Here is a 222150-nt window from a genome sequence, read left to right on the forward strand (position 1 = left end):
CCCGGGTGTTCTCCGACGACCAGGTCTTCCCCGGCATCATCCGCGGCGCGGCCCAGGAGCTGGAGGCGGCGGACAAGCAGCTCGTGCTCATGCTGGCCGGCTCGCCGGCCGGCCACGAGCGGGTCGAGCGCTACACGACCGGGCGGCACGTCGACGGCGTGCTGTTCGCCTCCCTGCACGGCGAGGACCCCCTTCCCGGGCGGCTGGCCGAGCTCGGCATCCCGGTGGTGTGCAGCGGGCGCCCGCTGGACGGCGCCCAGGTGCCGTACGTGGACGTCGACCACGTCGGCGGGGTGGCCGAGGCGGTCCGCCACCTGATCGCGAACGGTCGGCGGCGGATCGCCACCATCGCCGGGCCGCAGGACATGGTCGCCGGCATCGAGCGGCTGATCGGCTACCGGGAGACGGTCGCCGCGGCCGGCCTGCCGGAGCTGATCGCGTACGGCGACTTCACCCGGGAGTCGGGCACGGCGGCCATGCGGCAACTGCTCGCCGCCGACCCGGAGCTGGACGCGGTGTTCGCGGCGTCCGACCTGATGGCGCACGCCGCGCTGCGCACCCTGCGGGAGGCCGGCAGGCGGGTGCCGGACGACGTGGCGATGATCGGGTTCGACGATATCGAGACGGCGGCGTACACCGAGCCGCCGCTGACGACCGTGAAGCAGCCGATAGTGGAGCTGGGGCGGGCGATGACCCGGCAGCTGCTCCGGATCGCCGCGGGCGAGCAGGTCGAGCAGGCCCTGCTGCTCCCCACCGAACTGGTCGTCCGCGACTCCGCCTGAGCCGTAAACCCGTCGCCGGGGACGGTCGGCGGCTCTAGGGTCGGCCGGATGACCGAGGACCCGATCAGACCTGCCCGCCCCGACGACGCACCCGGTGTGGTGGCGCTGCGCACCGTCGTCCACCCGTACCTGGTGCGCGGCGTCGAGTCGACCCGCCGCATGATCGCCCAGCCGCCACCCGGCGAGGACTGGGCGGCCTGGGTGGCGGAGGCGGACGGGCAGGTGGTCGGCTGGGTGTCGGCGTACCGGAACAGCGCCACCTCGACGGCGAACGTCGGGGAGGTGTCGACCCTGCACGTCCACCCGGCGCACCGGCTCCGGGGGCTCGGCACCGCCCTCCTGGAGGCCGCGCTCGACCACCTGCGCCTGCTCGGCGCGAAGCGGGTGCTCACCTGGGCCCAGCCCGACTCCCTGCCGTTCGCCCGGCGGCACGGCTTCACGTCCAGTCGAGAGCTGCGCTATTCGGCGCTGGACCTCCGGCCCGCCCCGCCGATGCCCGAGCCGCCGCCCGGCGTGCGGCTGCTGTCGGCCGCCGAGGTGGACCCCCGCCGGATCCACCAGGTGGACGCCGAGGCATCGCGGGACGAGCCGGGCGACGTCCCGACCGACGCGCTCGGCTACGACACCTGGCACCACGAGGTCTGGGAGAACGTGGGCCTGGACAAGGGTGCCAGCACGCTGGTCGAGGTGGACGGCACGCTGGCCGCCGTCAGCCTGGTCAAGCGGGACGGCGACCGGATGTGGTCGGACTTCACCGGCACCGTCCCGGAGCACCGTGGCCGGGGGCTGGCCCGGCTGGCGAAGCAGGCGGCGCTGCACCGGGCCGCCACCTCCGGGGTACGCACCGCGTACACCTCCAACGACGAGGCGAACGGGCCGATGCTGGCGATCAACGCCCGGCTCGGCTACCGGCCGGTCGGCAGCCAGTGGTCCTGCGTGCGCGACCTCACCTGAGCCCGGCGAACAGGTCGTCCTCCGGGGTTCAGCCCGCGGCGACCCGGACGGCGGTCGCGTAGGTGTCGGCGCCGAAGAGCACCAGCCGGGCCTCGGTCACGAACCTCGGGGTGGCCGCGTGCAGCGCGGCCAGCGCCTGCGCCACCGCGTCCTCGACCGGCCAGCCGTAGATGCCCGCGGAGATCAGCGGGAAGGCGACGCGCGCCGCGCCCAGGCCGTCGGCGATCCGGAGGCTGTTGGCATAGCAGTCGCGCAGCAGCACCGACCGGTCCTCGCGCGGGGAGAAGACCGGCCCCACGGTGTGCACCACCCAGCGGGCCGGCAGGTGTCCGCCCGTGGTGGCGACCGCCTGGCCGGTGGGCAGCCCGTCCGGGTAGCGGGAGGCACGCAGCGCCCGGCACTCCTCCAGGATGGCCGGCCCGCCCGCGCGGTGGATCGCGCCGTCCACGCCCCCGCCGCCGAGCAGCGAGGAGTTCGCCGCGTTGACGATCGCGTCGACCTGCTGCGCGGTGATGTCCCCCTCGATCAGGACCGTCTCCATGTCACCCCTCCTCGACGACGGACTGCCCGAGCGCCCGGCGGGCCAGCAGGGTGGCCCCGGCCACGGCGGCCGGCATGACCAGCACCGCGCCGAGCGGGATCAGGAAGCAGAGGAACACCGCCACCCCGAAGCCCAGGGTGGCCGGCCGGTCCGCCCTGAGCAACGACCGCCGCTCCGGCAGTCGCATGCCGCGCCGGTAGAACGGCGCGCCCACCAGCTCCAGGGCGAGGAACCAGCCGCCCACCAGGGCGCCGACCACCGGGACCACCGTCTGCCCGACCACCGGGATGAAACCGGCCACGAAGAGGGGTACGCCGACCAGCGCGGAGATGGCCACCAGGCGCACCGAGTCGAGGATGCTGCGCCGCAGCGAGGCCCAGAAGGGCACCTCGACCGCACCGGGCGTACCGCCGAGGCGGTCCTCCACCCGCTCGGAGATCTTCTCGTAGAACGGGTCGCCCACGGCCAGCGTGACCGCCGTGAAGGTGAGGACCCCGAGCAGGCCGGCCAGCCCGACGACGGCCAGCCCGGCCGCCACCCGGACCAGGCTTCGCCAGGTCTCCGACCAGTCGTCCGCGAACGGGGTGACCAGCGCGGCCAGGTCGTCCACGAAGTAGAGCAGGGTGGCGAACAGGGCCACGAAGAGCACGCCGGAGATCAGCGCCGGCACGATACCGAGCAGCATGAGGCCGGGGCTGCGGACGTAGAGGCCGAGACCACGCAGCAGCAGGCCGGCGCCGGCGAGGAAACGGGTGACGGCGCCGGTCACGGGCGCGGCGAGGCGGGGTGCGTCCACGACCGCAGAGCCTAGTCCGGTGGATCACCCGTTGAGGTACGCGAGCACGGCCCGGACCCGACGGTGCGCGTCGTCGGCCGGCGGCAGGTCGAGCTTGGCGAAGATGTTGGTGATGTGCTTCTCGACGCTCACCGGGGCGAGCACCAGGGCGGCGCAGATCGCCGAGTTCGACATCCCCTGCGCCATCAGCCCCAGCACCTCGCGTTCCCGCGGGGTCAGCGCATCGACGCCGGACCGCCGGCTGTTGCGGGTGAAGAGCTGGCGCACCACCTCCGGGTCCATCACCGTCCCGCCGGCCGCCACGCGGTCCACCGCGTCCAGGAAGTCGTCCAGCGCGGTCACCCGGTCCTTGAGCAGGTAGCCCACCCCGCCCCGACCGTCGGCCAGCAGTTCGGCGGCGTACGCCCGCTCGACGTACTGCGACAGGATCAGCACCCGGGTGTCCCGCCCGCCGGCCCGCAGCCGGAGCGCTGCCCGCAACCCCTCGTCCCGGAAGCCGGGCGGCAGCCGGACGTCCACCAGGGACAGGTCGGGCCGGTGCCGCTCGACGGCGCCGAGCAGTTCGTCGGCGTTGTCGACCGCGGCCACCACCTCGTGCCCGGTGTCGGTGAGCAGTCGCACGAGCCCGTCCCGGAGGAGCAGCAGGTCTTCGGCGATCACGATGCGCATGGCAGCTCCGCGTGCAGGACGGTGGGACCGCCCGGTGGACTGGTGAGGGTCAACGTGCCGTCCAGCGCCTCGACCCGGCGGCGCAGCCCGTCCAACCCGCTGCCCGCGAGGTCGGCGCCGCCCTTCCCGTCGTCGGTCAGGCGCACCGTCAGCGTGCCCGTGCCCGGGGCCAGGACGATGGTGCAGCGGGACGCCTCGGCGTGCTTGGCGGCGTTCGCCAGCCCTTCCGCGACCACGAAGTAGGCCGCCGACTCCACCGCGGCCGGATGGCGCGCGTCCGGATCGCCGGACAGGCTGACGTCGAGCGGGCTGTCGGCGGCGAGGGCGGCGAGGGCGGCGTGCAGGCCCCGGTCGGTGAGGATCGGCGGGTGGATCCCCCGGACCAGCCGGCGGAGTTCCGCCAGTGCCTCGTCGAGCTGGGACCGGGCCAGGTCCACGTCGGACACGGCGGGGCCGCCGGCCCGCAGTTTCCGGGCCGCCAGGGCCAGCGTCATGCCGGCCGCCACGATCCGGGCCTGCGCGCCGTCGTGCAGGTCGCGCTCGATCCGCCGCAGCTCGGCGGCCTGCGCGTCGACGACCCGCGCGCGGGTCTCGGCGAGCCGGGCCGCCTCGTTGACGAGGCGCAGGTGCGCGCCGGGCGCCAGCAGGGCCCGCGAGCCGGACGCCACGCCCCGCGCGAGCGTGCGGACCAGCCAGGCCGCCACCGGAAGGACCAGGAGTCCGATCGCGGCGAGCGCGAACCGGCCCGGCGTGGTGGTGAGCAGGGGTCGCAGCGGCCACGGCGCGTTCCCGTTCGGCACCGCCCACAGCCAGGCGGGCGCGAGGGCGGTAGCCACCGGCACGACGGTCAGCACCGTCCCCACCACCCCGGTGACCAGCCCGACGGGGAAGCACAGCACCAGCCAGGCCAGGTCCCGCCAGGTGGCCGGCTGGCGGGCCACGGCGGCGACCCGCTCGCGCACCGTGCCCGGCGCCGCCGGCTCGTACGGCTCGTCCACCGGCCGGCCGAGCACCCAGCCGGCCCGGTGCCGCTCGGCGGTGGCGAGCCGGCGGGTCAACCAGGCTGCGCCGAGGAACACCGGGCCGCCGAGCTGGGTCACCGCGAGCAGGGCGACGGTGACCAGCGCGGCCACCGTCCAGGCGAATCCGGCGGCACCGGCCAGGATCCCGGCCGCCAGGTACGCCACACTCCGGGCGGTCGCCGTCGTCACCCGGCGGATCGTAGCGGCCCGGGCCGCCGCCGACGTGCCGGCGACGGCCCGGGAGCGTACGGTCACCGGTCCCCGAGGGCCGGCAGGTCACGGCGCCGGAGCACGAACCGGACCGGGAGGGCGCCCGCGGCCAGCCCCAGACCGGCGACCCCGGCGAGCAGGACCAGGTACGTCGCGGGCGCCACCACGAGCCGGAACACCCCGTCCTGAGCGACGCTGAACGGGACGACCACCGCGCTGGTGACCGCGATGCCGAGGGCCAGCCCGGCCGTCACCGTTATCAGCGCCTCCCGGTCCACCAGGCGGTGCACCTGCCGGGCGGTCGCACCCGCCAGCCGCAGGTCCGTGAACTCCCGCCGGCGGGCGGCCGCCGAGATGGCGAACGTGTTCACCACGGCGATCGCGACGAAACCTAGCGAGACCGCCACGAGCAGTTCCCACGCGCCCTGCTGGTTGCCGTCGTCGGTACGGGTCGCCGCCGCGGACGGCACCACCCGCAGGTCGGGCCAGCTCTGCCGGACCCGTTCGGCCACCGCGCCGTCGGGGTGCCGCAGGGCGACCATGGTCACCAGGCCGCGTGGATCGTGGGCGGCGACCAGGCCGGCCGGCAGGGTCAGCTCGCCGAATCCGCGATGCCGGGTGTAGCGGGCCGAGAGCCGCAGGACGACCCGCTCCCCGTCGGCGAGCCAGAGCGGCACCTCGTCGCCGAGCCGCCAGCCGTACGCGTCGGCCAGGTCGGTGCTGGCCGCGAACGTGCCGTCCCCGGCCAGCGCGCCGGACTCGACCGCCAGGTCGAGAGCGCCGTCCGCGCCGGTGCGCAGCAGACCCTGCGCGGCGTAGTCCTGAGGCTTGCCGCCCTGGGCGAGCACCACGCGGGTGGGCACGGTCGCCACCGCCCCGGTGACGCCGGGCAGTGCGGCCACCCGCGCCGCGGTGTCCAGCGGCAGGCCGGTCGCGCCGGTCACCAGGGTGGTGGCCCCGGCGAGCCGCGCCGCCTGCTGGTCGCCCGCCAGCCGGGTGAGCAACTCGCCGTTGAGCAGCAGCGGCGCGTTGATCGCGAACATCAGCACCAGCGGCACGGCCACGGCGGCGGTACGGCGGACCTCCGCGCGGGTGGTGGCGGCGGCCAGCCAGCCGGCCGCCCCGGTGCCGGCGCTGAGCCGCCGGGGCACCGCGGCGACCAGGCGGACCAGCAGCGGGCCGAGCGCGGCGACCGCGCAGAGCAGCAGCGCCGACGAGATGAAGGTCATGCCCATGCCGAACGGACCACCGAGCGGCACGAAGGTCAGCACGGCGACCGCGCCGGCCGCGGCGACCAGGGCGACGACGCCCCGGGCCAGCATCCCGCCGCGCGGCGCGACGGCGGTCTCGGTGAGCGCCTGCGCCGGCGCGATCCGGACCGCCCGGCGGCCGGCGAACCGCGCGGCGACCAGGGTGACAAGCGCCCCGGCGAACCCGGCGAGCAACAGCACCACCGGGTTCACCCGCACGGTGAACTGAGCCGGCACCACCCCGAGGTGCCGGAACCGAGCCGCAACCAGGTGCGCGACGAGCACGCCGAGCGGCAGCCCGGGCAGCGCGGCGACGGCGGAGAGGACCAGGCTCTCCACCCCGAGCAGCCGCCGTAGCTGGCGCGGGGTCGCCCCGATGGTCCGCAGCAGCGCCATTTCGCGCAGCCGCTGCCGGACCCCGAGCGCCACCGTGCCGGTCAGCACGAAGATCGCGGCGAAGGCGGTGATGCCGATGGTGAAGCCGAAGACGGAGATCGGTCCGATGTAGTCGGGCAGCGCCCCGGGCAGGTCGGCGCGGACCCGGTCCGCCCCGGTCAGCACCGGCGCCTCCCCGACGCCGGCCCGGACAGCCGCGAGCAGGGCGGCCCGATCGGCTCCAGGCTGGGCCAGCACCGCCACCGCGGTGGGTCCGGCCAGGCCGGAGACCGTGGCGACCATACCGTCGGCGAGGAAGAGCGCCCCCTGGGCGGGCAGCGCGTCCCGCCCGGCCGGGGCGGCGATGCCGGCCAGCCGCAGGCTGCGTACTCCCGTGCGGGTGGTGATCCGGACCTCGTCCCCCACGGTGAGGCCGCCCCGGGCGGCGAGGTCGGCGTCCACGACCGCCTCGCCGGCCGCCGGCGGGTGCCCGGCACGCAGCCGGTACGGGGTCAGCGCGGCCGACGACCAGCCGTGGCCGATCACCGGGGCGGCGTCGGCGCCGCGCAGCGGCCCGGCGGCGGTGGCCAGTTCGACGGGGAAGGCGGCATCCGGGACCACCCGGGCCACCCCGGGCAGCGCGGCCAGCCTGGGCGCGAGGTCCGCGGGCAGCGTCCCCGCACCGCTGAGCCGTTCGGTCTTCGTCTTGGTCTTCGTCTTGGTCTTGCCCTTCTTGTGCTTCTCCCTCGTCGTGGTGAGGGTGATCTCACGGGCGCCGGAGATCACCGCCGTGGCGGCCTCGAACCGGTCGGCCGGCGGGGCGGCGGTGAGCACCGAGAAGAGCAGCAGGCCGGCCCCGGCCAGCAGTGCCACGGCGAGCAGCGCGGCGAGGAAGGTGCCCAGGTACGCGCCCCGGTGGCGGCGCAGCGTTCCGATCGCGAGGCGGATCATGCGGCCGTCACCGCCGTCATGCGCGCGGCCACCGTCTCCACCGTCGGCTGGGCCAGTTCGCTGACCACCCGGCCGTCCGCGAGGAAGACGACCCGGTCGGCCCAGGCGGCCGCCGCCGGGTCGTGGGTCACCATCACCACCGACGTACGCAGGTCGTCCACCGCCTCGCGCAGCAGCGCGAGCACCTCCCGGCCGGCGCCGAGGTCGAGGGCTCCGGTCGGCTCGTCCGCGAAGATCACCTCGGGTCGCGCGGCGAGCGCCCGGGCGAGCGCCACCCGCTGCCGCTGCCCGCCGGAGAGCTGCCCGGGCCGGTCGTCCTCCCGGCCGGCCAGGCCGACCCGGTGCAGCACCTCCCGGGCCCACGCCCGGTCGGGCCGGGTGCCGGCGAGCCGCTGCGGCAGGAGCACGTTCTGCCACACCGACAGGGACTCCATCAGGTTGTACGACTGGAACACGAAGCCCACCCGCCGGCGGCGGGCCTGGGTGAGCTTCGGCTCGCGCAGCCTCCCGAGCTCCTGCCCGGCGAGCCGGACCTGCCCCCCGTCCGGCCGGTCCAGGCCGGCGGCACACTGCAGGAGTGTGGACTTCCCCGACCCCGACGGTCCCATGACCGCGTTGAACGTTCCGGCCGTGAAGGCGACCGTGACACCGGCCAGCGCGGGCGTCCCGCTGCCGCCGGCATAGCTCCGCACCACATCGACCAGTTCGACGACCGGCCCGCCAGCTACGTGATTTCGCATGCCCCCAGCCTCGTCACCGGGCGGCCCGGGCAACACACGGTCACCTCGTATCTCCGGGGTGGGGACAGCCCTACCGCGACGGAGGCCGGGCAGGATGGGCGGGTGCGCGCGTCCCGGCTCATCTCGCTGATCCTGCTGCTCCAGTCACGGGAGACGATGACCGCCGCCGAGCTGGCCCGCGAGCTGGAGGTCTCCGAGCGCACGGTCTACCGGGACGTGCTGGCGCTCTCCGCCGCCGGGGTGCCGGTCTACGCCGACCGCGGCCGGGCTGGTGGCTACCGCCTGCTCGGCGGCTACCGGACCCGGCTGACCGGGCTGACCCGGGACGAGGCGGAGGCGCTTTTCCTGGCCGGGCTGCCCGGCCCGGCCGGCGACATGGGGCTGGCCGACGCGGTGGCCGGCGCCGAGCTGAAGGTGCTCGCCGCGCTGCCGCCGAGCCTGCGGGACGCGCCTGCCCGCACCGGCCAGCGGTTCCACCTGGACGTGCCGGGCTGGTTCCGGGAGTCCGACCCGCCGCCGTGGCTGGCCGAACTGGCCCGGGCGGTCTGGCGGGACCGGCGGGTCGAGCTGCGCTACCGGCGCGGCGAGCGGGAGGTGACCCGGTCGGTCGCGCCGTACGGGCTGGTGCTGAAGAACGGCGTCTGGTACCTGGTTGGGCGGGTCGGCGACGGGTGGCGGACGTACCGGGTGGACCGGGTGGTCGGCGTCGAGGTGAGCGGGGAGGGTTTCGAACGCGACGAGGGCTTCGACCTCGGGGCGTACTGGCGGGAGCAGGCCGGGGCGTTCCTGCGGGAGATTCTCCGGGCCGAGGTCACCGTGCGGCTCACCCCGGCCGGGCTGCGCGCGTTGCGTCACCTGGTCGACGCCCCGTTCGTCCACGTCGAGGCGGTCGCCGCCGCCGGCCCGCCCGACGGGCAGGGCCGTGTGGTGCTCCGGCTGCCCGTCGAGTCGGTCGAGGTGGCGTACGCCCAACTGCTGGCGCTCGGCCCCGAGGTGGAGGTGCTCGACCCGCCGGAGCTGCGGGCCCGGTGCGCCGAGGCGGCCCGCCGCGCGGCCGCGCTCTACGCCGGGGAGCCGGAGGACGGTCAGCGGTAGCCGGTGTCGTCCGCCGGCTTACCGGGCCGCACCACCTCCTCGTAGTAGCGCGCCCAGTGCGGGCGGGTGCCGTCGAGGTCGGTGAAGCCGTACACCTGGGCCAGCCCGCCGCTGTCCACGGACTTCCCGTTCCAGCGGGCCCGGTCCGGGTCGGCGGCCAGGGCGGCCACCGCGCGCCCCACGAAGGCCGGCGTCTCCGACATGACGAAGTGCGGCTGTCCGGCCGCCGCGTCGCGCCAGTTGGCCTCGGTGACGCCGAACAGTTCCAGCATCGCCTCCGAGCGCAGCCAGCCGGGGCTGAGTGCGACCGCCGTGCACCCGTGCGGGGCCACCTCGTGCGCCTGGCTGAAGGCGAGCCGGTTCACCGAGACCTTCGCGAGGTCGTAGAAGAGCGAGACCCGGTACTCGGTGTCGTTGTACTCCTTCGTGCCGTCGCCGATCTCGACCACCAGGCCGCCCGGGTTGCGGACCAGCAGCGGCAGGGCGAAGTGGCTGGTGATGATGTGGGTGTCCACGGCCAGCCGGAGCAGCCGGAAGCCGGCGTCCAGGGGCTGCTCCCAGACCGGCTTGTCCCAGGTGATGAGCGGGTCGCCGCCCCACACGTCGTTGACCAGCACGTCGAGGCGGCCCTGCTCGGCGTCGATCCGCGCGACCAGGCGGCGGACCTGTTCGGGGTCGAGGTGGTCGACGGCCACGGCGATGCCCGTGCCGCCGGCCGCGGTCACCAGCTCGGCGGTCTCCTCGATGGTCTCCGACCGGCCCATCTCCGAGCGGCGCTCCCGGGTGGAACGGCCGGTCGCGTAGACGGTGGCCCCGGCGGCGCCGAGCTGGACGGCGATCTGCCGCCCGGCGCCCCGGGTCGCGCCGGCAACGAGCGCGATCTTCCCTGTCAGCGGTGTCGTCATGTGACCACCGTGGCACCGATACCTGACAGCGGAGGTCCGGATTCGGCAGCGTCACGCGAACCGCTCCGGCCGGCCTCAGTCCGCCAGGCGCACCCGCACCCGGCGGTTGGCGCGGCCCTTGCTCTCCACCTTGACCACCTGGACCTTGCCGATCTGGGCCGTGGAGGCGACGTGGGTGCCCCCGTCGGCCTGCACGTCCAGCCCGACGATGTCGACGATCCGCACCTCCTGCTCCTCCGGCGGGATCAGGTTCGACTGGGTACGGATGATGTCCGGCAGGGCCAGCGCCTCCGCCCGGGGCAGCACCCGGACGGCGACCGACCGGTCCGCCGCGACCTCGGCGTTGACCAGGTCCTCGATGCGGGCCTTGAAGTCCGGTGGCACCTCGGGGAGGTTGAAGTCCATCCGGGCCTCGCCCGGTTCCATGTTCCCGCCGGTGACCAGCGCGCCGAAGTCGCGGAACACCACCCCGCAGAGCACGTGCAGGCCGGAGTGGGTGCGCATCAGCATGGTCCGCCGGGCGTCCTCGACCGCGCCGCCGACGGCGGTGCCGACCGGCGGCAGCGGGTCACCCTCGGCCGGGATGAGCCACAGGTCGTCGCCCTTCCGGGTGCCCACGATCCGGGTCTGCACCCCCTGCCAGAGCAGCACCCCGTGGTCCGGCGGCTGCCCGCCGCCACCGGGATAGAAGGCCGACCGGTCCAGCACGATGCCCTGCTCGGGATCGGCCGCCAGCACCGTGCACCGCCACTCCCGCAGGGTGGGGTCGGCGAGGTCGAGACGGTGGGTGCGGCCGTGGTGTGTGACGCCCATGACCGCCGACGTTACCCGTTGAGGAACGCCGAGATCCGCTCCCGCAGGTCGGCGCGTTCCGTCCAGAGCACGCCCGGCCGGTCGTACACGTGCAGGGTGGCCCGGGGCAGCGCGGCGGCCAACTGCTCGGCGACGGCGACCGGATGCAGGTCGTCGCCCGCGCAGCCGATCACCAGGGCCGGCACCGTGACCCCGGCGAGCACCCCGGCGTCGCGCAGCGGGGCCTGCTCGGGCAGGCTAGCCAGGCCCGGCGCGAGCCCGTCCCGGAGCAGCTGGTCGAGCCGCTGCCGCAGGTAGGCCCAGCCGGCCGGGGTGTTGCGGACCGAGGGCGGCAGCTCCAGCGACACCACGTCGGCCAGCGCGGAGGCGTCCCCGTCGGCCACGGCGTCGAGCAGGTCGGTGAGCCGGGTCCGGGCCGCCTCGCCGCGCGGGGTGTCCAGCACGGCCGGCAGGAAGAAGACGAGCTTCTCGAAGCGGTCCGGGCTCTCGGCGAGCAGGCGGCAGAGCGCCCCGGCGCCGAGGCTGGCCCCGAAGGCCCGGGTGGCGCCGCCCAGGTCGGCCACGGCGCGGAGGTCACGGGCCAGGTCGAGGTAGCTCCACGGGCCGGGCGGCGAGTCGGACCGGCCGTGCCCGCGGAACTGGAAGAAGACCCGCCGGCCGGTGACCCCGCTCCCGAACGGGCGGGTGGTGGCGATCCCGTTGCCCAGCCCGTGCGCGAACACGGTGACCGGGTCACCGGTGCCGGTGACCAGCCGCTCCAGGCGTACGCCGTGCGGGGTGGTGACCAGCTCGGTCTCCGGCTCCGGCAGGGCCGGCCGGCCGGTGCGGGGCGCGCCGGGGCCGGGGCCCCAGGTGCGGGGACCGCCGTCGGGCGGTGGTGGCCAGCGGAAGCCTCTCACCAGGAGCCTCGGCCGTCGTGCAGGTCGCGCAGCCCGACCCGGACGTCGAGCAGGTAGATGAGCGCCGCCGCGATGCCGATCAGGCCGAAGATGCTCAGCACGCCACCCCCGACGCCGAGCAGGGTCAGCACCATGCAGACCGCCAGGATGGCGATCCACCCGCCCTTGGGCAGGGTGCCGATGGCCGCGAACGCGTCGGAGCGCTGGGTGATCGCGTGCACCAGGGAGACAGCCTCGATGACCAGAGCGAACACGAGCAGGATCAGCTCGATCACGAGGCGGACGTCGTCGAAGAAGAGCGGCGCGGCGTAGGCCATGTCGGCAAGCTTATGCCGAGACCCCGGAAACGTCCGACAGGACGGCGTCCGGGGTCTCGGTCCAGGTTCGACTCACTCGGCGGGGCGGGTCCGCTTCGTGGTCTTCGGCAGCTTCGCCGACGGGGTGGCCTTGGCGGCGGTCGCCTTGGTGGCCCGGGTCCGCTTCACGGCGGCGGGCTTGGCCTCGACGACCTCGGCCACCTCGGCCGGGGTGGGCACCTCGGCCGGCGGGGCGGCCGGGGTGGTGACGGCCTCGGTCGCCTCGATGTCGGCGTTCACCGTGTCGGCGGCCTCCAGCACGCCCGCACCGACGACCCGCTCACCACGGGCGACCAGCTCGGCGTACGCGGCCAGGGCGCGCTCCTGCGCGGCCTGCGCGCCCGCCAGCACGGCGGCGGCGTTGCGGCCGGCGGCCTCCCGGAGCTTGTCCAGGTTGGTGGCCTCGCGGAGCTTGTCCAGGTTGGCGGTCTCCCGGAGCTTGTCCAGGTTGGCGGCCTCGCGGAGCTTGTCCAGGTCGAGGTCGGCCGAGCCGGCCTTCTCCCGGAGCCCGGTCGCGGTCAGGTTGGCGGTCCGCAGCGTCTCGGTCGCCTTCTGCCGCAGCTCGAAACCGGTGATGACGGCCTTGCCACCGAGGTCGGCGACGACCCGGGTGCCGAGGTCACCGACCACCGTGGGCAGCTTGCGCAGCTGCTGGAGGGCCAGCTCGCCGGCACCGGCGGCGGCGTAGACGGGGGCCGGGATGCGGTTGGTCTTCGGCTGGGGGGTCATGACTGCTCCTCTTCGGCCGCACCGGCGGCCTTCCGGACCACCCTGCGGGCGGTCTTCTTCTGGGGGACGGCGGTGGTCGGGGCGGGCGCGTGGCCCGCCTCGGTGACGGCGACCGACTCGAGGACCGCCTCGGTCGGGGTGCCGTCCGGTGTCGTGGGGCCGGTCGCGGCCGGCGCGACGGTGGCCGGGGCCTCCGGCGCAGCGGCCGGTTCGGCCGGTTCGGCTGCCGCCTGGGCCGTCGCGGTCGCCTCGGCGAGGCGCGCGTTCTCCCGGCGGAACGTCTCGTAGATCTGGGTGAGCGACTGCTTCTGGGCCATGGTCAGCTCGGGGTCGACGGCGATCGCCGCGAGCACGCCCTGCCCCTCCTTGTCGTCCAGCAGCCCGGCCCGCAGGTACATGGCCGGGGTGGAGACGCGCAGGGCGCTGGCGAGCTGCTGGAGCACCTCGGCGCTCGGCTTGCGCAGGCCGCGCTCGATCTGGCTCAGGTACGGGTTGCTCACGCCGGCCTGCTCGGCGAGCTGCCGCAGCGAGATCTTCGCGTTGCGGCGCAGGTCGCGAATGAACCCGCCGACGTCGGGAAGGTCCTTGCTGGTGGCCATGACTCCACGCTAGCCCGCGCTGCTAGCTGCTGCAAGCAAAATGCTTGCCAGAGTTAGCGACGTCACCGAAGGCGGTTGCGAACCCGGTGGTGCGTCCGTACGGTTCCCCCGTGGCCAAGATCGAAGTCAACGGTTCCTCCCTCGCCTACGACGAGGCCGGTAGCGGCAGCGTGGTGGTGCTGCTGCACGCCGGCATCGCCGACCGGCGGATGTGGCGCAGCCAGGTGCCCGCGCTCGCCGCCCGGCACCGGGTCGTCGCCGTCGACCTGCGCGGCTACGGCGACTCCGAGCTGCCCCCCGCCCCGTTCGCGCACCACGACGACGTGATCGGCCTGCTCGACGCGCTGGGCGTGGCGCAGGCCGCGCTGGTGGGCTGCTCGTTCGGCGGCAAGGTCGCGGTGGACACCGCGCTGGCGTACCCGGAGCGGGTCGCCGCGCTGGCCCTCTTCGGCGCCCCGGTCTCCGGCAACGAGTGGTCCGAGGAGACCGAGCAGCTCTGGGAGGAGCTGGTCGGCGACGTCGACCCGGAGGACTTCGGTGCGACCGCGGCCGGCGAGGTGCGGTTCTGGGTCGTCGGCCCGACCCGCGAGCCGGCCGACGTCGACCCGGAGCTGATCCGGTTCGCCGAGGAGATGGACCGCCGGGCGCTCGCCGCCGAGCAGGCGCTCAGCGCGGTCGAGGCGGGCGAGCTGGACCCGCCGGCGATCGACCGGTTGGCCGAGCTGCGGATGCCGGTGCTGGCCGCCGCGGGCGCGGACGACCTGGCCGACATCCGCCGGCTGGCCGACCGGATCGCCGCCGAGGCTCCCCGGGGCGTGCGGCTGCCGGACGTGCCGGACGCCGGTCACCTGCTGCCGCTGGAGCGCCCCGAGCCGGTCAACGCGGCGCTGCTCGACTTCCTCCCCTGACCGCCCGGATCACCAGACCGGGCGGACCGCCCCGACCGGCAGGCCGCCGCCGAGCAGCGGGATCTCGGCGTACTCGGCCAGCACGGGGGCGTCGACGCCGAGCCGGCGCAGCGCCGACACCAGCACCGGCATCCGGGCCCGCCCGGCGCCGTCGTCAATCTTGAGCGCGACCGCGCCGACCTCCGGCACGGCCGCCGCGATCACGCCCTCCGCGCCGACCTTGGCCAGCAGTCCGGGTACGCCGCGCATCAGCCGGGTGTCGTCGGCCTGGGTGCCACCCACCAGCTCCGGGTACGCCCGCATGGCGTCGGCCACCGTCCGCTCGACGGTGCCCGGCTCCGCGGAGACCAGCCGCAGGAAGGCGCGCGCCAGCCCGGTCAGCGAGACGGCGAGCACCGGGGCACCGCAGCCGTCCACCCCGACGGCCGCCGCCCGCTCCCCGGTGAACTCCTCGATCGCGGCGGTGAGCCGCTGCTGGAGCGGGTGCTCCGGCCGCCAGTAGCCGTCCAGCGGCCAGCCGGCGGCCAGGCAGGTGAGCAGCATGCCGGTGTGCTTGCCGGAGCAGTTCATCAGGACCCGGGACGGGCCACCCCCGGCACGCAGCACCGCCTCCCGGGCCGCCTCGCCGACCGGCAGGTCCGGCGGGCAGTGCAGCGCCTCCTCGGCCAGGCCGGCGCCGCGCAGCAGGGCGCGGACCCGCTCGACGTGGAACTCCTCGCCGGCGTGGCTCGCCGAGACCAGCGCCACGTCGGCCGGGTCGGTCAGCGGCAGGCCGGCGCGGAGCATCCCGATCGCCTGCATGGGCTTGTTCGACGACCGCGGGAAGACCGGCGAGGTGGCGTCACCCGCCCCCGACACCGGTGCGCCGGCGGCGTCGAGCACCGCCACGGACCCCCGGTGGAAGCCCTCCACGAACCCGGACCGGACCACCTCGGCGAGCGGCACGCCGCCCTCGTACGTCTTTCCCACGCAGTGGACGGTACCGACGGGCTCGACCGGGCCGGCACCGGGGTGACCAGGGACGCCGGCCGCCGGCGTACAGGGGGTGGCGGGCCGACCGTCGCTTACAGGCCGAGCAGCGCCCGGGCCTCGGTGGTGGTCAGCGGGGGGCGCTGGGCGAGTTGGGCGAACCCGACCGCGCGGGCGACCAGTTGCATGTTGGACTCGACCGGCCGGCCCTTCGCGTAGGTGACCGTGTCCTCCATGCCGACCCGCAGGTGACCGCCGGCCGAGAGCGAGGCCAGCAGCACCGGGATGGTGGTGCGGCCGATGCCGGTGGCCGAGAACGTGGTGCCCTCGGGCAGGTCGCGGAGCATCTGCTGGGCGGCCACCAGGGTGGCCGTGGTGCCCGGCATGCCACCCGGCACCCCCATCACGAAGTCGACGTGCACGTGCCCGCCGTGCGGCAGGCCGTACTTGCCGAGCAGGCGCTGGAGCGCCGTGAGGTGGCCGAGGTCGAAGATCTCGTACTCGGGGACGACGCCCTTGTCCTGCATCCGGGTGTGCAGGTCGACGATGAACTCCCAGCGGTTGAGGAACACGTCGTCGCCGAAGTTGACAGTGCCCATGGTGCAGGAGGCCATGTCGGGGCCGGCGTCGAGCACGGCCAGCCGGGCGGCCTCCGGGTCGGTCACCGCGCCGCCGGAGGAGAGCTGCACGATGAGGTCGGTGCTCTGCCGCAGCGCCGCCACGGTCTCCCGCAGCCGGCCCTGGTCGAGGGTGGGCTTCGCCTCGTCGTCGCGGATGTGGACGTGGATCACGGCGGCGCCGAGCGCCTCGCACTCCTTGGCGGTCAGCAGCAGCTCGTCGAGGGTCACCGGCAGCGCCGGCACCTCCGCCTTGGCCGACTCCGCGCCGGTGGGGGCAACCGTGATCAACGTCCCTGTGGTCATGCCGGGATCCTAGACCGCCGACTCCCCTCCGGTCGACAGCCGGAATCAGCAGAATCGGCCGCGGCGGCGGCAGGAAACAGAAGATTTTCCGCTTTGCCGCCGCCTGAGCGGCATCCCTTACGCCGGATCGATGGCGGCGGCCGTCTCCCCCACCATCAGCCGGGCGTCGTCGGCCACGTTCCGCTTGACCACGGCGAGGGCGATCTGGCCCAGCTCGAAGTGGTGCGCCGCGGTGCCCACGAAGCCGACCGCCCGGCCGTCCAGCGTCACCGGCGTGCCGGCGGCCGGCGGCTGGTCGGTGGTCACCCCGTCCAGGTGCAGCAGGACGAGTCGCCGAGGCGGCTTGCCCAGGTTGTGCACCCGGGCCACCGTCTCCTGGCCGCGATAGCAGCCCTTGTCCAGGTGCACCGCCGACCCGATCAGACCGGCCTCGGCGGGAATCGTCCGGTGGTCGGTGTCCACCCCGGCCCGGGCCTGCCGGGCGGCCACCCGCACCGCCTCGTACGCCCACAGCCCGGCCACCGGCACACCGGCGCCGCGCAGCTCGTCGACCACCTGGGGCATCGCCGCGCGGGGCACCAGCAGGTCGACGCCGAGCGCCACCCGCCGCGCCCAGCCGCCGACGGGCAGCGGCTTCACGTCGTACACGACGGAGGGCCGGGACGGCAGCTCGCCGGAGCGGAACTTCGGACCCGGCACCGCGACCACGTCGGCCGCGGCCAGGCCGGTGACCCCGAGGGTGTCGAGCGCGCCGGTGGCCTCCGGCCCGACCAGCGAGAGCAGCGCGTGGTCGGCCGTGACGTCGCGCGGGTCGACCTTGCTGAAGAACCGCATCTTCTCCAGGTAGGCAAGGAGGCCGCCGGTCATCCCGGGCTCGGTGTCCAGCCAGGTGGTCTCCCCGTCCTCGGCGACCAGGGCGTGCTGCTCGACGTGCCCGTGCGGCGAGAGCACCAGCAGCTCGGTGCCCTGCCACGGCCGCAGCGCGGCCAGGTGCTGGCTGGTCAGCGTGTGCAGCCAGGTCATCCGCTCCTCGCCGGGGACCGCGATCACGCCCCGGTGCGAGCGGTCGACCAGGCCCACGCCGGTGGCCAGGGTGCGCTGCTCGCGCATCGGGTCGCCGTAGTGGGCGGCCACCGGGCCGACCCCCGCCGCCCGGTGGGCCGGCTCGGGCTGCTCCCGGGTCTCCTCGTCGATGGCCTCGGCGGCCACCGCGCCCGCGATCTCGATCATTTGCGTTCCCCGTCCTCGCACTGGCCGCAGACGCCGAAGAGCGCCACGTGCCCGATGTCGACCTGGAATCCCCGCTGCGCGGCCAGCTGGTCGGCCAGCGGCCGGAGCAGCTCGGGGTCTATCTCGTCGATCGCACCGCACTCCCGGCAGACCAGGTGGACGTGCTGGTGCTCACCGGCCGCGTGGTAGGTCGGCGAGCCGTGCGACAGGTGGGTGTGGGTCACCAGGCCGAGGCGCTCCAGCAGCTCCAGCGTCCGGTAGATGGTGGTGATGTTGACCCCGGCGGCCACCTCGCGCACCGCCGTGTGCACCTGCTCCGGCGTGGCGTGCCCCAGGTCCAGGACGGCCTGGAGGACCAGCTGCCGCTGCGCCGTCAGCCGCAGCCCACGGGAGCGGAGCAGTTCCGCGAGCGAGGATTCGGACACCGTCCGATCATAGTTCGGCCGCCGCGCCGGTCCGCCCGCCGCCGGGGTACGCCACTACGCTGCGCTCGTGGTGGCGAGGCGGGTGGCCGTGCCGGGCCGGGGCGTCGTGCCGGCCGGTACGGCGGTGCTGCGCGGCGACGACCGGGGCGTGCTGCACGGCGACGGCCTCTTCGAGACGATGCACCTGCGCGCTGGTGGGCCCTGGCTGCGCGACGCCCACCTGGCCCGGCTGCGGGCCGGCGCGGCGGCCATCGGGCTGGCCCTGCCCCCCACCGGCGTGCTGGTCGAGCTGCTGGACACGGTCCGCGCGGGCTGGCCCCCGGAGGTCGAGGGCGCGGTGCGGCTGGTGTGCACCCGGGGGCCGGAGGGCGGCGGGCCGCCGACGGTCTACGCCACGCTGGGCGAGGTGCCGGCCGCCGCGCGCCGGGCCCGGCGGGACGGGGTGACGGTCGCCACCCTGCCGCTCGGGGTGGCCGCCCGGTCCCGCCCCGAGCTGGGCTGGCTCCCGGCCGGTGTGAAATCCACCTCGTACGCGCTGAGCACCGCCGCCCGCCGGTGGGCCGATCAGGCCGGGGTGGACGACGTGCTCTGGGTCTCCACCGACGGCTACGTGCTGGAGGCGCCCACCGCGAACGTGGTCTGGCTGAGCGGCGGGACCCTCTGCACGGTCCCGGCCGCGGCCACCGGCGTCCTCCCCGGCATCACGGCCCACTGGCTCCTGGACCACGCGGGCGAGCTGGGCCTCACCGCAGCCGAACGCCTACCCACCCTCGCCGACCTGCACGAGGCCGACGCCATCTGGCTGACGTCGTCCCTCCGCGGCCTGGCAGAGGTGACCGCCCTGGACGGCTCCCGCCGCCCCCGCTCCCCCCTGACCGCACCCCTGCTCACCCTCCTGGGCTTCCCCCACGACTGACCACCACCCCCCGACCGGCGGCGTCGATCCAGCCGCCCTCCTCCTCGGCGGCGTTGATCATGAAGTTATTGCGCCGACACGTCGGCGCGAAGGGCAATAACTTCATGATCACCGGGGCGGGGCCGGAGGGTGGGGTGGGTGGGGGTGGGGTTAGCCGGCTACTCGGGTCAGGCGGGCGGACAGGTGGGGGCTCAGGGGGTGGCCCAGGGCGGCCATCTCCTGGGCGTACAGGAGGGCGCCCTCCACGATGCCGAAGAGGCGGGCACCGGCAGTGACCTCCTTGGCGGTGGCCGTGCGCACGACCGCGTCGGTCGCGAACTCGATCTGGGTGCCCTTGCGCTTGCCGATGTGCAGCTCCATCACGCCGGTGGGCGTGGTCATGAGCGCTTCCAACTCGTCGGTGACCCGGTCGCCGTCCAGCACCGGACGCCACCAGCCCACCTCACGGCCGGCCGGGCGGACCGGGCGGCTCTGCTCGTCGAGGATCCAGGCGCGGGACTCGTAGAACAGGAACGGCCGGCCGTCGTGGCTGATCCGGATCTCCTGCGCGAAGTCGAAGTCCTCGATGGTGGGGAACCCGCCGCGACCCCGCCCGCGCCACACCCCGATGTACGGCAGCAGGCCGTCCAGGCTCCGGTGCAGCTTCGGGCCGACGCGCAGGTCGTGGCTCTCCTCGTACGGGTACGGCTCGACCGGCGGCGCGTTCAGCCACGGCGGCTGAAGCGGGTTCTCACTCACCGCGCCACCTTCGTTCGCGACTGCGGGGCTCGCAAACCCGGCTCACTCCTCGCGCTCACCGCGCCACCTTCGTTCGCGACTGCGGGGCTCGCAAACCCGGCTCACTCCTCGCGCTCACCATTTTCCTCTCGAAATTCGTACGGCAAGGTAGACCAGGCCACCGGCGAGCGCGCCCAGGCCGGCGACCAGCAGGCTGACGAACCCGATCTCGGTAACCATCCCGGCCATCCTATGCTGGGCGTCATGGCCCGCACTCTCGTCGTCAAGGCCACCGCCGGAGCCGACGCCCCGGAGCGTTGCGCGCAGGCCTTCACGGTCGCCGCCACCGCCGCGGCCGCCGGGGTGGACGTGTCGCTCTGGCTCACCGGGGAGTCGACCTGGTTCGCGCTGCCCGGGCGCGCGCAGGAATTCGAGCTGCCGCACTCCGCGCCGCTGGCCGAACTGCTGCACGTCATCCTGACCACCGGCCGGGTGACCGCCTGCACGCAGTGCGCGGCCCGCCGCGACATCGGCCCGGACGACGTCATCCCCGGCGTGCGGATCGCCGGGGCGGCGGTCTTCGTCGAGGAGGCGATGGCCGAGGGCGCCCGGGCCCTGGTCTACTGACCGACCCGGCCGCGCGGCGGATGTCCGTTCCGCGTGGACTGCCGATCCTTGCCCGACATGTCCGGCCGCTGCCTACGATCCTGATGTGGGCGAAGCGATCGAGCGGTTCTTCGCATCCCTGCCGGCGCGTGCCCCGGCGGTGCTGCGCGGGCCCACTCGCGGCCGCCTCCAGCTGGACCTGACCACCGGCAACCGCACCGAGCATTGGCTTCTCGAACTGGCGCCCGGGAGCGTCCGGGTGACCCGGGAGCAGTTGCCCGCCGACGCCGTCTTCACGGTCAGCGCCGACCTGTTCGAGGGCCTGGTCACGGGCCGGGAGGCCGGCATGGCGGCGGTGCTGCGCAACGAGGCCACGTTCAGCGGCCAGGTCGTGCTCTTCCTGCTGTTCCGCCGGTTCTTCCCCGACCCGCCCGGTGTGCGGGACCCCCGGGAGACGGCCCGCGAACAGGTCCGGCGATCGACGTGAAGGAACGCGTCAGCATCCTGGACGGCAACACCTTCCTGGTCAGCGACCGGCGCGGCGACATCGAGCCGTCGTTCGACTTCCCCACCGGGCTGTTCTCCTTCGACACCCGGTTCATCTCGACCTGGCTGCTCACCCTCAACGGGCAGCGGCTCCACGCGCTCTCGATCGACGACACCCTGTCGTACCGGACCCGGTTCTTCCTGGTGCCCGGGGAGCCGACGCACTACCTGGACGCCAAGGTCTCGATGATCCGCAGCCGGTCGATCGGCGGCAGCTTCGAGGAGGAGCTGACCCTGCTCAACCACTCCGGGCAGGAGGTGGAGTTCGTCGTCCGGCTGGACATCGGCTCCGACTTCGCCGACCTGTTCGAGATCAAGCACCGGCGGCAGAAGAAGGGGCACACCACACCCACGGTCGGCGAGAACCAGCTGCGGCTCACCTACCGGCGGGAAGGGTTCCACCGGGAGGCTGTGGTGGAGAGCAGCGCGCCCACCGAGGTCGACCGGGAGGGGATGACCTTCCGGCTCCGGGTCGGGCCGCACGGCGAGTGGACCACCCGGCTGCACGTGGCGACGAAGATCTACGGGGCCCGGGGCGAGGACATCCGGTCCACCCTGCCGCTCGGCGGCCAGCGCTCGGTGGGGGCCATCAACGCCGAGCAGAACGCGCTGATCGCGCGGGCACCGAAGCTGGGCTGCGACTGCCAGCCGCTGGCCGGGGCGTACCGGCGCAGCCTCAACGACCTGGCCGCCCTCCGGTACGAGTCGATCGCGCTGGGCGTGCGGCTGCTCGCCGCCGGCCTGCCCTGGTTCATGACCCTGTTCGGGCGGGACAGCATCTTCACCTCGCTCCAGGTGCTGCCGTTCCTGCCGGAACTGGTCCCGCCGACCATCCTCATGCTGGCCGGCCTCCAGGGCAGCCGGGTGGACGACTTCCGGGACGAGGAGCCCGGCAAGATCCTGCACGAGCTGCGCTACGGCGAGACGGCCGGCTTCGAGGAGCAGCCGCACTCGCCGTACTTCGGCTCGGCCGACACCACGGCGCTCTTCGTCATCCTGCTCGACGAGTACGAGCGGTGGACCGGGGACGCGAAGCTGGTCAGGCAGCTCGAACACGAGACGCGGGGCGCGCTGGCCTGGCTCGACACGTACGGGGACCTGCTCGGCACGGGCTACGTCTGGTACATGACCCGCAACCCGGAGACCGGCCTGGCGAACCAGTGCTGGAAGGACTCCTGGGACTCGATCTCCTACTCCGACGGCCGGCTGCCGCCCTTCCCGCGGGCCACCTGCGAACTGCAGGGCTACGCGTACGACGCCAAGCTGCGGGGCGCCCGGCTGGCGCGGACCTTCTGGAACGACCCGGCGTACGCCGACCGGCTGGAGCGGGAGGCCGCGGCGCTGAAGGAGCGCTTCAACCGGGACTTCTGGATTCCCGGGCGGGAGTACTACGCGCTCGCCCTGGACCCGGACGGGCGGCACGTGGACGCGCTCAGCTCCAACATCGGCCACCTGCTCTGGAGCGGCATCGTCGACGAGTCCCGGGCGGCGACCGTCGCCGGGCACCTGCTCGGGCCGCGGCTCTTCTCCGGCTGGGGCGTCCGGACCCTCGCCGACGACCAGGGCCGCTACAACCCCATCGGCTACCACGTGGGCACGGTCTGGCCGTTCGACAACTCGATCATCGCCTGGGGCCTGTGGAAGTACGGCTTCCGGGACGAGGCCGGGCAGATCTGCGACGCGATGCTGAGCGCGTCCCGCTTCTTCAACGGGCGGCTCCCCGAGGCGTTCGCCGGCTACGAGCGCGGACTCACCGACTATCCGGTGGAGTACCCGACCGCGTGCAGCCCGCAGGCCTGGTCGGCCGGCACCCCGCTGCTGCTGCTGCGGGTGATGCTCGGCCTGGAGCCGCAGGGCGAGCATCTGATCATCGATCCCGCCGTTCCCGGCGGGATGGGCCGGGTGGAGCTGCTGGACATCCCCGGCCGGTGGGGCCGGGTGGACGCCCTGGGGCGTAGTCGCGGGCCGCACGACCAGCGCCACGGGCACTGACCGCGGGGTCAGGCCGGGCAGGGACTGGTGACCGCCACCCGCACCCGGTCGTCAACCCGCTCGGCGAGCACCGCGAAGCTGCCGCGCAGGGCGTACTCCTCGGCGGAGTCACGGAGCACCAGGGAGCCGCCGGCGGCATCCGGGAAGGCCGCCGCGAGCGGAGAACCGACCGGTCCGCCGGCCGTCTCGGCCCGGGCCGTGCGGACCGTTCCCCCTCCGGGGCAGGGCGCCGCGAGGACCTGGACGGGACCGCCGGCGCCGCCCCAGCGGCCCACGGCCCGGCCTGCCTCCGCGGTCTCGGCCGGGGCGTCGGCTGCCGGCGGCCGGTAGCCCGCCCCGACCGGACGGCAGCCGGTGGCCGCGGTGAGCTCCACCCGGCCGGGCCCGGCGGGCCGGCCCTCGACGGTGACGAACTCCCCCGCGTCGGCGCGCAGCCGCGGCTGGCCGTCGAACGCCGAGACGCCCGCCCGCCAGTCCGGTGGCAGCCGGTCGGCCACCCGCTGGAGCAGTTGGCGTACGTCGTCGTCGCCGGCCAGCACGACCGCCACGCCGCGCTCCAACTCGGCGCCGTCGTCCAGGGGCGTGATCCGGCAGCCCCGCTCGATCCGGTCCGGCAGGAGCGCCGGCACCCCGTCCCGCCCGACCGCGGCGGTCAGCCGGCCGAGCGCCCGGTCCACCACGGGACCGGCCTGGTCCAGCGAGCGCTGCTCCTTCACGGTCGGCGGGTCGTGCCGCACCGACCACCAGGTGAGCCCGGCGAGCAGCACCGCCCACGCCGCCGTGGCGGCCACCAGCCAGCGCAGCCGACGCCGGCCGGGGGCCGGCTGGTCGGGACGGGTCGGCGGGGCGTATCCCGCCTGGACGGCCTCACTCACCGGGCCATGGTGTCACGCCGCGACGACCGACCGTGCCGCGCCTCGACACACCCGGCGATCAGCCCGCCGGGCGCCGGAACGGCTCGTGGCCCGCCGTCCCTCGACGTTCGGCGGAGCGGGACGGCGGGCGCCGGAACGGCTCGTGGCCCGCCGTCCCTCGACGTTCCGCGGAGCGGGACGGCGGGCGCCGGAACGGCTCGTGGCCCGCCGTCCCTCGTGGGACGGCGGGCCACGATCAGAGCGTGGGTCAGGCGGCGACCGTGACGGTCACCTCGTTGATCCCGCGGGCGGCGGTGACGGCGGTGTCGCCGTTGCCGTGCCGGGAGAGCGCCCGCAGGGTCCAGCTGCCCGGCGCGGCGAAGAACCGGAACTGGCCGGCCGGGGAGGTCACCACCTCGGCGGTGAACTCGCCCGTCGAGTCGAGCAGCCGGACGTACGCGCCCGGCACGGCCTCGCCGGACTCGGCCGTGACCAGGCCGGTGATGACGGTTTCCTTCTCCAGGTCCAGGCTGGCCGGGAGGGGGGCGGCCTGGTCCGGGGCGGCGCAGCCCGCGGCGGTGGGAGCAGTCACCAGAATCACGCCCCCCCGACAGAGCTGTCCGACCCGGCTTCGCCGGGAGTGTCACCGAGCGCGACCGGCACGCCGACCAGCGAGCCGTACTCGGTCCAGGAGCCGTCGTAGTTCTTCACGTTGCGGTGGCCGAGCAGCTCCTGGAGCACGAACCAGGTGTGCGAGGAGCGCTCGCCGATCCGGCAGTAGGCGATCGTCTCCTTGCCGTCGTCCAGGCCCGCGTCGGCGTAGATCCGGCGGAGCTCGTCGTCGGACTTGAACGTGCCGTCCTCGTTGGCCGCCTTGGACCACGGGACGCTGATCGCGGTCGGCACGTGGCCGGCCCGCTGGGCCTGCTCCTGCGGGAGGTGGGCCGGGGCGAGCAGCCGGCCGGCGTACTCGTCGGGGCTGCGCACGTCGACCAGGTTCTTGGTGCCGATCGCGGCGACGACCTCGTCGCGGAAGGCGCGGATCGAGGTGTCCGGCGCCTGCGCGACGTACTGCGTCGCGGGGCGCTGCACCGTGTCGGTGACCAGCGGGCGGGCGTCCAGCTCCCACTTCTTCCGGCCGCCGTCGAGCAGCTTGACGTCCCGGTGGCCGTAGAGCTTGAAGTACCAGTACGCGTACGCGGCGAACCAGTTGTTGTTGCCGCCGTAGAGGATGACGGTGTCGTCGTTGCCGATGCCGCGCTCGGAGAGCAGCGCGGCGAACTGGTCCTGGTTGACGAAGTCCCGGCGCACCGGGTCCTGGAGGTCGGTGCGCCAGTCGAGCTTGACGGCGCCCGCGATGTGGCCGGTGTCGTAGGCCGAGGTGTCCTCGTCGACCTCGACGAAGACGACGCCCGGGGCGTCGATGTTCTTCTCGGCCCACTCGGCCGAGACGAGTGCGGTGTCGCGACTCATCAGATCACTCCCTGTGAGGATGGATGGTGAGCCAGCGCGCGGAGATCGAAGTTGGTGATTGTCGCACCACGCGCGGGACCCAGAGCTAGGAACGGATCACGGGTACGTGCGACGGCGCCGCTGCCGGGCGAAGAGGGGAAACCGGAGGGTACGCGGACCCTGTGTGCCGGTGGCCGCTAAGCGGCCGAGGACAGCCCCGCCGTCAGATGACGGGGCGACACAGGCAGGTGGCCACGCGGCACAGGTCGACCGCGCGCCGTTTGGTGAGGAGCGTCCCCATGGAAAGGGAGACTACCAGTCGGCCCGGAGGCTGCCACCGGGCCGACCAGCATCCGGGACACGGCCGGGACGGCGGGCGGCGGCTCAGCCGGCGGAGTTGATCGGCACGTTCCGCGCGTCGGCGGTGACCACGAGACCCTCCGGCTTCGGCTCCACCTTGCGCACGTTGAGCTGGAAGGGCAGCTCCGGCAGGGGCACGTCGATCGAGATGCCCTTGGCGTAGTTGGCCAGCAGCGTCTTGGCGAGCGGCAGGTTGGGCAGGCCCTCGGCGGTCACGTCGTTGAACCGCAGGGCCACCTTGCCGCCCGCGACCGTCACGTCGGCGGTGCCGTTGACGGTCAGCTTGGCACCGAGGATGTCCACCGGCGCGGTGACCGCGAGCTTGCCGTTCCGCTCGCCGAGGGTGAGCCCGGGGCGGTCGAGCAGCTTCGCCAGGCTGTCGTAGGTCACCGTGCCCCGGCCGTCGACGGTCTCGGCCACCACGTCACCCTGGCCGGAGCGGAGGGTGTCCAGCGACGCCTTGACGTCGCGGGCGTCCACGTCCAGCCGCGGCACGCTGACCGCGTCGCCCTGCACGTTGCCCTGCACGTCGGTGAGCACGATCGAGATGTGCTCGTACTTCCCGGCGAGCACCTGGGTGAGGAACGGGAAGCCACCGACCTCGACCCGGGGCGCTGAGGACTGCGCGTCCTGCTTGGCGACCTCTTTCTTCACCTGGTCGGCGATGGCGCGCTCGGCGACGCCGGCGGCCACCCGGTCGGCGACCACCAGGAGCCCGGCCAGGACCAGCAGCAGGACGACGAAACCGACCAGCACCTTCCGGCCCCGCCGCCGGGGTCGGCCCTCGTTCGCCGGGTACGCCTCTGCCACGCCGCCTCCTGACTCCGCCGCATCACCGCGTCTCGCGGCGCAACGGTACTTACCCGAGGCGCCGTCGCCCCAACCGCGGGCTCAGAGGAAGAGCACGCACATGGCGTACGCGGCCGGCGCGGCGAGCGCGAAGCCGCCGAGCGGGCCCTGCATGTGCCGGGCCACCCACATGGTCGGCGGCTCGCCGGCCATCAGCCGGCCCGCCTCGGCGTACCCCACGGCGAGGTCGGCCAGGACGGCGGTGCCGGCGGTGACCAGGCCGACCAGCGCGGCGCTGGTCGGGGTGAAGCCGACCAGGTAGCTGCCGAGCACGGCGCTGGTCAGGGTGCCGAGCATGGCGCCGGCAACCACGCCGGCGGCCCCCCGGGGCACCTGCGGGGCGAGCCGCGGCCAGGGGGCCACCGCGTCGGTCAGCCGGGCCACCAGCAGGGCCACGCCGGTGGCGGTGAGGCAGACGGTGATCGCCTGAGTGCCTTTCGGGATCCGGCTGAGCACGATCAGCGTGGCGAAGGCGACCACCCCCACGACGATCAGCAGGGTGCCGCCCAGCGAGTCGGTCACCCGGACCCGGTCCACCCGGCGGAAGAGCTGGCCCAGCACTGCGAGCACCAGGCCGGCGGCCGCCGCGTAGCCGAGGGGGGCCAGGCCGGCGATGTCCGACTGCACCGCGGCGGCGTCGGCGATCCCGGCCGCGGCGGCGCTGACCAGCGCGACGACCAGCAGCGCGGGCGGCCGCATGGCCATGGTCCAGGCCAGCACGAAGAGCAGTTGGACGCCGAAGATGATGAACGCGAAGGGCAGCCGGTGCCCGGGGCCGGCGGTCTGCGCGCCGAGCACCAGGCCGACGCCGAGCAGCGCGGCGAAGCCCGCGACGGTCAGCGCGAGCGGGCGGCGCACCGGGACCGGAGGCACCTCCTCCTCGGGCGTCTCCTCGGGCTCGTCGTCGGGGCGCCGGCCCGGCCCGCCCTTGCGGAGCCGGCGGGGGCCCTTCCGCTCCCGCCCGCCGCCGCTGTCGTCGGCCGGGCCGGTGCGCGGGGCCGGCGGGTAGCCACGGGCGGGGCCGGCGGGCCTGGAGGCCGCGTCGTCGGGCCACGGTTCACGGCCGGTGTCGGGCGAGGTGGAGGGAAACACGCACCGATCGTGCCAGACCCGGCCGGTCGGGCGGAGTCACGGTTTCGGCAACGTTAAAACCTGAGCCGCGATCAGGGGCAGAACAGACAAACAGGAAAGGGTGCGGAGGTGACGGCCGGGCGATCGGTTACGCTCAAGCCGTTACCCGCCCGTCAGCGACGCCGGGACCCACGCAAATTCTCAGCGCCACCCGTCACGGAGTGCCGCTGGTCGCGCGCGGCCGGAGGGCCGCCGGGACGGAGGTGATCGTGTGGAGCTCCTGCTGCTGGTGACCGCGCGCGCAGGTGAACCATCGGCGGTGCTGCCGGCGCTCGACCTGCTGCCGCACTCGGTCCGCACCGCGCCGCGCGACGTCCGCACGCTGGTCTCCGGCCCGACCCCGGACGCCGTCCTGGTGGACGCCCGCGCCGAGTTGAGCGAGGCCCGCGCGACCTGCCGGATGCTGCACGCCACCGGGCTGGGCGTCCCGCTGGTCGCGGTCGTCACCGAGGCCGGGCTGATCGCGCTCAACGCCGACTGGGGCGTGGACGACGTGATCCTGGCCGGCGCGGGTCCCGCGGAGGTGGAGGCCCGGCTGCGGCTCGCGGTCGGCCGGCTGAGCAACGCGACGGCGGGTGCCGGCGGTTCGATCCGGGCCGGCGAGCTGACCATCGACCCGGACACCTACGCGGCGAAGCTGAAGGGCCGCCCGCTCGACCTCACCTACAAGGAGTTCGAGCTGCTGAAGTTCCTGGCCCAGCACCCGGGCCGGGTGTTCACGCGGGACCAGTTGCTGCGTGAGGTCTGGGGCTACGACTACTTCGGCGGCACCCGCACGGTCGACGTGCACGTCCGGCGGCTGCGCGCCAAGCTCGGCTCGGAGTACGAGTCGATGATCGGCACGGTGCGCCAGGTGGGCTACAAGTTCGTCGTGCCGCCGTCGCGCTCGCTGCCGGAGTCGGAGCCCGCCTCGCTGCCCGTCTGAGCCCAGGCTTCCGCCACGTCCCCGATCGGGGAGGATTACCCCCTTTAGCCCTATTTGCCCGCTCGGTCAGCCCTACTCTGACTGCCGGGATCTGCCGGGCGAAGGGGGCGACGGTGCGTGTGTTGACCACGGGGGCGAAGAACGGCCGGGCGGGCTGATGTCGGCCTCGACGCTCCGGGCGGCCGGGATGGTGACGGTGGTGGTGGCCGCGCTGCTCGGCTCCGCGTTCGCGCTCGGCCGCAGCCTCATGCCCGAGCAGCCGCACCGGAACGCCGGCGTGGCCGCCAGCGTCCACGCCCCGCGCTACGGCGACCAGCCGCCCAGCACCGAGTTCCCCGGCCCGCCCGCCGGCGACCACGGCGAGCCGAGCCCCGACGCCAGCCCGAGTGCCCCGGGCAGCGGCCGCCAGGCCGACGACAGCACGGGCCCGTACGGCGCGGAGATCAGCACCGGCTCGGCCCGGATCGCGCTGACCTTCGACGACGGCCCCGACCCACAGTGGACACCCCAGGTGCTCGCCCTGCTCAAGGAGTACGGGGTGCGGGCCACCTTCTGCGTGGTCGGCGAGAACGCCGAGGCCCACCCGGACCTGGTCCGGTCGATCGTGGCCGACGGTCACACCATCTGCAACCACTCCTGGAACCACGACATCACGCTGGGCGAGCGCTCGCCGGAGGCGATCCGGGACGACCTGGTGCGCACCAACGACGCGATCCTGGCGGCGGCACCGGACGCGCGGATCGCGTACTTCCGGCAGCCGGGTGGCGCCTGGACGTCCCCGGTGGTGTCGGTCTGTGAGGGGATGGGCATGACGCCGCTGCACTGGGCGGTGGACCCCACGGACTGGCAGGCGCCCGGCGCGGACAAGATCACCGAGGCGGTGCTGTCCCAGACCGGGCCGGGCTCGATCGTGCTCATGCACGACGCGGGCGGCGACCGCTCCGGCACGGTCGAGGCGTTGCAGCGCCTGCTTCCCGAACTGCTGCGGCGTTTCCAGCTCGAGGCGCTGCCCACCGGCACCACGTGACCACCGCCACCGCCCGGTGCCCGCGTCCGGCATGATCGGCGGCCCGCCGGCCGCTACGGTGGCGGGATGAGCAGCACCACGCCGACCGCCGACCGTGTCGCCCGCGCCGACCGGCTGGCGCCGGTCGAGGTCGCCGAGGTGCTGGCGCTGGCCCGCACCGCCGGTGACGCGGACGGCGCCGACCCGCTCGACGAGCACGTGCTGCTCCGGCTGCGCGACCCCGAGGCCCCCGCCGTGCACCTCACCGCCCGCGCCGCCGACGACACCCTGACCGGGTACGCCCACCTCGACACCACCGACCCCGCCGAGGGGATCGGCGTGGAGCTGGTGGTGCATCCGGCGTACCGGCGGCGCGGCACCGGGCGGGCCCTCGCCCGGGGCGTGCTGGCCGCCGCCTCCGGGCCGCTGCGCGCCTGGGCGCACGGCGACCACCCGTCGGCCGCCGCGCTCGCGGTCGACCTGGGCTTCACCCGCGCCCGGGTGCTCTGGCAGCTGCGCCGCCCGCTGACCGCCGCGCTGCCCGAGCCCGCCCTGCCGGAGGGTGTACGGCTGCGCGCGTTCCGCCCCGGCGAGGACGACGACGCCTGGCTGGCGGTCAACAACGCCGCCTTCGCCCAGCACCCCGAGCAGGGCCGGTGGACCACCGACGACCTGCGGGTGCGCCTCTCCGAGCCGTGGTTCGACCCGGCCGGTTTCCTGCTCGCGGAGGACTCGGCCACCGGCCGGCTGCTCGGCTTCCACTGGACGAAGGTGCACGAGCGCCCGGGCTCGGCCCGGATCGGCGAGGTCTACGTGCTCGGCGTGGACCCGTCGGCGCACCGCGGCGGCCTCGGCCGGGCGCTCACCACGGCCGGCCTGTCCTACCTGCGGGACCGGCGAGGGCTGGACCGGGTGATGCTCTACGTGGACGACTCCAACGGCGCCGCCGTGGCCCTCTACGAGCGCCTCGGCTTCGCCCGCTGGTCGGCGCACGTCAACTACCACCTCGGCTGACGCCCGGCGCCACCTCCTCGACCCCGCGGCGGCGGTCACGACCGCGTCACGCGGTGGCCTCGGCCGGATAACGGCTGCCCGGAAAAATCGTATTATTGGCGATAGCGGGCTGCGGGTTCACGAAATGGACAACGGGCCCTCAGGCGACGGCCATCCGGCCGGCCGCGCCTGTTCATCTTCCGTTCATTTCCGACCGGCGAACCGTCTACCTGGCACTTCTACCTTTCCTTTCAGCCGGTCAGCGCCGGCACCCGGGAGACCGGGCGACCTGACAAAGACGTGAAGGGAAACCCCTCAGGTGAAGCTCCAGCGGCACGGCGCCATTGCCTGCCTCGCTCTTACCGCGGTGCTCGGTCTCAGCGCCTGCGGCTCGGACAACAACGAGCCGACCGGCACCTCCGCCTCCGGCTCCGCCGCCGCGGTCGACTGCGGCAAGGGCACGCTGAACGCGCAGGGCTCCTCCGCGCAGAAGAACGCCATGGCCGAGTGGATCAAGGCGTACCAGCAGAAGTGCTCCGGCACCACGATCAACTACGAGCCCAGCGGCTCGGGCGCCGGCGTCCAGGCGTTCATCGCCGGCACCGCCGACTTCGCCGGCTCCGACTCCGCGCTCAAGGAGGACGAGCAGCCGAAGGCGGACGCCAAGTGCGCCGGCGGCCAGGCCCTCAACCTGCCGATGGTGATCGGCCCGGTCGCGATCGTCTACAACGTCAGCGGCGCGGACAACCTCCAGTTCAGCCCGGCCACCCTGGCGAAGATCTTCGCCGGCAAGGTGACCAAGTGGGACGACGCGGCGATCAAGGCCGACAACCCGGACGCCAAGCTGCCGTCGACCGCGATCCAGGCGGTGCACCGCTCCGACGAGTCGGGCACCACCGACAACTTCACCAAGTACCTGTCGAAGACCGCCGAGGCGGACTGGACCTTCGAGAACTCCAAGGCGTGGAAGGCCCCGGGCGGCGTCGGTGCGGCGAAGTCCGACGGCGTGGCCAGCAAGGTCAAGGGCACCGAGGGCACGATCAGCTACGTCGAGTGGTCCTACGCCGAGAACTCCGCCCTGAAGATGGCGAAGGTCAAGAACGGCAACGGTGAGTTCGTCGAGCTGACCGGCGACTCGGCCGGCAAGACCATCGCCGGGGCCAAGTTCGAGGGCCAGGGCAACGACCTCAAGATGTCGATCGACTACAACACCAAGGAGGCCGGGGCGTACCCGATCGTCCTGGCGACCTACGAGATCGTCTGCAGCAAGGGCCTCGCCGCCGACAAGCTGCCGCTGGTCAAGGGCCTGCTGAGCCACGCCGCCAGCTCCGAGGGCCAGCAGGAGCTGGTCGAGCTGGGCTACGCCCCGCTGCCCGAGACCGTCCGCACCAAGGTCGAGACCGCGGTCAAGAGCCTCTCCTGACGCACTGACCACACACCTCCTCTACCGAAGCGAGCGAGCAGATGGGTGACACCCCTCACCGCTCGGCGCACGCCGGCACCGGCGGGACCCGCGTGGCCACGAGCCACGAGTGGCCCGCCGGTGCCTCGGCGCGTGTGGCCGAGCCCTCCGGCATCCCTGGCATCCCCGACAACGGCCTGGGTGGCGGCGGCGGGCTGCCCCGGGCCCGCGCCTTCGGCGCGGAACGCGCGTTCCGTGGCCTGACCCTGGCCGCCGGCACCACCGTCCTGGTGGTCATCGCGGCCATCGCGGTCTTCCTGATCGCCAAGGCCGTGCCGGCCCTGCGGGCCAACAGCGAGTCCTTCTGGACCTTCGAGGGCTGGTTCCCGAACGACGACCCGCCGAAGTTCGGCATCGGCGCGCTCGCCTTCGGCACCGTCCTGAGCTCGCTGCTGGCGCTGCTCATGGCGGTGCCCGTGGCGCTCGGCATCGCCCTCTACCTGTCGCACTACGCCCCGCGCCGCCTGGGCAACGCCCTCGGTTTCCTCATCGACCTGCTGGCCGCCGTGCCCAGCGTGGTCTTCGGCCTCTGGGGCCGGGACTACTTCGCCCAGCCGGTCGCCGACCTGTCGGCCTGGCTGAACAAGTACTTCGGCTGGATCCCGATCTTCGGCGAGGGCCCGTACGGCAGCTCGATCCTGCTCGGCTCGGTGGTGCTGGCGATCATGGTGCTGCCCATCGTCACCTCGCTCTCCCGCGAGGTGTTCCGGCAGACCCCGACCGCCAACGAGGAGGCCGCCCTCGCCCTGGGCGCCACCCGCTGGGAGATGGTCCGCACCGCCGTCCTCCCCTACGGCCGGCCGGGCGTCATCGCCGCCGTGATGCTGGGCCTGGGCCGGGCGCTCGGCGAGACCATCGCGCTGGCGCTGACCCTCGGCTCGACGTACGCCATCTCGTTCAACATCCTGCAGAGCGGTGGCAACTCGATCGCCGCGAACATCGCGAACCGGTTCGCCGAGGCGAACGACACCGGCCGGGGCGCGCTGATCGCCTCCGGCCTGGTGCTCTTCGCGATCACGCTGATCGTCAACATCACCGCGCGGGCGATCATCTACCGCCGCCGCGAGTTCACGGAGTCGGCCGCATGACCACCACCGTCACCTCCCACCGCCCGCAGCCGCCGGCCCAGCCGCTCACGCTGCGGGCCCGGCGACTTCCGGCGTACGCCGCACCCGCCATCGCCGTTGTGGCGCTGCTGGTCTCGGCCGGCATCGTCTACGGCGCCGGCATCGGCGGCCCGGTCCTCGTCGTGGTCATCGCCGCGCTGCTCTACCTGGCCGGCCTCTACACCGCCGCGAAGGCGGTGGAGGGCCGGCGGGCCGCCCGCAACCGGACCTGGAGCGCGCTCATCCACTCCGCCTTCGTGCTGGCGGTGCTGCCGCTGGCCTCGGTGGTCTGGACCCTGGTCAGCAAGGGCACCGAGCGGCTGGACGGCAACTTCTTCGGCACCTCGATGAACAACATCGGGGCCCGGGACGCCAACGGCGGCGCCTACCACGCCATCATCGGCACCCTGGAGCAGGTCGGCATCGCCACGCTGATCACCGTCCCGCTCGGCGTACTCTGCGCGATCTACATCGTCGAGTACGGCCGGGGCCGGTTCGCCTTCACCATCCGCTTCTTCGTGGACGTGATGACCGGCATCCCCTCGATCGTCACCGGCCTGTTCGTGCTGGCCTTCTGGGTGCTGGTCGTCTCGCCGTGGTTCAACGACGGCCGGCCGGGCTTCTCCGGCTTCGCCGCCGCGCTGGCCCTGAGCGTGCTCATGCTGCCGACCGTGGTCCGGTCCACCGAGGAGATGCTCCGCCTCGTGCCGGCCCCGCTGCGCGAGGGCGCCTACGCCCTCGGCGTACCGAAGTGGAAGACCATCCTGCGGGTCGTGCTGCCGACCGCGCTGCCCGGCATCGTCACCGGCATCATGCTCGCCATCGCGCGGGCGGCCGGCGAGACCGCGCCGGTGCTGCTCGTGGCCGGCGGCGGCGCCGCGATCAACTTCAACCCGTTCGAGAACAACCAGTCGTCGCTGGCCCTCTTCGTCTACCAGCAGGCCGGCGAGGCCTCGAAGTACTCGCCGGCGCGGGCGTGGACCGCGGCGCTGACCCTGGTCGCCCTCGTCCTCGTCCTGACCGTCGCGGCGAAGGTGCTGGCCCGTCGTAACCGGCTCGGCCGATGAACCCCGGAGGTACCACCACCATGGCCAAGCGCATCGAAGCCACCGGCGTCTCCGCCTACTACGGCGGGTTCAAGGCGATCGAGAACATCAACCTGACCGTCGAGCCGAAGACGGTCACCGCCCTGATCGGCCCGTCCGGCTGCGGCAAGTCCACCTTCCTGCGGTCGGTCAACCGGATGCACGAGGTGCTCCCGGGTGCCCGGGTCGAGGGCAGCCTGACCATCGACAACCAGGACATCTACGACCGGGACGTCGACGTCACCGCGGTCCGGCGGATGATCGGCATGGTCTTCCAGCGGCCGAACCCGTTCCCCACCATGAGCATCTTCGAGAACGTGGTGGCCGGCCTGCGGCTCAACGGCGTGCGGCGCAAGTCGATCCTGGAGGAGGCCGCCGAGAAGGCGCTCCGCTCGGCGAACCTCTGGGACGAGGTGAAGGACCGGCTCGGCAAGCCCGGCGCCGGCCTCTCCGGCGGTCAGCAGCAGCGGCTCTGCATCGCCCGCACCATCGCGGTCGAGCCGCAGGTGGTGCTGATGGACGAGCCCTGCTCGGCGCTGGACCCGATCTCCACGCTGGCCATCGAGGACCTGATGTTCCAGCTCAAGGACAAGTTCACCATCATCATCGTCACGCACAACATGCAGCAGGCCGCCCGGGTGTCGGACCGGACCGCCTTCTTCTCCATCGAGAAGACCGGCGACCCGGGCCGGCTCATCGAGTACGACAACACCCAGAAGATCTTCAGCAACCCGAGCCAGAAGAAGACCGAGGACTACATCACCGGCCGCTTCGGCTGAGCCGCTGCCGTCCCGGTCCGCGGGGGCCCCGGTCGATCCCGACCGGGGCCCCCGGTGTGTCCGCGCACCGGCTCCGCTCAACGCAGCGCGGCGAAGAACTTCCGCAGGTCCGCCGCCAGCAGGTCGGGCACCTGGTGGGCGGCGAAGTGGCCGCCCCGGTCGTACGTGTGCCAGGAGACGATGTTCTTGTGGTCCCGTTCGGCGAGCGTGCGGATCGACTGGAAGTCCCAGGCGAAGTTGGCCAGGCCGAGCGGCACCGTGGTCGGCTCCGGCGCCGCCGTGCCCCGCCCGTTGACCTTCTGCGTCGGGTGCACGGCCTCGGCGTCCTCGTAGTAGTAGCGGGCCGCCGAGGCGGCCGTGTTGGTCAGCCAGTAGATCGTCGTGTTGGTGAGGACGTGGTCGGGGTCGATCTGGTCACCCATGAGCTGGCCCAGCCAGCCGAGCAGGCCCACCGGCGAGTCGGCCAGCGCGTGCGCCACGTTCTGCGGCTCGGTCGAGTGCAGCTTGTCGTAGCCGCCCCGCCGCTGCACGAACCAGTCGGCGAACGCCACCTTGCCGCGCTCCTCCTCGGTGAGGGCGGCCAGCTCGGCCGGATCACCGGACGGCAGGGAGAAGACCTGCGTGACGTGCACCCCCAGCACGTGCTCCGGGTCGGCCCGGCCCACCTCCGGCGACACGAAGGCGCCGAGGTCGTTGCCGGCCGCGCCGTACCGCTCGTAGCCGAGGCGGCGCATCAGCTCGGCCCAGGCGCAGGCCACCCGGTGGCGGTTCCAGCCGCGTTCCCGCGTCGGCCCGGAGAAGCCGAACCCCGGCACCGACGGGATCACCAGGTGGAAGGCGTCGGCCGGGTCGCCGCCGTGCGCCCGCGGGTCGGTCAGCGGGCCGATCACGTCGAGCCACTCCGCGACGGTGCCCGGCCAGCCGTGGGTGAGGATCAGGGGGGTGGCGTCCGGCTCGGGCGAGCGGACGTGCAGGAAGTGCACCCGCTGGCCGTCGATCTCGGTGGTGAACTGCGGGTACGCGTTGAGCCGCGCCTCCCACTCCCGCCAGTCGTAGGTGGTGCGCCAGCGCTCGGCCAGCCGCCGCACCCAGCTCAGCGGGACGCCGTACTCCCAGCCGGGCGGGATCGGGCCGGCGGGGGCGGCCGCGTCGGGGTCGGCGGGCAGCTCCTCGGCCCAGCGGGTCCGGGCCAGCCGGTCGGCGAGGTCGTCCAGGTCGGCCTGCGGGACGTCGATACGGAACGGGACGATCGCGGTGTTGTCTGCCATGCCTCTGAGCGTAGGAAGAATTTAGGAACGTTCCGTTCCTAATGGGCTGGCAGCATCCGGGAAATGTTGGAGACCTCGGCGCGGCTGCTGCGCCTGCTGTCGCTGCTGCAGACCCCGCGCGACTGGACCGGCGCCGAACTGGCCGAGCGCCTCGCGGTGAGCACCCGGACCGTGCGCAACGACGTGGAGCGGCTGCGCGAGCTCGGCTACCCGGTGCACGGCACCCGGGGCGCGGTCGGCGGCTACCGGCTGGGCGCCGGAGCGGCCCTGCCCCCGCTGCTCCTCGACGACGAGGAGGCGGTGGCGGTGGCGGTCGGGCTGCGGACCGCCGCGGGCGGCAGCGTCGCCGGCATCGAGGAGACCTCGCTGCGCGCGCTGGCCAAGCTGGAGCAGGTGCTCCCCCACCGGCTGCGCCGCCGGGTCACCGCCCTGCACACGCACACCGTCCGCGTGCCGCACGACCAGCCCGGGCCGACCGTGGACGCCGGGACGCTCAGCGTGATCGGGGCGGCCTGCCGGGACCGGGAGCGGCTGCGGTTCGACTACGTCCGGCACGACGGGACCGCCGACCGGCGGGACGTCGAGCCGTACCGGCTGGTCAACTGGGGCCGGCGCTGGTACCTGGTGGCCTTCGACCCGGCGCGGGACGACTGGCGCACCTTCCGGGTGGACCGGATCAGCCCGCGTACCCCGACCGGCCCGCGGTTCGCGGCGCGCGAGCTGCCCGGGGACGTGGTGGACCGGGTGCGGCACGGGGTCTCGTCGGCCGCGTGGCGGCACCGGGCGCGGATCCGGGTGCACGCCCCCGCCGAGGTGGTGGCCGACCGCATCAACCCCGCCGTCGGCACCGTCGAGCCGGCCGGCGACGCGGCCTGCCTCCTGCACACCGGTGCCGACCGGCTGGAGACGATCGCAGTCTGGCTCGGCCTGCTCGACCTCGACTTCACCGTCGAGGACCCGCCCGAGCTGGCCGACCTCCTGCGCTCCCTCGCGGAGCGCTACCTCCGCGCCGCCGGCTGACCCTCAGGAGAGGCGGAAGCGGGGCGCCTCGGCGTCGGAGAGGTCGAGGTGCGGGGTGACCGGGGTGCCCGGGTCGCGCCCGTCCGCCGCGCGGGCCACGCCGGCCAGGTCGCCGGCGGCGGCGACCTCGCCGAGGGTCACCATCGTGGGCGGCAGCATGGTCAGCTCGCCGGCCTCCGCCCGCGCCAGGGCGTCCGCCGGGCGCAGCCACAGCGTGTGGTCGGCCTCGCCGGAGACGTCCCGGGTCCGCTGCCCCTCGGGCAGCAGGGCCACGAAGAAGTACGTGTCGAAGCGGCGCGGCTCGAACTCCGGGGTGATCCACCGGCTCCACGGCAGCAGCAGGTCGGACCGGAGGGTGAGCCCCTTCCCGGCCAGCAGGTCGGCGAAGCCGGTCCGCCGGGCCACCAGGTCCTGCCGGGCCGCCTCCCAGTCGTCCCCGCTCACGTCCCCCACCACGGTCCCGCCGTCCGGGCCGGCCAGCAGCACGCCCGCCTCCTCGAAGACCTCCCGGGCGGCGGCGCAGACGACCGCCTGCGCGGCGGCCGGGTCGAGGCGGAGCCGCTCGCCCCACCCGGCCGGTGCCGGGCCGGCCCAGTCCAGGTGCGCCTGCGAGTCGGAACGGTCCACGCCGCCGCCGGGGAAGGCGTACATCCCGCCGAAGGTCATCGCGGCCACCCGCCGGATCAGGTACACCTCGAAGTCGGCGCCGGCCGGGCGGAGCAGCAGCACGGTGGCGGCGACCCGCGGCAGGGCCGGCACACCACCCTCGGCGCGGAACCGGCGGGCGTGCTCCACCAGGGCGGGGGGTGCGGCGAAGCCGTCGATCGTCATGCCCCGAGCCTAGTTCCCGGCTCATGGATCATGCGTTCACGCGGTGGCGGCCCCAATCTTGGAGGGTTGCCGTTCGTGAGGAACGACAACTCTCCAAGATCACGCCGGCGGGGCGGACGGTCGACGGCGCGACCGTGCCGAGGAGCGGTCGGGACGGCCGTGCTCACCGGAGCCTCAGCGCGATGGCGCGGGCCTCCTCGTCGGTGAGCGGCAGGAACCAGAGGAAACGCTTGACGATCTCGGGCGGGGTAGGACCGCCGGGTCTTCCGCGAAGGTCCCGGATCGCCCTCCGGGTGATGCGGGAGAACTCGGGGATGAGAGTCGCCCGACGTTCTGCCGTCGTGGGCGCGGACCGGAGCACCGGACACGGCCAGGGCTGGCCGCACTGGTCGCACGCCCAGGCCGGGCCGTTCGCGACGTGCGCCGAAGGAGGAGCCGGACGGGAAGGCGCCTGCCGGCGCGACACCGGAACGACCTTCGTCACCCGGCCCGCGCCTCGGTGGGGCGGATTCACCGGCCCGATCGGTCCCGGCACAACCGCGAGGGCTGGCGGCGGGTCACGCCGCGGCTGCGCGGGCTTCGGCTGTGGCGTCTGGTCGGGCATGGCGCTCCCCTCGTGCGGCGGTCAGGGAGGGGCCGTCGCTTGAGTGCTCGCCCACGGCGACGGCCCCACGGAACGCGACCGCCGGGCTTCGCCTCCACCAGCCGCGCTTCTACGCGAAACGCTCGCAGCGAGGTGCGGACGGTTGAACCGCCGGCGTGCGACCATCGAGGGACGTCTAGGAAAGGTCCCTCGATGCCACGAAACGACGTGCTGCGCGACGCGCTGACAATGGCGGGCATGACGGTTGGCGACCTGGCCGCGAAGTGCCATGTGGACGCGAAGACGGTCGAGCGGTGGATCAGTCGCGGTCGCCTTCCCCATCCACGTTCCCGAGTGCGCGCCGCGGAGGTGCTGGGTAAGGATGTTGACGTGCTCTGGCCCGAAGTTGTGCGCCGCGCAGTCAAGGTCGGAAACGACCGCGAACTCGTCGGCGTCTACCCCCGTCGCTCTGACCTTCCGCACTCGCTGTTCCGCGACCTCATCGAACGGGCTGGCACCCGGCTGTGGTTCGGCGGATACACCAGCTACTTCCTCTGGCTCGAAAATTCCCACGCCGCCGCCACGCTCGGTGCGAAGGCCCGCGATGGCGCGGATGTGCGCTTCCTCCTGGGCGACCCCGACAGCACGGTGACGGCCGACCGCGACCGCATCGAAGCGACACCGCTCAACCTCGCTACCCGCATCGCGATGTCCCGGGCGGAGATCGCAAAGTCACCGACCGAACTACCCGTGCGGTTGTCCGACCGGCACATCGCCATGTCCGTGTGGATCTTCGATGACGAGGCGGTCGTAGCAACACACATCGGCGCATCACTCGGTCAGGATTCAGTGACCTTGCACCTGCGCCGCCGCGATGCGGGCGGGCCTTTCGACCGATACGTCGAGCACTTCGAGGCTCTCTGGGCAGACGCCAAGGTCGCCGAGCACAGCTGACCGGTCACGGGGCTGCGCCCACCGATGCCGCATGGCAGGGTCGTGGCCCATGATCGATGATTTCGCGAAAGAGTATCTGCACAGCGACCTGCGCGACATCCGCGAGACGATGCTGTGGAAGCTCGACGGATTGTCCGAGTACGACGTACGCCGCCCCCTGACCGCGAGCGGAACGAACCTTCTCGGCCTCGTGAAGCACCTGTCGATCACGGAGGCCAGGTACTTCGGCGAGGTCTTCGGCCGGCCGTTCCCCGAGCCCCTGCCGCCGTGGGACGCCCCCGACGACGGCACCGACATGTGGGCGAGCGAGCACGAGACGCGCGAGGAGATCATCCAGCGCTACCGCCGGGTGTGGGCGCACTCGCACGCGACGATCGAGGCCCTCGCCGTCGACGCGCCCGGCCACGTGCCCTGGTGGCCACGCCCGAACGTGAAGCTGTTCAACATCCTGGTCCACGTGCTCAGCGAGACGAGCCGGCACGCCGGCCACGCCGACATCCTGCGCGAACAGCTCGACGGCTCCACGGGGGCGGCAGCCGAGTACGCGCACCTGGAACCCGACCGGGCGACCTGGGCCGCGCGGTGCGCGACGATCGAGGCGGCCGCCCGGGCAGCCGCCGCCGGCGCGCCGCACTGAGCTTTCCCGACGGGTGGATCTTCGTGCCGGTCGCCCGACGGTCCGGGATAGCGTGCCGGCATGACGCGTTGGGGAATCCTGGCCACCGGAAACATCGCCGCCCGCTTCGCCGAGGACCTGCGGCTGGTGCCGGGGGCCGAGCTGGTGGCGGTCGGCTCGCGTACCCGGGAGAGCGCCGAGCTGTTCGCCCGCCGGCACGACATCCCCCGGGCGTACGCCTCCTGGGCGGAACTGGCCGCGGACCCGGACGTGGACGTCGTCTACGTCGCCACCCCGCACGCCGCGCACCACGAGGCGGCCCTCACCTGCCTGGCCGGCGACAAGGCCGTGCTGGTGGAGAAGCCCTGCACGCTCGACCTGGCCACCACCACGGAGCTGGTCGAGACGGCCCGCGCCCGCGGCCTCTTCCTCATGGAGGCCATGTGGATGCGGACCAACCCGCTGATCCTCCGCGTGCTGGAGCTGATCGGGGACGGCGCGATCGGCGAGGTGACCCACGTCCGGGCGGACTTCGGCGCGGCCGGCCCGTTCCCGCCGGAGCACCGGATGCGGGCCCGCACGCTGGGCGGCGGCGCCCTGCTCGACCTCGGCGTCTACCCGCTGAGCCTGGCCCACCTGGTCCTCGGCGTGCCGCAGCAGGTGCGGGCCTGGGCGAAGCTCAGCCCGGAGAAGGTGGACGAGAACACCGGCATCGTCCTCGGCTGGGACTCCGGGGCGGTGGCCACGCTGAGCTGCGGGATTGTCGGGGCCACGGCGATCACCGCCGCGATCACCGGCACGACCGGGCGGATCGACCTGCCGGAGCCGTTCTACCGGCCCGGCGCCGCGGTGCTGCACCGGCTCGGCGCCGAGCCGGAGACCATCCCCGCCGACCTGACCGGCGGCGGCTACCAGTACGAGGCGATCGAGGTGCAGCGCTGCCTGGCGGCCGGTCTGATCGAGAGCCCGCTGGTGCCGCACGCCGCGACGCTGGAGGTGATGGGCCTGCTGGACCACATCAAGGACCGGATCGGCGTCTCCTACGCGTGAGGGGTCCCCCGCGACGACGGGGGACCCCTGCAGCGTCAGGCGCTCAGAACAGCGGGCGGACCAGCAGGTACGCCAGGCAGGCGATGGCCGCGGAGGCCGGGAACGTGATGATCCAGGCGATCACGATGTTGCCGGCCACGTTCCAGCGGACCGCGGAGAGCCGCTTGGTCGCGCCCACACCCATGATCGCCGAGGTGATCGTGTGGGTGGTGGAGATGGGGGCCTTCAGCACCAGGGCGTTGAAGTAGAGCACGGCGCTGGCCACGGTCTCGGCCGCGAAGCCCTCCGGCGGGCCCAGGTCGATGATCTTCCGGCCCAGGGTCCGGATGATCCGCCAGCCGCCCGCGTAGGTGCCGGCCGCCAGCATGGCCGCCGAGGTCCAGAACACCCACTGCGGGATGTGCGTCTTGTTGTCCTGGTACCCGCCCGTGTAGAGGGCCAGCACGATGATGCCCATGGTCTTCGCGGCGTCCTGCATGCCGTGGCCGACCGACATGGCAGCGGCCGAGGCGGTCTGCGCCCAGCGGAAGCCCCGGTTCAGCTTGCCGGGCTGCCCCTTCCGGAACAGCCACAGGATGGCCAGCATCACCAGGAAGCCGAGCACGAGGCCGACCACCGGGGACAGCACCATCGGGATGAGGACCTTCTCGACGATGTTGCCCCACTGCACGACGCCGTCGGCGGCGAACAGGGTGGCGCCGACCAGGCCGCCGAACAGGGCGTGCGAGGACGACGACGGCAGGCCGAAGTACCAGGTGATCAGGTTCCAGGCGATCGCGCCGAGCACGCCGGCGAAGACCACCCCGAGGCTGGCCACCCCGGGCGGCAGGGTCACCAGGCCGTCGCCGACCGTCTTGGCCACCCCGGCGCCGAAGTGCGCGCCGACGAAGTTGCCGACGGCGGCCAGCGCGAGGGCGACCCGGGGTGTCAGCGCCCGGGTGGACACGCTGGTGGCGATCGCGTTCGCCGCGTCATGGAAGCCGTTCGTGTAGTCGAACGCCATGGCGACCACGATCACCGCCAGCACGGCGATGAGTTCGGGGGTCACGGGCTCAGGACTCCTTGACCGCGATGGTCTCGACGGTGTTGGCCACGTGCTCGAAGGCGTCGCAGGCGGCCTCCAGCTCGTCGGCCACCTCCTTCATCTTCAGCACCGTGAGCGCGTCGTACTCACCGCTGAAGAGGCGGACCAGCAGCATCCGGTACGCCTGGTCACCGTCGTTCTCGAGGCGGTTGCACTCGATCCAGTAGTCCTCGAGATCCTTCATCGACTTCAGCCGGGGCATCGCCTCGGCGGTCAGCTTCGCCTGCTGGTCGAGGACGTTCACCAGCTCGTGCATCTCGCGCGGCAGCGACGGCAGCTTGGTGAGGCCGTAGAGGTAGAGCAGGTTGCCGACCGCCTCCAGGTGGTCCATCACGTCGTCGAGCAGCGAGCCCAGACGGTAGATGTCCTCCCGGTCGAACGGCGTGATGAAGGTGGAGTTGATCTTCTTGTAGAGCTCGTGGGTGATCTGGTCGCTGTCGTGCTCGACCTCGGTGAGCCGCTCGCTCACCGACTGGACCTCGACGTCCGGCAGGCCCAGCTCGTTGAGCAGCTCGGTCCCCTTCACCAGGTTCTGCGCGGCCCTGGTGAAGAGCTCGTAGAAGGCGCCCTCGGTGGGACGGAAGGAAAACTTCACAGCACGGACCTCGTCGTGTCGGTGGAAGGGTGGCGGTCGCCCGAGAGGACGCCTGCTCTGCGCATGCTAGGTACCCGGTGGAACCGGGCAGCCGCCGGCCCACCCCTGGTCAGGCCCGATTCACCGCTCGTTCACCTGCCGTTCACCTTGCCCCGTACCGCCCTCGCTCCGCAGCCGGTCCCGCTCCCGCGCGAGGTCGAAATCGGCAGGCGGATACCCCAGATCCAACCCGTCGAACGTCTCCCTGAGCAGGTGCGCCACCGCCCAGTCGCGGTACCACTTCCGGTCCGCCGGCACCACGAACCAGGGCGCGTCGTCCGGGCCGCACCGCTCGATCGCCTCGGCGTACGCGGCCTGGTAATCGTCCCAACGGGCCCGGGTGTCCAGATCGCTCGGGTTGTACTTCCAGTACTTCGTCGGGTCCGTGAGCCGCTCCATCAGCCGCTCGCCCTGCTCGGCGTGCGAGATGTGCAGCATGACCTTGACCACGGTCACCCGGCTGCCGGTCAGCTCCCGCTCGAAGTCGTTGATCAGGTCGTAGCGGCCCCGCCAGGTGGCCTCGTCGACCAGGCCCTCGACCCGGGCGATCAGCACGTCCTCGTAGTGCGAGCGGTTGAACACGCCCACGTAGCCGGGAGGCGGGAGGGCCCGGCGGATCCGCCAGAGGAAGTCGTGCCGCCGCTCCTCCTCGGTCGGCGGGCCGAACGAGCGGATGTGCAGCCCGAGCGGGTTCATGGCCCCGGCCACCCGCTTGACCGTGCCGTCCTTGCCGCCGCAGTCCATGGCCTGGAGCACCAGCAGCACCCGGCGCGGGCGGTCGCCGGCCAGGTCGGCCTCGGCCTGGGTGGGTGCGCTGGTCGCGCTGGCCGGGCCGGCCGCGCCCTTCGCGGTCGCGTACAGCATCTCCTGCTGCCGGCCGAGCTCCGCGCCGAGCAGCTCGACCTGCCCGCGCGCCCACTCCTTGCGCCGCTTGCCGCGCCCGGCCGCCGCGGGCAGCCCCGGGGTCGACCGCGGATCCACCGCCGCCAGGTCCACCGCGCCCGGGCCCGCCCGGAGCAGTTCCCGCATCGACCCGCCCTCGGGTCGCACCACCTCGTCGACACCGCTCATCCCACGATCCTCACCCACCCCGCCCGCCCCCGCCTCCCGAGGGATGTCACGGCCGGGGGCGGCGGGGCATCCGGAGGTACGGGGAGAATGGAGGCCCGGGCGGGAGGAGCACGACGTGCACGAGCGGGCGGCGGAGTTCGAGGCGGAACGCGGGCACCTGCTGGCGGTCGCGCAGCGCATGCTGGGCAGCCGGAGCGAGGCCGAGGACGCGGTCCAGGAGACCTGGCTGCGCTACGCGGGCGCGCTCGGCGACCCGGCCGCCCGGGAACAGATCCGTGACCTGCGCGGCTGGCTCACCACCACCTGCTCGCGGATCTGCCTCGACGTGCTCCGGTCCGCCCGCGTACGGCGCGAGGCGTACCCCGGTCAGTGGCTGCCGGAGCCGGTGGTGAGCGCGGCGCCGACCGCGGACGGGTTCGCCCCCGACCCGGCCGAGCGGGCGGTCCGGGCCGACCAGCTCGGCACCGCCCTGCTCGTGGTGCTGGAACGGTTGACCCCCGAGCAGCGGGTGGCGTTCGTGCTGCACGACGTCTTCGCCGTGCCGTTCGCCACGGTCGCCGAGGTGCTCGGCACCACCCCGGCGGCGGCCCGGCAGCTCGCCTCGCGCGGCCGCCGCGCGGTCACCGCGCCGGACGTCCCCCGGCACACGGCCGACCTGGCCGAGCAGCACAAGGTGCTCGCCGCGTTCGTGGCGGCCGTCGAGTCCGGCGAGCTGGACCGGCTGGTCGAGGTCCTCGCCCCGGACGTGGTGGTGATCGGCGACAGCGGCGGGCACTTCCCGGCCGCCCGCCGGCCGGTAGTCGGCGCCGAGCTGGCGGGCCGGTTCATCCTCGGCCTCTTCGGCCAGGCCGCCCGCTGGGGCGGCCCGCTGCACGCCCGCCCGGTGCTCGTCGACGGCACGCTGGGCTGGCAGGCGGAGACGGCGTTCCGGGACGGGCGGCCGTTGCGGATGGTCACCTCGTTCGCCGTGCACGAGGGGCGGATCACCGGCGTGTTCAACCAGCTCAACCCCGAGAAGGTCGCCCACCTGGACGCGGTGGGGGCCGACGAGGACTGGCCGCCGCGCTACTGAGGGCGGCTCAGACCACCAGGGCCAGCCACTTCCGGTAGGAGGTGGCGAACGGTTCGGTGCCGTCGTCGAGCGCGCCGAGCAGCCAGCGGGCCGCGGCCTCGGCCTCGGCCACCACGTCGTCCGGGTAACCCCAGCGGGCCCGGTGCTCGGCGAACTCGTCCTCGTCGCGCAGCTCGACCAGGCCGGTCTCCCGCCGGCGCACCACGTCCAGGTCGAGATCGACCAGGTGGACCGTCTCCTCGCCCTCCCAGCGGGCCGGGGTGGCGATGTCGCAGTAGACCTCGCTGGTGCGCGGGGGCGGGTTGAACATGCCCGTCCACCAGCCCTGCCGGGGCACCAGCAGGACGAACGGGATCTGCTCCACGGAGGGCCGGCCGTGGTAGACCGACTCGGTGCCGGCCGGGACGCCGAGCCAGACGCCGAGGTCGTCCTCGGCGAGGCGGCGGGCCGGGTAGTCGCGGTGTGCGCTGCCGTCGTACTTGCGGTAGATCACGCGGACCACGTCGCTCGGCATGACTGGCACCCTAACCGATTCCGGCCACGCGACGCGATCGGCGGGTAACCGGACGCGACAGGCCGGCCACGCCACGCGGCGGAGCGGCAGGCCCCCTGTCGGCGGAGGCGGGTACGGTCGCACGGTGACCGCGCCCCGCACCGCCACCGGCCCCGTCCCGAAGAAGCGCCGGGGCGGCCGGCCCGGCGGCGCCGAGCTGCTGGCGGCCGCGGTCGGCGCGGTCCCCGGCGGCGCGGCCCGCCCCGGCCAGCAGCAGATGGCCGAGGCGATCGAGCGGAGCATCGCCTCCGGCGAGCACCTTCTGGTGCAGGCCGGCACGGGCACCGGCAAGTCGCTGGCCTACCTGGCCCCGGCGCTGACCGTGGACGGCCCGGTGGTGGTCTCCACCGCCACCCTGGCGCTGCAGTCCCAGCTGGTCGACCACGACCTGCCCCGGCTGGCCGACGCGGTCGAGCCGGTGCTCGGCCGGCGTCCCACCTTCGCCGTGCTCAAGGGGCGGCACCACTACCTCTGCCTGGCCCGGCTGGACAGCTCGGTCGAGGAGGAGCCCGAGGACACCCTCTTCGACGCGCCGCGGTCCGCGGGCGGCACGAAGTGGCTCGGCGAGGCGGGCCGGCTCGGCAAGCAGATGCAGCGGCTGCGCGACTGGGCGGAGAAGACCCCCACCGGCGACCGCGACGAGCTGGACCCGGGCGTGGACGACCAGGTGTGGCGGAGCATCTCGATGCCGGCCCGGGAGTGCGTGGGCGCCACCCGCTGCCCGTTCGGCCAGGAGTGCTTCGCGGAGGCGTCCCGGGCCCGCGCCCGCGAGGCCGACATCGTGGTGACCAACCACAGCCTGCTCGCCGTCGACATGCTCGCCGGCCGGCACATCGTGCCGCCGCACAAGCTGCTCGTGGTCGACGAGGCGCACGAGCTGGCCGACCGGGTCTCCTCGGCGGCGCAGGCCGAGCTGGAACCCCAGCTCATCGACCGGTCCGCCCGCCGGGCCCGGCCGCTGCTCCGCCCCGAGGTGGCCGAACGCCTCACCGAGGCCGGCGACGCGCTCGCCGTGGGGCTGGCCGAGGCGCCGGCCGGGCGGATCACCGCCGGCCTGCCGCCCGCGCTGCGCGAGGCGTGCACCCTGCTCGACGCCGCCACCCGGGCCGCGCTGGAGGCGATCGGCGACGTCAAGGCCGACGACCCGGACCCGGTGCGCAAGCAGCAGGCGAAGGCCGTGCTCGACGAGCTGTCGAAGACCGCGCAGCGGCTGCTGGAGGAGGCCGACCACGACGTGGCCTGGGTGGAGAAGCCGGAGAACGGCAGCCGCCGGGCGCTGGTGGTGGCGCCGCTCTCGGTCGCCGGCACCCTCGCCACCCACCTCTACGACGAACGCACAGTGGTCGCCACCTCGGCCACCCTGGCGCTGGGCGGCCGGTTCGACACGGTGGCCCGGGCACTGGGGCTGGACGCGCCGCCGCCCGCCCCGCCGTCCCCGGCCGCCGCCGCCCTGGCCACAGCGGCCGCCGCCGGCCGCGCCGGCACCACACCGCCGGTGGCGAGCACCGACGGCAGCCGGGCGGCGATCGGCACCGTCCCGGCCACCGAGGGTCCCGGCTGGACGTCGCTCGACGTCGGCTCGCCCTTCGACTACGCCCGGCAGGGCATCCTGTACGTCGCCGCGCACCTGCCCCGGCCCAGCGTCTCCGGGCTGCCCGAGGCGGCCGGCGAGGAGCTGCTGGCGCTGGTCGGCGCGCTCGGTGGGCGTACCCTCGGGCTCTTCTCCTCCCGGCGGGCCGCCCAGCAGGCGGCGGAGCTGCTCCGGGCGCGCACCGACCTGCCGGTGCTGCTCCAGGGGGAGGAGGCGCTGCCGCTGCTGGTCCGCCGGTTCCGCGAGCAGCGGGAGAGCTGCCTGTTCGGCGTGATGTCGCTGTGGCAGGGGGTGGACGTGCCGGGCGATTCCTGCCAGCTCGTGGTGATCGACCGGCTGCCCTTCCCCCGCCCCGACGAGCCGCTCGCAGCGGCGCGGGCGGCGGCCGTGGACGCCGGCGGCGGCTCCGGTTTCGCGGCGGTGAGCGTGCCGATCGCGGCGGTCCGGCTGGCCCAGGGGGTCGGCCGGCTGATCCGGGCCACCGGCGACCGGGGCGTGGTGGCGGTGCTCGACTCCCGGCTGGAGACCGCCCGGGGCTACGGCCCGTTCCTGCGCCGCTCGCTGCCCCCGTTCTGGTACACCACCCGTCCCGACGTGGCCCGGGGCGCGCTGGAGCGGCTCGGAAAGAGCTGACGCCCGCGCCTGCCCCCGGCGGGGGCGACGCGGGCGTCCAGTGCTCGGCCGGTCAGGGGGCCTGGGAGGCGACCACCACGGCGTCGGGCGGGGTGTCCGGCACGGTCCGCGCGGCCAGCCGGCGGACCGCGGTGTTGAGGACGGCGATCAGCGGCACCGCGACCAGCGCGCCCGCGATGCCGGCCAGCACCACCCCGGCGGCGATGCCGATGATCACGGCGAGCGGGTGGATGGCCACCGCCCGGCCCATGATCAGCGGCTGGAGCACGTGCCCCTCGACCTGCTGCACACCGATCACCACGCCCAGGATGATCAGCGCCGTCACCGGGCCGCTGTCGACAAGCGCCACCAGCACGGCCACCACGCCGGACAGGAAGGCACCGACGATCGGGATGAACGCGCCCAGGAAGACCAGCGCGGCCAGCGGGAACGCGAACGGGATGTCGAAGATCACCAGGAAGATGCCGATGCCCACGGCGTCGATGAAGGCGACCAGAACGGTGGCCCGCACGTAGGCGCCGAGCGTCGACCAGGAGGCCCGGCCCGCGTCGTCCACCTTCCAGCGGGCCTTCACCGGCAGCAGCCGGACCAGGAACCGCCAGATCTTGCTGCCGTCCCGGAGGAAGAAGAAGGTCGCGAAGAGCACCAGGACCGTGCCGGTGAGCACCTCGGCCAGGGTCGCCGCGGTGTTGAGCGCCCCGCTGGTGAACTTCTCGGTGTTGTCGTTGATCCAGCTCTGCGCCTCGTCGATGTAGCGGTTGAGCTGGCTGTCGGAGAGGTGCAACGGGCCGGTCTTGAGCCAGTTCTGGATCTGCCGGACGCCCTCCGACGACTTCTCGCTCAGCTCCGGCACACCCTGGATGAACTCGTTCACCACCAGGGTCAGCGTGCCGATCACCGCGGCCAGGCCGCCGACCAGCACCACGCCGGTGGCCAGCGAGCGGGGCAGGCGGGCCCGGAGCAGCCAGCCGACCGCAGGGGCGAGCAGCGCGGAGAGCAGCAGCGCGACCGCCAGCGGGATGATCACGATGCGGATCGTGCCCACGATCTTGAGCAGCGACCAGGTGACGATGCCGACGACGATGAGCCGCCAGCACCAGGCCGCGGCGATCCGCAGCGCGTGCGGCACCTCCACGTCGTCCTGGCTGTTCGTCGAGGCGTGCACGGGGGCCGGAGGCTCCGCGCCCACCACGGTCGCCGCCGGAGGCGCCACCGGGCCCGGCGAGGACGGCGAGGCCAGGCGCGACTCGTCCGCCGACCGGTCCGGGTCCGCCCGCCGGGCCCGCGCCGACTCGCGGCCGGACTCGTACGCGCGGCGGAGCCGTCCGCGCATCCGCTCGAAGCGGCTCAAGCGCACCTCCCGCAAACTGGTCCGCCCACGACACAGGGGGGACAGGATACGTCCGTCCGCCCCACCCTAGGGCGACTCCGCCACACATTGCCCCCCTGCCGCTCCGCCCAACCACACCGGGATCGACCGGCGGGCACGCGGTAGCGTCTTCGCGTGACCGCCGACCAGAACCTCGACGCCGGCCTGCCGATCCGCCTGCTGCACGACCGCGTGCTGGTGCGCACCGAGAACGGCGAGGGGGAACGCCGTTCCACCGCCGGCATCGTCATCCCGGCCACCGCCGCCGTCGGCAAGCGGCTGGCCTGGGCCACCGCCGTGGGCGTCGGCCCGCACGTCCGCTCCATCGTCTCCGGGGACCGGGTGCTCTTCGACCCCGACGACCGCTCCGAGGTCGAGCTGCACGGCCGGGCGTACGTCCTGCTCCGCGAGCGCGACGTGCACGCCGTGGCGGCCGAGCGGGTGGAGAAGGAGCCGACCGGCTCGACCGGCCTCTACCTGTAGGGCCGGCCCCGCCGTTTGCGCCGCCGCCCGCCGGGAAGCCCCAGGCACGACCGCGCCCTGGGGAGGGACCATGCCGGTAGTCGTGAAGAAGATACTCGCCTGGGGATTCCTCGCGTTCCTGATCTACTTCATGGCCTTCCGGCCGGACGGCGCGGCCCAGCTGTTCAAGGGGATCGGAGTGGCCCTGATGGCCATCGCCCAGGGGCTCGGCGATTTCCTCACCGGCCTGATGACCTGACCCGCTCCGCTCCGGCCGGAGTCAGGCCGGGGGCCAGGGGGCGGCCGAGCGGTGGCCGTGCCAGCCGGACGGGCCGTAGCCGGGCGGGAAGGCCGGCGGTGGCGGCGGGGCCAGCACCACCGGGATCGGCACCACCGGCTCGTCCGGGGCCTCGACCGGGCGCCGTGACCCGTCCGGGAAGCGCAGGTGGTAGCGCTGCCCGTCCCAGACCCCGACCGGCGCCTGCGGGTCCCGGCCCACGAAGAACGCCCGGTACGCCCCGATCGCGTCCAGCAGCTCCCGCTCCTCCCGTGCCGTCCGGTCCCGCTCGGCGGGCTTGCGGTCCAGCCCCCGGCGCATCCCGTCGCGCAGCAGGGCCAGCCGGGTAGCGGCGAACTGGTAGCCGCGCATCGCCTTCACCCCACCGTCGCCGGCCACCCGCCGCGCCCAGGTCCGGGCGGCGTGCCGCCGTCCCAGGCTGCCCAGCGCGGCCACCTCGGGTGGGGTGAGCCAGCCCGCCCGGACGTAGTCCGGCAGGGTCCGCTCGGTGAGCCGCCCCTCCCAGGCGCGCAGCCAGACGGCCAGCCCGACCATGCCGAAGAAGATCGGCACCATCACGCCGATGTAGCCGTAGAGCGCGATCAGCGGCTGCCCGGTGGCGGCGGCCAGCGACGGCAGCAGGTTCCAGGTGCCGTGCAGCATCATGGCCAGCAGCAGGCCGGCGATCGGGGCGAGGAAGCGCACCCGCCGGTCGGCGGTCCGCGCGGCGACGCCCAGCCCCACACCGGTCATCGAGGTGAACAGCGGGTGGGCGAAGCCGAAAAGCAGGATCCGCACGATGAAGATGGCGATCACCTGACGCGCGCCGGTCGCCGGGCCGTACTCCTCGACGCCCGTGCGGTAGCCGTAACCGCCCAGGTAGAGGATGTTCTCCACCATGGCGAAGCCGACCGCGGAGAGCCCGCAGTAGACCAGGCCGTCGGTGATCCCGGAGAACTCCCGGCGCCGGAAGATCAGCAGCAGGAGCGGGCCGGCCGCCTTCGTCAGCTCCTCGATGAACGGGGCGACCAGCACGGCGGTCAGCGCCGAGGGCAGCCCCCAGCGGTCGAACAGCCGGGCGCCGGTCTCGTTGACCAGCAGCGAGATGGCGGTGGAGACGAACGCGCCCCAGGCGAAGCAGAAGATCAGATACTTCAACGGCTCCGGCTCGTACCGGTCGAGCCAGAGGAAGCAGGAGACCAGCACCGGCACCGGCAGAATCGCCGCGATGACGCCGACCAGCAGCGCCTCCGCGCCGAGGCTCTCGCCCAGCGTGAAGACCATGAAGACCGCGCCGGCCGCGATCAGCAGCACCACCCCGGCCAGCGCCAGGAACCGCCGCCAGCCGAGCCGGCGCAGCGGCATCCGGGGAGCCGGCGTGCCGGGCGGAACGGCGGGCGCGGTCGGCGGCGGCGGCAGGGCTCCGCCGGGCGGGGTGACGGCCATGCGGTCAGCGTAGTCACCCGCGACCCACTGGTCCGGTCGCATCGCGACCGCTATGCTCCCGGTCAGGTCACGAGTGCCAGCGTCAAGCCCCGGCTTGCTGGCCGGCAACCCTCGTCGAGTTCGCGGTGGGGTGCCCCGGGTGATGACCGGGCCCAGCCCGATCCGCGTGCTGGGCAAGCGCGGACCCCGTCCCGGTGCCCACCCACCCGGGGTCCCCCTGGACCCGGGAGGCTCCGCATGACCGTCACCCTCGTACCCTCGCTGCCCACGCTCGTCACCCCGAGCCGGCCGGACCCGCTCGGCGTGCTCGGCGTACCGGGGGAGATCAACCTGGACTACGCGGCCAGCGCGCCGTGCGCGCGGGCCGCGGCCGACGCGGTGGCCGAGCTGCTGCCCTGGTACGCGAGCGTGCACCGCGGCGCCGGCGCGCTGTCGCGGCGCTGCACGCTGGCCTACGAGCGGGCCCGGCAGACGGTCGGCGACTTCCTCGGCGCCCGGCCCGACGACCACGTGATCTTCACCCGGAACACCACCGACGCGCTGAACCTGCTGGCCCGGGCGCTGCCCGCCGGCACCACGGTGGTCACCTTCGCCGGCGAGCACCACGCGAACCTGCTGCCCTGGCCGCGCGGCTCGGTCCGGCTCCCGGTGCCGGACGGCCCCGGCGGCGCGGTCCGCTCCCTCGACGCCGCCCTGAGCGAACTGTCCCGCGACGCCCGGCCCGGCCTGCCCGTGCTGGTGGCGGTCACCGGCGCGAGCAACGTGACCGGGGAGCGCTGGCCGGTCGCCGACCTGGCCCGGGTCGCCCACCGGCACGGCGCCCGGATCCTCGTGGACGCCGCGCAGCTCGCGCCGCACGCCCCCGTGGACCTGGCCGCGCTGGACGTCGACTACCTGGCGCTCTCCGGCCACAAGCTGTACGCCCCGTTCGGCGCCGGCGTGCTGGCCGGCCGGTCGGACTGGCTGGACGCGGCCCCGCCGTACCTGGCCGGCGGCGGGGCCACCAGCCACGTCGGGGCGGCCACCCACGAGGTGCGGTGGGCCACCGGTCCCGCCCGGCACGAGGCGGGCACCCCGAACCTGCTCGGCGCGGTGGCCCTGGCGGCGGTCTGCGAGGCGCTGGCCGGCGCCGACCGGGACGCGCTGCACGCCCGCGAGCAGGCGCTGGTGGCCCGGCTCCGGGCGGGCATCGCGGCCCTGCCGCACGTGGTGGAGCTGCGCACCTTCGGGCCGGACGCGCCGCGGGTGGGCATCGTCAGCTTCGTGGTCGCCGGCCGGGACTCCGCCGAGGTGGCCGCCCACCTGGCGACCGCGCACCGGATCGGCGTCCGGGACGGCCTGTTCTGCGCCCACCCGCTCGCCCGCCGCCTGCTCACCGAGGCGGCCACCCGCAGCGGCCGCCGGGACCTGCCCCCCACGGCCCTCCGCGCCAGCCTCGGCCTCGGCACCACAAGATCCGACGTGGACGCCCTCCTGACGGCCCTGGCCACCCTGTCCTGACCCGCCGGGCCTGCCACCCGGCCCTGCCCGCCCTGCCCTGCCCGCCCTGCCCCGCTCCGCTCCGCTCCGCTTCGGTGATCATGAAGTTAGCGGCACTGGAAAGCGCCTTCCCTGGCGCTAACTTCATGATCACGGGGGCGAGCGGGGGCGAGCGGGGGCGAGCGGGGGGCGAGCGGGGGCGAGCGGGCACCGGATCGGACGGGCACCGGGGAGGGCCGGGGTCGGGCGGTCGGGCGCGGGTCAGCCGACCGGGGGTGCGGTGGGGGGTTTCGGGGCGGGTTCCTGCTCGGTGGTTTCGCCGGAGCGCTGCTCCCGGTCGCCGAAGGACTGGCGGACCAGGCGGTTGGCGTCCTCCTGGTCGATGCCGGAGGCCACCAGGAGGTCGCTCGCCGTGGTCCGCACCTGGGCGATCACCACGCTGCCGGAGAATCCCACCCCCTCGGCGTACGCCCGGCCGGCCTCGCTGACCGCGCGCAGGGATCGTTCCCGGGCCTTCTCCGGTTCCTCGCCGACGGCGAACTCGTGCCGCAGCAGGCGGACCGACTCGGCCAGGTGGGCGATCGAGTCGGGCATCGGCTCCGGGATCGGCTCCTCGTCCTCGATCATGGTGACCGAGCGGCGGATCAGCGTGCCGCTGTTCCGCATGGCCCGGTCGATCGGGTCGGCCGCCTCGGCGTAGTGGGTCAGTTCGTCCCGGCGGTGCCAGCGGGCCGGCGAGATGGTGATGGTCTCCTTGGCGCCCTCGATCGCCTCGGAGAGCGCCGCCAGCTCCTCCTTGTTCTCCCGGAGCCGGAACAGCGCCTGCTGGGCCGTGCCCCGGTCCCGGTTGCGCAGCGCGTCCGCGCAGATGTCGAGCTGCCCGGCGAGCAGGTCCAGCGCGGGCCGGGCCGCCCGGTTGATCACCCGTAGCGGGTTGAGCGGCAGCAGGATCGCGGTGACCAGCAGCGCGATGCCGCCGCCGAGGAACGCGTCGACGAAGCGGGGGATCTCCAGGTTCTGGGTGGACGGGCTGAGCGTCACGATCAGCACGGCGGTGGCCGCCGCCTGGATCACGATGGCCACGCTCGCCCCGGCGAAGACGGTCAGCAGGATCGCCGCGGTGACCACCAGGCCGAGCTGCCAGGCGCCGGTGCCCAGGAAGTAGATCAGCAGGTCGCCGACGGCGACCCCGACCGCCACCCCGACGATCAGCTCGACGGTACGGCGGAACCGCTGGCCGACCGAGGCGGCCAGGGTGCCCACCGCCGAGATCGGCGCGAACACCGGCTGCGGATTGTTCAGCAGCCGGTGGGAGATCAGGTAGGCCAGCCCGGCCGCGAGGCCCGCCTGGAGCGCCAGGCCGGCCGCGGTGCGCACCCGGTGCAGCCGGTCGTGCAGTGTGGCCTTGCCCCGGTGCCGGAGCTGCTCCACGGCCTCGGAGATCCGCGCCCCGTCGACGTCGACCAGACCCTCCCGCAACGGGGTACGCCGGAGGAACTGCGGTCGACGGTCCCGGGCCACGGCCATGGCCGGTACTACCCGTCCCGCCCGCGCTGAATCCTCGGTACCGGCCGGGGTGGGGCAGACTGCGCAGGGTGGACGAGCTGATCGATAGGTGGCGGGACGCGAGCCGGGCGGCGGGGGCGACCGATCCGGACGGTGTCGAGCGGGCCGGGGCTCGGCTGCTGGCGGGCTGGCGGGAGCCGCACCGGCACTACCACACGGTGATCCACCTGCGGGCCGTGCTCGACGTGGTCGACGCGTACGCCGGGTCGGCCCGCCGCCCGGACCTGGTCCGGCTGGCGGCGTGGTGCCACGACGCGGTCTACGACCCGCGGGCCGGCGGCGACGCCAACGAGCGGGCCAGCGCCGAGCTGGCCGGGGAGCTTCTCACGGCCGCCGGGTTGCCCGCGGACGCGGTGGCCGGGGTACGCCGGCTGGTGCTGCTCACCGCCGGCCACGCGGTCGGGCCCGACGATCCCGACGGGGCCCTGCTCTGCGACGCCGACCTGGCGGTCCTGGCCGCCCCGGCCGCCGACTACGACCGCTACGCCGCCGCGGTCCGACAGGAGTACGCGCACGTCCCCGACCCGGACTTCCGCGCCGGCCGGGCCGCCGTGCTGGGCGGCCTGCTGGCCCTCCCGGCGCTCTACCGGCTTCCCGGGCCGCACGCCCGCTGGGAGCCCCGCGCCCGCGCCAACCTCACCCGGGAACTGGCGACCCTGCGCTGATCCCGGGGCTCCGCGGCGCCGCCGGCGACCCCGCGCCGACCCCGGGGCTCCGTGGCGCCACCGGAGCGGCGGGATCGGTGACCGCCCGGGGCTTGGGGCGGCGCAGGTCGGCGGCGCGGAGGAGGCGGACGATCTCGCGGGACGGGACGAGCCGGGCACCAAGCCAGACGGCCATCGGGACGCGTTCGGCGGGGAGGTCGTAGTGGTCCCGGTCGAAGCCGCGCCGGGGCAGGCCGAGCGCCTCGGCGAAGGCGTGCAGCTCGGCGTACGAGACGTCGCTGACCAGGTGCGACCAGAGCCGCCCCCGCCAGGGCACCGCGGGCGGGTCCAGGTAGAGCATGACGACAAACGGTACGCCCGGTTGGTCATCCCCGCCGGCACGACCTAGCCTTCCCGGCATGGCCGCCCATCCCCTCGTCGACGACCTGCGAACCGCTCTCGGTGACGCCGCCGTGCTGACCGACCCGGACCTGCTGGCGACCCACTCGCGGGACGAGGCCGACCTGTGCGAGGCGGGCACCCCGCTGGTGGTGGTCCGCCCGCGCGAGACCGCGGACGTCGTGGCGGTGGTCCGTGCGGCCGCCCGGCACGGCGTACCCGTGGTGCCGCAGGGGGCGCGGACCGGGCTGGCCGGCGCGGCGAACGCGGTGGACGGCGCGGTGGTGCTGAGCACCGTGGCCATGGACCGGATCCGGGAGGTCGACCCGGTCAGCCGGATCGCCGTGGTGCAGCCCGGCGTGGTCAACGCGACGCTGGCCCGGGCGGTCCGCGAGCACGGCCTCTGGTATCCGCCCGACCCCGGCTCCTGGGAGTCGTCCACCATCGGCGGCAACGTGGCCACCAACGCCGGGGGCATGTGCTGCGTGAAGTACGGCGTGACCACCGAGTACGTGCTCGGCCTGGAGGTGGTGCTCGCCTCCGGCGAGGTGCTGCGCACCGGCCGGCGCACCGCCAAGGGCGTCGCCGGCTACGACCTGACCCGGCTGTTCGTCGGCTCGGAGGGCACCCTCGGCGTGATCACCGAGGTGACCGTGGCGCTGCGCCCGGCGCCCGAGGAGTCGCTGACCCTGGTGGCGGTCTTCCCCACCACGGCGGCGGCCGGCACGGCCGTGGCCGGGATCGCCGCGCGCGGGCTCACCCCGAGCCTGCTGGAGCTGCTGGACCGCACCCACCTGCGGGCCATCGAGGCGTACCGGCCCATGGGGTTGCGGACCGACGCCCAGGCGCTGCTGCTGGCGGCCGTGGACACCGGCTCCCGGGCGGCCGACGACCTGGCCCGGCTCGCCGAGGTGTGCACGGCGGCCGGGGCCGACGAGGTCTACGCGGCCACCGACGCGGCCGAGGCGGCCGCCCTGCTCCAGGCCCGGCGGCTGGCCCACCCGGCCATGGAGAAGTTCGCCGCGGACGCCTTCCCCGGCGGCAACGGCGGCCTGGTCATCGACGACGTGGCGGTGCCGCGGGGCGCGCTGGCGGCACTGCTCGACGGCGTGGCCCGGATCGCCGAGGAGTGCGCCGTGCCGATCGGCGTGGTGGGGCACGCCGGCGACGGCAACATGCACCCGAACATCGTGGTCGACCGGGCCGACCCGGCCAGCCTGGCGCGCGGGCGGCGGGCCTTCGACGAGGTCATGCGGCTCGGGCTGGAACTGGGCGGCACCTGCACCGGCGAGCACGGCGTCGGCCTGCTCAAGCGGGACTGGCTGGCCCGGGAGATCGGCCCGGTCGGCGTACGGGTGCACCAGGCGATCCGGGCCGCGCTGGACCCGGCGGGGCTGTTCAACCCCGGCAAGGTGTGCTGAGGCTCAGCCCTTGTCCTCGGCCGGGGTGGCCTGGGTGATCAGCAGCAGGACCTGGTAGGCCACCGGAGGCTTCGGCTCGCCCGGGCAGTCCTGAATGGTGACGGTCAGCCCCGGCGGGATCAGCAGCGTCGAGGTCAGGGCGTCGATGCAGCCCTGCTTGTAGTGCCGGGCCTCGTCGGTCTCCTGCGCCAGAGCCGGGTCGGCGAGCATCCGCTGCAACCGCTGCGTCTGCTCGGGAGTGAGCGCCCCGGTCGAGTCCACCCCGTCGCCCGCGCAGTCGCGGCACTGCCACCGCCCGGACGGCTCCACCTCCAGGGTGCGCGGCGGCCCGCCCGGCCCGACCTGCTGCACCAGGGAGACCCGCCGCCCGTCCGGCGTCGGTGAGGGCGCACCCGCCTCGCCCGGTGTGGTGGCACCCTCGGCGCGACCGAACAGCGAGCAACCGGACACGGCGACCGCCAGGAGGACGCCGACGGACAGAGCGCGGACGCGCGACCATGATGGGCGAACCACGCGGGGAAACCTACACTTCCGTAGGTAAGGCCGGAACCCTCCGGACCGACGTTACCCGCGGGTCACCGCGACGGCAGTTCGACGCTGTCCCCGTCGCCGCCCCGGTCCGCCGCGAAGCCGCGCACGTCCGGCGCGCCGAGCCGGGCCGCGTCGGCCGCCACGTCGTCCGCCATCAGCTGCGACTGCCGCTCGGCCTCCACCCGGGCCCGGTAGTGGGCCACCTCGCGGGCGCGGGTCGCCTCGTCCCAGCCGAGCACCGCACCCATCAGCTCCGCGGCGTGTTCCGCCGACTCCAGGCCGCGGTGGGTGGTCTCGATGGAGATCCGGGTACGCCGGGTCAGCACGTCCTCCAGGTGCAGCGCCCCCTCGGCGCGGGCCGCGTACGTCACCTCGGCGGCCAGGTACTCCGGTGCGCCGGCCAGCGGGGAGCCGAGCAGCGGATCGGCGTCGACCAGGGCGAGCAGGTCGAGGGTGAGGGTGCCGTAGCGCTCCAGCAGGTGCTCGACCACCCCGACCGGCACCCCGTGCCGGCGGGCCAGGTCGGCCCGGTCCCGCCACATGGCCGCGTACCCGTCGGCGCCGAGCAGCGGCAGGTCGGCCGTGCGCGACGGCCGGGTCCAGCCCAGCCGGTGCACCGCCCGGTCGACCACGTCGGAGGCCATCACCCGGTATGTCGTGTACTTGCCGCCGGCCACCAGCAGCAGCCCGAGCATCGGCTCGACGACCGCGTGCTCCCGGGAGAGCTTCGAGGTGGAGTCCGCCTCGCCGGCCAGCAGCGGGCGCAGCCCGGCGTAGACGCCCTCGATGTCGGCGGTGGTGAGCGGGCGGTCCAGCACCGCGTTGACGTGCTCCAGCAGGTAGTCGATGTCCTTGGCGGTGGCCGCCGGGTGGGACCGGTCCAGCCGCCAGTCGGTGTCGGTGGTCCCGATGATCCAGTGGCCGCCCCACGGGATGACGAACAGCACGCTGGTGGCGGTGCGCAGGATCAGGCCGGCCTCGCCGGTGATCGCCGAGCGGGGCACCACCAGGTGCACGCCCTTGGAGGCCCGGACCCGGAAGCCGGGGCGCAGCCCCACGTCGTTGAGCATCCGGGACATGTCGTCGCTCCACACGCCGGTCGCGGCGATGACCGTGCGCGCGTGCACCTCGAACTCGGCGTCCGGCGAGCCGGCGGGCGCCTCCAGGTCGCGGACCCGGACCCCGGTGACCTCGCGGGCCTGCCGGATGAGGCCGACCGCCCGGGCGCTGGTCACCACGGTCGCACCGAGGCTCGCCGCGGTGCGGGCCAGCGTCACCACCAGGCGGGCGTCGTCGACCTGGCCGTCGTAGTAGCGGATCGCGCCGGCCAGCCTGTCGGGCCGCAGGCTCGGGAAGATCCGGTGGGCGCCCTCCCGGGTCAGGTGCCGGTGCAGCGGCATGCCCCGCCCGCCGCCGAACAGCCCGGCGAAGATGTCGTAGGCGGCCACGCCGGCCCCGTAGTAGGAGCGGCGGAAGAACCGGCGGGGCAGGTCCCGCACCCCGCCCTCGGCGGGGAGCGGAACCAGGATCGGCACCGGGCGCACCAGGTGCGGGGCCAGCCGGGTGGCGAGCAGCCCGCGCTCGGTCAGGGCCTCGTGCACCAGGTGGAACTCGAGCTGCTCCAGGTAGCGCAGGCCACCGTGGATCAGCTTGCTGGACCGGCTGGAGGTGCCGGCGGCGTGGTCGCGCGCCTCCACCAGGGCCACCTTCAGGCCGCGCGACGCGGCGTCGAGCGCGGCGCCCGCACCGGTCACGCCACCGCCGATGACCAGCACGTCGAACCGCTCGGCGCGGAGTCGGCGCAGGTCATCGGCGCGGCGCTCGACGGAGAGCTGACCGGCCGCGGATCGGGACACATTAGGGTCGCGCACCTGTCCACGGTAACCGGCGCCGCACTCCGGCGGCAGGCACCCGTCGGGCCGTACGGTGAGGGCCATGCAGGCCGGCCCACCCACCGCTCCCGTCCCTCCCTTCCCGCCCCCGCGCCCGGCGACCGGGCCGTGGCCGGTGGTCGCCGCGGCGGTGACCGGCGTCTGGGCCGTGCTGGTCACGGTGCCCGGCCAGCTGATCGGCTGGGTGGTCGACCAGCTGGTGCTGGTCTCCGGGGTGGACCGCGCGGTGGCCGTCTGGCCGGTGGTCGCGCTGGTCACCGTGCTGCTGGTGGGCGCGCCCACGCTGGCGCTCGCGCTGCTCCCCCGCTCTCCCGCGGTCCGGGCGACCGGCCGGGCCTGGCTGGCCGGCACGCTCGTGCTCGGCGCGCTGACCCTGCTCCGTGCACTGCCGCCGGTGCACCACGAGGCGTACCTGGCCGCGCTGGCCGCGACCGCGGCGCTGCTCGCCCTGGCCCTCGCCCGGCTCGCCCGCCGCAGTCGGTCCGCCCCGCCGGTTCCGGCCATCCCGCCGTCCCCGCCCGGCACGCCGGCCGAGCCCGATGACGGTGCGGCGGGGGCGGGCGGCCGGGCGGGGCGGTTCGGGCCGGTGACGCTGCTGGCGGTGGCCGCCGGGCTGGCGTCGCTGCTGCCGTGGGCCTGGGTGGGCGCGCTGGGTGGCTCGCTGGAGACCCTGCTCGCCGGGCTGGCCGCCGCCGCGCTCGGCGCGCTCGCCGGGGTGCTCCTCGGTCCCGCGTTCTGGGCCGCGTTCACGGTCGGCACGCCACCTCGGCCGGCCCGGCTGGTGCTCGTCGGCGGGCTGGTCGCCGGGGTGACCCTGGCGCTGCTCGCCGCGGGGGCCGGTCAGTCCGGCGCGCACCTGCCGGGGCTGCTCCTGCTGCCCCCGCTCGGCTTCGTGCTGGGCGCGCTGGAGGCGGCGGCCCGGCACGCGGGCCGGCCGGCCGGGCCCCGGCCGGTGCGCTGGCTGGTCGGCCTCGCGCTGCTCGGCCCGCTGGCGTTCACCGACCCGGAGGAGATCACCGTCCTGCTGGCGACCACCCGCGACGTCCCGTTCTGGGTCGCGGTCGCGACCGGCGTCGCGTTCGCCGCCGCGGTCCTGCTCGCCATCGGGTACGGCGTGCTGCTCGCCCGGCCCCGCGCCCGCGCGCCCCGGCGCGGCCTGGCCGGGCTGGCCGCCGGAGCCCTGCTCGCCGCCCTCGTCGTGGTGTACGCCGTTCCCGGCCAGCCCGGCCTGCACGGCGAACGCCTGCTCGTGGTGCTCCGCGAGCAGGCCGACCTGACCAACATCCCCGCCGGGGCGCCCGGGCGGGCCGGCCGGGACGCCCGCGCGGCCGAGGTCTACCGGCGGTTGGTGGCCACGGCCGACCGCAGCCAGGGCGACCTGCGCCGCGAGCTGGACCGGCTGCGCCTGCACCCGACGCCGTACTACCTGGTCAACGCCATCGAGACGGACGGCGGGCCGGCCGTCCGGGCCTGGCTCGCCGGTCGACCGGAGGTGGCCCGGGTGCTGGTCAGCCAGCGGCTGCGCCCGTTGCCCGCGGCGGCGCCCCCCACCCGGGGCGACGTGCCGGCGCCGACCGGCCCGACCTGGAACGTGTCGCTGATCGGCGCGGACCGGGTCTGGTCGGAGCTGGGCGTGACCGGCGCCGGCGTGGTGGTGGGCAGCTCGGACTCCGGAGTGGACGGCGGGCACCCGGCCCTGGCCGCCGGCTTCCGGGGCGGCGACGACTCCTGGTACGACCCCTGGGAGCACCGTCCGGCGCCGGCCGACCGGGGCGGCCACGGCACGCACACGGTGGGCAGCGCGGTGGGTCGGAACGGGATCGGGGTGGCCCCCGGCGCCAGCTGGGTCGGCTGCGTCAACCTCGACCGCAACCTGGGCAGCCCGGCGCGCTACCTGGACTGCCTCCAGTTCATGCTGGCGCCGTTCCCGCCGGGCGGGAACCCGCTCACCGACGGCCGGCCGCAGCGGGCCCCGGACGTGCTGACCAACTCGTGGGGCTGCCCGCCGGTCGAGGGCTGCGACCCGGGGGCGCTGCGCCCGGCGACCGCCGCGCTGGCCGCGGCCGGCATCCTGGTGGTGGCCGCCGCGGGCAACAGCGGCCCGTACTGCGGCTCGATCGCCGACCCGCCGGCGCCGTACCCTGACGTGCTCACGGTCGGTGCGGTCGACCGGGCCCGCCGGCTCACCGAGTTCTCCAGCCGGGGGCCGGCGGTCGGGGGCGCCGCCAAGCCCGACCTGGTGGCGCCGGGCGCCGGGGTGCCGTCGGCGTTCCCCGGGGGCGGTTATGCCACCCTGGACGGCACCTCGATGGCGACCCCGCAGGTGGCCGGCGTGGTGGCGCTCATGTGGTCGGCCAACCCGGCGCTGGTCGGCGACCTGGACCGCACCCGCCGCATCCTGACCGAGACGGCCACGCCGGCCGTGACGCCCGCCGACGCGCCCTGCGGCGGCACCCGGAACCTGGTCGGCGCCGGCCTGGTCGACGCGTACGCGGCGGTCCGCGCCGCGCGGGCCGCCGACCTCGGTTAACAACCCTGTCCATTGGCCGGCGGATGACCTAGGGTCGCGTCCATGGACGTGGAGATCATCGAGCTGGGGGCCGACCGCCTGGCCGAGGTCGTCGACCTCTGCCGGCGCGCCCTGGACCTGCCGGAGGACGCCGCCGAGGCGCCGGCGATCGTGGCCACTCTCGCGGACCGCGCGGCCGCCGACCGTCCGGTGCTGCGCCTCGGCGCGGTCCGCGGCGGCTCGCTGGTCGGGGTGCTGGTCGGCTCGCTGTCCGCAGGGGATCCGCGCGTCGGTCACGTCGACCTGGTGGCGGTGGCGCCGGACGAGCGCCGCCAGGGAATCGGTGGGTCGTTGCTGGCCGAGGCGGAGACCCGGCTCGGCGGGCTCGGCGCGGCCGAGCTGCTGCTGGCCGGAAACCCGCCGCACTACGCCTGGCCCGGCGTCGACGTGCGCTACACGCCGGCGGTCTGTGCGGCGTTGCGGCTCGGCTACCGGCAGGACCGGACGGCCTGGAACATGACGGCCGACCTGGGTGAGGGCTCGGCGGCGCTGCGTTCCACCGAGCCCGCCGAGCAGCGGCTGGCCGGGCGGGGCGTCACGGTACGCCGGGCCGAGCCGGCCGACCTGCCGGCGCTGGCCGCGTTCGCCCGTACCACCTTCGGCGGCTCGTGGGACGGCGAGCTGGCCGGCTCGGTCGGCCGGCCGGGCGCGGGCGCGCATCTGGCCGAGCGGGACGGTGAGATCCTCGGCTTCGCCGCGTACGGGTCGTCGCGGCCGAGCTGGTTCGGGCCGATGGGGACCGCTCCGGCGGCCGAGGGCTCGGGGATCGGTGGGGTGCTGCTCCGCCGCTGCCTGCGCGACCAGGCGGCGGCCGGAGTCGAGGCGGCGCAGATCGGCTGGGTGGGCCCGGTGCCGTTCTATTCGGGGGCGGCGGGCGCGCGGATCGAGCGGGTGTTCTTCCTGTACCGGAAGGCACTGAACGGACAGAAGTAACTAAAGTTACATAGACGGCAATAACGCCGTTCGGCCTCCTCGGTCATCGACCGGCCCCTACGGTCGGGGATTAGAGGAGGCGGGCATGACCACGGACGACGAACGGACCGACGACCAGCCGGCGAGCTGGCGACCGGTCGGCGAGCTTCCCGGCCAGCTGCCGTTCGACCGGCTCGACTTCGGCGACGCCGAACAACTCGCGGAGATGACCGGGGCCGACGGACCCTCCGCCGAGGAACCACTGCAACCGGTGGACGAACCGATCCGGCTCGCACCGCCCTACGACCGGGCGCACAAGCGACGCAACCAACGACCACTGCCGACCTGAGACATACGAGAAGGGGGCGGACCGCTGACGCGGCCCGCCCCCTTTCGGCGTGCTGGGTGGAGCTGGACTCAGAAGTCCATCTCCCCGCCACCCGGGCCAGCCGGGGCGGCCGGGGTCTTCTCCGGCTTGTCCGCCACGACGGCCTCGGTGGTGAGGAACAGCGCGGCGATCGAGGCGGCGTTCTGCAGCGCGGAACGCGTCACCTTGGCCGGGTCGATGATGCCCGCGGCCAGCAGGTCCACGTACTCGCCGGTCGCGGCGTTGAGGCCGTGACCCGGGTCGAGGTTGCGGACGCGCTCGACGACGACGCCACCCTCGAGGCCGGCGTTGACGGCGATCTGCCGCAGCGGGGCGTCCAGCGCGATCTTGACGATCTGCGCGCCGGTCGCCTCGTCGCCGGCCAGGTCCAGCTTGTCGAAGGCGGTCTTGCCGGCCTGCACCAGCGCGACGCCACCACCCGGGACGATGCCCTCCTCGACGGCGGCCTTCGCGTTGCGGACGGCGTCCTCGATGCGGTGCTTGCGCTCCTTCAGCTCGACCTCGGTGGCCGCGCCGACCTTGATCACCGCAACACCGCCGGCCAGCTTGGCCAGGCGCTCCTGCAGCTTCTCGCGGTCGTAGTCGGAGTCGCTCTTCTCGATCTCGGCCCGGATCTGGTTGACCCGGCCCTGGATCTGGTCGGCGTCGCCGGCACCGTCGACGATGGTGGTCTCGTCCTTGGTCACCACGACCTTGCGGGCGCGGCCCAGCATGTCGAGGTTGACGGCGTCGAGCTTGAGGCCGACCTCCTCGCTGATGACCTGACCACCGGTGAGGATGGCGATGTCGGTCAGCATGGCCTTGCGGCGGTCACCGAAGCCCGGCGCCTTGACGGCGACCGACTTGAAGGTGCCGCGGACCTTGTTGACCACCAGGGTGGCCAGGGCCTCGCCCTCGATGTCCTCGGAGATGATCAGCAGCGGCTTGCCCGACTGCATGACCTTCTCCAGGATCGGGAGCAGGTCCTTCACCGACGAGATCTTGCTGTTGACGATCAGGATGTACGGGTCGTCGAAGACGGCCTCCATACGCTCCGGGTCGGTCATGAAGTAGGCGGAGATGTAGCCCTTGTCGAAGCGCATGCCCTCGGTGAGCTCGAGCTCGAGGCCGAAGGTGTTGCTCTCCTCGACGGTGATGACGCCTTCCTTGCCCACCTTGTCCATCGCCTCGGCGATGATCTCACCGACGCTGGGGTCAGCGGCGGAGATGGAGGCGGTGGAGGCGATCTGCTCCTTGGTCTCCACGTCCTTGGCGAGCTTCAGCAGCTCCTCCGAGACGTTGGCCACGGCGGCCTCGATGCCCCGCTTCAGGGCCATCGGGTTGGCGCCGGCGGCCACGTTGCGCAGACCCTCACGGACCAGGGCCTGGGCCAGGACGGTCGCCGTCGTCGTGCCGTCACCGGCCACGTCGTCGGTCTTCTTCGCGACCTCCTTGACCAGCTCGGCGCCGATCTTCTCGTAGGGGTCCTCGAGCTCGATCTCCTTGGCGATGCTCACACCATCGTTGGTGATGGTGGGGGCACCCCACTTCTTCTCGAGCACGACGTTGCGGCCCTTGGGGCCGAGCGTCACCTTCACGGCGTCGGCGAGCTGGTTCATGCCCCGCTCGAGGCCGCGGCGCGCCTCTTCGTCGAACGCGATCATCTTGGCCATACGGCGTTGTCCTCCTGGACACTCACGGGCCACCCGAGGGTTCCCGGATGGGCCCGTCTGGTGTACGCACCTTGGGGACGTCGCCACCTGGCGACGACGACGTCTCCTCGGTCGGGCCGGACAGCCCGCGACGACCGGCCCCGTGCCGCTCCGGCGCCATTCCGACACCGGCACGGCCGTGGCCCTACCGCCCCGACCATTGGCACTCACCGTACGCGAGTGCCAATGACTTGTTTAGCACTCTCCCTAGCCGAGTGCAAGCACGCTGCCCCCGCTCAGCCGAGTTCCGCGGCCAGCCGGGCGGCGTTCACTGGGCCTTCGTGGGCCCGCTGCTCGGCGTACGTGGCGACCAGCCCGACGAGCTGCGCCAGGTAGGCCGGGGTCGCCAGCACCGCGCCCACCACGGCCAGCGCCACGGCGCCCACGGCGGTGCCCGGTGCGGCCAGCGGGTCCACCCCGAAGGCAAGCTGGTTGACCAGCCCGAGCACGCCGTCGAGCACCGCGGCGGCGATCAGCGCGCAGATGACCAGCGCCACCCGGCCCAGCACCATGCCGAACCGGTTGTGGAACATCCGCCAGGCCCGGCCGACGGGCTCCTGCCGCTCGAACAGGTAGATCGGGCCGAACAGGGCGAACGCGAACGCCGCGTAGAGGCCGGGCAGCAGGCAGAAGCAGGCGCCGACCGTGATCAGCAGCGAGGTCACGATGGTCCAGCCCCAGAGGCCGAGGGCGCGGCGCAGCCCGTAGCGGAGCGCCGCGCCGACCCCGACCGGCTCCCCGGCCGCCTGGCGGGCCACCACCCAGGTGCCGGCGGCCCAGCCGGCGCTCTGCAGCGGGCCGAAGATCAGGGCGGCCAGGAGCACCGCGCCGTAGAAGGCGAACACGTGCTCGAAGTAGCCGCTGGGCAGCACCGGCGTGCCGTCCGCGCCGGTGACCGGCTGCTCGGTCGGAGCCAGGGCGAGCGAGATGACCGCGATCACCGTCGCCGGGACGGTCTGGGTGAGCAGCATGATCGGCAGGAGCTGCCGCCAGCCGCGCCGCAGCGCGCCCCCGCACCGGCTGAACCAGCCGCCGACGCCCGCGTGCGGCGGGGTGACCAGGGGATCCTGCGGATCGAGACCCGGGTGCCAGCCGTAGGGCTGGCCGGGCAGCGGGTAGCCGGGGTAGGCCGCGCCGGGCATCGGCGCGCCACCGGCCGGCCAGGCCCAGCCCTGCGGCGGCCCGGCCGGGTACGGCTCCCAGGGCTGGCCGCCGGCCCCGGGCTGGCCGGGTGCGGCGAACGCACCGGGGCCGACCTGCGAGCCGGGCGGTGCGAACGGGCCGGGTTGCGCCGGCACTGGAGGGTCCGCCGGAGCAGCGGGCCGGACGCGGTCCGTCGGGGTGGGCGACCCGGGCGCGGTGGGGTCGACCGCATGCCCCGGCGCGGCCGGCGACGCGGGCCGGGTCGGGTCGGCCGGGGCACCGGGCGATGCCGGGGGCACCGGCTCGGCGGAACCCGACGGGGACAGGTCGGACATGAACCCTCCTCAGCAGCGGCGGCTGGAACGGCTCATGATCTTCCACGGCGCGGGCCTGCGCCGCACCCCCCTCGTCGGGGTGACGCGGCCGCCGATCGGGCGGCGGCCGCGCAGGATCAGGCGATGACGCGGACCCGCTCGGCCTGCGGCCCCTTCTGGCCCTGGGCGATCTCGAACTCGACCCGCTGGCCGTCGTCCAACGCCTTGTAGCCGTCCATCTCGATCGCGGAGAAGTGGACGAAGACGTCCTGCCCGCCGTCGACGGCGATGAAGCCGTAGCCCTTTTCGGAGTTGAACCACTTCACGGTGCCCTGTGCCACGGTGCACTTCCTCACTCTGCGCGGCGTTCCACGACCCCGGAAACCGGCGGACCGGCACCGGCGAGCCACCGGTTCGGCGATCGGCGACGACCGCTGAATCGAGTGACCGAAATCGCACGGTACACGAGGCGTGACGACCGCGCACGACCACAAATCGGGCATATTCCGGGCGCGGTCCGGGCCCGGCCGGGCACGGGTGACGGCCCTTCCGGTATGCATGCGACATGACCAGCGCGCCCACCACGACCACCACCGTCCGCCGGGTCCGCCCGGCCGACGCCGCCCGGATGCGGGCGCTCCGGCTGGAGATGCTGGCCGACTCCCCGCTGGCGTTCCTGGAGACCGTGGCCGAGGCCGCCGCCCGGCCGCACGCCGAGTACGCGGCCCGGATCGCCGCGGTCTCGCACGGCGAGCACAACGCCCAGTTCGTGGCCGACCCCGGCGGCCGGCTGGTCGGCCACGCCGGCGGCACGGTCGCCCCGGACGAGCCGGGGCTGACCGTCATCTACGCCGTCTACGTCACGCCGTCCTGGCGCGGCAGCGGGCTGCTCGGCGCGCTGGTGGACGAGGTGGCCGCCTGGTCCCGGGCGTGCGGCCGGCCCGAGCTGATGCTGGAGGTGGTGGTCGGCAACGGCCGCGCCTGCCGGGCGTACGAGAAGCTGGGCTTCGTGGACACCGGGGTGCGCGTCCCGCACCCGAGGATCCCGACGCTCCACGAACTCCAGATGCGCCGGCCCGCCTGAAGCCCGGCGCCGGAAGGGCCCCCTTGCGTCGGCAGGGGGCCCCTCCCTGCGCGGGCTCAGACGTGGCGGCGGCTCTGCACGATGCGGAACCGGTTCGCCACGTACGCGCCGTCGGTCAGCGCCGAGTTCGCCGCCGGGTTCGCACCCGAGCCGTGGAAGTCGGAGAACGCCGCCGACTGGTTGACGAACACCCCGCCGGTCAGGTTGCAGGACAGGTGCACGCCGGCGTCGACGGCCGCCGCCTCGGCCGCGTCCAGCACCGCCTCGTCGGTCGAGTAGACGCCGGCGGTCAGGGCGCCCTTCTCGCCGACGGTGGAGCGGAGGATCTCCAGGCTGTGCGCGGTCGAGTCGGTCGCGATGGCGAACGAGATCGGGCCGAACCACTCGCGGGAGTAGGTCGCGGTGTCGGCCGCGTCGAGCTTCACGACCGTGGGCGTCCGCACCACCGCGTCCGGGAAGGACGGGTGCGCCACGGTCCGCGACTCCAGCACCGGCTCACCGACCTTGGTGACCTCCTCCAGCCGCTCCAGCACGCCGTCGTTGACGATCGCGCCGGTCAGCTCGACACCCCGGGCCGGGTCGGCGGTGAGCTTGGCGACCGCGCCGGCGATGCCGGCGGCCACCTCGTCGAAGCTCTTGTGCCCCTGGTCGGTCTCGATGCCGTCCCGGGGGATCAGCAGGTTCTGCGAGGTGGTGCACATCTGGCCGCTGTAGAGGGTCAGCGTGAAGCCGAGGTTGCGGCAGAGGCCCGCGAAGTCGTCGGTGGAGTCGATCACCACCGTGTTGAGGCCGGCCTTCTCGGTGTAGACGGCGGCCTGCCGGGCGTTGGCCTCCAGCCAGTCGCCGTACTCGGTCGAGCCGGTGAAGTCGACGATCTTGACCGCCGGGTGCAGGGCCAGCGTCGAGGCGAGCTTCTCGCCGGCCGCCTCGGGGGCGAGCTGCACCAGGTTGGGGTCGAAGCCGGCCTCGGCGAGCACCTGGCGGGCGTACTTCACGGTGATGGCGAGCGGCAGCACCGCGCGCGGGTGCGGCTTCACGACCACCGGGTTGCCGGTGGCCAGGGAGGCGAACAAGCCCGGGTACGAGTTCCAGGTCGGGAAGGTGTTGCAGCCGATCACCAGCGCCACGCCGCGGGGCACCACGTGGAAGGTCTTGCTCATCCGCAGCGGGTCGCCCTTGCCGGCGGCCTTCTCCCAGCCGGCCGTGCCCGGGTGCCGGGTCATCTCGGCGTACGCGTAGGCGATCGCCTCCAGCGCCCGGTCGAGCGCGTGCGCGCCGCCGGCCTGGAAGGCCATCACGAACGCCTGGCCGCTGGTGAACTGCACCGCGTTGGCCAGCTCGAAGATGTTCCGGTGCAGCCGGTCGAGGATCTCCAGGCAGACGCCCACCCGGGCCCGCGGGCCGGCGTCACGCCAGGCCGGCAGGGCGGCGGTGGCGGCGGCCACGAGCTGGTCGGCGCCGGCGTGCGGGTAGCGCACGTCGAGCGCCACGCCGAACGGGCTGACCTCGGTGGCGACGGTGTCGCCGTCGCCCGGCTGGTCGAGCGGGAAGTCACCGCCCAGGTACGCCTCGAAGGCGGCCTTGCCGTCGGCGGCGGCGGTCTCGCCGTACACCCGGGGGCTGGGCGACTCGGGATAGGCGGACCAGTACCCGCGCTCCGTGATCGCGGTCAGCGCCCGGTCGAGGGTCTCGGCGTGCCTGTCGTACAGGGGGTGCGGGGTCTCCGTCATGCCCGCCATCATGCAACAGCTTGCCACCAGATCAGTAGTGGCGTGTCACAAGTCAGATCGTCAACCGCCAGTCGGTCGAGCCGGCAGCCGAGCTGCTCGTTGATCACGATCATGTGGTGTTCGAACCGCCGCCGGCACAGCGGCGGGAGATCCGGCTCGTCCACGGATTGCGCCGCGACGGCCGTCCGGTAGACGGCGTCCAGGGTCGCTCGATCGGCGGGATCGAGGAGGGTGACCGGGAGGCCCGCGCCCGTGAGGGTGGCCCCCGCACAGCGAAGGGGCCAGCGGTTTTCCGCTGGCCCCTTCGGACGTTGGTCGGGAGGGACGTCCGCACAACGCCTCCGGCGTTGGGTCGCAAGAACTTGAAAAGTCTCCGGCGGATGCCCTCCCGCACGGAGCATCTTGCGCCGTCCAATTCCTGCCGTCAAGTCCTTGTCGGCGCGTTTTCCGCACTCACAGCGAAAAGCCAGTTACCCAACGGATCACCCCAATCCCCCGCCCGGGCGATCCCCCCATCCCCCGCCCGGACGAGTCCGGCGACGGGGGTCAGGACAGGAGTCCGGCGTCCCGGGCGGCGCGGAGGCTGGGCCGGATCCGGTGGGTCGGCCCGACCTCGGGGGCGACCGCGTCGATGGTCTTGAGGCCCTCGCCGGTGTTGAAGACGACCGTCTCCGCCGCCGGGTCGAGCCGGCCGGACTCGACGAGCTTGCGCAGCACCGCCACGGTGACGCCGCCGGCCGTCTCGGCGAAGACGCCGGTGGTGCGGGCGAGCAGCCGGATGCCGGCGCGGATCTCGTCGTCGTCCGCGTACTCCATCCAGCCCCCCGTGCGGCGCACCGCCTCCAGGGCGTAGAGGCCGGCGGCCGGGTCGCCGATGTTCAGCGACTTGGCGATGCCGGTCGGCTTGACCGGGATGATCGTGTCGCTGTCGGCGTGCAGCGCGGTGGCGATCGGGTTGCAGCCGGCGGACTGGGCGCCGAACACCTTCCAGCCGCCGGCCGGCGCCTCGACCAGCCCGATCTCGACCAGCTCCTGGAACGCCTTGTCGATCTTCGTGAGCAGCTCGCCGCTGGCCATCGGGATCACCACCTGGGCCGGGATCCGCCAGCCGAGCTGCTCGGCCACCTCGTAGCCGAGGGTCTTCGAGCCCTCCGCGTAGTAGGGCCGCACGTTCACGTTGACGAACGCCGTGTCCTCGAACTCGTCCGTCTCCACCAGCTCGCCGCAGAGCCGGTTCACGTCGTCGTACGAGCCGTCGATGGCGACCAGGTCGCCGCCGTAGACGGCGGTGGTCACCACCTTGCCCTGCTCCAGGTCGCTGGGGATGAAGACCACCGAGGGCACCCCGGCCCGGGCCGCGTGGGCGGCCACCGAGTTGGCCAGGTTGCCGGTGGAGGCGCAGGCGTAGCGGGTGAAGCCGAGCGCCCGGGCCGCCGTCAGCGCCACGGAGACGACGCGGTCCTTGAACGAGTGGGTCGGGTTGCCGCTGTCGTCCTTGACCCAGAGCGGGGCGGTCAGGCCCAGCTCGGCGGCGAGGTGCGGGGCGGCGACCAGCGGGGTCAGCCCCGGGTCGAGGGTGACCCGGGTGGCCGGGTCCTGGCCGGCGGGGAGCAGGGCGGCGTACCGCCACAGGTTCTTCGGCCCGGCCTCGATCTGCTCGCGGGTGACGGCGGCCAGGGCGGCGGTGTCGTAGTCGACCTCCAGCGGCCCGAAGCACTCGTAACAGGCGTGCTGGGCGGCCAGCGGGTAGCGCGCCGAACAGGCGCGGCAGACCAGGGCGCGGGCCGGGCTGAGGCTGGTGTCGATGCCGGAGGCGGCGGGGATCGTCGACGTCATGTCGAGGGTTTCCTCTCATCTTTCCCCGCATCGCCGGGTGCGGCGGGGACGGAATTGGCACCTGCCCGCGGTCGCTCGTCGTCGAGCGCGCGGGTGGTTGCCGGGGCGTCATCGGGCCGTATCCCTCAGCCCCTCTGGATGAGGTATGCAGTTGTGCCGCCGAGTCTATGCGGGCGCCGGGGCGCTGCCGAGCCGGGTTCCCACGGTGTGAGCCGCGGCCCGGGTCAGCGCGCGACGACCGCGACCGGCTCGATCACCGCGGGGTGGTCGGTCACGGCGACCGGCGCCGGGGTGGCGGGCGCCTTCCGGGTACGGGTGGCCAGGTTCGCCGCGACGAGGGCGGCGATGGTCAGCGCGGCGCCGACCAGCTCCACCGCGCCGGGCCGGTAGCCGCGCAGGATCTGCACCGCGAACGTGGTGACCGGGACCAGGTTCATGAACAGCGCCGCGTCGGCCACGCCGAGCCGGCGGATCCCGGTGTTCCAGGCGAGCACCGCGAGGACGGCGGCGACCACCACGGCGTACGCCAGTTGCGGGGCGACCGCGACGAGGTCGGCGGCGGCCGGCGCGTGCTGGAGGCCGGTGACGTCGGCGACGGCGCTGGCCGCGAGCATGGCGACCAGGCCGGCGGCGGAGGTCAGCGTGGTGTAGCGCAGGGGCGACCACTCGGTGAACCGGCTCGCGCCGTGCGTGTAGAAGGCCCAGCCGAGCACCGCGCCGATCATGAGCAGCCCGCCCACCCCGAACTGGTCCAGCCCGTCGAGCCGGCCCCGGGTGATCACCAGCCCGACGCCGAGCAGGGCGACCAGGGAGAGACCGAGCAGCGCCGGCCGGGGGCGTACCCCGTCGCGCGCCCAGCGGACGAGCTGGGTGACAAGCGGGGTGCTGGAGGCGAAGAGGGCGATCTGCTGCGGGGTGGCGTGGCCCAGGGCCAGGTTGGTCAGCACGTTGAAGCCGGCGAAGCCGAGCACCCCGAGCAGCACCACCTCGGTGGCGCGGCGCTGCGTCCGCAGGGCGGCGAGCCCTTCGCGGGCCAGCAGCAGGGTGAGCAGCACGGCGGTGGCGAGCAGGTACCGGGCGGTGGTCAGGTTGAGGGCGTCCACCCGGGTGAGCGCGCTGGCCAGCACGGGGAACATGACGCCCCAGCTCACCACGGCGAAGAGCGGGAAGGCGGCGGAACGGGAACGCATCGAGGCTCCAATGTTCGAGTATCGTCGAACCAACGGAGCCGACTCTAGGAGGTTGTTCGACCGATGTCGAACATAGGTTACGCTGGTCACATGGAGCTGCACGAACCCGAGCTGCGCGAGGTGCCCGTCACCGCCGTGCTGGCCGCCCTGGCCGACGATGTCCGGCTGCAGATCGTGCGCGCCCTGGCCGAGGGCGGGGAGCACGCCTGCGGCACCTTCGAGTTCGGCGTCTCCAAGGCGACCCGCAGCCACCACCTCAAGGTGCTGCGCGAGGCGGGCCTCACCCGGACCCGGGTCGCCGGCACCAGCCGGTACGTCCGGCTGCGCCGCGAGGAGCTGGAGCGCCTCTACCCGGGGCTGCTCGACGCGGTCCTCGCCGCACCCGCCCGCGCCTGACCCCCGTGTCCGGGCGGCGCGGGGCGGGCGCGACCTGGAATGATCGCCGAATGCGGACGGTGGCGGCACGGATCGGAGTCCTCGCGGGCCTGGCGCTGCTCACCGCCTGCGCCCCCGCACCGGCACCCCGTCCCGTCTCCGCACCGGCCCCGCCCACCCCGGCGCCCAGCACGCCACCGCCCCCGCCCGCCTGCTCACCCGACGGGATCCGCATCACGGAGCTCGGGGTGAGCGCCGCCATGGGCCTGCGGGCCATGGGCCTGGAACTGGTCAACTGCGGTGACCGCCCGTACGAGCTGCGGGGTTATCCGGCACCCCGCCTCCGGGACGCCGACGGGGACCCGATCACGGTCCAGATCATTCCGGGCGCCCGCCCGATCACGTCCGGCTTCGACCAGCCGCCCACCCGGCTCGTCCTGCGTCCCGGCGAGCGGGCCGCCGCCGCACTGCTCTGGCGCAACCTGGTCACCGACGCCACGGTCGTGGCCAGCAACGGGGTCCACCTCGACGTCGCCCCGCTGCCGGGCCGGCCCGCCCACCCCGTCGAGCTGGACGGGCCGATCGATCTCGGCAACACCGGCCGCCTCGGGGTGAGCGCCTGGAAGCGCTACGACGGCCCGTCCTCGACGCGTCCACCCGCCCCGAGCGACCTGCCCTCCACGGCACCGACCCCCGACAGCCGCCTCTGAGATCGGCTCCCATCGAGATCTTGGTAGGAAACGGCCCCCTGCGGGGCCACTTCCTACCAAGATCTCGGCGAAGGGTCTGCTCAGGCCGGGACCGAGGGGCGGGCGGCGGGCTCGGGCGCCACCTCGCGGGCCCGGGAGAGCAGCGCGTCCAGCGCCCAGGTGCCCGGGCCGAGCACCGCCACGAGCAGGAACGACCAGCAGAAGAGCGCTGCCGGCTCGCCGCCGTTGCGCAGCGGCAGCGGGCCGTCCGGCTGGTGTACCACGAAGTACGCGTACGCCATCGAGCCGGAGGCGAGCAGCGCCGCGGGCCGGGTGAGCAGGCCGACGAGCACCAGCGCGCCGCAGGCGAGCTGGATCAGGGCGGCCCACCAGCCCGGCCACTCGCCGATCGGGACCGCCCTGCCGGTCATCGGGTTGCCGCCCAGGACGCCGAAGAGGGAAGCCGCGCCGTGGCAGAGGAAGAGCAGGCCGGTGACCATGCGGAACAGGGAGAGCACGGGGCCGTGCAGTCGCGCCGGGACCATCGGAACCTCCATAGATAGGGATGGATATCCCCAGCATGAGGCACCCCGGCATCGACAGTTACTGATTCCTCAGGTTTGGGAAGACTTTTTGGGAACGCTCCCATGGTATCCCGGCGGATCAGCTCGTGACGTCCTTGCGGGTGAACCGCCAGAAGGCCAGACCCCAGAAGAGGGTGGCGTAGGCGACCGCCGAGATGGTGCCGCGTACCACGTCGTCGGTCTGCACCGGCGTGGACAGCAGCCCGAGCCAGGCGCTGCTGTAGTGGGTGGGCAGGAACGCCCGCAGCCCGCCCAGCGCGGTGATCTGGTCCAGGATGCTGGAGAGGATCCAGAGCAGCACCGCACCGCCGACGGCGCCGAGCGCGGCGTCCGTGGTCACCGAGAGCAGGAACGCCAGGCCGGCCACCACCAGCAGGACCACCGCCAGGTAGCCGAGCACGCCGAGCAGGCGGACCAGGCCCTCGCCCGGGGCCAGCTCGGCGGCGACCTGGCTGCGCAGCGGCGACCAGCCGTACCGGAGGGTGCCGGCGAGCAGGGCCGTGCCGGCGAGCAGCACCAGCGCCAGCGCCGAGTACACGAGCGCGACCACCAGCTTCACCGTGAGCAGCCGGGCCCGGGGCACCGGAATGGCCAGCAGGTAGCGCAGGCTGCCCCAGCTCGCCTCGCTCGCCACCGTGTCACCGCAGAACAGCGCCACCACGACGACCAGCAGGAAGGACGACGAGACGAAGATCGAGAAGAGGGTGAAGTTCAGGCCGCCCGAGGTGGCCAGGTCGACCAGGCTGGCGAACTCGCCCCGCCCGTTGTCGTCGTCACCGCCCGAGTCGAACTGGAACGCGACCAGGATGATCAGCGGCAGCAGCACCATGAACCCGAGCGCGAGCTGGGTACGCCGCCGCGACGCCTGCCGGCGGAACTCCGCCAGGAACGGCAGCGTGGCCGACGGCCGGTAACCGACGGCCGCACCGACCGGTCCGACAGAAGACGACTGAGCCATCACCGGTCCCCGCTTCCCCGAGAGTTCTCGCCCACCAGAGCGAGGAACGCGTCCTCCAGGCGCCGCCGGGGCACCACCCGGTCCACTCCGATGCCGGCCCGGACCAGCTCGGCCACCACCTCGCTGCGAGCGGTGCCGTTGGTGTCCACCACCAGCCCGCCGTCGCCGTCGGGCAGCACCCGTACGCCGGCCAGCCGGTCGAGCACGCCGCGCGCCGCGTCCGGGTCGCTCACGTCGAACAGCACGCTCGGCGACTCCCCGACGATCTCCTCGACCGGGCCGGACGCCACGATCCGCCCCTTGTTCACCACCACGGCGTGCGTGCAGGTCTGCTCCACCTCGGCGAGCAGGTGGCTGGAGACCAGCACCGCCCGGCCGTCGGTGGCGTAGCGCTGGAGCACCCGGCGCATCTCGGCGATCTGCGGCGGATCGAGCCCGTCCGTCGGCTCGTCGAGCACCAGCAGTTCGGGCAGGCCCAGCATGGCCTGCGCGATGGCCAGCCGCTGGCGCATGCCGTGGCTGTAGTTCTTCGTCCGCCGGTGCACCGAGTCGCCCAACCCGGCGATCTCCAACGCCTCGTCGAAGTGCGCGTCCGCCCACGGCCGGCCGGTCGCCCGCCAGTACGCCCGCAGGTTCTCCAGGCCGGACAGGTGCGGCAGGAAGCCCGGCCCCTCGACCAGCGCGCCGATCCGCGAGAGCACCGGCGAGCCGGGCACCAGCCGGTGCCCGAAGACGTAGATCTCGCCGGCGGTGGGCTGGGTCAGCCCCATGAGCACCCGCAGCGTGGTGGTCTTGCCGGCGCCGTTCGGGCCGAGCAGGCCGACGACCTGGCCCGGGTGCACCTCGAAGTCCACGTCGGAGACGGCGACGAACCCGTCCGCGTACTCCTTGCGCAGGTTGCGGACGGCGAGCGGGACCCCCGCGTACGTCGGGTGGACGGAGCTGTCCTGGCGGCGGTGCCGGCGGCGGGCGAGCAGGACGACCACGGCGAGCCCGACCGCGATCGCGGCGAGCAGGCCGGCCAGCACCCAGCGCCAGACCGTGGCGGTGGTGGGGATGGGCGTGGCGTCGACAGTGGGCAGCACCAGCGGGCCGTCGCCGGGCGCCACGGTGTACACGGCCGGCTCGGGCGGGGTGGCGTACGCCTGGTCGGAGGTGGCCACCACGACCCGCAGCCGGTGGCCGGCCTCGACCCGCCGGACGATCGCCGGCAGGGTGACCGTGACCGGCCGGGCCTGCTCGACGGTCGCCGGCAGGCCGGTCAACCGGACCGGCGCGACCAGTCCGTCCGGCAGCGTGGCCGCGCCCTGCGGGTCGACGTCGTAGAGCTTCACGAAGAGCACCGCCTCGCCGGTCGCGGAGGCGGCCCGGATGCGCACGGTCGGCGCTCCGACCACGTCGACCGGGTCGGCCAGCGGCGCGGACTCGAACCGGGCGTGCTGGCCGGGGATGTCGCCGGCCACCCCGTCCAGCAGCGAGCCGAGCGCCCCGGCGAACGGCACCGACGAGATCGCCGCCGGGTTGCCGTTGGGCGGGTTGGCGACGGGCTGTGCCGGCCCGGCCAGGGTCACCTCGCGTCGGCCCTGCCCGGTCACGCCCGGGTAGTCGGCGGTGCGGAAGCCGGTGGCCACCAGGCCCCGGTCGAGCGCGTCGAACCCGGCGATCCGGGAGAAGGTGAAGCTGTCGCCGGGCGCCTCGCCGTCGCCCTTGACGTAGTGGTCGAGCCACTGCGCGGTCAGGAACTTCACCCGGTCGGAGTCGGAGGTCGGTCCCGCGCCGCCGTCGTGGCCGCCGGTGAACCAGGCGACCCGCACCGGGGTGCCGGCCGCGGCGATGCCCCGGGCGTTGGCGTCGGCCTCGGTGAGCGGGAAGAGGCTGTCCGCCTCGCCCTGCACCAGCAGCGTGGGTGCCGCGATGCGGTCGAGCACCCCGGCCGGGGAGGAGCGGCGCAGCAGGTCGACCGCCTGGGCGTCGGCCCGACCGGTGGTGGCGATCCGCAGGTACGCGGCGCAGACGTCGGCGGCGAACCGGCCGCAGGACGGGTCGGCGGCGCCGGCCGGGGCGCGACCCGGCCCGGCGCCCGGACCGGCGCCGGGCTGCGGGCTGGGCGCGCCGGCCGACGCCGGGGCGCCCTCCGGCTGGGCCGCTCCGGTGCCGGAGAGACCGGCCGGGCCGGAGCCGGCGTTGCCGCCGCCGCCGAAGAAGATGCCGGCCCAGCCCTTCTTGAACACGCCCTCGGTGGGTGCCTTGCCGGTGCTCTCGGGCAGGAAGGCGCGGGACAGGTCGTTCCAGGTGATCATCGGAACGATCGCGTCGACCCGGCGGTCCTGCGCGGCCAGGAGCAGGGCCAGGCCACCGCCGTACGAGCCGCCGACCACGCCGACCCGGGGGTCCCCGGCCGCGTCGAGGCGGACGTCCGGGCGGGCGGCGAGCCGGTCCAGCAGGCGCTGTGCGTCGCGTACCTCGTAGTCGGGGCTGTCCAGGTGGATCTCGCCGCCGCTGCGCCCGAAGCCGCGGGCCGTCCAGGTGAGCACCGCGTAACCCCGGGCGGCCAGGTCCTCCGCGTCGGAGCGGACCGACTCCTTGGTGCCGCCGAAGCCGTGTGCCAGCAGGACCGCCGGCACGCGGTGCCGGGCCGAGGCGTCGTCCGGCAGGTAGAGCGTGGTGTCGAGGTCGACCGGCTGGTCGCCGGCCGGTCCGGAACGGACGGTCACCAGGGCCGACTCGGTGCGGAAGCCGGGGCGGTCCGGGCGTGCCGCCCAGACCAGGGCGGCGGCGACCAGGACGACCACCACCACCGCGGCGACGAGCCGGCGCGGGCGGCCGGCCAGGGCGCGTCGGATCCGCGCGACAGGCAGCGGTGATCTCATGCGGCACACGGTACGGCCCGCCGGCTGAGCATTCCCTGAGATCCGCCGTACGTCCGTCCGGTTGCACCGTTCGTTGTCCGGGTCCCGTCGACCGAGGAAGGTCCAGAGCGTCCCAGCGGGATGAATTCTGATCCCGTGAATTCACATCTACGCTCGCAAATGCCGCCGATGCCACCTTCCTCCCGCCCATATCGGACGCTCCGTAGGTGCAAGGTCAACCGGACGTGACGCGACCCGAAGTGACGTGAAGCCGACTCGCGGAGCACGCTCCCGCCCCCGCCCGGTTCGACTAATTTTCCGGTCCGGTGCACGGGACTGCGTACGGCGACCTCCCGGCTCCGGACCGTCCCCCGCCGTCGCCGGAGGAGACAGACCATGACCGTCCCCGCGCCGCGGACCCGCCGGCGACCCTCCGTACCGGGCCGCACCGTGCCCCTGCTGCTCGTGCTGGCGCTGCTGGCCCCGCTCGGGCTGCTCTTCGCCCAGGCCGACGGGCACACCGGGGACGACCACGACCTGGCCGCGCGCGAACGGCTCGGCGTCCGCTACCTGCGCGCGCTCGGGCCGGTCACCGACGCGCTGATCGACGCGCAGACCACGGCGGTCGCCGGCCGGCCGGTCTCCCGGGCGGCGCTCACCGCCGCCGTCGAGCAGGCGGCGGAGGTGGACGGCGCGGTCGGTGACACGCTCCGCACCCGGGAACGCTGGGCGGGGGTACGGGCCAAGCTGGAGGCACTGCCGGAGCGCGGGCTCGCCGACCCGGAGGCGGCCCTCCAGGCGTACGGCGAGGTCGCCGACCTGCTGCTGGCCCTGCACCGGAAGGTCCGGGAGGCCTCCGGCCTGATCCGCGACCCCCGCTCCGACTCGTTCTTCGTGCAGGACGCCGTCGGCGCCGACCTGCCCGCGGCCATGGTCGCCGCCGGCCGCCTCGCCGACGTGGCCACCCTCGCCCCGAGCCGGCCCGCGGCGGACCGCCCGAAGACCGTCGCCGAGCTGGCCGAGCTCCGGGTCGCCGCGCTCGGGCCCGGCACCGACCTGGTGGAGGACCTCCGGGCGGCCGTGGGCAGCTCGGAGAGCACCGACCTCGGCCCGACCGTGCTCACCCCGCTCGACACCTACCAGCGCTCGGTGGAGGCGCTCGCCGCGTTCTCGGCGCCGGCCGGAGCGGCCGGGCCCGACCCGGTCCAGCTCGGCGCCGCGCGGCGCGGGGCGCAGTCGGCCGCCACCCAGCTCCGGCAGGTCATCCTCGACCAGCTCGACGCGCTGCTGGCGGAACGGCTCGACCGGCTCGACCGGGACCGCTGGCTGGCCCGGGGCGCCGTCGCGGCGGCCGGGGTGCTGCTCGCCGTGCTGGCCGGGGTGCTGCTCTCCGCGCTGCGGCGCGCCCGCCGCCGGGCCGCCGAGGCGGACCGCGAGCCCGCCGAGGCCGGCCCGCCGCCGGTCACCCTCCACCCCGACCCGCCGGCGTCCCCCGGGAACGGCGACCTCCTGCCCGTCGGCGGCGGACGCGGCGACTCCGAGCGGTGGAGGCCGTTCGATGCTGCTCGGTAGGCTCCGGATCCGGGGCAGGCTCGCCCTGCTGGTGATCATCCCGCTGCTCAGCATGGTCGGGCTGGCCGTGCCTGTGGTCCTCGACCGGGTCGCCGCCGCCCAGCGGGCCGCCGACACCGCCGACACCGTCCGGGTGGCCAGCCGCATCGGCAGCCTCGTGCAGGACCTTCAGCAGGAACGGCTGCTCTCGGTGGGGTCGCTGCTCGGCCGGGTGACCCGCACCGAGCTGATCCAGAAATCCGCCACGGTGGACGACCGGGTCGCCGACCTGCGGGCCGAGTCGCTGCCGGCGCCGGTCCGGGCGGCTCTCGACGGGGTACGCACGCTGGGCGACCTGCGGACCTCCGTGCTCGCCGGCACGGCCACCCCGGACGGGATCATGAGCGCGTTCCGCACCGTCGACATGGCGTTGATCGAGTCGCTGCGGCTGCCGTTCCAGGTGGACACCGGCACCTCGGCGGGGCGGCAGGTGCTGGCACTGGACGCGCTGCTGCGCGCCGACGAGGGACTGGGCGCCTGTGCCACGCTGATCGTGCTGGTCAAGACGACGGGTGACCCGAAGGTGGCGGGCTCGTACATCGCCTGCATGGCCGGCCTCATGGTCGACAACCAGCGGTTCCGCAGCCTGATCACGCCGGAGCAGTACCGGCTCGCCATGCTGGACGACGCGGCGGTCGCCGCGCGCACCAGCCCGACCTTCCTGGTGGACAGCATCAGGGACCCGGTCACGGCGATCGCGGCGGTGCCCGTCGACGCGCTGTTCCCCTCGGTCCGCTCGATGATCACCCTCGGCCAGTTCGTGGAGAAGAAGATCGTCGCGGACGTCATCGCCGAGACCCGCAGGGAACACCGGGACGCGCTCGCCGCCGCCTGGCTGGTGAGCGCGGCGGCCGCCCTGATCCTGCTGAGCGTGGTGCTGCTCGGCATGGCGGTGGCCCGGACGGTGGCCCGGCCGCTGACCCGGCTCACCCGCTCCGCCGACCGGGTCGCCCGGGTCGCCGAGGCCGAGCTGACCCGGGTGGTCGACGACGAGTCCGAGACGGTGGCACCGGTCCGCCTCGACCCGATCGACATCGGGTCCCGGGACGAGATCGGCGACCTGGCCCGGGCGTTCGAGCGGGTGCAGCGCACCGCCGCGCGGCTGGTCGAGCGGCAGGTGGCCGGCCGGCGCAACGTGGCGCAGATGTTCGGCCACGTCGGCCGGCGTACGCAGAACCTGGTCGGCCGGCAGATCGCCCTCATCGACCGGCTGGAGCGGCAGGAGACCGATCCGGGGCGGCTGGAACACCTGTACCGCCTCGACCACATCTCCAGCCGGCTGCGCCGCAACGCCGGCAGCCTCGTGGTGCTCTCCGGCGCGACCGGGTCGGACGGGCACGTCGCGCCGGTCCCGCTGGCCGACCTGGTCCGGCTCGCGCTCGGTGAGATCGAGGACTACACCCGGGTGGACGTGCAGGTCCCGTCCGGGGTGTCGGCGGGGCCCGCGACCGCCGGTGACCTGGTGCTCGCGCTGGCCGAGCTGATGGAGAACGCCACGGCCTTCTCCCCGCCGCACACCCGGGTGCTGGTGGCCGGCGAGCAGACCGACGACGGCGCCCGGCTCATCGTGGTCGACCGGGGCATCGGCATGACCGAGGAGCGCCTCGCCGCCGAGAACGCGCGGCTCACCCGCCGGGAGCGGCTCGACCTGGCTCCGACCGAGGTGCTCGGGCTCTTCGTGGTGGGCCGGCTGGCCCGCCGGCACGGCTGGAGCGTCCGGCTGGCCGCGACCGCCGGTGGCGGGGTGACGGCCCACCTGGACATCCCGGCCGCCCTGCTGGTGGTCCGCCGTCCCGAGCGGGCCGGCGCGGCGGTGGCGCGGGCCTCGGTGCCGTCCCGGGAGCGGCCCGCGCTGCCCGAGCCCGTCCGGATCCCGGCCACCGACGAGCCGGCCGGCTTCGACGTGGCGCTGCTGAGCCGGGCCACCCGCAGCATCGAGGCCGGTGAGTCCTGGAACGCCTTCGGCCACCCGGCCGCCGACCCGCACCCGATCGCCGACCTCGGCACGGTCGCCGGCCCCGGCACTGCCGGTACGTCCGCCGGCGGGCCGCCGACCACCTGGCCGCCCCTCGTGGCACCCGCCACCCCGGTGCCGGCGACCCCCGGTCCCGGCACCCCGGACCCGCCGACCCCGGTCGTCGGCCCGGCACCGGCCGCTCCCCCGGCCGCCGGGCCGGCGACCGGCCCGCCGCCCGCCGGGCCGGCCCTCGCGCCCCCGCCCGCCGGGCCGGCCTGGTCCCAGCCGCTGATCCGGCAGCGGGTACCCGGGGCGACCCTGCCGCCCGCCGAGCCGGCGCCGGGCCCGGTCGCCGCCGCCACCGCCGGCACCGCCGACCCGGCCACGGTCCGGGCCCTGGTCGAGGCGTTCCAGGACGGCGTACGCCGGGCCGAGGACGACGCCGCTCCCACCGTGCCCACCCCCGGCCGGCCCCGGCTCAGCCGGCGGGTGCCCGGGGCGAACCTGGCCGGGTCCCCGGCCCAGACCACCCCGCCGGCAAGCCCGCCGCCGGGGGACCCGGCCGAGGTCCGCGACCTCATCACCGACTTCGAGGCGGGCGTCGCCCGTGCTCTGCGCGAAGTCGGTCCAGACCGCCGCTACGAAGAGGACGCATCACGGTGACCAGCCCGTTCCTGCACGACAACGCCGACCAGACCACCGCCGGCGGCCTCAGCCCCGAGGCGCGCACCTTCAACTGGCTGCTCGACTCGTTCACCTCCAGCACGGCCGGGGTGATGGAGGCGATCGCGGTCTCCTCGGACGGACTGCTGATGGCCATGTCCGCCATCAAGGACCGGTCCAACGCGGAGCGGCTGGCCGCCGTCGTCTCCGGCATGACCAGCCTCGCCGGAGGCGCGGCCAGCTGGTACGCGCTCGGCGGGTTGAACCGGGTGATCGTCGACATGGCCGAGGGCTACCTGCTGATCAGCGCGATCAGCAGCGGCTCGGTGCTCGGCGTGGTCGCCGACCGCTCGGCCAACCTGGGCACCGTGGCGTACGAGATGACGCTGTTCGCCGGCCGGGCCGGCGGTGCCCTGAGCCCCCGGTTGATCGCCGAGCTGAAGAACGCCGTCCAGCAATGACACCGGAGGCGGCCGGCGAGGACCCGGAGCCGGAGGCCGGCACCCGGATCCGCCCCTTCCTGCGCGCGCCGTCCCCCGGCCCCGGGCCGGAGGCGGGCGACGGGGAGCCCACCGGTCCGCGTCCGTTCGTGCTGACCGCCGGACGGGTGGACGGCGATCCGGCGATCGGCCTGGAGACCCAGGTGACCGCCCGGCCGGAGAGCGGCTCGTGGGCGGTGATCGCCCGGCTGGCCCCGGAACTGGCGACGATCGTGGCGCTCTGCGCGGAGCCGATCTCGGTCGCCGAGATCTCCGCCCGCACGCGGATGCACTTCGGCGTGACCCGGGTGCTCGTCGGCGACCTCCGCGCCGCCGGGCACCTCGACGTGCACCTCGGGGACGCCGACGGCGCCCTCGACCCCGACCTCATCCTGCGAGTGATTGATGGACTCCGTGCGATCTCCTGAATGGCCGGCGGCCGCGGCGGGCGGGCCCGTCGCGAACAGCGCCGCCACCCGGTACGCCGCCCCGCCCGCCACCGCCCCACCGGCCGGTCGGGCCGCCACGCCGGCTCCGCCGCCGCCGTACCGGCCGCCGGAGGTGGCCGGCCCGACGGTCAGCCGGGTGTCCGCGCCGCGGCCACCGATCCCGGTGAAGATCCTCATCGCCGGTGGCTTCGGGGTGGGCAAGACCACGACGGTGGGCGCGATCTCCGAGATCGCCCCGCTGACCACCGAGGCGGAGATGACCACCGCCGGGATCGGCGTCGACGACCCGGGCGCGGTGTCGGACAAGACCACCACCACGGTCGCCATGGACTTCGGGTGCGTCACCATCGACCGCAGCCTCAAGCTCTACCTCTTCGGCACGCCCGGCCAGGCCCGCTTCGGCTTCATGTGGGACGACCTGGCCCGGGGCGCGCTCGGCGCGCTCGTGGTGGTCGACAGCGCCCGGCTCGACGACTGCTATCCGGCGATCGACTTCTTCGAGCGGGCCGGGCTGCCGTTCGCCGTGGGGGTGAACGCCTTCGACGGCCGGCTGGCCCTCGACCTGCCCTCGATCCGCTGGGCGCTGGCGATCGGCGAACACGTGCCGCTGGTGCAGTTCGACGCCCGGGACCGGCTCTCCGTACGGGACGCGCTGCTGGTCGTCCTGGACCGGGCGCTGGACCGGGCGACCCGGGAGAAGGGGGCCTGAACCGGCCGCCGGTTCGACCCGTATCACGGAAGGGGTGGACGTGATGAGAGGTGACCTGGACGAGACCCTGGCCCGGCTGGCCCGGCGCGAGGAGGCGCAGCGCCGCCGGACGCCGCTGCCCGGTGAGGCGGACGAGGAGGTTGAGCGCGACCGGCCGGTGGACGGGCGGGTGGGGCACGGCGCGTACCGGTTGCGTGGGGGCGACCGGCCGGAGCGGCGGGACCCGGTCGAGGAGGTGGCCGAGGCGGTCCGCCGGGTGGTCGCGGAGCACCCCGGGCTGGCCGTCGTCCTGCGGGTGGAGCTGGGCGGGCAGGCGTACCCGTTGCGCGTCGCCTGGTCCGGCCCGGACGTGACGGTCGGCGCGGCGTCCGCGCCGGCGCCCCCGCCGGCCTGGCCGATGTCGGTGAAGACGGTGCCGGCCCCGGGGCACGACGGGCTGGTCACCGACCCGGCGGCCCGGCTGGCCGAGATGATCCGGCGCGATCCCTCGCTGCTGGAGGACACCGGCCCGCTCTGAGGCCCGCCGGCACGACGGGGTGCCGGCGGCTACTGTCGGGCGGGTGGCGGAACCCGACCTGACCCTGACCGCGACCCTGCGGCCGGCGGCGCTGGACGCCCGGCGCGGCGTCGTCCGCCTGCACCCCGAGGTGCTGACGGCGCTGGCGCTGCGCCCCGGCGACCCGGTGCGGCTGACCGGCCGCCGGGTGACCGCCGGCATCGCCGCGCCGGCCGACCCGGGCGCGAGCAGCGCCCTGCTCTACGCCGACGACCTGCTGCTGGGCAACCTGGGCCTGCGCGACGGCGGACAGGTCACGGTGAGCCCGCTGCCGGCGGCCCCGGCGCGCCGGCTCACCCTGGCCGGCCCGGTCGGCGTGGTCGCCGCGGTCTCCCCGGAGATGCTCCGGCTCGCCCTGCTCGGCAAGGTGGTCACCGCCGGGGACGACGTCTCGCTGCTGCCCCAGGACGTGCTCCCCGACGCCGCGCTGCGCGGCCTGGTCGAGGCCGCCCGGCGCAGCCTGGCCACCACCGTCGGGTACGCCTGGACCAGCACCCTGCTCACCGTGGTGGCGGCCGAGCCGGCGACCGGCGCGCTGGTCACCATGGACACCGTGGTCGGCTGGGAGCACGGCCCGGCCACCCGCGGCTCCGGCCCGGCCGGCGAGGCGGGCCCGGCGACCCCGGCCACCTCCGCGCCGGCCGACGGCCTGCTCGGGCCCGAGGACGCTCCCGACGTGGACGAGCTGCCCGGGCTGCGGGCCCAGGCCGAGGAGCTGACCGAACTGCTCGACCTGGGCTTCCACCACCGTGAGGTGCTGGGTCGGCTCGGCACCACCGTCTCGCTCGGCGTGCTCGTCAGCGGCCCCGCCGGCTCGGGCAAGTCGGCGCTGGTCCGCGCGGTCGCCGCCCGGGTCCGCGCCCGGGTCCGCCCGCTCTGGGGCCCGGAACTGGCCGCGCTGGGCAACGACGCCGCCGCCCGCCGGCTGCGTGAGGCCGCCGCCGCGGTCCGGGACGGCGGCCCGGCCGTGCTGCTGCTGACCGACGTGGAGGCGGTCGCCCCGGCCGACGAGCCCGGTCCGCTGGCCACGGTGTTCCGGCAGGTGATCGCCGAGACGGTCCGGTCCGGGGCGGCGGTCGTCTGCACGACCGGGCGACCCGAGGCGGTCGATCCGGCGCTGCGCGCCCCGGACCTGCTCTCGCTGCGGATCACCGTGCCGCTGCCCGACGCGGCGCTGCGCCGGGAGCAGCTGACCGTGCTCACCCGGCAGGTCCCGCTGGCCGAGGACGTCCGGCTGGACGAGGTGGCCGGGCGTACGCCGGGGTTCGTCGCCGCCGACCTGGCCGCGCTGGTCCGGGAGGCCGGGGTGCGGGCCGCGCTGCGGCAGAAGGCGGTGGAGACACCGACCGTGGCGATGGCCGACTTCACCGCCGCCCTCGAGGTGGTCCGGCCGACCACGATGGCCGCGTCCACCCTGGAGTTGGCCTCGGTGACGCTGGACGACGTCGGTGGCCTGCACGAGGTCCGGCAGACGTTGACCGAATCGGTGCTCTGGCCGCTGACCTACCCGGACACCTTCGCCCGGCTGGGCGTGACGCCGCCGCGCGGGGTGCTGCTCTACGGGCCGCCCGGTTGCGGAAAGACCTACCTGGTCACCGCGCTGGCCGGATCGGGCCGGGCCAACGTGCTGTCGGTGAAGGGCGCGGAGCTGCTCTCCAAGTGGGTCGGTGAGAGCGAACGCGCGGTCCGCGAGCTGTTCCGCCGGGCCCGCGAGGCGGCCCCCACGCTGGTGTTCCTCGACGAGGTGGACGCCCTGGCCCCGGTCCGGGGCCAGGGCGGCGACGCCGGCACCACCGACCGGGTGGTCGCCGCCCTGCTCACCGAGCTGGACGGGGTGGAGCCGCTGCGCAACGTGGTGGTGGTCGGCGCGACCAACCGCCCCGAGCTGGTCGACCCGGCGCTGCTCCGCCCCGGCCGGCTGGAACGCCTCGTGTACGTGCCGCCGCCGGACGGCCCGGCCCGCGCCGAGATCCTGCACGCGGCCGCCCGGCACGTCCCGCTCGCGCCCGACGTGGACCTTTCCGCGCTCGGCGCGGAGCTGGACGGCTTCTCCGCGGCCGACTGCGCGGCGCTGATCCGGGAGGCGGCCCTCGCCGCGATGCGCGAGTCGCTGGCGGCCAGCACGGTCACGGCCGCGCACGTCCAGGCGGCCCGCGCCCGCGTCCGGCCCTCGCTGGACCCGGTGCAGCTCGCCCACCTGGAGGCCTACGCCGCGACCCGGCGGTGAGCCGGGACCGGGTCAGTCGGTGGGCAGCAGCGGGCCGAGCGGGCCGAGGTCGAGGTTGAGATCCTCGGGAGCCAGACCGAAGTACTCCCGGAGCTGGGTCATCTGCTCCTCCAGCGCCATCAGCGTGGCGCCGACCCGCTCGACCTGCTCCTCGGTCAGGTCGCCCAGGTCGACCCGGCGCAGCGCCTGCCGTTCCATGAGCTGCCGGAGCAGCTCGATCACGGTGAGCACCAGGCTGGCCAGCCCCCGCTCGACGGAGTCCTGGTCCACGGCGAGCCGGCGGTCCAGCGGACGGACCCGGGGCGCCGCCCACGCCGGCTCGCCCAGCGCCGCCGCCAGGTCGGCCGCCTCGTCGCGGCCGGTCACGGCGTGGCCTCCGGCTCGGGCGGGGCGAGCGCGCCGACCGAGGCGATGAGCGCGCGCAGCGAGATGCGGACCAGGTCGATGTCCGCGATGGCGAGGGTGATGTCCCCGGTGATCACCACACCGGTGGCGAGCACCCGGTCGAGCAGGTCGACCAGGGCCACCGGCCGGTAGGCCAGCGGGTCGTCGGCGCTGCTCGGCGCCAGCGCGGTCACGCCCATGCCGGCTCCGCCTCCGGTTCCGCCACGAAGGAGTAGGGCGGCCAGGGGCCGGTCAGCTCCAGCCGCAGCTCCGGATGCCGTTCGGCCAGCTCCCGCGCCAGCCCGGCGAAGCCGTCCCAGCGGTCCCGGTCGACCAGGTACGCGCCGTTGAGCACCATGGCCGTGGGCGCGCCGGAGAGCCGCCGGTCCTGCGGGGCGTGCCGGCGGGCGGCGACCGCGTACCCGGCGAGGGCGGTGTGCACGGCGGCGGCACCGTCGGCGGCGACGCGCTGCCCCTCCTCCCGGGCGGTGAGCTGGGCCCGGCGCCGCCGCAGGTACGCCGCGCCGGCCCCGCCCCCGCCGCCGGGTTCCTCGACCCGCGGGGTGGCGCCGGGCACCACGTACCCCTTGACGCCCAACTCCGCGCGGCCGTCGAGCCGGGCCAGCGTGCCGGCCAGCTCGTCGTGCCGCTCGACCAGCACCCGGGCCACCCGGTCGTCGTCACGGTGGACGGTGGCGAGCCGGGCGGGCACCACCGCGCCGGAACGGGACAGCGCGTCCACCACGGCGTGGTGCGCCCGGGCAGCGCGCTCCAGCCACGCCAGGTCCTCCAGGTTCCGGCGCAGCGCGGCCTCGCCGTACTCGCTGAGCGGGGCGTCGCTGACCACGGCGACCAGGCCGGCCGCGGCCACCGCCCGGACCGGGGTGCCGGCGATGCCGGGAAGCCCGGCGGGCGTGGCCGTCCCGGCGACCACGCCGTGCAGCCAGACCGCGGTCCCGGTGTCCCGGGCGGGGTCAGAGGTCGTGGTCATGCCAGCCCTCCCTCGGGTCCCGCTCGGCGCGGGCCGCCACCCGTGGCCGGCGGGACGCCTCGACCTCCTCCGGGTCGCGCGGGCCCGGCTCGACCGGCGGCCGCGCCCGGGAGCTGAGCCACGGGTCGTGCTCCCACCAGTCGATGCCGATCTGCCGCGCGGTGTCCACCGAGGCGATGACCAGCCGCAGCTTCAGCGTCAGCAGCTCGATGTCGAGCAGGCTGACCCGGATGTCACCGGCGATCACGATGCCCCGGTCGAGCACCCGTTCCAGGATGTCGCCGAGGTTCGCCGGCTCGTGGCCGGCCGGCAGCACCTGACCGGAGTTCTGCACGACCGACGGAGCCCGCCCAATGGTCATCTCAGTCCCCCTTGCCGCGCTGGTAACGGCGCGTCCGCCGGTAGCCGAGCAGGCTGCCGGTCATGTCCAGCTCGACCTCGTAGAGGCCGAGCAGGTCGGTCGACGCCGGGATGCGGTGGTCCTCGACCACCTCCACCCCGACCCGCCAGCCGTCGTCGGTGGGCTGGATGGAGGTGATCCCGAGCGGGTCCCGGCCGGTCAGCGCGACGATCTGACGCAGCCCCTCCCGGGCCGCCTCGGCCGCGCTGACCGCCTCCTCGTCGTCCTCGTCGAGATACCGCTCCTCGGCCCGGCCGCCCCGGTCCCGCCACCGCTCGCGGTCGCCGTCACCCCGGATCCGTGTCGTCATCGCCCTCCCTCTCGTCCGCGGCGCGGCTCGCCCCGGCGGCCGCCGGTCTCCCGCCGGGCGGGCGCCGGCCGCCGGGGCGCGCCGTTACGCCCCGGCGGGATCCGCCCGGAGCCGGCGGCCGGCCTGGTCAGCCGGTCCAGCACCTGCTGCTGCCCCCGGTCCCGCTCCTCCGGGGTGATGTCACCGGCCGCCGCCGCCCGGTCCAGCTCCTCCAGCTCGCGCCGGATGTTGACCGGGTTGTACTGCTGCGACTCCGCCTCCCGCGCCACCACCTTGACCAGCGCGGCGAGCCCGCGCACCGGCGCGTACGGCAGGGTCAGCAGCGTCCACAGGATGTCCACGGGTCACTCCACCAGCTGGTGCGCGCTGACGAAGTCGTACGGGGCCAGCGGGCCACGCAGCCGCATCCGGATCAGGTCGCGCCGCCGCTCGGCGAAGTCCTCCACGGCCCGGACGAACTCGTCCTCGGCGTCGCCCTCCACGAGGAAGGAGACGCGCACGGCGTCCAGCTCGTTGCTGGGCGGGAGGGGCGCGTCGGCCACCGCGTACCGGCCCACCGCGTCGATGAGGTCCCGGTTCTCGGCCTCCCGCCGCAGCTCCACCGCCTGACTGATCATCTCGCCGAGCCGGATCCGCTGCTCCCGGCTCTCGATCTCCGGCCGGCCCCGCACCTCGTCGGCGAGGGCACCGGCGGCGGCGTTCTCCGCCAGGAACCCGGCGATGAACTCCTGCTCGTCGAAGCGCCCGTGCACGGTGTACTGGAGCCGGTCCTCGAACTCGTCGAGGGCGGCGGCGAACCGGTCGTGGTGCGCGGCGAGCAGGTCCTCGACCGCGTCCTCGCCGGTCACCACCGTGCCGAACCGGACCGGCAGCACCGGTGCCACCACCGCCGTCCCGTCCAGCAGCCGCTCGTACGCGGTCAGGTCCGCCGGCCGGCCCAGTGGCTCCTCCAGCCCGACCTCGCTGACCAGCGCGGCCAGCTCACCGTGCCGGATGGCGGTCACCTCGCCGGGCGGGGAGCCGACCCCCTCGGCCTCGGGTGTCGGCTCCACGTCGGACGGCACGATGCCGTAGATGAACAGACCGTTCTCCTGGGCCATCTCAGCGCTCCTCGTCCCGGCGCCGCCGCGGCCGCTCCCGCTCCGGCTCGGAGCCGCGGTCCCGGAGCGAGTCGGCCACCGCGCCGCTGATCTCCTGGGCCGCCTTGCCGAGCCCGGAGACCGCCCGACCCTTGGTGGCCGCGCCGGCCGCGTCACCGACCAGGTCCGGCAGGCCCTTCTGGTCCTTCGGCACGATGCTCAGCCGGTCGACCGCCTCGGCGAACCGGAGGTACGTCTCGACGCTCGCGATCACCACGCGAGCGTTGATCTCCAGGAGCTGGATGCCGACCACGGCGACCGACACCTGCGCGTCGATCACGACGCCCTTGTCGAGCACGGTCTCCACGACGTCGGCGAGGGTGCCTCCGCCGCCGCCGGTGCGTTCCAGGGCGCTGCCCGACTGTCCCGTCGTGGTGGACACGGTCATTCCTCACGCTCCTCCCGCCGGCGGCGCACCACCGGCCGTCGTGGTGTTTCGGGAGCCCGCCGGACGGGGCGTGGCCGCTCGGGTCGCGCCTCCCGCTCCTCGCGCGGCTGGGGGCGGCGCGCCCGCTCGGGGGCGCGGCGGCGCGGCGGCTCCTCCTCCTCGGGTTCCTCGGCGTACTCGTCGTCGTCGAAGTCGTCGCCCTCGTCGTAGTCGGCGTACTCCTCCTCGTACCGGCTGGGACGGCGGCGCGGCGGTGACGGCCGGCGGCGGCCGACGGGCCGGCCCTCCTCCTCCGCCTCCTCCTCGGGCTCCTCCTCGGGCTCCTCGGCGCGGCCCCGCTGCTCACCGCGGCCCGGCCGTTCCCCGCGACCCCGCCGCTCCTCGCCCTCCCGCTCCTGGCGGGCCTCCTGCTCCTCGCGGAGCGCGGTCTCGTGGTCCTTGACCACCTGGGAGTCCTCGATCTCACCGCGCCAGCCCTCGACCGAGTCGGGGTCGAGCACGGTCCGGGTCATGACGTGCCGGACGAAGTGCTTCAGCTCCAGCCGGACCCGGCGGCCCTGGGCGCGCCACAGGTTGCCGGTGTGCTCGAAGAGACCCTGCGGGTGGTACTCCAGCACCACCAGGATCCTGGTCAGCTCGGGACCGACCTCGTGGAAGCTGACCGTGCCGTCGACGGAGCCCTTCTCGCCCTTGGACCGCCAGTGGATGAGCCGGTCCGGGATCTGCCGGACGATCGTCGACTCCCACGTCCGGTGCGACCAGAAGACCTGCGCCTTCCAGGTCATCTTCTCGTCGGAGTCGCAGTCGGCCTGCTCGACCTTCTTCATGAAGCTCGGGAAGTCGCCGAACTGCGTCCACTGGTTGTACGCGACCCGGACCGGCACGCCGACCTCGATGGTCTCGACGATGTTGGTGACCTTGAGCTTCTTGCCCCCGCCCTTGCCGCCCTTGCCACCACCGAACGCCGACATCAACTTCTCCTTACCGCCGGCCAGGCCGGCCTGGAACATGGCCTTGACCGGGGAGTGGCCCTCGGCGAGCTTCTGCGCGCCGGTGGCGGCGGCGACGAGGCCGGGGCCACCGCCCTGCTTGGCGTACTCGCTGAGCCGCCCGGTGGCGCCGGTGATCCGCTCGGTGACCGCGTGCATGGCACGCTCGCCGATGGCCGAGGCGAGGTTGCGCAGCTCGCCACCGATCTGGTCCCGGGCCCGGTCCGTGAGGTTGCCGGTTGCCATGGTCACCGCCCCCGCTGCCGTCGCGCGACGGCCGGGCGCCCGCCCCGGTCGGTCTCGTCCCCGGCCGCGGGCTGCTCGTCGAGTTCCTCCTCGTCGTCGGCGGCCGAGCGCTGGTCGTCCGCCGATCGCTCGTCGCCCGCCGGCCCCTCGTCCGGCCGGCCACCGGCCGTCTTCCGGCGCAGCGCGTCGGCGCCGCCGCGCAGCTTGCCGCTGATCGCGTCGATTCCGCTGCCCGCGGCCGCGGTCGCGGCGGCCCGGCCGGCGGTGGCCAGCGGGGCACCGAGCTTGCTGAGGCCACCGAGCTGGGGGTTCGCGTTCATCAGGTCCGTGCCGAGCTGCTTCAGCCCGCCCGGCCGCTGGCTGGCCCTTCCGGCCGCCACGGCGGCGGCCAGGGTGAGGGCCGCCCGCATCTTCTTCCGGCGCCCGAGGAGGTAGCCGAAGCCCACCGCCAGCGCCACCCGTGCTCCGCTCTTCATCAGTTCTCCTTCGCTCCCCGGTGGAAGCGGACACCTCATGCGTGGAGCAGGCCCGGGAAGCAGCTACCGGGGATCAGCGGGAAAGGGCCTGCGACCGGCGTCCCGTATCAGCGGACCCGGCGGGCAGTACCCGTAACCCCATACGCAAAACATTTCCCCGGAATTGCCGGGGCGCGTGCCGACGCACAATTGGATAGGCGGCTCAGGAGCGGAAGAGGAGGCGCAAAGCGGTCAGAGGAGCCCAGCAGAGCAGGGAGAAGTCGAAGCTTCGCGGGGAGGCGGGTGAAAAACTAATGGGTCGGCAGGGCGGAATCGAGACACATTTCCGCGCGGAGCTTCCCGTCCTTCTCGCGCAATTCGGCGCCACATTTCCGAAGGACCGAGACGGCGCCGTGGTTGTCCGGTGTCGTCTCGGCCACGACGGTGCGCATGCCGGCCGCCGCCGCGGCGTGGAGCAGTTCCCGCAGGGCCGCCGCGCCGAGCCCCTGGCCGCGCGCCGAGCGGCCCAGCCACATCCCGGTCTCCACCGTCCCCGGCTCGCCGCAGCGCGTCATCCGCACCATGCCGACGACCTCGCCGCCGGCCACGATCGCGTACATCTGGGTGCGGGTGGGGCCGTCCAGCCCGCCGAAGCTCGCCCGGTGGAACTCGCGGAAGGCCTCCCGGCGGGCCAGCGACCACCCGGCCGGGGCCTCGACCGGGGGCATGACGTCTTCCGGCTCCGCCTCGGCAGCCGCTACGGAGAGCAACGGCTCCAGGTTTCGCTCGTCCACCGGCTCCAGCCGTACCGCACCCATCACGAGCCGGAGTCTGCCGGTCGTACCGGCCCAAGTCCACCCCTTTGGACTCGGACTGCCGGTCCGGCGGAGGGGGTCGGCCGGTCGTACCCCCGGGGTGTTCCGCCTCACGCTGCGTTGTCAGCCGACCGGCCCGTTTCGACCGTGAGGGTGCTCACCCCGCCGGAGCGAACTCGCAGAGCACCACCGAGGCGTCGTCGGTGCGCTTGCGCCGGCGCAACCGGTCGGGATGGTCCCGCTCGGCCGCCCGGACCCGGTCGATCAGCCCCTCCGGGCCCTCACCCGCCGTCACGTCGAGCAGGCCGGCCCAGTCGAAGAGGCCGAACTGGTCGACCGCGCAGGAGGCGCCGTCGCTGAGCAGCACGGCCCGTCGCAGCGCTCCCGGCCCGCGCAGCGGCAGCGTGCCGGTCACCGCGTGGTACGCCGCGTCCGGGTCGCTGGCCGCCGCCCAGTAGCCGTGCGTCCGGTTCATCCGGGTCCGCTGCACGGTCACCGCCCGGCGGAACCGGGTCGCCGCGTCGACGTCCCCGTCCGGGAGGGCGGCGGCGGTCCGGCGCAGGTCCGCCAGCGCCGCGTCCAGCCGGTCGTCGGAGACCACCTCGATCCGGTCCCCGGTGTCGAGCACGAGCGGGCTGTCGCAGAGGACCAGGTAGTCCACCTGGTCGCCGCCCTCGCGCAGGAGGCAGACGGTCGAGGACGGGGTGCCCGGGTGGTCCAGGTCGCACTCCCCGCCGTGGTCCGCCCGCACGGCGAGGATCGCCGCCGCCAGGCTGTTCATCAGCGTCGCCGCGGGGCGGGCCGCGACGGCCAGGCCGATCCGGGCGGCCAGGTGCCGGACGTACCACGCCGGGCCGTGCACGCAGCCGGTGTCGAAGCCCTCCGGCACGGTCGCCCCGTCGAGGAGGCCGACCAGCGGGCCGATCCGGAAGACCAGGTCCTCGTTCTCCAGCCGGCCGGGGGCCGGATCGGAGGCGGAGCGTACCCGCATCATCGGCGCCGTCCCGACCGGCCGGGCCGGCCGGCTGCCGATCGCGTACCGGCGGTCTGGTGCCCCCATCCGTCTGCTCCCTCCGTCGCCGCCCGCCGCCTACCCGGAGCGCCGGGGCCCATGCCGGCGCGGGCCGACCCGAGGGTGTGCGGGCGGTTCAGCGCCGCCGGTTCCGGGCCCGGGAGGAGCGCAGCCGGCGCAGCCGGCCGACCAGCACCGGCTCGGCGGCGAGCGCGGCGGGCCGGTCGAGCAGCGCGTTGAGCAGTTGGTAGTAGCGGGTCGCGGAGAGCCCGAAGGTGTCCCGGATGGCCTGTTCCTTGGCGCCCGCGTACTTCCACCACTGCTGCTCGAAGGCGAGGATCTGCCGCTCCCGCTCGGTGAGCCCGTCGGCCTCGCCGGGCGCCTCCGGGGCGGGAGCCGGATCCGCCGGCCCGTCGTCCGGCGGCGCGGCCTCGACCGCGGGGGCGGAGCGGGGTGGCGGGACGGTGACGCCGGCCTCCCGGCGCGCGACGTCGGTGGTCCCGGTCGGCTCGGGCCGGTCGTCGGTGACGGCCCGCTCCGTGGCGTCGGCGGGCATGGCGCTCCTCAGCGGGACGGGGCGACCGGCGCGACGACGCCGGCCGGGGGACCCCAGCCTAACCAGGGTCCGCCCGGCCCGCATCGGACGCTAGGTCCGGTCAGGCGATGTCCCGCCGGCGCATCGACCAGAACGCGCCGATCAGCACCGCGGCGGCGCCCACCCCGAACACCAGCGCCGACTGCTGCCACGTGACCACCAGCTTGGCCGGTTCGCACGCGCCCTTGGCGAACTGGCAGGTGTCGTAGTCGAAGAGCTCCGCCTGTTTCATGAACCACGACTGGGCGTACGTCGAGAGGACGTACCGGTCGCCGAACGGGACGGAGAGCACGTTCACCGCGATCCGGATCCCGATCTCGCTGATCGCGAAGATCGCCACGGCTGCGCCGAGCGCCATCGCGGTGTGCCGCCCCAGCGAGGCCAGCGCGAAGGCCACCGCACCGACGAGCAGGATGAGCCCGACCGCGCGCAGGCCGTCGAGGCCGATGGACTGCCACACCCCGGCGGTCACCTTGGCGGTGGTCCCCCGGTAGCGGCCGATGAGCCAGAAGGCGACCGTCCAGAAGGCACCGAGCACCAGGCTCACCCCGAGCACGGTGGTGAGCAGCGCGGCCAGCTTGGTGCCCAGCACGGCGAGCCGTTTCGGTCGCCAGAGCAGCAGGTTCATCATCCCGCCGGTGCTCCACTCGGCGCCCACGTACGAGGCGCCGACGATGAACGCGAAGAGCGCCACCGCCCCGGCGAAGACCGCGATGAACGTGGGGAACTCGGCCCGGAAGTCGAACTGGTAGGGCAGGTTCCACTTCGGGTCGAACATCTCCGGCTGCGGCTGCCAGTCCCGGCCGCAGTTCGGGCCGTACCGCTCGTCGGTGTCCTGGTCGCCGCGGGCCTTGGCGGCGTCGCAGTCGGAGACGGTCCGCTTCCAGTCCGCCACGGCCCGCTGGTACTGGGCCTCGGACTCGGCCTGGGCGGCCGCCACCGTCTCCTTGGAGAGCTGGTGGCTGGAGAAGCTGAAGGCGGTGGCCACCGTGGCCAGCCCGAGCAGCAGCAGGACCAGCAGCAGCCGGGTGATCCGCCGCTTGCTGAGCCGGCGCAGTTCGGTCACGTAGAGGCTCATGCGCCCCAACCTCCTCCGGTGACGCCGCTGCCCGGCTCACCGACCTTCGTGGACTGGTCGACCTGCCGGTGCTGGCCGGGGACCGGCGCGGTGGCGGTCAGTTCGAGGAAGACGCTCTCCAGGTCCACCGCGACGGGGGTCAGCTCGCTGACGTAGAGGCCCTGCTCGGCCAGGACGCGGCTGACCGAGGCCGGCTTGTCGACGCCGGACAGCATGAGGTGGTCGGGCTCGGCGGCGACGCGGATCCCGGCCCGGGTCAGCGTCTCGGCCGCCTGCGGCAGGTCGGTCACCGCCTCCAGGCGGACCCGCACCGCGCCCTGCGAGTGCGCGGCGAGCACCTCGTCGACCGGCCCGAACGCGACCCGCCGGCCCAGCGAGATGATGGTGACCGAGTCGCAGATGAGCTGGATCTCGCCGAGGATGTGGCTGGAGAGCACCACGGTCATCCCGGCACCGGCGAGGTCGCGCATGAGCCCGCGCATCTCCCGGATGCCGCCCGGGTCGAGGCCGTTGGCCGGCTCGTCCAGGATCAGCAGCTTCGGGTTCTTCAGCAGCGCGGAGGCGACGGCGAGGCGCTGCTTCATGCCGAGCGAGTAGGTCTTCACCCGCTCACCGGCCCGGTCGCGCAGCCCGACCAGCTCCAGCACCTCGTCGACCCGCTGCCGGGGCAGCTCACCGGCCTGGGCGAGCAGCCCGAGCGTGTCCCGGGCGGAGAAGTGCGGGAAGAACTGCGGGCTCTCCACGATGGCACCGACCTGGCCGGCGACCGCGGGCAGCGCCTGCGGCACCTCCTGGCCGAGGATGGCCATCCGGCCGCCGTTGGGCCGGATCAGGCCGAGCAGCGTGCGCAGTGTGGTGGTCTTGCCCGAGCCGTTGGGGCCGAGGAAGCCGTGCACCTGGCCGGCCTCGACCCGCATGTCGAAGCCGTCGAGCGCGTGGCGGACCCCGCGTTTCCGGCTCCGGTACGTCTTGCGGAGACCTTCGATCTCCAGGACAGCCGACAAGCTGACCTCCCCCGATAAGTAGGTGTCAGCTCGACACCATACGCGGTATGCAGCCGGAGACAATACCCGGTATGCATCGGGGTTTTCCCGGATATGGGTCAGGCGCGCCGGAGACTCCGGTCAGGCGCAGACGACGTGCACGCCCGCGTCGCGGAACGCCTGCACCACGGCGGGGGACGCACCCGAGTCGGTCACCAGCGTCTCCACCCGGTCCACCGGGCAGATCCGGGCGAACGCGTGTCCGCCCAGCTTGGACGAGTCGGCGATGACCACGACCCGCTTGGCCCGGGCCACCATGAGGCTGTTCATGGCCGCCTCGCCCTCGTGGTGGGCGGCCGCGCCGAGCTGCGGGTCGATGGCGTCCACGCCGAGCAGCGCCACATCCAGGGTGACCTCGCGCAGCAGCGCCCCGCCCAGCGGGCCGACCAGCTCGAACGACTTGGGCCGCACCACGCCGCCGGCCACCACCACCTTCATCCGCGAACGCACCAGCAGCTCGTTGGCGATGTTCAGGGCGTTGGTGACCACGGTGAGCTGGGCGCCCTCGGCGCTGGTGTTGAGGTCGGGCCGGACGGCCAGGGCCCGGGCCACCTCCGTGCTGGTCGTGCCGCCGTTCAGACCGACCACCGTGCCCGGGGAGACCAGCGCGGCGGCGGCCGCGCCGATCCGCTGCTTCTCGGCCGAGTGCTTGGCCGTCTTGTACCGCAGCGGCAGGTCGTAGGAGACGCCGTTCGCGACGGCGCCACCCCGGGTCCGCGTGATCATCTGCTGCTGGGCGAGCTGGTCGAAGTCCCGCCGGATGGTGGCCTGGGAGACGTCCAGGCGCCCGGCCGCCTCCTCGACGCTGACCCGGCCGCTGTCGGTCAGCATCTCGAGCAGCGCGTTCCATCGGGCGTAGCGGTCCACGCGGGGCCTCCACTGACTCTGCACGAACGGTGATTGATTGCGTGCACAGTAGTGCGCGAAACTGGCGAGGCGCAAAACCCTGTCCTGCGCGATGTGGGAGGCGGTTGCCACGGCCGACCGGAATCGCGCAGAATGACGCGCGAAAGATGGCCATATCGCGCCGTATTGCGCAAGGTCTCCCCCTGGGCGAGGAGTGGTGATGGCGTACGTGCACGCGGAGATCGCGAGCCAGCCCGACTGCTGGCGGGAGGCGGCGCGACTCGCGCCGACCGTCGCCGACCGCCTGCCGCGCCCCGGCGAGCGGGTCGCCGTCGTCGGGTGCGGCACGTCGTGGTTCATGGCGGCCGCGTACGCCGGCCTGCGCGAGGGCGCCGGCCAGGGTGAGACCGACGCCTTCCAGGCCAGCGAGTTCCCCACCGGCCGCCGCTACGACCGGGTCATCGCGATCACCCGCTCCGGCACCACCACCGAGGTGCTCGACCTGCTCACCGCGCTGCGGGGGCAGCTGCCCACCACGGTCCTGGTCGGCGACCCGGCCTCGCCGGCCGTCGAGCTGGCCGACGCGGCGGTGCCCCTGCCCTTCGCCGACGAGCGCTCGGTGGTGCAGACCCGCTTCGCCACCACCGCGCTCGCGCTGCTCCGCGCCCACCTCGGCGAGGACCTGGGCCGGCTCGCCGCCGACGCCGAGGTGGCCGTCCGGGCTCCGCTGCCGATCGACCCGGCCACCATCGCGCAGGTGACCTTCCTCGGCCGCGGCTGGACGGTCGGGCTGGCCCAGGAGGCCGCGCTGAAGTGCCGGGAGGCGGCCACCTTCTGGGCCGAGGCGTACCCGGCCATGGACTACCGGCACGGCCCCATCTCGATCGCCGCCCCCGGGCGGCTGGTCTGGGCGTTCGGCGGCATCCCGGAGGGCCTGCCCGAGGACGTCGCCGCGACCGGCGCCACCTTCGTGCACAGCCGCACGCACGGCTGCCACACCGTGCTGACGAGTTGGGCGGCCGGCCGCAACCCGGTCGACCCGATGGCCGACCTGATCCTCGCCCAGCGCTTCGCCGTCGCCCTCGCCACCAGCCGGGGCCTCGACCCAGACGCGCCCCGGCACCTGACCCGGTCCGTGGTGCTGGCGTGAGCGCGAGGAGTGAGCCGGGTTTGCGAGCCCCGCAGTCGCGAACAAAGGTGGCGCCGTGAGCGCGAGGAGTGAGCCGGGTTTGCGAGCCCCGCAGTCGCGAACACAGGAGACACGGTGACCCCAGGCGGCGAGGTCGTCGTCGCACTTGACGTGGGCGGCACCGGAATGAAGTGCGCGCTGGTCCGCGCGGACGGCACGACCGCACACGCCGAACGGCACGCCACCGACGCGGCGCGCGGCCCGGAGGCGGTGGTCGGCACGATCCTCGACGTGGCCGAGGGGCTCGCCGGCAAGGCCCGCGCCGACGGCCTCACCCCGGTGGCGTGCGGCATCGCCGTGCCCGGGGTGGTCGACGAGGCCCGCGGGGTGGCGGTCTGGTCGGCGAACGTGGGCTTCCGGGACGTACCCCTGCGGGAGCTGGCGCGGACCCGGCTCGGCCTGCCCACGGCGCTCGGCCACGACGTGCGGGTGGGTGGCCTGGCCGAGGCCCGGCTCGGCGCCGGGCGGGACGCCGGCCACGTGCTCTTCGTCGCCATCGGCACCGGCATCGCCGCCGCCCACGTGGTCGACGGGTCGGCCGCCGTCGGCGCGCACGGCGCCGCCGGGGAGATCGGCCACATCCTGGTACGCCCCGACGGCCCGCGCTGCGGCTGCGGCCGCCCCGGCTGCCTGGAGGCGGTGTCGTCGGCCTCGGCGATCGGCCGCCGGTACGCCGAGCTGGCCGGCACCCCGGCCACCGCCGCCGAGGTGGCCGACCGGGCGGCGGCCGGTGAGCCGCTGGCCGGTCGGGTCTGGCGGGAGGCGGTCGAGGCGCTCGCCGACGGCCTGGCCACCGGTCAGGCGCTTTTCGACGTGGCGACCATCGTGATCGGCGGCGGGCTGGCCCAGGCCGGCCCGCGACTGTTCGACCCGCTGCGCACGGCGCTGCGCGAGCGCCTCACCTTCCACCGCGAGCCGCGCCTGGTCGCGGCGGCGCTCGGCGACGAGGCCGGCTGCCTCGGCGCCGCCCTGCTGGCCCTGGACACCCTGGCGAAGGAGAGCCGATGACCCTGCGCGTGACCGGCAAGGTGGTGACCCCGAACGGCGTGATCCGGCAGGGTTGCGTGGAGATCGCCGACGACCGGATCCGGGCCGTCGCCGAGTACCCGACGGTGCGCGACGGGCACTGGATCGTGCCGGGCTTCGTGGACATGCACACCCACGGCGGGGGCGGGCACACCTTCACCACGGGCGACGCGGAGTCGGCCCGGCAGGCCGCCGACTTCCATCTCGGGCACGGCACCACCACGCTGCTGGCCAGCCTGGTCAGCTCCCCGTTCCCGCTGATGCGCGACGCCACCGCCGCCTACCGGCCGCTGGTCGAGTCCGGGGTGCTGGCCGGCGTCCACTTCGAGGGCCCCTACCTGTCGGCGACCCGGTGCGGGGCGCAGAACCCGGAGTTCCTCCGGGACCCGTCCGCCGAGGAGCTGGCCGAGCTGATCGAGCTGGGCGGCGGCGCGGTCCGGATGGTCACCCTGGCCCCCGAGCGCGACGGCGCGCTGGAGGCGATCAAGCTGCTGGTCGGGCGGGGCGTGGTGGCGGCCGTCGGGCACACCGACGCCACCTGGGAGCAGACCCGGGCGGCCGTGGCGGCCGGCGCGAGCGTCGGCACCCACCTGTTCAACGGGATGCGGCCGGTGCACCACCGCGAGCCGGGCCCGGTGGTGGCCCTGCTGGACGCCCCGAACGTGGTCTGCGAGCTGGTCGCCGACGGGGTGCACCTGCACGACGGCATGCTCGGCTTCGCCAGCTCGGTGGCGGGGCCGGAGCGGGCCGCCCTGATCACCGACGCGATGGCCGCCGCGGGCATGCCCGACGGCGAGTACGAGCTGGGCGGCCAGGCCGTCACGGTGGCCGACGGGGTGGCCCGGCTCAGCCGGGACGGCGCGATCGCCGGCAGCACGCTGACCATGGATGCCGCGCTCCGGCACGCCGTCGCCGCCGGGATCGCCCTGCCGGACGCCTGCCGGATGGTCGCCACCACGCCGGCCCGGGCCATCGGGCTGGGCGACCGGGTGGGCGCGCTCCAGGCCGGCCTGCGGGCCGACCTGGTCGTCCTCGACGACGACCTCAACGTGGTCCGGGTGATGCGCGCCGGCGCCTGGGTGGAGTGACTCCGCCCGGCGCGTAGCCACGGGATCGCCCGGGCCGACCACCGATCAGCCCCGGTTGAGCAGGGCCACGCCCAGCGGGGTGAGCGTGTGGTGGACCGCGTTGCGGTCGCGGGCGCTGGTGACCAGGCCCGAGGAGCGCAGCACGGCCAGGTGCCTGCTCGCCGACGGGACGCTGATGTCGAGCCGGTGGGCGACCTCCGAGGTGGTCCCCCCTTCGGCGGCCAGCACGAGGATGGCGGCCCGGGTGCCGCCCAGCAGAGCCGACAGGGATCCGGCCGCGGCCGCCGTCGACACCACGCGGGCGTGCGGATGGATGGGGTAGACCAGCACCGGCGGCAGCAGCGGATCGGCGAGCACCATCGGCTTCTCGTGCCGCTTGAAATAGCAGGGCACGAGCAGCAGCCCCCGTCCGTCCAGGTGGAGGTCGCGCTCGGCGATGTAGTTGGTGATCGTCAGGACACTGCCGTCGAACCTGGCGGTCGGGTGCAGGTCGTTGAGCAACGCCGACAGGCCCTGATTCAGCAGCCGTCGGGACCGCAACGCCCGATCGGCGTCGAACGCGGAGTGGATCGCGTTCCAGAGGGGCAGGATCGCGAGCCGGTGGTAGAGCTGAAGGCCCGCCCCGAGCTGGCGCAGAGCGGTCACGTCGCCCGCCGCCAGGTCCGCGACGGCCGGCGGTCGCCGGGCCCCCGTCGACCGGAGCGTTGCCAGGTCGGCCGCGAGTCTGACCTTGGGCGTGCGCAGCAGGGCGTCCAGTCCCGGCTCGAACCCGCCGGTGGCCTCGATGGGGGTGAGGAAGTCCGGAAAGTAGCCCGTGGGCGGATTGATCGACAGCGGCAACGCCACCTCGGCCCGGTGACCGTGGCCCTGCTGCAGCAACCCGAACGTCCGGCGCCGCCAACCGGCCAGCAGCGGATCCGGGCACCGGGCCCGCAGCCAGTGCATGCTGAGCATGCTCTCCCACAGCGGGTCAGGCGCGCGGGCGATCCGGGTGCTGGCGAGGTCGGCCGCGGTGAAGTGGATCCGAAGCATGACGGTCCCCGGGTCGGCTGGGCGTGCGTACAGTCTGGCGATCGTCCAGCCGTCGCGGATCCGCCGACCGGATCATGACGGCCGACGCCGGTCCGGCGCCGTCGGACCAGGGTGTTTTCCGCAGCGGGCAAAGACATTGCGGCCCGTGATCGGCCACCACCAGGATCGACGGCTATGAAAACCCTGCTGCGCACCACAGTGGCCGGAGGCGTGTTCCTCGCCGTCCTGGCCCTGCTGGCGCCGACCGCCTACGCGGCGCTGCCCACCCTGAAGTCGGGCGACTATCTCCAGCGGCGATACCTGGAGAACCAACCACCGGGAACCGGGAACCGCTTGGTGAAGAACTCCAGCGGCCAGGTCATCGGCTCGTACGAGCTGTGGGCCGAGGTCTCCACCCCGCGCATCATGCACGTGACCAACCTCTGCGTCCACGACGAACTCGCCAACGGCCGCGGCGTCGTTCTCCGGCTGATGGTCAAGTACGGCAGCAACTCCAGCAAGGATCTCGGCTACTTCAAGGACCGCGCCGACTGCTACTACGGCGTCCAGGTCACCGCGCCCTCCGACATCTGGGCCCTCGATGTCGACCAGGGCGAGGCCTGGTCCGGCACTTCCTACCAGTACACCGGGAACTACCACCGCTTCGGCCTCTGGACGCCCGACACCGACCTCTGGCCATCATTCGACTGAGCTGAACCGAAACGGGGGGATGCAACACCGCTCGACCCTGTCGCAGCAGCGGTCGACCGTGTTGCACCTGCGGTGGGGTCACCTCGTCGAAGGCGGGTGACCTACCGCCGGTGGCTCGGACGGCCTAACCGGCGGTGGGCACCTCGACGCCGAGCACCGCCTGCTCGTCCGGGCGGTGCACCAGCACGTCGGCCAGGTAGGACTGCACCGCCTGGCGCATCCCGACGTCCCGGCCGGCCCGCTCGGAGAGCAGCCACTTGTGCTCGATGATCTGGGCGAACAGCTCCTGCGGCTCCAGCTTGCGGCGCAGGTGCGCGGGCACCGCCCGGACCACCGGCTCGAACACCTCGGTCAGCCAGCGGTGCGCGGCCTGCTGCTCGTCGGTCAGGTCGCTCTCCACCCGGTACGCGTCCAGGTCGTTGAGGAGCTTGCGGGCCTGGTTCTCCTCGGCGTCGAGGCCGGTGAGCCGGAGCAGCCGCCGGGTGTGGTAGCCGGCGTCGACCACCTTGGGCCGGACCAGGTAGCGCCCGTTGTCGACGGTCGACATGGCCACCTCGGCGACGTCGAAGCCCAGTTCGTTGAGGCGGCGGATCCGGCCCTCGATGTCGTGCCGGGCCTCCCGCTCGATCTGCTGCTCGTAGGTGATCTCGTGCCAGAGCCGCTCGTAGCGCTGCACGACCTGCTCGCAGACCTCCTCCGGGTCGATCGACTCGTGCAGCAGGCCGGCGGCCTGGAGGTCCAGCGCCTCACCGAAGATGTTGACCCGGGCGATCTCCAGGTCCTCGCCCCGCTGCCCGTTCGAGAGCGAGGGGTGCAGCGCGCCGGTCTCCGCGTCGACCAGGTAGGCGGCGAAGGCGCCCGCGTCCCGCCGGAACAACGTGTTGGACAGCGAGCAGTCGCCCCAGAAGAAACCGGTCAGGTGCATCCGGACCAGCAGCACCGCCAGCGCGTCGAGCAGCCGGTTCATGGTCTCCGGCCGCAGCGTGCGGGAGAACAGCGCCCGGTAGGGCAGGGAGAACTGGAGGTGCCGGGTGATCAGCACGGGGTCGAGCGGTTCGCCGTCGTCGGTCTGCCGGTCGGCCACGATCGCGATCGCCTCCACCGACGGGAAGTCGATCCGTTCCAGCGCGCGCAGCAGGTCGTACTCCCGTTCGGCGACCCGCTCGCCGGTCTCCTTGACCGCGTAGACGTAGCCGCCGAGCCGGACGAAGCGCACGATGTGGCGCGAGATGCCCTGGGGCAGCGCCACCAGGTGTTCGGCAGGCCACTCCTCCAGCGGGGTCGACCAGGGAAGGTCGAGCAGCGCCGGGTCGACGAGGGCCGAGGTGATCCGCACGGGGACAAGTGTGACCGGTGACCCCCCGGGAGCGCTTCCCTTCGTGGTTGGGCCCACAGCCGCCGATGCCCGCGCCGGTCCGGCGCCGCGGGCGACCGGTAGCGTGGTCGCGTGCGGGAGACAACCGGGGTACGCCGGCAGCCGCGCCTGCGGCCCGTCCGGCCGGCCGGCTGGCGGTGGGACGCGCTGCTGGTCGCCGCCCTGGTGGCGCTCACCGTGGCGCTGGCCGAGGGGCACCTCTTCGGGCTCGACCGGGCCGTCGCCGACTGGTCCGCCGCGCACCGGCCGACCGCCGCACGGTGGGCCGCCATGGGGCTCAACCTCCTCGGCCAGGGCACCCCGCTGACCCTGCTCGCGGCCGGGGTCGGCGTGCTCCTGGCGGTCCGGCTCCGCTCGGTCCGCCCGGTGCTGCCGCCGGTGGCCGCCTTCGTGCTCACGTACCTGACCATCGGGCCGTTGAAGGTGTGGACGGCGCGGCCCGCGCCGAGCGCCAGCGTGAAGGAGCCGTTCCTGGCGCCCGACCAGACCCTGCCGCTGTTCCAGCAGGACCTGCCGGTGCGCTTCGCCCAGTCCTACCCGTCCGGGCACGTGGCCAACGCGATCGTCTGGTACGGCGTGCTCGCCCTGCTCCTGGCCCCGCTGCTGCGCACCTTCGGCCGGACCGTCCCGCCCCGGCTGGTCACCGTGGTCCGGGTGGTGCCGCCGCTGGTGGTCTTCTGCACCACCATCTACCTGGGCTGGCACTGGCTGACCGACTCGGTCGCCGGGCTCGTGCTCGGCCTGCTGCTGGACCGGCTGCTGCGCCGGGTGCCCTGGGACGACCTGCCGTTGCCCGGCCCGCTGCGCCACCGGGACCGGCCGTTCACCTCCACCGCCTAGCCTGCGCCCGTGGCTGAACTGGCGCGCCGGCTGGGCGTACGCGACGCGGTCGTCATCGGGCTGGGTTCGATGCTCGGGGCGGGCGTCTTCGTGGTCTTCGCACCCGCCGCGGCGGCGGCCGGGGGCGCCGGCCTGCTGGCCGCGCTGGCCCTGGCGGGCCTCATCGCCTTCTGCAACGCGACCAGCTCGGCCCGGCTCGCCGCCCGCTACCCGGAGTCCGGCGGCACCTACGTCTACGGGCGGGAGCGGCTGCACCCGTTCGCCGGGTTCCTCGCCGGCTGGGGTTTCGTGATCGGCAAGACGGCGAGCTGCGCGGCCATGGCGCTGACCATCGGGGCGTACCTCTGGCCGGAGCGGGCGCGGCTCGTGGCCGTCCTCGCGGTGGTGGCGGTGACCGCCGTGAACCTGCGCGGGGTGGGCAGGACCGCGACGGCCACCCGGGTGCTGGTCGGCCTGGTCCTCGCCGTCCTCGCCGTGGTGGCGGTGACCGGCGCGCCGCACGTCGCGCCCGACCGGCTGGCCGGTTTCGCCGACCTCGGCGTCCGGGGCGTGCTCACGGCCGCCGGCCTGCTCTTCTTCGCCTTCGCCGGGTACGCCCGGATCGCCACCCTCGGCGAGGAGGTCCGCGACCCGGAACGCACCATCCCGCGCGCCGTGCCGCTGGCGCTCGGCGTGGTGCTGGCCGTCTACCTGGTGCTGGCCGTGGTGGCCCTCGGGGTGCTGGGCCAGCGGCGGCTGGCCGCCTCCACCGCGCCGCTGGCCGAGGTGGTCACCGCGGCCGGGTTGCCCGGCCTGGCCTGGCTGGTCCGGGCCGGGGCGACCGTGGCGGTGACCGGGGTGCTGCTCTCCCTGCTCGCCGGGGTGGGCCGGACCACGCTGGCGATGGCCCGCCGCCGGGACCTGCCGGGCGCGCTCGCCGCCGTGCACCCGAGGTACCGGGTGCCGCACCGCGCCGAGCTGGCGGTGGCCGCCGTGGTGGTCGTCGTGGTGTCCCTGGCCGACGTGCGGGGCGCGATCGGCTTCTCCAGCTGCACGGTGCTGGTCTACTACGCGATCGCCAACGCCTCGGCGCTCACCCTCGGCCGGGATCCGGCCCGGAAGCTGCCGGTGCAGCTGCTCGCCGCGCTGGGGCTGGTCGGCTGCCTGCTGCTCGCGGTCAACCTGCCGCCGGCCAGCACGGTCGCCGGCTTCGGCGTGCTCGCCCTCGGCGCCGCCTGGTACGCCCTCCGCCACGCCACCCGCGCGGCCTGAATCGGGTCAGTCGTCCGGTTGGCGGGCGGCCGGCGCGCCCGCCGGCGCGGGCGGCGGCACCGGGGTGGTCTCCCGGAGCAGGGCGGTCAGCCCGGCCCGCCGGGCCACCACGGTCAGCCGGTCGCCGGCGTGGATCACCATCCGCGGGTCGGTCGACCACTCCGTCTTCTGCCCGGCCCGGGTGTGTGCCAGCAGGCGCACCTCGCCGGGGCGGGCCACCGCGGCGAGCGGCCGGCCGTCAAGCGGGGAGCCGGCCACCACCGGCACCTCGGTGACCAGCAGCGCGTGCCGGTCGACCGGGATGGTGGCGATCACCGCGCGGTCCAGCATGGCCGCCGCGAACGCCGGAGCGGCCAGGTACGACACGCTGCGCGAGATGCCGATGCCGAACGCCTGCTGGATCCGCTCGGCGAAGTCGCCGTCGAAGAGGCGCAGCACCACCCGCAGCTCGGGGTCGAGGGAGCGGGCGTTGAGCGCGGCACGGAGGTTGACCCCGTCGTCGGTGGAGACGACCACGAGCGCCTGACTGGTGTCGACGGAGGCGGCGCGCAGGGTTTCCTCCTGGCCGGCGTCCCCGACGATCAGCGGCACGCCGAGCCGGTGCGCCAGGGGTGCGCCGCGCGCGTCCGGGTTCTTGTCGATGGCCACCACCTCGACGCCGAAGTCCTGCAGCTGGGCCATCACCCGGGTGCCGATGTTGCCCAGCCCGACCACCACCACGTGCCCGGAGCGGTCGGGCTGGATCCGGCCGGCGTGCAGGGCGAGCCGGGCGTTGACGATGCCGTCGACCACGGCCGCCGTGATCAGCGGGATCAGCGCCAGCCCGGCCAGGTTGAGCACCACCTGCATGATCTGGGCGGCCAGGGGTTTGTTCACGTCCGGGTCCTGCCCGCTGAGGGTGGTGACAAGCGTCAGGTAGAGCGCCTCGGACCAGGTCACGTCGGCCGCCCGGGCGTTGAGCCAGCCGAGCACGGCGATCACCGCCAGCAGCACCAGCACGGCCAGGCCGATCTTGCGGGTGGCGAAGCTGCGGAGCGCGCGGAGCAGCACCACGACCGGCTGCCGGCGACGGCGGGCCCGGACCAGCCGGCGGGCGGCCAGCTCGGTGCCGGGCGGCCGGCCGGTCGCCTCGGCCAGCACCACGTCGGCGGAGTCCTCGTCGGCGGGCAGCACCCGGACCAGCTCCGGGTCGCCGGTGACGGCCAGCCCGCTGACCACGTCCTGCGGGCGCACGTCGGCGCGGCGGGCCACGTAGAGGGTGCGGCCGGCGTGCCGGAAGTGGGTGGGGGCCAGCTCGCCGAGGGCGGCGGCCACGAACGCCGGGGCGGAGATCGACGCGTCGGAGAGCACCGCCGAGTCGGGGAAGAGCTGACGCACGCCGTTGGCCAGGCTGGTGTTGAACATCCGGACCACCAGGCGCAGCCGGGGTTCGACCTCCTGGGCGCAGAGCGCGGCGTGCATGTTGCCCACGTCGTCCTGGTGCAGCAGGGCCAGCCCGTCCGCCCCGGCCAGCCCGGCCCGGCGGAAGGCGGCCTCGTCGAGCCGGTCCGCCCGCACGACCTGGACGCCCGGGATGTCCCGCCCGTCCGGCCCCTCGGAGCGGCGCCGCTCGGGCACGACCAGGGTCACCCGGACCCGGCCGGCGGGCGGGTCGGTGGCGAGCAGCGACCGGACCACCCAGTAGGCCAGCGGGTCCGAGCCGCAGACCACGTAGTGCGGGCGGGCGTCGCCGTTCATCTTGAGCCGCCATCCGGTCGCCCGGCGCGCCCGGTCGCGGAGGGGCTCGGCCATGCCCGGATCGTAGTCAGTCGCTCGCAGCGCGCGCAGCCCCCTCGATCATGAACGCATGCCGCCCGCCAGTACGGGTAGAGCACCGGCATGCAGACGTTCCTGCCGTATCCGGACTTCCTGGCCAGCGCCCGGACGCTGGACCAGAAGCGGCTGGGCAAGCAGCGGGTGGAGACCATCCAGGTGCTGCGCGGGCTGACCCGGCCGGACTACGGCTGGCGCAACCACCCGGCGGTGAAGATGTGGGCCGGGTACGAGGAGGCGCTGACCCGGTACGGCCTGGACATGTGCGCCGTGTGGTGCGAGCCGGGACGGGCGGACACCTGCGCGGCCACCATGGCCACCGACCTCGCCACCGCCTGCGGCATCGCGCTCGTCCGCACCCAGCCCGAGCTGGCCGAGGCCGGCGAGCTGCCGCCCTGGCTGGGCCGGGAGGACCTGCACCGCAGCCACCGGTCGTCGCTGCTGCGCAAGGACCCGGCGCACTACGGCCCGCAGTTCGGCGACGTCCCGCCCGACCTGGAGTACGTCTGGCCCGCCTCGGACCGGCCGCGCCGCTGTCTGCTGCCGCCGGCGGCGTGAGCCGGCAGACTGGGGGCTCCCGTCGGGTCGGAGGCGCGCATGGCACTGTCGCGAGTGGTCGGCCGGCTCATCGGCGTACGACGGCACCTGGTGGACCCCGGCGGCGGTGGCGCCCTGCGCGTGCCCCGGCCGGTGCGGGCCGTGGTGGTCGGCGGCGGCATCGCCGGCATGTCGGCGGCGGTGGTGCTGGCCGAGCGGGGCGTCGAGGTGACCGTGCTGGAGGCGGCGCCGCATCTGGGTGGCCGGCTCGGCGCCTGGCCGGAGGAACTGCCGGACGGCGTCCAGCGCAACGAGCACGGCTTCCACGCCTTCTTCCGGCAGTACTGGAACTGGCGGAACATCCTGCGCCGCGCCGACCCCACCCTGGGCTTCCTCAAGCCGGTGCCCGGCTACCCGATCCTCTCCGCGCGGTGGCCGACCGAGGAGTTCGGCAGGCTGCCGCCCGCCCCGCCGGCCAACCTGCTCGCCCTGCTGCTGCGCAGCCCGAGCCTGCGGCTGGCCGACCTGCGTGCCATGGACCGGGACGCCGCGCTGCCGCTGCTCACCTACGACCCGGTGCGCACGTACGACGAGTTCGACACCCGGACCGCCGACGACCTGCTCACCTCGCTGCGGCTGCCGGACCGGGCCCGGGCCATGCTCTTCGAGGTCTTCTCGCACTCGTTCTTCAACCACGAGGCGGAGATGTCGGCCGCCGAGATGATCGCCCAGTTCCACTTCTACCTGCTCGGCAACCCGGAGGGGCTGGCCTTCGACTGCCCGGACCGGGACTACGCGACAGCGATCTGGGAGCCGCTCACCCGGCACGTCGAGCAGCACGGCGCCCGGGTACGCACCGGCACGGCCGCCGCGCGGCTGGACCGGACGCCGGACGGCTGGCGGGTGACCACCGCCGGCGGCGACGCGCACGAGGCCGGGCACGTGGTGCTGGCCGTCGACCCGCCCGCGCTCGCCGCGCTGGTCGCCACCTCGCCCGGGCTGCTCGCGGCGGCGCCCGAGCTGGTGGCGCGGATGCCCGCGTTCGGCCGGCCCGGCCCCCCGTACGCGGTGGCGCGTTACTGGATGGACGGCGACGTGCGCCCGGACCGGGCGGTGTTCAGCGGGGTGTCCCGGCAACCCACCCTGGACTCGGTGACCCTCTACCACCGGCTGGAGGACGAGCCGCGGCGCTGGGCGCGGCGGGCCGGCGGTGCGGTGGTCGAGCTGCACGCGTACGCCTGCGAGCCGGACGTGCCGGCCGGGGAGCTGGCGGAGCGGATGCGGGCCGAGCTGATCGCGCTCTGGCCGGAGGCCGCCGGGCTGCGGGTGCGCGAGCTGCGCGCCCGGGTCGAGGCGCAGGCCCCCGCGTTCACCCCGGGCAGCCACGCGCGACGGCCGGGGGTGTGCACCGACGCGGAAGGTCTCTACCTGGCCGGCGACGGGATCCGGACCGACTTCCCGAGCGCGCTCATGGAGCGGTCGGCGGCCACCGGGATCGTGGCCGCCAACCACATCCTGCGGGCGGAGGGGGCGGCGGCCGAGCCGGTGCACTCGGTCCGCCCGCGCGGCCTGCTGGCCGGCCGGCAGCGAACCCGAAACCGGTCATAAGCTGTCAAAAGCTGCACTAGGCTCGGCTGGCTCCGACGGCACGGGAGGTCGGGAGGGTGAGCACCGCGCTGCGGGTGGACGGCGAGCGGGACGACGCGTACGGGCTGCTCCGCGACGAGCGGGCGTGCGTCGTCACGGCGCTGCGGCTGGGCTGGTCGATGGCGGACACGTATCACCACGCGCAGACCGCCGACCTGGTCGACGGCGCGGACCGGCCCGCGACCGCCCCGCCGAAGCTCTCCAACGTCACCGAGATGCCGGGGCGGCTCCGGGTCCGGATGAACCTCGACGGGGTGGAGGTGGCGCTCGCCCAGATCGCCGCGCTCACCGCACCGGGCCGGCCACTGCCGGCCACCGCCGCCGCGCGGGCCGCCACCGGGGCGGACCGGGAGCCGCTGCTGCTCGCCCTCGACGAGCTGAACATGGACGTGCTGCGCTGGACGATGGCGACCAACCACCGGGTGGGGCTGGCGTACCGGCTCGGTCGGTCGCTCGCCGACACGGTCCGCCACGGCGACGCCGACCAGCTGGTCGGACGGTTCGGCGGGCGGCAGATCCAGATCAGCCGGTGGCTGGACGAGCTGGCCACCGTGCTGCCCCCGTACTCGGCGGCGGTCGTGCGGCACTCGCTGGCCGGGTGGGCGGCGGCGGTCACCCGGGCCGCGGTCGGCGATCCGGGCGAGGCCGGGCTGGCGGAGCTGGCCCGCGAGCTGCGCAACCAGGGTGAGCTGTGGCGGGGCGTGCTCACCGGCGGCCTGCACCCGCGCGACCTGCTGGACGAGGAGAACTGGGCCGTGGTGGCCCGGAACCTCATCATCCGGGACCGCAGGCTGGTGGTGCAGGCGGCCCGGGGCATCTTCTGGCCGGTGCTCGTACCCCTGCTGCTGGTGCTGCTCGCGGTGGTCGGGGTGAGCGCCGCCGCGGCGGCCGGCTCCCCCACCACCCGGGCGGCGGTGGCCCTGGTCGGCCTGGGCGCCGGGCTCACCGCGATCTGGCGGTCGGTCTCCACGCCGGCGCTGTCGGTGGCCGCCGAGGTGAACGGGCCGCTGCTGGAGAGCGAGCTGGTGGTGCAGATGGCCGCCCGGGTCGACCGGCCCCTCGCCGCCGCGCGGGCGGCCGGTCGGGCCGGCCGGCAGCGGCAGCCGTCCGACGGCGGATCGAAATACGTTGCCCGCCTTTCCGGCGTGGATCTACCGTGAGCGCGCAAGGTCAACCACCGCTCCGGGAGCCGTCGATGTCGCTGCGACACGCCACCACGATGCCGTCGTGGCTGCCCGACGACGGTTGCCGAGCCGAAGGTCCGCCGGCCGGACGGCCCGACTGACGCGCCCGCGCGTCCCTGTCGTCGCCGCCCGTCCGCCACGGACCGGGCGGCTTTTTGCTGCCGTACCACCGATCGTGAAGGGAGAGCCCGGTGGACGCCGTCCTCGTCATCAACGCCGACCTCGGCCCGCTGCACCGGGTCACCGTCCAGCACGCGATCCGGATGCTCTGCCGGCGGGTCGCCGAGATCCACGAGGCCGAGCCGGACCAGGTGATCGGCGTCTTCCCGATGCCGCGGGTGGTCCGCCTCGTCCGGTACGTGGTGACCCGGTGGCGGTTCAGCGCCGGTCCGGCCTGGTCCCGGGGCGGCGTGCTGCGCCGCGACGGCCGGCGGTGCGCCTACTGCGACGGCCCGGCCAGCACGATCGACCACATCCTGCCCCGCTCGCGCGGCGGCCGGAACACCTGGGGGAACACCACCGCCGCCTGCTACGGGTGCAACCAGCGCAAGGGCGACCGGACCCCGGCCGAGGCGGGCATGCCGCTGCGGCGGGAGCCGGCGACGCCGAGCTGGGCCGCGCTGGCGCGGTGACGGACGGCCGGCGGGCACAGGGGGTCGCGTCGGAGGTACGCCTCCGGCGCGGCGCCCGCCGGTCCCACGGTGGCGGGGGGGGACGGTCAGCCGGCGGCCGGCGGGGTCCAGCCGAAGCGCGGCGGCCGGCGGCCGTTGACCGCCGCGATCCCCTCGCGGGCCTCGCCGCTCTCCCGCACCTGCGCGTGCCACCAGGCGACGCGATCGTCGTCGGCGCGCCCGTCGACGATCTCCTTGGCCGCCGCCACGGTGAGCCGGGAGCGCTCGGCGATGGTGGCGGTCAGCGCCGCCACCCGCGCCGCGAGCCCGTCGGCCGGCAGCACCTCGTCGACCAGCCCGATCCGCAGCGCCCGCTCGGCGTCGACCAGCTCGCTGGTGAACAGCAGGTGCTTGGCCGCGGACGGCCCGACCAGCCGGGCCAGCCGCCGGGTGGTCGGCGCGGGATAGACCAGCCCCAGCCGCGCCGGGGGTACGCCAAACCGGGCGTCCGCCGCGGCGAGGCGCAGGTCGCAGGCGACGGCGAGCTGGCAGCCGCCGCCCACGCAGGCGCCCTCGATCGCGGCCACGGTGGGCCGGCCGAACGCGGCCAGCCGCTCCTCGGCGGCCACCGCGATGCTGCCGTCCCCCGCCTCCAGCAGCTCGTCCAGGTCGCCCAGGTCGGCGCCGGCGCAGAACGTGCCGCCCGCGCCGGTGAGCACCAGCGCGCGCACCGCCGGGTCCGCCTCCAGGCCGTCGAGCAGCACCGGGAGCTGCCGCCACATGGCCGGCGTCAGGGCGTTGCGGCGGGCCGGGTTCCGGATCACCACGGTCGCCACCGGTCCGCTCACCGTGACGGTCAGCTCCGCGTCCGACATGTCTCCCCCTCGCGCCGCCGGTTCTCCGGCGACCGTAACGGGCGGGGCCCGGCGACCACCCGCGTGGGGGTGGCCGCCGGGCCCGGGGTCGGGCGGTCAGGTCAGGAGACGTTGACCGCGGTGTCGTCCACGACGAACGAGGTCTGCAGCGAGGAGTCCTCGGTGCCGGTGAACTTCAGGGTGACGGTCTGGCCGGCGTACGAGGCCAGGGAGAAGGACTTCTGGCTGTAGCCGGTGGCCTTGTTCAGGTTCGAGTAGGTGGCCAGGGTGGCGAGCACGCCGCCGGACGAGTTGAGCACCTGCACGGTCAGCTTGTCGTACTGGACGCTCGTGGTGCTCTCGGCCGAGTCGATGTGCAGCCAGAAGGTGAAGTTGTACGAGGTGCAGCCGCTGGGCAGGCTCACCGACTGGGCCAGCGTGTCGGTGTGGGTGCTGCCGTAGCCGTCCAGCCAGGCGTTCCAGGTGCCGGTACGCGGCGGCTGGCCGCTGGAGCCGTACTGGCCGATGACGCCCGACGTGGTCGACCAGCCCGTGTTGCCGGACTCGAAGCCCGGGTTGGCGAGCTTCTGGCCGGCGCCGGTGCAGCCGCCGCCGGTGCCGTTCACGGTCAGCGTGTAGGTCGCCGAGTGGCTCACCGAGCCGGCGCCCGTGACGGTCACCGAGTAGGTGCCGGCCGGGGTGCCCGCCGAGGTGGTGATGGTGAGCGTGGACGAGCCGCCCGAGGTCACCGAGGACGGGCTGAACGACGCGGTGGCGCCGGTCGGCAGGCCCGAGGCGGAGAACGTCACGGTCTGCGCGGTCCCGCTCGTGGTGGTCGTGGCGACGGTGGTGGAGACCGATCCGCCCGCGGTCACCGAGCCGGCGGTCGGGGAGAGCGCGACGGAGAAGTCGTTGCCGGTGGAGCCGCAGGGCGCGTCGTTGCCCGCCACGTTCACCGCGGTCCACGCCGCCTGCACGGTCCGGTACTCGGTGGAGCAGTTGCCGTACAGGTCGGTCGCCGCCTTGAGGGTGTAGGCCCGGGCGGTGTTCGACGGGGTGGTGTTGTTGACGTACGAGGTGTTCGAGGTGAAGTACACGTCGAGCGCCCGGTACCAGATCTTCTCGGCCTTGGCCCGGCCGATGCCGGTCACGGCCGGTGCCGAGCCGCAGACCGGCGACGTGCCGTACGCGGTCGAGCCGGTGCCCTCGGCGAGGTTGAAGTAGAAGTGGTTGGCCACGCCGGAGGAGTAGTGCACGTCCTTGTTCTTCGTGCTGGTCGACCAGCAGGAGTCGGACGAGCCGTCCAGCGACGGGTTGTACATGTAGCGCAGCGGCGTGCCGTTGCCGTTGATGTTGATCTTCTCGCCGACCTGGTAGTCACCCGGGTCGCTCGGCGCGGCGGCGTAGAACTCCACCATGTTGCCGAAGATGTCGCTGGTGGCCTCGTTGAGGCCGCCGGACTCGCCGGAGTAGACCAGGCCGGAGAGCGCCTCGGTGACACCGTGGCTCATCTCGTGGCCGGCGACGTCAAGCGAGACCAGCGGGCGGGAGTTGCCCGAGCCGTCGCCGTAGGTCATCTGGGCGCCGTCCCAGAAGGCGTTGACGTAGTTGTTGCCGTAGTGCACCCGGCTGGGCACGCCCGTGCCGTTGCCGAAGATGCCGTTGCGGCCGTGCGTGTTCTTGAAGTAGTCGAAGGTCTTCGCGGCGCCGAAGTGGGCGTCGACGCCGGCGGACTGCCGGTTCGAGTTGGTGCCGTTGCCCCAGTTGTTGTCGGGGTCGGTGAAGGTGGTGCAGGTGCCGCCGGTGCTGTTGTTCATGTCGCAGGTCCGGCCGTTGCCGTGCGCCGGGTCCACCATCTGGTAGGTGCTGCCGGAGAGCGTCGTGTCGATGCTGACCGTGCCGGTGTAGATGCCCTGGCCGCTGCCGACCACCTTCTCGATCTCGTCGTAGGAGCCGATCACCGTGCCGGTGGTCGCGTCCGTGACGACGTGCAGCCGGGACGGTGTCTGCTTGTCCGCCTGCCAGCCGGTGGCGACGGTCTCCCAGGCCAGCCGGCCCCGGCCGGAGCTGGCGTCGACGAAGAGCTCCGGGGTGCCGACCGAGGTGAGCGAGCCGGAGAATGCCTTGCGCGCGCTGGCCTTGGCCGCGGCCGCGCCCACCTTGGCGGTGGTGCCCAGCGTGAGCGGCGCGGCCAGGCCGACCGACGTCCCGGCCAGCGTCCCGTTCGGGGCGGTGTGGACGACGAAGTCCCCGCCGTAGACGCGCAGGCCGTGGTAGGTCCGGGCGTAGCGGGTGTGGGTGGCCCCGGAGGCGTCCACCTTCGTGCGGACGGCCTGGTACGCCTCCCCGGCGGTGCCCTGGACGGCACCGGGGTTGGCGCGGAGCAGGGTCTCCGCGCGGGCTGCGGCGGCGGACTCGGGGGACGGTGCGCTCGGGGGTGCCGCGTACGCCGTGGTGGTGACGCAGGTCAGCACGCCGCTGGTGAGCAGCGCTGCGCTGACGGCGGCGAGAGATCGTTTCACGGGCCCTCCTGAAGGGGGGAAGTTGTGACGGGGGTAGTCACTGATGTAGATATAGCGATACATCGAAGAACGTGAAAGGGTGCGAGCGCTTTCCTGCCGGAGACACTGACCGTTCGGACGATGCGACGGAGCGTGTCGGAACCGGGTGGCCCCGCCGTGCGTCCGATCGGCATGAGAGCCATCCCCGTCGCGGCGACCCTCGTCGCCGCGCTTCTCACCCCGCTCGCCGGCTGCGCCCGGACCGGCGGCGGGCCCGCGTCGGACGGCCCGGCCACCGCCGCGCCGGGCATACCGGTGGTGCTGACGAAGTCCGGCGGCATCGTCGGGCTCAACGACACCGTCACGGTGCAGCCCGACGGTCGGTGGACCCGGGTCGACCGGGCCGGCGCCTCCCGCACCGGCCGGCTCAGCGACGCCGACCTCGACCGCCTGCGTCAGCTCGCCACCGACTCGCGGCTCGCCGCCGAGGCCGCCGCCACCGTCCCGGCCACCATGTGCGCGGACGCGTTCAGCTACCGGCTCACCGTCGGCCCGACCACCACCGGGTACGTGGACTGCCCACCCCAGGCCACCCCGCCGCCCGCCACCGCGGCCCTGGTCGACCTGCTCACCCGCGCCACCGGCTGAACCCGGTCGTCACCAGCCGGCGGCCGCCGCCAGCAGCGTCCGGCGAACCGCCTGCACCTCCCGCCGCCCGGTCACCCCCGGCCGGGCCGCGAGGAAGAGCGTGTTGAGCGGGGGCACCGGCGGCGCGAGCAGCGCCCGCAACGCGCCGGAGGCCAGCTCACCCCGGCAGAGGTACGTCGGCAGCACGCTCACCCCGGCACCGGCCACCACCGCCGCCCGGACCGCCCGCAGGTCGGCCACGACCAGGCTGGGCGTCCGGGTGAGCCGGGTGTCGAAGACGGTCCGCCAGTACCGGCGCAGGATCGGGGCCTCCTCGCCGTACGCCACCAGCGGCACGTCGCGCAGTGCCGCGGCGGTCACCGGGTCGGGCAGCCGCCCGGCCCAGGCCGGCGCCGCCACCAGCACGAACTCCTCGTCGTAGAGCGGCTCGCCGGCCACCCCCCGACGGCGCGGGCGCACGCTGGTCACCGCCAGGTCGAGCCGCCCGGCCACCAGGTCGTCCAGCAACTGCTCCGGCAGCCCGGCCGAGACCCGCAGTTCCAGGCCGTCGGCGACCGGACCGGCCAGCGCCGGCAGCACCCGCTCGGCGAGGAACTCGGCCGGCCCGCCGAGGAACACGGTCCGCGGGTACGCCGTGGTCGCGTCCTCGGCCAGCACCGCGGTGAGCCGGTCCACCGGATCGGCGACCCGGCGGGCCAGCTCGTTCCCGGCGGCGGTCGGGGTGACGCCCCGGGGCAGCCGCTCGAAGAGCGGCCGCCCGACCGCCTCCTCCAGCGCGCGCAGCTGGGCGGTCACCGTGGGCTGGGCCAGGCCGAGCAGCTCCGCCGCGCCGGTGATCGACCCCGACCGGTGCACGGCGAGGAAGCTGCGGAGCAGGTCCAGGGATGCCTTCACATCAGAAAACCTATCGCCGGCTCCGGTTTCGCCTATTGGTCAGCTATGGATCCGCGCGCCAGCATGGTCGGCATGACTCGTGCACTCATCGCGCTGACCAGTCACTCCGAGCTGGGCCGGACCGGCCGCCCGACCGGCTTCTACGTGGGCGAGGCCGCGGAGCCGTGGGAGGTCTTCCGGGCGGCCGGCTACCAGGTCGACCTCGTCTCGGTGGCCGGTGGAGAGCCGCCGCTCGACGGCCGGGACGAGAACGACCGGACCCAGAACGACTTCCTCGCCACGGCCGGGGTGACGGACACCCCGAAGGCCGCCGACGTCGACCCCAGCGGGTACGACGTGATCCTCTTCGCCGGCGGCCACGGCACCATGTGGGACTTCCCCGACGACCCGGACCTGGCCCGGATCGCCCGCTCGATCTACGAGCACGGCGGGGTGGTGGCCGCCGTCTGCCACGGCCCGTCGGCGCTGGTGAACCTGAAGCTCTCCGACGGCTCCCACCTCGTCGCCGGCAAGCGGGTGGCCGGCTTCACCAACGACGAGGAGGCGGCGGTCGGCCTCACCGGAGAGGTCCCGTTCCTGCTCGCCGACAGGCTGACCGAGGCCGGCGCCCAGCACGTCCCGGCGCCCAACTTCACCGAGCAGGTGGTGGTGGACGGCCGCCTGGTCACCGGCCAGAACCCCCAGTCCGCCCGCGCCCTGGCCCACGCGGTCGTCAACCTGCTCGCGGCCTGACCCCCGGCCTCGGCGATCATGAGGTTGGCGGTGCGGAATGCCCGATTCGGCGCCGCCAACCTCATGATCACCGGCAGGTGGTGTGGGTTCAGAGGCGGTAGGCCGGGGGGAGGCCGGTGGCGCGGAGGTCCGGGGGAAGGTGGGCGACGTCGTTCAGGGCGATCAGGGTGGGCGGGGCGGCGGGGGTGTAGCGGATGACGGTCAGGCCGGCGTTCTGGTGGTTCAGGCCGATCCACCGGCGCTCCGGGGCCTCCAGGGCGTGCCGGACCAGCCAGGCGACCAGGAAGTTGTGCGTGACGATCAACTCGCGGACGTCGCCCTCGGCGGGCGCGGTCGCGAAGCGGGAGACGGCCTCCGCGGTCACGCGCGGCCCGTCGAGTCGCTCCCGCTCGGTGAAATCCGCCAGGAAGGCCGCGTACGGCTCGGGCAGGCCGGCCGGATCGGTGTCGTGCGGCAGGTGGTCCCCGGCGCGGTCGTCCTCGTACACCGGGACGCCCGGCAGCGCGGCGGCGACCAGCGCGGCGGTCTCCGCGGCGCGGCGGGACGGTCCGTGGTGGACCGCGGCGAAGTCGGTGCCGCGCAGACGCTCGCCCAGCAGCGTCGCCTGCCGCCGGCCACGCGCCGACAGGCCGGTGTCCGCCTCCTCCTCCGGTCGATCCTGCTCGGCGTGCCGGACCAGGTAGAGCAGTCGGCTGGGCACTCGGGTCACCTCCAGGGTCGGGAGAGGCGAGACTAGCCGCCGACTCCCGACCCTGACGGCCCCGCCGGTCAGGCGCGGGGGTGCATCTGGCCGATGCGGATCCGATTGCCGAACGGGTCGCGGATGCCGAAGTCGATCCCGTACGGCCGCTCGGTCGGCTCGTCGGTGATGTCCACGCCCTTGGCCACCAGGTCCTCGTACGCCTTGCGCGCGTCGTCCGTGGTGAGGCAGAGCCAGCCGCTCATCGCGCCCTTGGTCAGCAGCTCGCGGACCCGCTCGGCGGTCGCCGGGTCGAGGGCCGGCGGACCGGGCTTCTCCAGCAGGATCTCGTGCTCCGGGTCGCCGGGCACGTTGACCGTGAGCCACCGCATGAAGCCGAGGTCCTGGTCGGTGTTCACCTCGAGGCCGAGCTTGCCGACGTAGAAGTCGAGCGCCTCGTCCTGGTCGAGGACGTAGATCTGGGAGCGGGAAATCGAGGTCATCGTCATGCCCGAAACGCTAGAGCAGCCCGCTGACCTGCCGCTTATCCAAAAGTGACAGGTTCGCCCGCGATCCCTGGCTCGGCGACCGCCTCGGGGTCAGGGTGCGGTGTCGCGTCCGCGGGCGGTGACCGCGGGGCTCGGCCGCATCCACGCCTTGGTGAAGCAGCTCGGCACGGCCACCCCCGCCGCCCGGCGGCGCCGGTAGGCCGACGGTGACTCGCCGACGATGTCGTGGAACGTCCGGCTGAACGTGCCGAGGCTGCCGAAGCCGACCAGGTGGCAGATCTCGGTGACCGGCTGCTCCGTCTGCACCAGCAGGTACATGGCGCGCTCGACGCGCCGCCGCTGCAGGTAGCGGTGCGGGGTCTCGCCGAAGGTGGCCCGGAAGGTGCGGATGAAGTGCGCCGGCGAGACGTGCGCGATCCGGGCCAGCGCCGGCACGTCGAGCGGCTCCGCGTACGCCCGGTCCATGGCGTCCCGGGCGCGCAGCATCGCCCGGTTCGACTCCTCGACGGCGCGACTCATCCCCCCACCACCAGGTCGAGTTCCCGGAGCTGCTCGGGGTCGGCCACCACCTCGATGCCGATGATCCGGTCGGTGACCGTGAAGCTGAGCGCGAGGCGGGTCCGACCGTCCACGACGACCACCGCGCCGGGCAGCCCGTCCACGAACGCGGGGACGGCGCCCTGGGCGCGGCCGTTGAAGAAGCCGGCCACCACCGCGGAGCCGCGCGACTCCGCGGTCCCGCCCATCCGCACCGCGGCGGCGTCGCCGCGCATCACCACGTACGGGTCGAGGAGGGTGACCAGGTCGTCGAAGCGGCCGTCCCGGGACGCGGCGAGGAACGCCTCGACCACCCGGCGCTGGCGGGCGGGATCGACGATCGGGTCGGCCGAGCGGGCCTGCACCCGGCGGCGGGCCCGGCTGGCGATCTGCCGCACCGCCTGGGTGCTGCGGTCCACCACCGGCGCGATCTCCTCGAACGAGACGGCGAACATGTCGTGCAGCACGAACACCAGCCGCTCGGTGGGACCGAGGGTGGTCAGCACGACCTCCAGCGCCCGGCCGACCGACTCGGCGAGCAGCGCCTCCTGCTCGGGGTCCCGCCCGCCGGCCGTCTCACCCGCCTCGCCGGTGGCCTCCTCGTGCCGGACGCTGGCGGAGCGCAGCCGGTCGAGGCAGACCCGGCCGACCGTGGTGGTCAGCCAGCCGGGCAGGTTGTCGATGGCGCCGACATCGGCGCGGCTCAGCCGGAGCCAGGTGTCCTGCACGGCGTCGTCGGCCTCGGCGGCCGAACCGAGCATGCGGTGGGCCACCGCGCGCAGGCGCGGGCGCTGCTCCTCGAAGCTGCGGACCAACAGGTCGGTGTCGCTCACGGCCTCGCCATCCCCCACGGCCGCGGGTGACCGCGGTCACATCTGTCACGCCACCGGGCCGGCCCTCGACAACCAGATGACGGACGACGACAGCGGCCGCGCGGCGAACGCCGGCCAGCGTAACAGGACAGGATTGATGGAAATGTCTCTCGATGCTCGCATCCAGAACCCGGCGGCGCTCCTCCCCGACGCCGTGAAGGCGGTCAACCTGCTCTACAAGGCCGCGCACTCGGCCGGCGTGCCGGCCACCACCCTGGAGCTGGTCCACCTGCGGGCCAGCCAGATCAACGGGTGCAGCGCCTGCGTGGACTCCGGGGCGCGCAACGCCCGGAAGAACGGCGAGACCGAGGAGCGGCTCTTCGCGGTGGCCGTCTGGCGGGAGACGCCGTACTTCACCGACGCCGAGCGGGCCGCGCTCGCCCTGGCCGAGCACGCGACCCGGCTCGCCGACCGGAGCGACGCCGTGCCGGACGCGGTGTGGGACGAGGCGGCCCGGCACTTCGGGGAGAAGGAGCTGGCGGCGCTGGTGCTCTGGATCGCCACCACCAACTTCTTCAACCGGATCAACGCCACCACCCGGCAGCCGGCGCCGCAGAACTGGGGCTGACCGGCGACCGGCCCGGGGCGGAGGTGTGCGCACCTCCGCCCGGGCCGGGTCGGCACATCCGCGGACAGCGGTCAGGCGACCGCCGTCGACCGGCTGGTCTCCTCCCAGGCGGCCAGCTCGGTGAGCAGCGCCTCGTGGTGCTCGCGCAGCCCGTCCACGGCGTCGTTGCCGAGCAGGAGCCGCAACGGCGGCCGGTCACTGTTCAGCACGGTCAGGATCGCCGCCGCTCCCTTCACCGGGTCGTTCGGCTCCGCGCCCGACAACTCGTGGGTGAGGCGGCGGGTCGCCCCGGCCGTGTCCTGGTACGCCGCCGTCTGCGCGGTGACGTACTTGTTGTTGTTGAACTCGGTACGGAACGCGCCCGGTTCCACGATCAGCACCCGTACGCCCAGCGGCGCCAGCTCGGTCGCGAGCGTCTCGGACATGCCTTCGAGGGCCCACTTGGCGGCGTGGTACGCCCCGAACCCCGGGTACGTCTTCTGCCCGCCCAGCGAGCTCATCTGCACGATGGTCCCGCTGCCCCGCTCGCGCATCAGCGGTACGACGGCCTTGGTGACCGCGGCCGCGCCGAAGAAGACCACCTCCATCTGCTGGCGCAGCTCCGCCATGGTGACCTCCTCCACCGCGCCGAGGACCAACGAACCGGCGTTGTTGACCAGTACGTCGATCCGGCCGTGGGCAGCGAGCGTGGCCTGGACCGCGGCGTCGATCGAGGCCGGATCGGTGACGTCCAGCGCCGTCGTGGTGATCCCGTCCCGCTCGGCCAGGTCGGCCAGGGTCTCCGGCCGGCGGGCGGTGGCCATCACCCGGTCGCCGGCGGCCACCGCCGCCAGCGCCAGTTCCCGGCCGAAGCCGGAGGAACAGCCGGTGATCAACCACACCCGGCCCTGCGTGTCGTCCTGCATCTTCCTGCTCCCGTTTTGTGGGGTCGTGAACAGGAACAATGCTGCTGGCGGGCGGTCTGGCGCGGCCAACACCGGTTACCTGCCACGGCGGTAGTCTCGGCCTGTGACCCCTGATCTTCGGCAGCTCCGGTACTTCGTGGCCGTTGCCGAGGAGTCGAGCTTCACCCGGGCGGCCAGCCGCCTGATGATCACGCAACAGTCGCTCTCCCAGCAGATCAACGCGCTGGAACGGATCCTCGGCGCGAAACTGTTCAACCGGGACAGCCGGGGCACCAGGCTCACCGATACCGGGGCGCTGTTCCTGCCCGAGGCCCGCGCGGTCCTGGACCGCGCGGACGAGGCCGTCGCCGTCGTCCGGCGGGCCGTCCGCGGCGAGACGGGCCGACTCCACCTGGCGTTCCTGGCCACCACGGCGAACCACCTGCTGCCGCCGGTGGTCCGGGCCGCCCGGGAACGCCTCCCCGACCTGGAGATGGTCACCGAGGAGACCACCATCGCCCCGCTCGTCGAGGGCGTGCTCAGCGGCCGGTACGACCTGGCGTTCACCCGACCGCCACGGGTCCCGGGGCTGGTCGCACGGACCATCGCCACCGAACAGGTGTGCGTCGTCCTGCCCGAGGGGCATCCGCGCGCCGAGCGCGCCGAGCTGACCCTGTCCGAGCTGGCGGACGAACGGTGGGTGATGACTCCGCGCAGTTCCTGGGAACCCTGGCACCGGGCGTTCGACGAGACCTTCCGGGCCGCCGGGTTCACCCCCGACATCGTCGCCCGGGACGCGAGCGTTCAAGGGCTGCTCGGCCTGGTCGCGGCGGGTGTCGGGATCACCCGGCTCGGGTGGTCGGCGCACAACCTGCGCCGCACCGGTGTGGTGTTCGTGCCGTTGGCCGGGGAATTCGCCACCACCGAGATGGTCTGGCTGGCCGACAACCCCTCTCCCGCGCTGCGCCGCGTGAAGGACGTGGTGACCGAGCTGGCCGCCACGACCGACCTGACCGCCACCGGCTGACCGCCCGCCACCGGCGGTCCACAGGCTGCGGCTGCCGCCGTGCCAGGTAATCCGTGTTGGCCGGTTCGGCCCGAACTGGACCAGTATCGTCCTTGCCAATACCGATCGGGATCACGATCCCGCCAAGCACGAGGAACCACCATGGGCAACCCCCACCATTCCCCGGAGCAGGCCGCCGACCGGGTGGCCCTCGGCGAGCTGGTCGACGCCTACGCCCGCCTGGCGGACCGACGCGACGCCCGGGGACAGGCCGCGCTCTTCACCGCCGACGCCCGCGTCGCCGTGTACGACGGCGAGCCCGACACGACCGAGCCGACGCAGGTCCTGAACGGCCGGGACGAACTCGCAGACGCCTTCGGCGCGCTGCGGAACTACGACCGGACGACCCACTTCAACGGTCAGCGCACGGTGACCATCGACGGGGACCGCGCCACCGGAGAGACGTACTGCCTGGCGCACCACCTCTGGACCGAGGAGGGACAGCGCAACCTCATGGTCATGTCGATCCGGTACCACGACACGTTCGTCCGCCAGGACGGCCGTTGGTTCTTCGCCGAACGCAGGCTCGTCACCGACTGGGTCGATCGCCGCACCTCGACGCCGTAGGGCCAGGGACGGCCGGTGGCGCGTCAGCGCCGGCGGCCGGCCCGGACCCACCGGAGCGCTCCGGGACGGAGACCTTCGCTGGTGACACCGTGATAGATGATCATCACGATGATGCCGAGCAGCCCGAGCAGCGGGTTCACGATCCAGCCGAGCAGGCCGGCCAGCCCGTAGAGGAGTAGGCCGGTGATCGGACGGGCCTCCTGCGCGTGAACGTGGTCCTGGTCGATGTGGCCGGCGCGCAGCGTCGGGTGACGGCGCAGGTAGGCGAAGAACACCAGCCAGGGCGCCGACATGAGCGCCGCCGCGAGCGCGTACATGACGACGGCGACCCTCAGGTCCTCGGTGTCGCCGTCGACGAGCGCCGACGCCAGAACCGCGGTCGGAAACGGGATGATCACCACGCCGAAGAGGATGGCGATGTTGATCCAGCTGAGGGCGAGGGTCGTGCCGCGGACCATCCGCAGCAGCGCGTGGTGGTTGAGCCACAGGACGCCGATGTAGATGAACGACACCGTGAACGCCAGGTAGGACGGGCCCTCCCTGAGGAGCGACGCGAGCAGCTCGCCCTTGTGGAACTCGGGCACCCGCAGGTCCAGCACCAGCAGGGTGATGACGATGGCGAAGACACCGTCGCTGAACGCCGCCAGACGGCCGATGTCGGCCAGGCGCGGGGTACCACCCGGCTGAGTCTCCTCGGGACCTGCGGACACCGCCGCACGCTAACAGCGCGGGGACCGTGGGCGGGATCGATCACCGAAACGTCCCGCCCCGGGCGGTCCGCCGCGGCAGGACTCAGCGGGTCTGGTCGGTCGGTCGGATCAGGATCTCGTTGACGGCGACGTGCTCCGGCTGGGTGAGCGCGTACCGGACCGCGGCGGCGACGTCCTCGGCCCGCAGGGTCCGCATGGAGTCCGCCATGTCCCGCGCCGCGGCCCGCATGGTCGGATCGGTGAGGTGACTGGTCAGCTCGGTCGCGACGAATCCGGGCTCGATGACGACGACGCGCACTCCCTGGGCGGTGACCTCCTGCCGCAGCGCCTCTGAGAAGGCGTTGACGCCGAACTTGGTGGCCGCGTAGACGCCGCTCGCGGCCGATGCCGTGCGGCCCGAGGTCGAGGAGATCTGCACCACCGCGCCCTGTGCCGAGAGCAGGTGCGGCAGGGCGGCGTGGACCGCATACATCGAGCCCAGCAGGTTGGTCTCGACCATGCGGGTCCACTCCGCGGTGTCCGCACCGAGGATCGGGCCACTGAGCATGACGCCCGCGTTGTTCACCAGCACGTCCAGGGCTCCGAAGCGCGCCACCGTCGCCGCGACCGCACTCCGCACCGACTCCGGGTCGGTGACGTCCAGGTCGAGGGCCAGCATCTCGCCGGGGGCGTCCGCGGTGAGGGCTCGCAGCCGGTCGGCCCGCCGGGCCCCGACGGCGACCCGGGCACCCGCAGCCGACAGGGCGAGCGCCGTGGCCCGGCCGATGCCCGACGAAGCGCCCGTGACCAGGACGGCCTTTCCTTCCAGCGGGTTTTCCATCTGTTCCTCCCCAGGTTCGGTCCGCGACCGCGGCCGGCGGACACTAAAATGACCGGTCGGTCAGCTTCACCGTAGCAGCTAACCTGACCAGCCGGTCATTTTGGTGATAGGCTCCACAGGGAGGGAGGCGCGCATGACCGAGACGACCGGCGCCGCCGGCCAGCGAGCGGACATGGTGCGCAACCGGCGGCTCCTGCTCGGGGCCGCGACCGAGGCCTTCGCCGAGCACGGCGTGGAGGTGTCGATGGGCGAGATCGCCCAGCGCGCCGGCCTCGCCAAGGGCACCGTGTTCCGGCACTTCGCCTCGAAGGACGACCTGCTCGCGGCGATCATGCTCCAACTGCTCGACCGGCTCACCGGCACAGCCGACCGGCTGCTCCAGGCCGACGACCCGGCGCTGGCGCTCCGGGAATTCATGACCAGCGGCGTCGAGGCGCTCGCCGCCGACCGCGCGTTCTGCGAGGTCGTCGGGCGCCCGTCACTGCAGAATCCCGAGGTACGCGAGGCGATCAACCAGCTCTGCGAGGTCGCCGAGGCGCTCACGGCTCGGGCGCGGGAGCACGGCGCCGTGCGCGACGATGTCACCGGGACGGACATCGTGCTGCTGCTCGGCGGCATCCACCAGACGGCGGCGCCCCTGCTGGCCGCACAGCCGGAGGCCTGGCGCCGATACCTCGAACTGGCCCTCGACGGGTTGCACGTGCCGAACCCGCGCGCACTGCCGGAGCAGCCACCCCGCCGCCTGCCGCTCGACGGCTCGCCGGAGGCCGGCTGACCCGCGATGCGGCTGCGTCGGCCGACCTAGTCTCCTCGCATGGCGAACCAGCCCCGGAAGGTCACATTCGACTTCCAGCAGTACGCGCGTCGGGTGAGCGAAGGGCCGTGCTTCGTCTGCGCGTTCCTCGCCGGCCATCCTGACTACCGGCACCACGTCGTCCACGAGAACGACGAGACCATCGCCTTCCTCGGCCGCTGCCCCCCGGGGTGCCGTACGAGCAGCAGCAGTTCCCGGCGGTGATGGCGCAGAACGGCGTCCTGGAGGTCCACGACTCCAACCACCCGCAGCGCACGGGCCTGCCGCTCGGGTGTTTGTCGGATAGCTTGCCCGGTATGGGCATTGATAATGACCGCCGTCGCGCTGCTACTGGCAGCACTCCGGACGGGAGCGCCCGGGTCTCGTCCCGGCCACCCGCGCCGGTGCTCCTCGCCGCGCTGCTCGTTGCCGCTGGCGCGCTGGTGCCACTCGGGTTACTCGTCCTGGTGCTGACCGGGTCCGAGACCCGGAATCTGGTGCCAGTACTACTGCTCGCCCTGCTCGGCGTGGGTGTCTGCGCATCAGTTGGGTACGGGCTGCGGCGCGGCTGGCGTGGGTCCCGGATCGTGGCCGTGGTGCTCGGCGTGCTGGTTCTGCTGTCGGGGCTGAATTCGCTCGGGTCCAGCAATTTCGGATTTCTGCCGATAGCGTACGGCGCACTGGTGGCGCTGCTCGTGCTGTTTCCCGCCTCCGCCCGAGCCTGGTTCCGTCGCTCCTGACGCGCCCTTCAACATGCACCCTCCGCACCGCGCGGGCTGCTTGCTGACCGGTGTCTTCCTGACCTTCTTCTACGAGCCGGCGAGAACCGCGTTGCTGTCAGCGTTGCTGTCATCGGGCCGTCTCGCGGCGGCCACCGCCGCGAGACACCTGATGGAATTGGAGCCCCCGGCCGGGATCGAACCGGCGACATCTCGCTTACAAGGCGAGTGCTCTGGCCAGCTGAGCTACAGGGGCGCGTGGTCCGGGGTCAGCATAGCGACTGAGGGCCGGTAATCCCGTTCAGCAGGCCTCCCGAGCACGGAAAACGTCAATTTCCCGACCCCGACACCACCGGATCGACGCCCGTGGGCCTCCACACCACGGAGATTGATGCCCGCCCGTGCCCTCCTGACCGTTATGCGTTATGCCCTCGATCCCATCGACCGCACCCCGTCTTGGCAGGCTCGCGAAACCCGTTTACGGTGCAGTGACACGGACGACACTCCGGTTGGCCTCGGCTGCCCGGTCGACCGCCCGTCTGGCCGGCACCTCGGGTGCCGGTCGCTCCTTCACTCGGATCGTCCGGCACGTTCCTGCCGGTGAAAGGAAGCGCTCCACCATGGCTACGGTCACCTACGCGAAGGCCTCCCGGATCTACCCGGGCACCGAACGCCCCGCGGTCAACCAGCTCGACCTCCAGATCGGCGACGGGGAGTTCCTCGTCCTGGTCGGCCCGTCGGGTTGCGGCAAGTCCACCAGCCTCCGGATGCTCGCCGGCCTGGAGGACGTCGACGACGGCGCGATCTACATCGACGACCGGGACGTCACCCACCTCCCGCCGAAGGCCCGCGACATCGCGATGGTCTTCCAGAACTACGCCCTCTACCCGCACATGACGGTGTACGAGAACATGGCGTTCGCCCTCAAGCTGCGCAAGACCTCGAAGTCGGAGATCGACCGGCGGGTCAAGGAGGCGGCCGGGCTGCTCCAGCTCGAGGAGTTCCTCAGCCGCAAGCCGAAGGCGCTCTCCGGCGGTCAGCGCCAGCGGGTCGCCATGGGTCGCGCGATCGTCCGCGAGCCGCAGGTCTTCCTCATGGACGAGCCGCTGTCGAACCTCGACGCCAAGCTCCGGGTGCAGACCCGTACGCAGATCGCGTCGCTCCAGGCCAAGCTCGGGGTCACCACCGTCTACGTCACCCACGACCAGGTCGAGGCCATGACCATGGGTCACCGGGTCGCGGTCATGCTCGACGGCGTCCTGCAGCAGGTGGACACCCCCCGGGCGCTCTACGACACCCCGGCCAACGTCTTCGTCGCGGGCTTCATGGGCTCCCCGGCCATGAACATCAAGACCGTGCCGCTGACCGACAACGGCGCCGCGTTCGCCGAGCTGAACGTGCCGCTGACCCGCGAGCAGGTCGAGGCGGCCCGCGCCGAGGGCGGCGACGGCAAGGTGACCGTCGGCTTCCGTCCGGAGGACTGCGACCTGGTCAGCCCCACCGAGGGCGGCATGCCGGTCGTGGTCGAGCTGGTCGAAGACCTGGGCTCCGACGCCAACGTCTACGGCCACGCCGCGCTGGAGGGCCACAACGAGCGGTTCGTGGTCCGCACCGACCGGCGCACCATGCCGAACATGGGTGACACCGTGTTCGTCAAGCCGCGCACCGGCCGCAGCCACGTCTTCCACGCCGCCACCGGCAACCGGATCTGACGTACGCGAGAAAAAAGGGGCGGCCCGCCACGGCGGACCGCCCCTTTTCCGTGTCCTTGTTACGCCTCGACGGCGCGGCGGCGGGCGACCTCGGCGAGGGTGACGGCGGCGGCGACGCTGGCGTTGAGCGACTCGACGTCGGAGACCATCGGGATGCTGACGGTCAGGTCGCAGGTCTCCCCGACCAGGCGGGACAGCCCGCGCCCCTCCGAGCCGACCACCACGACCAGCGGGCCGACCGCGGCCTCCAGGTCGTAGAGGTCGGTCTGCCCGTCGGCGTCCAGGCCGACCACGATGAAGCCGGCGTCCTTGCACGCCTTCAGCGAGCGGGTCAGGTTGGTGACCTGGGCGACCGGCACCCGCGCGGCCGCGCCGGCGCTGGTCCGCCAGGCGGTCGCCGTGATCCCGGCGGCCCGCCGCTCGGGTACGAAGACGCCCTGCGCGCCGAACGCGGCGGCCGACCGGATCACCGCGCCGAGGTTGCGCGGGTCGGTGACCCCGTCGAGCGCGACCAGCAGCGGGGCGGCCTGCTCCAGCGCCGCCGCCATGAGGTCCTCGAACGGCTCGTAGGCGAACGGCGGCACCTGGAGGCCGACGCCCTGGTGCAGCACGCCGCCGGTCATCCGGTCCAGCTCGGCCCGGCTGATCTCGAGGATCGCGATGCCCCGGTCGGCGGCGGTGCGGATGATCTCGTTGACCCGGTCGTCGATGTCGATGCCCTGGGCCGTGTAGAGGGCGGTCGCCGGCACCTGGGCGCGCAGCGACTCCAGCACCGGGTTCCGCCCGACGAGCAGCTCCGGGCTGTCCTTGACCGGGTTCGACTTACGGCCGGGGGCGACCCGGGGCCCGGACCGGCCGGCGGGCTTGCCGCCGCGGCCCTTCGCGGCGGGGACGCCCCGGCCCCCGCCCCTGCCCCAGGTGGTGTCCTTGCTGCCCGGCTGGCCGATCTTGGGGGCGCGCCCCTCCTCGGCCGCGGCGCGGCGCTCCTTGTCCTGCTTCCAGGCGGTGCGCTGCGGCAGCTTCTCGGTGCCCGAGTAGGCCTTGTGCCAGGGCCGCTCGTCGGCGGGAAGGGTGCGGCCCCGGCCGGCGAGGGAGTCCTTGTTCTTGCCACCGGAGCCCTTGGGGGCACCCGCCTTCGGCGTCAGTCGCCGGCCACGGCGCTGCGAGTTGCCGGCCATCAGTCCTGCTCTCCAATAGTCCAACGGGGGCCCTGGGCGGTGTCCTCGACGACCACGCCGGCCTGCTTGAGCTGGTCGCGTACGGCGTCGGCGGCGGCCCAGTCCTTGCGGCTGCGGGCCTGGGCGCGCTGCTCGAGGGCGAGCGCGACCAGGGAGTCCACCACGCCGCGCAGGTCGTCGGCACGGCCGCCGCCGGTCCAGGCCGGGTCCAGGGGGTCGACGCCGAGGATATCCAGCATCGCCCGGGTGGCGGCGAGCGTGGTGCGTACCGTCACATCGTCGCCGCCGGTCAGGGCGGTGTTGCCGTCCCGAACCACCTCGTGCAGCACGGCCAGCGCGGCCGACGTGTTGAGGTCGTCGTCCATGGCGGCGACGAAGCCGGTGGGCAGCTCCCCGAGCTGGCCCGCGCCGACCCGCTCGGCGGCCCGCTGCACGAAGCCCTCGATCCGCCGGTACGCCACCGCGGCCTCGCGCAGCGCGTCCTCCGAGTAGTCGATGCGGGACCGGTAGTGGGCGGCGGCGTAGTAGTAGCGCAGCTCCACCGGGCGCACCCCGAGGGACGCGACGTAGTCGAGGTCGAGCGTGTTGCCCAGCGACTTGCCCATCTTGGTGCCACCGATGCCGAGCAGGCCGTGGTGGACCCAGTAGCGGGCGAACGGCAGGTCGGCGGCCTGCGACTGGGCGATCTCGTTCTCGTGGTGCGGGAAGGTCAGATCGAGCCCGCCGCCGTGGATGTCGAACTCGGGCCCCAGGTAGCGCCAGCACATCGCCGAGCACTCGATGTGCCAGCCCGGCCGGCCCCGGCCCCACGGTGACGGCCAGTAGGCGTCGGTCGGCTCGCCCGGTTTGGCGCCCTTCCAGAGCGCGAAGTCACGCGGGTCACGCTTGCCCCGCTCCGGGGCGTCCCCGGCGGACTGCATGTCCTCCGGCGACTGGCCGGACAGCGACCCGTAGGCCGGCCAGGACGCCACGTCGAAGTAGACGTCGCCGGAGCCGTCGGTGGCCGGGTAGGCGTGACCGGTCTCGATCAGCCGGGCGATCAGCTCGTGCATCTCCGGGATGTGACCGGTGGCCCGCGGCTCGTAGGTCGGCGGCAGGACGTTCAACGCCCGGTAGGAGTCGGCCAGGATCTGCTCGTTGGCGTAGGCGATCGACCAGAAGGGCCGCTCCTGCTCCGTCGCCTTGACGAGGATCTTGTCGTCGATGTCGGTCAGGTTGCGGATGAAGGTGACCTCGAAACCGGAGGCGGTGAGCCAGCGGCGCAGCACGTCGTAGTTGACGCCGGAACGAAGGTGGCCGATGTGGGGCGGGGCCTGGAGGGTGAGACCACACAGGTAGACCCCCACCTTGCCGGCTTCCCGCGGGACGAAGTCCCGCACCGAACGGGTGGCGGTGTCATACAGGCGTAGCGTCACCTCACAAGGGTAGCCGTCCGTGCATTTCGGGGTAGGCCGGAGCCGGGTCGTACGCTGCGTGCTGTGGACACGGCGGCACGTGCGGGCGAGACGGCGCAGACCCTGGACCGGGGGCTGCGGCTGCTGCACCTGGTCGCCGACGCGCCGGGCGGGCTGACCGTCACCGAGGCGGCGAACCGGCTGGGCATCGGCCGGGCGGCCGTCTACCGGCTGGTCGGCGCGCTGACCGACCACGGCATGCTGCGCCGCGACGGCGAGGGCCGGCTCCGGCTGGGCGCCGGCGTGCTGCACCTGGCCCGGCGGGCCCAGCCGCTGCTCGCCGAGGGGGCGTTGCCCGCGTTGCGCCGGCTCGCCGAGCAGGCCGGGGCGACCGCCCACCTGACCGTGGTCGAGGGCGGCGAGGGGGTCGCTCTCGCGGTGGTCGAGCCGACCTGGACGTCGTTCCACGTGGCGTACCGGACCGGATCGCGGCACCCGCTGGAGCGGGGCGCGGCCGGGCGGGCCATCCTGGCCGGGCGCGCGGGTGCCGCCGGCCCGGTGAGCACCAGCGGCGAGCTGCAGTCCGGGGCGTACGGGGTGGCCGCACCGGTGCTCGGCGTGCCGGGCCTGGAGGCGAGCGTCGGGGTGGTCTCGCTGACCCCGCTCGACGTCAGCGAGGTCGGCACCCAGGTTGCCGCCGCCGCCGAGTCGATCGCCGCCGCGCTGTCCTGACCGGCTCTGCCGGCCCCCGCGGGGCGTGGTTGTGCAGTGTGGTCGCGAGCCGCTAGCACATCGGTCGGGCGCGGTGGTCGTTGTCCACAGGGCGCCGCGTCCCGCGCGGCCGCCGTTGTCCACAGGGGTGCCGGACGGTGGTTCGTCGCCGCCAGGCTGGTCGGCATGCCACCTCAACCCCTTCGACCGCCCGAGTTGGCCTGGCAGGTCTTCCGCGGCTCGGACGCGGTCCGGCGCGAGCTGCTGACCCGGCACCAGCTCCGGGGCGCCTCCTGGGTCCGGCTCCGGCAGGACGTCTACGCCGATGCCCGCCTCGATCACGACCACGCGCTGGCCTGCCGCGCCGCGCTGCTCCGCCTGCCTCCGGGGACGCTGCTCGCCGGGCCCTCGGCGGCGTACCTGCACGGGGTCGCGCACGCCGCCGGCCCGCGGGACGACGTGCACGTCCTGCTCCCGGCGACGGCGCGGGCCGACGCGCAGCCCGGCATCCGGGTGCACCAGGCCCGGTCGGCGCCCGAACGCGTCGGTCTCCTCGTCGCGTCCGGCGGCCTGGCCCGCCCCGCGCCGACCGTCCCCGCCCGGCACGGCGCCGCCGGCATCCCCGCCCGGCACGGCGCCGCCGGCATCCCCGCCCGGCACGGCGCCGCCGGCATCCCCGCCCGGCACGGCCCCGCCGGCATCCCCGCCCGGCACGGCCCCGCCGGCGGTCCGGCGGAGACCATCCCCGGCGGCGGTGCGCCGGGCGCCTCTTCCGGCGCGGACGGCGGTGCCGTCGTGCCGACGGAGACGGTCCGGGCAACGGCGGCCGGTGCGGTCGCGCCGATGGGAGGCGCGCCGGGCGGACCGGTCCGGCTGCCACGCACCGAGCCGGCAGCCTGCGCCTGGGAGACCGCGGTCTGGTCCGACCCGGTACGGGCGGTCGGCGTCGTCGACACCTTGCTGCGGATCGGCCTGGTCCGCCCGGCGGAGCTGGCCGACGTCGCGGACCGGAACGCCGGGCGGCCGGGTGGCCGGCGGGCGCGCTGGGTGTTCGGCCTGGCGGACACCGGGGCGCGGTCCCCGGCCGAGTCGCACCTGCGCGTCCGGCTGGTGCTGGCGGGCCTGCCCCGCCCGGTGGCGCATCACCCGGTGCGGGGGCCGTCGGGTCTCGTCCTGCACCCCGACCTGGCCTGGCCTGAGTTCCGCGTCGCCGTCGAGCACGACGGCCGGTGGCGCCGCGACCCGGATCAGCCGCACCCGGACCGGCTCCGGCAGCTCGTCGCGGCCGGCTGGCTCGTCCTGCCCGTGACCGACCGCCGCCTGCACCGGAACTTCCCGGTCCTGGTCCGCGAGATCCGCGCCGCCCTCGTGGCCCGGGGCTGGCGGCCGTGAGGCCCGCCCCGACGCCGACGTGGCGGCATCCGGACGTCCCGGACACGCACCGACCGCGATCAGGCCTTCGCGGCTTCGAGGTGGGCGAGCACGTCCGGCAGATCGGCCAGGGTGGACACCTCGGCGTCCGGGCTGAGCCCCGGCGGGCGGGGCAGCCGGCCCCGGTTCAACCAGACCGCCCGCAGCCCGGCGCGCTGGGCCGCGAGCACGTCGTGCTCCGGCGAGTCCCCCACGTGGACGATGTGCTCGGCCGGGAGGCCGGCGGCGGCCACCACGGCCGCGGAGAACTCCGGCGCGGGCTTCTTGTGCGCGAGGGCGAGCAGGGTCTCGTCGGCGTCGAAGACGACGGCGCTGCGCGGGTCGGTCATCGTTCCGCGGCCAGGGCCGGCTCGGCCGGGGCCGGCGGGGCCGCGTCCGCCGGTGCGCGCAGCTCGTCCACCCGGACCAGGGCCACGCCGGCCACGATGAGCGCACCGCCGAGCAGTTGCACGCCGTTCGGCAGCTCGCCCAGCACCAGCCAGGCGATCAGCACCGCGAACATCACCTCGGTCAGCCCGACGAAGGAGGAGAGGCGCGCGCCGAGCAGCCGGGCCCCGGCGACGCCGGTGAGGTAGGCGACCACCGCGGCGATCAGCGACAGGCCGGCGATCGGCACCAGCCAGGTCATCTCGTGCCCGGCGAAGCTCACGTCGGCCGTGCCGGCGCGCAGCGGGAGCGCCCCGACCAGCCCGAGCAGGAGCAGCACCACCGCGCCGACGGCCATGCCACCGCTGGCCATCACCACCGACGGCAGCGCGGGGTCGACCCGGCCGGCGATGACGAAGTAGCCGGCCAGGCCGACCCCGGCCCCGAGCCCCCACAGGACGCCGACCGGGTCGAGGCTGCCGGCGCCGGTCAGGTCGAGCACGAACACCAGCCCGCACAGGGCGGTCACGGAACCGGCCACGGTGAGCACCCGGGGCCGCTGGCCGTGGACCAGCCACATCCAGCCGACCACCAGCACGATGCCCAGGTATTCGAGCAGCAGGGCGACGCCGACCGGCAGGTAGCGGACGGCGTTGAAGAAGCAGGCCTGGGCCAGGGCCACCCCGAGCAGGCCGAAGACCACGAGCGTGCCGGCGTTGCGGCGCAGCACCGGCCACCGGCCGCGCAGTGCCAGCAGGGCGGGCACGGCGAGCACCAGCGCGGCGATGCCGACCCGGGCGAGCACCACCGCCTCGGCGGACCACTCGCCGGTGATCAGCGGTCGGGCGAAGGTGCCCGAGGTGGCGAAGGTGAGCGCGGAGAGCAGCGCCAGGCCGAGGCCGACGCCGGGCCGTTCACGCATCGACAGCTCCTAGGGTCGACCGGACATGGGTCAAGTGGCGTTATGCTGATGACGCTAGGCCGGCACCCCGACAGGAGTCAAGTTGCTTTTCGCTCATGACACCGAATGCGGCCTGATCGCGGCCACGGCGCTGGTCAACACGGCCGGCCCCGACCGGGAAGGGCTGCCCGACGTGACCGCCCTCGACGAGTTCTTCACCGCGTACGGGTGGACCGGCCGGCACGAGCACAGCGAGGCGGAACTGCGCGAGGTCCGCGCGCTGCGGCCCCGGCTCCGCCGGATCTGGTACGCCGACACCGACGAGGTCGTGGCCGTGGTCAACGGGCTGCTCCGGGAGTCGCACGCCCTGCCCCAGCTCGTCCGGCACGACGACGAGCCGTACCACCTGCACGCCGTGCCGCGGGACGCGCCACTGGCCACCCGCATGGCGGTCGAGGCCGCCATGGCGCTGGCCGACCTGATCCGCATGGGCGAGCTGAGCCGGCTGCGCCTCTGCGACCACCCCGACTGCGAGAACGTGCTGGTCGACCTCTCCAAGAACCGGTCCCGCCGGTTCTGCGACGGCGGCTGCGGCAACCGGGCGGCGGTGAGCGCCTACCGGGCCCGCAAGGCGGCCGCCCACCCCTGACACAGCAGCGGTGGGCGGCGCCCCCGACTCAGGGGTGGGTCATCCGGAGCAGGTCCAGGGCCTCGTCCAGCTGGGTCTCGCTGAGCTTGCCCGAGTCGACGTGCCCACGGGAGATCACCACCTCACGGATGGAGACCTGCTTGGCCAGCGCCTCCTTGGCGATCGAGGCGGCCTCGTCGTACCCGAGGTGGCGGTTGAGCGGGGTGACGATCGACGGCGAGCCCTCGGCGTATGCCAGGCAGACCTCGGCGTCCGCGACCAGGCCGACCACCAGGCGGTCGGCGAAGAGCCGGCTCGCCGCGGAGATCAGCCGGATCGACTCCAGCAGGTTGCGGCCCATCACCGGAAGCATCACGTTCAGCTCGAAGTCGCCCTGCGAGCCGGCGAACGCCACGGCGGCGTCGTTGCCGATCACCTGCGCGCACACCTGCCGCATCGCCTCGGCGACGACCGGGTTCACCTTGCCCGGCATGATCGACGAGCCGGGCTGGAGGTCGGGGATGCGCAGCTCGCGCAGGCCGGCGCGGGGGCCGGAGCCCATCCAGCGGATGTCGTTGGCCACCTTGTAGAGCCCGACGGCGACGGTGCGGAGCTGCCCGGAGGTCTCCACAAGCGCGTCTCGGGCGCCCTGCGCCTCGAAGTGGTTGCGGGCCTCGGTCAGCGGCAGCCCGGTCGAGGCGCGCAGCTTCTCGATCACCCGCGCCGCGAAGCCGAGCGGGGTGTTGATGCCGGTGCCCACGGCGGTGCCACCGAGGGGCAGCTCGGCCAGCCGGGGCAGCGCCCCCTCCAGCCGCTCGACGCCGTAGCGGACCTGGGCCGCGTAACCGCCGAACTCCTGCCCGAGGGTCACCGGGGTGGCGTCCATGAGGTGGGTACGCCCCGCCTTCACCACGGTCTCGAACTCGGCGGCCTTGTCCTCCAGGGCGCCGGCCAGGTGCTTCAGCGCGGGCAGCAGGTCCTCCACCACCGCCTGCGTGGCGGCCAGGTGGATCGAGGACGGGAAGACGTCGTTGCTGGACTGAGAGGCGTTGACGTCGTCGTTCGGGTGCACGTTGCGGCCCAGTTCGCGCCCGGCCAGGGTGGCGATCACCTCGTTGGTGTTCATGTTGGACGAGGTGCCGGAGCCGGTCTGGAAGACGTCGACCGGGAACTGGTCGTCGTAGCCGCCGTCGGCGACGTGCGCGGCCGCCGTGGCGATCGCCTCGCCCACGTCCGCGCCGATCACCCCCAGCTCGGCGTTGACCTGGGCGGCCGCCCCCTTGATCTGCGCCAGGGCCTTGATCTGGGCCGGTTCGATGCCCCGCCCGGAGATCGGGAAGTTCTGCACCGCACGCTGGGTCTGCGCCCGCCACAGCGCCTCGGTGGGCACCTCCACCTCACCCATCGAGTCGCGTTCGATCCGGTAACCGGTCGCCTCTGGAGTCGTCACGCGTACCATCCTGCCGCGACTGCCGCCGACTCGCAGATGATCGCTCAGTCCAGCTCCGACAGCAGCCGTTCCACCCGGCCGATCCCGCGACGAGGGCGCCGGGTGCGATCCACCCGGCGCCCTCTCGCGTACGTCGTAGGTCAGCGCCGCCCGACGGTGAGCACCGGCTTGGTGACCTCGGCGAAGAAGTCCTCGCCCTTGTCGTCGACCACGATGAAGGCCGGGAAGTCCTCCACCTCGATCTTCCACACCGCCTCCATGCCCAGCTCGGGGTATTCGAGCACCTCGACGTGCTTGATGCAGTCCTGGGCGAGGCGGGCGGCCGGGCCGCCGATCGAGCCGAGGTAGAAGCCCCCGTAGGCCTGGCAGGAGCGGGTGACCTGGGCGGAACGGTTGCCCTTGGCCAGCATCACCATCGAGCCGCCGGCGGCCTGGAACTTCTCCACGTAGGCGTCCATCCGGCCGGCCGTGGTGGGGCCGAACGAGCCGGAGGCGTAGCCCTCCGGGGTCTTGGCCGGGCCGGCGTAGTAGACGGCGTGGTCGCGCAGGTACTGCGGCATCGGCTCGCCGGCGTCCAGCCGCTCGGCGATCTTGGCGTGCGCGATGTCCCGGGCCACCACCAGCGGGCCGGTCAGCGACAGCCGGGTCTTCACCGGGTATTTCGACAGCTCGGCGCGGATCTCGTCCATCGGCCGGTTGAGGTCGACCCGGACCACCTCGGAGCTGTCCAGGTGGGCGTCGGTGACGTCGGGCAGGTAGCGCGCCGGGTCGGTCTCCAGGCGCTCCAGCCAGACGCCCGACGGGGTGATCTTGGCGACCGCCTGGCGGTCGGCCGAGCAGGAGACCGCGATGGCCACCGGGCAGGACGCGCCGTGCCGGGGCAGCCGGACCACCCGGACGTCGTGGCAGAAGTAGCGCCCACCGAACTGCGCGCCGATGCCGAAGTTGCGGGTCAACTCCAGCACCTCGGCCTCCAGTTCGAGGTCGCGGAAGCCGTGCGCGCTCATCGAGCCCTGCGTCGGGAGGGCGTCGAGGTATTTCGCGGAGGCGTACTTGGCGGTCTTCAGCGCGTACTCGGCGGAGGTGCCGCCGATGACGATGGCCAGGTGGTAGGGCGGGCAGGCCGCGGTGCCGATGAGGCGCAGCTTCTCCTCCAGGAACTGCATCATCCGCGTGGGATTCAACAGCGCCTTGGTCTCCTGGTAGAGGTAGGACTTGTTGGCCGAGCCACCGCCCTTGGCCATGAAGAGGAACTTGTACGCGTCGGCGTGCCCGTCCGGGTCCTCGGCGTAGAGCTCGACCTGGGCGGGCAGGTTGCTGCCGGTGTTCCGCTCGTCCCACATGGTCAGCGGGGCGAGCTGGGAGTAGCGCAGGTTCAGCCGGGTGTAGGCCTGGTAGACGCCCCGCGAGATGGCCTCGGCGTCGGTGCCGTCGGTGAGCACGTGCCGGCCGCGCTTGCCCATGACGATCGCGGTGCCGGTGTCCTGGCACATCGGCAGCACGCCGCCGGCAGCGATGTTGGCGTTGCGCAGCAGGTCCAGCGCGACGAACCGGTCGTTCGGCGAGGCCGCCGGGTCGTCGATGATCGACCGGAGCTGGGCCAGGTGGGCCGGGCGGAGGAAGTGGGCGATGTCGTGCATCGCCTCGGCGGTCAGCGCGGTCAGCGCGGCGGGTTCCACGGTGAGGAACCGTCGGCCACCCGGGCCGTTGACGACGTCGACGCCCTCATCGGTGACCAGGCGGTACTCCGTCTGGTCGGGTCCGGTCGGCAGCAGGGGGGCGTACGAGAAGGCGGCGGCACTGCTCATGACCGAAAAGCCTAGGGCAGAGCCGTCGATCGGTGGCACCCGCCGGGTGGGTCGTGGGACGCCGCTCTCACCCGGCGTCACTTGCCGTCGGCGCAGAGCTCGTTCTTCGGGCCGCAGCTGCCCTGGTCGGCCGGGGGTCGCCAGGTGTCGCCCGGGTCCGGCGCGGGCACCGCGCCCTCGTCCGGCGGGGGCACCACGGCGGCGCCGGCGCCCCAGCGGACGTACCCGATCTCCCGGCCCTCCCCGATGATCATGCCGTTCGGACCGACCGCCAGGGCGTTCGCCGAAGTCCGCAGGAGGACCAGCTCCCGACCGCTGCGCGGCTCGACCGCGATGAGCCGGGACGGCTTGTCCTCGGCGATCAGCGCCGCGTACGGGGTGAGCGCCGCGCCGGTCTTCCCGCCGGCCGGCCGGGTCCACCGGGTGCGGTCGGCCGACAGCTCCCGGCCGAGGAGGGAGTCCTTGTCGGCGCTGCGCACGAGCGCGTAGCGGTCGTCGACGGCGAGCAGCTTCTCGCCCTCGGCGCCGACCTGGAGCAGCCGGCCGTCGTATCCGTCGATCACCGCCTCGCGCCCGTCCGGCGCGACCCCGATGAGCACGTTCCGGGCGCCCTGCGGGTCCTCCCGCTGCACGCAGCCGGCGTAGTCGGCGGTCCGCAGGTTCACCCCGTTGCGTCGCCACACCTGCTGGCCGGTGGCCGGGTCGACGGCGGTGAGGGCGAAGTAGCAGGTCCCGTCGCGGGAGGTGGCGGCGATCCGGAGCAACCGGCCGCCGACCACCGCGAGCCGTTCCTCGCGGCCGGGCTCGACGTTCTGGAGAACCCGCCCGGTGGCGGTGTCCACCACGTGCACCCGGCCGTCGACCGGGAAGCCGAGCAGCGGCGGGACCGGCTCCGGCCCGGCGACCCCGCCGTCGATGCGCGAGGCGCCGAGCCGCCGGGTGCCCAGCAGCTCGGGGTTGTCGGCGAGCACCCCGCTGTTCACGCCGGGCAGGAACGCGCTCCAGCGCGGTGCGGTGCCGCGCGGATCCCAGGCCCGCAGGGTGCAGTCGGTGGACTGCACGCAGTAGGCGTCGAGCAGCAGGTTGCGATAGGTCCAGACGGCCACCGCCCGCTCGTCGCGGCGGCGCACCACGCCGGTGGTGGGGTCGAGCACCTCGTAGCCCTTGTCCAGGAGCTTGCCCACGGCGACGACCGCGTCCCGGTCGCCGCCGGCCACCGCCGCCCAGTCGGCCTTGCGCTCCCAGAGCTGCGTGCCGTTGGCCAGGCCGCGCGCCTCGACCCGGGTGCGCTGCTCGACGATCACGGTGTCGCCGGCGATGGTGACGCTTCTCGGGGTGCCGCCGACCCGCTGCTGCCAGACCACGTCCGGCTCGGAGATCGGCTTGCTCCGGTCGACCCAGTCCCACAGGGCGGGGAACGGGTTCCACACCCCGGTGGCGGCGAGGACGACCACGGTGATGAGCCCCAGCAGCAACCAGCCGCGTACGCCAAGGCCCTTCACACCGCACACGGTAGCGACGATCACCGGTGTGCCGGCCCCCCGAACGGCCGTGTCGCGCCGCTTTCTCGGTCGGTGGCCGTGTTATGTGCCGCGTGCGGCGGAACGGACGAGGGGCAGGGTGCGGTAGGGGATCTGTTCGGCCAGCGCGATGATCGTGGAGGCGCGGCGGATGCCCTCCGAGGCGACGATCTGGTCGATGACCCGCTGGAGGTCGGTGTTCGACCGGGCCACGATGCGGCAGAGCAGGTCGCTGGAGCCGGTGATGGTGTGCGCCTCCAGCACCTCCGGGATGGCGGCCAGGTGCGCGGTCACCGGGTCGTGGCCGTGCCGCTGGCTGATCTCCAGGGTCACGAAGCTGGTGACCCCGAAGCCGATCGCGGCCGGGGAGATGTCCGGCCCGAACCCGCCGACCACCCCGCGCTCGACCAGCTTGTCGAGCCGGGCCTGGACGGTGCCCCGGGCCACGCCGAGCCGCCGCGAACACTCCAGCACCCCGATCCGGGGTTCCTCGGCGAGCAGCTCGATCAAGCGCGCGTCCAGCGTGTCGAGCTGTACATCCTGACCAGCGTTCATGGGGTTTCATATTACCGAATGCACAACCTGACCAGAGTTTCCGCCGACTATTGCCCAACTGGCGGCGGCGCAGCGATCCTCGCCAGAACAGCAGAGCAACGGCGGCCCACGAGGCCGGCCGGTACGCAAGGGAGGCCATCATGACCCAGGCGATCGACCGACCCCAGTCGACCGAGGAGGTCGACGTCGACGCCCTCGTCGGCGCCGTCGACCACGACATCACCCGCGACCCGTTCCCGGTCAAGGGCCTCGACCACGTGCACTTCCTGGTGGGCAACGCCAAGCAGGCCGCCCACTACTACTCCACCGCCTTCGGCATGACCTGCGTGGCGTACCGGGGACCGGAGCAGGGCTACCGGGACCACGCCCAGTACGTGCTGACCAGCGGCTCCGCCCGGTTCGTGCTGACCGGCGCGGTCCGGCCGGACGCCGAGGGCAGCGAGCACGTCGCGAAGCACAGCGACGGCGTCTCGGACATCGCGCTGGAGGTGCCGGACGTGGACGCCGCGTACGCTCACGCCACCGCCCAGGGCGCGACCGGCCTGGTCGAGCCGCACGACGTCAGCGACGAGCACGGCACCGTCCGGATGGCGGCCATCGCCGCGTACGGCGACACCCGGCACACGCTTGTCGACCGGTCCCGGTACACCGGCCCGTTCCTGCCCGGCTTCGTGGCCCGTGGCCCGATCGTGGATCGGCAGCCGATGATCGACGCCGGCATCCAGCCGAAGCGCTTCTTCCAGGCGGTCGACCACGTGGTCGGCAACGTGGAGCTGGGCCGGATGGACGAGTGGGTCGAGTTCTACAAGCGCGTCATGGGCTTCAGCAACATGGCCGAGTTCATCGGCGACGACATCGCCACCGACTACTCCGCGCTCATGAGCAAGGTGGTCGCGAACGGCACCCGCAAGGTGAAGTTCCCGCTCAACGAGCCGGCCGTCGCCCGCAAGAAGTCGCAGATCGACGAGTACCTGGAGTTCTACCAGGGCCCGGGCGCCCAGCACATCGCGGTGGCCACCAACGACATCCTGGCCAGCGTCGACGCCATGCGGGCCGCCGGCGTCGAGTTCCTGGACACCCCGGACTCCTACTACGAGGACCCGGAGCTGCGCGCCCGGATCGGTCAGGTGCGGGTGCCCATCGAGGAGCTGAAGTCCCGCAAGATCCTGGTCGACCGGGACGAGGACGGCTACCTGCTCCAGATCTTCACGAAGCCGGTGCAGGACCGCCCGACCGTCTTCTTCGAGCTGATCGAGCGGCACGGCTCGCTGGGCTTCGGCAAGGGCAACTTCAAGGCCCTGTTCGAGGCCATCGAGCGGGAGCAGGAGAAGCGCGGCAACCTGTAACACTGTCCGCGTGACCGAGCCTTCCCCCGCGTCTCCGCCGCCCGCCGGGCCCCCGCCCGCGGGCGGCGGCTTCGCGCCGCCGTCCGGGCCGTACCTGCCGCCGCAGCAGCACACCCCGCCCACGTACGCCGGGCTGCCGAGCTACCCGCCACCACCCCCGGGGTACGCACCGCACGCCGCCTTCGTGCCGCCCACCCGGGCTCCCGACGGACAGCCGCTGGCCGGTTTCGCCGACCGGCTGGTGGCCTGGCTGATCGACACCGCGGTGGCGTGCGGGGTCGCCATGGTGCTCTTCCTGCCGGTCTTCCTCTGGCTGTGGTTCCGGATGTTCAACGAGATGATGACGGTCGCCCCGGACGGGACGACGGCCGAGCCCGATCCGGCCACCATGTTCGCCGACTTCTTCCTGCCGATGCTGCTCGCCGAGGCCGGGCTGCTGCTGGTGATGTTCGCCTTCTACTGGCTCTACCACGTCGAGTACGCCCGCCGGACGGGCCAGACGCTCGGCAAGAAGGCGATGAAGCTCCGCATCGTCCCGCTCGACCCGGGCGCGCCGCTGACCCGGGGCGTCCTCGGCCGGCGGTACCTGGTGGAGTTCGTCGCCGGTTCGCTGGTGCCGTTCGCCAACTACCTCGACGGGTTCTGGCAGCTCTGGGACAAGCCCTGGCAGCAGTGCCTGCACGACAAGTTCGCCGGAACGGTCGTCGTTAAGGTTGCACCGTGAGCGTGAGGAGTGAGCCGGGCTTGCGAGCCCCGCAGTCGCGAACTGGGATGACGCCGTGAGCGGGCACCGCGAGGCACGGCCGTGAGCGTGCAACCCGGCTGGTACGTCGACCCCGCCGACCCCGAGACCCGCCGGTACTGGGACGGCGAGGGGTGGCTCGGCGCGCCGATCCCCGTCGACGCCACCCCGCCCGACGGGCCACCGCCGCCCGAGCCGGCCCCCGCCGCCGCACCGGCCACCACCTCGGCCGCGCCGCACCCGGGCCAGCCGGCCCCGGCGCCGGTCACGCACCCCGGCCCGCCGGCGCCCGGGCCGTACCCGGGCCCGCCGGCCGGCGGCCCGGGACAGCCGTGGCCGGGGCAGGCCGGCCCGTGGCCCGGCCAGCCCGGACAGCCCGGCCAGCCCGGCCCGTGGGCCGGCCAGCCGGGCCAGCAGGGTCCGCCGCCGGGCTGGCCGTACCCCGGCTGGCCGGGGCGACCCCCGGCGCCGCGCCCGCACGGGCTGCCGCTCGCCTCGTACGGCGCCCGACTGGTCGCCCGCCTGATCGACCTCGGCGTGGTGTTCCTGCTCAACGCCGTGGTCAACGGCTGGTTCGTCTGGCGCTACGTCGAGGAGATCTCGCCGTACCTGCGGGAGTCGGTGCGCCGGTCGCTGGCCGGGGACACCTCCACCGACGGGCTGCCCCAGCCGGGCGAGCAGGCCGCCGGGCTCCAGATCGCCATCCTGCTGATCGCCACCGCGCTCTGGTTCGCGTACGAGGTGCCCTCGATGGCCGCCCGCGGCCAGACCTTCGGCAAGCGGCTGGTGGGCGTCCGGGCGCTGCCGGTCGAGGCGGACCAACCGCTCGGCTTCGGCCGGGCCACCCGGCGCTGGAGCACCCTGGGCCTGCCCACCCTGCTCTGGTACTGCTGCGGCCTGGGCCTGCTGCTCCAGTTCGTGGACGCGGTCTCCCCGCTCTTCGACCAGCCGCTGCGCCAGGCCCTGCACGACAAACGGGCGCAGACCGTGGTGGTCCAGTTGCCCCGCACCCGGCCCGACACCCGCACCACCCCGCGCGACCGCGCCAACCCCCCGGAGGACACCCCATGACCGACACCGGACGTCACCAGCCTCCGCTGCGGCTCACCCGCGCCGACCTGGACGCGCTGCCCAACTACGTGCCCGGCCGCAGCCCGGCCGACCTGGCCCGCGAGCTGGGCCTGCCCGAGGCGATCAAGCTGGCCAGCAACGAGGTCCCGTACGGGCCGCTGCCCGGCGTCGTGGAGGCGGTCGCCGAGGCGGTGGCCGGTTCGCACCGCTACCCCGACATGGGCGTGGTGGCGTTGCGCCAGGCCCTCGCGGAGCGGTACGGCGTGGACGCCGACCGGATCGCCACCGGTTGCGGCTCGGTGGCGCTGGCCGAGCACCTGGTTCGGGCCACCTGCCTGCCGGGCGACGAGTTGCTCTACTCGTGGCGGTCGTTCGAGGCGTACCCGATCATCGCGGCGACCAGCGGCGCGACCAGCGTGCGGGTGCCGAACGACGCCGGCCACGGCCACGACCTGGCCTCGATGGCGGCGGCGGTGACCGACCGGACCCGGATGATCCTGGTCTGCAACCCGAACAACCCGACCGGCACCGCGGTCCGCAGGGCCGAGCTGGACCGCTTCCTCGACGCGGTGCCGGACGACGTGCTCGTGGTGATCGACGAGGCGTACCGGGAGTTCGTCACCGACCCCGAGGTGCCGGACGGCCTGAGCTACCTGGACCGGCCGAACGTGGCGGTGCTGCGCACCCTGTCCAAGGCGTGGGGCCTGGCCGGCCTGCGGATCGGCTGGCTGGTCGCCGAGCCGACCGTGGCCGCCGCGGTGCGCAAGGTGGTCACCCCCTTCTCGACCAGCATGGCCGCGCAGGCGGGCGCGCTGGCCGCGCTCGCGCAGGCCGACGAGGTCGAGCGCCGGTGCGCGCTCGTCGTCGCCGAGCGGGACCGGGTCACCGAGGCGCTGCGCAAGTTCGTCCCGGACGTGCCGGACAGCCAGGCCAACTTCGTCTGGCTGCCGCTGGGCGAGCGGGCCGTCGAGTTCGGCCGGGCGTGCGAGGCGCGCGGCGTGATCGTCCGGCCGTTCCCGGGCGACGGGGTGCGGGTCACCATCGGCACCCCGGTCGAGAACGACGCCTTCCTGGTCGCCGCCGAGGCCGCGCTGGCCTGACGGCGCAGGTCCGGGGCCGGTCCGTCAACCCCCTACGGACCGGCCCCGGACGTCTCACCCGACGGTCACCGGTTGCCGGAACCGTCGGCGGTAGGTGTGGACCGCGAACAGCAGCAGGATCAGCAGGGAGCCGGCCGCGCCCGAGGCGAGCACCAGGCCGCTGGCGTCCCGCCTGCCCGCCGGCGCGGCCGAGGTCGCGCCGAAGTCGACCGAGCCGGTGGCCGTCCGCTTCGTCCAGCCGCTGGCCAGTTCCAGCCGGGCCTTCCAGGGGCCGTCCGGCAGCCGGTGGTCCAGCCCGACCCGGACGGTGGTCCGGCCGCCCAGCGGGAGGGTTCTGGTCTCGGCCCGCACCGGGCCCGCCGCGAGGCCGCCCGGCCCCTCGGAGAGCCACAGGTCGCCGGCCAGGTCGAGGGCGCGCCGCCCGGTGTTGCGTATCTCGGTCGTGACGAACGGGGTGCCGTCGGGGCTCCGGCCGCCGGTGAGCGGGCCGACCTCGAATCCGGAGGGCGGCTCGCCGCCGGGTCCGACCGACAGGTAGACCCGGATGCCGGCGCGCGCCACCTGCTTCACGGTCCGGCCGTCGTCCCCGGCGGTCTCGGCCCAGACCACCGCGTACCGCTCGCCGGCCTCGGCCTTCTCCGGCACCCGGATGGTCACCCAGACCGTGGTGTCGTCGTCCGGCCCCAGTCGCACCTGGGCCCGGTCGACCTGGATCCAGCTGCTCAGCTCGTTCGCGGTGCGGTCGGGCGCCAGGACGAACCCCTTGTCGGTGACCTCGGCCGCCGCGGGGTAGACGGCGACGTCCCGGCGGATCTCCGACGGGTTCTCCACCACCATGCGGCGGCGGATCGTGGTGCCGGGATGGATGTGGTCCACGATGTACTTGTGCGCGCGGGTGTCGTCCCGACGGTTGACCGGGGCGTCGAGCAGGCGCACGCCGACCGCCGCCGGGGCGCCCTCGGGGGTGGGACTGGCCGACGGGCGGGGCCGGGGGGAGTTGTCGCGGCGCAGGCCCGGGTCGGCGCCGGCCGGTGCCGGGATCCCGGCGGCGACCGTCAGGGTCGCCGCCAGGACCGCGACGCCTCGCAGGTCAGGACACCGAATGGGTGATCACCCCCGAGTACGTGCCGCCGACTGCGCCGCCCGGGATCGTGATCCGGATCGACGGGTTCCAGGTCGCCGAGTTGTTGCCACTGCCGGAGGTCTTGCTGAACGCGACCCGGGGCACGTTCAACGTCACCGCGTCGGAGGAGGTGGGTTGCCCCGGCACGAAGGTGCCGGTGCCGGTGTTGGAGACGAGCGGGCCGGACCAGTACTCCACGAGGTTGGGCAGGATGGTCTCCTCGCCGGAGCCGCTGCCGGTGGTGAAGGCGCTGCTGCTCACCGTGGCGGTCCACGTCGAGGTGAGCGCGGCGCGGCTGTCGGTGACCGTGACGTTGCCGAGCTGACCGGTGGCGGTGGAGCCGGCGAAGACCGCGCCGAGGTTCACCGAGGGGGGCACCGAGATGTCCAGGTTGGCCGTCGAGATGGTGAACGTGACGACGGTGTCCCCGGACGGCGCGGCGGCGGCGGGGGCCGCCAGCGCGAGCACGGCGACCGCGGCGGCGGACAGGCTAAGAAGTGGCTTCTTCATGGATCTCACGCTAGGTTCGGAGTGGCCCTGAACTGGACAAACAGCCATAAATCACTCATCAGGCGACAGAGTGGACGATAGTTCCGCGGTACGTTCCGGCCACGATGCCCGTCGGGACGGCGACGCGGATGGTCGGCGTCCACGCCACCACGTTGTTGCCGTTCCCGGCGGTCTTGCGGAAGGCCTCGCGGGGCACGTCGAGCGCGACCGCCTGTGCCGCGGTGAGCTGCCCGGGCACCAGCGTTCCCCCACCGGTGCTGCGCACCACCGGCCCGGACCAGTAGGAGATCCGGCCGTTCGGGATGGTTCGCGACGCGCCGCCGGCCCCGGTGGTGAAGACCGTCGCGCTGACGGTGGCCACCCAGAGGTTCGGGTTGACCGGCCCGCGCTTGTCGGTCACCTCCACGGTGCCGAGGTGGCCGGTGAGCACCCCGCCGACGAAGCCGGTGCCGAGATTGACCGAGGCGGGCACGGTGATGTCGACCCCCACGGTGAGGTTGAGCTGGACGACGCCGGCGACGGGCGCCGCCTCCGCGGGCACGACGCCGCCGAGCGCGAGGAGCAGACCCAGCGGGACGGTAAGCGGACGCACGCGGTGAACTATAAGGTCGTTTGTCCGTTTTGTCGAATACCGCGAGCGGTTCAGGTACCGGCCAGGAGCACCGGCTCGGCCATCAGGAAGTACCCCTGGTCGTCGTCGTCCGGGCGGGCACGCTCGCGGAGCCGTTCCACCGCCACGTAGCCGTCCACCGCGTGCGCCCGGCCGGGCTGCCACCCGGTCCCGTCCCGGCCGATGTCCATGGTGAACCGGGACCGCTCCGCCCCGGTGGCCGGATCGATGGTGACCAGCTCCCGCGCCCCGGTCAGCAGGTGCACCCGGCCCGGCTCGACCGCCAGGATCCGGACCTGCCCCAGGTCGTTCCGGCGCCACACCTGCGCGCCGGTGCGGGCCGACCGCCCGGTGACCACGCCGCCCGCGGCGCCCACCGCGTGCTCGCCGTCCAGCTCGCTGTCCGGGCCGTCCAGGGCGGGAGCGGCGACCGGCTCACCCGCGCCGGGGACCAGCCAGCCCCGGCCGGTCCCGTCGCCCCGCCCGGAGGTGCGCAACCCGCGGCAGGCCGAGTGGCCGTCCCGGCAGCCGAGCGGCGTCACCACGAGGTGCTCCGGAGCGTCCGGCGGGCGCCAGCGGGTCCGTACCGCGCCGGTGGCGGCGTCCCGGAACTCGACAGTGGCCGGCCCGGCGCAGGAGTCGACCCCGAACAGCTCGCCGGCGGCCGTGGTGCCCACGTCGGCGCGGCAGCCCCGCGCCACCTCCGCACGCCACAGCCGGCGGCCGTCCGCCAGGGCATACCCGCCCACCCCGCCCGGACCGGCCGCGACCAGCACGGCCCGGCCGTCGGCGGACCGGGTGGCGTGCAGGCCCGCGGGATCCCAGACCGTGGCCGCGTAGGTGCGGCGGGGCTTGGGCACCTCGCCGGGCTCCGGCCCGTCCGCCCGCCAGGCGACCCGCCCGGTACGCGCGTCCAGCGCCACCAGCTTCCCGTCGGACCACCGGCTGACCACCGTGGTGCCCTCGGCGAGCACCCCGACCAGCTTGGCCGGCCACCGCCGGTACGACCAGAACGGGGTGACCCGGTGCCTGCCGGAGACGGGCTGGTCCGCGTACACCTGGCGGGCGCCCGCGTAGACACGGAGCCGGCCGTCCACGACCAGCGGCGCCACCGGCAGCCGGCCGATCACCCCGGCCGGCGGGGTCGGCGCGGCCGGGTACGCGCCCCGGGCGACCGTCTCGACCTCGGCGGGCGCGAGGACCCGGACGACCACGGCGGCCGCCGCCGCGACGGCCAGCACCGCCACGACCGCCACCATGATCCGCCGCCCCGCGGGCTCGCCCATGCCGCACCTCCGCCCGGCACCCTACCCAGCGGCGGTCCCCGGGGGCCGCGCGCCCGGCCCGGGCCAGATCCGCCCGCGGCGTCGGTTCAGGCGGCCTCGGCGGACCGGGTGGGCCCGGCGGCCAGCGCCAGGTCGGCCAGGTCCCGGCGGAGAGCGCCCTCGACCGCACGGGCCGCCAGGCCGCCGAGGATCAGCGCCAGCACCCGGCCGTACGGCCGGGTCGGCACCGCCTCGTGCTCGACGGTGACCTCGGTGCAGCCGCGCCGCCGGCGCTCGACGGTGCGCAGCGTCCAGGTGATCCGGTAGTCCGCGCCCGCGCCCCGCGAGCTGAGCACCAGCCGCGCCGGGGCGACCGCCTCGACCACCAGGAACTCCTCCGGCTCGGCGACGCCGTCCGGTCGCACCCGGGTCTCCCGCCACGCGGTGCCGGCCCCGAGGTCGCCGGGGGTGAGGATCTCGACGTCGCCGACCGCGGAGAGCCAGTCGGCCCGCGCCGCGAGGTCGGTGAGGAGCCGCCAGACGTCGACGTCCTGCGCTTCGATGAATGCGGAAACCGTCACCGTCGACATGGCACCTCCCGTGTCGTCCACGGTACGGGCCGTCACCGGCCAAGGGGAGCCTTGCGGTGACATTTCCACCACCGGTGCCCCGATCGCGGGGCACCGGGCGCGGCGAGCGGTCAGGAGCGGAAGGCGTCACCCCGGATCGCGGCGACGAACGCGGTCCAGCCCGGTGGGCTCACCGCGAGCGCGGGACCCTGAGGGTCCTTCGAGTCGCGTACGCCCACGACACCGTGCGCGCCGACCACGTTGGTCGCCACCTCGACGCAGAGGCCCTGATCGTTGGAGCGGCTGCTGGTGCGCCAGATGGCGCCGGTCAACTCGGTCATCCTCGCGGTCCTTCCTGTTCCACTCGGGTGCGCCCCGGCCCGCACCGCCGGGGCGTACGCAATCCGCGACGATCAACGGCGCAGGAAACGTCCCCGGTCGCACAGCGGGTGCGACCGGGGACGGAGAGTGAACAGGGCGACTCAGCGCGCCGGCAGGATGCTGCCACTGACCTCGCCGAGGGCGATCGTGGTCCCGTCCGGGCCGGGCGCGGTGGCGGTGATCGTGACCGTGTCGCCGTCCTCCAGGAAGGTGCGCTCGGCGCCGTCGGCGAACTTGACCGGCTCGGCCCCGCCCCAGGTCAGTTCCAGGAACGAGCCGACCTGCCCGCGCTCGGGCCCGGAGACGGTGCCGGAGGCGTAGAGGTCGCCGGTGCGCAGGGAGGCGCCGTTGACGGTGAGGTGGGCGAGCTGCTGGGCCGGGGTCCAGTACATGGTGGCGAACGGCGGTTCGGCGACCCGCTCGCCGTTCCACTCCACCGACAGGTTCAGGTCGAGCCCGAGGTGCGGGGTGGCGTGCAGGTAGTCCTGGACCGGCGGGTCCTGGTCGGGCGCGGGCACGAAGGCGTTCGCCAGCGCGTCCAGCGGGGTGACCCAGGCCGACACCGAGGTGGCGAAGGACTTGCCCAGGAACGGCCCGAGCGGCTGGTACTCCCAGGCCTGGATGTCCCGGGCCGACCAGTCGTTGACCAGCACCACGCCGAAGACGTGGTCGGCGAAGTCCGCGACCGGGACCCGGTCGCCGAGCCGGCTCGGCACCCCGACGACGAAGCCCACCTCGGCCTCGATGTCCAGCCGGACGGAGGCGCCCGTGGTCGGGCCCTGCGCGGTGGCCCGCTGGCCGGTCGGGCGCACCACGGGGGTGCCCGAGACGACCACGGTGCCGGCCCGGCCGTGGTAGCCGATCGGCACGTGCTTCCAGTTCGGCAGCAGCGGCGGCTGGCCGGGGCGGAAGATCTGCCCGACGTTCGACGCGTGGTGCTCGGACGAGTAGAAGTCGACGTAGTCGGCGACCTCGAACGGGAGCAGCAGCTCCACCTCGCGCAGCGGCACCAGCAGCGGCTCCACGGCCGGCCGGTGTGCCGGGTCGCTGAGCAGCTCGGTGACCCGCTGCCGCACGGCGGTCCACTGCGGACGGCCGAGCGCCATGAAGTCGTTGAGGGTGTGCCGGCCGAGCGCGCCGGCGGCCAGCACCAGCCCGGCGGCCTCCGCGCCGGCCAGGTCCAGCACGAAGTCACCGATGCGCACGCCGATCCGCGGCTCGCGGTCGCCCTGGCGGAACACCCCGTACGGGAGGTTGGCCACCCCGTACGCGGAGCCCGCGGCACCCGTCACCCAGCTCATGCCGCCACTCCGCTCCGCTCCGTGGCGCCATGAGGCACCAACGCACTGCACCTGCTGATTCGCTCGCTGCGCTCGCTCATTCCTCGTAGCCCCCGTTCACCAGCCCCAGCCGGATCAGATCGGTAAGTGGTTCGGAGATGCTGCACGAGCCGTAGCCCACCCAGAGCGGGCGCTCGGCGTCCTGGTGTGCCCGGGCCTGCTCGACCACCCGGAGCGGGTCGGTGACGGCCAGCAGCTCGGCCACCCCGTCGACCTCGGCGCCCCCGGTGGCCGCCAGGGTCGCCGCCAGCACGTTGACGAACCCGTGGTGGGTGAAGCCGGTCTCCGGGTCCCGGTGCCGGATCGCCTGGTGCAGCCCGGCGGTCAGCTTGAACGGCAGTTCCCGGTCCCGGCAGGCGCAGATCACCGCGGCCAGCTCCACCGGGGTCGGGAAGAGTTCGGCGGCCAGCCCGCCGGTGCGGAACTTGGCGGCCACGGGCAGCCCGCCGGCCCGCGCCGCGGCGAGGGCGTCGAGCGCGCCCATGAGCCCGAAGGTCAGCGGGATCTCCGCGTACACGGTGGCGCCGGGGAGGCGCTCGGCGAGCTTGAGCAGGTCGGCCAGGCCGGGCTGCGGGTCCTCACCGCGCTTGGCGACCGGCGCCTCGACCTGGCGGACGGTGAGCCGGGCGTCGGCCTCGGCGAGGGCCGCCTCCAGCCGGCCGACCGGCACGTCGCCGATCACGCCGACCGCCAGGGCCGCCTGCGGGGCGAGCAGGTCGGGCAGGTCCGGCAGGGTCGAGGCGGGCAGCAGCAGCGGGCCGACCAGGTCGGCGTACCACCCGGCCCGGTGCCGGTGATGCGCGGTCACGGCGTCCGGCAGCGCGGCGCTGCCGGGCGGGAAGACCGCCGCGTCGTCGACGAGGCCGGCGAAGAGGCGGGGCACCTGCGTTGACACGGAACAAGAATCTACGGGACGCTACAAGGAACGGACAACTGCGTCCGATTATCGGACGTCTCCGGCCGGAGAACGGGACATATCGGGAGGCGAGATGCCGTACTACCGCAGCGTCGGCGAGGTGCCCCGCAAGCGCCACACCCAGTTCCGCCAGCCCGACGGCACCCTCTACGCCGAGGAGCTGGTCGGCCAGGAGGGCTTCTCCTCCGACTCGTCGCTGCTCTACCACCGGCACGCCCCCACGGCGATCGTGGCCGCCGAGGAGTTCACCCCGCCCGCCTTCACCCGGGTCCCCAACCTGCCGCTGAAGCCGCGGCACCTGCGCACCCACAAGCTCGACGGCGCCGGCGCCGACCCGGTGCTCGGCCGGCAGTACCTGCTCGCCAACGACGACGTACGCATCGCCTACGTGCTCGCCGACCGGCCGTCGCCGCTGTTCCGGGACGCCACCGGCGACCACTGCCTCTACGTGGAGTCCGGGACGCTGCGGGTGGAGTCGCCGTTCGGCGTGCTGGAGGTGGTGGCCGGTGACTACGTCATCATCCCCACCTCGACCATCCACCGCCTCGTGCCCACCGGCGACGAGCCGACCCGGCTGCTCGCCATCGAGGCCGCCGGCCACGTCGGCCCGCCCAAGCGCTACCTCTCGGTGCGCGGGCAGTTCCTGGAGCACTCGCCCTACTGCGAGCGGGACGTCCGCGGGCCGGACACCCCGCTGCTCGTCGACGAGACCGACGTCGAGGTGCTGGTCCGCCACCGGCGGGGCTGGACGAGGTACGTGTACGCGAACCACCCGTTCGACGTGGTCGGCTGGGACGGGCACATGTACCCGTGGGCCTTCTCCATCCACGACTTCGAGCCGATCACCGGCCGGATCCACCAGCCGCCGCCCGTGCACCAGACCTTCCAGGGCCCGAACTTCGTGATCTGCTCGTTCGTGCCGCGCAAGGTGGACTACCACCCGGGCGCCATCCCGGTGCCGTACAACCACCACAACGTCGACTCCGACGAGATGCTCTTCTACACCGGCGGCAACTACGAGGCTCGGCGCGGCTCCGGCATCGAGCAGGGCTCGATCTCGCTGCACCCGTCCGGCTTCACCCACGGCCCCCAGCCGGGCGCCGCAGAGCGGTCGATCGGGGCGGAGTTCTTCGACGAGCTGGCGGTCATGGTGGACACCTTCCGCCCGCTCGACCTCTGCGACGCCGCGACCGCCTGCGAGGACGACGCGTACGCCTGGACCTGGGCGCGCCGGGCCTAGCGCCGGGGATGGTGGCCGGGCCGCGCGAGCACGACGAACTCGGCCACCACCGTCGCCGTGATCCCGGCGACCAGCGGCCACGGGCCGCCGACCAGCGCGTAGAGCACCAGCAGCACCGGAGCGGCGGCGACCGCGCACACGGCCAGGGCCAGGGCCGGGTCGGCGCGGAACAGCCCGGGCACGATCGTGCCCAGCCGGTCGGGCAGCCGGACCGCGTACCGCCGGGCCAGCAGAGCCCCGCCCAGCGCGGTCAGCACCGCGAAGATCCGGGACGGGCCCGGCGCCACCGGCGCCAGGAAGGCCACCAGCACGCTGGCCACCAGCGACCAGCCCGCGCCGTAGAGGACCAGCTCGCGCAACCCGTCGGCGACGGTCCGGCCGGTGTGGCCGCCCGCCGGGTCCAGGACCGCCGACTCGGCCAGGTGCTCCAGCGCCTCCGCGTAGCGGCGCTGGTCCAGCCGGATCACGCCCATGTCGTGCCGCGCCTCGGCCAGCTCCGGATCCAGCCGCAACGCCTCCCGGTAGGCCCGCTCGGCCAGGTCGTACAGCTCCAGCCGGGCCGCGACCAGACCGAGCACCAGGTGCGCCTGGGCGGTCTCCGGGGCCAGCTCCACACCGCGCCAGGCGGCGTTGAGCGCCGCCTGCCCGTTGCGCGCCCCGGCCAGGATCGCGGCGGCGCTGCGCTGGGCGTACGCGTCGTCCGGGCCGAGCGCGAGGATCTCGTCCCCGGTGCTCGCCGCGGCCTTCCACCGGGCCAGGTCGACCAGGGCGAAGCCGCGCGCCACCAGCGGGGACAGGGCACCGGGGGCGGCGGCCACGGCGGCCTCGGCGGCCGGTAGCGCCTCCGCCGGCCGGCCGGCGGCGAGGTGCACCCGGGCCAGCATGGTCAACGCCCCGGCGTTGCCCGGGTCGGTGCCGAGCGCCCCGTCCAGTTCCTCGGCGGCCTCGTCGTACCGGCCCAGCTCGGCGAGGAGCTGCGCGCGCTGGACGTAGCCGTCGGCGGCGGACTGGTCGGGGGCGGCGTCGTTGGGCATCACGCCGAGCGTAACCGCCGCCCGCTGCCCGCCGCCGGCCGCGAACGGCGGTCAGGCGCTGTGGCAGCGGGACCGGTCCAGCGAGCGCCCGCAGGTGCCCAGGCTGCACCAGCGCCGCAGCCCGCTGTCGTCCAGGAAGAGCCAGCCGCACCGCTCGTCCGGGCAGATCCGGAGGGTGAGCCGGCGCGGGTCGGCGAGCAGTTGGGCGGCACTCCACGCGACCGCGTGCAGGGGCATCCGGAGCCCGGCCGCCAGCTCCGGCCACCAGCGTCCCCGACCGTCGGCCTCGCGGCGGAACACCAGCTCCTTGGCGGCGGCCTCCGCGTACCGGGCGACCACCTCGAACCCGTGCCGGTCGTCCGGTCCGGTCAGGCACCCGTACAGCGCGTGCCGCAGCTCCCGGGCCTCGGCGAGCACCGCCTCGGCCCGGCCGGGGTCCCGCCGGCCCAGGTGCAGCAGCCGGCTCACCGAGACGTCGTCGACCAGCCCCACGTGCCCGGCCCACACGGCCAGGGTGCGGTAGCCGCGCAGCCACTCGGCCCCCGGCAACGGCGGTTCGTGCCCCCATCCGGCGAAGGTGTTGCAGAAGTCCAGCGCCGGGTGGCCCCCGACGCTCCACGGCAGGCACTCGTCGCGTACCCGGACCTCGTAGACGGGCCGGCCGGGCCGGTCCAGCCGGTCGTCGCCGCGCAGGATCCGGCGGTGCACCTCCCGCAGGCGCGGCCCCGGCTCGACGCCCAGCTCGTCCACGAGCAGCCGCCGGGTGGTCCGGTACAGCCGCAGCGCGTCGGCCTGGCGGCCGCCCCGGTACAGCGCGGTCATCAGGACGGCGACGAGCTGTTCGCGGGTCGGGTGCCGGACGGCCAGGGGCATCAGCTCGGCGACCGCCCGGGCGTGCTGGCCCAGCGCGAGCTGCGCCTCGGCGCGCAGCTCGACGGCGACCAGCCGGAGCTCCTCGACCGTGCCGTGCAGCCGGTCCCGCAGCTCGCCGTCCGCCGCCCCGGCGAGGAGCGGCCCCCGCCAGAGGGCCAGTGCCCGGTCGAGCAGCCGTACCCGCTCGGCGGGGTCGGCGGCGGCGCCCGCCGCCCGCACCAGCTCGCCGAACTCGTCGACGTCGACGTGGTGCCCGTCGGCCTCCACGAGGTAGCCCTCGCCCCGGGTGCTGATCCGCACCCCGTACGGCGTCAACGCGCCCCGCAACCGCCCGATGTACGTCTGCACGGCACCGCGCGCCGAGGCCGGCGGCCGGCCGTTCCAGAGCAGGTCGATGAGGCGTTCGGTCCGGACCACCCGTCCCGTGTCGAGCAGCAGCACACCGAGCAGGCAGCGCTCCTGGCGGCGGCTGCCGACCTCGACCGGCCGGCCCCGGTGACGGGCCTCGAAGGGTCCGAGCAGTCGGAATTCCATACCGGACAGGACGGTCTGGCCCGGGCCGCCGGTTGTCATCCGGCGGTGAGCGGATGGTGGGCTTCCCGGCGCACGACCGGGACCGGGGCGGGCTCGGCCCGGTGGCAGCCGGAATGGTGGTGAGTCCGTGGTGAGCGGGCCCGGTGATCCTGGTGCGGCCCTGACCTGGAACACGGATGGAGTGACCATGCGTCTGAAGATGAGCGTCGCGGTGGCGTCGGTCCTGGCCGCGATCGTCGCGGCACTGCCCGGCTCGGCGTCCGCCGCGAGCGGCGGCAGCGGCCCGGGCGCCTGGGAGCCGGCCCCGCAGGAGGCGTTCGAGATGCCCGCCGGAGCCCGGTGCGACTTCGCGGTACGGGTCGAACCGATCGTCGACGAGGTCCGGAAGCTGACCCTGGCGACGTACCCGGACGGCTCGCCGAAGCGGGAGCTGTTCACCGGCGCACTGATCGACCGGGTGACCAACCTGGAGACCGGGGCCACGTCCACGGCGGACGCGAGCGGCACGTCGCTTGTCGTCTACGGCACGGACGGCTCGATGACCTGGTACGTGACCGGACCGGTGCTGCTCGGCTTCCGGGAGAACGCGGGCTCACTGCCGAAGGGGCTGTGGATCGTGGACGGCCAGTTCGCTGTGGAGTTCACGCCCACCTTCGAGAAGACCATCACCATGCTGCACGGCACGACCCACAACGTCTGCACGGACGTCGACTGACCGGGCGCGGCGACCGGGTCATCCCGGTCGCCGCGTCACACCGCGGGCGCCTCGTAGACCAGCGCCACCGCGATCCCGGTGAGTCCCTCGCCGCGCCCGGTGAAGCCCAGGCCGTCGGTGGTGGCGGCGGAGACGGTGACCGGCGCGCCGACCGCCGCGGAGAGCACCCGCTGCGCCTCCTCCCGGCGCGGACCGATCTTCGGCCGGTTGCCGACCACCTGGACGGACACGTTGCCGATCTCGAAACCGGCCGCCCGGACCCGCCGGGCGCTCTCGGTCAGCAGGGCCACCCCGGACGCGCCCGCCCACTCCGGCTGGTCCACCCCGAAGTTGGCGCCCAGGTCGCCGAGGCCGGCCGCGCCGAGCAGGGCGTTGCAGGCGGCGTGCGCCGCCACGTCGGCGTCCGAGTGGCCGGCCAGGCCGTCCTGGTCGGGCCAGTGCAGGCCGGCGACCCAGCAGGGCCGCCCGGCCGCGAAGGCGTGCACGTCCGTGCCGATGGCCACCCGAGGAACGATCATGGCCCGAGGGTACGCGTCAGGCGCCGGTGGCCAGCAGGTGCTCGGCCAGGGCCAGGTCGAACGGGCGGGTGATCTTCAGGGCCAGCTCCGACCCGGGTACGCAGACCACCGGGACGCCCAGCTTCTCGACAAGGCCGGCGTCGTCGGTGAGCGGGTCGCCGGCCGCCTCGTGGGCGGCGGTCAGCACCGACCGGCGGAAGCCCTGCGGGGTCTGCACCGCGCGCAGGGCGGCCCGGTCGACCGTGCCGAGGACCCGCTCGCCCGCGTCGACCTCCTTGACGGTGTCGACAACCGGCAGCACCGGGATCACCCCGCCGTGGCCGGCGCGGACGGCCGCGGCCACCGACTCGACCAGCTGGGGTGGGGTGAGCGCACGTGCCGCGTCGTGCACGAGGACGATCTCCGGCCCCGCGGGGACGGCGGCCAGCGCGGCGGCCACCGACGCCTGGCGTTCGGCGCCGCCGGGGACGACGGTCACCGGGGCCACCGGCGCGAGCATCAGCCGGACCGACTCGACGTCGGCGGCCGGGGCGGCCACCACGATCGTGTGCACCGAGGGTGCGGCGGCGATCCGGCGGACCGCGTGGACCAGCAGCGGCTCACCGGCGAGCGGCCGGAGCGCCTTGGGAGCGCCCGGGCCGAGGCGTACCCCGGCTCCGGCGGCAGGAACAAGGACCGCGACGTCACCGCGCGGATTGAGCTGCGCGGTCACGTCGCGGTCCTCGGATTCGTTTGCTACGGGGTGGGTACGACGACTGCTGTGGATCAGGCCTCGGTCAGCACCTTGTCGAGCAGCGTCTCCGCCTCGTCCTTGGTGCTCTTCTCGGCCAGCGCGACCTCGCCGACGAGAATGTCCCGCGCCTTGGCCAGCATGCGCTTCTCACCCGCGGAGAGACCCCGCTCCCGCTCCCGGCGCCACAGGTCGCGGACGACCTCGGCGACCTTCAGCGGGTTACCGGAGGCCAGCTTCTCCAGATTCGCCTTGTAACGCCGCGACCAGTTGGTCGGCTCCTCGGTGTGCGGTGCACGGAGCACGTCGAAGACCTTACCCAGGCCCTCTTCGCCGACCACCTCGCGCACACCCACGATCTCGGCGTTCTCGGCGGGCACCCGGACCGTCAGGTCACCCTGCGCGACCCTCAGGACGAGGTACTGCTTAGGCTCGCCCTTGATGACCCGAGTCTCGATTGCCTCGATGAGTGCGGCCCCGTGGTGGGGGTAAACAACGGTCTCGCCGACACTGAAAACCATAGGTTCGAAACCCCTTTCGCTGTGTCTAGGGTAACACGCTCAGGCACCGATGTCTCACCGCTGTCCTGACCGTTGGCGCAGCTCAGGGGCCCTGTGAGAGGTATTTCTTCAGCTTGACAGGCGGTCAAGCCGATGGTTCCGACACGCTCCGTGACCATCGGATGACAACCCGGTAAGAGTGACGGAAGCGTTCATATCTAGGGCTATGCGCTCCTTCCATGGTAGCTCCGGAATTCCAGGTGCGCCCAGGTGTGGCGGTACGACGACCGGTGCGGGACCCTGGGGATGGACTGACGTCCGCTCACCGAGACGGTTCCTGGGGGTCCGATGGGCATGCCTGACGCTGACGGCCACGGGCCACCGGACGGGCTTCCCGACCTGCCCCCGGAGTGGGGCCGGGTGGTCGTCCCCGACGACGCCTCGGCGCTGGCCGAGGAGGCCCGCCGGGTGCGCCGCGAGCTGCGCCGGGCGAACCGCCCGGCCGGCGGTGGACGCCGCCTCAACCCCGCGGGCCGGCCGCCGGTCGGGCTGCCCGTGCTGGTCCTGCTGGTCGCCGTCCTGATCACCCTCACCGGGCTGGCCGCCGTCACCTGGCCTCGGTCGAGCCGCTCCGGCGGCGCGCCCACCGTGCTGCCGTACCCGACGGCTCCCGTCGGGCCGCTGCCCGCCCTCGACCTCGTCGACCCCGACGACGCGCCGGTGCCGCTGCGCGGCCTGCTGCCCGCCATGATCGTCCTGGTTGATGCGTGCGCCTGCCCGGAGCAGGTCAGGACCGCGGCCGCCGCTGCCCCGCCGGGGGTCACCGTGGTCACCGTGACCGAGGACCGCACCGCCGCGGCCGCCACCGCACCCGGGGTACGCCCGCTCGCCGACCCGGCCGGCGGCCTCCGCTCGTACCTGCACCTCTCGCCCCACCCCGGCACGGCCGCCGCCCTGCTGGTGGACCGGCAGGGCACCCTGGTCCGGGTGGTGCCCGAGCTGGGCCCGGCGGCGGACTACCGCGACGACCTGGTCCGGCTGGGCGGCTGACCGCCGCTCAGCCCATCCCGTCCAGCCGGGCGTCGAGGTCGACCTGGTTGCCGAGCGCGACGAACCGGACCAGCAGCGGCCCGCCGCTCGCGCCCACCACCGGGATCGAGGCGGCGGTCGGCCCGCCGCAGCTCAGCACCCGCTCCGTCCCGTCGTCGGACGAGCCGGTGAATGCGACGGCGACCGCGCCCCCGCCCGAGCAGCTGACCGTCAGCAGGAAGCGGTTCCCGTCCGACGCGTTCGCCCGGCGCGTCACCGGGGCCCCGTCGGGCGTCAGGCGGGACCGCTCCCGCCACACCTCGTAGAGGACCTCGCGCCGCCGCGCCACGCCGCCGGGCTCCTCGTGGACCACCACCGGCGCGTCCGGATCCGCCTCGGGACCGGACAGCATGACCTGGTCCAGCACGCGGCCGGTCCGCGGGTCCACCAGCACTCTCGACCCGACCGGGGAGCCGCTCGGGCCGACCCGGAGGCCGGGTTCGAGGAAGGCACCGGCCGACGGGGTGGGCTGCGGCCCGCTGCGCCCCGCCGCCGGCGCCGCCGCCCGCCACCAGGCCGCGCCGGCCGCCAGCGCCGCCACCGTCAGCCCGGTCAGCAGCGCGCTCCGGATCCGCTCGTCGGGAGCCACGCGCAAAGCGTATCGGCGCGGGGCGCCGGCCACCGTCCCGTCAGTCGGTGCGCTCCAGCAGGACGGCGTAGAGCGTGAGGCCCGGCCCGAAGGCCAGCATCACCACCCGCTCCGGCGGCGTCGCGGCCCGGCGCAGCCGGTCCAGGATCAGCAGCACCGTCGGCGACGAGCAGTTGCCGTGCTCGTCCAGGACGGCCCGGGACGCCGCGAGCGCCGCCGGCGGCAGGGCCAGCTCCCGCTCCACCACGTTGAGGATGCGGGGGCCGCCCGGGTGCACCGCCCAACCGTCCACCTCGTCACGGTGCCACCCGTGCCGGGCCAGCAGGTCGTCCACCAGCCCCCGGACATGGTGCGAGAGCACCTGCGGCACCTTCGGCGACAGGCCCATCCGGAAGCCGGTGTCGGTGACGTCCCAGGTCATGTGGTCGGCCGTGGAGGTGTCCGTGACCGAGGTGACCTCGCGCAGCGCGTACCCCCGGCCACCGGGGACGACCACGGCGGCGACCGCGGCGTCCGAGAAGAGCGCGTGCGAGACGATCTGCTGGGTGTCCACCCGGGCGCCCGGCGGCTGGATGTGCAGGCTGGTCAGCTCCGCGCAGAGCAGCAGCGCGGGACGGCCCCGGGCCGTGACGAAGTCGCTCGCCGCGCCGAGCCCCGGCAGGGCCGCGTAACAGCCCATGTGCCCGACGAACATGCGCTGCGTGTCCGGGGCCATGCCCAGGTCCCGCGCGAGCAGGATGTCCAGCCCGGGGGTGGCGTACCCGGTGCAGGAGCAGACCACGAAGAGGCCGACGTCACCGGCGTCCAGACCGGCGGCGGTCAGCGCCCGGCCGACCGCCTCCTTGCCCAGCGGCAACGCCTCGACCTGGTAGCGCCGCATCCGGCGCTCGGTGGGCCACTCGGACACGTCCTCCAGCAGCGGGTTCACCGCCGCCTGCCGCCGGGACACCCCGGAGTTGGCGAAGATGCGCTCGGCCAGCGCCCGGGTGGTCCCGGAGAAGTGCTTCGCGAAGAAGCCCGCCCACAGCTCGTCCTGCGCGGCGGACGGCGGCTGCGCCGTACCCAGGCCCGCGATCACCGGCACGCCCATGTCCCCCACCTCTCGTCCCGCAACCCCACGCTTCACCAACGAGGCCCGCCCGCTTCCGACTGCGGGCCCGGCAAAAACCGATTCACCACGCCGCCCTCCGTCCGCGACCGCGCCCGCCAGACCCCGCCCACTCCCCCGCTCACCACCGGGGCGCCGCGCCGTCGCGGTCCGGATCGCCGCCGAGCGCGGCGATGCCGAGCCAGTCGGCGCAGACGTCGGAGGTGGCCGGGTGCAGCGAACCGCACCGGGCGTCCCGGTAGAGCCGCTCCAACGGATGCCCCCGCCGGGTGGCCGAGGTGCCGGCCGCCTCCACCATGGACGCCGCCACGTCGGCCGCGGTGGTGCCGGCGAGCAGCTTCGCCCGCCACACCCAGCGGTTGGTCTCCGCGTCGCCGGGCGCCTCGTCGACCCGGCGGGCCGCCTCGGCCACCACCAGCCCGGCCGCCGCGACCGCCGCGTCGGCCCGGCCCAGCCGGGCCCGGACCGCCGGCAGGCCGGCCAGGTCGCGGGCGTTCAGGTGCTCGGCCGCGGCGTCGATCGAGGCCCGGGCCACCCCGACGTAGACGGCCGCGTAGCTGGCCACCAGCCAGTGCGGCATGAGCTGGGCGACCACCAGGGCCAGGCCCTCCACCCCGCCGAGCAGCCGGTCGGCCGGCACGGTCACGTCCAGGTGCACGTCATGGGAGGAGGTGGCGCGCATGCCCAGCGAGTCCCAGGTGGGCTCGACGGTGATCCCCTCCCCGGCCGGCACCAGGAACTGGGAGACCACCGACTGGTCGGTGGCGCTGCGGGCGGCCACCAGGTAGCCGTCCGGATGGCCCGCGCCGGAGCAGAACGCCTTGCTGCCCTTGAGGTGCCAGCCGCCCTCGACCGCCTCGTAGACCGTGCTGAGCTGGGACAGCCGGGCGCCGGCGCCGCGTTCGCTCATCGCCACCGCGTACCAGGCGCCCCCGGCCGCCGCGCGGAGCAGCCGGTCCCGGGCGGCCAGCGCCTCGTCCGGTACGCCGAGCGTCTCGGCCAGTTCCTCGTCCACCGCGCCGAGCGCGCCGGTCACCGAGGCGTGCATGTTGAACACCAGCGCCGTCGCGCCGTTGCCCCGGGCCAGCTCGGTGGCGACCGCGGCGTACTCGGCGAAGGTGGCGCCCAGGCCGCCCAGCTCGCGCGGCACCATGAGCCCGAACAGGCCGGCCGCCCGGAGGTCGGCGAAGTCCTCGACCGGGAACGAGCCGTCCCGGTCGTGGTCGGCCGCGCGGGCGGCCAGTCGCGGCACCAACCTGCGCGCCGCCTCCAGCGCCTGCACAGTCATGAAGCCCCCTTCTCGGCGTCCCCTTTACCCCGGGCGGCCCGCGCTACCCGCTCCGGTGCCCACGGCCCTGGTAGAGCACGGCGGTCGACCGGGTCGGCACGATGCGCGGTTCCCTCCGGGTGGGACGGCCGTCGCCACGCCGGCGCCGCCACAGCCAGGCCAGCGTCCCGCCCAGCTCGGGGCGGACACCACGCAGCCGCAGGGTCACGCCGTGCCGGGCGCACTCGGCGACAAGCGCGCGGGCGTCCACGAACAACCGTGGATCGTGGATGCCGCGCGGCACGGTGGGCAGCCGCTCACCGAGCTCCACCGCGACCAGCCGGGCCAGCAGGGTGTCGTTGAGCGTGTCGAGCACGAGCAGGCCGCCGGGCCGCAGCAGCCGACACGCCTCGGCCACCGCGCGCCGCCAGTCCGGCACGTGCTCCAGCAGCTCGCCGGCGGAGACCACGGCGGCGCAGCCGTCCGCGAGCGGGACCGCGGTGGCGTCGCCCTGGATCACCGTCACGCCGTGCGCGGCGGCCTGGTCGAGGGCGGATCGGGTCAGGTCGACCCCGACGTGCCGGTAGCCCTTGCCGGCCAGGTGCGGGGCGAGCAGGCCGGCGCCGCAGCCCAGGTCGACCAGCAGCGCGTCCCTTTCGGACGCCGGCGGCACCATGGCCGCACGGGCCCGGGCCAGCCAGTGCAGCATCGCGAAGGCGCCGTCCGGTCGCCACCACTCGCCGGCCAGGTCGTCGTACTGCCGGGGATCGTTGGGCGGCAGCACCCGGGGCGGGGTGGACACCGGTGCCGCGTCTCGCATGGACCGAGCGTGGCACGACTCCCCGGTAACGACCAGACTTCCCTTATGTCGATGTCGGTGTTAGGGCTGGTCAGGGCGAGCCACCCGGAACCGGCCGCCGCGGTGACCGTGGTGGCCGGGCTGCTCGCCCGGGCGGTCGGGCACGGTGCGGGCGGGGTCGCGGCCGTGTCGCTCACGGTGCTGGCCAGCCAGCTCGCGGTGGGCTGGAGCAACGACCTGATCGACGCCGACCGGGACGCCACGGTGGGTCGTACCGACAAACCGGTGGCCACCGGCGCGGTCTCGCGGCGGGTGCTGGCCCGCGCCACCGTGCCGGCCGCCGTGGCCACCCCGCTGCTGGCGCTGGCCCTCGGCCCGGCGGCGGCGCTCTGCGCCACCCTCGGCCTGGTCGCGGCGCTGCTCTACAACTGGCCGCTGAAGTCGACCCCGGTCTCGGTGCTGCCCTACGCGGTCTCGTTCGGCGCGCTGCCCGCCTTCGTGGTGCTGGCCCTGCCCGGCACGCCCGTGCCGCCGGTCTGGCTGGTCGCCGCCGCGGCGCTGCTGGGCGCGGGTGCGCACTTCGCCAACGTGCTGCCGGACCTGGCCGACGACGCGCGGACGGGCGTGCGCGGGCTGCCCCACCGGCTCGGGCCGGCGGGCAGCCGGGCGGCCGCCGCCGGGCTGCTCCTCGCGGCCACCGTCGCGCTTGTCGTCGGGCCACCCGGACCGCCGTCGTGGGCCGGGCTGGCGGCGGTCGCCGCCGCCGTCGGGGTGCCGGCCGTCGGCTGGTACGTCGGACGCACGGCGACCGGGACCGGCACCCGGCCGGTGGCCGCCTTCCGGGCGGTGCTGGTGGTGGCGCTGATCGATGTGGTGCTCCTGGTGGCGAGCGGTCGGGTGGTCTGACCGGTCCCCTGGAAGGTGGCATTACCGGGTCGGCGTGCGGCCCTCGATCAGCTCCAACTACCCTGGAGCGCGGTCTGCGCGGGTATGGCCACCCCGTGTCCGGCGTCCGGCCGGGTGGGGATCGTGACGAGGAGGACCGACGTGACGCGCTCGATCAGGGGTTCCCGGCCGGCGGCCCTGTTGCTGGCCGGTACGGCGGCGGCGGCGAGCCTGCTGCTGACCGGGTGTGGCGCCGGCCAGGTGGCCGAGACCGCCAACAAGATCCCGTCGGTGCAGGGCGTCAACGTCCAGACCCCCGACAACCTCTACAAGGTGCGCGGCCTCTACCTGGAGTTCCCCGGCCCCGAGGGCTACAAGGCGGGTGCGCAGGCCCGGGTCAACGTCGTGGTCTACAACGACAGCCGGGAGCCGGTGACCGTGACCGTCACCACCGACAGCGCCCGGGAGATCGTGCTCAGCGGCGCCGCCACCGGCAGCGACGGTGCCACCCCGACCGGCTCGCCGACCGAGCCCGCCTCCGCGTCGCCCACCGCGACCGACCCGAGCGCCTCGCCGAGCCAGTCGCTCGGCACCGAGGAGTCCCCGTCGGCCAGCGGCTCCGCCTCGGCCAGCGGATCGGCCTCGGCCAACCCGTCGCCGTCGACCAGCTTGGCGCCGAGCGGTCAGCCGGCCCGGTTCGAGATCCCGGCCCTGGGCTACCTCCCGCTGACCACCAGCAGCCCGCAGTTCCTCCAGCTCGTCGGCCTGAACCAGGACCTGCTCGTCGGCCAGCGGGTCAACCTGGCGTTCGACTTCGGCGGCGGCAAGGTGATCAAGACCGGTGCGGCCGTCGGCGTCCCGCTGACCCCGCCCGCGCCGGCCTCGCCGGTCGTGCAGCCGCGCGAGGAGGGTGGCGCCGGGCACCCGGGTGGCCTCGAGGAGGGCGGCAGCGAGGGCGGCGGCCACAGCTGACCGATCCCGCGATCGTCGACGACACCGCCGCCGTGGCCAGCGCCACGCCGGCGGTGTCGCCGTTTCCGGGTGGGCTTTCGTCGTACCGTCCGGTTAGCGTCCTGGGGTGACCACGTCCCGATCGCCCTCGCCCCGCGCCGCCGCCGGCCGCGGCCGCGCCGCCGCCCGTGAGCCCCGCCCGGCCTACGAGTGCGACGCCTGCGGTCACCAGCCGCCCAAGTGGGTCGGGCGCTGCCCGGAGTGCGGCGAGTGGGGCTCGGTGGTCGAGTGCACGGTGAGCGGCCCGCTGGTCTCCGGCCGGGTGGTCAGTTCCCGGATGCCCGCCGAGCCGGCCCGCCCCATCGCCACCATCAGCGCCGCGCCCGCCCGGGCCCGGGCCACCGGCGTCAGCGAGCTCGACCGGGTGCTCGGCGGCGGCCTGGTCCCCGGCGCGGTGGTGCTGCTCGCCGGCGAGCCGGGGGTCGGCAAGTCCACCCTGCTGCTCGACGTCGCCCAGCAGTGGGCGGCCAACGCCGGCAGCCCGTCGCTGGTGGTCAGCGGCGAGGAGTCGGTCAGCCAGGTGCGGCTGCGCGCCGAGCGGATGGGCACGCTGCACGACCAGCTCTACCTGGCCGCCGAGAGCGACCTCTCGGCGGTGCTCGGCCACCTCGACGCGGTCAAGCCGGGGCTGCTGGTCCTCGACTCGGTGCAGACCATCTCGACGACCGGCACCGAGGGCGTTCCGGGCGGGGTCACCCAGGTCCGGGCGGTCACCGCGGCGCTGGTCGCGGTCGCCAAGGAGCGCGGCGTCGCCACCGTGCTGGTCGGGCACGTCACGAAGGACGGCCAGGTCGCCGGCCCCCGGGTGCTGGAGCACCTGGTCGACGTGGTGCTGCACTTCGAGGGCGACAAGCACTCGTCGCTGCGCATGGTCCGCGGGGTGAAGAACCGGTTCGGCGCGGCCGACGAGGTGGGTTGCTTCGAGATGCACGAGGGTGGCATCAGCAGCCTGGCCGACCCGTCCGGCCTGTTCCTGACCCGCTACTCCGAGCCGGTCCCGGGCACCTGCGTGACGGTGGCCATGGAGGGGCGGCGGGCCCTGGTCACCGAGGTGCAGGCGCTGATCGGTGCCACGGTCGCCGGCTCCCCCCGGCGCACGGTCTCCGGGCTGGACGGCGCGCGGCTGGCCATGGTGCTCGCGGTGCTCCAGCGGCGCACCGAGCGGCTGACGCTGCACGACCGCGAGGTCTTCGCCGCCACGGTGGGCGGCATCCGGGTGGTCGAGCCGGCGGCCGACCTGGCCGTGGCCCTGGCGGTCGCCTCCGGCGGGCTCAACCTGGCCCTCAACCCGCAGCTGGTGGCCATCGGCGAGGTCGGGCTGACCGGCGAGGTGCGCCGGGTCGGTGCGGTGCCCCGCCGGCTGGCCGAGGCCGCCCGACTCGGTTTCCGGCTGGCCCTCGTGCCGCCCGGCTGCGGCCCGGGCAGCAGCGGGGTGGCCCCGGAGAACATGCGGGTGACAGAGGTCACCGACGTCCGGGCGGCCCTCCAGGCTGCCGCGCGCGCGTCGGCGGAGTGACCGTCCGTAGGCGTACGGTGGGACCGGCCGGGCGATTCCGGACAGCCGGCGCAGCCGGTCGCCGACGGGGAGAGCCGGACATCGTGACACATCACAGTAACCACGAGAGCACCCACCGCACCGCAGTCCGTAGACTGTGCCCGTGCCGATCGACCGCGATGCCACCAAGCCCGCCGCGACGACGCCGCACGCCCGCACCGGCGCCGTGGGCTCCCCCGCCCGTCCCATCAGCGTGAGTGTCACCGGAAGCGTCGGCGGGGCCGGCGGCGACCCGTTGCGGGCCAACCTCGCCCTCATGGCGCCGGGCACGGCGCTGCGCGACGGCCTGGAGCGGATCCTCCGCGGCCGCACGGGCGCGCTGATCGTGCTCGGCTACGACAAGATCGTCGAGCAGATCTGCACCGGCGGTTTCCCGCTCGACGTCGAGTTCTCCGCAACCCGGGTCCGCGAGCTGTGCAAGATGGACGGCGCCGTGGTGCTCTCCAGCGACGGCACCCGGATCGTCCGCGCCGCGGTGCACCTGATGCCCGACCCGTCGATCCCCACCGAGGAGTCCGGCACCCGGCACCGCACCGCGGAGCGGGTGGCCCGGCAGACCGGCTACCCGGTCATCTCGGTCAGCCAGTCCATGCGGATCATCAGCCTCTACGTGAACGGCCAGCGGCACGTGCTGGACGACTCGGCGGCGATTCTCTCCCGGGCCAACCAGGCGCTGGCCACGCTCGAGCGCTACAAGCTCCGGCTGGACGAGGTCTCCGGCACGCTCTCCGCCCTGGAGATCGAGGATCTGGTCACCGTCCGCGACGCCGTGGCCGTGGTGCAGCGGCTGGAGATGGTCCGGCGGATCGCCGACGAGATCGCCGGCTACGTCGTGGAGCTGGGCACCGACGGCCGCCTGCTCGCCCTCCAGCTCGACGAGCTGATGGCCGGGGTGGACGCCGACCGCACCCTCGTCATCCGGGACTACCTGCCGGTGGGCCGGAAGTCGCGCACCCTCGACGAGGCGCTTGTCGAGCTGGACCTGCTCAGCGCCACCGAGCTGATCGACCTGGTCGCGGTGGCCAAGGCGATCGGCTACCCGTCCGCCTCCGACGCGCTCGACGCCGCCGTGAGCCCGCGCGGCTTCCGCCTGCTGGCCAAGGTGCCCCGGCTCCCCGCGGCCGTGGTCGACCGGCTGGTGGTGCACTTCGGCAGCCTCCAGCGCCTGCTGGGCGCGACCGTGGAGGACCTGCAGGCGGTCGAGGGGGTGGGCGACGCCCGCGCCCGGGGCGTGCGTGAGGGCCTGTCCCGGCTCGCCGAGGCGTCCATCCTGGAGCGCTACGTCTGACCCTCGGTCAGCCGGTGATGGTGAGCTTCACGGGCTCGCTGAGCTTGGTGCCCACCCGGGCGAAGAGCTGGTACGTGCCGACCGGGGCGTACGGGCCGTTGGCCACGCCGTTGGCGCAGCGGCTCACGTCCCGCCCGTTCCAGCCCAGCTCGTAGGACCGCTCGAAGTTCGGCGTGAACGACTGCACGTCGGAGCCCTTGCCGGTGCCGCAGGTGTCCGAGGACCACACCTTCGCCGCGCCGGCCTTGATGTAGAGCTCCTGCAGGTCGGCACCGACGTCCCGGCTGCAGGTGCGCTCCGAGATGTTCTTGACCTTGAGGCGCAGGGTGACCACCGTGCCGCGCTGTGCGGAGGCCGGCAGCGCCACCGGGGTGACCTGGATCTCCGAGTCGGCGCAGGTGCCGTCGTCGGCCACCGGGGCGGCCGGCGCGCCACCGTCGTTCGTGCCGCCACCGTTCGTGCCGCCGCCGTTCTGGCCGCCGCCGTTGTCGGTGCCCGTGCCGCCCCCGTCGCTCGTCCCGTTGCCGCCGCCCGACTCGCCCGGAGTGGGCGACGGGCTGGTGGACCGCGGGGTCAGCAGCGAACCGGTCGGCCCGGGAGCGGCCGCCGACGGTGAGCCTCCGGCATTGCCCCCCGCGTTGCCCGACGGCTTGTCGGTGCGGTCGGTGCCGGTGCACGAATAGAGCAGGACAATCAGGAAAAGCAGCCCGGCTCCGAAGACGACGGCTCGACGCCGCCAGTACACGGCGGGAGGCAGTGGGCCGACCGTCAGACGCATGATGCGTTCACCGTAGCGGCGCGACGCCCGGCCTGCCGGTCCGACGCGCCGAACGCCCTTCGCCCGGGTTCCACGACGCTCCACAGAGGACGGCGCAGCTCGCTCAGCGGTGCCACCCGGTCACGGCCGGTCAGAGGTAGACCTTGCGCTGGTAGACGGCGTGCGCCCCCGCCACCCGGTCCAGGAACAGCAAGCCGGCGCAGTGGTCGATCTCGTGCTGGAGCGCCCGCGCCTCGAACCCGTCGGTCACCAGCCGCACCGGGTCACCGCTGCCCGGCAGCACACCCTCGACCACGAGACGGCTGGCCCGCTTCACGTCGCCGGTCAGGTCGGGCACCGACATGCAGCCCTCCCGCCCGGCCTTCCAGCGGCTCGCCTCCACCACCGTGGCGTTGCACAGCACGAACGCGCCGTGCACGGTGACGGCCTTCGGGTGCCCGGTCACATCCACCGCGAACACCTGGGCGCTCACCCCCACCTGCGGCGCGGCCAGGCCCACGCAGCCCGGCGACACCCGCATCGTGGCGACCAGGTCGGCGGCCAGCTGGACCACCTCGGCCGAGGTCGGGTCGACCGCCGGACCGGGCCGGCTGAGCACCGGGTCGGGCGCGGCCACGACCGCGCGTACCGCCCCGGGGACGTCGAGCTTCTCCGGCGTCCACCCGCCCAGGCCGGCGTACTCCTCCGCGGTCACAGCAGGTCCGTGTCCGCCGGGCGGAGGCTGACCCCCACGCCCAGCTCCGCGGCGGTACGGGCGAGCCGGCCGGCCACCTCGTCGGCGCTGCCCGGCGGCAACTCGACCTCGGCGACGACCACGTACAGGGAACCGGTCAGCCGGGTGCTCAGGTCGGTCACGTTGCCGCCCGCGTCGGTCAGGACCCGGGTCATCGCCGCCACGATGCCCATCCGGTCCGCGCCGTGCACCGCCATCACGTACGGCTCGCCGCCGGGAGCGGTCTGCCCGTCGGGGGTGACCGCGCGTACGGTGGCCAGCAGCTGACCCTCGGCGGCGAGCGGGGCCAGCGCGGCCTCGACGTCGCCGGCGGCCGGCCCCACGCAGATCAGGGTCATGGCGAAGTGTCCCCGCAACCGGGTCATCGTCGAGTCGGTGAGGTTCGCGCCGAGCCGCGCGAGGACCTCGGCGACATCGGCCACGATGCCCGGCCGGTCCCGGCCGATGACGGTGATCGCGAGCTCGTTCATCCGGACATTCTGCCCCGTCGCCGCCGGCCGGCCGCGACGGCCCGCCCGCCCCGCCCAAACCGCGGGAAAGCCGCCCGTGACATCCTTGGCGGCGCGATGTCTGAGCCCACCTTCGCCACCCTGGTCAGCCGGTGGTACGAGCGCAACGCCCGCGACCTGCCCTGGCGCGAGCCGGGAATCGGTGCCTGGGCGATCCTGGTCAGCGAGGTCATGCTCCAGCAGACACCCGTGGTCCGGGTCCTGCCGGCCTGGGAGGCGTGGCTGTCCCGCTGGCCGACGCCGGCCGCGCTGGCGGAGGACACGCCGGCCGAGGCGATCCGGATGTGGGGCCGGCTCGGTTACCCCCGCCGGGCCGTACGCCTGCGCGACTGCGCGGTGGCCGTCGTGGAACGGCACGGCGGGGAGGTGCCGGATCGGCTCGACCACCTGCTGGCGCTGCCCGGGGTCGGCACGTACACGGCCCGGGCGGTGGCGGCCTTCGCGTACGGGCAGCGGCACCCGGTGGTCGACACCAACGTCCGGCGGGTGGTGTGCCGGGCGATCGCCGGTGAACCCGACGCGGGACCGGCCACCCGCCCCGCCGACCTGGTCGCCACCGAGGAACTCCTGCCCGCCGAGCCGGCCGCGGCGGCCCTGGCCAGTGCGGCGTTCATGGAACTCGGCGCGGTGGTCTGCACCGCCCGGGCCCCGCGCTGCGGGGTGTGTCCCGTCGAGGCGGTCTGCGCCTGGCGGGCCTCCGGTCAGGCGGCTCCGGCCGGCCCGACCCGCCGCCCGCAGCGCTACGCCGGCACCGACCGCCAGGTGCGCGGCCTGCTCCTGGCGGTGCTCCGCGACGCCCCCGGGCCGGTGCCGCACCAGCGGCTGGACCAGGTCTGGCACGACGACGTGCAGCGGGCCCGGGCGCTGGCCGGGCTGGTCACCGACGGCCTGGTCGAGCCGGTCGGCGAGGAGTCCTTCCGGCTCGTCGGCGACGGCCCTCCGGTCCCGCTCCCCCGCCCCTGAGCCACCCGCTTCGCGCCACTGCGGTCCCGCTGACCCACCCGCGCTCCGCCGCTGCGGCCCCGGACGAGGAAAGGCGACGGCCCCGGCGGCTTTCGCCTGCCGGGGCCGTCGCCCTCGATCGTTGCCCGAACTTACGCGGCGTCGTCCGCGCCCGTGGCGGCGGTGCCGCCGAGGTCCGCCGGGACCGCGTCCGGCACGGCCACCGGCCGGTCGGCGCCCCGGAAGACGAGCTTGGACTTGTCGATGTCGCTCGGGTCGCCCTCGCAGTCCACCACCACGATCTGACCCGGGGTCAGCTCGTTGAAGAGGATCCGCTCGGACAGGTTGTCCTCGATGTCGCGCTGGATCGTGCGACGCAGCGGCCGCGCGCCCAGCACCGGGTCGAAGCCCTTCTTCGCCAGGTACTTCTTGGCGTTGTCGGTCAGCTCCAGGCCCATGTCCTTGTTCTTCAGCTGCGTCTCGATCCGGGCGATCATGATGTCCACGATCGAGAGGATCTCGTTCTCGCGCAGCTGGTGGAAGACGATGGTGTCGTCGATCCGGTTGAGGAACTCGGGCCGGAAGTGCTGCTTGAGCTCGTCGTTGACCTTCTGCTTCATCCGGTCGTAGTTCGACTCGGAGTCCTCAGAGGCCTGGAAGCCCAGCGACACCGCCTTGGCGACGTCCCGCGTGCCGAGGTTGGTGGTCAGGATGATGACCGTGTTCTTGAAGTCCACGATCCGACCCTGGCCGTCGGTGAGCCGCCCGTCCTCCAGGATCTGGAGGAGCGTGTTGAACACGTCCGGGTGGGCCTTCTCGATCTCGTCGAAGAGGACCACCGAGAACGGCCGACGGCGCACCTTCTCGGTCAGCTGCCCGCCCTCGTCGTAGCCGACGTAGCCGGGAGGGGCACCCACCAGCCGGGACACCGTGTACCGGTCGTGGAACTCGGACATGTCCAGCTGGATGAGGGCGTCCTCGCTGCCGAACAGGAACTCGGCGAGCGCCTTGGACAGCTCGGTCTTACCGACACCGGACGGTCCGGCGAAGATGAACGAGCCGGACGGGCGCTTCGGGTCCTTCAGGCCGGCCCGGGTGCGCCGGATCGCCTTCGAGACCGCCTTGACCGCGTCCTCCTGGCCGATGACGCGCTTGTGCAGCTCGTCCTCCATGCGCAGCAGGCGCGAGGTCTCCTCCTCGGTCAGCTTGTAGACCGGGATGCCGGTCCAGTTGCCGAGCACCTCGGCGATCTGCTCGTCGTCGACCTCGCTGACGACGTCCAGGTCACCGGCCTTCCACTCCTTCTCCCGCTGGGCCTTCTGCCCGAGGAGCTGCTTCTCCTTGTCACGGAGCTGCGCGGCCCGCTCGAAGTCCTGCGCGTCGATCGCGGACTCCTTGTCGCGGCGGACCTGGGCGATCCGCTCGTCGAAGTCACGCAGGTCTGGCGGCGCGGTCATCCGGCGGATGCGCATCCGGGCACCGGCCTCGTCGATCAGGTCGATCGCCTTGTCCGGCAGGAAGCGGTCGGAGATGTAGCGGTCGGCCAGGGTGGCGGCAGCCACGAGAGCCGCGTCGGTGATGCTCACCCGGTGGTGCGCCTCGTAGCGGTCCCGCAGGCCCTTGAGGATCTCGATGGTGTGGGCCAGCGAGGGCTCACCCACCTGGATCGGCTGGAAGCGGCGCTCGAGAGCGGCGTCCTTCTCCAGGTGCTTGCGGTACTCGTCGAGCGTGGTGGCGCCGATGGTCTGCAGCTCGCCGCGGGCCAGCATCGGCTTGAGGATGCTGGCGGCGTCGATCGCGCCCTCGGCGGCACCCGCACCCACCAGGGTGTGGATCTCGTCGATGAACAGGATGATGTCGCCCCGGGTGCGGATCTCCTTGAGCACCTTCTTGAGGCGCTCCTCGAAGTCACCGCGGTAGCGGGAACCGGCGACCAGCGCACCGAGGTCGAGGGTGTAGAGCTGCTTGTCCTTCAGCGTCTCGGGCACCTCGCCCTTGATGATCTTCTGGGACAGCCCCTCCACCACGGCGGTCTTGCCGACGCCGGGCTCACCGATCAGGACCGGGTTGTTCTTGGTCCGGCGGGAGAGCACCTGCATGACCCGCTCGATTTCCTTCTCGCGCCCGATGACCGGGTCGAGCTTGCCCTCACGGGCGGCCTGGGTCAGGTTCCGGCCGAACTGGTCCAGCACGAGGCTGGTCGACGGCGCGGCCTCGCCCGGCGCGGCGCCCGCCGCGGCCGGCTCCTTGCCCTGGTAGCCGGAGAGCAGCTGGATCACCTGCTGGCGGACCCGGTTGAGGTCGGCGCCGAGCTTGACCAGCACCTGGGCGGCGACGCCCTCGCCCTCACGGATCAGGCCGAGCAGGATGTGCTCCGTGCCGATGTAGTTGTGGCCGAGCTGCAGCGCCTCGCGCAGCGACAGCTCCAGCACCTTCTTGGCCCGCGGCGTGAACGGGATGTGCCCGCTCGGCGCCTGCTGGCCCTGGCCGATGATCTCCTCGACCTGCTGACGGACGCCCTCCAGGGAGATGCCGAGGCTCTCCAGGGCCTTTGCCGCGACACCCTCACCCTCGTGGATCAGGCCCAGCAGGATGTGCTCCGTACCGATGTAGTTGTGGTTGAGCATCCGGGCCTCTTCTTGGGCCAGGACGACAACCCGTCGCGCTCGGTCGGTGAACCGCTCGAACATGCCCTCGTGCTCCTCACGTGCCGTGCGCCTTGATGGTCAGATCTCGGCGGGGCCGGTGCGCGGACGTCCGGGACGGGCGTCCGTGCCTCCTTACTCTATCGCCGCGGACCGACTCCGCTGAGGTCGTGTGTCCCCGCGAATGGTCGTGCACGCGTCGTTTCTGACAACCGTCCGCGCTCAGGAGGTGTTCCGGTACCCCCGCCTGTACGCGCAGAGCGAAATTCGACCGCCGGTGGAAAAGCCCGGTCGAGGGGCTGGAGCGGGGGCGTCGACGCCCGGCCGCGGTCTTCCACAACCTGTGGACAGAATCTCCACCGCCTGTGGACAACGGCCCCGGGCGCCGGTTTCTTCCCGTGCGGGGCGGCGCCGCGCCACCCGCCCGGCACGGACCGGACAGACGGCGCGCGCGGGCGGAAACGGCGACGCCGGCCCGGAGTGGCACTCCGGTCCGGCGTCGTGTCGCCCGCTGCGGGGTCGTCGGGGTCAGTGCCCCGCCTTCGCGTGGTACTCGTCCACGATCTCCTGCGGGATGCGCCCCCGGTCGGAGATGTCCTTGCCGGCCTTCTTGGCCCAGGCCCGGATGGCCTTGTTCTGCTCGCGGTCGGCGGTCGCACCGCCCCGCCCACGGGCGGCCCGGCCACCCACGACCACGCCGCCACGGCCGACCTTCGTGCCGTGCGCGATGTACTGCGCGAATACGTCGCGCAATTTTTCAGCGTTGGAAGCCGAGAGGTCGATCTCGTACTGCACACCGTCGAGCGCGAACTTGACGGTCTCGTCAGCGTCCCCGCCGTCCAGGTCATCGACCAGCTTGTGAATGATCTGCTTGGCCACGTCCCACATTCCTTTCGAGCAGGGTTGTGCTCCTGCAATACAAGAGCACAATAGCCCGCCCGCCGCTCGCTCCGTCAATAGGACGCGGTAACGACCCGGAGAAGCTCGTGTGCTACTCGGGCCGGACCAACGGGAACAGGATGGTTTCCCGAATTCCCAGGCCGGTCAGCGCCATCAGGAGCCGGTCGATTCCCATTCCCATACCGCCGGCCGGCGGCATTCCGTACTCCATCGCCCGGAGAAAGTCCTCGTCCAGCCGCATGGCCTCGTCGTCGCCCCGCGCCGCGAGCTGGGCCTGGGCCACCAGCCGCTCCCGCTGCACCACCGGGTCGACCAGCTCCGAGTACGCGGTCCCCAGCTCGAAACCGAGCACGTAGAGGTCCCACTTCTCGGCGAGCCCCGGCTCGCTGCGGTGCGCCCGGGTCAGCGGGCTGGTCTCCTCCGGGTAGTCGCGGACGAAGGTGGGCGCCTGGAGCGACGGGACCACCAACTCCTCGAACAGCTCCTCGGCCAGCTTGCCCGGGCCCCACTTCGGGTCGACGGAGAGGCCGACCTTGTCCGCGTACTCGACCAGGCGTGACCTTTCGGTGCGGACGGTGACCTCCTCGCCGAGCGCTTCGGAAAGAACGCCGAACAGCGACACCGAGCGCCACTCGCCGCCCAGATCGAACTCGCGGCCGTCGGCGTGGGTGACCACCGTCGAGCCGGCGACCGCGAGAGCGGCCTGCTGCACGAGATTTCGGGTCAGCTCCGCCATCGTGTTGTAGTCGCCGTACGCCTGGTAGGCCTCGAGCATCGCGAACTCCGGCGAGTGCGAGGAGTCGATGCCCTCATTACGGAAGTTGCGGTTGATCTCGAAGACCCGGTCGACGCCGCCGACGACCGCGCGCTTCAGAAACAGTTCCGGCGCGATTCGCAGATACAGATCGGTGTTCAACGCATTGCTGTGGGTCACGAATGGGCGGGCCGCCGCGCCGCCGTGCAGCAACTGGAGCATCGGCGTCTCGACCTCGACGAAGTCCTGCCCGTGCAGGGTGTCCCGGAGGCTGCGCACCGCGGTGGCCCGGGTGCGGACCATCTGCCGGGCCTGCGGGCGGACCACCAGGTCCACGTAGCGCTGGCGGACCCGGGCCTCCTCGCTGAGCGGCTTGTGCGCCACCGGCAGCGGGCGCAGCGCCTTCGCGGTCACCGCCCACTCCTCGACGAGCACCGACAGCTCGCCCCGCCGACTGGTGATCACCTCGCCGGTCACCCCGACGTGGTCGCCCAGGTCGACCAGGCGCTTCCAGTCGTCCAGCCGCTCGGCGCCCACCCGGTCGAGGGAGAGCATCGCCTGGAGTTCGGTGCCGTCGCCGTCCCGCAGGGTGGCGAAGCAGAGCTTGCCGGTGTTGCGCACGAAGATCACCCGGCCGGTGACCGAGACCCGGTCGCCGGTGGCCGTGTCGGTGGGCAGCTCGGCGTACCGCTCGCGGATCGTCGCCAGGGTGCTGGTCCGCGGGAAGCCGACCGGGTACGGCTCGACGCCCTCGGCGAGCATCCGGTCCCGCTTCTCCCGGCGGACCTTCATCTGCTCCGGAAGGTCGTCGGCGGGGTCTACTGGCAGGGCGTTCTGCTCGGTCACGGCACGCTTCCTCAGACGGAGAATTCGGGCGGGGTCAGGCCCCGAGCGTACTCAAGGGGCTGCCGGGCCGTTACGGGATAACCTGCCCGCCATGACCGACCCCACTGAGGCGCTGTCGTTCGGCACGGCCGCCGCCGACTACGACCGCTACCGGCCCCGCTACCCCGGGGCCGCGCTGCGCTGGGCACTCGACGACCTCACCCCGCCGACCCGCACCGTCGACCTGGGCGCCGGCACCGGGATCGTCAGCCGCGGCCTGCTCGCCCTCGGACACGAGGTCACCGCCGTCGAGCCCGACCCGGCGATGCGCGCCCAGTTCGAGGCCGCCACACCCGGCGTCGACGCCCTGGCGGGCAGCGCCGAGTCGGTCCCGCTGCCCGACGGGTACGCGGACGCGGTGCTGGTCGGCCAGGCGTACCACTGGTTCGACCGGGAGCGGGCGCACCCGGAGATCGCCCGGGTGCTGCGGGCCGGCGGGATCTTCGCGGCGGTGTGGAACCTCCGGGACGACCGGGTCGGCTGGGTGACCGAGCTGAACCGGATCGCCGAGATCGGCGACACCGTCGACCACCTGCGCGAGACCGTGACCGGCTTCGGTCCCCGGTTCGCGGCGCCCGAATGGGCGGAGTTCGACCACACCACCCCGCTGACCGCGGACGAGCTGCTCGGCATGGTGCGCACCCGCTCGCACTACCTGACCGCCGGACCGGAGCGCCGCCGGGCGGTCGACGCGGAGCTGCGCGACCTCCTCGCCGGCCACCCGGAGCTGGCCGGCCGGGACACGATCGGCCTGCCCTACCGCACGCTGGTCGCCCGGGCCCGGCGCACCTGACCCCGCCGGCCGGGCGCCGCCGCCCCCCGCACGCCCGGCCGCCGCACTAGCCTCGCCTCATGGTCGACGTCACCCCGGCACTGTCTTTCGGCGCCGCCGCCGCCGAGTACGACCGTTTCCGCCCCCGCTACCCCGAGGAGGCGCTGCGCTGGGCGCTGGACGGGCTGGCCACCCCGGCCCGGGTGGTCGACCTCGGCGCCGGCACCGGCATCCTCACCCGCGGGGTGCTCGCGCTGGCGCACGGCGGCTCCAGGTCGCGGCGCGGCGTCAGACGCGCCGAGCCGGAGCCGTGGCAGGTCGTACCCGTGGAGCCGGATCCGGGGATGCGGGCGCAACTGGCGGCCGCCACCGCGGGCACCACGGCGCTGGCCGGCAGCGCCGAGTCGGTGCCGCTGCCGGACGGGTCCGCCGACGCGGTGCTGGTGGGTCAGGCCTACCACTGGTTCGACCGGGAGCGGGCGCACGCCGAGATCGCGCGGGTGCTGCGGCCGGGCGGCACGTTCGCGCCGATCTGGAACGTCCGGGACGAGCGGGTGCCCTGGGTGGCGGAGCTGACCCGGATCGCCCGTCTCGGCGACAACGCCGGCGACGTGACCGAGAAGTACACCGACTTCGGCCCGGCCTTCGAGCCGGTCGAGCTGGACGAGTTCGCCCACACCACCACGCTGACCCCGGACGAGGTGGTCGGCATGCTGCACACCCGCTCGTACTGGCTGACCGCCCCGCCCGACGAGCGGGCGCGGATCGACCGGGAGCTGCGCGAACTCTTCGCCACCGACCCCGACCTGGCCGGCCGTGCGGCGGTCGAGCTGCCCTACCGCACCCTCGTCCTCCGCTCCCGCCGCCGCTGAGGCTCAGAGGTTGCGCTCGTACACCATCCGCAGGCCGATCAGGGTGATCATCGGCTCGTGGTGGGTGATGGTGCGGCACTCGCTGAGCACCAGCGAGGCCAGGCCGCCGGTGGCGATCACGGCCTTCACCTCACCCAGCTCCTCGGTCATCCGCTCGACGATCCGGTCCACCTGGCCGGCGAAGCCGAAGTAGAGGCCGGCCTGGAGGCACTCGACGGTGTTCTTGCCGATCACCGAGCGGGGCTTGGTGGCCTCCACCTTGCGGAGCTGGGCGGCGCGGGCGGCGAGCGCGTCGAAGGAGATCTCGATGCCCGGCGCGAACGCGCCGCCGAGGAACTCGCCCCGGCCGCTGATCACGTCGAAGTTGGTGGTGGTGCCGAAGTCCACCACGATGCACGGCCCGCCGTAGAGGGTGTACGCGGCCAGGGTGTTGACCACCCGGTCCGCGCCGACCTCCTTGGGGTTGTCGATGGCGAGCTGCACGCCGGTGCGCACGCCGGGCTCGACGATCACGCTGGGCAGGTCGGCGTAGTAGCGGGCCAGCATGGTGCGCAGCGAGCGCAGCGCCGCCGGCACGGTCGAGCAGGCGGCCACCCCGGTGATCTCCACGGCGTCACCGGCCAGCAACCCGCGGAACATCAGACCCAGCTCGTCCGCGGTGGACCGGGCGTCGGTCTTGATCCGCCAGTTGTGCACCAGCTTGTCGCCGTCGAAGGTCGCCAGCACGGTGTTGGTGTTCCCGATGTCGATGCAGAGCAGCACGGTCGCAGCCTAGACAACCGCCTCGCGGGCGGGCGCGCAGCGGCGGCCGAACCGTATCCTGAACACATCGCGGCATGAACATGGTTCTATCCACGGCACGGCCGGACGGGGAGCGGACATGTCGAGGATGTGGTGGGTCCGGGGGCGCAGCGCCCTGCTCCGGCGGCGCCGGCACGTGCTGGTGCTCGCGGTGCTGGCCGGCGGGGCGCTCTGGATGATCGTCCAGGCCGCGCAGTCGTGGCAACGCCACGGGCAGACCTTCCGCGGCGACCTCTACCTCAACATCGGCGCCGCCCTGATCATGACGCTCCTGACCTACCTGGTGCTCAACCCGCTCTTCCGGGAACTCCGGACCGCCACCATCATCGAGCACCCGCGGCTGGACCGGGACGCGCTGATCCAGCGGGTGGCGCAGTCCCGCGAGGTCGTGGCCATCCTGGAGACCTTCACCAGCATGCTGGAAGGGCCGTACACCACCCGGTTCCTCGCCGCGCTGCGCTTCGCCCTGGCCAACGGCGCCACGGTCCGGGTGCTGCTGCTCGACCCGGACTCCCCCGCCGTCCGGCTGCGCGCCGAGGAGCTGCGCCGGGCCGACACCGCCGTCGCGATCATGAACAACCTCTACCACTTCGGTCGACTCCAGCAGCAGCTCGCGCCGGCCGCCCGCTCGCGCCTCCGGGTACGGATCTACGCCACCGCCCCCTCGGTCCAGATGTACCGCTGGGACGACAAGGCGTTCATCTCGTTCTTCCCCGTGCACGGCAAGACCTTCGACGCCCAGCAGCTGGAGGCCTACGTCTCCACCCCGCTCGGCGAGTTCGTCGACGACCGGTTCAGCGAGCTGTGGGAGACCGCACCGGTGCGCGACCTCGACGCCTGCCTCACGCTCAACGTCTGCCTCCGCCGCGGTGACACCGAGCTGGAGTCCTGCGACGCGCGCTACGTCCGGCTGGACGGCACCTGGTACATCGCCGGCGGCGACCTCGTCCGCAACGTCGCCCGGCACGGGCTGGCCGGGCTGACCGTGGTCCTGCCGCACCGGCCGGAGGCGGCCGGGCAGGCGTTCGCCCTCGCCGAGGCCGACGAGCTGGAGGCCGAGATCTACCACCGCGCGCTCCAGCTCTTCCGCGCCAAGTACGGGCTGGACGCCCGGGACGACACCGAGAGCCAGGTCATCTTCAACCTGGTGCCCGCCACCGCGCTCACCGCCCGGGTGAGCTGACCCTCACTCCTCCCGCAGGTCCAGCGCGATGTCGAGGATCGGCGACGAGTGGGTCAGCGCGCCCACCGAGAGGAAGTCGACGCCGGTCGCCCCGTACTCGGCGGCCACCGGCAGGGTGAGCCCGCCGGTCGCCTCCAGCTCCGCCCGGTCGCCCACCGCGGCCACCACCTCGCGCAGCCGCGCCGGGGTCATGTTGTCCAGCAGCAGGAAGGTGGCGCCGGCCTCGACCGCCTCCACGGCCTCGGCCAGGGTGTCCACCTCCACCTGCACGGGCACGTCCGGGAACGCCTCCCGGACCCGCCGGAACGCGGCGCCGATCCCGCCCGCGGCCACCTTGTGGTTGTCCTTGATCATGGCGACGTCGTGCAGGCCCATCCGCTTGTTGGTGCCGCCGCCGGCGCGGACCGCGTACTTCTCCAGGGCGCGCAGGCCCGGCGTGGTCTTGCGGGTGTCCAGCACGGTCGCCTTGGTGCCGGCCAGCGCGTCGGCCCAGGCCCGGGTGTGGGTGGCCACCCCGGACATCCGGGAGAGCAGGTTCAGCGCCGTCCGCTCGGCGGTGAGCAGCAGCCGGGTCGGGCCGGTCACCGTGGCCAGCACGTCGCCGCGCGCCACCCGCTGCCCGTCGCGGGCCACCAGCGACACCTCGACGGTACGGTCCGCCCGGGTCACCTCGCCCACCAGCTCGAACACGGCCGCGGCCACCGGCAGCCCGGCCACCACGCCGTCGGCGCGGGCGACCAGGTCGGCGGTGTCGTTCTGCGCGTCCGGGATGGTGGCGACGCTCGTCACGTCGAGGAAGTCCGGGCCCAGGTCCTCGGTGAGCGCGTCGACGATCACCCGCCGGACCTGCTCCGGGTCCAGGCCACCGGCCCGCAGCGCCTGCTCCGTCGACTCCCTCACTGTTCCTCCCAGCGCTCGGTCAACAAGCCCTTCGCCCCGACACCGGCCACGAGGTGGCCGCGCCACCGCTCGTCGGCCGTCGGGAAGTCCTCCCGCCAGTGGCAGCCCCGGGTCTCCCGGCGGGCGTACGCGGCCGCGACCAGCGTCGACGCCACGGTGAGCAGGTTCGTCGCCTCCCAGTCGGCGGTGCGCGGCACGCCCCGGGCCTGGCCCAGCTCGCTGAGGGCGGCGGCGGTCCCGGCGAGGGTCGACGCCGAGCGGAGCACACCCGCGCCCCGGGTCATGGCCCGTTGCAGGGTCGGCGTGGCCCCGGCCGGCACGAGCCAGCCCTGACCGCCCACCCAGGCGCCGACCTCGGCCGGCTTCGCCTGCTCGGGCAGCCCGGCGGCGATGTCCTCGGCGATCCGGCGGGAGAAGACCAGCCCCTCCAGCAGCGAGTTGCTGGCCAGCCGGTTGGCGCCGTGCACGCCGGTGCAGGCGACCTCGCCGCAGGCGTACAGGCCGGGGATCGAGGTGCGGCCGCGCAGGTCGGTCCGGACGCCGCCGGAGGCGTAGTGGGCGGCCGGCGCGACCGGGATCAGGTCGGTGGCCGGGTCCACCCCGATGGCCAGGCAGGAGGCCACGATCGTCGGGAAGCGCCGGGCCAGGAAGTCGCCGCCGAGGTGGCGGGCGTCCAGCCAGACGTGGTCGGCGCCGACGGCTCCCGGTCGCGGCGCGGCGTCAGACGCGCCGAGCTGGGGTTGCCGTCCGGTGGCCAGCAGCGCCCGGTGGATGCCCTTGGCCACGATGTCGCGGGGCGCCAGCTCGGCCAGCTCGTGCTGGCCCACCATGAACCGCTTGCCGTCACCGTCGACCAGGTACGCGCCCTCGCCGCGCAGCGCCTCGGAGACCAGTGGCTGCTGGGCGAGACCCGCGCCCGGCTCACCGGCCGGCACGATCAGCGCCGTCGGGTGGAACTGGACGAACTCCAGGTCGGTGACCGCCGCGCCGGCCCGCAGCGCGAGCGCCACCCCGTCGCCGGTGGAGACGGCCGGATTGGTGGTGGCCGCGAAGATCTGCCCCATCCCGCCGGTGGCCAGCACCACGGCCCGGCCCAGGATGGCCCCCACGCCGTCCTCGCTGCCCTCACCGAGCACGTGCAGGGTGATCCCGCAGGCCGGGCCGAGCCCGTCCGGCCCGTCACCGGGCGCGCGCAGCAGGTCCAGCACCAGGGCGTGCTCGACCAGCCGGATCCACGGGTCGCGGCGCACCGCGGCGTGCAGCGCCCGCTGCACCTCCGCCCCGGTGGCGTCGCCGCCGGCGTGCACGATCCGGTCGGCCCGGTGGCCGCCCTCGCGGGTGAGCATGAGCGAGCCGTCCGGGTTGCGGTCGAACTCCGCCCCGATCCGCATCAGCTCGCGCAGCCGGGTCGGGCCCTCCTCCACGAGCACCCGGACCGCCGCCGGGTCGCAGAGGCCGACGCCGGCCACCTCGGTGTCGTACGCGTGCGCGGCCGGCGTGTCCGCCGGGTCGAGCACCGCCGCGATGCCGCCCTGCGCCCAGCGGGTCGAGCCCTCGTCGATGTTGACCTTGGTGACGACGGTGACGTGCAGGCCGGCCTCGCGCAGGTGCAGCGCGGCGGTCAGCCCGGCGACCCCGGAGCCGACGACGACCACGTCGGTGGTCTCCACCCAGCCGGGTGCGGGCGCGGCGAGCAGCCTCGGCAGGGCCGGCAGGTCGACGGTCGGAAGGTCCATGGGAACAGTCAACCCGAAGGGCTCTCGTCCCGGGCGCCGGGGGCGGGACGAGTGGTTTCGGCTACCTCGTCCGCACCGGGAGGCCCGCCGGGCCGGCCCCCTTGAGCGAGGTGGTCACCGTGCGGTCGCTGAGCCAGAGATAGCAGCGCACGCCCCGGTCGCCGACCGCCCACCGGCCGGCGCCGGGCGGGCGCACCACCACCCCGCTGCGGAACCGCAGCGTCGGGTCGTCGGGCACGCCGGCGTACGACGCCAGGACCGTGTTGCAGCCGGTGTAGAGGGGCGCCCAGTCGGCGTCCTTCCTCGGGTACGGGCGGTCCGGCGCCGCCCACACCCCGACGAACTCGGCGTCGTGGGCGGTGCGGCAGTCGACCGGGGTGAGCGTCTGCACCCGGCGCGCGTCCCGGCCGGTGCGCTGGCAGCCCAACCGCAGCGGGGACGGGCCCTTGAGCGCGTCGCGCAGGCTGCCCGTCCGGGTCACCACGGTCGCCGCCGCCTCGACCGTCGTCAGCTCGGTCAGGTCACAGCGGTACCAGCGCGACCCGGCCGCCCAGCCGGGCCCGGTGGGCAGCGCCACGGCCAGCCGCAGCCGGCCGGCCCGCCAGTTGTCGCCCACGTAGCCGCCGGCCCGGGTGTCGCAGTCGGCGAAGGCGGTCCGCAGCTCGGGCGAGCCGAGCACCGGCGGGCCGGCCCGCCCGACCGTGAACGTGCCCACGTGCACCGTCTCCACCCGGTGCGGCAGGTCGCAGCCCACCGGGTCGTAGCCGGACAGTCCCACGGCGGGGGTGAAGTCGGCGACCTGGCAGACCCCGGCGGCCGGGGTGAACGCGCCGGCCGGCGGCAGGGCGCCCCAGTCGTCGGTGAGATCCCCGTCCAGCCCGCCCGACGGGGCACACCCGGCCAGCGCCGCCCCCGCGACCAACGCGGCGACGAGGCTCCGCATCGCCCGGCCCATCGCGCCTCCCCCAGCCCGACGACCGTCGATTCCGACGGTCCGACAAGGGTAGCGGGAAATGACCTTCCGGTGACAGACCGTGCGTGCGGCCCGGGATCAGTTGAGGGCTGCGGCCAGCGGGTTGGGAACCGGGTCGCCGGCGGTGCCCGGGGCGGCCGTGGTCGGGTCGGCGGTCAGGTCGACGACCCTGTTGTCGGCGTCGACGTGCACCACCCGCGGCTGGTAGGAGCGCGCCTCGGCGTCGTCCATCTGCCCGTACGAGATGAGGATGACCAGGTCACCCGGGTGGACGAGGTGCGCCGCCGCGCCGTTGATGCCGATCACGCCGCTGCCCCGTTGCCCCGGGATCACGTACGTCTCCAACCGGGCGCCGTTGGTGATGTCGACGATCGCGACCTGCTCGCCCGGGATGAGGTCGGCCGCGTCGAGCAGGTCCTCGTCCACGGTCACCGAGCCGACGTAGTGCAGGTCCGCCTGGGTCACCGTGGCCCGGTGGATCTTCGACTTGAGCATGGTGCGGAGCATCGGGGTGCCTTTCCGAGGGATCTGGTCGGGTCAGGAACGCGGGGCGAGGTGGATCGCCGTGTTGTCGATGAGGCGGGTGGCGCCGACCCAGGCGGCGATCAGCAGCCGCGCCGCGCCGGAGACCGGGCCGGGCTCCAGGTCGGCGTCGGTGAGCACCAGGTAGTCCAGGCGGGCGCCGGGCGTACCCGAGTCGAAGGCCCGGTGGGCGGCGGCCAGCACGGCGCCGGCGTCCGCGCCCCCGTCGGCGGCCTCGACACCGGCCCGCAGCGCGGCGGAGAGGCTCAGCGCGGCCCGCCGCTCCTCCGCCGACAGGTAGCGGTTGCGACTGGACAGGGCCAGCCCGTCCGGTTCGCGGACGGTCGGCACGCCGACGATCTCCGTCGGCACGTCCAGGTCGCGGACCATCCGCCGGACCAGGGTGAGCTGCTGGTAGTCCTTCTCGCCGAAGAAGGCCAGGTCGGGGCGGGTGAGCTGGAGCAGCTTCATGACCACGGTGAGCACGCCGTGGAAGAAGCCGGGGCGGCTCAACCCCTCCAGGTCCTCACCGAGCGGGCCCGGGTTCAGCCGCACCTTCGGTTGACCCTCCGGATACATGTCCTCCACGGCGGGCGCGAACACCACGTCCGCGCCGGCCCGCCGGCAGATCTCCAGGTCGGCGTCGAGGGTGCGCGGGTAGCGGTCGAAGTCCTCGTTCGGGCCGAACTGGAGCGGGTTCACGAAGATCGTCACGAGCACGTGGTCGGCCCGCTCCCGAGCGGCGCGCAGCAGGCTCTCGTGCCCCGAGTGCAGCGCGCCCATCGTCATCACCACGCCGACCGTGCCGGTGAGGCCCTCGCGGGCCGCCGCCAGCTCCTTGCGGGTGTGCACCAGCTCCGTCATCAGTGCCTCCTCGGTCCGGGACTGCGGGGTCGGCAGGACCGGCTCACGCCGGCACCTGCATGCCGTCCAGAACGTCCAGCAGCGGCGCCGCGTCGGCCGGCCGCAGCCGGCCCGCCGCGACCGCCCGGTCCGCCGTCCGTCGGGCCAACGCCAGGTAGGGGGGCACGGATTCCGGGGCGGTCGCTGCCAGCCGCTCCAGGTGCCGGCGCACGGTGCCCGCGTCGCCCCGGGAGACCGGGCCGGTGAGCGCGTCGTCGCCGAGCCGCAGCGCGTTCTCCAGGGCCGCCCGCAGCAGCGGGGCGAGCACCTTCTCCGGCCGGTCCACCCCGGCGTCGCGCAGCCGGTCGGCGGCCTCGTTGACCAGGGTCACCAGGTGGTTCGCGCCGTGCGCCAGCGCCGCGTGGTACAGCGGCCGGTCACCCTCCGCCACCCACTCCGGCACTCCGCCCAGGTCGGTCACCAGCCGGGCGGCGAACGCGCGCAGCTCGGCCGGGGCGGTCACCCCGTAGGAGATGCCGGCGAGGCGGGCCAGGTCGTCCGGCGTACCCGTGAAGGTCATGGCCGGGTGCAGCGCGAGCGGCCGGGCGCCCGCGGCGGCCGCCGGGGCGAGGACGGCCAGGCCGTGCGCGCCGGACGTGTGCGCGACCACCTGGCCGGGGCGGAGCGCGCCGGCCTCGGCCAGGCCGGCCACCACGCCGGCGAGGGCGTCGTCGGGGACCGCCACGACCAGCAGGTCGGTGGCGGCGCGGGCCACGGCGGCGGCGGAGCGGGTGGGGGTCTGCGGGAGCAGCAGCGCCATCCGGGCCCGGGTCGCGCCGGAGGCGCCGGCGGCCGCGACCACCCGGTGGCCGGCGGCGGCGAGGGCCGCGCCGAGCACGGCGCCGACCCGGCCGGCGCCGATCACGCCGACCGTGAGGGTGCGCGGGAAGACGAGCGGGGCGCCGGCGGCACGCGGTGCGGCGGCCGGACGCGAACGCAGGGGTGCGCTCATGGCAATCGATCCAGTCCTCGAAGGGGGTACCGGTCGATCGCAAGTATGCGCCGGGGTCACAGAGCCGAAACAAGGATGTGTGAAAACCTTCACCGACGGCGCCGAGGGGCCGCTCCGGAGGCGCGGAGCGGCCCCTTCTGCTACGTCAGCGCGGACTGCGGAGGAACCCCGCGTCGACGAACTTGAAGTCGGTGTCGGGACGCGCCCCGCCATCCTCGCCGGGCGCCTCCGGGGTGTTCCGGCCGTCGTGCACCACCAGCAGACCGCCCGGGAAACCGGGCAGCGGGGTGGCGGTCACGGCCGCACCGTCGCACTCCTGCGCGCCGTCGACCCGGCCGCCGACCACCGCGAACCGCCCGATCGGCCGGTCGGTGCGCCGGTCGTAGGTGTAGAAGGTGTCGTCGCCCTGGCTGGAGACGATCAGGGTGCCGGTGAACCGGCCGGTCCGGTGGATGGTCAGCCCCTCGACGTCCTGGGCGATCCGCCCGCCGAAGCCGGGATCGGCGGAGTGGTCGGTGACACAGTCGTCCTCCTCGGCGTCGAAGGCCGCCGGGACGCCGTACTCGCGGACCCGCTCCACCGACCGCGGGGCGCCGGCGAACCGGCCGCCCACCAGCCGGGTCCGCCACAGGCCGACCTTCTCCTGGGCCAGGTAGACCACCCCGGTGGCCGGGTCCACCACGGTCCCCTCGACCTGCGGGCCGTCGCCCGGGTCGGTGCACGGCGACCAGGCGGTCCCGTCGGGCAGGGTGAACGTCGACGGCAGCACCAGCCGGTCCACCGGCCGGTAGCTGACCCGGCCCGCCCGCTCCACCAGCCGGAACACCCCCACCTCGGGGGTGCTGCGCCGGCTCACCACCGCGTACGCGGCGCCGTCGGTGTCCACGAACGTGCCCAGCCCGTACGCGGTGCGCTGCTCGTTCACCTCGGCCTGGTCCCGGCTGAACGCGAACGGCACGTCCGGCGCGGTGACGTCGGTGAGCAGGCGGGTGCCCGGGTCGATCCGGTAGAAGCGCAGCTGGTCGCGCCCCCGGTCGGTGACCACGGCCAGGTCGGCGGCCCGCCCGGCCAGCCGGAAGCCGGCCACCAGGTCCACGTTGTTGAACCGCCCGGACTCGTCGTCGGGTCCCGGCGCCGGGGGCGTGGCGATCGCCTGCCGCTCGCGGGCCCGCAGGTCGTACACCCGCAGGCCGCCGTTCTTCGCGGTGGCCACGACCAGGCTGCCCGCCCGGTCGGTCGGGTGCACCCAGATCGCCGGGTCGTCGGCGTCCGCGTCGCCGCCGGCCTCGTCGTCGAAGAGGGAGGCGGTCTCGGTCACCGCCCGGACCGGGCGCGGGGCGCCGTCCGCCGGTGCGGCCACCGCGGGGGTGGCGGCCAGCAGCAGGGGTACGACGGCGAGCGCGGGGACTGCGGTTCGTCTCATGTCCGCTGACCGTAGGGTCGGCACGGTGACGCCCCCTGAACGAGGAATGAACTGATGGCGCTCCGCTGGCGCGACGCGATGTCGACGGCCCTCTACGGACCGGACGGCTTCTTCGTCTCCGGGCCGGGGCCGGCCGCCCACTTCCGCACCAGCGTCCACGCGTCTCCGCTCGTCGCCTCCTGCCTGTCCCGGCTGCTGTCCTCTCTCGATGCCGCGCTCGGTCACCCCGCTCGTCTCGACGTGGTGGACATCGGCGCCGGTCGGGGGGAGCTGTTGCGGTCGTTGTCGGTCGCCGTGGGGGCTCCGCTGGCCGAGCGGGTACGGCTCATCGCCGTCGAGAAGGCGCCCCGGCCGGACGACCTGCCGGTGGGGATCGAGTGGCGGGACGAGATCCCGCAGGGCGTCACGGGTCTGTTGGTGGCCACCGAGTGGCTGGACAACGTTCCGTTGGACCTCGCGGTGCACACCCCGGCGGGCTGGCGGTACCTGCTGGTGGACCCGGCGACGGGCGAGGAGTCGACGGGTGATCCGGTGACCGCCGAGGACACCGGCTGGCTGAACCGGTGGTGGCCCGCCCCCGTCGCCATTAACGGGGCGGGGGGCCGGGTCGAGGTGGGGCGGAGCCGGGACGAGGCGTGGGGGGACGCCGTGGCGCGTCTTGACCGGGGGCTGGCGCTCGCCGTGGACTACGGGCACCTGCGTGCTGACCGGCCCGTTGACGGGACGTTGACCGGCTATCGGGGTGGACGGCAGGTCCCGCCGCTGCCGGACGGGTCGTGTGACGTGACGGCGCACGTGGCCATGGACTCGGTCGCCTCCGCCGGTGAGCGGGTCGCGCGGTGTGCGTACACCCTGGTGTCGCAGCGGGAGGGGCTGCGGGCGCTCGGGGCCGACGGCGGGCGACCGCCGCTGAGCCTGGCCTCCCGCGACCCGGCCGGCTACGTGCGGGCGCTCGCCGCCGCGTCGGCGGCGGCCGAGCTGACCGATCCGGCCGGCCTCGGCGGGCACTGGTGGCTGCTGCAACCGGTCGACATCGCCCTCGATCCGCTCATGGCACGATGACGGGCATGACCACCGACGCCGGCGACCTCCGCGAACTGACCGTCGGCACCGGCGCCGGCGGGGAGCAGCTCGGCACCGACATGGTGCTCAACATCGGGCCGCAGCACCCGTCGACGCACGGCGTGCTCCGGCTGAAGCTGGTGCTCGACGGCGAGCGGGTGGTCTCCGCCGAACCGATCGTCGGCTACATGCACCGGGGCGCGGAGAAGCTGTTCGAGGTCCGCGACTACCGGCAGATCATCGTGCTGGCCAACCGGCACGACTGGCTCTCCGCGTTCTCCAACGAGCTGGGCGTGGTGCTCGCCGTCGAGCGGCTCATGGGCATGGAGGTGCCGGAGCGGGCGGTCTGGCTGCGGATGGCGCTCGCCGAGCTGAACCGGGTGCTCAACCACCTGATGTTCCTCGGCTCCTACCCCCTGGAGATCGGCGCGATCACGCCGATGTTCTACGCGTTCCGCGAGCGGGAGACGATCCAGGCGGTCATGGAGGAGGTCTCCGGCGGCCGGATCCACTACATGTTCAACCGGGTCGGCGGGCTCAAGGAGGAGGTGCCGGCCGGCTGGACCACGCGGGCCCGGGCGGCGATCGGCGAGGTCCGCCGCCGGATGCCCGACCTGGACAACCTGATCCGGCGCAACGAGATCTTCCTGGCCCGCACCGTCGGCGTGGGCGTGCTGTCCGCGGCCGACGCCGCCGCGTTCGGCGCCTCCGGGCCGGTCGCCCGGGCCTCCGGGCTCGACCTGGACCTGCGCCGGGACGAGCCCTACCTGGCGTACGACCAGCTCGACGTGCCCGTGGTCACCAAGACCGCCGGGGACTGCCACGCCCGCTTCGAGGTGCTGCTCGACCAGGTGTACGCCTCCCTGGACCTCGCCGAGCAGTGCCTGGACCGGGTGGACCGGCTCAGCGGGCCGGTGAACACACGGCTGCCCAAGGTGGTCAAGGCGCCCGAGGGGCACACCTACGCCTGGACCGAGAACCCGCTCGGCATCAACGGCTACTACCTGGTGTCGCGGGGCGAGAAGACCCCGTGGCGGCTCAAGCTGCGCACCGCCTCGTACGCGAACGTGCAGGCGCTGGCGACCCTGCTCCCGGGCTGCCTGGTGCCGGACCTGATCGCCATCCTCGGGTCGATGTTCTTCGTGGTCGGCGACATCGACAAGTAACCCGGGGCTCAGCGCCAGCGGTCGGTCGCCCGGGCAGCGCCGGCCCGGGGAGCGTCGTCGCGCGGCGGATAGCCGTAGCGGGCCGGTTCGGGCTCGACCTGGCGCCACTCGGGCTGGCCGGTGCGCTGCGTCGGGGGCCGCCACTCGTCCGGCACCGGCACCCCGCCGGCCGGGAGCGCCGGCCGGCCCTCCTCGGCCCAGCCGCCGCCCGCCTCGCCGGGACCGGTCCCGCCGCGGACGGACGCCCAGCGGTCCTCGACCCGGTACTCGGTGCCCCCGCCGTCGGCGTGCACCGCGGCCCGCCGCTCCCCGACCCGGATCTCCCGGCCTTGCTCGTCGTCGCGGACCGCGGCCCACCGGTTGCCGGTGCGCAGCTCGGACCAGTAGTCACCGTCCGGGTCGTCGGCCACCGCCCGGCCGGGCTGCTCGGCCGGCGTCCAGCCGGCACCGGTCGCCGCCCGCTCGCCGTAACGGCCCCGGTCACCCTGGCCCGCCCAGCCGCCCGGACCGGTGCGGTCGCCCTGCTCCGCCCAGCCCACCTGGCCGCCGTGGACGGCCTCGTCGCGCGGGGTGGGGGCCCACCCGGCCTCCTCGCGGCCGCCGGGTCCCGGCGGCCAGGACCGGTCGCCGGCCGGCCCCTGCGGGCCCGGTCGCCAGGTCCGATCGGCGGCCGGTCGGGATCGCTGCTCGTCCGGGCCGGCCGACCAGGACCGGTCGTCGGCCGGGTCGCCGGACCAGCCCCGGTCGTCGCCCTCCCGGGCGGACCAGCCGCGATCCTCGTCCTCCCGCGGGAACCGGCCGCGGTCGTCGGCCTCCCGCTCGGACCAGCCACGGTCGTCGCCGGCCCGGCCCACGCCCGCCCACGGGTGCTCGCCGCCGGGCGCCGGTGACCAGGAGGCGTCGTCCCGGGAGCCGGACCAGCCGCCGCCCACCTGCGCGGACCGGGAGCGCTCGTCGTCGGCGCTCCGGTATCCGGCGCGGGGGCGCTCCTCCGGCTCCGCGCCGCTCCACGACCGCTCCTCGGGGGCCGGAGGCCAGCGGCCGGCGTAGCCGCCGTACCGGGTGCCGGCCGGGTCGGCGTCCCCGCCGACGATCGTGTGGCGGGTGGTGACGTGCACAGTTTCGGTGTGGTGCACGACCCCGACCTGCCGGGGCTCCGCCCGGATCTCCGGCTCGGGGGCGCGGGGCGCGCCGTAGACCCCGGACTGCGGGCGGTCGGCGCCGTAGACCCCGGGCTGCGGGCGGTCGCTGCCGTAGACCCCGGGCTGCGGGTGTTCGCTGCCGTAGGTCCCGGACTGCGGGCGGTCTGGGCCGTAGATCCCGGGCTGCGGGCGGTCGGCGCCGTGGCGGGGGTGGTCGGCGGCGGGGTCCGCGCCGTACCGGGCGGCGGGCTGCGGGCGGCGGATCGCCTCGTCCTCGTCGCGGGCGGGCTGCGCCCGGCCCGGCTCGGTGCGGGCGCGCCCCTCGTCGTAGGGCTCGGTGGCCGGCACCCGGGCGCGGCCACCGGGCTGCTCCTCGGCGGCGGACGTGGTCAGCCCCGCGGCGGCGGCCATGCCGGCGGCCGCGGCGTCGAGCCGGCGGCGCAGCGCGGTGACCGACTCCTGGGTCCGCTGGGCCTGGTCGAGTGCCTGGTTGCCGCGCTGGGCGGCGGCCACGATCTCGCTGCGCAGCTCCCGGCGGAGCTGCTCGATCTCCTCGCGCAGCTTTTCCGCGCCGGCCCCGCCGCCGCTCTCCGCCCGCAGCGCGACGGAGAGGCCGATCAGCACCACGGCCAGGATCGCCAGCACGGCGCCGAACCGGAGCGGGCCGTTGCCGTCGGCGACCAGCAGGATGAGGGCCGCCAGGGGCGCGAGCGCCACTCCGATCCAGAACAGGACGGTCAGCAGCTGCGGACTGCGGTTTTCGGCGGGGGCGACCGAGGCGGGCATGGCTGAGCAGACTACCGAGAGTTGCCCCGGTAGGGAACGGGCCGAAAGCATCGATGTAAAGGCCGGTGACCAGGGCTTCCCTCCCGGCCCTCACGGCTGCCCCGCGCCGGCGGGCCCGGGGGCCCGCCGGCGCGGCGGCGGTGGTCAGCTGGCGGCGAGCGCGGCGTCGGAGGAGAACACCAGGCCGACGCTGGCCGCGCCGGTCTTCAGGGCGTTCTTGGTCTGCGGGCCGCCCGCGTCGAGCGAGCTGAACGAGCCGGCCTTGAGGTCGTAGACCTCGACGAGGCCGGCCTGGCACTTCGGCCGCTGCGGGCACTCGGGCGGGCCGGCCAGCACGGTGGCCGTGCCGGAGCACTTGGCCGCCAGGTCGGAGAGGCTGGCGACCTGGTACTTGTCGGCGAACGCCTTGGTGACCGCGAAGGCGTTCTGGTCCTGCGCCTGGGCGGGCTGGCCGAAGCTGATGCCGACCTTGTCGCCGGCCGCCTTCAGCGCGCTGACCGTCTTGTCCAGCTCGGGCGAGGAGACCGGCTGGGCGTCCTTGCCGTTGGCCTTGGTGTTGAGGAACTCGGCCATCGTCGCCGCGTACTCGGGAACGACCTGGATCTGGCCCTTCTCCAGGGCCGGCTCGTAGAGCTCGCGGTTGCCGATGGTCTGCACCTTGACCTGGTAGCCGGCCGCGGTGAGCGTGATCTTGTAGAGCTCGGCGATCGTCTGGCTCTCGCTGAAGTTGCCGGCGCCGACCGTCACCTGGCCGCCGGGGCCCTTCTCGACGCCCTCGGTCACGCCGTTGGCGTCGGCGAACTCCTTCGCCGCGACCTGCGGGGTCTTCCGGTCGACGTCGACCGCCCGGTTCAGCTCGATCAGCTTGGGGGTGTCGAGCTTCGCGGAGACCTTGTCGAGCGCGGCGACGAGCTGCGGCGTGGCCGCCTTCGTGTTGATCGCCGGGATGACGTTGTCGGTGTTCTGGAGCTTCTTGTCGTCGGTGAGGACGACCAGCTTGTCGCCGGCCACCGGGGCGCAACCGGCCCCGGAGGCACCCTGCTGGGGGGCGTCGGTGCCGGAGGAACCGGCGTCACCGCAGCCGGTGAGGAGACTGGCCGCGGCGAGGGCGCCGAGCGCTCCCGCAGCCAACCGTGAGCGTGCGTGCATCAGGTGCCCGCCTTCCGTGTCCCGGCGCGACCCGTCCCGGGCCGGCCGCGTGTCCGACGGGCGGTCCGATCGAACGCCCGCGACTCCAGCCAATATCTTCCGGAGCCGACCGACAACTTCGAGCGAGTTTCGTCACCGGATCGTCATCGGTGCGGCTCAGGTGCCCGCCGTGGCGTCGGCCGCGCGGCGGGTCGCCGCCCGGCCCGCCCGGCGCAGCGGGCGCGGGGTGACCGCCCGCTCCACCAGCGCCAACACCCCCTCGACGAGCAGCGCCAGCCCGGCCACCAGGACGCCGCCGGCGATGATCTGGCCGCCGCCGGCCGCGATGTCGAGCCCGAAACCGGCCCGGATGATCTGCCCGAGCCCGCCGCCGTTCACGAACGAGGCCAGCGCCGCGGTGGCCACCACCTGCACGGCGGCGGTGCGGAAGCCGGCCGCCAGGTAGGGCACCGCGAGCGGCAGCTCGACCCGGCGCAGCACCTGCCCGCCGGAGAGCCCCATGCCGCGCGCCGCGTCCCGGGCCTCCGGGTCGGCCTGCCGCACCCCGGTGTACGCGGTGGCGAGCAGCGGCGGCACGGCGAAGACCGCGAGCGCGACCACCACCGCCGGCCGGCCGAAGCCGAGGAAGGTCAACGGCAGGATGGTCAGCAGGGCCAGGGTCGGGATGGCGAGAGTGACGTTGGACACCAGGAGCACCAGGCCGCCGCCGCGGCCGGTGTGGCCGAGCCAGAGCCCGATGGGCCAGGCCACCAGGCAGCCGAGCAGCACCGCCAGCGCGGACAGGGTGAGGTGCTCGCCCAGCCGGTCCAGGATGCCGCCCGGGTTGGACCAGTTGAGCGGGTCGTTCAACCAGACGACCGCCTGCTGCACCGGGTTCACGAGCTCCGCCTCCGCAGCCAGGGGGTGAGCAGCCGGCCGACGCCGGCCAGGATCAGGTCGAGCACCAGCGCCAGCAGCACGCAGAGCACGGTGCCGGTCATGATCTCGGCCTTGTAGAAGTTGTTCTGGAACCCGGCGAAGATGAGCTGGCCGAGGCCGCCCCGGCCGACCACCACGCCGACCGTGACCAGCGCGACCGTGGAGACCGTGGCGAGCCGCAGGCCGGTGAGGATGCCGGGCAGCGCCAGCGGCAGCTCGATGCGGAGCAGGCGGCCCCAGCGGCCGTAGCCCATGCCCTCGGCGGCCTCCCGCACCTCGGGAGGCACCTGGTTCAGCCCGGCCAGCGCGTTGCGCACGATGACCAGCAGCGCGTAGAGCGCCACCACGGTGAGCACGGTGATCGCGCCGATGCCCAGGTAGGGCGCGAGGAAGGCGAACAGCGCCAGGGAGGGGACCGTGTAGAGCACCCCGGTCAGGGCCAGGATCGGGCCGGCCAGCGAGCGGAACCAGTACGCGGCCACGGCGAGCGGCAGCGCCACGAGCGCCGCGATCAGCACGGCCCGGGCGGTCAGCCAGGTGTGCTCACGCAGGGCGGCGAGGATCGTGTCAGAGTTGTCCCGCACGTACTGCCAGGAGAACCACGGGTTACCGGGCGCGGCCCGGTAGCTCAGGTGGAGGGACACACGTGGACGTTACCCCGGCCGCCGGACACGGCGCGGCCTCGATCACCCTGGAGCGCATCCGCAAGCGCTACCCGGACGGCACGGAAGCGGTGCGGGAGCTGAGCCTGGAGGTCAGGGCCGGCGAACTGGTGGTGCTGATCGGCCCGTCCGGCTGCGGCAAGTCCACGGTCCTGCGGATGATCAACCGGTTGATCGAGCCCACCGACGGGCGGATCCTGCTCGGCGACGACGACGTCACCCGGGTCGACCCGGTGACGCTGCGCCGCCGCATCGGCTACGTCATCCAGAACGTCGGCCTCTTCCCGCACCAGACCGTCGCCGCCAACGTGGCCACCGTGCCGGGGCTGCTCGGCTGGCCCCGGGAGCGGACGCGGGCGCGGGTGGACGAGCTGCTGGAGCTGGTCGGCCTCGACCCGGGGCAGTTCGGCCGCCGCTACCCGCACGAGCTCTCCGGCGGCCAGCGGCAGCGGGTCGGCGTGGCCCGCGCGCTCGCCGCCGACCCGGTGGTGCTGCTCATGGACGAGCCCTTCTCGGCCGTCGACCCGATCGTCCGGACCCGCCTCCAGGAGGAGTTCCTCCGGCTCCAGGCCGAAGTCCGCAAGACCATCGTGCTGGTGACCCACGACCTCGACGAGGCGGTCCGGCTGGGCGACCGGATCGCGGTGCTCTCCGAGGGCGGCCGCCTGGAGCAGTACGACGTCCCCGCCGCCCTGCTCGGGGCGCCCGCCTCGCCGTTCGTCCGCGAGTTCGTCGGCGCCGACCGGGGCATCCGCCGGCTGGCCGTCACCCCGGTGACCCGCGAGGTGCTCGACCCGCTCCCGGCCGGTGGCGGGGCCGACCTGCCGACCGTGCCCCTGGGCGGTTCGGCGTACGACGCGCTGGGCGGGCTGCTCACCTCCGGCGCCGAGCACGCGGTGGTCACCGAGGACGGCAAGCCGGTGGGGCTGCTCAGCCGGGCCCGGGTGCTCGGCCTCGGCGTGCCGGACTGACCGGTCCGACGGCCGTGCCGGGGCGGACCGTCAGGCCCGGCCGCCCAGGCTGGCCAGGCCGACGATCCAGCCGGCGAAGAAGCCGTAGGTGACCCCCGTGCTGGCGGACTGGAAGGCGGCGAAGAGCGACCCGTGCGGCCCGAGGAGGGTGGCCAGCAGGGCCGTGACCCCGCCCGCCAGGGCGTACGCGCCCCAGCCGGAGAAGAACTGGCTGCCCGAGCTCTCCACCCGGGCCACCTGCGGGCCGGGCAGCAGGTAGAGCAGCGCCGCGGCCAGCACGACCAGCAGGATCGCCCGCAGGTTGGTAGCGAGCACGCCCTGCGACGGGTCCTCGGCGTGCAGCCGCCAGGCCGGCCAGGCGAGCAGCCGGAGGAACCAGCCGCCGGCCCCGGTCGGGTCGGTGTGGTCCTGCACCCAGCCCACGTACATGGGGCTGCCGCCGACCGCGACGAGCAGGAGCACGGCGAGCGTGCCGGTGCCGGCGGCCGTGCCGTACGAGGCCACGGTGCGGGGGCGGTTGGTGAGGGCCATGGGCCGGTCAGTTCCCGGCCCACCGCGCCGGGCAAACCTGCGTACCCGGTCTGCCGCCGAGGGTCGGCGGGTGGTCATCGCTCAGTGCTTCATGAGGTAGTCGATGAAGGCGGCGCGCAGCAGCGGCGCGGACTCCTCGTAGCCGTGCCCGGCCATCTCCCGCCACAGGGCGTTGGCCTCGTCGATGATCGGCCCGACCGAGTTGGGGGCGCCGTCCAGGACCGAGGCCTCGTCGGCGTTGGGCATGTGCCGCAGCACCGACCAGAAGAACTCGACGTCGCGGCGCTCCCGGGCCAGGTGGAACGCCTGCTCGCGCAGTTCCTCGGTGGAGAGCTTGTCCAGCTCGTCGAAGGTGCGGCCGCCGGGGGCAGGAGTGTCCGTCATGCCGCCGAGCCTAACCGGCGAGATCACCTGCGGCCCGCCGGACTCGGCGCCGGCACCGGGCGGTCAGCGGTCCCCGGCGTCCCAGCGGCGCGGCTCGCTCTCCCAGCGCGGCGACTCCCACGAGTCGACCGTGTCGGTGTTCCGCACCGGCAGCACCGACGGCCAGGCGTCCCCCGGCTCGGGCGGTGGCGTCAGCGCCCAGCCGGTGCTGATCGCGCCGTCGCCGGCGGGACCGGTCGGGCCGGCCGGGAGCGGGTTCGGCGGCGCCGGCCGGGGCCGCCCGAACGTCTCGACGAGCCGGGTGACCAGCAGCCCGGCGCCGAGCGCCGCCCCGCCGACGGCCCACCGGCTGATCGTCCAGTCCTGTGCCGCGGCCCAGGCCAGGAAGACCTCCACGGCGCAGACCGCCAGCAGGGTGCCGAAGATCCCGCCCCGCCGCCCGTACGCGCTGGTGCCGCCGAGCATGACCGCGCCGATCGCCAGCACCGACCGGTCGAGGCCCGTGGTGGGCGCCACCGGCCCGTCCAAGTTGGCGGCGATGAGCACCCCGCCGAGCACGGCCAGGACCGTCGAGCCGATCAGGGCCAGGGCGGCCACCGTGGCGGCCGCGGCACCGCGCCGCTGGGCCGGGTCGGCGACCGGCCGGAACCGCCCGAGCAGCCGGCGGACCGGTTTGATCGCGCCGAAGAGCCCGCCCAGGACGGCCACCGCGGCGAAACCGACGAAGAGGTAGAGGGCCGTGCGCCGGGGGTCGTAGCCGCCCTGCACCACGATCGGGGTGGTCCGCCGCTCGATGTACACGATCACGCCGGCCGCGCCGGCCAGGCTGGCCGCCCAGGCGGGCACGTGCAGCACCACCACGGCCAGCGCGAGCGCCAGCCCGCCGAGTGCCGCCACCGCGAGCGCCGGGAGCAGCGCCTCCCGCAGGCCGCGGTCGCCCTGCTCGGCGAAGTGCAGCGCGGCGGCCAGCGCGACCGGCCCCACCGCCAGGTTCACGGCGGCGGCCCGCAGGCTGAGCCCGGCGGCCAGGGTGAGCAGGCCGAGCCCGGCCACGTCGACCAGCAGCGTCTTCAGCGCGCCGCCCCGCAGCGCGTCCGCGTCCTCGCGCCAGAGCAGCCAGGTCAGCGCGGCCAGCCCGAGCAGCAGCAGGAACTCCCAGGCCACGTGCACGGCGATCCGGTCCCGGCCGGGCTCGCCGTGGCTGGGGTCGTCGAAGACGTTCTCCAGCACGGCCGCGGGCACCCCGGACGACGTCTCCACCGGCGCAGTCCGGCCCGTCTCGTCGTACCCCATGGCCCGCGCCTCCCACATGGCCGGCCGCGTGGTCCGACGCGCGGGCGGACCGGCGGCGGCCGTTGCTCTCCGGTCGCCAGGCACGGTACCTGCGGGGGAAGACGCTGGGAACCCCCTGATCAGAGGCGGCCGCGGGGAGTCTCCCGGTCGCCGGGCTCGCGGTCCTCGTCGTCCTCCTGCTCGGGGACCCGGCAGGACCGCTCCAGCCAGAGCGCCGCCGCGACCAGCGCGAGCGACGCGAGCAACCCGGCCCCGCTGGCCGGCCGGTCGCCCACCGCGGCGTTGGTCCGCTCGACGAAGAGCCAGCCGGTCAGCCCGGCGTAGAAGCCGGCGAAGATGGCCCCGGCCAGGGCGGACGCCTTCGCCAGCACCACGAACCGGGCGACCAGCAGCGGGTTCACCGGGTCACGGCCGGGGCGGCGCTCGATGCGACCGCGGGTGTTGACCGCCGCGTACCCCTCCAGCACGGCCAGGCCGGCCAGCGTGACGACCGGCAGCCAGGGCAGGTCGGGGGCCATCTCGTAGTAGAAGGCGCTGATCAGCAGCCAGGCCAGCGCGGCGGCGGCCAGCGCGGCCACCACCAGCGTGGAGATCCGGGTCGGACCCATCCGGAAGCGGTCCGGGTCCCGTGGGGATTGCGCCTGGCTCATGCCGTCCGGCTCCACAGGGTCATGTGTCCGACTCTAACGCCAGATCGGGGCGCGGACTGAGTTCCAGCGCGTCGGAGGCCAGCGGCTCGGCGTTGAGCAGGTCGGTCAACCAGCCGTGCCCGGGCAGCCGGCCGTGCGGCTCGATGTCGATCCACGGCCGCAGCACGAAGGCCCGCAGGTGGGCCCGGGGGTGCGGCAGCGTCAGCTCCGGATCCGCGCTGCGCACCGGCTCCCCGGCCGCGTCCCACACCGCGATCACGTCCACGTCCAGGGTGCGCGGCCCGTACCGCCGCTCCGGGTCGCGCGTGCGCCCGGCCGCCGCCTCGGCGGCCCGGGCCCGCGCCAGCCAGTCGCGCGGGGTCGCCGCCGGATCGCCGACCAGCACCGCCGCGTTGAGGTACGCGGGCTGGTCGGCGTCCCCCCACGGTGGAGTCTCGTAGACACCGGAGACCACCAGCACGGTGTCGCCGAACGAGGCCACCGCGGCGCGCAGGTGGGCGAGGCGGTCGCCCAGGTTGCTGCCGATCGACAGCACGGCCCGGGTCATCGGGTACGCCGCATCGTCACCGCCACGTCCGCGAAGGTGTGCGGGATCGGGGCCTCGGGCTTGTGCACGGTGACCGTCGCGGCGGCGACCAGCGGCTCGGCCAGGCAGATCGCGAGCAGCCGGTCGGCGAGCGTCTCGATCAGGTTGACCGGCTCGCCGGTGACCACGGCGACCAGCTTCTCGGCCAGCTCGCCGTAGTGCACGGTGTCGGTCACCTCGTCCGACCGGGCGGCCGGGGCGAGGTCGAGTTCGAGCACCGCGTCCACCACGAACTCCTGGCCCTTGGCGCGCTCGAAGTCGTAGACGCCGTGCCGGCCGTGCGCGCGCAGGCCGGTCAGCTCGATCCGGTCGGTCATCGCTCGTCCTCTTCCTTGGTGGACCGGGCCAGGCGGGGGCGGCCGGTGGCCCGCCAGACGGCGAGCGCGTCGGCCGTGCCCCGGACGTCGTGCACGCGGACCCCCCAGGCGCCGGCCGCCACGGCGAGCACGCTGGTGGCGACGGTGGCCGCCTCCCGCTCCGCGGTCGGCCGGGGGTTGCCGTCGGCGTCGGCCAGCAAGCGGCCCAGGTAGGACTTGCGGCTCGACCCGAACAGCAGCGGGAAGCCGAGGTCGACCAGCTCGGGCAGGCGGGCGCTCAGCTCCCAGTTGTGCGCGGCGGTCTTGGCGAAGCCCAGCCCCGGGTCGACGATGATCCGGTCGGCGGACACCCCGGCGGCCAGGGCCTCGTCGACGCGCAGGCTCAGCTCGGCCCGCACGTCGGCCACCACGTCGGCGTACCGGGCCAGGTCCCGCATCTCGCGCGAGTGGCCCCGCCAGTGCATCAGCACCCACGGGCAGCCGGCGTCCCGGACCACCCGGGCCATGTCCGGGTCGGCGAGGCCGCCGGAGACGTCGTTGACGACGTCCGCGCCGGCGGCGAGGACGGCCTCGGCCACCCGGGCCCGGCTGGTGTCGATGCTGACCGGGATGCCGGCGGCGCTCAGCTCGCGGATCACCGGCAGCACGCGGGCGATCTCGGTCTCCGCGTCGACCCGCTCGGCGCCCGGCCGGGTCGACTCGCCGCCCACGTCGACCAGGTCCGCGCCGGCCGCCCGCAGTCGCACTCCGTGTGCGACGGCCGCGTCCAGGTCGGCGTATCTGCCGCCGTCGGAGAAGGAGTCGGGCGTGACGTTCAGGACGCCCATCACCACCGGGGCCTCCGCCCGTACCAGATCGGTCACGGACCCGACAGTACCGGTCGCCAAGAGGGCTTCCGGCGGCCCGGGCGACCGCGCCGGACGGCGGCCCTGACGTGCCGATTGGAACAGGTGTACGATCGGTCTTCGGGCCCGTTCCGGGTCGACTCTTCGCGGGTTGTCGCAAAGGGGGCCGGGCCGTACGCTTTGGAATTGCCCAGCATCGAGATGGCGAAGCCTGGAGGGAGGGCCGAAGCGGGACGAAATCCCCCAAAGCTCGCCACCCTGTGTGGTGGGTGACGAACGCAGCGTCGCCGACGCTGTGCGGAACGAGCACCATCCCGCCAGGCTTTGCCCACATGCACCACCGCGGCGCCGCCGGCCGCGACCTTGGGGAGGTTTTCCAGTGATCGCCATCGAGCTCATGGGGACGGCGTCCGCCGCCGTCGACCACGCGCTCCACACCCTGGCGTCGACTCCACTCGCCGAGCCGGCCCCCAAGGGCATCGACACCAACGGTGTCGTCTCCTTCTTCGCCAGCAAGATCGCGCCGATCCTGCTCGCGGTGCTCGGCGTGATCTTCATCGGCCGGGCCAGCCGGGGCGAGATCTCCAAGGTGCTGACCAGCTCCGCCATCGCGATCATCGGGTTGGCCTTCATCGCCGGCGCCGCCACACTCTTCTTCGTCGGCGACTACCTCATCAAGCTGATCTTCGAATAGGCGTTGGGCGACGATGCGGCTGCGCACCGACGACGACATCTACCGGGCACGCCTCGTCTACCTGGGGCCGCCCGGGTACACCCTTCCCGTCCACCTGCCGTACGCCCAGTACGGCCTGTTCATGCTGCTCGTACCCCTCTACATGTTCATCCACTGGTTGTTCACGCTCCAGGTCGAGCTCTTTCCCGCCTGGGAGATCTCGCTCGCCATCGTGACCACCTCGTTCATCTTCCGGTACGTCGACCCGGACCGGCCGGCGCGCATGGTCATCCGGACCGCGCTGACCGACTGGCGACGCACCCGGGAGCCGGCCGCCGAGCTGCGCGACCCGCGCCTCGTCGCGAGCCGGATCAGGATCCGGGAGGAACTGGCATGACCGGGCGTACGCCGACGGCGCAGACGAACGACGCGGGTGAGGCGGTCGCATGAGTCGCTCTTCCACGCCGGGTTCCCCGGCCGGACGTCCGGCCGGACCCTACGGTAACCGTGCGCGTTCGTTCGACTACCCACCGGACGAGGAGCTGGACGAGGCCACCCTCGACCCGGCCCTGGTGACCAGCCCTCAGCACGGTCGCGTCGGGGTCTTCCAGCCGCCCCGGCCGCTGGCTCCCCGCGGTGCCGAGCAGCGGGAGCCGGTGGTCGGCGACAGCGGCGACATCGACTCCCCCTTCCTCGACCTCTTCGGCGGCGCGCAGCCCCGGGTCCGCCGGCCGGCCGGCCCGCCCGCCGGCCCGCCCGTTCCGGTGGAGCCGGTGGTGGCGCCGCCCCGGCGCGGCGTCGGCCGCGAGCCGCTGCCCATCCCCCACCAGCACGCCGCCCCGACCGAGCCGGCCCCGCACCCCGCCCCGATCGAGCCGGCCCTGCCGGCACCGCCCGCCGTGCCGGCCCTGCCCTCGGAGCCCACCACGGCCCTGCGGGAGGCGCCCGGCGTCCGCCCGGTCGGCCGGCCGCGCGAGGCGCCCGAGGCGGCCCGGCCGCCGGGGCACACCGCTCCCGAGCCGCCCGCTCTTGAGCCGCCGCCAGCCCGCACCCGGGTGCCGCACCAGGCCGGCGACCGGCTCCCGGCGCTCCGGTCCACCGTCGAGCCCGAGCCGGCCGAGTCCGAAAGGCCGGTCGAGCGCCCCGGCCGCCGGGCCGACCGGCGGGCGGCCGAGCCGGCCCGTCCCGACGGGCGCGAGATGGCCGCCGCCACGACCCGCGAGGTGACCCCGCCGCCCGGCCGGGAGGTGGCCCCGCCCCGGCAGCGGTCCCCGGAGCGCGGCGGGAAGCCCGCCAAGCCGGTCCGGGTCCGGGCCCCGAAGATCAAGTTCGGCGACCGGGACCCCTCGGTCGAGCTGGCCATCACGGAGATCGCCGGTCACCTCACCTTCACCCCCAACACGGTCACCGCCTGGTACTGGCTGCCCGAGGTGCGCTGGGCGTTCCGCCCCGACGCCGAGCGCGAGGCGCTGCTCTCCGCGATCTCCGAGCAGTACGCCGGCCTCGCCGGCTTCCGGCTGCACCTGCGCCGCACCACCCGCCCGTTCCCGGCCGACGAGTGGGCCCGCACCATCGACGCGCACACCGCCGCGCCGCTGCCCGACGTGCCCGGCACCACCGGCTGGGCCGACCACCTGGTCGCGGCGCAGCGGCACCTCATGGCGGTCAACCACGCCGAGGGGCAGACCTACCTCGGCGTCACCTTCGCCCGCCGGTCGCTGGGCGACTCGCTCACCGAACGGCTGTTGCGCACCTTCGGCCGGGGCACCGCCGACGGCGAGCGGCGCCGGCTGGGCCGCACCGTCGAACAGTTCGACGAGGTGCTCGGCGCGTTCGGCATGCGCGGCCGCCGGGTCACCGCGCAGGAGCTGGAGTGGCTGCTCTACCGCTCGGTGGCGCTGTGCATGGCGCCGCCCGGCGTGCTGTCCCCGATCACCAACGGGCGGTGGGAGCGCGGCGACCTGCTGGCCCTCACCGAGCAGGTCGAGCGCTACCGCACCCCGTACGGCTCGACGGTGAAGTTGGTCAACCGGATGACCGGCGAGGAGCGGCACGTGGCCGTGCTCGCGGTCGGCCGGATGGAGCCGCTGGAGATCCCCGAGCGGCACGAGCCCTGGCTGCACTTCCACGAACGGCTGCCGTGGCCCATGGAGCTCTCCACCCGGGTCGACATCCTCGGCCCCGGTGACTCCTTCCGGAACCTCGAACACCGGCTCCGGATGATCCGGTCCCAGCAGCTCGACTACGCCGAGCACGGCATCGACGCGCCGCCCGAGCTGGAGCGGCTGGCCAAGCGGGCGCTGGTGATCGGCGACGAGATGACCACGGGCCTGCCGGTGGACTCGGCCCGCGCGCACGGCTGGCACCGGATCGCGGTCGGCGGCCGGACCCGCGAGGAGTGCCTGGAGCGGGCCCGCCGGCTCATCCAGCTCTACTCGCGTGAGCTGCGCATCTCGCTGCAGCACCCGAAGAACCAGGACTGGCTGGCCCGCGAGTTCATCCCCGGCGAGCCGATCGCCAACACCGGCTACGTGCGGCGGATGCCGGTCAACCTGCTCGCCGCCGCCCTGCCCCAGGCCGCCTCCACCGTGGGCGACCGGCGCGGCGACCTGATCGGCCGGACCGCCGGCACCTGCCGCCGCCCGGTCTTCCTCGACCTGCACTTCCCCATGGAGGTCCGCGAGCGCTCCGGCCTCGCCGTCTTCGTCGCCGAGCCGGGCGGTGGCAAGTCCACCCTGCTCGGCGCGCTCGGCTACCTGGCCGCCCGGCGCGGCGTGCAGGTGACCCTGCTCGACCCGTCCGGCCCGCTGGCCCGGCTCTGCGCCATGCCCGAGCTGGCGCCGTACTCGCGGGTGCTCAACCTGACCGGCTCGGAGCAGGGCACCCTGGCGCCGTACGCGCTGATCCCCACGCCGCTGCGCAGCGAGTTCGGCGCCGGGGCGTCCGGCGACCGGGAGTTCGAGATCGCGGTCTCCAACGCCCGGGCCGAACGCCGGATGCTGGTGCAGGACATCTGCATGATGCTGGTGCCGCCGCAGGTCGCCCGGGAGGCGTCCACGGCCACCCTGTTCCGGCACGCCGTACGCCAGGTACCGGCCGAGGAGACCTCCACCCTGGACGACGTGGTCGCCTGCCTGCAGGGGCTCGACGACGACGCCGGCCGGGAGCTGGCCAACCTGCTCCTCGACACCGCCGAGATGCCGCTGGCCATGCTCTTCTTCGGCCGGCCACCGGAGGGGCTGCTCGGCGCCGACGCGGCGCTCACCGTGATCACCATGGCCGGGCTCCGGCTGCCCGACCTCAAGATCGAGCGGGAGTACTGGTCGGCCGAGGAGGCCCTGGCCCTGCCGATGCTGCACACCGCGCACCGGCTGGCCGTCCGCCGCTGCTACGGCGGCTCGATGTCCTCCCGGAAGCTGGTCGGCCTGGACGAGGCCCACTTCATGGAGGGCTGGCGCTCCGGCCGGTCGTTCCTGGTCCGGCTGGCCCGCGACTCCCGCAAGTGGAACCTCGCCGCGCTGGTCGCGTCGCAGAACCCGAAGGACATCCTCGGGCTCGACGTGCAGAACCTGGTCTCCACCGTCTTCGTCGGCCGCATCGCCGAGGACACCGAGATCGCCTCCGAGGCGCTGCGCCTGCTCCGGGTGCCGGTCAACGACGGCTACGAGGCCACCCTCGCCTCGCTGTCACAGGCCGACAGCGGCTCGGCCGCCCGGCTCGGCTTCCGCGAGTTCGTCATGCGCGACGTCGACGGCCGCGTGCAGAAGGTCCGGGTCGACGTGTCGTACGTCGACGGGCTGCTCGACCACCTGGACACCACCCCCGCCGCGGTCGCCCAGGCCGCCGGGCAGCTGCCGACCGTCCTGGCTGATCTGGAGGCGTGACATGGCGAGGGCCCGGGCACGGATCGCGGCGCTCCTCCTCGCACTCGGCCTGTTGGCCGGGGCCACCATCTCCTGGCCGCTGGTCGGGGCGACACCCGCGTACGCCGCCGCGCCCACCGCCCAGGCCCGGGCCGAGCTGTGCAGCACCAAGCAGTGGCAGGCCGACTTCCGCTCCTGCGTCGCCAAGCTCAAGGCGGTCAGCGAGGACCAGGTCGAGTGCCGCAACGCGCCGGTGCCCGGGGCGCCGGACTCCGGCCTGGCCGGCTGGTTCGCCTCCCGTCCCGACTCCGCCAAGCAGCCCGGTCCCAAGGGCCTCTACAGCGACTACGGGTACGCCGGATACAGCTACACGACGTACGACGTCGACGGCGGCTGCGCCTCCTCGGTGCTGCATCCGGACTACCGCTTCACCACCATGGTCGCCAACGGCGAGTTCATGTTCGCCAACGCGATCATCGGGGCGTCCAACGCGCTGCGAGAGCGCGCCTGGGACCCGCGGACGATGTGGCGCTGGGCCGACCCGCTGGTGGAGCAGGCCACCAAGGCCGTCTACCAGAAGGTGTTCAGCGTCTTCGGCATCATCACCATCTGCGTGGTCGGCCTCTACCTGCTGTGGCGCTCCCGCCAGTCGGACATGAGCAACGCCATGACCACGGCCGGCTGGGCGATCCTGGTGATGGTGGCGGTGACCGCCCTGGCCGCCTGGCCGGTCAAGTCGGCGAACATCGCCGACAGCACCCTGATCACCACCCTCGGCGTGGTGCACGACGCGGTCGGCCCGGCGTCCAAGGACATCCCTCCGGACAAGTGCGCCCTGCCGAACCCGAACGCCTGTGTCGACAAGCGTCCGCCGGCCGTGCGGGCCAGCGACACGGCGACCGAGACGATGCTCTACCGCAACTGGTTGCGGGGAGTGCTCGGCTCGGCCGACAGCGAGACCGCCAAGAAGTACGGCCCGGCGCTCTATGACGCCAAGTCGTTGACCTGGGATGAAGCCGAGTCGATCCGCGCGAATCCCGCAACCCGTGATGTGGTCATCAAGGCGAAGCAGCAGCAGTGGGCCCGGGTGGCCGAGCAGATCAAGTCGGAGGACCCGGAGGCGTACGAGTACCTCCAGGGCGTCCGGGACATGGACCGGATCGGGGCCGGGTTCATCGCGGTGCTGGCCTCGCTGCTCTTCGCGATGTTCGACCTGACCGCCTCGGTGCTGGTGCTGCTCGGCTTCCTGATCTTCCGGTGGGCGGTGATCGCCGCGCCGATCCTGGGCACGGTCGGGCTCATGCGCCCGGCGAGCGCCGGCCTGCGGCGCCTGGCCAACGCCGTGGTCGCCGCGGTGTTCAACATCGCCATCTTCGGCACCGGCGCGGCCATCTACCTGTTCGCCGTCGATCTGATCATGAATACGCCCACCCTGCCCGGCTGGCTCCAGGTGGTCCTGGTCTGGCTCTGCGGCGTGGTGGGCTGGCTGCTGCTCCGCCCGTACCGGCGGATCACGCAGCTCGGCGGCAAGGACAGCAGCGAGGCGGTCAGCTCGGCCGGGTCCTGGCACCGGCGGTTCTTCCGCGACATGCGCATCGCGGCCCGCCTCGACGTGGCCGAGCCCGGTGGCACCGCCGAGCCGGCGATGGGCCGGCGGCGCGCCGTGACGGCCGACCAGCGCAGCCTGCGGCCGGAGGCCCGGCACGAGGACCCGGCGCACACGGTCAGGGTGGTCGAACGGGAACGGCCCGACGGGCGGGACGGGCCCGAGGACGCCCCGCCGGCCGAGCGCGGCTCGGGCCGCACGGCCGCACCCCGGCAGCGCCGCGGGCCGGCGGGCTGGACCGGGCCGGACGTACCCGAGGAGGCGCCCTCCTTCGCCGTCTACCGGCCGGACTCGGCCGAACGCACCCCGGCGCCGAAGCCGGCGCCGCGGATCCGCTCCGAGGCACGGTGAGACCGGTGCGACGGGCACTGGAATTCCTCGTCACCCGGATCCTGCGGTCCCGGCTCGGCGTCGCGCTGGTGATCGCCGTCCTGGTCTTCGGCGTGATCGGCGCGGCCCGGCTGGTCTCCGGCCCGGTCGACCCGACCCTCGGTCTGAGCGCCCGCCCGAGCCAGCCGATCAGCACGGTGGACCCGCACGCCGGTGACGACGGGGTCCTGGCGAGCCCGCCCGCGGCGGTCTCGCCGAAGACCCGACCAGGCGAGGCCACCCCGGAGCAGACCGCGAGCCGGTTCACCACCGCGTGGCTGACCGGTCCGGGCAGCAGCGGCGAGGCGTGGCAGTCGCGCCTGCGGCCGCTCTCCACGCCCGCCCTCCTCGACAAGCTGACCGGCGCCGACCCGGAGAGCGTGCCCGCCAGCCGGGTGGCCGGCGCGGTCACCCTCCGGCCCCGGACGGAGTCCTTCGTGGAGGCGTCGGTCCCCCTCGACGACGGCCGGCTCCGGCTCGAACTGGTGGCCACCGACGGCCGGTGGCTCGTGGACGCGGTCGACTGGGAGCGGCAGTGAACGCCACGCCGGGCGTCGCCGCGCCGGTCCGCCGCAAGCTGCGGGTCGGCGTGCTGCTCACCGCGGTCACCACGGTGCTCACCCTGCTCTGCTGCGTCGGCGGCGCGGGCGCGTTCCTCCTCACCGAACTCGGCGGCGACCAGAAGGACGGGGTGCTCGCCGGCCTGAACTGCGACCCGGCCTACCAGGTCAACCTCACCGGGGACATGCCGCGCTTCACCGAGTACGGCGACGCCCAGCTCCGCAACGCCGCCGTCATCATCAAGGTCGGCCAGGACATGAAGGTGCCCGCCCGCGGCTGGGTGATCGCGCTGGCCACCGCCATGCAGGAATCCGCGCTGCGTAATCTCGCCAACAGCACGGTTCCGGCGTCGCTGGCCCTGCCGCACGAGGGCGTCGGCGCCGACCACGACTCACTGGGCCTGTTCCAGCAGCGGCCCGGCTGGGGCAGCGTCGAACAGCGGATGACGCCCTCGTACACGGCGCGGAAGTTCTACGAGAAGATGGTCAAGGTGCGGAACTGGCAGGACCGCCCGCTGACCGTGGTGGCGCAGCGGGTGCAGGTCAGCGCCTTCCCGGACGCCTACGCCAAACACGAGGACCTAGCGGGCCGGATCGTGGACGCGCTCGCCGGCGGGGCCGCCCGGACCGTCGAGATCGCCGGCAAGGCGGTCTGCGACGCCGCCGCCGGCGCCCGGATCGCCGCCTCCGGCTGGACCGCGCCGCTGCCCGGCGGCGTGGTCTCCGGCTTCCGCACCACCCAGCGGCCCAGCCACAACGGGGTCGACCTCGCCGCGGACAAGCGCACCGAAATCCACGCCGCCTCCGCGGGCCGCGTGCTGGTGGCCCGCTGCGACCCCGACCACTCCGGGAAGCGCGACTGCGACCGCGACGGTTGGCCGGGTAAGGGCGGCTGCGGCTGGTTCGTGGACATCCTGCACGCCGGTGGTTACGTCACCCGCTACTGCCACATGATCGAGCGCCCCCGGGTGGTCCCGGGCCAGAGCGTGGAGGCCGGCGAGGTGATCGGGCTCTCCGGCACCAGCGGCAACTCCTCCGGCCCGCACCTGCACTTCGAGGTGCATGTGGACAGCGACCGGTCGAGCCGGGGTGCGATCAATCCGGTGCCGTTCATGCGCGAGCGTGGCGCACCGGTGGACGGGACCTCGTGAGGCGCACCCGCACATGAGCAACCCGCTGCCCGACCCCTTCGCGGAACGGCCCGACTGGGCCCCGCAGCCGCCCCGCCCGGTCGAGGTCGTCCCGGCCACCGGCCGGATCGAGCTGCGCGGCCGCCGCGTGCTGGTCGGCCTGCCCGGCCTCGGCTGGCGCGGTGACCTGCGCGCCGACGAGCGGGTCGTGCAGGGCAGCCGGACCTACGTGCCGGTCATCCCCGAACACGAGTGGTACCGCGCCGAGTCCGAGCAGGTGGAGGTCTTCGCACCGCTGGTCCCGGTGGAGCGGGTCTGGGTGGAGACCGTCGGCGAGCGGCGACCGCCGGCCGAGTCGGGCATCCGGCTGGTCTCGCTCGACGTGCCCACCCGGCGCCCGCCGACTCCGGTGTTCGAGGCGGACGCGGTCACGGGTCGGCGCGTGGTGCACGTTGCCGGGTCCACCGAGCAGCGCGACCTGCGCGCGGTCACCGAGACCTACTCCGGCGCGGACGGGGACATCTGCGTCCGGGTGGCCCCGGAACTGGAGTGGTACCGGTGGGCCTGGCGCGGCCAGGCACCCACCACGTTGGAGGTGCCGGTGCACCTACTCTGGCTGGAATAGGTGCCTCAGCCGATGCGCTCGGCCGCGCAGACGCCCCAGCCGTCGCTTCGCCTGGTCTTGAACCGCCAGGCCTGCCGATCACTCTGGGAGATCCCATCGACGTAGGCCGAGATTATGAGGTCGACTCGAACAAGGGCTTCATCACCAGACTTCTCGGTGCTCAACGCGCCCCAGCTCACCGAGATCGTCGTGTCGAATCTCTTCTCGCGCGCTACTAAATCATCCCGCACTGCCCGCAAGCCGTCGAAATCGGTCGGACCCTCGCAAGTGAACTCCTGCGCCTTCGTGTCGTTGCGGTCCGCCATGAATGCCTGGATGTAGTTGGCCACCACCACGTCCGGGGCGCTGCGGTCGGGCGCGGTGGCGCGGTCGTACAGCACGAACCCGACGATGCCGCCGCCCGCACAGACCAGGGCCAGCACCCCGGCGACCACGGCGAGCACGGTCCGCAGCCGCCGCCTGGGCGGCGCCGGCGCCGGAGCGGGCGCGAGCGGCGCCGACTGCTCCGGCGGGGTCCGCTGCGCCGGTACGCGGGAGACCTGGGAACCGGCGGGGGGCTGCACTGATTCCACCTCCTGAGGCTATCGGCTGCGCGCCGCGTACCCAATGCCTCGGAACTGGCGGATCTGCGGCATAGTTCGGCCTCCGCGCCGTCGGCGGCGCTCCGTCCGGATGAGGGCCGTGCCGATCCGCCCCGGGTGAGGCTGCTCACCGCGGAGCCGAGCACCGCGCCGACCGACATCCCGGAGGACGGCCGCCGGCTGGGATACCGTCACCACCGGGGAGGAGATGTCGGCCTCGGGAAGAGAGGTGGACGGGTGGCGAGTCCGAAGGCGCGCGCCGGCCGGGCCGCCGCGCTGCACCGCAGGGCCGAGGCCACCGCGACCGCGGCGGCCGGGATCCTCGACGAGATCCGTCCCGCCCCCGCCGACCACCACCGGCAGTACGAGCTGGCCGAGCGGCTCCGCGCCGCGGCGGCGGTCGCCGCGCCGGGCTGGGCCGGCGACTCGCTGGAGGCGCTGACCCCGGCGGCGCCGCCCGGGGACGGTCCGCCCGCCTTCGTCCGGGTGGGCACCGCCGCGCCGCTGGACGACGCCCGGTTCCCCGCGCTGGTGCCGCTGCTCGGCAGTGGACATCTGAGCATCGACGCGGACGCCGCCGACCCGCGGGTGGCCGGGCTGCTCCGGGCCCTGCTGCTGCGGCTGTTCGCGGCCGGTCCGGCCGGCGCCCTGCTGGCCCGCGCGGTCGACGGCGCACGGGGTGACACCTTCGCCGGTTACGCGGCGCTGGCCGACGCGGGCCTGCTGCCGCCGCCCGCCACCGACCTGCCCGGGCTCCGGGCGGTGCTGGCCGAGGCCGAGCAGTGGGTGGCCGCCGGCACCGCCCGCCAGCGCGGGCACGACCGCACGCTGCTGCTCATGGTGGCCGGCCTGCCCGACGGAGCCGCACCGTCCGATCTCGACCGGCTCGCCGGACTGGCCGCCCAGGGTCCCCGGGCCGGGCTGCACCTCGTGCTGGCCGGCTGGCCCGCCGGGGTGCCGCTGCCGCAGGCCACCCCGCTCGCGGTGCGCACCGCGTACGCGCTGGTCGGGGACCCACCCGCCGCCGGGTTCAGCAGCCCGGGGGCGGAGTCGACGGGCGGGTTGAACTGCCCGGTCTTCCTCGACGAGGATCCGCCCGCCGAGCTGGTCGCCGGGGTGTGCCGGCGGCTGGCCCGGCAGATCGAGGACGGCTCCCGCCTGGCCCTCACCGACCTGCTGCCCGAGGGTGACCTCTGGGCGGAAGGCTCGGTCGACGGACTCACCACGACGGTCGGTGACGCGGCCGGCCGGCCGGTCAGTCTGGGCTTCACCGAGCTGACCCCGCACTGGCTGGTCAGTGGCCGCTCGCAGGCCGGGCGGTCGGCGTTCCTCACCGACGCGCTCTTCGGCCTGGCGGCCCGCTACGGCCCTGACGAGCTGGTCCTCTACCTGGCCGACGTCGACGACGGCGAGTCGTTCGTGGAGTTCCTCCAGACCGAGCGGGACCGGTCCTGGGTGCCGCAGGTCCGGGCCGCCGGCATGGCCGCCGACCGCGAGTACGTGGCGGACCTGCTCGGCGAGCTGGAGGCCGAGCTGCACCGCCGGGAGGAGGCGGCCCGGCGGGCCGGCGGGCAGCGCTACGCCGAGCTGCGCCAGCACCAGTCGCTGCCCCGGATCGTCTGTGTGATCGACAACTTCCCGCTGCTGCTGCGCGAGCGGGACCGGCTCGCCGCCGACCTGCTGGCCCGGCTCGACGGGCTGGCCCGCGCCGCCCGGTCGTACGGGATCCACCTGGTCCTGGCCGGCGAGGGCGACCTCAGCATCGGCGGCCCGCGCGACCCGCTGCTCGGCCAGTTCCCGGTCCGGGTGGCGCTGCCGGGCGGTGCGGCCGTCCTGGAGCCGACCAACGACTCGGCCGCCGGCCTGCCGGTGGGCACCGCCGTGGTGAACACGGCCGGCGGGCTGGGCGGGCCGCGGGGCGCGACCCGGGGTCACGAGCGCATGATCCGGTTCCCCGATCCGCACGAGGACCCGGTGGTCCTCGCGGACCTGCGGCACCGGCTCTGGTCGGCCCGGCCCGAGGGGACCGCCCCGCCGGTGGTCTTCGCCGGGTTCGCCCGCCCGCTGCTCGCCAACGATCCCCGGCACCGGGCCGCGCTGGCCGGCCGGGCTCACGCCCCGGCCGCGCTGCTCGGCCGGGCGGTGGACGTCCGGCGCTCCACGGTGGCCGTGCCGCTCGGGCCGGCCGCCGGCCGGAACCTGGCGGTGCTGGGCCGGGACGACGAGGCCGAGCGGCTGCTGGTCACGGCGGTGCGCAGCGCGGCGGCGGCCCACCCCGGCGCGGCGCGGTTCGTGCTGGCGCCGCTGGCCAACGGGTCGGCCGAGCCGGCTGGCGTGCTCGCCGCCGAGCTGGCCGGCCGGCACCGAGTGGAGACGGTGGACGTGACCGGGCTGCGGGCGGCGATGGCAGCCGACGAACCGGGCTACCTGGTGGTGTTCGGGCTGGACGTGCCGGACGCGACCGAACTGCCGCCCGAGCTGCTGCGCGCGCTGCTGCTGGAGGGGCCGCCGGCCGGCCGGCACCTGCTCGGCTGGTGGCGGACGGTGGCGCCGCTGGCCGGGCTGCTCGGTCCGGAGGGCGAGGTGGACAAGCTGACCGCCGTGGTGGTCACCGACGTGCCGGGCGGCCGGCTGGAGCAGCTCTTCGACCGGCCGGTGCTCTGGCGACCCCGGCCGGGCCGGGCGGTGCTCTGGGACGGCCCGGGCGAGCAGGGCACGGTGCTGGTCCCGTTCGGGGAGGACGCCCATGAGTGAGACCGGCACGGCGGTGCCCGCGCCCCGGTCCGGCGGCCCGACTGTCGACCTGGACCCGGCCGGTGCGGCCTGGGCGGACTACGTGGCCGCCGCCCGGCAGCTCGACGGCGTACGCCGGGCCGCGGCGACCGCCGCCGGCGAGCAGGCCCGGTCCGTGGCGGCCGCCCGGGAGGAGCTGACCGCGGTCCGGGAGCGGCTCGCCCCGCAGCAGTCCCGGCTGCGGGAGCTGGGCGTCCCGGCGATCTCGCTGGTGCCGACGCCGCCGGAGGTGTCGGAGGCGGCCCGCCCGATGGCGGCCGGTCCCGCGGCCGTGCTGGCGGCCCTCCGGACGGCCCGGGGCTGGGCGGACGCGGCGGACGACAGCCTCGCCGCGCGGGGCCTGCCCCGGCTGGCGCGCTGGCCGGCGTATCCGCGCAACCTGCTGGTCTACGGGCCGCTGGCGCTGGTGGTGCCGCTCATCCAGCTCACGCTGCTCCTCGTCGCCGGCACCGGCCCGGTGACGGTGGTCGCGCTGGTGGTGGGGCTGCCGCTGCCGGCGGTCGCGTTCATGCTGGGCTGGCTGGCGGTGGGGCGGCTGTTCCGGCCCCGCCCGGCCGACCGGGTGGACCGGACGCCCCGCTTCGGCGCGCTGGTCTGCCTGGTCCCGGCGGTGCTGGCCACGGCCGGCCTGCTGCTGGCCATGCTGGCCGGCTGACTCCGGACACGGAACCGGGCCCCTCCCCTTGGGGAAGGGCCCGGTGTCGGTGCGGTCAGCGCGGGATGATCAGGGCCATCGCCTCGGCGCGCGACTTGGCGTCGTGCTGGAGGGTGCCCCGGACCGCCGAGGTGATCGTCTTGGCGCCGGACTTCTGGATGCCGCGCATCGCCATGCACATGTGCTCGCACTCGAGCACCACCACGACGCCGCGCGGTGCCAGCTTGTTCATGAGCAGATCGGCGATCTGGGAGGTGAGCCGCTCCTGCACCTGCGGGCGCCGGGCGAACACCTCGACGAGCCGGGCCAGCTTGGACAGGCCGGTGATCCGGCCGTCCGGCCCCGGGATGTAGCCGATGTGCGCGCTGCCCCGGAACGGCAGCAGGTGGTGCTCGCAGAGGCTCATCACGTCGATGTCCCGGACGAGCACCAACTCCTCGTGGTTGGCCTCGAAGGTGGTGCTGAGCACCTGCGCCGGGTCCACCCGCAGGCCCGCGAAGAGCTCCGCGTACGCGCGGGCCACCCGGGCCGGCGTCTGCCGGAGGCCGTCCCGCTCGGGGTCCTCACCGACGGCGATCAGGATCTCCCGGACCGCCTTCTCGATGCGGCCCAGGTCGACGCTCTCCTCCACCGGCCGCCCGGTCAGCTTGCCGCTGATCAGGCGCGCGGCGACGTAGTCGAGCGCGTCGTCCCCGTCGGGCTCGGTCGCGGAGACGGCCAGCTCCCGGTCGGGGGAGCTGGCCGTCGGGTCGGTGGTCAGTGGGTACCGTCCGAGTTGTTCGAGGGAGCCCCGCCGACCGAGGCGCCGTCGGCCTGGGCCTGCGCCTTGAGGGTCTCCTTCTCCGCGGGCGTGAGCACGGGCGGCTCGGTGGAGGGCTGACGCTTGCCGAAGCCGTGGTACGGGGCCATCGGCGGGCGCTTCGCCACCCGGGCGCAGATCCGGGCCATGTCGGCCGTGGAGAGGGTCTCCTTCTCCATCAGCTCGAGCACGATGTTGTCCAGGACGTCCCGGTATTCCACCAGGATCTCCCAGGCCTCGTCGTGGGCCAGCTCGATCAGCGCCCGCATCTCGCCGTCGATCTCGGCGGCCACCGCGTCCGAGTAGTCCCGCTCGTGGCCCATGTTCCGGCCGAGGAACGGCTCGTCACCGCTGGTGCCGTACTTGATCGCGCCGAGCTTGGAGCTCATGCCGTACTGCGTGATCATCGCGCGGGCCAGCTGGGTGGCCTTCTCGATGTCGTTGCCGGCACCGGTGGTGGGCTCGTGGAAGACCAGCTCCTCGGCGGCCCGGCCACCCAGCGCGTACGCCAGGGTGTCGATCATCTCGGCCCGGGTCTGGGTGTACTTGTCCTCGGTCGGCAGGACCAGGGTGTGGCCCAGCGACCGGCCCCGGGACAGGATGGTCACCTTGTGCACCGGCGCGGCGTGCGGCAGCGCCCAGGCGACCAGCGCGTGCCCACCCTCGTGGTACGCGGTGATCTTCTTCTCCTGGTCGCTCATCACCCGGGTCCGGCGCTGCGGACCGGCGATCACCCGATCGATCGACTCCTCCAGGGAGTCGTTGGTGATCGCCCGCTGGTCCTTGCGGGCGGTGAGCAGCGCGGACTCGTTGATCACGTTGGCCAGGTCGGCACCGCTGAAGCCGGGGGTGCGCCGCGCGACCGAGTCGAGGTCGACGTCGGGCGTGAACGGCTTGCCCTTGGCGTGCACCCGCAGGATGGCCTTGCGGCCCTCCATGTCGGGGGCGTCGACCGGGATCTGCCGGTCGAAGCGCCCCGGGCGCAGCAGCGCCGGGTCGAGGATGTCCGGCCGGTTGGTGGCGGCGATCAGGATGACCCCGCCCTTGGTGTCGAAGCCGTCCATCTCGACCAGCAGCTGGTTGAGGGTCTGCTCCCGCTCGTCGTGGCCGCCGCCCATGCCGGCGCCGCGGTGCCGGCCGACCGCGTCGATCTCGTCGACGAAGACGATCGCCGGCGCGTTCGACTTGGCCTGCTCGAAGAGGTCGCGGACACGGCTGGCGCCGACACCGACGAACATCTCCACGAAGTCCGAGCCGGAGATGGAGTAGAACGGCACGCCGGCCTCGCCGGCGACCGCGCGGGCGAGCAGGGTCTTACCGGTTCCGGGCGGGCCGAAGAGCAGCACACCCTTCGGGATCTTGGCGCCCAGGGCCTGGTACTTCGCGGGGTTCTGCAGGAAGTCCTTGATCTCGTGCAGTTCCTCGACGGCCTCGTCCGCCCCGGCCACGTCCGCGAAGGTCGTCTTCGGCGTGTCCTTGGTGATCATCTTCGCCTTGGACTTGCCGAAGTTGAGCACCCGCGAGCCGCCGCCCTGCATCTGCGACATGAAGAACAGCAGCAGGAGCACGAGCAGCGCGATGGGCAGGAGGTTGACCAGCAGGCTCACCCAGATGCTGTCCGAGGAGACCTTGGTGTCGGCCGGGCCGGTGACCCGGTTGGCCGCCTTGGCGTCCAGGACCTCGTTCCAGACCTGGCCGCCCACCTCGTAGGGGAACTGAGCCTCGATCCGGTCGGTCGTGGTGTCGCCGAACTTCGTCTTCTGGGCCAGGTCGAGCTGGAGCGTCTGCTCCTTGTCCTGGAAGACCGCCTTGTTGATCTTCGCGGTGTGGAGCTGGTCCAGCGCCACCGACGTGTCCACGCGGTGGTAGCTCGGGCCAGCCGTGAAAAGTTGACTGAGCACAACGGCGCCGAGGATGACCAGGATGATCCAGACCACCGGTCGGCGGAAGAAACGCGTACGTTCCATGCTGTTGTCGGGCACCGAGGCGCCCGCATCCTCCTGATCGACGTCCTGACCGTCTGAATGGTGTCGCCGCCTCGGGCGGCGGCCGCAGCCGCCGTGCGGGCCGGCCCCGACCCCGGGGCGCCTCAACTGCCGCGCCGCGGTCATTCGACGGTACACCGTTCGCGCCAGATGCGAGCTTGCGAGCCCGGCACTTACGCGTACGGCGAACCCGGGTTTGGGCCGGCGTGGCGGGGAGCTCCCCACCCGCCCACCCGACCGCCCGGTCACGCGGTTCGAGGGGTCGGGCATGGAGGGTGCCTCCACGTCACCGGCCTCTACCGTAGACCGGAAGGCTGAGAGCCCGCTGAACGTCGGCTGACGACCAGCCGGGCGCCGGGGTCAGGCGCGGGCGTAGACCTCGGGCTTGAGCACCCCGACGTAGGGCACCTCGCGGTAGCGCTCGCCGAAGTCGAGGCCGTAGCCGACCACGAATTCGGTCGGGATGTCGAAGCCGACGTACTTCACCGGGACCGGCACCTTGACCGCGTCCGGCTTCCGGAACAGGGCGACCACCTCGACGCTTGCCGCGGAGCGCGACTCCAGGTAGCGCAGCAGCCAGGAGAGGGTCAGACCGGAGTCGACGATGTCCTCCACGACCACGACGTGCCGCCCGGCGATGTCCCGGTCCAGGTCCTTGAGGATCCGCACCACGCCCGAGGAGGTGGTGCCCTGCCCGTACGAGGAGATGGCCATGAAGTCCAGCTCGGCGGGCGGGCCCTGGCGGCCCAGCGCGCGGGCGAAATCGGCCATGAACATGACCGCGCCCTTGAGCACGCAGACGAGCAGGAGACCGTCCTCGACGTGGGCGTAGTCCGCCGAGACCTGCTTGGCCAGTTCCGCGGTCTTCTCGCGGATCTGCGCCTCGGAAATGATCACGTGGTCGATGTCGGCGTCGTACCAGGAGCCGTCAGCCATGCTCCTAGCCTGCCGTACGCCGGATGGCCTCCGTCGGCGGGGCCGCCCCTTTTGGCGCGGTCCCGCCGGGGATTGACGGCGCAGATGGAGCAAATCACCTCAGCAGGTGCCGGAGCGCCAGCGACGCCCGTCCTCGGTCGGCTTCCAGTCGGCCGAGTCCCGGGTGTCGGCGGTCAGCCCGACGGCGCTGGCGGCGACGAGGAGGAACAGGAAGAGCAGGAGCAGCAGAACGGTCATGGCGGCGCTCGCTTTCGCGTGGTTGAGGTGGTTTTCGCCGCCGGTGCGCACCGGACACCATCGAGTCTGCGGGTTGCCGCTCCCGCCCGACAGTGGCAGGAATGCCACCGAGCCTCGATTTCCTGCCACCCCTTGGGTTACCCTCGTCACATGCTTCGATCCGTTGCCGTCGTCGCCCTCGAAGAGGTCGCCGCGTTCGAACTCGGTGTCGTCGCGGAGGTGTTCGGCACCGACCGCACGGCCGACGGCTTCCCCGGCTACCGGTTCGACGTCTGCACGGTGGACGGCGGCCCCGTCCGCACCCGGTCCGGCTTCCTGCTCACCCCGACCGCCGACCTGACCCCGGTCGAGGACGCGGACCTGGTGGCCGTCCCCGCCCACGGCGACGGGGCAGGCGCGGTCCCCGAGCCGGTCCTGGCCGCGCTGCGCCGGGCCGCCGACCGCGGCGCCTGGCTGCTCAGCGTCTGCTCCGGGGCGTTCGTGCTCGGTGCGGCGGGCCTGCTCGACGGGCGCGACTGCACCACCCACTGGCGGCACGTCGACGACCTGCAGGAGCGGTTCCCGGCGGCCCGGGTGCACTGCAACTCGCTCTACATCCAGGACGGGCGGCTGCTCACGAGCGCCGGCACCGCCGCCGGCATCGACGCCTGCCTGCACCTGGTCCGCCAGGCGCACGGCTCCGCCACGGCCACGCGGCTGGCCCGCCGGATGGTCGTCCCGCCGCACCGCGACGGCGGCCAGGCCCAGTACGTCGAGGCGCCCATCCCGAAGGCGCCCGAGGCGCCCACCCTGGAGCCGGTGCTGGAGTGGCTGATGGGGCACCTGGACCGGACGGTGACCGTGGACGAACTGGCCGCCCGGGCCGGCATGGCGCCCCGCACCTTCGCCCGCCGCTTCCGCGCCGAGACCGGCACGACGCCGCACGACTGGCTGACCAACCAGCGGGTGCTGCTCGCGCGGCGGCTGCTGGAGGAGACCCGGCTGAGCGTGGAGAGCGTCGCCGACCAGGCCGGGTTCGGCGACGCGGCGGCGCTGCGGCACCACTTCACCCGCCGGGTCGGCACCACCCCGCTCGCCTACCGGACCACGTTCCGGGAACGGGTGGGCGCCTGATCACCGCCCGGCATCGCGCCGTCGACCCCGGACCCGACCCGGCCGTGCAGTGGGGCCACGCCGGAGGGGTCAGGTGGTGAGGCGGCCGGCCTCGCGGCGCACCGGGAGGCCGCCGGGCAGGTGAGCCGGGCCCTGCCCGTGCCAGTCCGTGACGAGGGCGTCCAGCGCCGCGACGTGCCGGTGCGACAGGGCGGCCGGCGAGGCGCCCAGCTCCCGGGCCCAGGCGTGCAGCACCCGGGTGCGTACCGCCGCCGGCAGCGCGACCAGGGCGTCGACCGAGAGCCCGCCCCCGGCCGCCCGGGCCTCGGCGAGCGCGGCGGCGGCGAGGTCGTCCAGCGCCGCGGTGTCGGCGGCCAGCAGGCGGGCGGTCCGGGCCAGGTTGCCCACCACCCCGGGGCCGAGCGCCCGGACCAGTGCGGGCAGCACGTCGGCGCGGACCCGCGAGCGGGCATACGCGGGGTCGGCGTTGTGCGGGTCCGCCCAGGGCGTGAGCCCCAGCGCGGCGCACGCCGCCCGGGTGTCGTCGCGGGGGACGTCGAGCAGCGGGCGCAGCAACGGCACCCCGTCCCACTCGCGGCGGGGCGGCATGCCGGACAGGCCGCGCGGGCCGGCGCCCCGGGCCAGCGCGAGCAGCACCGTCTCGGCCTGGTCGTCCCGGGTGTGCCCGAGCAGCACCCCGGCCGCGCCGTGCTTGCCGGCGCTGGCGAGCAGGGCGGCGTACCGGGCTTCCCGGGCAGCCGCCTCCGGACCGCCGGGCCGGCCGGCGACGCGCACCGGAACCACCTCGACGGGGTCGAGACCGGCCTCGCGCGCCCAGCGGGCCACCCTCTCGGCGCGCTCGGCCGAGCCGGGTTGCAGGCCGTGGTCGACAGTCACCAGGCCGGCCCGGCGGCCGAGACGGGGCGCCACGAAGGCGGTGGCGGCGGCCAGGGCCACCGAGTCGGCGCCGCCGGAGCAGGCGACCAGCACCGGCCCGGGCCCGGGCAGCCCGGTCAGCGCCCGGCGTACGGCGAGCCGGACGGCGGCGACCGGCGGGGCGACAGCCAACTCAGCCGGCGACTGGCGGGATGGTCGCCGCACCGCCGTGCACCCGGGCCACCCAGGCGTCCGGGTCGCCCAGCTCGTCGAGCCGGGGCAGGGTCAGCGGCGAGGAGAAGATCCTGTTGAAGCCGGCCATGCCGACCCGGTCCACCACCCCGTGCACGAACTTGCGGCCCTCCGCGTACTGGCGCATCTTGACCTCGATGCCGAGCACCCGGCGGATCGCCTTCTCCAGCGCGTTGCCGGACTCCCGGCGGCGGTTGAACGCCGCCCGGATCGACTCGACGCTGGGGATGACCTGCGGGCCGACACCGTCCATGACGAACTCGGCGTGCCCCTCCAGCAGGGTCATGAGCGCGGTGAGCCGGTCCAGCACGGCCCGCTGCGCGGGCGTCTGCACGATGTCCAGCACGCTGGCCCGGCTGTCCGGATCCTTCACGGCGTCGGACAGCGTGGCCACCGCGCGGCGCAGCCGCTCCAGGAGGTGCTCGCCGCCCTGCGACGCGTCCACGAACGCCTGCACCTCGCTGAGGAAGTACGCCCGCATCCACGGCACGGCGGTGAACTGGGTCCGGTGGGTCACCTCGTGCAGGCAGACCCATAGCCGGAAGTCGCGCGGGTCGGCTCCCAGCTTCCGTTCCACGTCGACGATGTTCGGGGCGACCAGCAGCAGCTGGCCGGGGTCACCGGCGAAGACCTCGTACTGGCCGAGCACCCGACCGGACAGGTACGCCAGCACCGTGCCGGCCTGCACCCCGGTGAGCCGGGAACCGATCGCCTCGGTGAGCGGGCCGGGGCGCTTGTCGCCGGAGAGCCGGTCCACCAGCGGGGTGATCACCTCGCGGAGGCCGGCGATGTTGGCGGCCGCCCAGTCCCGGCGGTCGACCACGCGGACCGGTGGGTGGGCGACCTGGGGGCGCAGGCCCGTGTAGTCGGCCACGTGACCGGCGGCCTCCTCGGTCAGCCGGCGCAGCTCGCCCACCACGTCGGTGGCCTCGGCGTACGACACCCGGGGGCCCGACTTGCCCAGCGCCCCCGCGGTCGCGGCGGCCAGATCCCAGTCCACGAACTGCGCCATGAACCCACCGTACCCGCGCCGCGACACCCCCACCCGGGCTCACGAGCGCCGATCGACGCCCGCCCGTACCGGGCGGAACGGTCAGCGGCAGCCGCAGCCGGCCAGCGTCGAGGAGATCCGGTCGAGGGCCTGACGGGTCTCGTCGAGGGTGTCCGGGGTGCGGTCGGTGAGGACGGCGAAGGTGAGCAGCCGGCCGTCGGCCGTGGTGACCAGCCCGGCGATGGCGTTCACCCCGCTGAGCGTCCCGGTCTTCGCCCGGACCACGCCCGCACCGGCCTTCGTCACCGCCGCCTGGTAGCGCTCGTCCAGGGTGCCCGACCAGCCGCCCACCGGCAGACCGCCGAAGATCGCGGCCAGGTCGGGATGGCTGCCGTTGCCGGCGAGGGTGATCAGGTCGGTGAGCAGCGACGGGCTGATCCGGTTCGTGCGGGACAGCCCGCTGCCGTCGGCCAGGCTGATCTCGTCGGCCGGCAGCCCCAGCTCGCCGAGCACCTGGTCGGTGGCGGCCGCGCCGCCGGCGAACGAGCCCGGCTTGCCCTTGGCGAGCGCGACCTGGCGGGCCATGGCCTCGGCGATCACGTTGTCGCTGTCACTGATCATGATGTCGACCAGGCGGACCATCGGCAGCGACTGGACCTTGCCCAGCTCGGCGCCGGGAGCGGGCGTCCCGGCCGCCGTCTCGCCGGAGGCGGCGGGCGCGGTGCCCCGCTTCACCTCGGCGGCGGCGCCGGAGAGCCCGAGGAGCTTGGCGAACTGCCGTCCGGCCGTCAGGTCCGGCTGGGGCACCCGCTCGGCGGCGTGGTTGGTGGCCTCGGCCGTGCGCCGGGCCTCCGCCGCGTCCCGCCGCGCGCCGTCGGTCATCAGCGCGGTGATCGCGGCGCCGAACCCGCCGGTGGGGATGTCGGAGTCCCAGCCGGGCTCGTACACGGGGCCGCTGAACAGGGACGAGTCGACGGTGACCTTGGTCGGGGCGGTGCCGCCGAGCGCCTTGCGCACCTGGGCGGCGAGGTCGTCCAGCCGGGCCGCGCCGGGATAGAAGCCGTTCTTGTCGACCGCGAGGGTCGGGTCGCCGCCGCCCACCAGGACCACCTCGCCGGGGGTGGGCCCGGCGACGGCGCGGGTGGGGATCCGGTACGCCGGGCCGCGGGCCGCCAGCACGGCGACGCCGGTCGCCAGCTTGGTCACCGACGCGGGCACGGTCGGGCTGTCCTGCCCGCTGCCGTAGAGCGCCTGGCCGGTCGCCACGTCGGCCACCGAGACGTTCACCCGGTCGCCGAGCGCGGCGGCGCGGACCAGGGGTTCGAGCGCGGCGCGTACCCCGTCGGGGGTGGGCAGCGGCGCGTTGCCGTCCGCGCCGGCCAGCACGGCGGGCGGGGCCGGCTCGGGCGACTGCGCGGCGGCGGTCGGCGAGTCCCCGCCCAGCCAGCCGGCCAGCGGGCCGGGGCGGACCACGGCCAGCCCGACCGCGGCCAGGGCGACGATCAGCACGCTGGCCAGCACCGCGGCCAGCCGGAGGCGGCGCGGGCGCGGAGGCGGGGGCGACGGCGGAGGAGGGGCGGCCCCGACCGGGGGCACCGGCGGGCTCACCGGGATGCCGCCGGGCGCGTCGTACCCGGGCCAGCTCACCGGTGCGGCGGGACCCGGGCCGTGGCCCCGTGGGTCGGCCTGCCCATATTCGCGTGGTGCGGCCTGCCCGTATTCGCGCGGGGCGGCCTGCCCGTAGTCCTGCGGTGCGGCCCGGCCGTAGTCCCGTGGAGCGGCCTGGCCGTACTGCCGGGGATCGGCGTGGCCGTGATCCCGTGACGCGGCGCCGTACTGCCGGGGATCGGCGTGGCCGTGATCCCGTGACGCGGCGCCGTACTGCCGGGGGTCGGCATGGCCGTGGTCCCGCGGGCCGGGGCGGCCGTACTCCCCGGGGTTGGCGCGGCCCACCGGAGCGGACCCGGCGGCCGGCCCGGGGCGGTGGGCGGGGTTGGTGCCGGGGATCGAGACGCGGCCGGTGGCCCCGCCGGAGGCGGGACCCGCGGATCCGCGCCCGTCAACTCCCTCGGGGCGGTAGTGTGAATCTTCCCTCCCCACGACCCCCTCCTCCCCCGCTCAAAAGCGCCTTGGGTGACACTACTTCGGTCCGAACACTATGCGGCGGCCGGAGCCGGCGGGGAGCGTTCACCCCGTCCGGTGGGCGGCGCCACTGGTTTCCGTCAGCCAGCGTGGGCAAACGAGGGAGCGTGGGAGATGGATTTCGACGTCACGGTTGAGATCCCGAAGGGTCACCGCAACAAGTACGAGGTGGACCACGCGACCGGCCGGATCCGGCTGGACCGCACCCTCTTCACCTCCACGCAGTACCCGGCCGACTACGGCTTCATCGAGGGCACCCTGGGCGAGGACGGCGACCCGCTGGACGCGCTCGTGCTGGTCCCCGAGCCCACCTTCCCGGGCTGCCTGATCCGCTGCCGCACCATCGGCATGTTCCGGATGACGGACGAGAAGGGCGGCGACGACAAGGTCCTCTGCGTGCCCTACGAGGACCCGCGCCAGGAGCACCTGCGGGACATCCACCACCTGGGCGAGTTCGACCGGCTGGAGATCCAGCACTTCTTCGAGGTCTACAAGGACCTGGAGCCGGGCAAGTCCGTCGAGGGCGCCACCTGGGTGGGCCGCACCGAGGCCGAGGCCGAGATCGTGGCCTCGTACCAGCGCGCCAAGGAGGCCGCCGAGCGCGGCGAGACCCTGCACTGACCTGATCCACGCCGACGGGCCCGGGCCGCTCCACGGAGCGACCCGGGCCCTCGTGCGTGCGGGTCAGCCGAGCAGGCCGCGGGCCCGGTCGTAGAGGTCGAGCACCGCGCAGGCCACCGGGACCACGGCGACCACCAGCGCGGTGTCGGTCAGGTCGGCCAGCCGGCCGAGGTACGGGGAGACCGGCCGCCGGGCGTACGTGGCGCCGGCCGCGACGGCGACCAGGGCCAGGGCCAGCCCGCCGACGGTCAGCGCCAGCCGGCCGGCCGGACCGGCCCGCTCGGCGAGCACCGCGCCGAGCAGGGCGTACCCGGCCAGCCCGGCGGCGACGGCGGGCACCCGGTGGCGGACCGCCACGAAGAGCCGGGAGCGCAGCAGCAGCACCCCGCAGCCCACCGCCGCCAGCAGCCGGCCGGCGAGCCCGCCGGTGGTGACCAGCACCGCGGTGGCCGCGACGGCCAGCACCGCGTGCCCGAGCAGCATCCCGGTCAGCATCTCCTCGGTGCGGGCCACCGCCGCGTGCACCCGGGCCCGGTCGGGCAGGTCACGGACGCCGGGCGGGTCGCCGGCCGGCGCGGGCAGGGTGACCGGCGGCAGCGGCACCTTCCCGAGCCTGATGGCCAGCAGCGGCAGCCCGCCGAGCGCGAAGACCAACGCGCAGAGCAGCACGGCGGCGGTGCCGGCCGGGTCGAGGAACAGCCCGCCGAGGCCGGCCGCCGCGCCGGCCGCGCCGGTGGTCGCGCCGGCCAGGAAGACCCGGGACCGGCTCGCCACCCCGAGCAGGCCGAGCACCGACACCAGCAGCAGCGCCACCGAACCGGCGAGCAGTTCGGGCGCGCCGACCCACGGCAGCGGACGGAACGGGCCGACCGGGTCGCCGGAGCCGACCGCCAGGGCGCCGGCCGCGGCGGCCCAGGGCAGCGCGTACCCGCCGAGGGTGGCGCCGACCGGGCCGTCGCCGTAGGCCCGGGAGGCGGCGGTGGCAGCGAGCACCAGGAGCAGGGCCACCGCGGCGGCGACCGGCCAGCCCCGGTGCGGCCCGGCGCCGGCGGCCAGCACGGCGAGCAGCCCGACGGCCAGCGGGACGCCCGCCCCGGCCAGTGCGGCGGCCCGGGTGGCCCCGGGAGACCAGGCGGCACCGCGCCGTCGGGCGCCGTCGGCGATCGCCTCGATCACGTCGTCGTACTCCAGCTCGGGCCACTGGGCGCGGGCCGGGACGAGGTGCAGCACCTCCCCGTCGCGGACGCCCTGGGGCAGCAGCGCCTGCGCGGTGGCCAGCACCGCCCCGTCGGTGCGGCGCAGCACCCACCCGCCGTGCCGTTCGCCGTCGTCGGCCAGGCCCTCCCCGGCGTGCCGGAGCACCTCGGGCAGCAGCTCGGCGAGGGGAACCTGCTCCGGCAGGGCCACGTCGACCCGCCGCCGGGGGGCGCTGATAGTGACCCGGGCCAGCCCGCTTGTCATCGATGTCTCTCCATATCGAGCGGGAACGGTGGCTGACGGACGAGTGGACTTTACCTACGATGAGCCAGGCTCAGGTTACCGAGAGCCATGGGGAGGCCGAGTGTCCACTGTCGTCATCAAGCGGCCGCCACGCCGCCCGGCACCGGAGATCCCGGCCGGCGAGCTGCCCGTGGAGGCGCCGCCGGAGATCCCCGCGGTGACCGGTGGGCGCTGGCAGCAGGCGCTGACGGTGCTGCCGATG

General features: G+C 74.4%; 224 protein-coding genes, 1 tRNA gene, 1 pseudogene and 2 riboswitches (2 of these 228 cut by a window edge). Of the genes and pseudogenes, 91 read left to right on the top strand and 135 right to left on the bottom strand.

Annotated elements, in window-relative coordinates; all coding sequences use genetic code 11:
- Both ACZ6PY_RS12305 and ACZ6PY_RS12310 read left to right on the top strand, forming a co-directional pair.
- Positions 1–782 carry the 3' portion of a LacI family DNA-binding transcriptional regulator gene (locus ACZ6PY_RS12305; protein WP_466071551.1) on the top strand. The gene continues 226 nt to the left of window position 1, outside the view, so only the last 782 of its 1008 coding nucleotides appear in the window; the start codon falls outside the window, past its left edge; the stop codon is at positions 780–782.
- A 48-nt stretch (positions 783–830) separates the two neighbouring features.
- Positions 831–1736 (top strand): GNAT family N-acetyltransferase, encoded by a 906-nt coding sequence (locus ACZ6PY_RS12310; protein WP_466071553.1) that lies wholly within the window; start codon positions 831–833, stop codon positions 1734–1736.
- 28 nt (positions 1737–1764) lie between these two features.
- Here the strand turns inward: ACZ6PY_RS12310 and ACZ6PY_RS12315 are convergent, their stop codons facing one another.
- The 6 genes from ACZ6PY_RS12315 to ACZ6PY_RS12340 all read right to left on the bottom strand — a co-directional run bounded on the left by ACZ6PY_RS12315 (position 1765) and on the right by ACZ6PY_RS12340 (position 8290).
- Positions 1765–2277, bottom strand: coding sequence for an O-acetyl-ADP-ribose deacetylase (locus ACZ6PY_RS12315; RefSeq protein WP_466071555.1), 513 nt, complete (start codon positions 2275–2277; stop codon positions 1765–1767).
- Position 2278: 1 nt separating this feature from the next.
- On the bottom strand, positions 2279–3073 hold the full coding sequence (locus ACZ6PY_RS12320) for an EI24 domain-containing protein (RefSeq protein ID WP_466071557.1): 795 nt from the start codon (positions 3071–3073) through the stop codon (positions 2279–2281).
- 24 nt (positions 3074–3097) lie between these two features.
- Positions 3098–3742, bottom strand: a complete 645-nt coding sequence (locus ACZ6PY_RS12325; RefSeq protein ID WP_466071559.1) for a response regulator transcription factor — start codon at positions 3740–3742, stop codon at positions 3098–3100.
- A complete protein-coding gene (locus ACZ6PY_RS12330) occupies positions 3730–4953 on the bottom strand; it encodes a sensor histidine kinase (protein ID WP_466071561.1) in 1224 nt (407 codons plus the stop codon). Before ACZ6PY_RS12330 ends, ACZ6PY_RS12325 begins: the two co-directional genes overlap by 13 nt.
- Before the next feature lie 62 nt (positions 4954–5015).
- The gene (locus ACZ6PY_RS12335; protein ID WP_466071563.1) at positions 5016–7550 is read right to left on the bottom strand and encodes an ABC transporter permease; all 2535 of its coding nucleotides are present in this window, start codon (positions 7548–7550) and stop codon (positions 5016–5018) included.
- The gene (locus ACZ6PY_RS12340) at positions 7547–8290 is read right to left on the bottom strand and encodes an ABC transporter ATP-binding protein (protein ID WP_466071565.1); all 744 of its coding nucleotides are present in this window, start codon (positions 8288–8290) and stop codon (positions 7547–7549) included. The genes ACZ6PY_RS12335 and ACZ6PY_RS12340 overlap by 4 nt, the downstream gene beginning before the upstream one ends.
- 102 nt (positions 8291–8392) lie before the next feature.
- On the opposite strand from ACZ6PY_RS12340, the gene ACZ6PY_RS12345 reads away from it, so the two are divergent.
- On the top strand, positions 8393–9385 hold the full coding sequence (locus ACZ6PY_RS12345; protein WP_466071567.1) for a helix-turn-helix transcriptional regulator: 993 nt from the start codon (positions 8393–8395) through the stop codon (positions 9383–9385).
- Here ACZ6PY_RS12345 and ACZ6PY_RS12350 read toward each other — a convergent pair.
- From ACZ6PY_RS12350 to ACZ6PY_RS12375, 6 genes are all read right to left on the bottom strand, one after another.
- A complete protein-coding gene (locus tag ACZ6PY_RS12350) occupies positions 9376–10290 on the bottom strand; it encodes an SDR family oxidoreductase (RefSeq protein ID WP_466071569.1) in 915 nt (304 codons plus the stop codon). The two genes, ACZ6PY_RS12345 and ACZ6PY_RS12350, sit on opposite strands and share 10 nt — an antisense overlap.
- A 75-nt stretch (positions 10291–10365) precedes the next feature.
- Positions 10366–11103, bottom strand: coding sequence for an alanyl-tRNA editing protein (locus ACZ6PY_RS12355; protein WP_466071571.1), 738 nt, complete (start codon positions 11101–11103; stop codon positions 10366–10368).
- Between the two features lie 11 nt (positions 11104–11114).
- A complete protein-coding gene (locus ACZ6PY_RS12360; protein WP_466071573.1) occupies positions 11115–12002 on the bottom strand; it encodes an alpha/beta fold hydrolase in 888 nt (295 codons plus the stop codon).
- Positions 11999–12319 carry a DUF2516 family protein gene (locus ACZ6PY_RS12365; protein ID WP_262282872.1) on the bottom strand — a complete coding sequence of 107 codons (321 nt, stop codon included), beginning with the start codon at positions 12317–12319 and terminating at the stop codon, positions 11999–12001. The genes ACZ6PY_RS12360 and ACZ6PY_RS12365 overlap by 4 nt, the downstream gene beginning before the upstream one ends.
- Before the next feature lie 72 nt (positions 12320–12391).
- A complete protein-coding gene (locus tag ACZ6PY_RS12370; RefSeq protein ID WP_466071575.1) occupies positions 12392–13087 on the bottom strand; it encodes a hypothetical protein in 696 nt (231 codons plus the stop codon).
- Entirely contained in the window at positions 13084–13686 is a 603-nt protein-coding gene (locus ACZ6PY_RS12375) for a helix-turn-helix domain-containing protein (protein WP_466071577.1), read from the bottom strand. The genes ACZ6PY_RS12370 and ACZ6PY_RS12375 overlap by 4 nt, the downstream gene beginning before the upstream one ends.
- Before the next feature lie 110 nt (positions 13687–13796).
- Here ACZ6PY_RS12375 and ACZ6PY_RS12380 point away from each other — a divergent pair, with 110 nt between their 5' ends.
- On the top strand, positions 13797–14594 hold the full coding sequence (locus ACZ6PY_RS12380) for an alpha/beta fold hydrolase (RefSeq protein WP_466071578.1): 798 nt from the start codon (positions 13797–13799) through the stop codon (positions 14592–14594).
- 9 nt (positions 14595–14603) lie between these two features.
- On the opposite strand, the gene ACZ6PY_RS12385 is transcribed toward ACZ6PY_RS12380, so the two are convergent.
- The 4 genes from ACZ6PY_RS12385 to ACZ6PY_RS12400 all read right to left on the bottom strand — a co-directional run bounded on the left by ACZ6PY_RS12385 (position 14604) and on the right by ACZ6PY_RS12400 (position 18141).
- On the bottom strand, positions 14604–15563 hold the full coding sequence (locus ACZ6PY_RS12385) for an asparaginase (protein ID WP_466071580.1): 960 nt from the start codon (positions 15561–15563) through the stop codon (positions 14604–14606).
- A 95-nt stretch (positions 15564–15658) separates the two neighbouring features.
- Positions 15659–16486, bottom strand: a complete 828-nt coding sequence (locus ACZ6PY_RS12390; RefSeq protein ID WP_466071582.1) for a beta-keto acid cleavage family enzyme — start codon at positions 16484–16486, stop codon at positions 15659–15661.
- A 117-nt stretch (positions 16487–16603) separates the two neighbouring features.
- Positions 16604–17716: a CAF17-like 4Fe-4S cluster assembly/insertion protein YgfZ gene (gene ygfZ / locus ACZ6PY_RS12395; RefSeq protein ID WP_466071584.1), complete on the bottom strand. Its 1113-nt coding sequence runs from the start codon at positions 17714–17716 to the stop codon at positions 16604–16606.
- Positions 17713–18141, bottom strand: coding sequence for a Fur family transcriptional regulator (locus ACZ6PY_RS12400; protein ID WP_262282865.1), 429 nt, complete (start codon positions 18139–18141; stop codon positions 17713–17715). Before ACZ6PY_RS12400 ends, ygfZ begins: the two co-directional genes overlap by 4 nt.
- 67 nt (positions 18142–18208) lie before the next feature.
- Here ACZ6PY_RS12400 and ACZ6PY_RS12405 point away from each other — a divergent pair, with 67 nt between their 5' ends.
- A complete protein-coding gene (locus ACZ6PY_RS12405; RefSeq protein ID WP_466071587.1) occupies positions 18209–19057 on the top strand; it encodes an aminotransferase class IV in 849 nt (282 codons plus the stop codon).
- Between the two features lie 150 nt (positions 19058–19207).
- Here the strand turns inward: ACZ6PY_RS12405 and ACZ6PY_RS12410 are convergent, their stop codons facing one another.
- Complete coding sequence (locus ACZ6PY_RS12410) at positions 19208–19795, bottom strand: heme-binding beta-barrel domain-containing protein (protein WP_466071589.1); 588 nt, start codon at positions 19793–19795, stop codon at positions 19208–19210.
- 114 nt (positions 19796–19909) lie between these two features.
- A complete protein-coding gene (gene mtfM, locus ACZ6PY_RS12415; protein WP_046570768.1) occupies positions 19910–20014 on the bottom strand; it encodes a small membrane protein MtfM in 105 nt (34 codons plus the stop codon).
- 12 nt (positions 20015–20026) lie between these two features.
- Between mtfM and ACZ6PY_RS12420 the strand changes: the two genes are divergently transcribed.
- From ACZ6PY_RS12420 to ACZ6PY_RS12430, 3 genes are all read left to right on the top strand, one after another.
- Complete coding sequence (locus tag ACZ6PY_RS12420) at positions 20027–20401, top strand: DsrE family protein (protein WP_466071591.1); 375 nt, start codon at positions 20027–20029, stop codon at positions 20399–20401.
- Positions 20402–20486: 85 nt separating this feature from the next.
- On the top strand, positions 20487–20867 hold the full coding sequence (locus ACZ6PY_RS12425) for an SCP2 sterol-binding domain-containing protein (protein WP_466071593.1): 381 nt from the start codon (positions 20487–20489) through the stop codon (positions 20865–20867).
- A complete protein-coding gene (locus tag ACZ6PY_RS12430) occupies positions 20864–22918 on the top strand; it encodes an amylo-alpha-1,6-glucosidase (RefSeq protein WP_466071595.1) in 2055 nt (684 codons plus the stop codon). Before ACZ6PY_RS12425 ends, ACZ6PY_RS12430 begins: the two co-directional genes overlap by 4 nt.
- Positions 22919–22926: 8 nt before the next feature.
- Here ACZ6PY_RS12430 and ACZ6PY_RS12435 read toward each other — a convergent pair whose 3' ends face one another.
- From ACZ6PY_RS12435 to ACZ6PY_RS12460, 6 genes are all read right to left on the bottom strand, one after another.
- Positions 22927–23793 carry a hypothetical protein gene (locus ACZ6PY_RS12435; protein WP_466071597.1) on the bottom strand — a complete coding sequence of 289 codons (867 nt, stop codon included), beginning with the start codon at positions 23791–23793 and terminating at the stop codon, positions 22927–22929.
- A gap of 247 nt (positions 23794–24040) precedes the next feature.
- Positions 24041–24373: a DUF1416 domain-containing protein gene (locus tag ACZ6PY_RS12440; protein WP_466071599.1), complete on the bottom strand. Its 333-nt coding sequence runs from the start codon at positions 24371–24373 to the stop codon at positions 24041–24043.
- The gene (locus ACZ6PY_RS12445) at positions 24370–25245 is read right to left on the bottom strand and encodes a sulfurtransferase (RefSeq protein WP_313724240.1); all 876 of its coding nucleotides are present in this window, start codon (positions 25243–25245) and stop codon (positions 24370–24372) included. Before ACZ6PY_RS12445 ends, ACZ6PY_RS12440 begins: the two co-directional genes overlap by 4 nt.
- A 202-nt stretch (positions 25246–25447) precedes the next feature.
- A complete protein-coding gene (locus ACZ6PY_RS12450; protein WP_311202345.1) occupies positions 25448–25525 on the bottom strand; it encodes an Ms5788A family Cys-rich leader peptide in 78 nt (25 codons plus the stop codon).
- 83 nt (positions 25526–25608) lie between these two features.
- A complete protein-coding gene (locus tag ACZ6PY_RS12455; protein ID WP_466071601.1) occupies positions 25609–26394 on the bottom strand; it encodes an LmeA family phospholipid-binding protein in 786 nt (261 codons plus the stop codon).
- Between the two features lie 81 nt (positions 26395–26475).
- Positions 26476–27525, bottom strand: coding sequence for a hypothetical protein (locus tag ACZ6PY_RS12460; protein ID WP_466071603.1), 1050 nt, complete (start codon positions 27523–27525; stop codon positions 26476–26478).
- Between the two features lie 250 nt (positions 27526–27775).
- On the opposite strand from ACZ6PY_RS12460, the gene ACZ6PY_RS12465 reads away from it, so the two are divergent.
- The 7 genes from ACZ6PY_RS12465 to pstB all read left to right on the top strand — a co-directional run bounded on the left by ACZ6PY_RS12465 (position 27776) and on the right by pstB (position 34920).
- On the top strand, positions 27776–28489 hold the full coding sequence (locus ACZ6PY_RS12465) for a winged helix-turn-helix transcriptional regulator (protein WP_466071604.1): 714 nt from the start codon (positions 27776–27778) through the stop codon (positions 28487–28489).
- A 157-nt stretch (positions 28490–28646) separates the two neighbouring features.
- Positions 28647–29516, top strand: coding sequence for a polysaccharide deacetylase family protein (locus ACZ6PY_RS12470; RefSeq protein ID WP_466071606.1), 870 nt, complete (start codon positions 28647–28649; stop codon positions 29514–29516).
- Positions 29517–29582: 66 nt separating this feature from the next.
- Complete coding sequence (mshD, locus tag ACZ6PY_RS12475; RefSeq protein ID WP_466071608.1) at positions 29583–30509, top strand: mycothiol synthase; 927 nt, start codon at positions 29583–29585, stop codon at positions 30507–30509.
- 298 nt (positions 30510–30807) lie between these two features.
- Positions 30808–31911 carry a phosphate ABC transporter substrate-binding protein PstS gene (gene pstS / locus ACZ6PY_RS12480; protein WP_466071609.1) on the top strand — a complete coding sequence of 368 codons (1104 nt, stop codon included), beginning with the start codon at positions 30808–30810 and terminating at the stop codon, positions 31909–31911.
- A 41-nt stretch (positions 31912–31952) separates the two neighbouring features.
- Positions 31953–33038: a phosphate ABC transporter permease subunit PstC gene (gene pstC, locus ACZ6PY_RS12485; protein WP_466071611.1), complete on the top strand. Its 1086-nt coding sequence runs from the start codon at positions 31953–31955 to the stop codon at positions 33036–33038.
- The gene (pstA, locus tag ACZ6PY_RS12490; protein ID WP_466071612.1) at positions 33035–34123 is read left to right on the top strand and encodes a phosphate ABC transporter permease PstA; all 1089 of its coding nucleotides are present in this window, start codon (positions 33035–33037) and stop codon (positions 34121–34123) included. The genes pstC and pstA overlap by 4 nt, the downstream gene beginning before the upstream one ends.
- A 20-nt stretch (positions 34124–34143) precedes the next feature.
- On the top strand, positions 34144–34920 hold the full coding sequence (gene pstB / locus ACZ6PY_RS12495) for a phosphate ABC transporter ATP-binding protein PstB (RefSeq protein WP_262282849.1): 777 nt from the start codon (positions 34144–34146) through the stop codon (positions 34918–34920).
- 77 nt (positions 34921–34997) lie between these two features.
- Here pstB and ACZ6PY_RS12500 read toward each other — a convergent pair whose 3' ends face one another.
- A complete protein-coding gene (locus ACZ6PY_RS12500; protein WP_466071614.1) occupies positions 34998–36188 on the bottom strand; it encodes an epoxide hydrolase family protein in 1191 nt (396 codons plus the stop codon).
- 63 nt (positions 36189–36251) lie between these two features.
- Between ACZ6PY_RS12500 and ACZ6PY_RS12505 the strand changes: the two genes are divergently transcribed.
- Positions 36252–37208 carry a helix-turn-helix transcriptional regulator gene (locus tag ACZ6PY_RS12505; RefSeq protein ID WP_466071616.1) on the top strand — a complete coding sequence of 319 codons (957 nt, stop codon included), beginning with the start codon at positions 36252–36254 and terminating at the stop codon, positions 37206–37208.
- Between the two features lie 3 nt (positions 37209–37211).
- Here the strand turns inward: ACZ6PY_RS12505 and ACZ6PY_RS12510 are convergent, their stop codons facing one another.
- Positions 37212–38039, bottom strand: a complete 828-nt coding sequence (locus ACZ6PY_RS12510) for an NUDIX hydrolase (protein ID WP_466071618.1) — start codon at positions 38037–38039, stop codon at positions 37212–37214.
- Positions 38040–38835: 796 nt separating this feature from the next.
- Here ACZ6PY_RS12510 and ACZ6PY_RS12515 point away from each other — a divergent pair.
- From ACZ6PY_RS12515 to ACZ6PY_RS12525, 3 genes are read left to right on the top strand one after another with little or no spacing between them, the layout of a single operon-like run.
- Positions 38836–39576, top strand: a complete 741-nt coding sequence (locus ACZ6PY_RS12515; protein WP_466071620.1) for a helix-turn-helix domain-containing protein — start codon at positions 38836–38838, stop codon at positions 39574–39576.
- Between the two features lie 49 nt (positions 39577–39625).
- Positions 39626–40213 carry a DinB family protein gene (locus ACZ6PY_RS12520; RefSeq protein ID WP_466071622.1) on the top strand — a complete coding sequence of 196 codons (588 nt, stop codon included), beginning with the start codon at positions 39626–39628 and terminating at the stop codon, positions 40211–40213.
- A 60-nt stretch (positions 40214–40273) separates the two neighbouring features.
- Entirely contained in the window at positions 40274–41242 is a 969-nt protein-coding gene (locus tag ACZ6PY_RS12525; protein ID WP_466071624.1) for a Gfo/Idh/MocA family protein, read from the top strand.
- Between the two features lie 43 nt (positions 41243–41285).
- On the opposite strand, the gene ACZ6PY_RS12530 is transcribed toward ACZ6PY_RS12525, so the two are convergent.
- The 3 genes from ACZ6PY_RS12530 to ACZ6PY_RS12540 form a co-directional block, all read right to left on the bottom strand.
- A complete protein-coding gene (locus ACZ6PY_RS12530; protein ID WP_466071625.1) occupies positions 41286–42290 on the bottom strand; it encodes an inorganic phosphate transporter in 1005 nt (334 codons plus the stop codon).
- 4 nt (positions 42291–42294) lie between these two features.
- Positions 42295–42921 (bottom strand): DUF47 domain-containing protein, encoded by a 627-nt coding sequence (locus ACZ6PY_RS12535; protein WP_148431186.1) that lies wholly within the window; start codon positions 42919–42921, stop codon positions 42295–42297.
- 120 nt (positions 42922–43041) lie between these two features.
- A complete protein-coding gene (locus ACZ6PY_RS12540; RefSeq protein ID WP_466071626.1) occupies positions 43042–44031 on the bottom strand; it encodes a PPK2 family polyphosphate kinase in 990 nt (329 codons plus the stop codon).
- 115 nt (positions 44032–44146) lie between these two features.
- Here ACZ6PY_RS12540 and sigJ point away from each other — a divergent pair, with 115 nt between their 5' ends.
- On the top strand, positions 44147–45103 hold the full coding sequence (gene sigJ / locus ACZ6PY_RS12545) for an RNA polymerase sigma factor SigJ (protein ID WP_466071627.1): 957 nt from the start codon (positions 44147–44149) through the stop codon (positions 45101–45103).
- 7 nt (positions 45104–45110) lie between these two features.
- On the opposite strand, the gene ACZ6PY_RS12550 is transcribed toward sigJ, so the two are convergent.
- Positions 45111–45617, bottom strand: a complete 507-nt coding sequence (locus ACZ6PY_RS12550) for a DUF402 domain-containing protein (protein WP_262282840.1) — start codon at positions 45615–45617, stop codon at positions 45111–45113.
- A 124-nt stretch (positions 45618–45741) separates the two neighbouring features.
- Between ACZ6PY_RS12550 and ACZ6PY_RS12555 the strand changes: the two genes are divergently transcribed.
- Positions 45742–47880 (top strand): ATP-dependent DNA helicase, encoded by a 2139-nt coding sequence (locus ACZ6PY_RS12555; protein WP_466071628.1) that lies wholly within the window; start codon positions 45742–45744, stop codon positions 47878–47880.
- Between the two features lie 52 nt (positions 47881–47932).
- Here the strand turns inward: ACZ6PY_RS12555 and ACZ6PY_RS12560 are convergent, their stop codons facing one another.
- A complete protein-coding gene (locus tag ACZ6PY_RS12560; RefSeq protein WP_466072072.1) occupies positions 47933–49213 on the bottom strand; it encodes an AI-2E family transporter in 1281 nt (426 codons plus the stop codon).
- Positions 49214–49384: 171 nt separating this feature from the next.
- Between ACZ6PY_RS12560 and ACZ6PY_RS12565 the strand changes: the two genes are divergently transcribed.
- Entirely contained in the window at positions 49385–49732 is a 348-nt protein-coding gene (locus ACZ6PY_RS12565) for a GroES family chaperonin (protein WP_151463382.1), read from the top strand.
- Between the two features lie 82 nt (positions 49733–49814).
- The gene (locus ACZ6PY_RS12570) at positions 49815–49970 is read left to right on the top strand and encodes a hypothetical protein (RefSeq protein WP_466072097.1); all 156 of its coding nucleotides are present in this window, start codon (positions 49815–49817) and stop codon (positions 49968–49970) included.
- A gap of 21 nt (positions 49971–49991) precedes the next feature.
- Here the strand turns inward: ACZ6PY_RS12570 and ACZ6PY_RS12575 are convergent, their stop codons facing one another.
- Positions 49992–51476 (bottom strand): PrsW family intramembrane metalloprotease, encoded by a 1485-nt coding sequence (locus ACZ6PY_RS12575; protein ID WP_466071630.1) that lies wholly within the window; start codon positions 51474–51476, stop codon positions 49992–49994.
- A 23-nt stretch (positions 51477–51499) separates the two neighbouring features.
- Positions 51500–51620, top strand: a riboswitch (SAM riboswitch).
- Positions 51621–51671: 51 nt separating this feature from the next.
- On the opposite strand from ACZ6PY_RS12575, the gene ACZ6PY_RS12580 reads away from it, so the two are divergent.
- Positions 51672–52934 carry an aminotransferase class V-fold PLP-dependent enzyme gene (locus tag ACZ6PY_RS12580; RefSeq protein WP_466071631.1) on the top strand — a complete coding sequence of 421 codons (1263 nt, stop codon included), beginning with the start codon at positions 51672–51674 and terminating at the stop codon, positions 52932–52934.
- A gap of 240 nt (positions 52935–53174) precedes the next feature.
- Here the strand turns inward: ACZ6PY_RS12580 and ACZ6PY_RS12585 are convergent, their stop codons facing one another.
- Positions 53175–54434, bottom strand: a complete 1260-nt coding sequence (locus ACZ6PY_RS12585; protein ID WP_466072073.1) for an FUSC family protein — start codon at positions 54432–54434, stop codon at positions 53175–53177.
- A gap of 74 nt (positions 54435–54508) precedes the next feature.
- Between ACZ6PY_RS12585 and ACZ6PY_RS12590 the strand changes: the two genes are divergently transcribed.
- Entirely contained in the window at positions 54509–55144 is a 636-nt protein-coding gene (locus tag ACZ6PY_RS12590; RefSeq protein ID WP_466071632.1) for an HD domain-containing protein, read from the top strand.
- On the opposite strand, the gene ACZ6PY_RS12595 is transcribed toward ACZ6PY_RS12590, so the two are convergent.
- Positions 55116–55484, bottom strand: coding sequence for a DUF4031 domain-containing protein (locus tag ACZ6PY_RS12595; protein ID WP_466071633.1), 369 nt, complete (start codon positions 55482–55484; stop codon positions 55116–55118). The two genes, ACZ6PY_RS12590 and ACZ6PY_RS12595, sit on opposite strands and share 29 nt — an antisense overlap.
- Positions 55485–55542: 58 nt before the next feature.
- On the opposite strand from ACZ6PY_RS12595, the gene ACZ6PY_RS12600 reads away from it, so the two are divergent.
- Complete coding sequence (locus tag ACZ6PY_RS12600; protein WP_466071634.1) at positions 55543–56943, top strand: FAD-binding oxidoreductase; 1401 nt, start codon at positions 55543–55545, stop codon at positions 56941–56943.
- Positions 56944–56946: 3 nt separating this feature from the next.
- Here ACZ6PY_RS12600 and ACZ6PY_RS12605 read toward each other — a convergent pair whose 3' ends face one another.
- Together ACZ6PY_RS12605 and ACZ6PY_RS12610 are read right to left on the bottom strand one after the other, a co-directional pair.
- Entirely contained in the window at positions 56947–57456 is a 510-nt protein-coding gene (locus ACZ6PY_RS12605; protein WP_466071636.1) for a hypothetical protein, read from the bottom strand.
- A 62-nt stretch (positions 57457–57518) separates the two neighbouring features.
- Positions 57519–59330 (bottom strand): glycerol-3-phosphate dehydrogenase/oxidase, encoded by a 1812-nt coding sequence (locus ACZ6PY_RS12610; protein ID WP_466072075.1) that lies wholly within the window; start codon positions 59328–59330, stop codon positions 57519–57521.
- A 79-nt stretch (positions 59331–59409) separates the two neighbouring features.
- On the opposite strand from ACZ6PY_RS12610, the gene ACZ6PY_RS12615 reads away from it, so the two are divergent.
- From ACZ6PY_RS12615 to ACZ6PY_RS12625, 3 genes are all read left to right on the top strand, one after another.
- Positions 59410–61896, top strand: a complete 2487-nt coding sequence (locus ACZ6PY_RS12615; RefSeq protein ID WP_466071638.1) for a S8 family serine peptidase — start codon at positions 59410–59412, stop codon at positions 61894–61896.
- Between the two features lie 42 nt (positions 61897–61938).
- Positions 61939–62868: a GNAT family N-acetyltransferase gene (locus ACZ6PY_RS12620; RefSeq protein ID WP_466071639.1), complete on the top strand. Its 930-nt coding sequence runs from the start codon at positions 61939–61941 to the stop codon at positions 62866–62868.
- An 85-nt stretch (positions 62869–62953) separates the two neighbouring features.
- The gene (locus ACZ6PY_RS12625; protein ID WP_466071641.1) at positions 62954–63196 is read left to right on the top strand and encodes a hypothetical protein; all 243 of its coding nucleotides are present in this window, start codon (positions 62954–62956) and stop codon (positions 63194–63196) included.
- A gap of 68 nt (positions 63197–63264) precedes the next feature.
- Here the strand turns inward: ACZ6PY_RS12625 and groL are convergent, their stop codons facing one another.
- The 3 genes from groL to ACZ6PY_RS12640 all read right to left on the bottom strand — a co-directional run bounded on the left by groL (position 63265) and on the right by ACZ6PY_RS12640 (position 66724).
- Positions 63265–64887 (bottom strand): chaperonin GroEL, encoded by a 1623-nt coding sequence (groL, locus tag ACZ6PY_RS12630; RefSeq protein WP_466071643.1) that lies wholly within the window; start codon positions 64885–64887, stop codon positions 63265–63267.
- Positions 64888–65162: 275 nt separating this feature from the next.
- On the bottom strand, positions 65163–66224 hold the full coding sequence (locus ACZ6PY_RS12635; protein ID WP_466071645.1) for a hypothetical protein: 1062 nt from the start codon (positions 66222–66224) through the stop codon (positions 65163–65165).
- 296 nt (positions 66225–66520) lie between these two features.
- Positions 66521–66724, bottom strand: coding sequence for a cold-shock protein (locus ACZ6PY_RS12640; protein WP_067305333.1), 204 nt, complete (start codon positions 66722–66724; stop codon positions 66521–66523).
- A 224-nt stretch (positions 66725–66948) separates the two neighbouring features.
- Here ACZ6PY_RS12640 and ACZ6PY_RS12645 point away from each other — a divergent pair, with 224 nt between their 5' ends.
- Positions 66949–67467: a GNAT family N-acetyltransferase gene (locus ACZ6PY_RS12645; RefSeq protein ID WP_466071647.1), complete on the top strand. Its 519-nt coding sequence runs from the start codon at positions 66949–66951 to the stop codon at positions 67465–67467.
- Between the two features lie 56 nt (positions 67468–67523).
- Here ACZ6PY_RS12645 and paaN read toward each other — a convergent pair whose 3' ends face one another.
- The 4 genes from paaN to ACZ6PY_RS12665 all read right to left on the bottom strand — a co-directional run bounded on the left by paaN (position 67524) and on the right by ACZ6PY_RS12665 (position 72223).
- A complete protein-coding gene (gene paaN, locus ACZ6PY_RS12650) occupies positions 67524–69197 on the bottom strand; it encodes a phenylacetic acid degradation protein PaaN (RefSeq protein ID WP_466071648.1) in 1674 nt (557 codons plus the stop codon).
- Positions 69198–69205: 8 nt separating this feature from the next.
- A complete protein-coding gene (locus ACZ6PY_RS12655; protein WP_466071650.1) occupies positions 69206–69361 on the bottom strand; it encodes a hypothetical protein in 156 nt (51 codons plus the stop codon).
- A gap of 382 nt (positions 69362–69743) precedes the next feature.
- The gene (gene thrC / locus ACZ6PY_RS12660) at positions 69744–71033 is read right to left on the bottom strand and encodes a threonine synthase (protein WP_466071652.1); all 1290 of its coding nucleotides are present in this window, start codon (positions 71031–71033) and stop codon (positions 69744–69746) included.
- A gap of 12 nt (positions 71034–71045) precedes the next feature.
- Positions 71046–71178, bottom strand: a riboswitch (SAM riboswitch).
- Positions 71179–71257: 79 nt separating this feature from the next.
- Entirely contained in the window at positions 71258–72223 is a 966-nt protein-coding gene (locus ACZ6PY_RS12665) for a DMT family transporter (RefSeq protein WP_466071653.1), read from the bottom strand.
- Between the two features lie 90 nt (positions 72224–72313).
- Between ACZ6PY_RS12665 and ACZ6PY_RS12670 the strand changes: the two genes are divergently transcribed.
- Both ACZ6PY_RS12670 and ACZ6PY_RS12675 read left to right on the top strand, forming a co-directional pair.
- Entirely contained in the window at positions 72314–72619 is a 306-nt protein-coding gene (locus tag ACZ6PY_RS12670) for an ArsR/SmtB family transcription factor (protein WP_262282820.1), read from the top strand.
- Between the two features lie 50 nt (positions 72620–72669).
- Positions 72670–73308, top strand: a complete 639-nt coding sequence (locus ACZ6PY_RS12675; RefSeq protein WP_466071655.1) for a DUF4232 domain-containing protein — start codon at positions 72670–72672, stop codon at positions 73306–73308.
- Positions 73309–73388: 80 nt separating this feature from the next.
- Here the strand turns inward: ACZ6PY_RS12675 and ACZ6PY_RS12680 are convergent, their stop codons facing one another.
- The 3 genes from ACZ6PY_RS12680 to ACZ6PY_RS12690 all read right to left on the bottom strand — a co-directional run bounded on the left by ACZ6PY_RS12680 (position 73389) and on the right by ACZ6PY_RS12690 (position 77699).
- A complete protein-coding gene (locus ACZ6PY_RS12680; protein WP_466071657.1) occupies positions 73389–73832 on the bottom strand; it encodes a DoxX family protein in 444 nt (147 codons plus the stop codon).
- A 118-nt stretch (positions 73833–73950) separates the two neighbouring features.
- Positions 73951–74829, bottom strand: coding sequence for an ABC transporter permease (locus ACZ6PY_RS12685; RefSeq protein ID WP_466071659.1), 879 nt, complete (start codon positions 74827–74829; stop codon positions 73951–73953).
- A complete protein-coding gene (locus tag ACZ6PY_RS12690; RefSeq protein ID WP_466071661.1) occupies positions 74829–77699 on the bottom strand; it encodes an alpha/beta fold hydrolase in 2871 nt (956 codons plus the stop codon). Before ACZ6PY_RS12690 ends, ACZ6PY_RS12685 begins: the two co-directional genes overlap by 1 nt.
- Before the next feature lie 375 nt (positions 77700–78074).
- On the opposite strand from ACZ6PY_RS12690, the gene ACZ6PY_RS12695 reads away from it, so the two are divergent.
- The 7 genes from ACZ6PY_RS12695 to ACZ6PY_RS12725 are packed head-to-tail and all read left to right on the top strand — an operon-like array spanning position 78075 to position 86329.
- On the top strand, positions 78075–79250 hold the full coding sequence (locus ACZ6PY_RS12695) for a hypothetical protein (protein WP_466071663.1): 1176 nt from the start codon (positions 78075–78077) through the stop codon (positions 79248–79250).
- Complete coding sequence (locus ACZ6PY_RS12700; protein ID WP_466071665.1) at positions 79237–81909, top strand: sensor histidine kinase; 2673 nt, start codon at positions 79237–79239, stop codon at positions 81907–81909. The genes ACZ6PY_RS12695 and ACZ6PY_RS12700 overlap by 14 nt, the downstream gene beginning before the upstream one ends.
- Positions 81906–82370, top strand: coding sequence for a roadblock/LC7 domain-containing protein (locus tag ACZ6PY_RS12705; protein WP_262282813.1), 465 nt, complete (start codon positions 81906–81908; stop codon positions 82368–82370). The genes ACZ6PY_RS12700 and ACZ6PY_RS12705 overlap by 4 nt, the downstream gene beginning before the upstream one ends.
- The gene (locus ACZ6PY_RS12710) at positions 82367–82816 is read left to right on the top strand and encodes a DUF742 domain-containing protein (protein WP_466071667.1); all 450 of its coding nucleotides are present in this window, start codon (positions 82367–82369) and stop codon (positions 82814–82816) included. Before ACZ6PY_RS12705 ends, ACZ6PY_RS12710 begins: the two co-directional genes overlap by 4 nt.
- Positions 82794–83546 carry a GTP-binding protein gene (locus ACZ6PY_RS12715; protein WP_466071669.1) on the top strand — a complete coding sequence of 251 codons (753 nt, stop codon included), beginning with the start codon at positions 82794–82796 and terminating at the stop codon, positions 83544–83546. The genes ACZ6PY_RS12710 and ACZ6PY_RS12715 overlap by 23 nt, the downstream gene beginning before the upstream one ends.
- 43 nt (positions 83547–83589) lie before the next feature.
- A complete protein-coding gene (locus ACZ6PY_RS12720; RefSeq protein ID WP_466071671.1) occupies positions 83590–84063 on the top strand; it encodes a hypothetical protein in 474 nt (157 codons plus the stop codon).
- Between the two features lie 43 nt (positions 84064–84106).
- Positions 84107–86329, top strand: a complete 2223-nt coding sequence (locus tag ACZ6PY_RS12725) for an AAA family ATPase (protein WP_466071673.1) — start codon at positions 84107–84109, stop codon at positions 86327–86329.
- 12 nt (positions 86330–86341) lie between these two features.
- On the opposite strand, the gene ACZ6PY_RS12730 is transcribed toward ACZ6PY_RS12725, so the two are convergent.
- From ACZ6PY_RS12730 to ACZ6PY_RS12805, 16 genes are all read right to left on the bottom strand, one after another.
- Positions 86342–86695, bottom strand: a complete 354-nt coding sequence (locus tag ACZ6PY_RS12730; protein WP_466071675.1) for a gas vesicle protein K — start codon at positions 86693–86695, stop codon at positions 86342–86344.
- Positions 86692–86913: a gas vesicle protein gene (locus ACZ6PY_RS12735; RefSeq protein ID WP_466071677.1), complete on the bottom strand. Its 222-nt coding sequence runs from the start codon at positions 86911–86913 to the stop codon at positions 86692–86694. The genes ACZ6PY_RS12730 and ACZ6PY_RS12735 overlap by 4 nt, the downstream gene beginning before the upstream one ends.
- Positions 86904–87704 carry a GvpL/GvpF family gas vesicle protein gene (locus ACZ6PY_RS12740; RefSeq protein WP_466071679.1) on the bottom strand — a complete coding sequence of 267 codons (801 nt, stop codon included), beginning with the start codon at positions 87702–87704 and terminating at the stop codon, positions 86904–86906. Before ACZ6PY_RS12740 ends, ACZ6PY_RS12735 begins: the two co-directional genes overlap by 10 nt.
- Positions 87688–88065, bottom strand: a complete 378-nt coding sequence (locus tag ACZ6PY_RS12745; RefSeq protein ID WP_091267322.1) for a gas vesicle protein — start codon at positions 88063–88065, stop codon at positions 87688–87690. Before ACZ6PY_RS12745 ends, ACZ6PY_RS12740 begins: the two co-directional genes overlap by 17 nt.
- 1 nt (position 88066) lies before the next feature.
- Positions 88067–88414, bottom strand: coding sequence for a gas vesicle protein GvpO (locus ACZ6PY_RS12750; RefSeq protein ID WP_466071681.1), 348 nt, complete (start codon positions 88412–88414; stop codon positions 88067–88069).
- Positions 88411–88755 (bottom strand): gas vesicle protein GvpG, encoded by a 345-nt coding sequence (locus ACZ6PY_RS12755; RefSeq protein WP_466071683.1) that lies wholly within the window; start codon positions 88753–88755, stop codon positions 88411–88413. The genes ACZ6PY_RS12750 and ACZ6PY_RS12755 overlap by 4 nt, the downstream gene beginning before the upstream one ends.
- A gap of 3 nt (positions 88756–88758) precedes the next feature.
- A complete protein-coding gene (locus ACZ6PY_RS12760; RefSeq protein ID WP_466071685.1) occupies positions 88759–89514 on the bottom strand; it encodes a GvpL/GvpF family gas vesicle protein in 756 nt (251 codons plus the stop codon).
- Position 89515: 1 nt separating this feature from the next.
- Complete coding sequence (gene gvpJ, locus ACZ6PY_RS12765; RefSeq protein ID WP_466071687.1) at positions 89516–89935, bottom strand: gas vesicle protein GvpJ; 420 nt, start codon at positions 89933–89935, stop codon at positions 89516–89518.
- Positions 89936–89937: 2 nt separating this feature from the next.
- A complete protein-coding gene (locus tag ACZ6PY_RS12770) occupies positions 89938–91176 on the bottom strand; it encodes an SRPBCC family protein (RefSeq protein WP_466071689.1) in 1239 nt (412 codons plus the stop codon).
- Positions 91177–91178: 2 nt separating this feature from the next.
- The gene (locus ACZ6PY_RS12775) at positions 91179–91652 is read right to left on the bottom strand and encodes a hypothetical protein (RefSeq protein ID WP_466071691.1); all 474 of its coding nucleotides are present in this window, start codon (positions 91650–91652) and stop codon (positions 91179–91181) included.
- A gap of 290 nt (positions 91653–91942) precedes the next feature.
- Entirely contained in the window at positions 91943–92452 is a 510-nt protein-coding gene (locus ACZ6PY_RS12780) for a GNAT family N-acetyltransferase (protein WP_466071693.1), read from the bottom strand.
- A gap of 151 nt (positions 92453–92603) precedes the next feature.
- The gene (locus ACZ6PY_RS12785; RefSeq protein WP_466071695.1) at positions 92604–93506 is read right to left on the bottom strand and encodes a hypothetical protein; all 903 of its coding nucleotides are present in this window, start codon (positions 93504–93506) and stop codon (positions 92604–92606) included.
- Positions 93507–93594: 88 nt separating this feature from the next.
- Positions 93595–94014: a DUF3263 domain-containing protein gene (locus tag ACZ6PY_RS12790; RefSeq protein ID WP_466071697.1), complete on the bottom strand. Its 420-nt coding sequence runs from the start codon at positions 94012–94014 to the stop codon at positions 93595–93597.
- Between the two features lie 100 nt (positions 94015–94114).
- Positions 94115–95131 (bottom strand): ABC transporter permease subunit, encoded by a 1017-nt coding sequence (locus ACZ6PY_RS12795; protein ID WP_466071699.1) that lies wholly within the window; start codon positions 95129–95131, stop codon positions 94115–94117.
- A complete protein-coding gene (locus tag ACZ6PY_RS12800; protein ID WP_466071701.1) occupies positions 95128–96135 on the bottom strand; it encodes an ATP-binding cassette domain-containing protein in 1008 nt (335 codons plus the stop codon). The genes ACZ6PY_RS12795 and ACZ6PY_RS12800 overlap by 4 nt, the downstream gene beginning before the upstream one ends.
- Before the next feature lie 120 nt (positions 96136–96255).
- Positions 96256–97041 (bottom strand): DeoR/GlpR family DNA-binding transcription regulator, encoded by a 786-nt coding sequence (locus tag ACZ6PY_RS12805; RefSeq protein ID WP_154228936.1) that lies wholly within the window; start codon positions 97039–97041, stop codon positions 96256–96258.
- Between the two features lie 199 nt (positions 97042–97240).
- On the opposite strand from ACZ6PY_RS12805, the gene ACZ6PY_RS12810 reads away from it, so the two are divergent.
- From ACZ6PY_RS12810 to nagA, 3 genes are all read left to right on the top strand, one after another.
- Complete coding sequence (locus ACZ6PY_RS12810) at positions 97241–98170, top strand: SIS domain-containing protein (RefSeq protein WP_466071703.1); 930 nt, start codon at positions 97241–97243, stop codon at positions 98168–98170.
- Positions 98171–98284: 114 nt separating this feature from the next.
- On the top strand, positions 98285–99217 hold the full coding sequence (locus tag ACZ6PY_RS12815; RefSeq protein WP_466071705.1) for an ROK family protein: 933 nt from the start codon (positions 98285–98287) through the stop codon (positions 99215–99217).
- On the top strand, positions 99214–100323 hold the full coding sequence (gene nagA, locus ACZ6PY_RS12820; RefSeq protein WP_466071707.1) for an N-acetylglucosamine-6-phosphate deacetylase: 1110 nt from the start codon (positions 99214–99216) through the stop codon (positions 100321–100323). Before ACZ6PY_RS12815 ends, nagA begins: the two co-directional genes overlap by 4 nt.
- Before the next feature lie 45 nt (positions 100324–100368).
- Here the strand turns inward: nagA and ACZ6PY_RS12825 are convergent, their stop codons facing one another.
- Complete coding sequence (locus ACZ6PY_RS12825; protein ID WP_466071709.1) at positions 100369–101355, bottom strand: ArsR/SmtB family transcription factor; 987 nt, start codon at positions 101353–101355, stop codon at positions 100369–100371.
- A gap of 174 nt (positions 101356–101529) precedes the next feature.
- Here ACZ6PY_RS12825 and ACZ6PY_RS12830 point away from each other — a divergent pair, with 174 nt between their 5' ends.
- A complete protein-coding gene (locus ACZ6PY_RS12830) occupies positions 101530–102045 on the top strand; it encodes a hypothetical protein (RefSeq protein WP_466071711.1) in 516 nt (171 codons plus the stop codon).
- Positions 102046–102169: 124 nt separating this feature from the next.
- Here the strand turns inward: ACZ6PY_RS12830 and ACZ6PY_RS12835 are convergent, their stop codons facing one another.
- The gene (locus ACZ6PY_RS12835; protein WP_466071713.1) at positions 102170–103381 is read right to left on the bottom strand and encodes a DUF4032 domain-containing protein; all 1212 of its coding nucleotides are present in this window, start codon (positions 103379–103381) and stop codon (positions 102170–102172) included.
- Between the two features lie 111 nt (positions 103382–103492).
- On the opposite strand from ACZ6PY_RS12835, the gene ACZ6PY_RS12840 reads away from it, so the two are divergent.
- Both ACZ6PY_RS12840 and ACZ6PY_RS12845 read left to right on the top strand, forming a co-directional pair.
- Positions 103493–104260 carry a phosphatase PAP2 family protein gene (locus tag ACZ6PY_RS12840; RefSeq protein WP_466071715.1) on the top strand — a complete coding sequence of 256 codons (768 nt, stop codon included), beginning with the start codon at positions 103493–103495 and terminating at the stop codon, positions 104258–104260.
- Between the two features lie 9 nt (positions 104261–104269).
- Positions 104270–105511: an APC family permease gene (locus tag ACZ6PY_RS12845; protein WP_466071716.1), complete on the top strand. Its 1242-nt coding sequence runs from the start codon at positions 104270–104272 to the stop codon at positions 105509–105511.
- Between the two features lie 6 nt (positions 105512–105517).
- Here the strand turns inward: ACZ6PY_RS12845 and ACZ6PY_RS12850 are convergent, their stop codons facing one another.
- Positions 105518–107248 carry a potassium channel family protein gene (locus ACZ6PY_RS12850; protein WP_466072077.1) on the bottom strand — a complete coding sequence of 577 codons (1731 nt, stop codon included), beginning with the start codon at positions 107246–107248 and terminating at the stop codon, positions 105518–105520.
- A 141-nt stretch (positions 107249–107389) separates the two neighbouring features.
- On the opposite strand from ACZ6PY_RS12850, the gene ACZ6PY_RS12855 reads away from it, so the two are divergent.
- The 4 genes from ACZ6PY_RS12855 (at position 107390) to ACZ6PY_RS12870 (ending at position 111323) form a co-directional block, all read left to right on the top strand.
- The gene (locus ACZ6PY_RS12855; protein WP_466071717.1) at positions 107390–107881 is read left to right on the top strand and encodes an MSMEG_6728 family protein; all 492 of its coding nucleotides are present in this window, start codon (positions 107390–107392) and stop codon (positions 107879–107881) included.
- A 39-nt stretch (positions 107882–107920) separates the two neighbouring features.
- Positions 107921–109468 carry an FAD-dependent oxidoreductase gene (locus ACZ6PY_RS12860; RefSeq protein WP_466071719.1) on the top strand — a complete coding sequence of 516 codons (1548 nt, stop codon included), beginning with the start codon at positions 107921–107923 and terminating at the stop codon, positions 109466–109468.
- A gap of 56 nt (positions 109469–109524) precedes the next feature.
- Positions 109525–110667, top strand: coding sequence for a hypothetical protein (locus tag ACZ6PY_RS12865; protein ID WP_466071721.1), 1143 nt, complete (start codon positions 109525–109527; stop codon positions 110665–110667).
- 215 nt (positions 110668–110882) lie between these two features.
- The gene (locus ACZ6PY_RS12870) at positions 110883–111323 is read left to right on the top strand and encodes an HNH endonuclease (protein ID WP_466071723.1); all 441 of its coding nucleotides are present in this window, start codon (positions 110883–110885) and stop codon (positions 111321–111323) included.
- Positions 111324–111409: 86 nt separating this feature from the next.
- Here ACZ6PY_RS12870 and ACZ6PY_RS12875 read toward each other — a convergent pair whose 3' ends face one another.
- Positions 111410–112177: an enoyl-CoA hydratase/isomerase family protein gene (locus ACZ6PY_RS12875; RefSeq protein WP_466071725.1), complete on the bottom strand. Its 768-nt coding sequence runs from the start codon at positions 112175–112177 to the stop codon at positions 111410–111412.
- 101 nt (positions 112178–112278) lie between these two features.
- Positions 112279–114678: a M4 family metallopeptidase gene (locus tag ACZ6PY_RS12880; RefSeq protein WP_466071727.1), complete on the bottom strand. Its 2400-nt coding sequence runs from the start codon at positions 114676–114678 to the stop codon at positions 112279–112281.
- Between the two features lie 171 nt (positions 114679–114849).
- On the opposite strand from ACZ6PY_RS12880, the gene ACZ6PY_RS12885 reads away from it, so the two are divergent.
- Entirely contained in the window at positions 114850–115305 is a 456-nt protein-coding gene (locus ACZ6PY_RS12885; RefSeq protein ID WP_466071729.1) for a protealysin inhibitor emfourin, read from the top strand.
- Between the two features lie 9 nt (positions 115306–115314).
- Here the strand turns inward: ACZ6PY_RS12885 and ACZ6PY_RS12890 are convergent, their stop codons facing one another.
- The gene (locus ACZ6PY_RS12890) at positions 115315–116199 is read right to left on the bottom strand and encodes a LysR family transcriptional regulator (protein ID WP_466071731.1); all 885 of its coding nucleotides are present in this window, start codon (positions 116197–116199) and stop codon (positions 115315–115317) included.
- Positions 116200–116271: 72 nt separating this feature from the next.
- Between ACZ6PY_RS12890 and ACZ6PY_RS12895 the strand changes: the two genes are divergently transcribed.
- The gene (locus ACZ6PY_RS12895; RefSeq protein WP_466071733.1) at positions 116272–116931 is read left to right on the top strand and encodes a type 1 glutamine amidotransferase domain-containing protein; all 660 of its coding nucleotides are present in this window, start codon (positions 116272–116274) and stop codon (positions 116929–116931) included.
- A gap of 88 nt (positions 116932–117019) precedes the next feature.
- On the opposite strand, the gene ACZ6PY_RS12900 is transcribed toward ACZ6PY_RS12895, so the two are convergent.
- From ACZ6PY_RS12900 to ACZ6PY_RS12915, 4 genes are all read right to left on the bottom strand, one after another.
- Positions 117020–117631, bottom strand: coding sequence for a histidine phosphatase family protein (locus ACZ6PY_RS12900; RefSeq protein ID WP_466071735.1), 612 nt, complete (start codon positions 117629–117631; stop codon positions 117020–117022).
- Between the two features lie 68 nt (positions 117632–117699).
- Positions 117700–118119 carry a VOC family protein gene (locus tag ACZ6PY_RS12905; protein WP_262282778.1) on the bottom strand — a complete coding sequence of 140 codons (420 nt, stop codon included), beginning with the start codon at positions 118117–118119 and terminating at the stop codon, positions 117700–117702.
- Between the two features lie 90 nt (positions 118120–118209).
- Positions 118210–118638 carry a helix-turn-helix domain-containing protein gene (locus ACZ6PY_RS12910; RefSeq protein ID WP_466071737.1) on the bottom strand — a complete coding sequence of 143 codons (429 nt, stop codon included), beginning with the start codon at positions 118636–118638 and terminating at the stop codon, positions 118210–118212.
- A complete protein-coding gene (locus tag ACZ6PY_RS12915) occupies positions 118635–119489 on the bottom strand; it encodes a sigma-70 family RNA polymerase sigma factor (protein WP_466071739.1) in 855 nt (284 codons plus the stop codon). The genes ACZ6PY_RS12910 and ACZ6PY_RS12915 overlap by 4 nt, the downstream gene beginning before the upstream one ends.
- A gap of 142 nt (positions 119490–119631) precedes the next feature.
- On the opposite strand from ACZ6PY_RS12915, the gene ACZ6PY_RS12920 reads away from it, so the two are divergent.
- Positions 119632–120096, top strand: a complete 465-nt coding sequence (locus tag ACZ6PY_RS12920) for a carboxymuconolactone decarboxylase family protein (protein WP_466071741.1) — start codon at positions 119632–119634, stop codon at positions 120094–120096.
- Between the two features lie 71 nt (positions 120097–120167).
- Here the strand turns inward: ACZ6PY_RS12920 and ACZ6PY_RS12925 are convergent, their stop codons facing one another.
- Entirely contained in the window at positions 120168–121001 is an 834-nt protein-coding gene (locus ACZ6PY_RS12925; RefSeq protein WP_466071743.1) for an oxidoreductase, read from the bottom strand.
- A gap of 103 nt (positions 121002–121104) precedes the next feature.
- Between ACZ6PY_RS12925 and ACZ6PY_RS12930 the strand changes: the two genes are divergently transcribed.
- Both ACZ6PY_RS12930 and ACZ6PY_RS12935 read left to right on the top strand, forming a co-directional pair.
- A complete protein-coding gene (locus ACZ6PY_RS12930; RefSeq protein ID WP_466071745.1) occupies positions 121105–122007 on the top strand; it encodes a LysR family transcriptional regulator in 903 nt (300 codons plus the stop codon).
- Positions 122008–122148: 141 nt separating this feature from the next.
- Positions 122149–122613 carry a nuclear transport factor 2 family protein gene (locus ACZ6PY_RS12935; RefSeq protein ID WP_466071747.1) on the top strand — a complete coding sequence of 155 codons (465 nt, stop codon included), beginning with the start codon at positions 122149–122151 and terminating at the stop codon, positions 122611–122613.
- 23 nt (positions 122614–122636) lie between these two features.
- Here the strand turns inward: ACZ6PY_RS12935 and ACZ6PY_RS12940 are convergent, their stop codons facing one another.
- Together ACZ6PY_RS12940 and ACZ6PY_RS12945 are read right to left on the bottom strand one after the other, a co-directional pair.
- Positions 122637–123323 carry a TMEM175 family protein gene (locus ACZ6PY_RS12940; protein ID WP_466071749.1) on the bottom strand — a complete coding sequence of 229 codons (687 nt, stop codon included), beginning with the start codon at positions 123321–123323 and terminating at the stop codon, positions 122637–122639.
- 82 nt (positions 123324–123405) lie between these two features.
- A complete protein-coding gene (locus ACZ6PY_RS12945; RefSeq protein WP_466071751.1) occupies positions 123406–124143 on the bottom strand; it encodes an SDR family NAD(P)-dependent oxidoreductase in 738 nt (245 codons plus the stop codon).
- Between the two features lie 133 nt (positions 124144–124276).
- Between ACZ6PY_RS12945 and ACZ6PY_RS12950 the strand changes: the two genes are divergently transcribed.
- The 3 genes from ACZ6PY_RS12950 to ACZ6PY_RS12960 are packed head-to-tail and all read left to right on the top strand — an operon-like array spanning position 124277 to position 125676.
- Positions 124277–124918 carry a TetR/AcrR family transcriptional regulator gene (locus ACZ6PY_RS12950; RefSeq protein ID WP_466071753.1) on the top strand — a complete coding sequence of 214 codons (642 nt, stop codon included), beginning with the start codon at positions 124277–124279 and terminating at the stop codon, positions 124916–124918.
- A 39-nt stretch (positions 124919–124957) separates the two neighbouring features.
- Positions 124958–125161 carry a hypothetical protein gene (locus ACZ6PY_RS12955; RefSeq protein WP_466071755.1) on the top strand — a complete coding sequence of 68 codons (204 nt, stop codon included), beginning with the start codon at positions 124958–124960 and terminating at the stop codon, positions 125159–125161.
- On the top strand, positions 125128–125676 hold the full coding sequence (locus ACZ6PY_RS12960) for a hypothetical protein (protein WP_466071757.1): 549 nt from the start codon (positions 125128–125130) through the stop codon (positions 125674–125676). The genes ACZ6PY_RS12955 and ACZ6PY_RS12960 overlap by 34 nt, the downstream gene beginning before the upstream one ends.
- Before the next feature lie 158 nt (positions 125677–125834).
- Here ACZ6PY_RS12960 and ACZ6PY_RS12965 read toward each other — a convergent pair.
- Positions 125835–125911 (bottom strand) — tRNA-Thr (locus ACZ6PY_RS12965).
- Positions 125912–126275: 364 nt separating this feature from the next.
- Between ACZ6PY_RS12965 and ACZ6PY_RS12970 the strand changes: the two genes are divergently transcribed.
- Positions 126276–127367, top strand: coding sequence for an ABC transporter ATP-binding protein (locus ACZ6PY_RS12970; RefSeq protein ID WP_313724148.1), 1092 nt, complete (start codon positions 126276–126278; stop codon positions 127365–127367).
- 59 nt (positions 127368–127426) lie between these two features.
- Here the strand turns inward: ACZ6PY_RS12970 and rlmB are convergent, their stop codons facing one another.
- Positions 127427–128545, bottom strand: a complete 1119-nt coding sequence (rlmB, locus tag ACZ6PY_RS12975) for a 23S rRNA (guanosine(2251)-2'-O)-methyltransferase RlmB (RefSeq protein ID WP_466071759.1) — start codon at positions 128543–128545, stop codon at positions 127427–127429.
- Positions 128545–129960 (bottom strand): cysteine--tRNA ligase, encoded by a 1416-nt coding sequence (cysS, locus tag ACZ6PY_RS12980; protein WP_466071761.1) that lies wholly within the window; start codon positions 129958–129960, stop codon positions 128545–128547. The genes rlmB and cysS overlap by 1 nt, the downstream gene beginning before the upstream one ends.
- 63 nt (positions 129961–130023) lie before the next feature.
- On the opposite strand from cysS, the gene ACZ6PY_RS12985 reads away from it, so the two are divergent.
- Together ACZ6PY_RS12985 and ACZ6PY_RS12990 are read left to right on the top strand one after the other, a co-directional pair.
- Complete coding sequence (locus ACZ6PY_RS12985; protein ID WP_466071763.1) at positions 130024–130671, top strand: IclR family transcriptional regulator; 648 nt, start codon at positions 130024–130026, stop codon at positions 130669–130671.
- A 165-nt stretch (positions 130672–130836) separates the two neighbouring features.
- Positions 130837–132042 carry a hypothetical protein gene (locus ACZ6PY_RS12990; RefSeq protein WP_466071765.1) on the top strand — a complete coding sequence of 402 codons (1206 nt, stop codon included), beginning with the start codon at positions 130837–130839 and terminating at the stop codon, positions 132040–132042.
- A gap of 59 nt (positions 132043–132101) precedes the next feature.
- Here ACZ6PY_RS12990 and ACZ6PY_RS12995 read toward each other — a convergent pair.
- Together ACZ6PY_RS12995 and ACZ6PY_RS13000 are read right to left on the bottom strand one after the other, a co-directional pair.
- Positions 132102–132347, bottom strand: a pseudogene (locus ACZ6PY_RS12995) (HAD family hydrolase); the annotation flags it as partial.
- Between the two features lie 59 nt (positions 132348–132406).
- The gene (locus ACZ6PY_RS13000; protein ID WP_466071767.1) at positions 132407–133369 is read right to left on the bottom strand and encodes an EamA family transporter; all 963 of its coding nucleotides are present in this window, start codon (positions 133367–133369) and stop codon (positions 132407–132409) included.
- Positions 133370–133451: 82 nt separating this feature from the next.
- Here ACZ6PY_RS13000 and ACZ6PY_RS13005 point away from each other — a divergent pair, with 82 nt between their 5' ends.
- Entirely contained in the window at positions 133452–133997 is a 546-nt protein-coding gene (locus tag ACZ6PY_RS13005; RefSeq protein ID WP_313724141.1) for a CGNR zinc finger domain-containing protein, read from the top strand.
- A gap of 28 nt (positions 133998–134025) precedes the next feature.
- Here the strand turns inward: ACZ6PY_RS13005 and ACZ6PY_RS13010 are convergent, their stop codons facing one another.
- The 4 genes from ACZ6PY_RS13010 to ACZ6PY_RS13025 all read right to left on the bottom strand — a co-directional run bounded on the left by ACZ6PY_RS13010 (position 134026) and on the right by ACZ6PY_RS13025 (position 139309).
- Complete coding sequence (locus tag ACZ6PY_RS13010; RefSeq protein WP_466071769.1) at positions 134026–135435, bottom strand: class II fumarate hydratase; 1410 nt, start codon at positions 135433–135435, stop codon at positions 134026–134028.
- Between the two features lie 131 nt (positions 135436–135566).
- Positions 135567–137234 (bottom strand): fumarate hydratase, encoded by a 1668-nt coding sequence (locus ACZ6PY_RS13015; RefSeq protein WP_466071770.1) that lies wholly within the window; start codon positions 137232–137234, stop codon positions 135567–135569.
- A 77-nt stretch (positions 137235–137311) separates the two neighbouring features.
- Positions 137312–138745 carry an outer membrane protein assembly factor BamB family protein gene (locus tag ACZ6PY_RS13020; RefSeq protein WP_466071772.1) on the bottom strand — a complete coding sequence of 478 codons (1434 nt, stop codon included), beginning with the start codon at positions 138743–138745 and terminating at the stop codon, positions 137312–137314.
- A 72-nt stretch (positions 138746–138817) separates the two neighbouring features.
- Positions 138818–139309: an Lrp/AsnC family transcriptional regulator gene (locus ACZ6PY_RS13025; protein ID WP_466071774.1), complete on the bottom strand. Its 492-nt coding sequence runs from the start codon at positions 139307–139309 to the stop codon at positions 138818–138820.
- A 140-nt stretch (positions 139310–139449) separates the two neighbouring features.
- Between ACZ6PY_RS13025 and hppD the strand changes: the two genes are divergently transcribed.
- The 4 genes from hppD (at position 139450) to hisC (ending at position 143568) form a co-directional block, all read left to right on the top strand.
- Positions 139450–140655, top strand: coding sequence for a 4-hydroxyphenylpyruvate dioxygenase (gene hppD / locus ACZ6PY_RS13030; RefSeq protein ID WP_313724135.1), 1206 nt, complete (start codon positions 139450–139452; stop codon positions 140653–140655).
- Positions 140656–140665: 10 nt separating this feature from the next.
- A complete protein-coding gene (locus ACZ6PY_RS13035; protein ID WP_466071776.1) occupies positions 140666–141379 on the top strand; it encodes an RDD family protein in 714 nt (237 codons plus the stop codon).
- Positions 141380–141460: 81 nt separating this feature from the next.
- Positions 141461–142468: an RDD family protein gene (locus ACZ6PY_RS13040; RefSeq protein WP_466071778.1), complete on the top strand. Its 1008-nt coding sequence runs from the start codon at positions 141461–141463 to the stop codon at positions 142466–142468.
- A complete protein-coding gene (gene hisC, locus ACZ6PY_RS13045; protein ID WP_466071779.1) occupies positions 142465–143568 on the top strand; it encodes a histidinol-phosphate transaminase in 1104 nt (367 codons plus the stop codon). The genes ACZ6PY_RS13040 and hisC overlap by 4 nt, the downstream gene beginning before the upstream one ends.
- Before the next feature lie 54 nt (positions 143569–143622).
- Here the strand turns inward: hisC and ACZ6PY_RS13050 are convergent, their stop codons facing one another.
- The 8 genes from ACZ6PY_RS13050 to ACZ6PY_RS13085 all read right to left on the bottom strand — a co-directional run bounded on the left by ACZ6PY_RS13050 (position 143623) and on the right by ACZ6PY_RS13085 (position 150261).
- A complete protein-coding gene (locus ACZ6PY_RS13050) occupies positions 143623–144504 on the bottom strand; it encodes a hypothetical protein (RefSeq protein WP_466071781.1) in 882 nt (293 codons plus the stop codon).
- 154 nt (positions 144505–144658) lie between these two features.
- Positions 144659–145201 carry a hypothetical protein gene (locus tag ACZ6PY_RS13055; protein ID WP_466071782.1) on the bottom strand — a complete coding sequence of 181 codons (543 nt, stop codon included), beginning with the start codon at positions 145199–145201 and terminating at the stop codon, positions 144659–144661.
- Between the two features lie 58 nt (positions 145202–145259).
- A complete protein-coding gene (locus ACZ6PY_RS13060) occupies positions 145260–145793 on the bottom strand; it encodes a hypothetical protein (protein WP_466071784.1) in 534 nt (177 codons plus the stop codon).
- A 50-nt stretch (positions 145794–145843) separates the two neighbouring features.
- A complete protein-coding gene (locus ACZ6PY_RS13065; protein ID WP_466071786.1) occupies positions 145844–147097 on the bottom strand; it encodes an outer membrane protein assembly factor BamB family protein in 1254 nt (417 codons plus the stop codon).
- A gap of 86 nt (positions 147098–147183) precedes the next feature.
- Positions 147184–147666, bottom strand: coding sequence for an SRPBCC family protein (locus ACZ6PY_RS13070; RefSeq protein WP_466071787.1), 483 nt, complete (start codon positions 147664–147666; stop codon positions 147184–147186).
- Positions 147667–147776: 110 nt separating this feature from the next.
- Positions 147777–147986 carry a DUF397 domain-containing protein gene (locus ACZ6PY_RS13075; protein WP_466071789.1) on the bottom strand — a complete coding sequence of 70 codons (210 nt, stop codon included), beginning with the start codon at positions 147984–147986 and terminating at the stop codon, positions 147777–147779.
- Between the two features lie 141 nt (positions 147987–148127).
- Positions 148128–149327, bottom strand: coding sequence for a fumarylacetoacetase (fahA, locus tag ACZ6PY_RS13080; protein ID WP_466071790.1), 1200 nt, complete (start codon positions 149325–149327; stop codon positions 148128–148130).
- Between the two features lie 76 nt (positions 149328–149403).
- Positions 149404–150261: a hypothetical protein gene (locus ACZ6PY_RS13085; protein WP_466071792.1), complete on the bottom strand. Its 858-nt coding sequence runs from the start codon at positions 150259–150261 to the stop codon at positions 149404–149406.
- A gap of 94 nt (positions 150262–150355) precedes the next feature.
- Here ACZ6PY_RS13085 and ACZ6PY_RS13090 point away from each other — a divergent pair, with 94 nt between their 5' ends.
- The gene (locus ACZ6PY_RS13090; RefSeq protein ID WP_466071794.1) at positions 150356–151522 is read left to right on the top strand and encodes a cupin domain-containing protein; all 1167 of its coding nucleotides are present in this window, start codon (positions 150356–150358) and stop codon (positions 151520–151522) included.
- On the opposite strand, the gene ACZ6PY_RS13095 is transcribed toward ACZ6PY_RS13090, so the two are convergent.
- Positions 151519–152556 (bottom strand): tetratricopeptide repeat protein, encoded by a 1038-nt coding sequence (locus tag ACZ6PY_RS13095; protein WP_466071796.1) that lies wholly within the window; start codon positions 152554–152556, stop codon positions 151519–151521. The two genes, ACZ6PY_RS13090 and ACZ6PY_RS13095, sit on opposite strands and share 4 nt — an antisense overlap.
- 51 nt (positions 152557–152607) lie before the next feature.
- Complete coding sequence (locus ACZ6PY_RS13100; protein WP_466071798.1) at positions 152608–153963, bottom strand: BTAD domain-containing putative transcriptional regulator; 1356 nt, start codon at positions 153961–153963, stop codon at positions 152608–152610.
- Between the two features lie 187 nt (positions 153964–154150).
- On the opposite strand from ACZ6PY_RS13100, the gene ACZ6PY_RS13105 reads away from it, so the two are divergent.
- Positions 154151–154678, top strand: coding sequence for a hypothetical protein (locus ACZ6PY_RS13105; protein WP_466071800.1), 528 nt, complete (start codon positions 154151–154153; stop codon positions 154676–154678).
- A 35-nt stretch (positions 154679–154713) separates the two neighbouring features.
- Here ACZ6PY_RS13105 and ispF read toward each other — a convergent pair whose 3' ends face one another.
- From ispF to ACZ6PY_RS13120, 3 genes are read right to left on the bottom strand one after another with little or no spacing between them, the layout of a single operon-like run.
- Positions 154714–155196, bottom strand: a complete 483-nt coding sequence (ispF, locus tag ACZ6PY_RS13110) for a 2-C-methyl-D-erythritol 2,4-cyclodiphosphate synthase (RefSeq protein ID WP_466071802.1) — start codon at positions 155194–155196, stop codon at positions 154714–154716.
- Positions 155197–155212: 16 nt separating this feature from the next.
- The gene (gene ispD / locus ACZ6PY_RS13115; protein ID WP_466071804.1) at positions 155213–155908 is read right to left on the bottom strand and encodes a 2-C-methyl-D-erythritol 4-phosphate cytidylyltransferase; all 696 of its coding nucleotides are present in this window, start codon (positions 155906–155908) and stop codon (positions 155213–155215) included.
- 53 nt (positions 155909–155961) lie between these two features.
- The gene (locus ACZ6PY_RS13120) at positions 155962–156447 is read right to left on the bottom strand and encodes a CarD family transcriptional regulator (protein WP_007073334.1); all 486 of its coding nucleotides are present in this window, start codon (positions 156445–156447) and stop codon (positions 155962–155964) included.
- Between the two features lie 327 nt (positions 156448–156774).
- Between ACZ6PY_RS13120 and ACZ6PY_RS13125 the strand changes: the two genes are divergently transcribed.
- Positions 156775–157476, top strand: coding sequence for a hypothetical protein (locus ACZ6PY_RS13125; RefSeq protein ID WP_466071806.1), 702 nt, complete (start codon positions 156775–156777; stop codon positions 157474–157476).
- A 7-nt stretch (positions 157477–157483) separates the two neighbouring features.
- Here the strand turns inward: ACZ6PY_RS13125 and ACZ6PY_RS13130 are convergent, their stop codons facing one another.
- The 4 genes from ACZ6PY_RS13130 to ACZ6PY_RS13145 all read right to left on the bottom strand — a co-directional run bounded on the left by ACZ6PY_RS13130 (position 157484) and on the right by ACZ6PY_RS13145 (position 161299).
- Positions 157484–158104, bottom strand: coding sequence for a hypothetical protein (locus ACZ6PY_RS13130; RefSeq protein ID WP_466071808.1), 621 nt, complete (start codon positions 158102–158104; stop codon positions 157484–157486).
- 40 nt (positions 158105–158144) lie between these two features.
- On the bottom strand, positions 158145–159194 hold the full coding sequence (locus ACZ6PY_RS13135) for a type III polyketide synthase (RefSeq protein ID WP_466071809.1): 1050 nt from the start codon (positions 159192–159194) through the stop codon (positions 158145–158147).
- A 139-nt stretch (positions 159195–159333) separates the two neighbouring features.
- The gene (locus ACZ6PY_RS13140; RefSeq protein WP_466071810.1) at positions 159334–160500 is read right to left on the bottom strand and encodes an acyl-CoA dehydrogenase family protein; all 1167 of its coding nucleotides are present in this window, start codon (positions 160498–160500) and stop codon (positions 159334–159336) included.
- A gap of 43 nt (positions 160501–160543) precedes the next feature.
- Entirely contained in the window at positions 160544–161299 is a 756-nt protein-coding gene (locus ACZ6PY_RS13145; RefSeq protein ID WP_466071812.1) for a methyltransferase domain-containing protein, read from the bottom strand.
- 45 nt (positions 161300–161344) lie between these two features.
- Here ACZ6PY_RS13145 and ACZ6PY_RS13150 point away from each other — a divergent pair, with 45 nt between their 5' ends.
- From ACZ6PY_RS13150 to disA, 4 genes are all read left to right on the top strand, one after another.
- Positions 161345–162184, top strand: coding sequence for a UbiA family prenyltransferase (locus ACZ6PY_RS13150; protein ID WP_466071813.1), 840 nt, complete (start codon positions 161345–161347; stop codon positions 162182–162184).
- Positions 162185–162325: 141 nt separating this feature from the next.
- Positions 162326–163135 carry a hypothetical protein gene (locus ACZ6PY_RS13155; RefSeq protein ID WP_466071815.1) on the top strand — a complete coding sequence of 270 codons (810 nt, stop codon included), beginning with the start codon at positions 162326–162328 and terminating at the stop codon, positions 163133–163135.
- 106 nt (positions 163136–163241) lie between these two features.
- Positions 163242–164690 (top strand): DNA repair protein RadA, encoded by a 1449-nt coding sequence (gene radA / locus ACZ6PY_RS13160; RefSeq protein WP_466071817.1) that lies wholly within the window; start codon positions 163242–163244, stop codon positions 164688–164690.
- Between the two features lie 142 nt (positions 164691–164832).
- Entirely contained in the window at positions 164833–166017 is a 1185-nt protein-coding gene (gene disA, locus ACZ6PY_RS13165) for a DNA integrity scanning diadenylate cyclase DisA (protein WP_262282728.1), read from the top strand.
- Positions 166018–166024: 7 nt separating this feature from the next.
- Here disA and ACZ6PY_RS13170 read toward each other — a convergent pair whose 3' ends face one another.
- The 3 genes from ACZ6PY_RS13170 to ACZ6PY_RS13180 all read right to left on the bottom strand — a co-directional run bounded on the left by ACZ6PY_RS13170 (position 166025) and on the right by ACZ6PY_RS13180 (position 167998).
- Positions 166025–166795, bottom strand: coding sequence for a hypothetical protein (locus ACZ6PY_RS13170; RefSeq protein WP_466071819.1), 771 nt, complete (start codon positions 166793–166795; stop codon positions 166025–166027).
- Between the two features lie 130 nt (positions 166796–166925).
- Positions 166926–167489 carry a peptide deformylase gene (locus ACZ6PY_RS13175; protein ID WP_466071821.1) on the bottom strand — a complete coding sequence of 188 codons (564 nt, stop codon included), beginning with the start codon at positions 167487–167489 and terminating at the stop codon, positions 166926–166928.
- A complete protein-coding gene (locus ACZ6PY_RS13180; RefSeq protein ID WP_466071822.1) occupies positions 167486–167998 on the bottom strand; it encodes a glycine cleavage system transcriptional repressor in 513 nt (170 codons plus the stop codon). Before ACZ6PY_RS13180 ends, ACZ6PY_RS13175 begins: the two co-directional genes overlap by 4 nt.
- Before the next feature lie 96 nt (positions 167999–168094).
- Between ACZ6PY_RS13180 and ACZ6PY_RS13185 the strand changes: the two genes are divergently transcribed.
- On the top strand, positions 168095–169000 hold the full coding sequence (locus ACZ6PY_RS13185) for an HhH-GPD family protein (protein WP_466071824.1): 906 nt from the start codon (positions 168095–168097) through the stop codon (positions 168998–169000).
- A gap of 131 nt (positions 169001–169131) precedes the next feature.
- Here ACZ6PY_RS13185 and ACZ6PY_RS13190 read toward each other — a convergent pair whose 3' ends face one another.
- The 3 genes from ACZ6PY_RS13190 to lysS all read right to left on the bottom strand — a co-directional run bounded on the left by ACZ6PY_RS13190 (position 169132) and on the right by lysS (position 174124).
- Positions 169132–171669 carry an ATP-dependent Clp protease ATP-binding subunit gene (locus ACZ6PY_RS13190; protein WP_091267108.1) on the bottom strand — a complete coding sequence of 846 codons (2538 nt, stop codon included), beginning with the start codon at positions 171667–171669 and terminating at the stop codon, positions 169132–169134.
- 483 nt (positions 171670–172152) lie between these two features.
- The gene (locus tag ACZ6PY_RS13195; protein ID WP_091267630.1) at positions 172153–172503 is read right to left on the bottom strand and encodes a histone-like nucleoid-structuring protein Lsr2; all 351 of its coding nucleotides are present in this window, start codon (positions 172501–172503) and stop codon (positions 172153–172155) included.
- 112 nt (positions 172504–172615) lie between these two features.
- The gene (gene lysS / locus ACZ6PY_RS13200; protein WP_466071826.1) at positions 172616–174124 is read right to left on the bottom strand and encodes a lysine--tRNA ligase; all 1509 of its coding nucleotides are present in this window, start codon (positions 174122–174124) and stop codon (positions 172616–172618) included.
- 91 nt (positions 174125–174215) lie between these two features.
- On the opposite strand from lysS, the gene ACZ6PY_RS13205 reads away from it, so the two are divergent.
- Together ACZ6PY_RS13205 and ACZ6PY_RS13210 are read left to right on the top strand one after the other, a co-directional pair.
- Positions 174216–174956: a class I SAM-dependent methyltransferase gene (locus ACZ6PY_RS13205; protein ID WP_466071827.1), complete on the top strand. Its 741-nt coding sequence runs from the start codon at positions 174216–174218 to the stop codon at positions 174954–174956.
- Between the two features lie 59 nt (positions 174957–175015).
- Positions 175016–175807, top strand: coding sequence for a class I SAM-dependent methyltransferase (locus ACZ6PY_RS13210; RefSeq protein ID WP_466071829.1), 792 nt, complete (start codon positions 175016–175018; stop codon positions 175805–175807).
- Between the two features lie 3 nt (positions 175808–175810).
- Here ACZ6PY_RS13210 and ACZ6PY_RS13215 read toward each other — a convergent pair whose 3' ends face one another.
- Entirely contained in the window at positions 175811–176569 is a 759-nt protein-coding gene (locus tag ACZ6PY_RS13215; protein ID WP_262282719.1) for a type III pantothenate kinase, read from the bottom strand.
- 118 nt (positions 176570–176687) lie between these two features.
- Here ACZ6PY_RS13215 and ACZ6PY_RS13220 point away from each other — a divergent pair, with 118 nt between their 5' ends.
- Positions 176688–177791: a hypothetical protein gene (locus ACZ6PY_RS13220; RefSeq protein ID WP_466071832.1), complete on the top strand. Its 1104-nt coding sequence runs from the start codon at positions 176688–176690 to the stop codon at positions 177789–177791.
- A 3-nt stretch (positions 177792–177794) separates the two neighbouring features.
- On the opposite strand, the gene nadC is transcribed toward ACZ6PY_RS13220, so the two are convergent.
- The 7 genes from nadC to ACZ6PY_RS13255 form a co-directional block, all read right to left on the bottom strand.
- Positions 177795–178691: a carboxylating nicotinate-nucleotide diphosphorylase gene (gene nadC / locus ACZ6PY_RS13225; protein ID WP_466071834.1), complete on the bottom strand. Its 897-nt coding sequence runs from the start codon at positions 178689–178691 to the stop codon at positions 177795–177797.
- Entirely contained in the window at positions 178688–180427 is a 1740-nt protein-coding gene (locus ACZ6PY_RS13230) for an L-aspartate oxidase (RefSeq protein ID WP_466071836.1), read from the bottom strand. Before ACZ6PY_RS13230 ends, nadC begins: the two co-directional genes overlap by 4 nt.
- A gap of 61 nt (positions 180428–180488) precedes the next feature.
- Complete coding sequence (locus ACZ6PY_RS13235) at positions 180489–181382, bottom strand: septum formation family protein (protein WP_466071837.1); 894 nt, start codon at positions 181380–181382, stop codon at positions 180489–180491.
- Between the two features lie 96 nt (positions 181383–181478).
- On the bottom strand, positions 181479–181907 hold the full coding sequence (gene panD, locus ACZ6PY_RS13240; protein WP_466071839.1) for an aspartate 1-decarboxylase: 429 nt from the start codon (positions 181905–181907) through the stop codon (positions 181479–181481).
- A 30-nt stretch (positions 181908–181937) separates the two neighbouring features.
- On the bottom strand, positions 181938–182786 hold the full coding sequence (gene panC / locus ACZ6PY_RS13245) for a pantoate--beta-alanine ligase (protein ID WP_466071840.1): 849 nt from the start codon (positions 182784–182786) through the stop codon (positions 181938–181940).
- Positions 182787–182829: 43 nt separating this feature from the next.
- Positions 182830–183777, bottom strand: a complete 948-nt coding sequence (locus ACZ6PY_RS13250; RefSeq protein WP_466071842.1) for a Rossmann-like and DUF2520 domain-containing protein — start codon at positions 183775–183777, stop codon at positions 182830–182832.
- A 145-nt stretch (positions 183778–183922) separates the two neighbouring features.
- The gene (locus ACZ6PY_RS13255; RefSeq protein WP_466071844.1) at positions 183923–185200 is read right to left on the bottom strand and encodes a phytase; all 1278 of its coding nucleotides are present in this window, start codon (positions 185198–185200) and stop codon (positions 183923–183925) included.
- A gap of 54 nt (positions 185201–185254) precedes the next feature.
- Here ACZ6PY_RS13255 and ACZ6PY_RS13260 point away from each other — a divergent pair, with 54 nt between their 5' ends.
- Positions 185255–186262, top strand: coding sequence for an SAM-dependent methyltransferase (locus ACZ6PY_RS13260; protein WP_466071846.1), 1008 nt, complete (start codon positions 185255–185257; stop codon positions 186260–186262).
- Entirely contained in the window at positions 186259–187428 is a 1170-nt protein-coding gene (locus tag ACZ6PY_RS13265; RefSeq protein ID WP_262282710.1) for an NADH-quinone oxidoreductase subunit D, read from the top strand. Before ACZ6PY_RS13260 ends, ACZ6PY_RS13265 begins: the two co-directional genes overlap by 4 nt.
- 8 nt (positions 187429–187436) lie before the next feature.
- Here the strand turns inward: ACZ6PY_RS13265 and ACZ6PY_RS13270 are convergent, their stop codons facing one another.
- The 4 genes from ACZ6PY_RS13270 to ACZ6PY_RS13285 form a co-directional block, all read right to left on the bottom strand.
- Positions 187437–189356, bottom strand: a complete 1920-nt coding sequence (locus ACZ6PY_RS13270) for a DNA polymerase III subunit gamma/tau domain-containing protein (protein WP_466071848.1) — start codon at positions 189354–189356, stop codon at positions 187437–187439.
- A 144-nt stretch (positions 189357–189500) separates the two neighbouring features.
- On the bottom strand, positions 189501–190505 hold the full coding sequence (locus ACZ6PY_RS13275; protein ID WP_466071850.1) for a glycine betaine ABC transporter substrate-binding protein: 1005 nt from the start codon (positions 190503–190505) through the stop codon (positions 189501–189503).
- A 156-nt stretch (positions 190506–190661) separates the two neighbouring features.
- Positions 190662–191384 carry an ABC transporter permease gene (locus ACZ6PY_RS13280; protein ID WP_466071852.1) on the bottom strand — a complete coding sequence of 241 codons (723 nt, stop codon included), beginning with the start codon at positions 191382–191384 and terminating at the stop codon, positions 190662–190664.
- Complete coding sequence (locus ACZ6PY_RS13285) at positions 191381–192067, bottom strand: ABC transporter permease (protein ID WP_466071854.1); 687 nt, start codon at positions 192065–192067, stop codon at positions 191381–191383. Before ACZ6PY_RS13285 ends, ACZ6PY_RS13280 begins: the two co-directional genes overlap by 4 nt.
- A gap of 2 nt (positions 192068–192069) precedes the next feature.
- On the opposite strand from ACZ6PY_RS13285, the gene ACZ6PY_RS13290 reads away from it, so the two are divergent.
- A complete protein-coding gene (locus tag ACZ6PY_RS13290) occupies positions 192070–193056 on the top strand; it encodes an ABC transporter ATP-binding protein (protein ID WP_466071856.1) in 987 nt (328 codons plus the stop codon).
- 30 nt (positions 193057–193086) lie between these two features.
- On the opposite strand, the gene ACZ6PY_RS13295 is transcribed toward ACZ6PY_RS13290, so the two are convergent.
- The 7 genes from ACZ6PY_RS13295 to folP all read right to left on the bottom strand — a co-directional run bounded on the left by ACZ6PY_RS13295 (position 193087) and on the right by folP (position 197680).
- Positions 193087–193587: a hypothetical protein gene (locus ACZ6PY_RS13295; RefSeq protein ID WP_466071858.1), complete on the bottom strand. Its 501-nt coding sequence runs from the start codon at positions 193585–193587 to the stop codon at positions 193087–193089.
- A gap of 81 nt (positions 193588–193668) precedes the next feature.
- Positions 193669–193971, bottom strand: coding sequence for a hypothetical protein (locus ACZ6PY_RS13300; RefSeq protein WP_466071860.1), 303 nt, complete (start codon positions 193969–193971; stop codon positions 193669–193671).
- Between the two features lie 63 nt (positions 193972–194034).
- The gene (locus tag ACZ6PY_RS13305; protein WP_466071861.1) at positions 194035–195264 is read right to left on the bottom strand and encodes an ABC transporter permease; all 1230 of its coding nucleotides are present in this window, start codon (positions 195262–195264) and stop codon (positions 194035–194037) included.
- 119 nt (positions 195265–195383) lie between these two features.
- Positions 195384–195872, bottom strand: coding sequence for a DUF3180 domain-containing protein (locus ACZ6PY_RS13310; RefSeq protein WP_466072079.1), 489 nt, complete (start codon positions 195870–195872; stop codon positions 195384–195386).
- Between the two features lie 61 nt (positions 195873–195933).
- Positions 195934–196461: a 2-amino-4-hydroxy-6-hydroxymethyldihydropteridine diphosphokinase gene (gene folK / locus ACZ6PY_RS13315; protein ID WP_466071863.1), complete on the bottom strand. Its 528-nt coding sequence runs from the start codon at positions 196459–196461 to the stop codon at positions 195934–195936.
- On the bottom strand, positions 196458–196817 hold the full coding sequence (gene folB / locus ACZ6PY_RS13320; RefSeq protein ID WP_466071865.1) for a dihydroneopterin aldolase: 360 nt from the start codon (positions 196815–196817) through the stop codon (positions 196458–196460). Before folB ends, folK begins: the two co-directional genes overlap by 4 nt.
- Positions 196814–197680 (bottom strand): dihydropteroate synthase, encoded by an 867-nt coding sequence (gene folP, locus ACZ6PY_RS13325; RefSeq protein WP_466071867.1) that lies wholly within the window; start codon positions 197678–197680, stop codon positions 196814–196816. Before folP ends, folB begins: the two co-directional genes overlap by 4 nt.
- Positions 197681–198041: 361 nt before the next feature.
- On the opposite strand from folP, the gene ACZ6PY_RS13330 reads away from it, so the two are divergent.
- From ACZ6PY_RS13330 to ACZ6PY_RS13360, 7 genes are read left to right on the top strand one after another with little or no spacing between them, the layout of a single operon-like run.
- Positions 198042–198356 carry a hypothetical protein gene (locus tag ACZ6PY_RS13330; RefSeq protein ID WP_107078731.1) on the top strand — a complete coding sequence of 105 codons (315 nt, stop codon included), beginning with the start codon at positions 198042–198044 and terminating at the stop codon, positions 198354–198356.
- Positions 198357–198369: 13 nt separating this feature from the next.
- Positions 198370–198732, top strand: a complete 363-nt coding sequence (locus ACZ6PY_RS13335; RefSeq protein ID WP_091317037.1) for a hypothetical protein — start codon at positions 198370–198372, stop codon at positions 198730–198732.
- Between the two features lie 49 nt (positions 198733–198781).
- A complete protein-coding gene (locus ACZ6PY_RS13340; RefSeq protein ID WP_466071869.1) occupies positions 198782–202219 on the top strand; it encodes an ATP-binding protein in 3438 nt (1145 codons plus the stop codon).
- A gap of 1 nt (position 202220) precedes the next feature.
- Positions 202221–204155, top strand: coding sequence for an MFS transporter (locus ACZ6PY_RS13345; RefSeq protein WP_466071870.1), 1935 nt, complete (start codon positions 202221–202223; stop codon positions 204153–204155).
- Complete coding sequence (locus ACZ6PY_RS13350) at positions 204152–204712, top strand: hypothetical protein (protein ID WP_466071872.1); 561 nt, start codon at positions 204152–204154, stop codon at positions 204710–204712. Before ACZ6PY_RS13345 ends, ACZ6PY_RS13350 begins: the two co-directional genes overlap by 4 nt.
- A complete protein-coding gene (locus ACZ6PY_RS13355) occupies positions 204709–205884 on the top strand; it encodes a M23 family metallopeptidase (protein ID WP_466071874.1) in 1176 nt (391 codons plus the stop codon). The genes ACZ6PY_RS13350 and ACZ6PY_RS13355 overlap by 4 nt, the downstream gene beginning before the upstream one ends.
- Positions 205885–205897: 13 nt before the next feature.
- On the top strand, positions 205898–206488 hold the full coding sequence (locus ACZ6PY_RS13360) for a hypothetical protein (RefSeq protein ID WP_466071876.1): 591 nt from the start codon (positions 205898–205900) through the stop codon (positions 206486–206488).
- Between the two features lie 5 nt (positions 206489–206493).
- On the opposite strand, the gene ACZ6PY_RS13365 is transcribed toward ACZ6PY_RS13360, so the two are convergent.
- Complete coding sequence (locus ACZ6PY_RS13365) at positions 206494–207051, bottom strand: hypothetical protein (RefSeq protein ID WP_466072081.1); 558 nt, start codon at positions 207049–207051, stop codon at positions 206494–206496.
- A gap of 255 nt (positions 207052–207306) precedes the next feature.
- On the opposite strand from ACZ6PY_RS13365, the gene ACZ6PY_RS13370 reads away from it, so the two are divergent.
- Together ACZ6PY_RS13370 and ACZ6PY_RS13375 are read left to right on the top strand one after the other, a co-directional pair.
- Positions 207307–209823: an FtsK/SpoIIIE domain-containing protein gene (locus tag ACZ6PY_RS13370; RefSeq protein ID WP_466071878.1), complete on the top strand. Its 2517-nt coding sequence runs from the start codon at positions 207307–207309 to the stop codon at positions 209821–209823.
- A complete protein-coding gene (locus ACZ6PY_RS13375) occupies positions 209816–210517 on the top strand; it encodes a hypothetical protein (protein WP_466071880.1) in 702 nt (233 codons plus the stop codon). Before ACZ6PY_RS13370 ends, ACZ6PY_RS13375 begins: the two co-directional genes overlap by 8 nt.
- A gap of 55 nt (positions 210518–210572) precedes the next feature.
- Here the strand turns inward: ACZ6PY_RS13375 and folE are convergent, their stop codons facing one another.
- The 4 genes from folE to ACZ6PY_RS13395 all read right to left on the bottom strand — a co-directional run bounded on the left by folE (position 210573) and on the right by ACZ6PY_RS13395 (position 214474).
- Positions 210573–211238, bottom strand: a complete 666-nt coding sequence (gene folE / locus ACZ6PY_RS13380; RefSeq protein ID WP_466072083.1) for a GTP cyclohydrolase I FolE — start codon at positions 211236–211238, stop codon at positions 210573–210575.
- 35 nt (positions 211239–211273) lie between these two features.
- Positions 211274–213283 (bottom strand): ATP-dependent zinc metalloprotease FtsH, encoded by a 2010-nt coding sequence (gene ftsH / locus ACZ6PY_RS13385; RefSeq protein WP_262282690.1) that lies wholly within the window; start codon positions 213281–213283, stop codon positions 211274–211276.
- Positions 213284–213661: 378 nt separating this feature from the next.
- Positions 213662–214237 carry a hypoxanthine phosphoribosyltransferase gene (gene hpt, locus ACZ6PY_RS13390; RefSeq protein ID WP_262282689.1) on the bottom strand — a complete coding sequence of 192 codons (576 nt, stop codon included), beginning with the start codon at positions 214235–214237 and terminating at the stop codon, positions 213662–213664.
- A 99-nt stretch (positions 214238–214336) separates the two neighbouring features.
- Complete coding sequence (locus ACZ6PY_RS13395; RefSeq protein ID WP_466071881.1) at positions 214337–214474, bottom strand: hypothetical protein; 138 nt, start codon at positions 214472–214474, stop codon at positions 214337–214339.
- Positions 214475–214624: 150 nt separating this feature from the next.
- Here ACZ6PY_RS13395 and ACZ6PY_RS13400 point away from each other — a divergent pair, with 150 nt between their 5' ends.
- The gene (locus tag ACZ6PY_RS13400) at positions 214625–215587 is read left to right on the top strand and encodes a GlxA family transcriptional regulator (protein ID WP_466071883.1); all 963 of its coding nucleotides are present in this window, start codon (positions 214625–214627) and stop codon (positions 215585–215587) included.
- 69 nt (positions 215588–215656) lie between these two features.
- Here the strand turns inward: ACZ6PY_RS13400 and tilS are convergent, their stop codons facing one another.
- From tilS to dacB, 3 genes are all read right to left on the bottom strand, one after another.
- Positions 215657–216634 carry a tRNA lysidine(34) synthetase TilS gene (gene tilS / locus ACZ6PY_RS13405; RefSeq protein ID WP_466072085.1) on the bottom strand — a complete coding sequence of 326 codons (978 nt, stop codon included), beginning with the start codon at positions 216632–216634 and terminating at the stop codon, positions 215657–215659.
- Between the two features lies 1 nt (position 216635).
- Complete coding sequence (locus ACZ6PY_RS13410) at positions 216636–217706, bottom strand: zinc-dependent metalloprotease (protein WP_466071885.1); 1071 nt, start codon at positions 217704–217706, stop codon at positions 216636–216638.
- 81 nt (positions 217707–217787) lie between these two features.
- Entirely contained in the window at positions 217788–219206 is a 1419-nt protein-coding gene (gene dacB, locus ACZ6PY_RS13415; protein WP_466072087.1) for a D-alanyl-D-alanine carboxypeptidase/D-alanyl-D-alanine endopeptidase, read from the bottom strand.
- A gap of 735 nt (positions 219207–219941) precedes the next feature.
- Between dacB and ACZ6PY_RS13420 the strand changes: the two genes are divergently transcribed.
- Positions 219942–220448: an inorganic diphosphatase gene (locus ACZ6PY_RS13420; protein WP_091266984.1), complete on the top strand. Its 507-nt coding sequence runs from the start codon at positions 219942–219944 to the stop codon at positions 220446–220448.
- 63 nt (positions 220449–220511) lie between these two features.
- Here ACZ6PY_RS13420 and eccD read toward each other — a convergent pair whose 3' ends face one another.
- Positions 220512–221909 (bottom strand): type VII secretion integral membrane protein EccD, encoded by a 1398-nt coding sequence (gene eccD / locus ACZ6PY_RS13425; protein WP_466071887.1) that lies wholly within the window; start codon positions 221907–221909, stop codon positions 220512–220514.
- Positions 221910–222009: 100 nt separating this feature from the next.
- On the opposite strand from eccD, the gene eccCa reads away from it, so the two are divergent.
- Positions 222010–222150 carry the beginning of a type VII secretion protein EccCa gene (eccCa, locus tag ACZ6PY_RS13430; protein ID WP_466071889.1) on the top strand. Its footprint extends 3813 nt past the window's final position, so the window shows 141 of its 3954 coding nt (coding positions 1–141); it begins with the start codon at positions 222010–222012; its stop codon lies off the right edge, out of view.

The sequence above is a fragment of the Micromonospora sp. NPDC048907 genome (genome assembly GCF_055586885.1).

Coding starts and splice junctions, on each gene's coding strand:
- ACZ6PY_RS12310 (WP_466071553.1), top strand. CDS start 831: ATGACCGAGGACCCGATCAGACCTGCCCGCCCCGACGACGCACCCGGT.
- ACZ6PY_RS12315 (WP_466071555.1), bottom strand. CDS start 2,277: ATGGAGACGGTCCTGATCGAGGGGGACATCACCGCGCAGCAGGTCGAC.
- ACZ6PY_RS12325 (WP_466071559.1), bottom strand. CDS start 3,742: ATGCGCATCGTGATCGCCGAAGACCTGCTGCTCCTCCGGGACGGGCTC.
- ACZ6PY_RS12335 (WP_466071563.1), bottom strand. CDS start 7,550: ATGATCCGCCTCGCGATCGGAACGCTGCGCCGCCACCGGGGCGCGTAC.
- ACZ6PY_RS12340 (WP_466071565.1), bottom strand. CDS start 8,290: ATGCGAAATCACGTAGCTGGCGGGCCGGTCGTCGAACTGGTCGATGTG.
- ACZ6PY_RS12350 (WP_466071569.1), bottom strand. CDS start 10,290: ATGACGACACCGCTGACAGGGAAGATCGCGCTCGTTGCCGGCGCGACC.
- ACZ6PY_RS12355 (WP_466071571.1), bottom strand. CDS start 11,103: ATGGGCGTCACACACCACGGCCGCACCCACCGTCTCGACCTCGCCGAC.
- ACZ6PY_RS12365 (WP_262282872.1), bottom strand. CDS start 12,319: ATGGCCTACGCCGCGCCGCTCTTCTTCGACGACGTCCGCCTCGTGATC.
- ACZ6PY_RS12370 (WP_466071575.1), bottom strand. CDS start 13,087: ATGACCCCCCAGCCGAAGACCAACCGCATCCCGGCCCCCGTCTACGCC.
- ACZ6PY_RS12375 (WP_466071577.1), bottom strand. CDS start 13,686: ATGGCCACCAGCAAGGACCTTCCCGACGTCGGCGGGTTCATTCGCGAC.
- ACZ6PY_RS12390 (WP_466071582.1), bottom strand. CDS start 16,486: ATGACCACAGGGACGTTGATCACGGTTGCCCCCACCGGCGCGGAGTCG.
- ygfZ (WP_466071584.1), bottom strand. CDS start 17,716: ATGATCGAGATCGCGGGCGCGGTGGCCGCCGAGGCCATCGACGAGGAG.
- mtfM (WP_046570768.1), bottom strand. CDS start 20,014: ATGGTTACCGAGATCGGGTTCGTCAGCCTGCTGGTCGCCGGCCTGGGC.
- ACZ6PY_RS12420 (WP_466071591.1), top strand. CDS start 20,027: ATGCTGGGCGTCATGGCCCGCACTCTCGTCGTCAAGGCCACCGCCGGA.
- ACZ6PY_RS12445 (WP_313724240.1), bottom strand. CDS start 25,245: ATGAGTCGCGACACCGCACTCGTCTCGGCCGAGTGGGCCGAGAAGAAC.
- ACZ6PY_RS12450 (WP_311202345.1), bottom strand. CDS start 25,525: ATGGGGACGCTCCTCACCAAACGGCGCGCGGTCGACCTGTGCCGCGTG.
- ACZ6PY_RS12470 (WP_466071606.1), top strand. CDS start 28,647: ATGTCGGCCTCGACGCTCCGGGCGGCCGGGATGGTGACGGTGGTGGTG.
- mshD (WP_466071608.1), top strand. CDS start 29,583: ATGAGCAGCACCACGCCGACCGCCGACCGTGTCGCCCGCGCCGACCGG.
- pstC (WP_466071611.1), top strand. CDS start 31,953: ATGGGTGACACCCCTCACCGCTCGGCGCACGCCGGCACCGGCGGGACC.
- pstA (WP_466071612.1), top strand. CDS start 33,035: ATGACCACCACCGTCACCTCCCACCGCCCGCAGCCGCCGGCCCAGCCG.
- pstB (WP_262282849.1), top strand. CDS start 34,144: ATGGCCAAGCGCATCGAAGCCACCGGCGTCTCCGCCTACTACGGCGGG.
- ACZ6PY_RS12500 (WP_466071614.1), bottom strand. CDS start 36,188: ATGGCAGACAACACCGCGATCGTCCCGTTCCGTATCGACGTCCCGCAG.
- ACZ6PY_RS12505 (WP_466071616.1), top strand. CDS start 36,252: ATGTTGGAGACCTCGGCGCGGCTGCTGCGCCTGCTGTCGCTGCTGCAG.
- ACZ6PY_RS12510 (WP_466071618.1), bottom strand. CDS start 38,039: ATGACGATCGACGGCTTCGCCGCACCCCCCGCCCTGGTGGAGCACGCC.
- ACZ6PY_RS12515 (WP_466071620.1), top strand. CDS start 38,836: ATGCCACGAAACGACGTGCTGCGCGACGCGCTGACAATGGCGGGCATG.
- ACZ6PY_RS12520 (WP_466071622.1), top strand. CDS start 39,626: ATGATCGATGATTTCGCGAAAGAGTATCTGCACAGCGACCTGCGCGAC.
- ACZ6PY_RS12525 (WP_466071624.1), top strand. CDS start 40,274: ATGACGCGTTGGGGAATCCTGGCCACCGGAAACATCGCCGCCCGCTTC.
- ACZ6PY_RS12540 (WP_466071626.1), bottom strand. CDS start 44,031: ATGAGCGGTGTCGACGAGGTGGTGCGACCCGAGGGCGGGTCGATGCGG.
- ACZ6PY_RS12550 (WP_262282840.1), bottom strand. CDS start 45,617: ATGCCGAGCGACGTGGTCCGCGTGATCTACCGCAAGTACGACGGCAGC.
- ACZ6PY_RS12560 (WP_466072072.1), bottom strand. CDS start 49,213: ATGCGCGGACGGCTCCGCCGCGCGTACGAGTCCGGCCGCGAGTCGGCG.
- ACZ6PY_RS12575 (WP_466071630.1), bottom strand. CDS start 51,476: ATGCGACCGGACCAGTGGGTCGCGGGTGACTACGCTGACCGCATGGCC.
- ACZ6PY_RS12580 (WP_466071631.1), top strand. CDS start 51,672: ATGACCGTCACCCTCGTACCCTCGCTGCCCACGCTCGTCACCCCGAGC.
- ACZ6PY_RS12595 (WP_466071633.1), bottom strand. CDS start 55,484: ATGCTCTACCTGGACCCGCCCGCGGTGCCCTGGCGGGGGCGGCTCTGG.
- ACZ6PY_RS12600 (WP_466071634.1), top strand. CDS start 55,543: ATGGCCGCCCATCCCCTCGTCGACGACCTGCGAACCGCTCTCGGTGAC.
- ACZ6PY_RS12615 (WP_466071638.1), top strand. CDS start 59,410: ATGCAGGCCGGCCCACCCACCGCTCCCGTCCCTCCCTTCCCGCCCCCG.
- ACZ6PY_RS12620 (WP_466071639.1), top strand. CDS start 61,939: ATGGACGTGGAGATCATCGAGCTGGGGGCCGACCGCCTGGCCGAGGTC.
- ACZ6PY_RS12625 (WP_466071641.1), top strand. CDS start 62,954: ATGACCACGGACGACGAACGGACCGACGACCAGCCGGCGAGCTGGCGA.
- groL (WP_466071643.1), bottom strand. CDS start 64,887: ATGGCCAAGATGATCGCGTTCGACGAAGAGGCGCGCCGCGGCCTCGAG.
- ACZ6PY_RS12645 (WP_466071647.1), top strand. CDS start 66,949: ATGACCAGCGCGCCCACCACGACCACCACCGTCCGCCGGGTCCGCCCG.
- paaN (WP_466071648.1), bottom strand. CDS start 69,197: ATGACGGAGACCCCGCACCCCCTGTACGACAGGCACGCCGAGACCCTC.
- thrC (WP_466071652.1), bottom strand. CDS start 71,033: ATGACGTCGACGATCCCCGCCGCCTCCGGCATCGACACCAGCCTCAGC.
- ACZ6PY_RS12665 (WP_466071653.1), bottom strand. CDS start 72,223: ATGCGTTCCCGTTCCGCCGCCTTCCCGCTCTTCGCCGTGGTGAGCTGG.
- ACZ6PY_RS12670 (WP_262282820.1), top strand. CDS start 72,314: ATGGAGCTGCACGAACCCGAGCTGCGCGAGGTGCCCGTCACCGCCGTG.
- ACZ6PY_RS12675 (WP_466071655.1), top strand. CDS start 72,670: ATGCGGACGGTGGCGGCACGGATCGGAGTCCTCGCGGGCCTGGCGCTG.
- ACZ6PY_RS12680 (WP_466071657.1), bottom strand. CDS start 73,832: ATGGTCCCGGCGCGACTGCACGGCCCCGTGCTCTCCCTGTTCCGCATG.
- ACZ6PY_RS12685 (WP_466071659.1), bottom strand. CDS start 74,829: ATGGCTCAGTCGTCTTCTGTCGGACCGGTCGGTGCGGCCGTCGGTTAC.
- ACZ6PY_RS12690 (WP_466071661.1), bottom strand. CDS start 77,699: ATGAGATCACCGCTGCCTGTCGCGCGGATCCGACGCGCCCTGGCCGGC.
- ACZ6PY_RS12695 (WP_466071663.1), top strand. CDS start 78,075: ATGACCGTCCCCGCGCCGCGGACCCGCCGGCGACCCTCCGTACCGGGC.
- ACZ6PY_RS12700 (WP_466071665.1), top strand. CDS start 79,237: ATGCTGCTCGGTAGGCTCCGGATCCGGGGCAGGCTCGCCCTGCTGGTG.
- ACZ6PY_RS12710 (WP_466071667.1), top strand. CDS start 82,367: ATGACACCGGAGGCGGCCGGCGAGGACCCGGAGCCGGAGGCCGGCACC.
- ACZ6PY_RS12715 (WP_466071669.1), top strand. CDS start 82,794: ATGGACTCCGTGCGATCTCCTGAATGGCCGGCGGCCGCGGCGGGCGGG.
- ACZ6PY_RS12720 (WP_466071671.1), top strand. CDS start 83,590: ATGAGAGGTGACCTGGACGAGACCCTGGCCCGGCTGGCCCGGCGCGAG.
- ACZ6PY_RS12735 (WP_466071677.1), bottom strand. CDS start 86,913: ATGGGCGTGACCGCGCTGGCGCCGAGCAGCGCCGACGACCCGCTGGCC.
- ACZ6PY_RS12740 (WP_466071679.1), bottom strand. CDS start 87,704: ATGACCACGACCTCTGACCCCGCCCGGGACACCGGGACCGCGGTCTGG.
- ACZ6PY_RS12745 (WP_091267322.1), bottom strand. CDS start 88,065: ATGACCATTGGGCGGGCTCCGTCGGTCGTGCAGAACTCCGGTCAGGTG.
- ACZ6PY_RS12750 (WP_466071681.1), bottom strand. CDS start 88,414: ATGACGACACGGATCCGGGGTGACGGCGACCGCGAGCGGTGGCGGGAC.
- ACZ6PY_RS12760 (WP_466071685.1), bottom strand. CDS start 89,514: ATGGCCCAGGAGAACGGTCTGTTCATCTACGGCATCGTGCCGTCCGAC.
- ACZ6PY_RS12770 (WP_466071689.1), bottom strand. CDS start 91,176: ATGGCAACCGGCAACCTCACGGACCGGGCCCGGGACCAGATCGGTGGC.
- ACZ6PY_RS12775 (WP_466071691.1), bottom strand. CDS start 91,652: ATGAAGAGCGGAGCACGGGTGGCGCTGGCGGTGGGCTTCGGCTACCTC.
- ACZ6PY_RS12785 (WP_466071695.1), bottom strand. CDS start 93,506: ATGGGGGCACCAGACCGCCGGTACGCGATCGGCAGCCGGCCGGCCCGG.
- ACZ6PY_RS12790 (WP_466071697.1), bottom strand. CDS start 94,014: ATGCCCGCCGACGCCACGGAGCGGGCCGTCACCGACGACCGGCCCGAG.
- ACZ6PY_RS12795 (WP_466071699.1), bottom strand. CDS start 95,131: ATGAGCCTCTACGTGACCGAACTGCGCCGGCTCAGCAAGCGGCGGATC.
- ACZ6PY_RS12810 (WP_466071703.1), top strand. CDS start 97,241: ATGGCGTACGTGCACGCGGAGATCGCGAGCCAGCCCGACTGCTGGCGG.
- nagA (WP_466071707.1), top strand. CDS start 99,214: ATGACCCTGCGCGTGACCGGCAAGGTGGTGACCCCGAACGGCGTGATC.
- ACZ6PY_RS12825 (WP_466071709.1), bottom strand. CDS start 101,355: ATGCTTCGGATCCACTTCACCGCGGCCGACCTCGCCAGCACCCGGATC.
- ACZ6PY_RS12830 (WP_466071711.1), top strand. CDS start 101,530: ATGAAAACCCTGCTGCGCACCACAGTGGCCGGAGGCGTGTTCCTCGCC.
- ACZ6PY_RS12850 (WP_466072077.1), bottom strand. CDS start 107,248: ATGAACGGCGACGCCCGCCCGCACTACGTGGTCTGCGGCTCGGACCCG.
- ACZ6PY_RS12855 (WP_466071717.1), top strand. CDS start 107,390: ATGCAGACGTTCCTGCCGTATCCGGACTTCCTGGCCAGCGCCCGGACG.
- ACZ6PY_RS12860 (WP_466071719.1), top strand. CDS start 107,921: ATGGCACTGTCGCGAGTGGTCGGCCGGCTCATCGGCGTACGACGGCAC.
- ACZ6PY_RS12875 (WP_466071725.1), bottom strand. CDS start 112,177: ATGTCGGACGCGGAGCTGACCGTCACGGTGAGCGGACCGGTGGCGACC.
- ACZ6PY_RS12885 (WP_466071729.1), top strand. CDS start 114,850: ATGAGAGCCATCCCCGTCGCGGCGACCCTCGTCGCCGCGCTTCTCACC.
- ACZ6PY_RS12895 (WP_466071733.1), top strand. CDS start 116,272: ATGACTCGTGCACTCATCGCGCTGACCAGTCACTCCGAGCTGGGCCGG.
- ACZ6PY_RS12905 (WP_262282778.1), bottom strand. CDS start 118,119: ATGACGATGACCTCGATTTCCCGCTCCCAGATCTACGTCCTCGACCAG.
- ACZ6PY_RS12910 (WP_466071737.1), bottom strand. CDS start 118,638: ATGAGTCGCGCCGTCGAGGAGTCGAACCGGGCGATGCTGCGCGCCCGG.
- ACZ6PY_RS12920 (WP_466071741.1), top strand. CDS start 119,632: ATGTCTCTCGATGCTCGCATCCAGAACCCGGCGGCGCTCCTCCCCGAC.
- ACZ6PY_RS12925 (WP_466071743.1), bottom strand. CDS start 121,001: ATGCAGGACGACACGCAGGGCCGGGTGTGGTTGATCACCGGCTGTTCC.
- ACZ6PY_RS12935 (WP_466071747.1), top strand. CDS start 122,149: ATGGGCAACCCCCACCATTCCCCGGAGCAGGCCGCCGACCGGGTGGCC.
- ACZ6PY_RS12945 (WP_466071751.1), bottom strand. CDS start 124,143: ATGGAAAACCCGCTGGAAGGAAAGGCCGTCCTGGTCACGGGCGCTTCG.
- ACZ6PY_RS12950 (WP_466071753.1), top strand. CDS start 124,277: ATGACCGAGACGACCGGCGCCGCCGGCCAGCGAGCGGACATGGTGCGC.
- ACZ6PY_RS12955 (WP_466071755.1), top strand. CDS start 124,958: ATGGCGAACCAGCCCCGGAAGGTCACATTCGACTTCCAGCAGTACGCG.
- ACZ6PY_RS12970 (WP_313724148.1), top strand. CDS start 126,276: ATGGCTACGGTCACCTACGCGAAGGCCTCCCGGATCTACCCGGGCACC.
- rlmB (WP_466071759.1), bottom strand. CDS start 128,545: ATGGCCGGCAACTCGCAGCGCCGTGGCCGGCGACTGACGCCGAAGGCG.
- ACZ6PY_RS12990 (WP_466071765.1), top strand. CDS start 130,837: ATGCCACCTCAACCCCTTCGACCGCCCGAGTTGGCCTGGCAGGTCTTC.
- ACZ6PY_RS13000 (WP_466071767.1), bottom strand. CDS start 133,369: ATGCGTGAACGGCCCGGCGTCGGCCTCGGCCTGGCGCTGCTCTCCGCG.
- ACZ6PY_RS13010 (WP_466071769.1), bottom strand. CDS start 135,435: ATGGTACGCGTGACGACTCCAGAGGCGACCGGTTACCGGATCGAACGC.
- ACZ6PY_RS13015 (WP_466071770.1), bottom strand. CDS start 137,234: ATGAGCAGTGCCGCCGCCTTCTCGTACGCCCCCCTGCTGCCGACCGGA.
- ACZ6PY_RS13025 (WP_466071774.1), bottom strand. CDS start 139,309: ATGAACGCTGGTCAGGATGTACAGCTCGACACGCTGGACGCGCGCTTG.
- hppD (WP_313724135.1), top strand. CDS start 139,450: ATGACCCAGGCGATCGACCGACCCCAGTCGACCGAGGAGGTCGACGTC.
- hisC (WP_466071779.1), top strand. CDS start 142,465: ATGACCGACACCGGACGTCACCAGCCTCCGCTGCGGCTCACCCGCGCC.
- ACZ6PY_RS13055 (WP_466071782.1), bottom strand. CDS start 145,201: ATGAAGAAGCCACTTCTTAGCCTGTCCGCCGCCGCGGTCGCCGTGCTC.
- ACZ6PY_RS13065 (WP_466071786.1), bottom strand. CDS start 147,097: ATGGGCGAGCCCGCGGGGCGGCGGATCATGGTGGCGGTCGTGGCGGTG.
- ACZ6PY_RS13070 (WP_466071787.1), bottom strand. CDS start 147,666: ATGTCGACGGTGACGGTTTCCGCATTCATCGAAGCGCAGGACGTCGAC.
- ACZ6PY_RS13075 (WP_466071789.1), bottom strand. CDS start 147,986: ATGACCGAGTTGACCGGCGCCATCTGGCGCACCAGCAGCCGCTCCAAC.
- fahA (WP_466071790.1), bottom strand. CDS start 149,327: ATGAGCTGGGTGACGGGTGCCGCGGGCTCCGCGTACGGGGTGGCCAAC.
- ACZ6PY_RS13090 (WP_466071794.1), top strand. CDS start 150,356: ATGCCGTACTACCGCAGCGTCGGCGAGGTGCCCCGCAAGCGCCACACC.
- ACZ6PY_RS13095 (WP_466071796.1), bottom strand. CDS start 152,556: ATGCCCAACGACGCCGCCCCCGACCAGTCCGCCGCCGACGGCTACGTC.
- ACZ6PY_RS13100 (WP_466071798.1), bottom strand. CDS start 153,963: ATGGAATTCCGACTGCTCGGACCCTTCGAGGCCCGTCACCGGGGCCGG.
- ACZ6PY_RS13105 (WP_466071800.1), top strand. CDS start 154,151: ATGCGTCTGAAGATGAGCGTCGCGGTGGCGTCGGTCCTGGCCGCGATC.
- ispF (WP_466071802.1), bottom strand. CDS start 155,196: ATGATCGTTCCTCGGGTGGCCATCGGCACGGACGTGCACGCCTTCGCG.
- ACZ6PY_RS13120 (WP_007073334.1), bottom strand. CDS start 156,447: ATGGTTTTCAGTGTCGGCGAGACCGTTGTTTACCCCCACCACGGGGCC.
- ACZ6PY_RS13125 (WP_466071806.1), top strand. CDS start 156,775: ATGGGCATGCCTGACGCTGACGGCCACGGGCCACCGGACGGGCTTCCC.
- ACZ6PY_RS13135 (WP_466071809.1), bottom strand. CDS start 159,194: ATGGGCGTGCCGGTGATCGCGGGCCTGGGTACGGCGCAGCCGCCGTCC.
- ACZ6PY_RS13140 (WP_466071810.1), bottom strand. CDS start 160,500: ATGACTGTGCAGGCGCTGGAGGCGGCGCGCAGGTTGGTGCCGCGACTG.
- ACZ6PY_RS13145 (WP_466071812.1), bottom strand. CDS start 161,299: ATGCGAGACGCGGCACCGGTGTCCACCCCGCCCCGGGTGCTGCCGCCC.
- ACZ6PY_RS13150 (WP_466071813.1), top strand. CDS start 161,345: ATGTCGATGTCGGTGTTAGGGCTGGTCAGGGCGAGCCACCCGGAACCG.
- ACZ6PY_RS13170 (WP_466071819.1), bottom strand. CDS start 166,795: ATGCGTCTGACGGTCGGCCCACTGCCTCCCGCCGTGTACTGGCGGCGT.
- ACZ6PY_RS13180 (WP_466071822.1), bottom strand. CDS start 167,998: ATGAACGAGCTCGCGATCACCGTCATCGGCCGGGACCGGCCGGGCATC.
- ACZ6PY_RS13185 (WP_466071824.1), top strand. CDS start 168,095: ATGTCTGAGCCCACCTTCGCCACCCTGGTCAGCCGGTGGTACGAGCGC.
- ACZ6PY_RS13190 (WP_091267108.1), bottom strand. CDS start 171,669: ATGTTCGAGCGGTTCACCGACCGAGCGCGACGGGTTGTCGTCCTGGCC.
- ACZ6PY_RS13205 (WP_466071827.1), top strand. CDS start 174,216: ATGACCGACCCCACTGAGGCGCTGTCGTTCGGCACGGCCGCCGCCGAC.
- ACZ6PY_RS13210 (WP_466071829.1), top strand. CDS start 175,016: ATGGTCGACGTCACCCCGGCACTGTCTTTCGGCGCCGCCGCCGCCGAG.
- ACZ6PY_RS13220 (WP_466071832.1), top strand. CDS start 176,688: ATGTCGAGGATGTGGTGGGTCCGGGGGCGCAGCGCCCTGCTCCGGCGG.
- ACZ6PY_RS13230 (WP_466071836.1), bottom strand. CDS start 180,427: ATGGACCTTCCGACCGTCGACCTGCCGGCCCTGCCGAGGCTGCTCGCC.
- ACZ6PY_RS13235 (WP_466071837.1), bottom strand. CDS start 181,382: ATGGGCCGGGCGATGCGGAGCCTCGTCGCCGCGTTGGTCGCGGGGGCG.
- panD (WP_466071839.1), bottom strand. CDS start 181,907: ATGCTCCGCACCATGCTCAAGTCGAAGATCCACCGGGCCACGGTGACC.
- panC (WP_466071840.1), bottom strand. CDS start 182,786: ATGACGGAGCTGGTGCACACCCGCAAGGAGCTGGCGGCGGCCCGCGAG.
- ACZ6PY_RS13250 (WP_466071842.1), bottom strand. CDS start 183,777: ATGAGCGCACCCCTGCGTTCGCGTCCGGCCGCCGCACCGCGTGCCGCC.
- ACZ6PY_RS13255 (WP_466071844.1), bottom strand. CDS start 185,200: ATGAGACGAACCGCAGTCCCCGCGCTCGCCGTCGTACCCCTGCTGCTG.
- ACZ6PY_RS13260 (WP_466071846.1), top strand. CDS start 185,255: ATGGCGCTCCGCTGGCGCGACGCGATGTCGACGGCCCTCTACGGACCG.
- ACZ6PY_RS13265 (WP_262282710.1), top strand. CDS start 186,259: ATGACGGGCATGACCACCGACGCCGGCGACCTCCGCGAACTGACCGTC.
- ACZ6PY_RS13270 (WP_466071848.1), bottom strand. CDS start 189,356: ATGCCCGCCTCGGTCGCCCCCGCCGAAAACCGCAGTCCGCAGCTGCTG.
- ACZ6PY_RS13275 (WP_466071850.1), bottom strand. CDS start 190,505: ATGCACGCACGCTCACGGTTGGCTGCGGGAGCGCTCGGCGCCCTCGCC.
- ACZ6PY_RS13295 (WP_466071858.1), bottom strand. CDS start 193,587: ATGGCCCTCACCAACCGCCCCCGCACCGTGGCCTCGTACGGCACGGCC.
- ACZ6PY_RS13300 (WP_466071860.1), bottom strand. CDS start 193,971: ATGACGGACACTCCTGCCCCCGGCGGCCGCACCTTCGACGAGCTGGAC.
- ACZ6PY_RS13305 (WP_466071861.1), bottom strand. CDS start 195,264: ATGGGGTACGACGAGACGGGCCGGACTGCGCCGGTGGAGACGTCGTCC.
- ACZ6PY_RS13310 (WP_466072079.1), bottom strand. CDS start 195,872: ATGGGTCCGACCCGGATCTCCACGCTGGTGGTGGCCGCGCTGGCCGCC.
- folK (WP_466071863.1), bottom strand. CDS start 196,461: ATGACCCGGGCCGTGCTGTCGATCGGCAGCAACCTGGGCGACCGCCTC.
- folB (WP_466071865.1), bottom strand. CDS start 196,817: ATGACCGACCGGATCGAGCTGACCGGCCTGCGCGCGCACGGCCGGCAC.
- ACZ6PY_RS13335 (WP_091317037.1), top strand. CDS start 198,370: ATGCGGCTGCGCACCGACGACGACATCTACCGGGCACGCCTCGTCTAC.
- ACZ6PY_RS13340 (WP_466071869.1), top strand. CDS start 198,782: ATGAGTCGCTCTTCCACGCCGGGTTCCCCGGCCGGACGTCCGGCCGGA.
- ACZ6PY_RS13345 (WP_466071870.1), top strand. CDS start 202,221: ATGGCGAGGGCCCGGGCACGGATCGCGGCGCTCCTCCTCGCACTCGGC.
- ACZ6PY_RS13360 (WP_466071876.1), top strand. CDS start 205,898: ATGAGCAACCCGCTGCCCGACCCCTTCGCGGAACGGCCCGACTGGGCC.
- ACZ6PY_RS13375 (WP_466071880.1), top strand. CDS start 209,816: ATGAGTGAGACCGGCACGGCGGTGCCCGCGCCCCGGTCCGGCGGCCCG.
- ftsH (WP_262282690.1), bottom strand. CDS start 213,283: ATGGAACGTACGCGTTTCTTCCGCCGACCGGTGGTCTGGATCATCCTG.
- hpt (WP_262282689.1), bottom strand. CDS start 214,237: ATGGCTGACGGCTCCTGGTACGACGCCGACATCGACCACGTGATCATT.
- ACZ6PY_RS13395 (WP_466071881.1), bottom strand. CDS start 214,474: ATGACCGTTCTGCTGCTCCTGCTCTTCCTGTTCCTCCTCGTCGCCGCC.
- ACZ6PY_RS13400 (WP_466071883.1), top strand. CDS start 214,625: ATGCTTCGATCCGTTGCCGTCGTCGCCCTCGAAGAGGTCGCCGCGTTC.
- ACZ6PY_RS13410 (WP_466071885.1), bottom strand. CDS start 217,706: ATGGCGCAGTTCGTGGACTGGGATCTGGCCGCCGCGACCGCGGGGGCG.
- ACZ6PY_RS13420 (WP_091266984.1), top strand. CDS start 219,942: ATGGATTTCGACGTCACGGTTGAGATCCCGAAGGGTCACCGCAACAAG.
- eccD (WP_466071887.1), bottom strand. CDS start 221,909: ATGACAAGCGGGCTGGCCCGGGTCACTATCAGCGCCCCCCGGCGGCGG.